Origin of the sequence: Endobacter medicaginis (genome assembly GCF_014192375.1) — a bacterium.
Lineage (GTDB): Bacteria > Pseudomonadota > Alphaproteobacteria > Acetobacterales > Acetobacteraceae > Endobacter > Endobacter medicaginis.
Map to the genome: position 1 here is coordinate 54672 of NZ_JACHXV010000001.1, position 228143 is coordinate 282814.

Consider the following 228143-nt stretch of genomic DNA (forward strand, 5'->3'; position numbering starts at 1 on the left):
ACGGTGCCGCGGCACAGCTCGTCGAAGATGATGCCGTGCATCTGCGCACGCTGCGCCTCGGGCGGCACGCTCACCTCGAGTGCCGAGCCCTCGCGCATGCGCTGCTGATAGAAGCCATGCTGCATGGTGTAGGCGGTGGCCAGCAGCAGCGGGTTCGTCCGCCCCGCGGCCAGCAGGGCGGCGCCGGTGGCGTCGATGATGTCGATCAGCGGGAGGTCGGTCGCCGCGGCGACGTCGCTGGCGACGAGGTGCATGGTGTTGGTGCAGATGAGCACGCAGTCCGCACCGGCCCGACGCAGCGCGCGCGCGCCCTCGGCGAGCCTCTGACCGGCAAGGTCCCAGCGCCCGGCGCGCTGGGCGGCGACGATCTCGGCGAAGTCGACCGAGACCAGGACGATACGCGCCGAATGCAGGCCACCGAGACTGGCTTCGACCATCCGGTTGATCTGGTCGTAATAGATGGCGGTGCTCTGCCAGCTCATCCCGCCGAGAAGACCGATCGTTTTCAATGTCATGAGAGGGCCGCCCGATGTCTCGCGTCACAGGGAATCTATTGCGGGTCTGAAGCAAGGTTCGTGCTATTTTCCGCCTGATATCCAGAATTTCCGCAAAATAAGGGCGAGTATTGGATAAAATCTGCAAGATTTTTGCGTGTGGTGAGGGAAGATGATCGAGGATCGCGACGTCCAGCTGCTCGGACTGCTGCAACGCGACGCCGACCTGTCGCTCAACGAGCTGGCCGAACGGGTGCATCTGTCGCCGTCCGCCTGTTCGCGCCGCATCGCCCAGCTTCGCCGGCGCGGCGTCATCCGGCGGCTGGTGGCCCTGCTCGACCGGCGCGCGGTCGGCGTGCCGACCACCGTGTTCGCGGTGATCAAGGTCAGCGGACACAGCCCCGGACAGACCGAGGCGCTGCGCACGACGATCGCGCAGATCGACGAGATCGTCGAGGTGCACCGCGTCACCGGCAGCTTCGACTACATCATGAAGATCGTGCTGCCGAACGTCGAATACTACGACACCGTCTACAAGCGCCTGGTGGCCCGGCTCGAGTTGCATGACGTGTCGGCCTATATCTCGATGGAGACCCTCAAGAGCGAGGGAGAGCTGCCGCTGACCCACCTGCCGCAGGACCCGCCATCGACCGGCTGAATGCGCCTCGGGGCGTGTGTGTGAAAGGTCCGGCACCGGCCCGCACCCCCATCCGGCCACCCACGACAGTCGGCTGAAATGGGTGGTCGGGCGGGGGTGCGGGCCGTGCCGGGACCTGGGAATGCGCCGTACGGCGCATTCCCAAACAGTCGCTTAGCGATTTCTTAATCTGTTGGTGGCAGGTTTGCCGTCATTGGCCGGGAGCGAGCGCCATGGAGGAGATGTGCGGCCGGCCACGCAGCGTGCGCATGTTCGGCAACGGGTGTGACGGGTCGGGTGTCGAGCGTTCGGTGCGGCAGGTCAGCCGCCATCTCGGGCGGGTGTTCGAGCAGGCGGGCGCGAGAATGCCTCTGGATATCGAGGCGCTCGATGCGGCCGGTCTCGGCACGATGGATGCCATCGCCCGCGACGGGGCGCGCGCATGGCTGAGCACGGTCGGCCATATCGACGAGGCGGTGTTCCGCCACAGCCTGATGGTGGCCGGCGTGATGTCGAGCCTGCTGACGATGCTGCGGGTCAGGCGCGATCAGGCGAGCCTGCTCGTGCAGGGCGCGCTGCTGCACGATATCGGCAAGGTCCGTATCGATCCCCGTATCCTCGACAAGCCGGGCCCGCTCGATGCGGACGAGATGGCCATCATGCGCACCCACACACAGCACGGCGAGGCGATCGCGCAGGCGGCCGGGCTGGGTTCGACGATCTGCGCGATGATCCGGTCGCATCACGAACATCTCGACGGTTCCGGCTATCCGGACGGGCTGCGGCGCGGGCGGATCAGCAACGCGGTGCGGGCGCTGACGGTGTGCGACATCTTCTCGGCCCTGGTGGAGCCGCGCTCCTACAAGCCCGCCCTGTCGCCGGAGACGGCCTTCGCCACCATGCGGCTGCGTGAGGCGCATCTCGACCGCGAATTGCTGGCGATGCTGCATGTCGCCTTCGACCGGCCGGTCGCGGCAGCGGCCGAGCCCGCGGCGGCGGGATGACCCCTTTTTCAGGAAGCGAACGCGCCGAGGAATTCGCCGGCCCGCATCAGCGGCGAGGCGCTGCCGTCGGCGGCGATGCCGTCGACCTCGATCTCGCCGGAGCCGATCATCCAGTCGATATGGATCAGGCTGGAATTCGCACCGCGCGCCTCCAGCGCAGCATCGTCGAGCCCGTCCGCATCCTGCATGCAGGTCCGGTAAGCCTGGCCGAGCGCGATGTGGCTGGCCGCGTTCTCGTCGAACAGCGTGTTGCCGAACAGCAGCCCGCTGGCCGAGATCGGCGACGAATGCGGCACCAGCGCCACCTCGCCCAGCCGGTTCGCGCCGGCATCGGTCGCCAGCACCCGCTGCAGCACGGTCTCGCCGCGCTCGGCATGCGCCTCGACGATGCGACCCGCCTCGAAGCGCACCGCGATCCCGTCGATCAGCGTGCCCTGGTAGGAGAGCGGCTTGGTCGAGCGCACCACCCCCTCGACACGGGCGCAATGGGGGGTGGTGAACACCTCCTCGGTCGGGATGTTGGGATTGCAGGTGATGCCGTTGCGCGCCTCGCCCGCACCGCCTTCCCACAGATGCCCGTCCGCCAGCCCGACGCGCAGATCGGTGCCGGGGCCGCGAAAATGCAGGGCGGCGAAGCGATGCGCGTTGAGCGCGTCGCGACGGGCGTGGATGGCGCGGTTGTGCGCCGCCCACGCGGCGACCGGATCGGCGTGATCGACCCGCGAGGCGGTGAAGATCGCCGACCACAGTGCGGCCACCGCCTCCTCGGTCGGCAGGTCGGGAAACACCATCGCCGCCCAGGCCGGGGTGGCGGCGGCGACGATCGACCAGTTGGTGGCGAAGCTGGTGATCAGTTCCAGCGCGGGGCGGTAGGCGACCGACTGCGCGCGCGAGGCGCGGGCGACGAAGTCGGGGTTGCAGCCGGACAGCAGGGCGGGATCGTCGCCGGTGATCGCCAGCCGAGCCGCACCGCCGCGATAGGCCTCGGCCATGCCGGCGAACATCCAGCCGGGCGCAGTATCGAAACTGTCGGCATGGCCGTGCCGGAAACGCGCGAGGCGGGTGACGTCATCGCCGTAGAAGGTGGTCACCAGCGACGCGCCGGCGCGATAGGCGTGCTCGGTGATGCGCCGCACCAGCGGCACCGCCTCGAGCGGTGCGGTGATCAGCAGCTCCTGGCCGGCGCGCAGGCCGAGCCCGGTACGCACGGCGAGTGCGCCCAGCCTGTCGAGTCCCTCGTCCAGTGTCAGCGCCATGGTTCCCGCCCCCCGTGTCGGCATGCGGCCCCGGCGGTCTGCCGGCGGCTCAGATGCGGTCTCGTTGCACCTGTCCGGCCGGCACGTCCAGAGCCGGAACGCTGCGGTCGGTGATGATCTGCTCGAAGCGGAACAGCGGCGCGATCAGGGCCGGCCTGACCTGGCGCAGCTTGCTCGAGTCGACGACCGCGAACGACAGCCGCGCATGGTCGATCGCGGCCCGCTTGCCCGGGATCGGGGCGAACAGCGAGAAGGTCGCGCCGACGTGCTCGCTGATTCCACCGGCGGAGATGAAGGCCTTGTCGACCCGGATCCGGGTCAGCGCGAGCAAGGCCTCCTCGGAGAAGAAGCTCTGCGACGCCGGCTCCAGCACACCGCCGAGCAGATGTACCCTGGCGCGCACCAGCCTTGTCGCTGCGATGGCGATGTTGAGCGCATTGCACACGATCGTCACCGGCAGGCTGGCGGGAAGCGCCGCCAGCAGATGCGGCATGGTGGTGCCGCTGTCGACATAGATCGTGTCGCCGGGTTCGACGAGCCGCGCGGCGTTGCGGCCGGCGGCCATCTTGGCGACGAAATGCATGCTCTGGTTGCGCTCGACCGAGTAGGGCGGCTCCGCATCGTCCACGTCGCGGCGCTCGTCGCGGTCGCGGCTGAAGAGCTGGCCGTCGCGCATCTCGACGCTGCACCCGGGTTCGGCGAGGTCGCGCCGCAATGTCATCGACGACACGCCGAGGCTGCGCGCCGCATCGGACAGCGTCAGCGTTCCCGACAACGTGACCAGTTGCAGCAGCCGCGCCATGCGGTCGCCGCGCCGGCGGTTGACCGGCTCGCTCATCGGCCGCACCCGCGCGCCCGGGCCGACGCTTGAACATCCACCGCGGCGGGTCTACCCGGTCGGACCGGCGGACATGTCACGCCGGGATCAGGGAGGCAGTGCAGATGGGCGGTACGATCGGGGTGATCGGCAGCATCAATACCGATCTGGTCACCCGCATCGAGGCCATGCCGGCCCTGGGCGAGACACGGCCGGCGCGCAGCTTCCACATGGGGTTCGGCGGCAAGGGCGCGAACCAGGCCGTCGCGGCGGCGAAGCTCGGAGCATCGGTGAGCATGGTCGGCCGGGTCGGGGACGACATGTTCGGCCGCTCGATGCGCGACAATCTCGTCGCGCAGGGCGTCGATGTCGCACATGTGCGCACGCTGCGCGGAGTCGAGAGCGGGGTGGCGCCGATCTTCGTCGACGACGATGGCGGCAATGCGATCCTGGTGGTGGCCGGCGCGAACGGGCATGTCGACCCGGCCGCGGTCAGCGAGGCGTCGGGCCGCCTGCGGCGCTGCGCGCTGCTGCTGATGCAGCTCGAGATCCCGCTCGAGACCGTCTATCACACCGTGGACTGGGCCAACGAGGCGGGCGTCGATGTCTGTCTGAACCCCGCGCCGGCGGTGGCAAGGCTCGATCTCGACCGGCTGCGCGGCGTCGCCTATCTGGTGCCCAATCAGACCGAGCTTGCGCAGCTCAGCGGGCTGGCCGCGGACACGCCCGACCAGGCCGCGATCGCGGCACGCAGCCTGCTGGACCGGGGCATACGGCGGGTGATCGTCACGCTGGGGGCGGACGGCGCGCTGCTGGTCGATGCGGACGGGGTCGATGCGATTGCGCCGGTGAGGGTACGCGCCACCGACACCACCGGCGCCGGCGACGCGTTCATCGGCGCCTTCGCCGCCCATCTCGCCGAGGGCTTCGGCCTGCGGGCGGCGCTGCACCGCGCGGTGGCCTATGCGGCCGATTCCGTCACCCGTGCCGGCGCCCAGGAGGCCGGGGCGACGCGGGCGGAATTCGAGACGTTTCTGCAACAGCATGGTCTGGCCTGATCGACGGAACGTGGCGGGAAAGGCGGCGGAGGCGGACGGGTTTCAGGCCGGAGGGGTGTCCTGTCCGCAGCCGAGGGGGCGGCAGCTGGCCGGCGCGTGAGCGCGCAGGAAGGTTGCCAGTTCGCTGAAGGCCGCCCGCCTGGGATCGGCGCTGCGCCAGACCAGGCCGATGCGGCGGCTCGCCTCGCCGCCCAGGGCACGGATCGTCACCAGCGAATCGAGTTCGGCACGGTTGTCGAGGGCGAGGCGGGGGATCAGAGAATAGCCCTCGCCGGCGGCGATCATGTGCCACAGCATCTCGAGCCCGGTGGCCAGCCGTGTGCTGCCGCGAGCGTCGTTCCAGCCGGCGCTGCTGCTGGCCGCCGCACAGAGCGACAGCGCCTGCTGGCGAAGGCAGTGCCCGTCCTCGAGCAACAGTAGCTCCGGGCCGTCGAGCCCGTCCATCGACAGCTCGCCGGCCCCGGGGGGCACCAGCGGATGACCGGCAGGAAACACCGCCATGAAGGGTTCGTCGAACAGCGGTTCCGCGGTCAGCGCATCCGACCCGGCCGGCAGGGCGAGCAGGGCGAGATCGAGCTCGCTGGCCTGAAGCTGCTGGAGCATCGGCGCGGTCATCGCCTCGGACAGGCGCAGCGCGAGCGACGGATAGTGCTGGCGGAGCTGCGGCAGCATGCGCGGGAGGTAGTAGGGGCCGAGCGTGGTCAGCACGCCGATGCGCAGCACGCCCTCGAGCGGGCCGCCCTGGTTGCGCGCCGCCTGCAGGAGCTGACGCGCGCTGGCCAGCGTGTCGCGCATCATCGCGATCAGCTTCGCACCCTGCGGGGTCGGCGCGACATGCCGGCGGGAGCGCTCGAACAGCGTGACATCGAGGATGAGTTCGAGCTTGCGGACCTGTTCGGACAGCCCGGCCTGGCTGACGCCGCACTGTTCGGCGGCGCGGGAGAAGTTTCTCAGTTCATCGACGGCGACGACATATTCGATGTCGCGCAGGGACAGACCGGAGAGGGGGAGGTAGGCCATTCTCGACGCAGTTTAGTATGACCTGCTTCGGCGATGAAGCGGTCGGTTGGGTGTTCGGACAAAACAAAACCCGGCCTTGCGGCCGGGTCTTTCAGTTGTCTGACGTTTCCGTATTTTTATGCAGGCTGTCTGTTGTTGTCTTTCAGACGAGGCCGAAGGTCGCCGAAGCGGCCGTGCCTGTCGAAGTCACAGCCACTGACGCGACTTCCGGCTCGAGACGAACCACGTCGTACCCGAAGCGTCGCAGGGCTCGCAGCGCCATCGCATCGAGATGCGGCACGGCGGTGCGGATTTCGGCAAGTTCCTCACTGGTAAGCATTGTGACCCTGCTTTGTTTGAACCGTTTGTAGTCCAGGGCCGGTATTTGTCAATCGAAACTGCAGCAAATTGTTTGAAAATCATTGGTTTACATGTTTCTGCACTGCATCATGCTTGCTTTGTGCAGCGCATCAATCGATGCGGTCCGGGCGCGATGGCGGCTGCGGCCCGGGCCTGTATGCTCCGCCCGACCCGCAGGAGTGCCGCCTTGTCACAGATTGCCACGCCCGGGCGGCTGACGGATCCGCCGACCGCGCTGTCGACCGCCCCGGCGATCGCGATACGGGGACTCACCCTGCGCTTCGGCGGCGAGACGCTGTTCGAGAATCTCGATCTCGATCTCGAGGCCGGGCGCTTCACCGTGCTGCTGGGGGCGAGCGGTGTGGGCAAGACCACGCTGCTGCGCATCGTCGCCGGTCTGGAGACACCCGACGGCCCGGGCGGATCGGTGCGCGCCGACGATGGCCGCCCGCTCGCCGGGCGCATCGCCTGGATGGCACAGCAGGATCTGCTGTGTCCCTGGCTGGATGCGGCCGCGAATGTCGCCCTCGGCGACAGGCTGCGCGGCCGGCGCCCGGATCGCGACAGGGTGGCGGGGATGCTCGCGTCGGTGGGACTGGACGGACGCGGCGGCGTGATGCCGGCCGCCCTGTCTGGTGGCATGCGCCAGCGCGTGGCCCTGGCCCGCACGCTGTACGAGAACCGGAAGGTGGTACTGATGGACGAGCCGTTCTCGGCGCTCGACAGCCCGACGCGGCTGCGCATCCAGGATCTCGCGGCCGACAGGCTGGCCGGACGCACGGTGCTGCTGATCACTCATGACGCGCTCGAGGCGTGCCGGCTGGCCGACCGGCTGGTGGTGCTGGCCGGACGCCCGGCCCGGCTGATCGAGCATCCGGTGCCGCCCGGCCCGGTGCCGCGGCGCAGCGACGATGCGGAGGTGCTGGCCGCCCAGGGCGCGCTGCTGGAGCGGCTCGCGGCGGGGATCGGCTGATGCGGCCGCTGATCACGTTGCTGGGGCTGGTCGGGGTCTGGGCGGCGGTCCAGCATTTCGGCGCCGTGCCGGACTACCTGCTGCCGCGGCCGGTGGATGTCGCCGCCTGTCTGTGGCGGCAGCGCGGGCTGCTGGCCGGCAATGCCGCGGTCACGCTCGCCGAGACGCTGTGCGGGCTGGTGCTCGGCAGCGCGTGCGGACTGGCGCTCGCGCTGGCGATGGTGGCCTTCGCCACCCTGCGGCGCTGGCTGATGCCGCTGGTGCTGCTGAGCCAGGCGGTGCCGGTGTTCGCGCTCGCACCGCTGCTGGTGCTGTGGTTCGGCTTCGGCATGGGCTCGAAGATCGTGATGGCGACGCTGGTGATCTTCTTTCCGGTCACCGCCGCCGCGTTCGACGGGCTGCGGCGCACCGATCCCGGCCTGCTCGACCTTGCCCGGACCATGGATGCGAACCCTGCGCTGCTGCTGCTGCGCCTGCGTCTGCCGGCTGCCCTGCCGGTGATCGGGGCGGGGCTGCGGGTCGCGGCGGCGATCGCGCCGATCGGTGCGGTGATCGGCGAATGGGTGGGTGCATCCGCCGGGCTCGGCTTCGTGATGCAGAACGCCAATATCCGCATGCAGAGTGACCTGATGTTCGCGGCTTTGGCGGTGCTGTCCGCGATGACGATGGCGCTGTGGGTGGCCATCGACCGGGCGCTGCGGTGGAGCCTGGCCTGGGCGCCGGATTCGGACCCCGGGGTGACGGGGCGGTGAGCGGTGCTGCGGCGCACGGGCTGACGCGTGACCCGGCAGCGCCGGCGTGGGAGCGGATCGGGGCGGAGTTTTCGGACGTGCTGGCGGCCTGGCCCGCCCTCGGACCGTGGTTCGAGATCGACTGGCATGCGCCAAGGCCGTTCGCCGCCACGGCCCGGGTGCGCACCGCCGCCGGCACAGTGTTCGTCAAGCGCCACCACCCGATGCTGCGCAGCGTCGACGATCTGCGCTGCGAGCACCGCTTCGCCGCCCACGTTGCCGCATCCCTCGCCCGGCAGGGGGTCGCCGTGCCGGTGCCGCTGGCCGGACGCGACGGCGCGACCGCGCAGCTCGCCGCCGGCTGGGTGTGGGAGGTGCTGCCGGCGGTGCCGGGGCATGACGTGTATCGCGACACGCTGTCATGGGAGCCGCCGGCGCAGGCGGGGGTGGCGGTCGCCGCCGGTCGCGCGCTGGCCGGACTGCATCGGGCCGCCGCCGGCTTCGATGCGCCGGCGCGGCGCGCGCCATGGCTGGTCGGCCGGTTCGCGCCGCTCGATGCGCCCGATCCGCTCGCCGCCCTGCTCGGCAGCGTCGGCACGGCGGCGTTGCCGCACGCGGCCCTGGCGCGCTGGCCGGACTGGCGGTCGCGCTGCATGCAGGTGCTGGGCGGGCGGCTGGCGCGGTTCGCGGCCGAGCCCCGCCAGCCGCCGCTGTGGACACATGGCGACTGGCACGTCTCCAACCTGCTGTGGACCCAGGCGGAAGCGGCCGGCGGCGCGGGCGAGGTGGCGGCGGTGCTCGATTTCGGCCTCGCCGATCGCAGTTGCGCGCTGTTCGACCTCGCCACCGCGATCGAGCGCAATGCCGTCGCCTGGCTCGATCTCGACAGCAACGCGCCGATCGCCCGGCCGGCGATCGCACGCGCGCTGCTGGACGGCTATCACGCGCTCCAGCCGCTCGACCGCCCGGCGCGGCGGACGCTGGCCGCCCTGCTGCCGGTGGTGCATGTCGGCTTCGCGCTGTCGGAGATCGGCTATTTTCACGTGCTGCGCGGCGAGCCGGATTCGGTGGCCCTCGCCTTCGAGACGTTCCTGCTCGGCCATGCATCCTGGTTCGACACGCCGGATGGCGTCTCGCTGCTGGCGGCACTGCTGGACTGAAGGCGCGTTACGTGTCGGAGCGTCGGGAGCGGCGCGGCGATTTCTCCTCGGCGCGGGCCGCGCGGAGCGCCTCCTCGGTCAGCCGGCGCTCGTTGCGCTTGAGGAAGACGAATGCGCAGGCGACCACGATCGCCGCGATCACCCCGATGACGATGCCCGTGGTGCCGGCCAGGGCGGCGGCACGCTTGCCGAGCCAGTAGGCGGCCAGCGCATAGCCGCCCGCCCAGCCGATGGCGCCGGCGGCGTTGTAGAACAGGAAGCTGCCCCAGGGCATGTGGTTGGCCCCGGCGAGCAGGGCGGCGAAGGTGCGCAGCACGGCGATGAAGCGGCCGAAGAACACCACCTTGCCGCCGTGGCGGCGGAACAGGTAGCGGCCGAGGGTGAGGCGGTCGTCGGTCAGTCCGACGCGCTTGCCGTAGCGTGCCAGCAGCCTGAAGCCGAGGCTGCGGCCGATCAGGTAGCCGAAATTGTCGCCCATCGCGGCACCCAGCACCGCGACCGCCACCACCCAGCCGATCTCGAGCCGGTGCGTCGTGGCGCAGTAGAGCGCGGTGCCGATCAGCAGGCTCTCGCCGGGCAACGGCAGGCCCATGCTCTCGAACATCAGCACCACGCCGACAAGTCCGTAGCCATAATGCTGGAGCAGCTGGTCGAGATGGTGGAACAGGATGCAGGCCCCATGCGGAGGAGACGGACGTGGCGGGCGGCGCGTTGGAGCCGGGCTACAAGGCCGGCGGGCGGGCGGCAAAGTCAACCCGGCAGGGCTGCGCCGCCGTCGCGTCGGCTGTAAGACGGTTCGCAACGACACAGTTCCCCGACCGGAGCCCCATGCGCCTGAACGCCATCCTCGCCCGCCTGCTGTCCACATCGATGCTCTGGACCCTGCCGGCCGCCGCCGCGGGTCTGACGGCGCAGACCCTGGTCAAGCTGGACCGGCTCGGCGCCCCGGCGACCTCCGCCGACGGCAGCCGGGTGGCCTACACGGTCCGCCATGTCGATCTCGCCGCCGACCGCACCACCACCACGCTGGTGGTGCAGGGGACGCGGCCCGGCGAGGCCGGCAGGACGTTCACCCTGCCCTGCCCGGGCTTCCACGGCGTGGGCGAGCCGCAATGGTCGGGTGCCGGTTCGGTGGTGGTGATCGGCCATTGCGAGGGGCCGGACCAGCTCTGGCGGGTCGGGCCGGATGGCGGCGCGCAGGCCCTGACCCACCTGCCGCTCGACGTCCAGGCCTATCGGCTGAGCCCGGACGGGCGCCATGCGGTGGTCGCACTGGCGGTGTTCGCCGACGAGGAGAAGCCGGGCGCGGACGCTCTGGATGCGACACGGCGGCGGCTCGATGCGCGCGCCGCCGACCACGCCACCGGGATGGTGTTCGACAGGCTGTTCGTCCGGCACTGGGACACGTGGGCCGACGGCACCCGCAACCACCTCTATGCGGTCGATCTCGACGGCCATACGCCGCCGGTGCCGCTGATGGCCGGGTTCGACGGCGACGTGCCGGGCAAGCCGTTCGGCGACGAGAGCGACTTCACCGTCTCGCCGGATGGCCGCTCGGTGTTCTTCTCCGCGAGGCTGGCAGGGCGCAGCGAGCCATGGAGCACGAATTTCGACATCTACCGGGTGGGCCTCGACGGCCGCACCGCGCCCGAGAACCTGACCGCCGCCAACAAGGCCTGGGATGGTGGGCCCGTGCTGTCGCCGGACGGCAGGAGCCTGGCCTGGCGAGCGATGAAGCGCCCGGGTTTCGAGGCCGACCGCTTCGGCATCATGATCCGTGACCTCGCCACCGGCACCACACGCGAGATCGCCCCGCACTGGGATCGCTCGGCGCAGTCGCTGCTGTTCTCGGCCGACGGGCGCACGCTCTATGCCACCGCCGACGATCTTGGCAGCCTGCGCGCGTTCGCGGTCGACATCGCCACCGGCACGGTGCGCCGGCTGACCGGGGACGGGCATGTCGGCGCGGTGCTGGCCGGGCCGGCGGGGCAGCTCGTCATCGACCGCGACGCGATGGACAGTCCCGCACAGCTCTGGAGCCTCGCCCTGCCCGCGCCGGGTGTCACGGGGGATGCGAGGATCGTGCGGCTGACGGATGTGGGCGGCGCCCAGCTCGCCTCGACGACCTTCGCACCCTGGCAGCAGTTCGCGTTCCCGGGGTGGAATGGCGAGACCGTGCATGGATATGTGGTCTGGCCGGCGGATTTCCGGCCCGGCCACCGCTATCCGGTGGCGTTCCTGATCCATGGCGGCCCGCAGGGCTCGTTCGGCGATGACTGGTCGTATCGCTGGAACCCGCAATTCTATGCCGGGCTGGGCTATGCGGCGGTGATGATCGATTTCCATGGCTCCACCGGCTACGGGCAGGGCTTCACCGATGCGATCTCCGGGCACTGGGGGGACCGGCCGCTCGAGGACCTCCGCAAGGGCTGGGCCTGGGCGCTGGCGCATTTCGACTTTCTCGACGGCGACCGTGCCTGTGCGCTCGGCGCGTCGTATGGCGGCTTCATGGTCAACTGGATCGCCGGCAACTGGAACCAGCCGTGGAAATGCCTCGTCACCCATGACGGGGTGTTCGATGACCGCATGATGGGGTTCTCGACCGAGGAGCTGTGGTTCTCGGAATGGGAGCATGGCGGCCCGGGCCATACGCCGTGGTCCGACCCGGCTGCGTACGAGCGATTCAATCCTGCCGATCACGTGGCGGCCTGGCGGGTGCCGCAGCTCGTCATCCATGGCGGCCGCGACTACCGCATCCCGCTCGAGCAGGGACTCGGCGCGTTCACCGCGCTGCAGCGGCGCGGCATCGACAGCCGGCTGCTGGTGTTCCCGGCGGAAAATCACTGGGTGTTGAAGCCGGCCGATTCACTGATGTGGCACCGCGTGGTGGCCGACTGGCTGGCGGCGCATCTGCATCCCGCCCAGACCCCGGCGCCCTGATCGACAGGCGGGTGCGGCAGGCGGGTGCGGTTTTTGTTGTGCCCTGCAGCAAAAGTCACCACACTCAACCTTGCGTTGCTGCCCGAGCGCTGGGTTCGGCCGGCAGTATGGGCCATCGGGGTCCGGCTGCGCGGTGCGGGACGGGTGGAGAGGGTCTCCCCGTCCCAGGGCGCGACGATTTCACGCGTTGAAATTTGCCTGTGCTGCCGAGCATCATGCGCTTCGGGTATCTGAGCCAGGCGATCAAGGAGAACTTCCGATGGATGTCAGTCCGCTGCGGGTCGGCAACGAGGCGTTTCTCGTCGCCAGCATGATCGAGCGCTGCCCGAAGGTGATGATGCTTCGCGAGCTGGTCACCAACGCGCTGGAAGCGGCGTCCGCCGCGCCCGAGGGCAGCCGCGAGGTGCGTATCAGCGGCCTGTCGATCGACGGCGCGCGCAAGCTGGCGATCTGGAACTCCGGTCCCGGCATGGATGCGGTGTCGCTGCACCGGATGTGCGACATCGCCTCGTCGATCGGCAAGACCAACTCGCTCGAGAAGAATTTCGGCATGGGGGCCAAGGTGGCCACCCTGCCGTCGAACCAGCACGGGCTGCGCTACCGCTCCTGCACCGGGGGACGCGTGCATCAGGTCGTCATGGGCAAGCGCGACGGGGCCTATGGGCGCCTGATGCAGACCGGCCCGGACGGGGTGGTGGCCGACGTAATCGACGTGACCGAACGCGCGCTGGCCGAAGGACGCCCGGTCGCCGAGGACTGGACCGAGGTGGTGCTGCTGGGCAACCGTCCCGATCAGGACACGCTGGCCGACCCTTACGATGGCGCGCCGCATGTCGGCCACGACTGGATCGAGCACTACCTGCATCGCCGCTTCTTCTCGCTGCCGGAAGGCACCGTACTCCTGCTCGGCGAGGGGATCCATCACCAGCAGGGCTGGAACAGCTTCGTTCCACTCGGCGAGCGTCTCGACACCGCGTTCACCCGCCATGAGACCGTGGCGGTCGATCGCGGTGTGCGCATCCACTACCTCTACGATGCGACCGATGCCGCCCATCCCGAGCGCACCCTGTCGCAGCGCGACGGCCATGTCGCCGACAGCGGCGCGGCAGTCATCTTCCGCGGCGAGATGTACGATTTCCGCTATGGCCATATCTGGCGTCACGAGGCACCGATCTACGGGCTGACGTTCGGGGCGCGCAACTTCACCGTGCTGGTCGAGCTCTCCGACTCCTACCCGGTGCTGCCGGACGGCTATCGCGAGTTCATGCGCTACCGCGAAGGCCACCAGGCCCAGGTCGAGACCCGGCATTTCGCCGCCCAGGTCAACCGCTTCCGTCCGGAATGGCTGCTGGAGCTGCTGCGCGACCTCGCCCCGAGTGCGAACCACATGCAGTCGGCGCGCGACGAGATGGCCGCGCTGTTCGCCAAGCTCGGCGTCAAGCGCCGCTGGTATCCGACCGCGGCGATCCCGCTCGAGGCGGAAGCCTTCGACCTGCCGGCGACGGAGAGCACCGAGACCAGAGACCTGCTGGAGCCCGAGACGTCGGCCGAAGCCGAGTCGCTCGCCCAGGAGCTTTCCGAGCCGCCAGCCGCGGAGCCACCGGACGACCTGCCCGAGGTGCCCGAGCCGGAAGAGCCCCCGGTGCTGCCACCGGAGGAGCCCAAGGCGGAGCAGTCCGGGACGGCCGACGAGGATCCGCCAGAGGCCGAGGAGGACGAGTACGAGGTGCCGCCGCAGATCGTCGCCCTGCGCGATCCAGCCGATATCGAGGAGCGTGGCATTTCGCAGATGGCGGCGAGATTCTATCCCGAAACGCACCAGGTCTTCATCAACTGCAATTACAGCGCGATCGACCGGGTACGAAACGAGCTGACCGCGGCGTTTGCGGCCGAACCGGACCAGAGCCGGGTCAATGAGCTCGCCCTCACCTCCGCCGAGCAGGTGGCGACCCGTCTGATCTGCCGCAAGCTGGCGCTCGGACTGTCCAAGCACGGGGCCTGGGCGGACTGGCAGGTCTATCACTCGGTCAGCAACGAGAGCCTGTCGCTTGCGGCGGAGGATTATGAAGCCGAGCTGCCTGCTGCCCGGCGCGCCATGCAGCAGGCTCTGGACATCGAGGCGACATCAGCGACGGCGCATCCGGTTCTGGTCGCAAGCTGAAGCGATCGGGGCACGGCGGAGATGGTGGAGCCAATCGGAATCGAACCGACGACCTCCTGAATGCCATTCAGGCGCTCTCCCAACTGAGCTATGGCCCCGCCGTGCTGTCGGATCGTGATGATCCGCTTGGGTGGCGGCCGTATAGACCGGGGGCGGGCGGTGATCAAGCCCCCGGCAGGGTCGAAATCGGATTTCGATGTCCGATTTCGACATCATGCCCGGCCAATCGAGCCAGCAGCATCTCGAGCGGCAGGCCCATGATCACCGATTGCCGCCCCTCGACCCGCGTAAACAGCGCCGCACCGTCGCTCTCGATGCGATAGGCGCCCACACAGCCGCACAGCGCCTCCCCCTCGGCGGCGACGGAGCGGGCGATGTCCGCCTCGGTCAGAGGACGCATCGACAGCGATGCCGTCTCCACATCCGTCGCCACCTCCCGGCCATCGCACCACAGGCTGAATGCGCTCCACAGGCGGTGGGTGCGGCCCTGCAAACGGCGCAGTTGTGCTGCGGCAGCGTCGAGGCTGCCGGGTTTGTCGAACCATGCGCCGTCCAGTTCGAGCATCTGGTCCGCGCCGATCACCCAGCGTCGCGAAGGGTGATGCAGCGCCGTGCGCCGCGCCACCTGACGGGCCTTGAGCCAGGCCAGGCGTTTTGCCGTACAGGCCACGTCGTGGCCCCGGCGTACGGCGGCGTGCCGGACCGCCGCCTCGTCGATGCTGGCAGGCGCGACCGTGAAAACCACTCCCGCCCCGGTCAGCAGGGCGGCGCGGGCGGGCGAGGCGCTGGCCAGGATCAGGTGATCGGTGGCCGGCAGGGACTCACAACGGGCCGGGTTTTCTGCGCGTTCAGGTCGAGACATGGGGATAAACCATCTGCCCGACTCGATCGGCTGCGGGTACCGGGGATGGCGGGTACCGATCGTCGGGCGCTGCGTCGTGGTGTGGGTTGTACACAGCCCGAGGCTGGGGGAATCGGGATAAGTGCCGCAAGTCTCTGATCCTCAAGCCGGGTCCGGGTTGTACAGGGGACGGGAAAACCGGGGTACGAATCCTGTGAAGGGTGTACCCCGTCATCCACAGGGCCTATCTCCCCCTCCGCATATCTTTATCTTCTCTCATTGTTTAGGAGAGGGCGACGAGGCCTCGGAGCGGAAACGGGTGACGGACAAGAGATTGATGCGTGTGCTGCAGGGCGAGGCTCTCTGGCCGCCGCCGGTGTGGCTCATGCGTCAGGCCGGCCGCTACCTGCCGGAGTTCAGGGCGATGCGCGAGCGGGCCGATTTCCTGACCCGCTGCCTGACGCCCGAGATTGCTGTGGAACTCACGCTCCAGCCGATCCGGCGCTACGGCATGGACGGGGCGATCCTGTTCAGCGACATCCTGATCCTGCCCTGGGCCATGGGACAGTCGCTGGAGTTCGTCGATGGCGAGGGACCGGTCATGGCACCGATCCGGGACGAGGCGGCGCTGGAGCGGCTGGATCCGGCCCGCATTCCCGAGGCGACGGCGCCGGTGCTGGAGGCGCTGCGCAGGCTGCGGGCGATCCTGGATGCGCCCGATGGGCCGGGAGGCGGCAACACCACCTTGCTGGGCTTCACCGGCGCGCCGTTCACCGTCGCCTGCTACATGGTCGAGGGGCGCGGCAGCCGGGAGTTCGCGTCCGTCAGACAGATGGCCTATGCGCAGCCGGAGCTGTTCGAACGGTTGATCGGGCTGCTGGAGGAGACCACGGCCGCCTATCTGGGTGCGCAGCTCGATGCGGGGGCCGAAGCGGTGATGCTGTTCGACAGCTGGGCCGGGCTGCTCGCTCCGGACCAGTTCCAGAAGCATGTGATCGAGCCGACCCGACGGATCGTCGATCGCGTGCGCGCCGGGCGGCCGCAGGCGCGTATCATCGGTTTCCCCCGGCTGGCCGGGCTGAGCCTGCCGGAGTATGCGGCGCGGACCGGGGTGGATGTGGTCGGTCTCGATACCGGCTGCGATCTTAATCAGGTCTGCGAGCTGCTGCCGCCGCAGATGGGGGTGCAGGGCAATCTGGATCCTCTGGCCCTGCTCGCCGGCGGTCAGGCCCAGGCGGATGCGGTGACGGCGATCCGCGAGCGGCTGCGCGGACGGCGACATATCTTCAATCTCGGCCATGGCGTATTGCAGCAGACGCCGCCGGAGCATGTCGCGGCCCTGGTCGCGCAGGTACGTGCGGCGTGAGTGACGCCAAGGCCCGCCGTGTCGCCGTCGTGCTGTTCAATCTCGGCGCACCGGACCGTCCGGAGGCGATCCGGCCGTTCCTGCACAACCTGTTCGCCGATCCGGCGATCCTGCGTGTGCCGCCGCCGATCCGGCCGCTGCTGTCGGCGCTGATCACGTCGCGCCGGGTCAAGCCGGCGACCGAGAACTACATGCTGCTGGGCGGCAGCTCGCCGCTGCTGGCGCAGACCGAGGCGCAGGCGCAGGCGCTGTCGGCCGTGCTGGCCCAGCGCCTCGAGGATATCGAGGCGCGCTGCTTCATCGCCATGCGCTACTGGCATCCGCGGGCGGAGGCGGTGGTGCAGGACGTGGTACGCTGGCAGCCGGACGAGGTGGTGCTGCTGCCATTGTATCCGCAGTATTCGACCACCACGACCGGCAGTTCGCTGACCGAATGGCGCGCGATGGCGGCGAAGCACGATCTGGTGGTTCGCACCGCGTCGGTCTGTTGCTGGTACACGCAGCCCGGTTACATCGCGTCGTTCGCCAGGCTGCTGGCCGAAAGTCTCGAGGCGGCGCGCATGTCGCTGCCGCAGGGCACGAAGCTGCGGGTGCTGTATTCGGCGCACGGGCTGCCTGAAAGCATCGTCACCGCCGGCGATCCGTACCAGATGCAGGTGGAGGCGGCGGCCGCGGCGATGTCGGCGGCGATCGGGCTGGACACATTCGCCGACACCGATGCCGTGGTCTGCTATCAGTCGCGCGCCACACCGCAGAAATGGCTCGAGCCAAGCACCGAGCAGGCGCTGGCGGCGGCTGCGGCCGATCGCAGGGCTGTGGTGGTGGTGCCGCTCGCCTTCGTCTCCGAGCATTCGGAAACGCTGGTCGAGCTCGATATCGAATATCGCCATCTCGCCGACCGGCTGGGTCTGCCGGGCTATGTCCGGGTTCCAACACCGACGCTGGACGCCGATTTCATTGGCGGTCTGTCGGATCTCGTCTGCGGGATGCTCACCGACGGTCCGGGTGTCTGCCGTGACGCTCACTCGACGCCCTGTGGCGCGGCACATCGCGACTGCCCGCAGCGCAGGAGGGTGCGGGCATGACAATCACTGCACTGGCTTCGGTCTATCCATGGCTGAAGGCGTTTCATGTGATCGCGCTGATCGCCTGGATGGCGGGGATGTTCTATCTGCCGCGGCTGTATGTCTATCACTGCACCGCACCCGCCGGCGGCGTGCTGAGCGAACGTCTGAAGGTGATGGAACGGCGGCTGCTGAAGCAGATCATCAACCCGGCGATGATCGCGACCTTCGTCTTCGGCGTGCTGCTGGTGCTGACACCGGGTGCGGTGGACTGGTCTTCGGGATGGTGGTGGGTGAAGCTGGTCTGCGTGGCCGGGCTGTTCGGCTTCCACGGTGCGGCCTCGCGCTGGCGGAAGGATTTCCTCGACGAGCGCAACACGCGGCCGCAACGCTTCTATAGGATCGCCAACGAGGTGCCGACGGTGCTGATGGTGATCATTGTCATCATGGTGATCGTCAAACCGTTCTGATCGAGGAGGCTGGCCGATGGCCGAGGACTACGATTACGATCTGGTTGTGATCGGCAGCGGTCCTTCGGGACGGCGGGCCGCGGTGCAGGCGGCGAAGTTCGGTCGGTCGGTGCTGCTGGTGGACAAGGGCGTGCGCGTCGGCGGTGTGTCGGTGCATACAGGTACGATCCCGTCGAAGACGCTGCGCGAGACCGTGCTGAACCTGACCGGCTGGCGCGAACGCGGCTTCTACGGTCTGGCCTATCGGGTGAAGAAAGACATCACCGCGGGCGACCTGCGCTCGCGTCTCGCCAAGACGCTCGACTACGAGGTCGAGGTTCTCGAACACCAGCTTGCACGCAACCGCGTCGATGTGCGGCGGGGCCTCGCTCAGTTCGTCGATGCGCACCATGTCGAGATCCACACCGAGGCCGGCGAATCTCATACCGTGTCGGCCGACAAGATCGTCGTCGCGGTGGGTACCAAGCCGTATCGCCCGCCGCATGTGCCGTTCGATGAAAGCATCGTCATTGACAGCGACGGCATGGTCGATCTCGACCTGCTGCCGAGATCGCTGACGGTGGTGGGTGGCGGCGTGATCGGTATCGAATACGCGACCATCTTCAGCGCGCTCGACGTCAGGGTCACGCTGGTCGAACCCAAGGCGACGATCCTGGATTTCGTCGATCGTGAACTCGTCGACGATTTCACCCATCAGCTTCGCGACCAGGGCGTGAATTTCCGTCTCGGCACACATATCGACGCCATCCGGATGGAAGCCGGGCAGCCGGTGGTGATTCTCGAAGGCGGGCGCAGGGTTCGTTCGGAAATGCTTCTCTATACCGCCGGGCGCGTCGGTGCGACGGACCAGCTCAATCTGCCGGCGGCAGGACTGCGTGCAGATCATCGTGGCAGGCTCAGCGTCAATCCGAAGACATTCCAGACGGAGGTGCCAAACATCTACGCGACGGGTGACGTGATCGGTTTTCCCTCGCTGGCTTCGACCTCGCTCGAGCAGGGGCGGATCGCGGCGTGTCATGCGTTTTCCGAGACTCTGCCGCATGCACCGGAATTCTTTCCCTACGGCATCTATTCGGTTCCCGAAATCTCGACGGTCGGGCTCAGCGAGGAGGAGGCGCGCGCCAAGGGTATTGCGTATGAATGCGGCGTGGCGCGGTTCCGCGAGACTTCGCGCGGGCACATCATGGGTCTGCGCGGCGGCATGCTAAAGCTGCTGATCTCGTTGCAGACGCACAAGCTGTTGGGTGTTCACATCGTCGGCGAAGGTGCGACCGAGCTGGTGCATATCGGCCAGGCGGTGCTCAATCTCGGCGGCAAGCTCGACTATTTCATCGATGCCACCTTCAACTATCCGACGCTCGCCGAGGCGTACAAGATCGCAGCACTCGACGCGTGGAACCGCATCACGCCACGCCGCGACGACGAGGCGGAGCCCGTCGCACCGCTTCAGAGCGAAGCGGTGAAGTGATCCATGTCTGGAAAGCTGTGGTGGGCGCACAAGGACTCGAACCTTGGACCCGCTGATTAAGAGTCAGCTGCTCTACCAACTGAGCTATGCGCCCACAGCGAGGGCGGACTTAAGGCAACATGGGCGTCAGCGCAACCCGAAAAATGACGCCGTGACCTCGGATCGCTACTGGCCGCCGCGCAGCAGGGCGAGAATGCCGTCGAGCTGGTCGAGATTGCGGTAGCCGATCCGGACCGATCCGCCACGGCCATTGAAGGTGATGCCGATATCGAGGCCAAGCTGGGCCCGGAGCTCGCGTTCGAGCGCCTTGATTTCCGGATCGCGCGGCGGCGGACGGGATGATGCGTCGTCACGGTAGCGGCGCTCGGGATCAAGGCGCTCCCCCGTGGCTTCGGCCTGCGCCAGCGCCTCGGTCTGGCGGACGGTGAGGCGTTCGGCGAGGACCTTCAGGGCGCCGCGGGCTGGGTCCGGGTGGGCGAGCAGGGCGCGGGCGTGGCCAGCGGTCAGCTGGCCGGAACGGACATCGTGGCGAACCGCCTCGGGCAGAGCGAGCAGACGCAGGGTGTTGGCCACATGCGAGCGTGACTTGCCGATCGCATCGGCAAGCTTCTCCTGGGTCAACTCGAAGTCGGTGGTCAGCCGTTGCAGGCCCTCCGCCTCCTCGATCGGATTGAGATCCTGGCGCTGCATGTTCTCGATCAGGGCGGCGGCCATCGCACTGGTGTCGTCGAGGCGACGGATATGCGCGGGGATCTGATGCAGCCCGGCCGCCTGGGCCGCACGCCAGCGGCGCTCGCCGGCGATGATCTGGAACTGGCCTGGACGGGCCGGGTCGGGTCGTACCAGGATCGGCTGCAATACACCCTGGGCGCGGATCGAGGCGGCGAGCTCGCTCAGCGCCTCGTCGTCGATTGTCTTGCGTGGCTGGAACGGGCCCGGTGCGAGCAGATCGACCGGAAGCACGGACAGGTCGTCACCGGGCCGTTCGGGGCGTCCCTGTTCGCCAAGCAGGGCGGCAAGACCGCGGCCGAGGCGGGGGGCAGGCTTCTTCTCACTCATGGGGTTGGGTATCCGCGTCGGGAAAGCAGTTCTGTCGCGAGGGTATCGTAGGCGAGCGCGCCGCTGGACCGTGGGTCATACAGCCCGACCGGACGGCCATGGCTCTGCGCCTCGGAGATGCGGATATTGCGTGGAATGAGGGTGTCAAAGACCGCCGTACCAAAGAAGGCACGGGCATCGTCGGCCACGAGTTCGGAGAGGTTGTTGCGCCGATCATACATCGTCAGCACGAGACCACCGAGAGTCAGGCGAGGATTGAGGCTGCGCTTGACGCTGTCGATGGTGCGGGTGAGCTGGGAGACGCCCTCGAGAGCGAAGAATTCGCATTGCAGCGGCACCAGCACGATGCTGGCTGCGACCAGCGCGTTGAGTGTCAGCAGGCCGAGGCTGGGCGGACAGTCGATCAGGACGAGATCGGCGGGGAAGCTGCCGTTCTGCATCCGTTCGGCAAGACGGTATTCGCGCCGGTCTTCACCGACCAGTTCGATTTCGGCGCCGGCGAGGTCGTTGTCGGCACCGATCACCTTCAGCGTCTCGATCTCGGTGTCGCGCAGCAACGAGGCCGGAGCGGCTTCGGCGGTCAACAGGCTGTAGGTGCCGTTCTTGCGCGCGGCATGGCCGATGCCGAGCCCGGTGGAGGCGTTGCCCTGTGGGTCGGCGTCGATCAGCACGACGCGCCGGCCACGCTGGGCGAGGGCGGCCGCGAGATTGATCGCGGTGGTGGTCTTGCCGACGCCTCCCTTCTGGTTGGCGATGGCAATGATGTCAGGAACGCGGTCCTTGGGCCTGGTCTGTGGCACGCCTGATGTCAGTCAGTTGGAGGATGACGCCGTCGGGATGGACCCGGCTGGGAATACGGGTGACGCTCATCTGCCATTCGGCCGCGGCCTGGGTCAATTCGTCTTCGGCCCGGGTGCCCTTGAGAAACAGGCAGGTGCCGCCGGGAGTGAGCAGCGGCGCCGTCCAGCGCAGCAATTGCGGCAAGGCAGCGAGCGCGCGCGCGGTGATGAGGGGCGCGGGTGCCACCTTGGCCTGCTCGATCCGCGTGGCGAGGACGGTCACCTCGCAGCCGGTGACTCTGGCTGCTTCCCGCAGGAACGCCGCCTTGCGCTGGTCCGATTCGATCAGGGTCATCCGGCAGCCGGTGGCAATCGCCAGCACGAGGCCGGGAAATCCGCCGCCCGAGCCGAGATCGGTGGCGTGGTCTGCCGAAATCAGAGGCGCCAGTTGCAGGCTGTCGGCGATATGGCGGTCCCACAGATTGGGCAGATCGCGGGGTGAGACGAGGTTGATGCTGGGGTTCCACCGCGTCAGCAGGGCCGCATACAGCTCCAGGCGTTCGACCGTTTCACGTGAAACAATGCCGGTGTCGATCCAGGCCTGGGGGGTGCGTTGTTTCACGTGAAACAATTTCAGGCCGCTGCACGGGGCCGGCTGCGCAGATGGCCGAGCAGGGCCATCAATCCAGCCGGGGTCATGCCGGCGATCCGGCGGGCCTGCGCGAAATCCACTGGTCGTACGCGCTCGAGGCGTTCGCACATTTCCGAACTAAGGCCACCGATGACACGATAATCGAGATCGGTCGGGATCGTGATCGCCTGTTCCTCGCCCAGCGCACGGACCTCGCTGTCCTGACGCTGAAGGTAGCCTCGATATCGACTCTCCGCCTGGAGATGGCGCAAGGTGCGCAGGCTGAGCGTGCCCAGCCACGGGATCGCGGTGACCAGGCGATGGGTGTCATCGACCTGTGCGACGAGATCGCTGACCGTGCGCGTGCGTCCGTCACGAGAGGGGGTCAGCCCGCAGGCGGTGGTGGCTGCGGCCGGCAGGCGTTCAGCTTGCGCCCGCTGTCCGGCCTGCGTGATCTCGGCCTCAGCCGCGGCAAACCGCTCGGCGCGGTCATGTCGCACCAGACCGAGCGCGATGCCGAGTGGGGTGAGGCGTAGGTCGGCATTATCATGCCGCAAGGCGAGCCGGTATTCGGCCCGCGAGGTGAACATCCTATACGGCTCGCTCACACCCTGGGTGACGAGATCGTCGATCATCACTCCGAGATAGGCCTGATGTCGCTCGAGCCGGATGGGTGCCGCGCCCGCTGCCCGGCGCGCCGCGTTCAGTCCGGCAAGCAGCCCCTGAGCGGCCGCTTCCTCATACCCGGTGGTGCCGTTGATCTGTCCGGCGAGGAACAGTCCTGGCAGGGCGCGCAGTTCCAGCCCATGCGACAGGGCCCGGGGATCGACATAGTCGTATTCGACCGCATAGCCGGGCTGGGCGATCTCGGCATGGGCGAGCCCGGGCATGGTCCGCACGAGCGCGAGCTGGACGTCTTCCGGCAGGCTGGTGGAGATGCCGTTGGGATAGATCAGCTCGCTGCCCGGCCGGCCCGGCAAAGCCTCGGGCTCGAGAAACACCTGATGCGACGTCTTGTCGGCGAAGCGGACGATCTTGTCCTCGATCGACGGGCAATAACGTGGCCCCCGTCCGGCGATCGCCCCGCCATAGACCGCAGACAGATGCAGCGATCCGCGGATCACCTCATGTGTGCGCGCATTGGTCTGGCTGATTCGGCACTCGGTTTGTGGAAGGGTGATCGCGTCGGTCATGCGGCTGAACGGCTCCGGCGCGATATCGCCCGGATCGGCGGGCAGCGCGTCCCAGTCGATCGTCTCACGGCGCAGACGCGGTGGCGTGCCGGTTTTCAGACGGCCCAGCGGAACGCCGAGCGCCTCCAGACGCTCGCCGAGACGCGTCGCCGCCGGTGCATCGATGCGGCCGGCTGGCCGGGTCTGGTGTCCGACATGGATCACGCCGCGCAGAAACGTGCCGCTGGTGACGACCACCGCAGCCGCACGCAGGGTTGTTCCGTCCTCGCACACGACGCCGCAGACCTGTCTGTCCTCGACGATCAGGTCTCCCACCGCGCCCTCGATCACGCGCAGGGTTGCCTCGGCGGCGATCAGCGCCTGCACCGCGTCGCGGTAAAGGCCCCGATCCGCCTGTGCGCGCAGGCCCTGCACGGCCGGCCCCTTGCTGCGGTTGAGCATCTTGAAATGGATGCCGGCAGCATCCGCAGCGCGGGCCATCAGCCCGTCCAGGGCGTCGATCTCGCGCACCAGGTGCCCCTTGCCGATGCCGCCGATCGCCGGATTGCACGACATGGTGCCGATCTGGGCGCGTGAGTGCGTCACCAGCGCCACGGTCGCGCCCAGACGCGCTGCCGCAGCGGCCGCCTCGCAGCCGGCATGACCACCACCCACCACGATCACGTCGAAGATCTGCTGTCTTGTCATCGCGGCGGACCTTAATCCGCTCGATCGCCGGATGGCTACTTTCCGATGCAGAACTGTCCGAAGATCGTGTCCAGCACGTCCTCGACGCCGATCCGTCCGGTGAGGCGGCCGAGTGCCAGCGTCGCCAGCCTCAGTGCCTCGCCGCGCAGTTCCGGCCAGGTCTGCACCTGCGCGTCGCGCAGGTGCACGACGGCTTCCTCCACACCCGCGCGATGACGCGCCCGGGTCAGCGACGCCCCCGCACCACCGGCCGTCAACCGACGCACCGCCGCGACGAGTTGCTCGCGCAGCCGATCCAGCCCCTGGCCGCTGCGGGTGCTGATGGCGAGTTCGCCGGGTGCCGCCGGTGCGGTCAACAGATCCGCCTTGCTGCGGATCACCCAGCATTCCGCCTCTGTCACGATTTGCTCCGGCGCGGCGCCAGGCTCGACGAGGCTCAGCACGAGATCGGCGCGCGCGGCATGCACGCGGGCACGGCGGATGCCTTCCGCCTCGATGGCGTCGCCGGTTTCGTGCAGTCCTGCCGTATCGATGAAGCTGACCAGCGTGCCGGCCACCTGCAGCCTGACCGAGATCGCATCGCGCGTGGTGCCGGCAATCGGCGAGACGATCGCATCTTCTTCGCCCGACAGCGCATTCAACAGGCTCGACTTGCCGGCATTCGGTGCCCCGGCGATCACCACCCGCACGCCGGAGCGGATCCGTTCGCTCCGCGCACCGTCCGCCAGATGCGCCTGCATCTCCTCGCACAGGCTGCGCAGGTCCGACCGGTTGGCTGCCTCCGTCTCGTCGGGCAGATCCTCGTCGGGAAAGTCGATCAGCGCCTCCTGGCGTGCCAGCAGCAGGCGCAGACGCTGCGCCCACCCTTCGTAAAGCCGGCTCAGCCCGCCGCCGAGCTGGTCGAGTGCCTGCCTGCGTTGTGCGCCGGTCTCGGCCGCCACCAGATCGGCGATCGCCTCCGCCTCCAGTAGCCCGATCCGCCCCGACAGGCAGGCCCGCCGGGTGAATTCCCCCGGTTCCGCCGGCGTGGCGCCAAGAGCGAGCAGGGCATCGGCTACGGCCTCGATCACCGCGGCCCCGGCATGCAGATGCAGCTCGGCCGAGTCCTCGCCGGTATACGAACCCGGCCCTGGAAACCGCAGCACCAGCGCCTGGTCGAGCGCTTCCCCGGCGTGACGCAGGACCCGCAACGTTGCCAGCCGGGGCGCCGTGAGGCTTCCCGCCAGCGCCTCCAGGATCGCATCCGTCCGTGGGCCGCTGAGACGCATGATGGCGATCGCCGCCGGCGGTGCGCCGCTGGCCAGGGCGAAAATCGTGGTGGACGCCTCCGCAGGCGCGTGCTGCAACCCGTTCATCGGCGGCCGAGGACCCAGGAATGCACAACCAGCTCGGCAGCGAGGCCTCGCCCTATCTGCGACAGCATGCCGACAACCCGGTGCACTGGTGGCCATGGGGCCGGGCCGCGCTCGACGAGGCGGCGCGGCGGGACTGTCCGATCCTGCTGTCGATCGGTTACGCGGCGTGTCACTGGTGCCATGTGATGGCGCATGAATCCTTCGAGGACGCCCGGGTCGCGGGACTGATGAACGCGGGCTTCGTCAACATCAAGGTCGACCGCGAGGAACGCCCCGATATCGACCATCTCTATATGACCGCCCTGCAGGCCATGGGCCAGCGTGGCGGCTGGCCGCTGACGATGTTCCTGCGTCCTGACGGCACGCCGTTCTGGGGCGGCACCTATTTTCCGCCCGAGCCACGGCACGGTCAGCCCTCGTTCGCCGATATCCTGCGCGCCATCCGCATGGCCTGGGACGACCGTGCCGCGCTGATCGACGACAATGCCGGCCGGCTGCGCGAGCTGCTGACACAGGCGGCCGAGCCCGGCAACGCGTCCTGGCCGGAGGCAGGCCGGCGCGCCGAGGCCGCCCGTCGCCTGGTGGCGGCCACCGATCCCGTTCGCGGCGGCCTGGCGGGAGCGCCGAAATTCCCCAACGCGCCGGTGTTCCGGTTCCTGTGGCAGACCGGCACCGACGCGGGCGCCGTCGCCGTCGAGCGGCTGCTCGAGGCGATGGTCGATGGCGGTATCCATGACCAGATCGGCGGTGGCTTTGCCCGCTACGCCACCGATGCCGACTGGCTGGTGCCGCATTTCGAGAAGATGCTCTACGACAACGCGCAGATCCTCGAATTGCTGGCGTTCGTCCATGCGCATCGCCCCGCACTGGCCGGGCGTGCGGCGGCTGAACGGCTGGTCGGCTGGCTGACGCGAGAAATGCAGGTCGGCACTGCCTTCGCCGCGTCGCTCGATGCCGACAGCGAGGGCGAGGAGGGCCGTTTCTACGTCTGGCAGGCCGACGAGATCGCGGCGGCGCTGGCGCCGCTCGGTGCCGACAGGGTCGCGCACTGGCGACAGGCCTACGGCGTGACCGCTGGCGGCAACTGGGAGGGCCACACCATCCTCAGCCGCGTCGGCCCGATCGATGTGCAGACCGATGCCGAGGCCCGCGCCCTGCTGCTCGCCCGTCGTGAGCGGCGCCCGCGCCCGGCGCGCGACGACAAGGTGCTGGCCGACTGGAATGCGCTTGCAGTCATCGCCCTGGTCAGGGCGGCGGGTGTCTTTGGCCGCCCCGATTGGGACGGGCTGGCGCGCTCGGTCTGGCAGGGCGTGGAGACGATGTTGGCCGGCAGCGACGGGCGCCTCGCCCACGCAGCCTGCGACGGACGCATCACCGCCTCGGGCCTGCTCGAGGACCAGGCGGCCGGTGCTCTCGCCGCGCTCGCCCTGTATGAAGCCGACGGAACGGTGCAGTGGCTTGAACGTGCGCTCGGCTTCGTCGACGCGGCCGAGCGCTGGTTCACCGCCCCTGGAGGCGGCTACGTCCAGGTCGCCGCCGACGCCACCGACCTGCCCCTGCGGCCGCGCCCGATCCATGACAGCGCCCTGCCGACCGGGCTGGCGATGCTGGCCGAGGCACAGGCGAGGCTGTTCCATCTCACCGGTGAGGACCGCTTCCGCCTGCTGGCGACGCACACCATCGAGACCATGGCCGAGGCCGATCCCGTCCGCTTGACCCTTCAGCCAGGCATGCTGTTCGCCGCCGACCTGCTGGAGCGCGGCCGCACGCTGGTGATCGACGGCGCGGCGCAGGCGGACTGGATCACGCTGGCGCGGTCATGTGGTGTTCCGAACCTGCTGATCCTGCGCGGCGACACCGTCACCACCGACACCCACCCGGCTCATGGCCGGCGGGCGGCACCGGGCGAGACCACCGCGTGGCTGTGCAGTGCGGGACGCTGCTCGCTGCCGATTCGCGATGCCGACGCGCTGCTGGCCGCGATCAGGGAGGGCTGAACGCCGATGCCCCAGCTGTCCCTGCACTCACCGATCGGCCCGCTGACCCTGTCCGAGGAAGACGGCATGATCGTCGCCCTCGATACCGGCTGGGGGCGTGATCAGACGCGAAGCGCCTTGTTGCGCACCGCGGCGGACCAGCTCCAGGCCTATTTCGACGGTCGGCTGCAACGCTTCGACCTGCCGCTGGCCCCGATCGGCACCGTTTATCGCCGCCGGGTCTGGCAGCATCTGCGCGACATCCCGTTCGGCCACACCCTGACCTATGCCGGGCTCGCCGCCCGCGCCGGCGGCGTGGCCCGCTCGATCGGCCAGGCGCTGGGCGCCAATCCCGTGCCGATCCTCATCCCCTGCCATCGCGTCCTGGCGGCGCGTGGGCTGGGAGGGTTCTCGATGGAGGGTGGCGACGAGACCAAGCGCTATCTGCTGAGGCTCGAAGGCGTCAGCCTCGATCATCTCTGAACGGATCCGGCAGGGGCCGTCCGTCACGACGGCGTCCGAGCAGACGGGCGGTCATGCCGAGCGACGCGATCAGCGCCAGAAGAAACGCGCCCGCCCAGCGAAGCCCGTCACCGCCCTCGTCCGATCCTCCCGGCACCGCCACCAGCAGCACGAACACCAGCCCGACCATGAAGAGCGGACGTCCCACCCGCAGGCGGTCGCGCGATGCCAGCCCGCACAGCCCGACGAACACCACGATCAGCGCGATTGCGAACGCACGCAGCACCGACAGGCTGGTCGGCCCGAGTCCCGACACGATTTGCCGCATCGCCTCGGCCCAGCCGGCGAGCATGGTGCCCAGTCCCGCCGGCCCGATCAGGATCAGCAGCAGGGCGAGCACCGCCCCCGTTGCCCAGATTGCCCAGATACCGCTCCTGCCCATCGCCCCCGCCATCGCAACGCCCGTCTCACCCGAGCACGAACCACAGCCTGAACAGCAGCGTCTCGGAGCGGGTCCGCCGGCGCAGCCGTGGCCGCCGGGCCAGGGTCAGGATCCGTGACAGCCGCCCTCGCCGCAGGCTGCGCGACAGTCGCATGACGATGCGGCCGGACGAGGCATCGAGCAAGGCCCTATGCGCGACCAGTGCCTCCACATGCACCCTGAACGTGGTCATGAACGCCCCCGGGCCGCGGCGCAGGGCGGCGATGGCGCGTCTCAGCCACGATGATGGTGCGCCCACTGCATTGTCGGGATGCTGCCGATACAGCACGACCGGTTCCGGATCGACCACCATCCGCCCGCCCGCGGCGGTGACGATCAGATAGGCCCACCAGTCATGCAGCGTGCCGAGCGGTGGCCGGGTGCGTCGCAGCAGAGCCACCGCGGCAGGATTGAGGGCCACGGTACAGCCGGTGGCGACGTTCTGGGTCAGCGCGTCGGGGAAACCCGGCAGGTCGCCGTAATCCGGCGACAGGCCGAGATCGCGCAGCTGTGCATCGACCAGGCGCTGGCGTGCGCAATACAGGGCCGGCACGTCGGGGTCGACCTCACCGAGTGCTGCCACCGCGCGCGCCAGCTTGTCAGCCAGCCAGACATCGTCCTGATCTGCAAACGCGACGATCGCCCCCTCGGCTTCGGCGCGCGCGGCGGCGTGACACAGCAGCGCCCAGAAGGAGGCGGTGATGCCCAGGTGGCGGCCGTCGGTGCGGTCGGTCGCGTCGATCCGTGCGGCGTCGACGAAGGCACGCACCCGGTGCCGACTGTCATCGGACGAGCCATCATCGCGCCAGATCAGGCTCCAGCTCCGATGGCTCTGGTCGACGAGCGATTCGAGCTGGGCGTCGAGGAAACGCGCCCCGTCATACGTCGACAACAGGACGATGACGGGGCGGGTCGCGTGCGAGGGGCTTGAGTCTATGATCCGGCGGTCTCGGTGAGCAGCCGGTCGACGGTGTGCCTGAGGCTGTCGCGCCAGGGCGGCAGCCGCACGCCGAAGACCGTGGCGAGCTTGGTGGTATCGAGGCGTGAGTCGGCGGGGCGCTTCGCCGGCGTCGGCCAGTCCTCGGTGCGGATCGCGATCACCTCGGGCATCGGCCGGCCATGGGTCGCGGCCTGTTCGAGAGCGGCGACGGCCAGGCCGTGCCAGGTCGTTTCGCCGGTACCGACGGCGTGATAGATGCCGCCATAATGCGGCCGGAGGCCGTCGCGCTCGATCAGGGCGATGATCGCCGCGATCGCGTCGGCGAGATCGTCCGACGAGGTCGGATTGCCGCGCTGGTCGCCGACCACGCGCAGGGTCGGGTTCTTGGCCCCGGCATTGAGCATCGTGCGCACGAAATTCTTGCCCGAAGCCGAATAGACCCAGGCTGTGCGCAGGATGATGCTGTCCGGATGGGCCGCCAGCACCGCCTGCTCGCCCTCGGCCTTGGTGCGACCATAGACCCCGGTCGGGCAGGTCGGATCGCTTTCCAGGTAGGGCTCACCCTTGTCGCCGTCGAAGACGTAGTCGGTGGAAACATGGATGAACGGGATGCCGTCTCGCGCGCAGAGCCGCGCGAGTTCGGCCGGGCCGTGATGGTTGGCGCGTGCGGCGCCCTCGGTCTCGGTCTCGGCGAGATCGACCGCCGTCCAGGCCGCGGCGTTGACTACCGCCACCGGCCTGACCTTGTCGAACACCGCCGCGAGTCCCTCCGGTCGGTCGAGATCGGCCTCGGGGCGGCCGATTGTCACGATCCGCGGACCACCGCGCGCCGCCAGCGACTGCGCGAGTTGCCCGTTGACGCCGATCACCAGGATCGGGCCGCCCTCGCCAAGCGGGGATACGGGCGCGCTCACAGCGAGAACCAGCCATGCGCGGCCGAAAACGGCGGTGCGACCTGGTCCTTGTCCGACAGCACTGCCTCGGTACCGCCGAGCGGCCATTCGATGCCGATCTCGGGGTCGTTCCAGATCACCGCGCGCTCGCAGTCCTTGGCATAGACATCGGTGCATTTGTACTGCACCTCGGCGTTCTCGGTCAGGGTCTGGAACCCGTGCAGGAAGCCCGGCGGCACCCAGATCTGGGTCCAGTTCTCCTCCGAGATCTCCGCGCCCACCCATTTGCCGTAGGTCGGCGAGCCGACGCGGGCGTCCACGGCGACGTCGAAGATCGCACCGCGGGTGCAGCGCACCAGCTTGCCCTGCGCATGCGGCGCAAGCTGGCAGTGCAGTCCACGCACCACGCCCTTCTGCTTGGACAGGCTCTGATTGTCCTGCACGAAGGGAATGGTGATGCCCGCCTCGGTGAAGCGCGGGCCGTTATAGGTTTCCGAGAAGAAGCCTCGCGCGTCGCCGAAGCGCGGCGGGGTGACGAGGATGACGTCGGGAATGGCCAGTCGTTCGATCTTCATCGCACAGGGTCTTCCTTGATCGATGTCGCCGGTGAGGGCGCAGGGTCAGTGCGAGCCGTCCGCGACCTCGAGCAGCATCCGTCCGAGATCGGTTTTCTTGAGCTTCTCGGCGAGGCTGCGAAGCTGCGCGGCGTCGATGAACCCCATACGGAACGCCGCCTCCTCCGGGCTGCCGACCAGCAGGCCCTGGCGCGACTGGATGGTCTGCACGAAGGTGCCGGCCTGCATCAGGCTGTCGGGCAATCCGGCATCGAGCCACGCGCAGCCCCGGCCGAGCCGGTCGACATGCAGCGTGCCCTCCTCGAGGTAGATCGCGTTGAGATCGGTGATCTCCAGCTCGCCGCGCGGCGACGGCTTGATCTGCTTGGCCAGTTCGCCGACACGGCTGTCGTAGAAATACAGGCCCGTGATCGCCCAGTTCGATGTCGGGTTGGCCGGTTTCTCGACCACCTCGATCGCACGTCCGTTCTCGTCGAACGCCACCACGCCGTAGCGCTCCGGATCGCGCACCTGATAGGCGAACACCGTCGCCCCCTCGGGCCGTTTTGCAGCCGCGCGCAGCAGCACGCCGAGATGGTCGGCGAAGATCAGGTTGTCACCCAGCGCGAGCGCGCATGGATGCCCGTCGAGCCAGTCGCCGGCGATGAGGAATGCCTGCGCGAGGCCGTCGGGGCTGGGCTGCTCGCGATAGGTGAAACTGCAGCCGAATTTCGAGCCATCGCCGAGCAGACGCTCGAACTGCGGCAGGTCGACCGGTGTGGAGATGATCATGATCTCACGGATGCCGGCGAGCATCAGCGTCGTCAGCGGATAGTAGATCATCGGCTTGTCGTAGACCGGCAGCAACTGCTTGGAAGCCGCCAGCGTCATCGGATGCAGGCGCGTGCCGGACCCGCCGGCGAGAAGGATGCCCTTCATGCCGGTCGCCTGGGACTTGTCGGTCATGCCGCCTCTCCGGTCTTCGCGGGCGAGGTGCCGAGGCGCTGGCCGGTGTAGCGGCCCGAACGGATCGCCTGCCACCAGTCCTCGTGGTCGAGATACCACTGCACGGTGCGGCGGATGCCGCGCTCGAAATCGTGCCTGGCTTTCCAGCCGAGGCTTTCCTCGGCATGGCTCGCATCGATCTCGTAGCGGAAATCATGTCCCGGACGATCGGTGACGTAGGTGATCAGACGCTCGCGCGGGCCGGCCGGATCGGGTCGCAGCTCGTCGAGGACGCGGCAGATCGTTGTCACGACTTCGAGGTTGCTGCGCGGCTGACGCGCACCGATCGCGTAGGTCTCGCCCGGCTTGCCCTGCTCGACCGCCTTGACCAGCGCCTCGGCGTGATCCTCGACGAACAGCCAGTCGCGCTTGTTGGAGCCGTCGCCGTAGATCGGCAGGGGCTTGCCCTCGATTGCATTGATCGTGACCAGCGGGATCAGCTTCTCGGGGAAGTGCCACGGACCGTAGTTGTTGGTCGTGTTGGTCACGAAAGCCGGCAGATGGTAGGTGTGATACCAAGCCCGCACCAGATGGTCCGACGCCGCCTTGGACGCGGAATACGGACTGCGCGGATCATAGGGCGTGGTCTCGGTGAACGGCGGATCGCCATCCTCGAGCGCACCGAACACCTCGTCGGTGGAGATGTGGTGGAAGCGGAACGCCGCCTTGCCCGCCTCGTCGAGACCCGACCAGTACTGGCGTGCCGTATCGAGCAGCACGAAGGTGCCGATCACGTTCGTCTGCACGAACACGCCGGGGCCGTCGATCGAGCGGTCGACATGGCTTTCGGCGGCGAGATGCATCACCGCATCTGGTTTGTGTGTGGCGAACACCTCGGCCATCGTGGCTGCGTCGGTGATGTTGGCCTTGACCAGTGTATGACGCGGGTCGTTCAGTGCTTCTTCAAGCGCGTCCTCGGACGCGGCGTAGGTCATTGCATCGATGTTGACGACGCTGTGGCCCGTGGTGCGTATCAGGTGGCGGACGACCGCCGATCCGATGAATCCGCAGCCGCCGGTCAGAAGAATTCGCATCCCTGGCCTCATCTCGAAATTGCAAGGAACCGGTCGCTCACAAACCGGTGTAGCGTCAACTTGACAGCACTCCCAGTCGTCCGCAACTGGGGCGATGTCCGAAAAAGCCGACACATCCGCACCCGTGACGCGCATCTGGCTGGTCCGCCATGCGATCGTCGAGCAGAACGCGCGGGCAACACTTTATGGAATCCAGGATGTTGCCCTGTGCCCCGACAGCCTGGTCGCGGAAGCGCCGCGCTACCGCGCACTCGCGTCATGGTTGCCGCAGGGTGCCAGATGGCTCGTCACACCCCTGACGCGAACCCGTCGTACCGCCGCCGCCATCGCCGCGCAGGCACGCCAGCTCGGTATCGCCGTGCCGGAGCCGATCGTCGAACCCGGGCTGATCGAGCAGGATTTCGGCGACTGGCAGGGGCTCGATGCGGTCGCGCTGCCGCCGAGGCTCAGCCTGCTGCCGCACGGGTTCTGGCCGGTCGATCCGGCCGAGGTCCCGCCCGGCGGCGAGAGTTTCGAACAGATGTGCGGCCGTGTCGGCGACACGATCGAGCGCCTGGTGACGCAGCATGCGGGCGCGGAGATCGTCGCCGTCAGCCATGGCGGTGCGATCCGCGCGGCGTGTGCGCACGCGCTCGGCTGCACGGCGCGTTCGGCGCTGCATCTGGCGATCCAGAACCTGTCGGTGACGATCCTCGAACATCGCCCGCGGGGCTGGCGCGTGCTCTGCATCAACGAGATCGCCGGTCCGGACGTTACCGGCCGGCAGATGACCGATTACTGATCCTTACCGATCCGACGCGTCGGCCTGTTGCCGCGACAGTTCCAGTGCCCGCGCATACACCACGCGCCTCGGCAGGCCGCTGGCCGTCGCGGCGAGGCCGGCGGCGTCCTTGACCGAATGTGTTCCGAGCAACCGACGCAGCTCGTCGTCGAGGGCCGCGGCCGGGGTCTGCGCCGTCTCCGCCGGCGGCCCGAGCAGCACGGTGATCTCGCCGCGGGCGGGGTGGGCGGCATAATGCGCGGCCAGCGCACCCGCCGTGTCGCGCCTGAGCTCCTCGAAACGCTTGGTGAGCTCGCGTGCCACCACCGCCTCGCGCGTCGCGCCGAACACGGCGGCGAGATCGGCCAGCATGCCGTCGAGCCGGTGCGGCGCCTCGTGCCAGATCAGCGTCGCCCGCAGCCCTGCCTGCTCGGCGGCCAGCAGGACGGCGAAGGCCTCGCGCCGCGCGGCGGCGCGGGGTGGCGCGAAACCGGCGAACAGATAGGGGTGCGGCGGCAGTCCCGAGAGGGTGAGGGCGACCAGGGCCGCGTTTGCGCCCGGGGCCGCGCTCACCGTCAGCCCGGCCTCGATCGCCGCCCGCACCAGCCGATAGCCCGGATCCGACACCAGCGGCGTGCCGGCATCCGAGACCAGCGCGAACCGCGTCCCGGCCCGCATCGCATCCACCAGAGCGGCACTGCGGGCGGCCTCGTTGTGGTCGTGCAGGGGCTGCATCGGCCGCTGGATGCCGAGATGCAGCAGCAGCCGCGCGGTCATGCGCGTGTCCTCGCACAGGATCGCATCCGCCTGGGCCAGCAGCCTCGCCGCCCGGACCGTGATGTCGCCGAGATTGCCGATCGGGGTGGCAACAAGTATCAGCGAAGCCGACCCCCAGTCGGATTTGGGTTCGGGTTCGGATCTTGACCCGGCTCGGTCCGCTCCGTCGCGGCACATGTCCGCCGCCACGACGGCCTCATCGGAGGATTCGGATGCTTCATCGTTCATCACCCAAGCCTAGCACCGTCCGCCGCCCCGCGCGCCGGGCGCCGGGGCTCGCCGGGATCTGTCTGCTGCCGGCGATGATGCTGTCCGCATGCACCTCCGGTCCGACGGGCCTGTTCGGCAATGGCGGCGTCGGCGGCCCCGATGCGACCCAGGCCACCGCCCCCACTCCGGCCTCGCGCAAGGTCGCGCTGCTGCTGCCGATGAGCGGGGCGAACGCCTTTCTCGGCCCGGCGCTGGAGAAGGCGGCCCGGCTCGGCCTCGACCAGCAGCCGGGCGGCCCCGAGATCGTCGTCGAGGACACACGCAGCACCAGCGCGGGCGCCGCCGAGGCGACCCGCGCGGCGGTCGCCGCCGGCGCGGGCATCATCATCGGGCCGCTCACCGCCGCCGATACCGATGCGGCCGCGCCGATCGCGCAGGCGGCAGCGATCCCGATGCTCGCGCTGACCTCGGATGTCGGGGAGGCCCGCCCCGGGGTCTGGGTGCTGGGCGTCACCCCCGAACAGCAGGTGGCAAGGCTCGTCGAGGGGCTGCGCGGCTCCGGCCAGACCCGGATCGGCGCGCTGTTGTCGCAGGATGCGTTCGGCAGCGCGATGGCGGACGGGCTGACCACCGCGGCGGCCCGCGCGGGCTTGCCGCCGCCGAGGATCGAACGCTACGGAACCGGGTTTTCCGGCATCAATTCAGGCCTGCGCACCGTCTCCGACTATGCGGGCCGTCATCCGGCGACCGACAAGGGCGCATCGGCGGCCGATGCTGCCGCCGCGCCGTCGCCCGGTCTGCCGATCGACGCGCTGCTGCTGAACGCGACCGGCACGCAGCTCCAGGAGGTGATTTCCTGCCTCGCCTTCTACGACCTGCAGCCCGACCACATCCGCATTCTCGGTCCTGGCCTGTGGGGGGCATTCGCGAGCAAGCTCAAGGCGCTGCCGGGGGCATGGTTCGCGGCTCCCGACCCGTCGGCGCGCACCGGCTACGTGCAGCTCTACCAGGCGCGCTACCACGATTCGCCGCGGGCGATCACCGACATCGTCTATGATGCGGCCGCCCTGGCCCGCAGCCTGTCGGGTGATGGCTACAGCGCGGCATCGCTCACCCGCGAACAGGGCTTCGCCGGGGTGGACGGCGTGTTCGGCCTGCGGCCGGACGGGCATGTGCGTCGCGAGCTGGCGATCTTCGAGATCCAGCCCGGCGGCGGCGCAAAAGTGGTGCAGCCGGCGCCCGGCGTCCTGTCGAACGGGAGCTGAAGCGCTCGCCTGACAGGCTGCCGAAAAATTGGCTGTTGAGGATGGGCGGGCGAATTTTCGTGCGGGAAAGGCGCCGCTCAGCCGATCAAGCCGCGAAGACCGGCCGCGGCAGCACCGGTCGGATCGCGTTGAGCGCCGCCTCGAAGCTGGAATGGCGGCCGAGCTCGTAGTTGCGCTGGTGGTCGATCACCGCCCAGCGCAGGCCGAGCGGGCGGATCATGTACGCCGGGTCGGCGCTTTCGCGCACCCAGACCAGCACGTGCTCGACGGGGTGAGCGGCGACGGCCGAGGCCGGTGCGGAGCCGGTCGCCACCTCGGCGTCGGAGACTCCCATCGGGGCGCTCGCCGCGAGCCAGCGGACGAGGCTCTCGTGATGACGCGGCAGGAACAGCGCTCGTAGCGGAATGACGTTGTCGCCCGGGGAGCAGGGCTGCACGAAGTCATTTTCGTCCATTATGGCGACCGAAGGCATGGGGATCCGACCTGTGCTCGCGATTTCGTGAGTCGAAACCTAAAGCGGCCGTAACCCGGCTGCCAAACGGATTCAGCAGGCCGTCAGGGACCGCACCGGAAAAGCCCGAGAGCTGTGACCTTTTTGCAAGGATTGGTTACGTATATGATACGCCCTGTTTTTATCCATTATTTACAACGTGTTGAGAGACGTCCTTTGGCCACCGCCTGTGGAGCCAGAGCCACGATCCCGGGGATTGTCGAATCCAGGCCTCGATCTGGTCGTTGACCGCCTGGGTCAGCCAGGCGATCGCGGCGGCGGTATCGCGACCCTCGCCCAGGGTGTCCGGCGGCAGGCTCAGCACCTCGCTGACATGCAGCTGCAGCCGCGCCGGCCCCAGCCGCTCCACCCAGCCGCCGATCACCGGTGCATCGTAGCGCAGTGCCATCGCCGCCAGCGCCGGCGCCGTCATCGCCCGGTGGCCGAACAGTCGCGCCTCGATGCCGTCGTTCATCTTCTGGTCGACCAGCATGCCCAGGCGGTGGCCGCGCCGCAGATGCGCCAGCGCCCCGCGCGCGCCGGTCGCGCCTTTGGCGAACGGCCGCGCGCCGGCCGAGGGATCGGCGGCCAGCACCGGGCCCAGCGCGGCACGACGCAGGCCGAGGATCACCTCGTCGGCAGCGCCGATGCTGGCGGCGCGATAGATCGAGGTAAAGCCCGCGCCGCACAGCCCGGCGGCGCGCGGCAGGGCTTCCCAGTTGCCGAGATGGCCGGAGAACAGCAGCACCGGTCCGGGTGGCAGCGCCTCCAGCCGGGCGCGGTCGGTGGACTCGATGATCAGCCCGGGTCCGGCGGCGGTGTTGACCTCCAGCCCGGCCAGATGCGGAAACTCGCCGATCGTGCGGCCGAGATTGTCCCACACCCCGCGCAGCACCGCCCGCCGTCCCGCATCGTTGAGCTCGGGCAGGGCGAGGCGCAGATTGGCATCGCCCACCCTGTTGACCGGCAGCCACGGCCCGACGGTGCGCGTCAGCCCGCCCGCCAGGTTCGAGGCCCGTACCGGCCCGGCGAGGCGCAGCAGCGCCACCGCGCCGCGCAGCGCCGCGCCCACCGCCATGGTCGTCGCCCGGGTGCGCCATGCGGCGATCCGGCCCTGCCTGCCGTGCGTCATCGCGGCACGCCGTCCAGCCAGGTGTCGAGCAGGGCCTCGACCTCCGTCTCGTCCGACCATGCCAGACGCAGCCCGACCACCCGCGGCGCGGGCGACTGACTGCCCCAGCGGGCGAGATCCTTCGGTGTGGTCACCGCCACCGCGTCGAGGCGCTTGGCCTCGTCCAGCAGCCGGGCGCGCAGGGCGGCGGTATAGGGCTGATGGTCGCCCAGCGCCCGCGTTCCTGCGAGGTCGAGCCCGGCGCTGCGCAGCGCGTCGAAGAACTTCTCCGGCCGGCCGATCCCGGCGAAGGCGAACAGGCGCATCCCGCGCAGGGCGTCGATCCCGGCCGGGTCCTGCACCGGCGTCGCCGACAGCTCGACCCGTCCGGTCGGCGGATCGAGACGCCCTTCGGCTCCGTCGCCGATGCGTACCACGGCCGCGCAGCGGGCAGCGGCGGCGGCCGGCGTCTCGCGCAGCGGCCCCAGCGGCAGCAGCCGGCCATTGCCGAACCCGGCCCCGGCATCCACCACCAGCAGGCCGAGATGCTTGTGCAGACCGGGGTTCTGCAACCCGTCATCCATCACCAGCGCGCCGGCGCCGGCCGCCACCGCCTGTCGCGCCGAGGCGACGCGGTCGCCCCCGATCCAGACCGGGGCGTGGCGGGCCAGCAGCAGCGCCTCGTCGCCGACCATCGCTGCCGTGTCCGCCGGACCCACGCGATGCGGCCCGCGCAGCCGGCCGCCATAGCCGCGCATCAGCACATGCGCCTCGACACCACGCGCGCGCAGGCGCTGCACCAGATCGATCACCACCGTGGTCTTGCCGCTGCCGCCGACGGTGACGTTGCCCACGCACAGCACCGGCACGCCAGGATCGACCCCGGCCTGACGCGCGCGCCGCGCGGCCACCCGTCCGACCCCCCAGGCCACTGGCCCGAGCGCGAGCCGCAGTGGCCAGGGGGGGCGTCGTTTTGCCGCCCAGAACGCGGGTGCGCGCCAGCCCGCCATCACGCCGGAGTCCGCACCGGGACGGCCTGCGCGAGCAGGGCTTCCGCCACCCGTTCCGGCAGGTCGCGCCCGGTGCTGAAGATCGCCGCGGCGGCCTGCGCGCTGCGCATCCTCGCCATCGGGTCGGCCAGCATCGCCGCCACCCAGTCGGCGAGTGCTGCCTCGTCGGCCACCACCGTCAGCGCGCCTGCCGCCTCGAGGATGCGCACCGCGTCGTTGAAATTGCCGGTCAGCCTGCCGGTCGCCACCGCCGCCTCGCAGCGCGCCGGCTCGTAGGGGTTGTGCCCACCCCCCTGGCCGAGCAGCGAGTGGCCGACGAACACCACCCGCGCCGCCCGGTAGAGCATACCCAGCTCTCCCAGCGTGTCCCACAGATAGAGCCCGGCTCGTTCCGGCAGTGCCTCGCGCGCGGAGCGACGCCGCACGCCGCCGAGCTCGGCGGCGATCGCGGCGCCGCGATCGGGGTGGCGCGGCGCGATCAGCGTCAGCAGCCCCGGATGATGCGGGGCGAGGCGGGCATGCACCCGGGCGATCGCCGCCTCCTCGCCGGGATGGGTCGAGGCAGCCAGCCACACCGGCCGCTTGCCGATCTCGGCGCGCAGTGCTGCGAGGGCGGCCGGATCGGCGGGCAGGGCGGGCGCGGCCTGCTTGAGGTCGCCGACCATCACCGCCTCCGGGCCGCCGAGGGCCGCGATGCGTGCCGAATCCTCCGCGCTGCGGGCCAGGACCGCGGTGATCAGCCCGAACGGCGTGCCCCCCAGCAGCCGCGCAGCGCTCTGCCAGCGCGCCCCGCTGCGTGCCGACAGCCGCGCATTGATCATCAGCGCCGGGATGCTGCGCCGGGCGAGTGCCGCGAGCGTATTCGGCCAGATCTCGCTGTCGACGAAGCCCGCGACGTCGGGGCGCCAGCGATCGAGCAGCCGGGCGACGGCGCGCGGGGTGTCGTGCGGGGCGAAGCGATGGCTCAGCCGCCCGCCGAGCGGCAGCGGCGCGCGCGCCTCGAGGATCGCCGCCGAGCTCAGCGTGCCGGTGGTGACCAGCACCGCAACGTCCTCGCGCGACAGCAGCCGTTCGATCACCGGCAGCACCGAGACCGTCTCGCCGACGCTTGCCGCATGCAGCCAGACGCGGCGCGCGGCCCTGTGCCAGGTCTCGGGCGGCGGCGTGCCGAGGCCACGGCGTTCGTCCAGCCGATCCGGATCTTCCTTGCCGATCCGTACCCGCCACGCCAGCAGCGCTCGCAGCGCCGGCGGCGCCAGCGAGGCGGCGACCGCCCAGGCGGCGGCGACGGCGCGCCCGCGCAGGGTGCTGCGGGGTGTTGCGAACGCGCGTTTTCCGGCCTGCGGATCGCGCATTTCCTGTGTCTCGATGCTCATGGCCGCTCGCGGCCACGCCGCTTCGAGGCGCGAAAACGCACGGTTTTCGGCTCGGACTCCACAAGTTTGTGGCCCCCGCTAGTCATCGACACGGCCGAGCGCCTCCGCCGCGATGCGCGCGACGCCGTCGAGTGCGGCCCGCACGATCTCGTCGCCGCCGGCGTGCCGGTCGGCGCCGATGTCGAACAGCGGGCCATAGACCAGCACGCCGCGCGCGAACGGCAGCGGCACGCGCATGCGGTCCCAGCTGCGCAGACGCAGGGCCGGGCGCGTCGCGCCGGCCATCGGCAGCAGGCTCAGCGAGGTCCGGGCGGCCAGCATCGCCGCACCCGCCGCCGGCACCCGCCGCGGCCCGCGCGGTCCGTCGGGGGTCAGGCCGAGCACCGCGCCCTGGTCACGCAGCGCCAGCAGCCGCCGCAGTGCCGTGGCACCGCCCTTCGGCCTCGTGCCGCCATCGGCACGCACGCGGTCCGACGAACCGGCGATCACCTCCAGCCCCCAGCGCGCGAACAGCCGCGCCAGCGCCTGGCCATCGCGATGGCGGCTGACCATGACATGCAGTCGGCGCGGATTGCCGGCCCGGATCGCCTCACGCCACAGCGCCGGCCCGAACGGCAGGAACTCGTGCCACAGTACCGCCACCGCCTGGAGATCGCCGTCGATCACGGCCTGCGCCGAGGGATCGACGACCAGCCGCCAGCGTACGGTGCGCAGGGTGAGGTCGAGATAGGCACCGATCAGGGCGGTGACGAGACGGGTGGAGAAAGCCATCGGATCGGTGGCGGATGATGGTACCGCCCCCGGCTCAGGCGGCTTGCCGATGAAGGTCCGGGACGGGCGGCGCCTCGCCGCCGGTGCCGTGGGTGGCGAGTTGTGCGGTGCGCACGCCGGGTCGGGCGGTGTCCCAGGCGCGCAGGCCACGCAGCGCGAGATCGGCCATCGACGGCAGCAGCCGCGGCTGCATCAGGTCGGGGTCGAACTGCGCCATGCGGCGGGCATTCTCCCGGTAGCAGTCGGTGACGAAGCCGCGGAAGCTGAACCCGTCGAGGAACAGGTTGGCCTGGGTGACGGCGAAGTCGCGCCCGTCATTGGGCTCCTGCCCGCGCCGTACCATGCCCAGCAGCCGCCCGGCGGCGCGCCCATAGAAGCGCGCCGACTTCGCCGCCCGGCGCACCGCGCCGAGGCCCCGCTGCTTCTCGCGCCAGGCCATGTAATTGATGAAGAACACGATGTGACGGGTCTCCTCGTGCATCAGCACGTCGAAGATCTCGAACATCTTCTCAGGCAGGAACTTGCTTTCGCGCGCCGTCTTGAAGGCGCCGAAACCGAGGAACGCGTCGAGGCACTCGCCGAAGCCGAAATCGATGAACGCCGTTTCCAGATCGGGCGGAAATGCCTCCAGCGGCTGCTCGGTGGCATCCAGCCCGTAACGGTCGATCATCACCCGGATCAGCTTGGCATGGCGGGTTTCCTCCAGCCCCTGCAGCGCCACCGCCTCGCGTACGATCGGGTCGGTGATGGTGGGGGTGAAGGCCTCGACGATCGCACCCGCGCGGCGCTCGGTGTGGAACACCTCCTGCCAGAACGGCACGCCGCGCAGCCGGGCGAGTTCCTCGTCGGTCAGCTCGGGCCAGGGCAGGGTGTCAGGATCGTAGAGTTCGTGGCTGTCGATGAACTGACGGCAGAACAGCGCCTTGTGGGCGTCCGAGCCGGCTGTGATGGTCATCATCCACTCCCCTGGTCCAGTCCTGCGGATCTTGTAGCGCAGGAGGCCTGAGGCGCGAAGCCGGCAGCGGCGGCGCGCGAAAACCCACCTGCGATCTCTCCTCGGCATTGTATTATGCAAGTATTCATAGGTGGTTCTAAGTTGTTCCAACTTTCGCAATAAATGTGCGGTTGAAACTAAGTATACTGTAAGAAATAATTTTCTTGGTGTTTGCTAGCTTCCGCTGGGATGGTGTCGACCCAGGTCATCCTGAAGCATCGATTTCGGATGATACTGACGTCAACACAACAGGTGAGGTCGCGATGTATGCTCTTCTCTTTGCTGAACCTGTCGTCGACCGCGACGCGTTGCGCGTCCATGCGCGCGAGGAGGTGTTCGGCTCGCCGCTGATCCGCGCCTGTGCGGCGGGCGATGTCACGGCGGTGCGCGCCCTGCTGGCCGGCTTCTGGCCGTTCGTGAAGGCCTTCGAGCGTGCCATCGACCTTCGCGTCGGCCGCCTGCCCACCCGTCCGCTGATCGAGCGCTTCGGCCAGAGTCGGGTGCGGGCCTTCTTCGGCGAGGCCCGCGAGGCGGTGCGCGAGATGAAGGAGGAGGAAGGCTCGCACATGGCGCTGTGGCGCAAGAGTGCCGACGAGCTCGGTCTCGATCTCGACGCCGTGCCGGTCCTGCCGGGCGTCGAGGCGCTGCTGGCCAGCGCCGAGTCCGACGATCCGACCGAGTTCTTCTGCTGGCTGGCCGGCACCGAATACATCACCGAGGAGCTGTCGGCCTATCTGTGCCACGCGCCGGCCTTCGTGCGGCTGTTCGCCAAGCCGCGCTGGCCCTGGGGGGTGGCGCATCTGATGGACGAGCACGATGGACCGTCGCATCTCGAGATCGACGAGGATCTGGCCCGCGCCTATCACCCGTCGAACGACAACGCGATCGTCGGCGCCACCCTGTTCGCGCACATCCGCCGCTGCCAGGAGCTGTTCGGCCTGGCCGCGCGCAATGTCGGCGAGGTGCTCAGCCCCGGCTTGGTGCCGCTCGCGGCCTGAGCACGATCCGCCCACGGAACTGTTCCCGAAACCATGACCGCCGATCGTGGATTTCGTGGACAGTCCTCGCCGCGAAGTGGTAACCCCGGCAGATGCTGAATCTCCGGCCTGGACGACGATCTGGACGGACGTCCGGGGACCAGGCCGGGTCTGGCCGGGTGCGGTCCGACGATGGCGTCGGCGGTCCGGGATCCCTGAGCAAGCGGCACGCCACGCTGGTCGCCGGTGAGGCGACGCGCAACGCGCTCGCGCTGATGCCCTACTGTTTCATTACCAGCGCCCTCGTCGGCCCGATCATCTGCCTGGCCGGACCCGATTCCACGCATCGCCTCTATGGCCTGCTGCTCGCGCTGTGCAACGCCGCCGTCTGCATCCTTGGGCTGTGCTACGGGCTGTGGCGGTCGCGTCGCCGGGCGAATGCCCGTGGCGCCTCCCTGGCCGACCTGCGGCGCGACCGCGCCGCCGTGGTCGCGTTCTCTGCCGCCTGCGGACTGGTGTGGTTCTGGATCCCGGTGCTGCTGTTTCCAGGCGCGGGCGCCAACGGGCGGCTGATGATTGCCTGCACCTGTGCCGGCATGATCTGCACGTCGCTCGCCCTGGTCGCCGTGCCGCTCGCGCAGCGCGCCCTGGCGCTGCCGCTGATCGCCGGCTTCTTCCTTGCCCTCGTCCTGACCGGCGAGCGTCAGCTTGTCGCGCTGGGCACGCTGCTGGTCATCTACGGGTTGTTCGTGGTCGGCGCTGCCAAGCAGCTCGAGCGGCTGTTCCTGCGCTATCGCCGGCTCCGTTACGAGTTCCTCGACCAGACCAGCACCGTGCAGCTCCTGCTGGGCCATCCCGAGACCGGTCATGGCAGCCTGCTGTGGGAGACCGGTGCCGATGGCTGCCTGCTGAACGTGAACGAGAGGCTTGCCACGGCCCTCGGCGTCCGGCGCTCGCAGCTCGAGGGTCTGCCCCTCCCCACCCTGCTGATGGCCAGCGCGGAGGACGATGCCCACGCGCGCCTCACCGCCTGCCTCGCCGACCGCGTCGCCTTCCGCAACCTCGCCGGTCCGGTCGGCATCGCCGCCTCGCCCGATCGCTCCGTCAGCGGCATTACCGCCGGCAGCTTCCCCCCGACGCCCGGTCCGGAAGTGCCGCGCACCTGGTCGTTCACCGGCCGGCCGGTGTTCGAGGGGGGCGGCGAGTTCGCCGGCTTCCGCGGCGTCGCGACCGACATCACCCAGACCCGCGAGGCTGCGCGGCGCGCCTCGCACCGCACCAGACACGATTCGCTGACCGGGCTGCTCAACCGCTACGGCTTCAGCGACCGGCTGCGCCTCGCCCTGCACGCGCTCGGTCGCAACGGCACCCCGTTCGCCCTGCTCATCGTCGATCTCGACGATTTCAGCGCCGTCAACGAGGCCTATGGCTACGGTACGGGCGACCGCATCCTCAAGACGATGGCGGCGCGGCTGCGCTCGGCCTGCGACGCGACGGCAATCCTCGCGCGCCATGGCGGCGACCAGTTCATGATCCTCGTCGAGGCGGCCGATGTCGACATCGTCGATGATCTCTCCCGCCGCCTGCTGGCTTCGCTGGCCGAGCCGGTCCTCGTCGGCGACGAGCGCGTCGTCTGCTCGGCCAGCATCGGCGTCTGCCTCGCACCGCTGGCCGGCGACACGATCGACTCCCTGCTCGAGGCGGCCGATCTCGCCCTTGCGCGTGCCCGGCGCGATGGCGGGCAGTCGGTGTGCTTCTACGAGCCGCGGCTGCGGCTGCTGGTCGAGGAACAGCGCAGCCTGCTGGCCGACCTGCGCCGTGCGGTGGCCCGGCACGCGTTCGGCGTCGAGTACCAGCCGATCGTCGACACCCAGACACTCGCCCTGCGCGGCTTCGAGGCGCTGCTGCGCTGGCACCGGCCCGGATACGGACCGGTGCCGCCCGACCGCTTCATCCGCGTCGCCGAGGAGGCCGGGCTGATCTGCGAGCTTGGTGCCTGGGTGCTCGAACAGGCCTGTCGGGAAGCGGTGTCGTGGCCGTCGCGGGTCAGGGTCGCGGTCAATGTCTCGGTCAGCCAGCTCGAATCCCCGGGTTTCGCCAGGCAGGTCGCCTCCATCCTGTCGAAGGTCGGTCTCGAGCCGTCACGCCTCGAGCTGGAGATCACCGAGAGCATCTTCATGGACGCCAACGCCTCCAGCTTCGGCGTGCTGGAGAGCCTGCGCGAGCTGGGCGTGGGCATCGCGCTCGACGATTTCGGTTGCGGCTTCTCCTCGCTCGGCTTTCTGCGTGGCTTCAGCTTCTCGAAGCTCAAGATGGACACCACGTTCGTGCGCGAGATGGGGATCGACCGGCGGGCGCATGCGGTGGTCAGCGCGATCGTCAATCTCGCCGCCGAACTCGGCGTCGCGGTGACCGCCGAGGGGGTGGAGACGCCGCAGCAACTGTCGATCCTGCGCCAGATGGGCTGCACCCAGGCGCAGGGCTTCCTGTTCAGCCGGCCGATGCAGCCGGCGGCGATCCCGCCGCTGCTCGACCAGATCGGTGGCGAGATGGCGCTGTCGCCTGCCCCGGATGCGGTGTTGGGCGAGCCGCCCGAGACGCAGCCCGGGGCGCGGTTCAGCTTCGGCGCCGGTCGCGGCGACGGCACCGACCCGGCCGGCTGAGTTCCCTCCCGGCAGCAGAACGGCCCCCGATCGTCGATCGGGGGCCGTGCCTTGGCGTCATCGGTGCGCCGCGCCCGGCGGTGCCTGGCGAGCAGGGCTCAGCCGAGCAGGGCCTTCACCGCGTCGCGCTCGCCGCGCAGCTCGTCGGCCGTGGCATCCATCAGCCGGCGCGAGAAATCGTCGACGGGCAGGTTCGGCACGATGGTGTAGGTGCCGCCCGAGCAGGTGACCGGAAAGCCGTAGATCAGCCCGGCATCGATGCCGTACGAGCCGTCCGACGGAATGCCCATCGACACCCAGTCGCCGTCCGCGGTGCCGAGCGCCCAGTTGCGCATGTGGTCGATCGCGGCCGAGGCGGCGGAGGCGGCCGAGGATGCGCCGCGCGCCTTGATGATCGCGGCACCACGCTGCTGCACGGTCGGGATGAAGGTGGTCTCGTACCAGTCGCGGCCGATCTTCTGGGCCGCCGGCGTGCCGTCGATGGTCGCCTGGGAGATGTCGGGATACTGGGTGGCCGAATGGTTGCCCCAGATGGTGACCTTCTTCACCCCGGTCGAATGCGTGTCCGTCTGCTCGGCCAGCAGGCTGAGCGCGCGGTTGTGGTCGAGCCGCATCATCGCGGTGAAGCAGCGCGGATCGAGATCCGGCGCATTGGCCTGGGCGATCAGCGCGTTGGTATTGGCCGGATTGCCGACCACCAGCACCTTCACGTCGCGCTTGGCGTGCTTGTTCAGCGCCCGGCCCTGCGGACCGAAGATCGCGCCGTTGGCCTCCAGCAGGTCCTTGCGCTCCATGCCCGGCCCACGCGGCCGCGCACCGACCAGCAGCGCGAAATCGACGTCGCTGAACGCCACGTTCGGATCGTCGGTGGTCACCACGCCGGCGAGCAGCGGGAAGGCGCAGTCGTTGAGCTCCATCACCACGCCCTGGGCGGCCGGCAGGGCCGGGGTGATCTCCAGCAGATGCAGGATCACCGGCTGGTCGGGACCAAGCATGTCGCCGGCGGCGATGCGGAACAGCAGGGCGTAGCCGATCTGGCCGGCCGCCCCGGTGACGGCGACGCGGACGGGAGGCTTGAGCGTGGAAGCTGACACGATGACGATCCTCGTTGTTGACGGCCCGGACAAGGCGTTTGCGGTGCGCACTCTCCGCCCGCGCGCGAGGATCGTCAACCAAGTGAACCATCGCCCTGGCCGTCCGGCGCATCCCCTCGCCTGACGCATACGTCAATGCTAGGGTCGGGAGCGAAGAAGAATGGCGCAGCGGAGGCGTGGGATGATGTCCGGGACGAACGTGAAGCCGGCGACGGCGACCGACGAGGTGGTGGTCGCCCGCGAGGGCGCGGTGATGGTGCTCACCCTGAACCGCCCGGCGGCGAAGAACGCGCTCACCGCGCCGATGTACGAGCGCCTGACCGGGGCGCTGGCCGAGGCCTCGGCCGATGCCGCCATCCGCGCGGTGCTGATCGAGGGCAGCGGCGGGGCGTTTTCCGCCGGCAACGACATCAACGATTTCGTCCGGCGCGCCAGCGCCGGCGGCCAGGGCCCGGTCGAGGTGCTGGACTTCCTGCGCGCGCTGGTGACATTCGAAAAGCCGGTGATCGCCGCCGTCGGCGGCGTCGCGGTCGGCATCGGCACCACGCTGTTGCTGCACTGCGACCTCGCCTATGCGGTCCCCGAGGCGGTGTTCTCCACCCCGTTCGTGCGCCTCGGCCTGGTGCCGGAGGCCGCCTCGTCGCTGCTGCTCGCGCAGCGCATCGGCCCGGCCCGCGCCAGTGCGATGCTGCTCGGCGCGGAGAGCCTGTCGGCGCAGGCGGCGGAGGCGGCCGGTCTGGTCAACGAGGTGGTCCCGGCCGAGGCCCTCGCCGCCCATGCCCGGGCCAAGGCGGCCGCGATCGCCGCCTTTCCGTCCCAGGCGGTGGCGGCCTCGCGCCGGCTGATGCGCGGCGACCTCGCGCCGGTTCTCGCCCGGATCGACGAGGAGGCGGCGATCTTTGCCCGGGCCATGGCCTCGCCCGAGGCGCGCGAGGCCTTCGCCGCCTTCCTCGGCCGCAAACGGGGCTGAGGCAGGCGGTCCGGCCGGGTGCGCACGATTGCCGCTTCCGAAACGAGGCCGAACTGCGTAGCGTGGCGCCTCTCCCCATCCGCGAGGCGGTGCTGCGATGACAGGGCCTGAGCCGTCGACCGATCCTGCCCGGCCCCCGGAGGGTGCGATGCTGATCGCCCGGCAGCGCCGGCGCCTGCTGGTCTGGCGCATCGCGGCGATCGCCGCCTTCGTGCTCGCCCTCGTCGCCGTGCTGCCGCGCCCCGGCCGCGTCGGCGCCATGCACACCCAGGCACCGCATCTGGTGCGGCTGAAGCTCACCGGCCTGATCACAGACAATACCGACCGCATCGCCGCCATTGACGCCGCGGCGAAGGATGCCTCGGTCAAGGCCATGCTGCTGACCATCGACAGCCCCGGCGGCACCGTCGGCGGCGGCATGGCGCTGCACGACGCGCTGGCCCGCTTCGCCGCGGCCAAGCCGCTGGTCGCGGTGATGGGCGATGTCGCCGCCTCCGCCGCCTATATGGATGCAGCTCCCAGCGCGCGCATCTTCGCTTCCCCCGGCACGCTGACCGGCTCGATCGGCGTGCTGATGCAGTCGCCGGATTTCTCCGGCCTGCTCGGCAAGCTCGGCATCAATGTCGACATGCTGGTCTCCGGCCCGCTCAAGGGCCAGCCCAGCGGCGTGCAGCCGCTCAGCCCCGCCGGCCGCGCGATGCTCCAGGGCATCGTCGACGACTACGACACCCAGTTCGTCGAGATGGTCGCCGCCGGCCGCCATCTGCCGGTCGACCGCGTGCGCGCGCTGGCCGACGGGCGTCCCTACACCGGCCGCCAGGCGCTGGCCGCCGGGCTGATCGACCAGATCGGCGACGAGCACGCCGCCCGCGACTGGCTCGCCGCCCAACGCCACGTGCCCGCCACGCTCGACATCATCGCGCTGCCGAAGTCGCACCGCGCTGCCTCGCGCCGCACGCTGCTGCTGCGCCTGCTGCGCGAGGACGATGACGGCAATGACGCCGATTCCGCCTCGCTGGGCGCGATGCTGTGGCGCACGGCACTGCCGCCGGCGCTGCGCGAGGCGATCGACGCGCGCCTGCTCAGCGGTCCGGTGGCCCTGTGGCAACCCTGAGAGCCCGCCTATGAGCGGCGCCTGCTTCCCCGACCGACAGGAGAGACGATGACCCGTTCGGAGCTGATCGCCGAGCTCGTCGCTGCCAACCCGCATCTCCAGGGCCGTGACGTCGAGCTGATCGTCTCGACCGTGTTCGACGAGATCTCCGGCGCGCTCGCGCGCGGCGAGCGGGTCGAGTTGCGGGGCTTCGGCGCCTTCACCGTCAAGAAGCGCGACGCCCGCACGGGGCGCAATCCGCGCACCGGCGAGTCGGTCAGTGTCGAGGAGAAGGTGGTGCCGTTCTTCAAGGCCGGCAAGGAACTGCGCGAGCGCATCAATCTCGGCGGCCAGTCCCGCGCGCGCCGCCCCGCGCGCCCGTCCGCGGCGCGGCTGACCCTGCTGCCGGACTGAGCTTTCCCGGTCTCGGGTTCTCAGGCTTTCAGCCGGCGCCCGCCGCAGGCGACCGGTTCACGGGAACGGATGAAATACACCGCGTGCCTGGCCGGTGCGAACAGACCCGAGGCCAGGACATCGCGATGCCGGCGCACCGGCTGCGCGTCTGCCGACAGCAGACAGGCCGATATCGGGCGGCCTATCGGCATCGCGCCCGCGGTCCATGCCGCCGGCCGATCGAGGCCGGACAGTCCCGCGATGCAGGCGCCCAGCAGCAGGCCGCCGGCGATCCTCGACAGCAGCGCCCGCCGAACCCGTGTCCGAAACCGCATCCGATGCCTCCGCGCCCGCGCTTCCGGCATCAGCGCCGGCTGACCGAGACCTAGCCCAGCGCATCGAACAAAACAAGAACATTAGCGCTTTCCCAATTTTCCGGGCGCAGGGCCACGGGCTGCAGCAGACGCTCGGGATCGGTCGGACCCGGCTTGTGGGAGGCGATTGGCCACTGTGCGGCGGCCGGCTGCCGATATACAAGCGAGACGCACCCACCCTGCGCCGGGTGCATGTCTGACCGATCTGCCTCCGAGAGGGGATATGCCTGCGATGTTCGGCCGCCGTCCCACGTCATCCGCCCCCCGTCCCGCCGACCGTCCCGGGGTGCCGGCGACGCCCGTCCGCAGCCAGACCCCCGGACAGCTCGCCTACGAGGCGCGCCGTGCCGCCCGTGCGGGGATGAGTGTCGAGAAATGGCGCGAGGCCCGCATCCGCGCGCAGGCCGAGGCGCAGGCGGCGATCGAGGCCGCGCGTCCGCGTCCGCAACGCCCGCCCTCGCTGTTCCGTCGCCTGCTCGACCGCGCGCACAAGCCGCTCTGATCCGTCCCGCCGCGTCGGCGGCGCCCATTCGAAAGGTCCGTGAACGTGCTTGTGCATTCCGCCCCGCCCGCTGTGGGCACCCATGCGACCGCCACCCCGGTCGAGCCGCCGGCCGCCGACGCGCGCACCGCCGAGCCGGTGGTGCAGGCGGGTGCCGCCCCGATCGTGCCGGTGATCCTGTCGGGCGGCTCGGGCTCGCGGTTGTGGCCGGTCTCGCGCGCCTCGTTCCCCAAGCAGCTCTGGCCGCTGATTTCCGCGCACACCATGCTCCAGGAAACCGCGCTGCGGGCGATCGGCGCCGAGTTCGCGCCCCCCGTGGTGGTCTGCAACGAGGAGCACCGTTTCCTGATCGCCGAGCAGCTGCGCGAGGCCGGGATCGACGCGCCGCGCATCGTGCTGGAGCCGGTCGGCCGCAACTCCGCCCCGGCCCTCGCCGCCGCGGCGCTGATCGTCGCCGAGACCAGCCCGGATGCGGTGCTGTGGATGATGGCCGCCGATTCCGCCATCGCCGACACTGCTGCCCTGCGCACCGCGCTCGATCAGGCCGTCGCCGCCGCGCGGGCCGGCCGGGTGGTGACCTTCGGCATGAAGCCGACCCGGCCGGAGACCGGCTATGGCTATATCGAGCAGGGCGACGGGCTGCCCGACCTGACCGGCGTGCATGATCTGACCGCCTTCGTCGAGAAGCCGGATGCCGCCCGCGCCGCGATCCTCGCCTCCGATGGCCGCCATCTGTGGAATTCCGGCATGTATGTGCTGACCGCGCGCACCGCGCTCGCCGAGTTCGAGGCGCATGCGCCGGCGGTGCTCGATGCGGTGCGGGCCTCGGTCGCCGGACGCGCGCAGGATCTCGACTTCATCCGCCTCGAGCCGAAGAGCTTCGCCACCGCCCCGGACATCAGCATCGACTACGCCATTGCCGAGCGCACCCATCACGCCGCCGTGGTGCCGGCCGATCTCGGCTGGTCGGATGTCGGAAGCTGGGATGCGCTGTGGGACATCTCCGACAAGGATGCCCAGGGCAATGTCGCGGTGGGTGACGTGGTGCTGGCCAGCGCGGAGAACTGCTACGTGCGCTCCGACGGCATCGTCACCGCGGTGAGCGGCCTGTCGGATGCGATCGTGGTGGTCACCGGCGATGCGGTTCTGGTCACCCATCGCGACCATGCGCAGGACGTCAAGAAGGTGGTGGAGCAGCTGCGCGCCAGCGGCCGCCAGGAGGCGGTGTCGCATCGGCGCTCCTACCGTCCGTGGGGGTTCTACGAGAGCCTGATCGAGGGTGACCGCTTCGAGGTCAAGCGCGTGCACATCATGCCGGGCGAACGGCTGTCGTTCCACAAGCACTTCCACCGCGCCGAGCACTGGGTGGTGGTCGCCGGTACCGCCGAGGTGACCCGCGAGACCGAACGCCTGCTGCTGCGCGAGAACGAAGGCCTGTACATGCCGCTCGGTGTCGCGCATCGCGTCGCCAATCCCGGCCGCATCCCACTGACCCTGATCGAGGTTCGCACCGGCTCCTATTTCGGCGAGGACGACATCGTCCGTCTCGAGGACGATTACGGCCGCATCTGAGCCCGGTGCCGGCCGCGTTCAGAAGCTCAGCACCCGGTGCCTGAACGAGAACCCACCACTGGTGTCGGCGCCGCCGTTGCGGTTTGGTGCCGAGCACCCGGCCAGCAACATGATTGCGGCAAGCATCAGCCAGGCTTTCGGCGACGCTGAGCGGGAGAGAGATCGGTTCATCGGCGTTGCATAACCGTAACGCCGATATGGACCAAGTCTCGGGACAGGAAATGTCCGCGGCGGGATTCGAACCCACGGCCCCAGGATTCAATCCACTTCGGCTTTCGCCGCCGCAGGGCCGGCTGGCCCTGCGTTCGTGGTCTGGACTGTCCCTTCGCCATAGCCACGAATGGCCTTAGGCGCCGCCCTACCAGTCTCTACACCTTCCGCGCCCTTTCGGGATCGCGGCTTGGCTCGGGATCGGCACGAGGACCTCGCGGCCCCCAGAGCGTTCCCCGAATTTAAGCGGATCCACCGCGTGGTTTCCCCTCGCGGCGCCCAATTCACGTCAACCAGGAATCCTGTGCTCTATCCTGCTGAGCTACGCGGACACACCGGCCGTTCCATACAGCCCGCCACCACGCCTGTCCATCACGAGGCGTCGGTCATCGCAGCCACGGGGGCGGTGAAGCTCGCGGTCAGGCCCTCCGGCGCATAGTCTAGCTTGCCGCCGCCGATGCCGACCAGCCCGGCCCGGATCAGGCGCGAGCCGAAGCCGTTGTACTGCGGCGCACGCGCCGGCGGGCCGCCGCGCTCGCGCCAGCCAAGCACGAACACCGGATCGCCATCGTCGGGGCGCTCGATGTGCCAGACCACCGAAACCTGCCCGGTCGGCACCGACAACGCCCCGTATTTGCAGGCGTTGGTGCCGAGCTCGTGCAGCAGCAGCGAGGTCGACAGCGTCGCGCGCGGCGACAGCATCATCTCCGGCCCGGCGATCTCGAAGCGCCCGTCCATCCCGTGCAGCGCCAGCGATGCTTCCACCAGCGGCCGGATTGGTGCGGACGACCAGCTCTCCTGAAGCAGCACCTCGTGCGCCTTGCCAAGTGCCTGCAATCGCCGCATCAGCCGATCCAGGGCGCCGCGATCGTCGAGCCCGCGCAGGGTCTGCGCCGCCAGCGCCTGCACCACCGACAGGGTATTCTTCATCCGGTGCTCGAGCTCGCGCGCCAGCAGTTCGCGCTTGGCCAGCGCGGCCCGCTTGGCCAGCGAGACCGACAGCCGGTCGGCGACCGACTGCACGAACAGTATCTCCGCCCGCGACCAGTCGCGCGGGCCATCGCACTGCACAAACAGCACGCCTTCCAGCGGCTCCTGCTCGCGCAGGCCGATCGCGATCTGCGCACCGCCCGCCTCCGGCGCGGCATTGCGCCGCACGCTGATGCGTCCCGGCCGCAGGCCGCCCGCGCCCCGCAGCGCACAGAGCTTATGCCGCCCGACCAGGCTTTGCAGGCCCGGCCGTACCCAGTCGGCGATGATGTCGAGATGGTCGGCGCCGACAGGGCGCAGCCCGACCCCGGCGCGCGCCGTCCCGAGCGTCTCGACCAGCAGTCGGCTGGCGGCGGTGATGGAGGCCTCGCGCGACCCGCTCGCGTGCAGCGCATCGCCGATCGCGATCAGCGCCTCCTGACGCCGTTCCGAGCTGCGTCGTTCGTCGATCTCCGCCTCGCTGGCCCGCAGGCGTTCACGCAGCACCAGAGAGTCGCGGCGCGCACCCAGCACGGCACGGCTGCGGCGCAGCAGCACGCGCCGCATCTCCAGCAGCCCCATCACCTGCCGCGCCAGCCGGACCAGATCCTCCGCCTGGTCGGCGGAGAGCCCGCTGGGCCGAGGCTGGCGGTCGATGACGCAGATCGTTCCCAGCACCTGCCCGGCCGGGGTGATCAGCGGCGCGCCGGCATAGAAGCGGACCGCCGGTTCCTCGACCACCAGCGGATTGGTGCAGGTGCGCGGGTCCGCGGCGAGATCCTCGATCACCAGCAACTCGCCGCGCGCCACCGCATGCACGCAGACCGAGTGGCCCAGATCGGTCTCGGGCAGGGCGAAATTGTGCCGCTGCCGCGCCTTGAACCATTGCCGGTCACGGTCGACGAAGCTGATCAGCCCGATCGGCGCGGCGCAGAGATGGCAGGCGAGGGTCACGAGGTCGTCGAATTCCGCCTCGGGCACGGTATCGAGGATGTCGTACTCGTCGAGGGCCGCCAGCCGATCCGGATCGCGCGCCACCTCGGGCGCAGGGGTCATGCCGAAAGGCATCGCTCGAACATGGCTGGTCCTGTCAGTGCCGCAGGTGAGATGCGCGTCGGTGTACGCAGGGGTAACGCGGCAGTCCCGCAGATGTGACAGTCGCGGGTCAAAAAATCCCCGCCGGGTGCTGCTCAGCGCCGCCCGGCGGATGGCCGTCCCGAAAGGCGCATCGACTCGCGTGCCAGGCGAGCGAAGTGCTCGCGCACCAGCGCGGTGTCGGGCATGGCGCTGCGCTTGCAGTCACGTTCCACCGCCGAGCTGCGCGCCGCCGCGGCGTCCAGCGCTGCCGCCGGCCACAGCGATACCGCCTTCGTCACTCCCGGCGCCCGTCGGAAGAACACCGGCGGGCGCAGGCCCTTCACCGCATCGGCGGCAGACAGACCGTCCTGCGCCATCGCCGCGCGCGCTGCACGCAGCCTGTGCAGATGCGCCAGCAGCACGCGCAGCAGGGCAACCGGGCTCGCCCCCTCGGCCAGGGCGCGCTCGACGGCGCGATCGGCCAAAGCGAGGTCACCTTCCATCGCTGCATGGGCGGCATCGTCGAGCGAGAGATCGGCAGCATCCCCGCTCAGCGCCTCCAGCGCGGCGAGTCCGAGCCGTTCGCGCTGCGGTCCGGCATAGAGAACCAGCTTGGCGATTTCCTGGCGCATCGCTGCCCGGTCGCTGCCGAGCCGGTCGGCGAGAAAGGCCAGTGCGTCGCGGTCGATCTCCACCCCGGCCTCGGCCAGAGCGGTGGCGATCGAGGCCTCGAGCGCGCGGCCCTCCTCGTGGTAGCAGGCCAGCACCGCGGCCGCCGGATTGGCCTCCAGCGCGCTGCGCAGCTTCGCCCGCGACGGCAGCTCCGGTGCCTCGATGACGATCAGCGTGTCGCTGCCGCTCGCGAGGCTGCGAGTGACGGCGCCGAGCAGGGCGTCATTGCCGTCGCGCACCCAGACCGCGCGTCGGCCGCCGATCAGCGAGCCGGCGGTGGCTTCCTCTTCCAGCCGCTCGTGGCCGGAACGCTCGAGCACGGCGAGGCGGAAAGGATCGTGCCGGTCGGGGCCGAGCATCCCGGCGACCGCCGCCTCGGCGCGCTCGCGGATCAGTCCGGGATCGTCGCCATGCAGCAGCAGCACGCGGGCAGGATGTCGGGCGGAGGCCAGCTCGGCGAGAAACCGCGCCGCCTGCCGCGGCTCCACCTTCATCCGAGGCCGGCCGCGCTCAATGCGCCCCGATCGGCGCCTGCAGGCCCAGCGCGCCGGCAGGCATGCCATCCGGCCCGACCGGCTGGGTCGAGGTCTGCCCGTCATCGCCCGGGACCGGCCGGTAGTTCAGGAAGCCCGGCTGGGTGCTCGGTTTCGGCAGCTGCACGGGGCTGACCGCCGGCTGCGGCTTGCCGTCGGGGTGGTCGCGGAACCAGATCGCGAGCTGCTGCACCACGCGGTCGGCGAGCTGTCCGGCGATGCGCGCATTGGTGCTCTCGCCGGCGAGCTGCGAGTTGAAATACTGCTCGTCGATGATGTTGAACCCGTCCATCGTCCGCGCCCGTCCGGTCGCCACCAGCACCGGCGTCGCCGAGACGGTGACCAGCGACCAGCGTGCATCGGCCGACACCCGTACCCGCGCGGGCGAGTTGTCGCCATGGATGCCAAGGAATTCGGAATTGTACATCGGTGCGACCGACAGCCGGTAGGTCTGGCTCTGGCTGTCGCCGTCACCGCCGAGCCGTGCCTGCAGCGCCTGACGCAGCAACTGTCCCGATCTTTCCATGATCGGGTTGACGTAGACACGCGAGAGCTTCTGGTTGACCGACGTCTCGACCGCTCCGCCCGGTCCGTCCTGTGGCCCGTACAGCGGATGAAAGCCGCAGCCCGCCAGAGCCAGCGCCGTGACGAGGAGCGATGCGGCGCCCGGGCGATGTCTCATCCCGCCACCACCAGGTTGACGATCCGGTTGGGTACGTAGATGCGCTTGACCACCCGGCGCCCCTCGATCAGCCGCGCGACATTCGGCTCCGCCTCGGCGAGGGCGAGCACGTCCGCCTCGGACGCGTCGGGCGCGACCTCGATGGTGCCGCGCAGCTTGCCCATCACCTGCACCGCCAGCTTCACCGAGCGTGCCGCCAGCCAGCCCGGATCGGCCTCGGGCCAGGCCCGGCTTGCCGCCAGCGCCCCGCCGGGCTCCAGCCGTGACAGCATCTCCTCGGCCAGATGCGGCATCATCGGTGCAATCAGCAGGCACAGCGTGCGGGCCGCCTCGCGACGTGCCCAGACCAGATCGGGGGTCGGCTCGGCCCGCTCGGCCTCGGCCAGCGCATTGGCGAATTCGTACAGCCGCGCGACGCCGACATTGAAGGTGAAGGTCTCTAGCGCCTCCGTCAGCGCCGCGATGGTGCGATGGGTGGCGCGCATCAGCGTGTCCGCGGCCTCGCCGTAGCTTTCTGGCACCTCTGCGGCCTGGGTGTCCCCGGCTTTCGCTTCTTCGGCGATCCGCCCGACCAGCCGCCACAGCCGCTGTCCGAACCGCGCTGCTCCCGTCACCCCGGCTTCGGTCCATTCCAGGTCGCGCTCCGGCGGGCTGTCCGACAGCACGAACAGTCGCGCGGTGTCCGCCCCGAAGCGCTCGATGATCGGCGCCGGCGCGATCGTGTTGCGCTTGGATTTCGACATCTTCTCGACCCGGCCGATCTCGACCGGCGCGCCGCTGTCGCGGCGGGTCGCCCCGCCGGCGGTGCGGACGATCTCGTCCGGCGCGACCCAGCCGGAGGCGTCGCGATAGGTCTCGTGATGGATCATGCCTTGCGTGAACAGCCCGGCGAACGGCTCGTCCACCGACACGTGCCCGGTGCGGTGCATCGCGCGGGTGAAGAAGCGCGCATACAGCAGGTGCAGGATCGCATGCTCGATGCCGCCGACATACTGGTCCACCGGCAACCAGGCGCGGGCGGCGTCCGGGTCGGTCGGGGTCGGCGCGTGCGGGCTGGCGAAGCGGGCAAAATACCACGAGCTGTCGACAAAGGTGTCGAACGTGTCGGTCTCGCGGACCGCCGCCGCCCCGCAGGCCGGGCAGGCGACATGCTTCCAGCTCGGATGATGGTCGAGCGGATTGCCCGGCAGGTCGAAGCGCACGTCGGCCGGCAGCTCGACCGGCAGCTGCTCGTGCGGCACCGGTACCGGCCCGCAGGCCGCGCAGTGGATGATCGGGATCGGGCAGCCCCAGTAGCGCTGGCGCGACACGCCCCAGTCGCGCAGCCGCCAGTTCACCACGCCCTCGCCGGCACCAATCGATTCGAGCCGCTCGATCGCCGCGCGGCGTCCGGTGGCGAAATCCATCCCGTCGAGAAAGCCGGAGCGGATCAGCGTGCCGTCGCCGTCATAAGCGGTGTCGCCGACGCCGAAGCTGCTGGCATCCTCACCCGGCGGCAGCACCACCACGGGCACGTCGAGCCCGTATTTCCGCGCGAAGTCGAGATCGCGCTGGTCGCCGCACGGACAGCCGAAGATCGCCCCGGTGCCGTACTCCATCAGCACGAAATTGGCGATCCAGACCGGGTAGGTTGCACCCTCGATGAACGGATGCGCCACACGCAGGCCGGTATCGTAGCCACGCTTCTCGGCCTGCTCGATCGCGGCTTCCGAGGTGCCGAGGGCGGCGCATTCGGCGATGAATGCGGCCGCCTTCGCATCGGACGCCGCCACCCTCGCGGCGATGGGGTGCTCCGGTGCGATGGCCAGGAAGCTCATTCCGAACAGCGTATCCGGCCGGGTGGTGAACACCTCGATGCGCGCGTCCGACCCGTCGGCCAGCGCGAACTGCACCTTCGCGCCTTCCGAGCGGCCGATCCAGCGTGCCTGCATGGTCCGCACGCGCTCGGGCCAGCGGGTCAGCGTGTCGATCCCCGACAGCAATGACTCCGCCGCGTCGGTGATGCGCAGGAACCACTGGCTGAGCTTCTTCTTCTCCACCGGCGCGCCCGAACGCCAGCCGCGCCCGTCGATCACCTGCTCGTTGGCGAGCACGGTGTGGTCCACCGGGTCCCAGTTCACATAGGCCTCGCGCCGCTCGGCCAGTCCGGCCGCGAGCATGTCGAGGAACAACGCCTGCTGGAGCCCGTAATAGCGCGGCTCGCAGGTGGCGAATTCGCGGTCCCAGTTCAGCGAGAAGCCCAGCCGCTGCAACGTGGCGCGCATGGTGGCGATGTTGGCGAAGGTCCATTCGGCCGGATGGACGCCACGCTCGCGGGCGGCGTTCTCCGCCGGCAGGCCGAATGCGTCCCAGCCCATCGGATGCAGCACGCTGAACCCGCGCGCGCGCTTGTAGCGCGCCACCACGTCGCCGAGCGTGTAATTGCGTACATGCCCCATATGGAGCTGTCCCGACGGGTAGGGGAACATCTCCAGGACGTAGTAGGTGGGTGTGCCCGGCGCGGGTACGTCCGGCACGTCGAACAGGTGCGCTTCCGCCCAGGCGCGCTGCCAGCGCGGTTCGGCCTCGGCGAACGCATAGCCGGTGGTCTCGGTGTTCTCCGACATCGGGGCGTGGTCGGCCATCTCCCGCAGCGCCCTGTCGCCGATCAGCGCGAGGTGCCGGTCGCCGCCGAGCGCAGCGCGCGGGCGCGGGCCAGCACCTTTCCGGCCAGATCGGTGGCGATGTTGGGCTGCACCGGCGCATCTACCCAGGCGCCGCCCTGCTGCACCTGGCGGAACACCGACAGGTTGAGCGCATCGGCACGCATCTCCGGACCCAGGATCGCCGCCGTCACCTTGAAGCGCTCGCCAGCGGTGGTCGGCGGCTGGTACCAGTCGGTGATGATCACGCCGCCGAACGGATCGGCGGAAGCGAACGGCATGAAGCTCAGCGTGTCGAGCGCCCCGCGCCACAGATAGGCGTTGATGCCCGCGCTCACCGTCTTGGTGTCGGTGGAGGTGTCCGACCCGATCAGGTGCGAGCGCGTATCCGCCGTCGATCCACCCACCACGGGTTGCGTCGAGGCGCGGTCGTCATGACAGGCCGACAGCAGCGGGGCGGCCAGCAGGACGAGACCGGCGAAACGCGGCAGGGTGCGGGTCTGGAAGATACGGGTCATGATTGCGGCGTTTCTTTCGCAGGCAAACGGGGTCGGCGCCATGCTCCTTAGCCGTTGTCAACCGCTTCGCCAAGCACGCCGCCGCCTTGTGCGGCCCTCGCCATCCGCCAGGCCAGTATCGCGAGGCCCAGCGCAAGTGCCGCGACGCCCGCCCCCAGCAGCGGCAGCAGCCGGTAGCCCAGCGTGTCCCCGTCGGAGACGCTGCCCAGCCAGCCTCCCAGCCAGCCTCTGGGTCCGAACGCCAGCAGCATCAGGCCGCCGAACCATGCGCCGAGTGCGTTGCCGAGGTTGAAGGCGCCCTGGTTGAGGGTGGACGCCATGTTCGGCGCCTCGAACGCCGTTTCCACCACCCTGTACTGAAGGGGCGGTACCAGGGCGAACACCACGATCCCCCAGACGAACAGCGTCGCCACCGAGCCCAGCCGGCTGGTGACGGTGAAGCTGAACGCCACCAGCACCGCGATCGCCACCACCAGCGTGCCGATCACCGATGGCAGCAGGCGCCAGTCGGCGAGCCTGCCGCCCAGCAGGTTGCCCAGGGTGATGCCGACCCCGAACGCCAGCAGGGCGAACGTCACCTCATGCGGGCCGAGCCCCGCGAGACGCTCCAGCATGGGTGTGACATAGGTGAATACGCTGAACAGGCTCACCGAGGTCAGCGTCGAGATCGCCATCGTCAGCGCCACCTGCGGCCGCCGCAGCACGCGGAACTCGCCCAGCAGGCGCGCGGCCGGCATCGGCGCGCCGCGCGGCAGCCACAGCGCGATCGCACCCGCCGCCAGCACCCCGATCGCCACCACGGCGAGGAAGGTCGACCGCCAGCCCCAGGCGTGCCCCATCGCGGTGCCGAGCGGTACGCCGAACACGTTCGCCAGAGTGAGGCCGGCGAAGACCAGGGCGAGCGCCTGCGCGCGCCGCCGGCGCTCGACGAGGTCGGCGGCGACCACCGCGGCGATGCCGAAGAACGCCCCGTGGCAGAACGAAGTCAGCACCCGCGCCGCCATCAGCGTGCCGTAGCCGGGGGCGAGCGCGCAGGCGAGGTTGCCGAGGATGAACAGCCCCATCAGACTGACCAGCGCGGTCTTGCGCCGCAGCCGTGCGGTGGCGATCGCCACCAGCGGCGCGCCCACCGTCACCCCCAGCGCATAGCCCGACACCAGCAGCCCGGCCGACGGGATCGACACATCCAGATCGCGCGACAGTTCCGGCAGCAGGCCCATGATGACGAATTCGGTGGTGCCGATGCCGAACGAGGCGATGGTCAGCGCCAGCAGGGCGGGGCTGAGCAGCCGCGCTGACGCGGACGGTGCGACGGCGGTGGCATCGGTGGAGGCGGTCTGCGGGGGAAGCAATGCGGTGCGATCCTTCGATCGGGCGGCGTCGCCGGCGGGTGGCGCGCGGCGTCATTGATAGGCTCCTTGCGGCCTCACGACCAAGCGATCGCGCGTTTTTCAGCATTTCATGGGTGGTTCGACCCGCGAGCGGCCTTGTCGGCGGCTCGCGTCCATGGTCCTTTCTGGGCTGGAAGAAACGACAAGCGGAACATCTGACATGCCCACCAAACCCGCCCCCAAGGCGAAGGCCGCGCCGGCGAGCGCCAAGCCTGCCGCCAAGCCCGCCGCGGCGCCGATCGTCACGCTGAAGAACCTTGCCGCGGAAGTGGCCGAATCGCAGGATCTGACCAAGGCCCAGGCCGAGAAGATCGTCACCGGCCTGGTCGGTGGCATCACCACGCATCTGAAGTCGGGTGCGCGTCTGCGTCTGGCCGGCCTCGGCGTGCTCGAGGTCAAGGATCGTCCGGCACGCAAGGGTCGCAACCCGGCCACCGGCGCCGAGATCGAGATCGCGGCGAGCAAGAAGATCGCCTTCCGTCCGGCCAAGGAGCTCAAGGACGCGATCTGATCGCGTCCCGCAGGGGAACTGCTCGGCAAAAAGGCGGGTCCCCCGGAGGGGCCCGCCTTTTTTCTGTGCCATGCGGCGGGAGGTCAGCTCGCGTTGGGCGAGACGATGATGCAGTCGCGCATCCGCGCGCAGGCGCGGGTTGCCGCATCGCGAGACAGTCCGGTCAGCCGCGCGCGATACAGCGCGACATGGCCGCGGTGCAGACTTTCGACCTCGGCATGGGCGCCCTGCAGCCCGGTCCGGCTGCGCGCCTCGCCGGCGGCGGCGTTCGCCTGCCGCTGCGAGCCGAACGCGCCCACCTGGATCGCCCATCCGCCGTGCCCGCCGGCCACCGGCAGCAGATGCTGGCGCGAGGGCGGCAGGTGCACACTGGCCAGACGCAGCTTCGGCTGCGCCGTGGCGGTCGCATCATCGCTGCCGTCGCTCTGATCGTCGTCCTCGGCACCCGTCGGCGCAGCCGCGGCGGTGCCGATGGGCGCAATGGTGTTCGACGCCATCAGCACCCCTTGCACCGGCGTCGCGCTCGCGGCCGGGACAGACGGCGCCGACGACGCGATGCCGGCCTGGCGTTGCGCCCACGCGGCAGCGACGGCGCTGCGGCCCGTGGCGGGAGCGACGCCCACCTGCTGCCAGCCGGCGCCATAGCGTGGCGCCGGCTCGGCGGCGATCGGTGCCTCCGCGACCTGCACCGGGACATTGGTATCGACCGCCCCACTTTGGCCGCCGCCATCGCGGTTGGCCCAGGCGAGCTGGACCGAGCGGGTCTGCGCGTTGGACTGCACCGGCATTGCGGCGGCGGCGAAGGTCGCCTCTCCGCCATGCGCCGCGGTCGCCATCAGGTCGGTCTGCGAGCGGTTGGCGGGATAGATCCCGGCGATCTTCGGCCCGATCATTGCGACATAGTGCCGGGTTTCCGCCGGCAGGGGCTTGTCGCGGGTCAGGAACGCGTCCAGCCGGCCCGGTCCGGCATTGTAGGCGGCGAGAAAGCCCGGCGTTCCATACAGGTCGTACATCTGCCGGACATAGGCGGTGCCGGCCATGATGTTGTCATGCGGATCATAGGCGTCGTCGCCGAGCCCGTACTGGGCGCGCATCTCGTCATAGGTGAAGGGCATCACCTGCATCAGCCCCATCGCGCCGGGCGCGGAGAGCGCATACTGGCCGAAGACGCCCGATTCCTGGTGGATCACCGCCCGGATCCAGGGCTCGGGCACGTCGAAGCGGCGAGCCGCCTCCTTGATATAGGGGCGCCACGGATCGCCCGGCGGTCCGGGCTCGGCATAATGGCCGCGGGCATGGGCGCGATAGAGCTGCGCCTCGTCGGTGGCCGGCATGGTCGGCTTCTGGCCGCTGTCGGCACAGGCCGCGAGACTGCCGAGCAGCCCCAGCCCGCACAGGGTCCGGAAGCGGAAGAAAGGGTGCCTGGCGCGCTGGATCATCGTCGAAGCCCGTCGCGGCACGCGCCGCCTGAAAATGGTTGTCCGCCGACCGAAAGCATCCTCGATCGCAAGCCGCTGACCGAGGCAGCCGACCCGCCGACGTTACATCCCGAGAATTCGAGGCGTCGGCCTGCCCGGAGGCGCCGCCTGTCGTCCATCAGGAGCCGGATGGGCCAAGACTGTTCAGCCACATGCTCAACTTATCTGTCTAAGTGCTTACAGTGAACAAATATTTAAAGCAATATCGAGGTCATTTCATGGCGACCCTGAAACGGCCGTCGCGCCGGGCGTTGCGGGCGACAGGGTGATCGGCTAGGCGAGGGCGATGGATCCGCTCCCCGCCACCCGGCCGACCATCAGTCTGGCCGCGTCAGAGGCCGCCCTGCACCCCGGCGCGAGCCGGCTGCATCTGCGCGGCGATCTCGGCTGGGTGCAGCGCTTCACACTTGCCGCGGCGGATGTGGTCGAGGGCGTCAGGCTGCTGCCGCTGGGCTGGACACTGGGCTGGCTCGACATCTCGCTGCGTTATCGTGGCTCGGCGCTCGGGCCGCTGTGGCTGACCATCTCCACCGCGATCATGGTCGCTGCTCTCGGCTATATCTATGGTACGCTGTTCCACATGGATCTGGCGAGCTACCTGCCGTTCCTGTCGGTCTCGCTGGTGCTGTGGAATGCCGGCATCGGCGCGGTGGTGTCGGACGCGTGTGCCACCTTTCTGCAATCGGAGCAGACCATCCGCTCGCTGCGCCTGCCGCATTTCGTGCAGGTGGTGCGCGTGCTGGTGCGCAACCTGCTGGTGATGGCGCACAGCATCGTCGTGCCGTTCGCCGTGTTCGCGATCTACCACGCCTGGCCGGGGTTTGCCGCGCTCTGGGCGCTGCCGGGGCTGGCGCTGTGGACGCTGGACGCGGCGGCGGTGTGCATGCTGCTGGGCGGCATCTGCGCGCGTTTCCGCGACGTGCCGCAGATCGTCGCCTCGGTGATGCAGGTGGCCTTCTACATCACGCCCGTGGTCTGGAAGCCCGAGCAGCTCGGCGCGCGCGGGTGGTGGCTGCCGCTCAACCCCTTCCACGACCTGCTGGACGTGGTGCGCGCGCCGCTGCTTGGGCATGCGCCGGGAACGCTGGTGTGGCAGGCGGCCCTCGCCTACAGCGCGGCGCTGTGTGCGGTGGCCTGGATCATGTTCGCCCGCACCCGCCCAAGGCTGGCATTCTGGGTCTGAGCGCGATGGCGATACGTCCGGCACGGGTGGAGGTGCGTGACCTCTCGCTCGATTTCCCGCTCTATCACGGCAGTGCGCGCAGCCTGAAGAAATCGCTCGTCGGGGCCGCCTCCGACCGGTTCGGCGTCGGCGGCGGCCGCTCCGACGTGGTGCTGGTGCATGCGCTGCGCGAGATCGGCTTCTCGCTCGCGCCCGGCGAGAGGCTCGGGCTGATCGGCGGCAACGGCGCCGGAAAGTCCACCCTGCTGCGCGCGCTCGCCGGCATCTACGAGCCGCTGCGCGGCGAGGTGCTGGTCGAGGGCACCATCGCCGCCCTGGTCGATCCCGGGCAGGGGATGAACGGCGAGCTGACGGGGCGTGAGAACATCATGCTCGGGGGCCGCTATGCCGGTCTGTCGCGCGCCCGCACCCGCCAGCTGGTCGAGGACGTGGAGGAGTTCGCCCGGCTCGATGCGTTTCTCGACCTGCCGGTACGTTTCTACAGCGCCGGCATGACGGTCCGGCTCGGCTTCGGTCTTGCCACCGCGATCGCGCCGCAGGTGCTGCTGATGGACGAGTGGTTCATGGCCGGGGACACCGCCTTCCAGGCCCGTGCCCAGCACCGTCTCGAGAGCGTCGTCCGCCAGGCCGACATCCTGGTGCTGACGACGCACGCCATGCCGGTGCTGCGCGCATGGACGACACGGGTGATCTGGCTCGACCAGGGCCGCATCCGCGCCGACGGCGCGCCGGACGCGGTGATCGATGCCTATCTGGCCGAAGTGGGCGACGCGCTTGGCGTGACCATCGACGAGCATCAGGGCGTCGACCCCGCGCTCTCGCGGACCCTGCCGCCCCCGAAGGGCTGACTCGGGCGAGCGCGTGCCTCTGGCCGCAGGCACGCGTTCCTCTGGCTCCTCCCTGTCTGTTCCCGAGCGATCACGATCTCGACGCTGAGCTTTCGCCTAACGGTCACTTGAAAGGCGTCTCATTATAAATACTTATGTCACAGTACGGGCGCTCGTCTCAAGTTATGATGAGAGTTTCGTAAGGAGCAAAACAGATTTCGGATTGGACAATAGTACCACGAATTTTTCGACTTCGGCCAAAAAAACACTCGCTTTCCTGAACAACATCCTGCTAGATAATCAACAGGGGCAAGCAAAGGGCTTGCAAATATTTGGAGATCAATCATGCGTTACAGCAACTTTCGTCTGATTGCCGCCGTTGTGGGCGCTGTCGTGGTCGCTCACCCGCATCTCGCCATGGCCGGTTCTCTCGCTGATCTGATCACCGTCCTGAGCCGCAACGTCGGCGTTCCGCACTAATGCGTTGTCGGGGTGATCTTTCCAGATCAGGGAAGTCATCCCGACCCTTGATGTTCGTCCGTTTGAACGACCAAAGAGCATCGTGAGCAGCGCCGACTGGGGGTAATATCTCGCTATGAGGTCGAGGTGTCTCCTGGTCTTGGATCGTGCTCCACAGCAGGCGATGGCGATTCGCTGGTTGGCGATTGCTCTGGTCATCTTTTTGCTTTTCCTGTCCGGGCCAACCGCTTACGCCCAGACCCTGTCCGGACGCCTCTACAGCCATGCCCGCGGCCTGGTGGATGTCACTCCGCAGCAGATGCTGCAGACAGCGAGTGGCGCAATCTTTGTCAACACTGAAAGCCGGGCCTTTTTTTTTGACGGCCAGCGTTTTCTCGTGCTGGGCGAAAACCAGGGTATCAAGGGCTCGCCGACCTTCACCTATCTGGCCGCGAGTGCCGACCGGCGTTTCATCGTCGGGTCCCAGGTCGGCAGGCTTCTCGTTGCCAGAGATGACGGGCAACAGACCTATCAGCGACTGAAGTTTCTCGAGGTCCGTTCGAGCACTGACCAACTGGTCAGTTTCGGCATCATGACCCCCTATGGTGCCGGCATGGTCGTGGCGACTCAGTCACGATACGCCTATCTCGACCTCAGCGACCCGAAGCGTCCCCAGTTGACCGGGCTGCCCCCCGAACTGGCCGATGCCGATCACGTGCTTCATCAGGCCAGCAGCATCCTTGCCGACGGCCAGACATTGTGGGGTACTCTGCCCACCGGCGAGATTTGCTCGACCGGCGCCGGCGGCTCGCGCTGCTGGACGGCGCGCGACGGTCTGCCGAACGAGCGCTGGGGCGGACTGGCACGAACGCCATCCGGTCAGATCATCGCCCGTAGCCCCTATCATATGGTCTGGCTGGATCGATCAGACAATCACGTCCGTCGGATCGTGGATCTTCCCGATCCCGCGCAGGTCTACAGTGCACCCGGTGCCGCAAGCCAGGCAGTCATCGTGGCGCCGACCGGCGATTTGCTGACGCAGACCAGGCATGGCATCGCCATGTTGCGCGGAGATCGGTGGCTCAGGATCGACATCGCGCCGAGCGTCGGCAGCCTGAACATCTCGACGCTGTTCCGGGATCGATCGGGTTCGCTCTGGGTCGGTGTGTTTGCCGTCGGGCTGATGCAGTATTTCAATTACGATACGACCGAGAGCTGGACCACCGACAGCGGGCTGTCGAGCAATGTCGCCTGGGCCATCGCCCGTGACGGCGACCGGACGTTCATCGGCACCGATGGAGGTCTCAATCTCATGGTGGGCCGGTCCGAGCCACGTCCGTGGATGGAGTCGCAATCGACACAGGCGGTCGCGGTCGGTCGCAACGATACGCTCTGGGCCTGCATGAGCGATGGAACGCTGATGCGCGTGGACAGGCTGACCGGGCAATCACGTCGTTGGACTCTGCCGATGCTCACCAACGTCCATGTCGCGACGGACGGCTCTGTCTGGATCGCGACGGGCAAGGGCCTCTACCTGATTCATGACAATAGTACGTCTGTCACCGATCCCGTGCTCCGCAGCAGTCCCGATCTCACCATCACCGATCTGGCCGTCGATCCCGACGGCGAGCTCTGGCTCACCGGCAACGGCGCATTGTGGAACCTTGGACCCAATGGCAAGCTTGTCCAGACAGTCAGTGACTGGCACGAACAGGGGATCAGCCCGGAGATCGTGCGTCATTCTCCGGATGGGCCGATCTGGGTCGGATCGATGGACGGGCTGTTTCGCGTGGATCTCCGCGGCGATGGCCCGGTGGTTACACGTGTCCCCGACAGCCTGCTTCCGAACTCCACGATCATGGCGGTACTGCCGCATAGCAATGGCGATCTGTGGGTCGGCACCACTGCCGGCATCGCCATCGAGCGCAAGGGCATCTGGACCACAATCGACACCAATGACGGGCTGATCGGCAATGATGTCGCCGCGGACGGGATCGTTGAGGACGTCGACCACTCCGTCTGGGTCGCGACCAGCAGCGGCGTCACCCATATTCTTGATCCGGTCGCCATCCTGCGTCCGCACTTCCCGGTGGTGTCGCTGCTCAGCGAGACGGTGAACGGCGCACCGTACGATGGCGCTCTGCTGCCCAATGCTCCGGCGCGCCTGGACCTGATGCTTGGCGTGTTCGACAACCCTTATGGTGGACGCATCCAGTACCGCACCAGGATGGTGGGCGTCGATCCGGACTGGATCGTGCAGCCGACCGGCAGTGCCATCTACCCCTTCCTGCCCAGCGGGCATCATGACCTGCTCGTCGAGGCCTATGATCCGGTGCGTCATATCGCCTCGGAGCCGCTGCATGTCCTGGTCGCGATGGCAGAGCCCTGGTGGCGTCGCCCCTGGGCGATCGTCATCGCCGCGTTGCTGATCGCCGGTCTCGTGTGGCTCGCCCTGCGCTGGCGCACGGCCTATCTGGTCCGTCAGCGACACGCACTGGCCGAACAGGTCTCGTCGCGCACGCGCGAGCTCGAGCTGCGCACGCACGAGCTGGAGGAGGCGCGCCAGCGTCTCGAAGTGCTTGCCCAGCGCGATGCCCTCACCGGCCTGCTCAACCGCCGCGCGGTGCGCGACCTGTTCGACAAGCATGCAGGTCGAAAGGATGCCAGCCTCTCCGTCGCCCTGCTCGACGTCGATCACTTCAAGCGCATCAACGACACGCATGGCCATCTCGGCGGCGATTCGGTGCTGGTCGAGATCGCCCGGCGGTTCGAACGCGCCTTCGTCGGCGGCGAGGTCATCGGCCGCTTCGGCGGCGAGGAATATGTCGTGCTGCTGCCCGGGCCGCCCGGTCTCGCACCCGAGGCCCTCAGACGGGTCGTGCGTGAGGTCGTGGACCGTCCGGTCTTCTTCGGGGCCCGCGTGATCCGCTTCACCGTCAGCGGCGGCATCGCCGACGTGTTGCCGTCCGAGACCTGGGAGCAGGCGCTCTCACGCGCCGACCAGGCGCTCTACGAGGCCAAGCGGGCCGGGCGAGACCTCATTCTCGAGGCGCATCCCGCCCTCACTCCGTCGCCGGTCGCCGCAGCACCACTCGGTTTCTGAGCCCCATGGCTTCTCTGGCCCTCTGTCCCTGGCTGGTTCATGTTGGGTGCGGTCATCGGCTGATGACCGCACCCAACAGGAGGTTTCTGCCTTGAAGCTGACGTCCCTCCTCGCCCTGGCGGTGACCGGCATGCTGACGCTGGGCGCCGCGAGCGCGGTTGCGCAGCCGGCACCGCCGCCACCTTCGCCCGGCCCTGTCGGGCCGCCGATGGCAGCACCTCCGCCGCCCCCTCCGCCCGGGGCCCGGCGGCTACCGCCGCCACCGCCACCGCATCGGTGGCGTCATCGCCACCGGGAATGGGACCGCTGGCACCGTCACTGGCACTGGCGCTACGACTGACCAGGGGCGATCCGGCTCCGGGCCACCGACCGACGCAAGGCCGTCAGCTCGGCATCGAGCGCGTTGAGAAATGCTGCGCGATGCTGTCTGGAGAACGGCGGCGGCCCGCCGCTTGCCAGGCCAAGTTCGCGCAGATGGGCGGATATTGCCCGCCCGGCGAGCTTTGCGCCGATATTGTCATTGCTCCACACGGTGCCGTTCGGCGCCAGGGCGCGCGCACCTGCGCCAAGGCAGCGCGCGGCAAGCGGAATGTCGGAGGTCACGCATAGATCGGCGGGTCCGATCCGCTCGGCGATCCAGTCGTCGGCGCGATCCGCACCGTCCTCGACCAGCACCATCCGCACGAACGGCAATCCGGTGGGCCGGATCGGCCGGCTGCCATTGGTGACCAGCACCACGGGCAGGGAGAATCGGTGCGCGACGCGATAGATCTCCTCGCGCACCGGGCAGGCATCGGCATCGACATAGACCGTCGAAGCCGGCGCCGGCGAGGCTCCGCTCAATAGCGATACAGCTCGTGCTTGAACGGCCCGGCCGCGTCGAGGCCGAGATATTTCGCCTGTTCGGTGCTCAGCTTCGTCAGTGTCGCGCCGACCTTGGCCAGGTGCAGGGCGGCGACCTTCTCGTCGAGATGCTTGGGCAGCGTGTAGACCTGACGCTCGTATTTGCCCTCGGGCGCGGTCCACAGTTCGATCTGGGCAAGGGTCTGGTTGGTGAACGAGGCCGACATCACGAAGCTCGGATGCCCGGTCGCATTGCCGAGATTCACCAGCCGCCCCTCGGACAGCACGATGAGACGCTTGCCATCGGGGAACACCACCTCGTCGACCTGCGGTTTGACGTTCTCCCACTTGTAGTTGCGCAAGGACCCGATCTGGATCTCGGAATCGAAGTGGCCGATGTTGCACACGATCGCACGGTGCTTCATCGCGCGCATGTGGTCGAGCGTGATCACGTCGATATTGCCGGTGCAGGTCACGAACAGGTCGCCGCGCGGGGCGGCATCCTCCATCGTCACCACCTCGAAACCCTGCATCGCCGCCTGCAGCGCGCAGATCGGGTCGATCTCGGTGACCAGCACCCGGCAGCCCGAGGCGGCGAGCGAGGCGGCCGAACCCTTGCCGACATCGCCGTAGCCGGCGACCACCGCCACCTTGCCGGCCAGCATCACGTCGGTGCCGCGACGGATGCCGTCCACCAGGCTTTCGCGGCAGCCATAGAGATTGTCGAATTTCGACTTGGTCACGCTGTCATTGACGTTGATCGCGGGCACCAGCAGCTTGCCGTCGCGCGCCATCTCCCACAGACGGTGCACGCCGGTGGTGGTCTCCTCGGAAATGCCGCGCACGTCGGCCAGCATCTCGGGATACTTGTCGTGCATCAGCAGGGTGAGATCGCCGCCATCGTCGAGGATCATGTTCGGCGTCCAACCGTCAGGCCCGCGCACCGTCTGCTCGATGCACCACCAGAACTCCTCCTCGCTGAGGCCCTTCCAGGCGAACACCGGGATGCCGGCGGCGGCGATCGCGGATGCGGCATGGTCCTGGGTCGAGAAGATGTTGCACGACGACCAGCGCACCGTCGCACCAAGCGCCACCAGCGTCTCGATCAGCACCGCGGTCTGGATGGTCATGTGCAGACAGCCGGCGATGCGTGCGCCCTTGAGCGGCTGGCTGTCGCCATACTCGGCCCGCAGCGCCATCAGCCCGGGCATCTCGTCCTCGGCGATCGAGATCTCCTTGCGGCCCCATTCGGCGAGCGCGAGGTCGCGCACCTTGAAATCGCCGTCGGCGGCGGTGTCGTGCTTGATCGGGGTCTGGACGTTCATTCGGAATCGCTCCGTAGGTGGGCGCGGGGAGGGGCGGTCATCGTGACGGTACGCACGGCCGCGATCGGCCTGCTATACCGGCTGCACCGCATCAGGGCCAGTGCGGGGGCGGGACGTCATCCAGCCTTGCGTGCCGGTTTGGCGCGTGCCTTGCGCTTCTTCGCCGGTTTGTCCTCGCCGAGGCTGCGCCGGAGTGCGGCCATCAGGTCGACGACATTGTCATCCTCTTCGATGGCGGCGGGTGCCGTGACCTCCGCCCCTTCGGCTTTCGCCGCGATGATCTCGCGCAGCCGGGTCTGATAGCGGTCCTCGGTATCGTCCGGCTCGAAGCGGCCGCTCTGGCGCTCGACGAGCTGGGTGGCGAGCTTGACCATCTCGGCTTCCGCCTTGTGCCGGCCGAGCCCGTCGAACAACGCCGCCGGATCGGCCACCTCGCGCGCATCGTGCAAAGTATAAAGTACCATCCCCTCGCCGAGCCGCATCACCGCCACCGCCCGCTCGCGCCGTGCGATCACCAGCCGCGACAAAGCCGCCATCTCCGCCTTGCCGATCGCGTCGCGCAGCACGACGAACACATCGTCGGCGGCATCGCGCCCCGAGCCATCCGGGGCGAGGTAATAGGCGGTGTCGAACCAGATCGGGTCGATGCTGCCGGTGGGCACGAACTTGTCGATCTTCAGCACCGACGAGGTCTCGATCCGCGCCGCCTCGAAATCCTCGTCGTCGAGCAGCACGTAGCGGTCCCGCCCGATCTCGTAGCCCCGCTGCAGATCGCGCCGCTCCAGCTCGTCGTCGGTCTGTGCGTCGAGCGTCACGTTTCGCACCCGGTTGCCGGTCGCCGGATTGATGAAATGGAAATGCAGCCCCTCCGAGGCCTGTCGCGATGGATGCAGCGCGATCGGGCACGACACCAGGGCGAGCCGCAACTGCCCGCGCCAGATCGCCCGTGTCGGACCGCGGCTCATCGGCGGTCCCGCTTGACCGGCAAAGGCCGCGCCGCATCGGCGAAGCCCGCCCAGGGGTCGATCCAGGACTTGCGCAGCACCCGGCCCGGCACCGTCTCGAGGGTATAGGTCGATGGATCCAGACGTGCGGTGACGGAACGCCAGGCCAGCGGCATCGCCACGCAGGCCCCGTCCCGTGCCCGTGGCGAGAAACTGGCGATCGCCGTGCTGCCGAGCCCGTTGCGCAGCCAGTCGATCAGGATGCGCCCGCGTCGGATGTCCTTGCGGGTCGCGGCGACGAAACGGTCCGGGAACTCCTTTGCCAACGCTTCTGCGAAGGCCCGCGACCAGGCGCGCGCCGCATCCCAGCCCGCTTCCGGGCGCAGCGGCACCACCACATGCAGCCCCTTGCCGCCCGAACTGCGGCAGAATGCCGCCAGCCCCGCCTGTTCCAGTCGCTCACGGAGCAGCCGCGCCGCCTCGGCGATCGCGGCCATCGCGACCCCCTCGCCGGGATCGAGATCGAACACCAGCCGGTCGGGATGACCCGGATCGTCGAGCGTCGAGCCCCAGCTGTGCAGCTCGATCGCCGCGATCTGCGCACAGCCGATCAGCCCCGCCACCCCCTCGATCGCCAGATACGGCGCATCGTCGAACGCCCCCTCGACGATCGTGTCCGGCTGTCCGCGCCCGGCATGTTTCTGGAAGAAATGCTCCCCGCTGATTCCGTCGGGACAGCGCAGCAGGGCGAGCGGCCGCCCGGCAATCCCGGGCAGCGCGACCGCCGCCATCGTCTCCCAGTAGCGCGCCAGCGCCCCCTTGCTGATCCCGGGCCAGAGCTCGCGATCCGGGTGAGTGAGGCGCTGTCCGGCGATCTCCATGGTCGACGCCTTGCGTGGAGAGGGGCGAGCCGCCTGCACGATCCGTGTCTTGCGCTCGACGAGCTTGCGCGTCGCCAGTCCATCGGGCGGGTCGCGCACCACCTCGTCAGCCGGCTTGTCCTCGCGCAGGCCGAGGAACGCCGCCTGCCGGACCTGCCCGCCTCCCGTCCAGCCGGCATGGCGGATTTCCACCACCAATTCAGGCCGGACCCAGTGCAGCCCCTTCGGTGGCGGCTCGCTCACCAGCAGCCCGGTCGGCGGCCCTGCGGCGAGCCCGTCCAGTCGCGTGCGCAGTGCGTCCAGCAGGCGCGCGTCGAACCCGGTGCCGACCCCGCCGGCGCCGTGCCAGCGTCCGTCCGCGTCGCGATAGCCCAGATACAGCGCGCCGAACCCCCCGCGTGTGCCCTTCGGGTCGGTCCAGCCCAACACAGCGAACTCTTCGCGGTCGTGGCACTTCACCTTCACCCAGTCCGCGCCGCGCCCGGCCCGGTAGGGCGCGTCGAGCCGCTTGCACACGATCCCTTCCAGCCCCATCGCGCAGGCCTTGTCGCGCACCCGTGCCGCTTCGGAGGTCAGATGGTCGCCGGCGACGATCGGGGGTGCGACGCCGTCGAGCAGTCCGGCGAGCGCCTTCTGCCGTGCCGACAGCGCCTCGCCGCGCAGATCGACGCCGTCGAGGAACAGCAGGTCGAACGCCACATAGCGCAGCCGCTCCGGGCGCCGGTCGGAGAGCGCCGCCTGGAGTTTCGCAAAGCTGGTGCGCCCCTTCGGATCGAACGCCACCAGCTCGCCGTCGAGCAGCAGGGTCTCCGCCGGCAGGGCGGCGATCGCCTCCGCCAGCGGGGCGAGCCGCCCCGTCCAGTCCAGCCCGTTGCGGGTGATCAGCCGGATATCGGCCCCGTCGCGACGGGCCAGCAGACGGTAGCCGTCGTATTTGATCTCCGACACCCATCCCGGCCCCGATGGTGCACTCGCCACCAGTTTCGCAAGCTGCGGCGCCTGGTCCTCCGGGGGCGTGGTGCGGGTCTTCGCGACGCGCCTGCCGCGGCGCGACCCGCCGGCCGGCCGCCGCACCGGGGCCAGTGCCTGGTCTTCCAGCACCGCCGCCCCCGCGCCCTGCCGGGCATCGTCGTCCTGCTCCTTGATCAGCAGCCAGTTATCGGCATTCGCCCTGTCGCCCTTTGCCTTGCGCGGCTTCATCCGCACCAGCACGAACCCGCCATGCAGCCGTTCGCCGTCGAGGGCGAATTTCAGCTCGCCCTTCGCCAGCGCCGCCGCCGGATCGGCGCCCTGGAGCGGCCGCCAGGTGCCGCGATCCCAGATCTCGACCGTGCCTGCGCCGTAATTTCCTTTCGGAATCTCGCCCTCGAAGGCGGCATAGTCGACAGGATGGTCCTCGACATGCACGGCGAGCCGCTTGTCGGCCGGATCCATCGAGGGGCCCTTCGGTACCGCCCACGACCACAGCGTGCCGCCGTGCTCGAGCCGGAAATCCCAGTGCAGCCGGCGCGCGGCGTGCTTCTGCACCACGAACAGGCTCCTCGCACCGTCGCGTGCCGCCGCCGTGCCGCCGGGGGGTTCCGGCGTGCGGTCGAAATCCCGTTTCTCGGCATAGGCCTTGCCCATGGGGGCACAACTCGCACCCGGTGGCGCGGTTCCACCTGCGTATCGGCACGTTTTGGGGGGTTTATCTCGCGCTCGCCCGGACTAACATCCCGCACTGCAACAGATCGTGCCGCAGGTCAGCTCCGTTATGGACACTCCTCCCTCCTCCGACGCCTCAACGTCGCTCGCCGAGGCCGAAGGCGCGGTCGTGAACGTCCCGCTTGCGCCGAAACTGTCGCCCGGCAAGCCGGACGACCCGCTCAACGACCTCTATCCGGTCAGTGCGGCCGATCTCGGGGAGCGCGCGCTGCATCCCATGAAGAGCGGCGACACGTTCGGCGTGTTCGACCAGGCCGGCAACGTGCTGCAGGGCCCCGACATCGCCGACGGGCTCTATCATCGCGATACGCGCTATCTCTCGGCGCTCAACCTCGCCGTGTGCGGCGCGCGTCCGATCCTGCTCAGCGGCTCGGTGCGCGAGGACAACGCGATGCTGACCTGCGACTTCACCAATCCCGACCTGACGAGCGACGACGGCTCCACCGTCGCTCACGACCTGCTGCATCTGCGCCGCAACCGCTTCCTGTGGCACGACACCTGCTTCGACCGGCTGCTGGTGCGCAATTTCGACGTCCGCCATCACGAGATCACCATCACCATCGTGTTCGCCGCCGATTTCGCCGACCTGTTCGAGGCGCGCGGCACGAAGCGCGCCCGGCACGGCACCCACAATCCGCCGGTGGTCGGCACCGATCAGGTCGAGCTTTCCTATACCGGGCTCGATGACCTCACCCGCACCACCCGCATCCGCTTCCACCCCGCGCCCACACGGCTGGATGCGAAATCCGCCACCTTCCGCCTCAGCCTGGCCCAGGGCGAGCGCGCGCTGATCTACACCGAGATCGCGTGTAATCCCGAGGGTCGACCCGCCCACGCACCGGACGACGCGTTCCTGTTCTCGATGGTCGAGATGCGCCGCGACCTGCGCATCTCCTCGGCCCGTGCGGCCGCGATTGCCACCACCAACGAGATCTTCAACGAGGCGATCCGTCGCTGCGTATGCGACATCTACATGCTGGTCACCAACAAGCCGACCGGTCCGTTCCCCTATGCCGGCGTGCCCTGGTACTCGACCGCCTTCGGCCGCGACGCGATCATCACCGCGCTGCTGATGCTGTGGATGGACCCTTCGGTCGCCCGCGGCGTGCTCACCTATCTCGCCGCCAACCAGGCCGATCGCGAGGACCCGATCGCCGATGCCGAGCCCGGCAAGATCCTGCACGAGGTCCGTCATGGCGAGATGGCCGAGCTCGGCGAGGTGCCGTTCCGCCGCTATTACGGAAGTGTCGATTCCACACCGCTGTTCGTGATGCTGGCCGGTGAATATCTCAACCGCACCGGCGACGTCGCCACCATTGCCGGGCTGTGGCCCAATATCGAGCGCGCATTGAGCTGGATCGACAAATACGGCGATCGTGACGGCGACGGCTTCGTCGAATACGGCCGACGCAACGACAACGGCCTCGTCAACCAGGGCTGGAAGGACAGTTTCGACTCCATCTTCCACGCCGATGGCACGCTGGCCGAGGGTCCGATCGCGCTTGTCGAGGTGCAGGGCTATGTCTACGCCGCCAAGCGCGCCGGCGCGCAGATCGGTCGTCGTCTCGGTCACGCCACCTTCGCCGAACGCCTCGACGCCGAGGCCGAGACGCTGAAGCACGCCTTCAACGCCGCCTTCTGGATTGACGAGATCGGTACCTACGCCATCGCGCTCGACGGCAAGAAGCGTCCGTGCAAGGTGCGCTCGTCCAATGCCGGCCACACGCTCGCTACCGGCATCGCCACCCAGGCGCGTGGCGAGATGGTCGCGCATCAGTTGCTCGGCCTGTCGTTCTTCTCCGGCTGGGGCGTGCGCACGATCGCCATGGGGGAGGCGCGCTACAATCCGATGTCGTATCACAACGGCTCGGTCTGGCCGCACGACAACGCGCTGATCGCGCAGGGGCTCGCCCGCTACGGCTTCAAGGACGAGGCGGCGAAGCTGTTCGGTGGCCTGTTCGCCGGCGCGCTGAGCTTCAACCATCGCCGCCTGCCGGAGCTGTTCTGCGGTTTCGCCCGCCAGCGCGGCGAGAACCCGGTGCGCTACCCGGTGGCCTGCGAGCCGCAGGCCTGGGCGGCGGCCACCATCCCGGCCCTGATCCAGGCGACCCTCGGCCTGCGCTTCGAGCCGTCGACCACCACGGTGCATTTCGACCGCCCCAGCCTGCCCGACTTCCTCGACGAGATGACGCTCTACAATCTGCGCATCGACGATGAGTCGAAGATCAGCGTGGTGGTGCGGCGCATCGCCGGCGAGGTCGCGATCAGCGTGCTGGAGCGCACCGGTCCCATCAAGCTGCGGATTTCCGCGTGACAGATCGGTCCTGGCGGCCATCCGATGGCGATCGCCTGCGCGGCGCCTCTGACTCGCCAGCACCGGTCTTGGTTCTTTCACGCCCGCGAGAGGATGCTCGATGACCGACCCCGTGCCTGCCACCTCGTTGCCGCCGATGGAGCGGATGGTGGAGATGATGTTCGATGCCGCGCGGCAGGGGCGCGAGGACGTGATCGACGCGCTGCTGCGCGCCGGCGTCGATATCGAGGTGCTCGACAGCCGCGGCTTCAGCCCGCTGATCATCGCCAGCTACAATGACCAGCCAGGTGCGACGCGGCTTCTGCTCGATCGCGGCGCGTGTCCGGACGGACCTGCGGAATTCGCCGGCAACACCGCGCTGATGGGCGTTGCCTTCAAGGGCTATCTGCCGATCGCCGAACTGCTGATCGCGCGTGGCGCCGACGTCAACCATCGCAACGGTGCCGGCCAGACCGCGCTGATGACCGCCGCCATGTTCGGCCGCGACGACATCATCGAGCTGTTCCTCGCCCATGGCGGCGACCCCTCGATCGCCGACCACGCCGGCAATACTGCCAAATCCCTCGCCGCCATGCAGAACAATGTCGAACTCGTCGAACGCTTCGGCTGACGACCCCTTCGGCCTCGTCCGCTTCGTCGCCGCCCAGTCCGGAGGTGTCCACGAGCAGGCCATGCGCGAACTGCGCGGCGGTGCCAAGCACACGCACTGGATGTGGTTCATCTTCCCGCAGGCCGCCGGGCTGGGCCACAGCGAGATGTCGCGCCGCTATGCGCTCTCCGGCATCGAAGAGGCCCGCGCCTACCTTGCACACCCTGTGCTCGGTGCGCGCTATCGCGACGCGCTGCGGATCCTCGACGCCCTGCCGCCCCAGCCGGCCGAGCGCATCTTCGGCGGCATCGACGCGCTGAAGCTGCGTTCCTCGCTCGAGCTGTTCGCCGCCGCCGCTCCCGACGATACCATCATCACCGCCGCCCGCACACGCTGGGGCGGCTAGCCTTTCTCGGGCGCCGGCTGGAACAGGCTGTCGGGGAACGTCCCGCCCGTCGCCACGTCCGACAGCCGTACCGCGGTGCTGCGCTGCTGCGCATCGATCACCGTCCAGCCGCGCAGGCTCACCGGATTATCGGTGAACACCAGCGTCAGCGAGCCGTCGCCGGGGCTCGCCGTGCGCACCACCGTCACGGTCAGGAACCCGTTCGCGTGACGGAAGCCCGTCACATGCACGTCGCCTGACAGCGTCAGATGATCGCGCAGCAGCAGTCCCAGCGGCGTCTTGTCGAGCGGGATATTGGTGGTCTGGTCGAGCTGGCGGTCCTGGAACACCACCTGGCCGTTCGCCGCCGTCAGCAGCAGTGGCGAGGGTGCATCATACTGAAACCGCATCCGCCCCGGCCGGTCCAGCCAGGCGGTGCCCTCCGAGGTGCGCCCGTCCGGCGCGGTCTGCTGGAAGCGGGCCTTGAGCGTATGGATACCGTTCAGCGTGTCCTGGATGCGGTCGATCCAGCCCTGATCGGCCGGCGTGAGGGCCGCGTCCTGGGCGAGGGCGGTGACGGGTGTGGCACAACCCAGGGCAAGCAGTCCGGCGAGGGCGAGAAGATGTCTGCGCATCCGTCGACCATCGCACCCCCCGGCCGACTTGGCTATCTCACCCGCCGCCGATCAGGATTCCGGCCGCGAACACCAATGCGCCGCCGAGCCCGATCTGCACGGCGGCGGCGAGCGGCGGCGTCTGCATGAACCGCCAGCGGATCCAGCAGATCGCCGCCAGTTCGATCACCACCACCCCGATCGCCACCGCCGTCGCCGTCCGGAAATCATCGATCAGGAACGGCAGCGTATGCCCGATGCCGCCCAGCACCGTCATCAGCCCGCACACCAGCCCGCGCAGCAGCGGTGCTCCGCGCCCCGACAGCCGCCCGTCATCGGCCAGCGCCTCGGCAAATCCCATCGAGATCCCAGCCCCCAGCGACGCCGCCATCCCGACCAGGAAGGCCGCATGGCTGCTGTGGGTGGCGAACGCGGCCGCAAACACGGGTGCGAGCGTGGAGACCGACCCGTCCATCAGCCCGACCAGTCCGGGCTGGACGATCTGCAGCACGAAGCGCCGCCGCTGCTCGGCATCCTCGTCCTCGCGCCGTCCGTCGGCGAGATGCCGCCGCGTCAGCGCCCCGGCTGCCTGCTCGTGGCCGTCCTCCGCCATCGCCAGGTCGCCCAGCAGGCGGCGCACCGCCGTGTCGGTGCTGCGCGCCGCCGCCTCGCGATAGAACCGGGCGGCGTCCTGCTCCATCCGCTCGGCATGCGCGCGCACCGCATCGAGTGTGAGTTTCGGCAGGCTCCACGTCGCCCGCTGCGGCCGCCAGCCGGCGATGTCCTGGCGACGCAGCAAGGGAATATGTGGCCCGAACCGCGCTCCATACAGGTCGATCAGCCGCCGGCGATGCTCATCCTCTTCCGCCGCCATGTCGGAGAAGATCGCCGCACTGTCGGGATAATCCGCCGCCAGCCGATGCGCGAACTCGGCATAGATGCGGCCGTCCTCCTCCTCGTTGGCGATCGCGAGGGCCAGGATCTCGTTTTCTGCAAGGTCGGTGAAGCGTCGCATCCGGTGAGTGTGGGCATCGCTGCCGGCAAAGACAATGTTCTTCACACGAGATGATAACGCGTCTTATCTTCAACCTTGCCGAGAGCAACAGCAACCTACCTTCACACAGGGTTCAGCGCGGTGGCGATCGCGGCCGACAGGGGCCGCGCCGGATCCGGCACGAAGCCCGGCAGATCCGCGCCGAGCAGTTCGCGCCGGTTCCGCTCGCTGCTGACCGAATAGGCGGTGATGGCAACGCTGTAGCTCCGGGCCGGATCGGGCACGAGCGGCGTCGCGTAAAGAAAATCGCCCGTCCGACGCGCATAGGCGGTGCGGCCATCGAACTGATTGACCCGCTTGAGCACCACATCGCGCAAGGTCGCACCGTCGACCTTGCCATAGGCGATCGGTCCGTCGAAGCGAAGGAACGCATCGCGCTCAACCACACGCACTGGTCCGGCCGGCAACCCGTCGCCAAACGTCGTGTGCTGCATCAGGGCCAGATCGACCTTGTCATGCCGCCTGATGCTGTCGGCGAGAAACAGAACCGCCTCATCGAGCGCCATCGCGTGCGGCGCAGTACCCACCACGGCGAGATCGGCCGGAGTGAGCAACGATTGCGCCTGCGCCAGCATCGCTGCCATCCCGGCGTCGCTGGCGCTGTCGGCATCGAGCACGACATCACGCGCATCGAGCCTGATCCCGCCCGCGGTATCGAACACCCGCACCACCTGGAACGCCGAAGACCACGATCCCGAGTGCAGATGCATCGCATCGGGGGCGAAGCGCTCGGCGAATCGCAGATGGTCATGCGCCCCGTGCAGCAGGAAAGGCGGCTTCAGCGACGGCAGCACCGAGCGATCCGCCATGAACCCTGCGTGCACCAGCGCGATCGGCAGATCCGCGCCCGCAAACAAGGTCCCGAATCGCGCCTTCGCATAATCCGCCGGTTCCGGCACCGAATAGGCACCGCGCCACTGTTTCGGGTAGATCGCCATCACCGGCGTGCCGAGCACTGCCATCACCAGGCGCAACCGCCCCGCCCGCAGCGTGACCGAGGCCGGGCCATAGGCGAGATCGCTGCGTGGATCGGTGATGTCGCTCAGCAGCACCGCGCCGCTGCCGGTCACCGCGGCCGCGAAACGCCGCGGATCGAACAGGTCGCTGTCATGATTGCCGATCGTCACATAGGTCGGCGCCAGCCCGACGAAACCGCGGATCAGGGCGATATCCACCGCACCCTCGTTGCGGCGGGAAATCGCATTGTTGTGCTCGAACACGTCGCCATTGACGACGATCGCCACCTGCCCGCGTGCTGTGGCGACCTCCCGGCGCACCGCGGCCAGCAGTTTCGGCGTCCAGGCGTAGCCGGAATGCAGATCGCCCATCAGGATCAGGGTCTGCACGGGTTCTGTCACGCTCTCTCGGGCCCGCGCGATGAACGGGGTGGCCAGTGTCAGGGCGGCGAGGGTGCGGCGGGTCAGCATCCACGTATCCTGGGGCTTTGCCCCAGACCCCACCAGAGGGCAGTCGCCCTCTGGACCCCCTTGACGTCAGAAAAAGCTCCTGACGCCGAGCACGAGCTGCAATGCCGAGCCGGCCTGGCCGCCCTCGTAGGTCCAGGAGGCGCCGACATAAGGGGCGAGCTGGCGCCAGACCTCGTAGCGCAGGCGAAGCCCGAGCTCGGCTTCGCTCAGGCCCGACACACGCCCGGCGCGGCGGTCGTCCTGGGCGGCGAAATCCAGCTCCGCGCGTGGCTGCAACACCAGCCGCTGGGTGAGGAAACTGTCATGCCAGCCTTCCAGCCGACCGAGCACGCGGCCATCGGTGGCGATGAACAGGCTCGCCTCGGTCTCGAACCACTCGGGGGCGAGTCCCTCGACGGCGAACGCGACATAGGTGCGGTTCGGCCCGGCCAGATCCTGGCGCACCCCCGCCTGCACGTCGAAATAGCGCGTCACCGCACGCGAGTAGAACGCATCCGCCTCCGCATCGTCGAGACGGTTGCGGGTGAGCGGCCCGCGGCCCTCGGATTTGACCACCAGCCGGTCGAGATCGGTGCCCCACCAGCCCTCGCCATCCCAGCGATAGGCCGGCCGCCCGTCTGCGACCTGCAGCTCGGCGATGTTGAGGATCACCATCGAAAACCGCCGCCCGCCATTGTCCGCCATCATCGCGTCATGCGAGGCCTGCATCGCCTGCGCGCCGTAGACGCCCGATGCATACAGACCCACCGGCGGTACGGGTGCCGTCCCATGTCCTGCCGGCAGATCGGTGCCGGACGCGGGATGGAGGTTCACGACGGCCTCTGCCGCAGCCTTCGGCTTCGCGACAGGCATCTGCATGTCCGTCATGTCCATCCCGGACATGTCCATCCCTGGCATCGACGCTGCCCAGGCGTCCGAAAATCCTCCCGACAGGAGAAGGGCACAGACGAACCGGCGCATGCTCACGCCACCTCGGGACGCACGCTGACCACACGCATCATTCCGGCGTGCATGTGATAGAGAAGATGGCAGTGGAACGCCCAGTCGCCGGGATTGTCGGCGGTGAGGTCGAACGTCACGGTGCCGCCCGGCTGCACCAGCACCGTGTGCTTGCGCGGCGCATGACCGCCATGTCCCGTGACCAGCTCGAAGAAATGTCCGTGCAGATGGATCGGGTGGCCCATCATCGTGTCGTTGATCAGCCGCACGCGCACCCGCTCGCCGAGCCGGAACGGGATCGGTGCGGGATCGTCGCTCATCTTCACCCCGTCGAACGACCACATGTAGCGCTCCATGTTGCCGGTGAGGTGAATGTCGAGGCTGCGCGAGGGTGCGCGCACATCCGGATTGTCATCGCGCGCGACGAGATCGCGATAGACCAGCACGCGATGGTTCACATCGCGCAGTCCCAGCCCGGGCTCGCCGGTGCGGTCCTTCGGCATCATCGCCACCATCTGCACGCCCGGCCCGAGTGCGGGCGCATCCTTCCGCGGCGACATCGCCATGCCGGGCATGCCGCCCATCCCCATGTCCTGCATCGTCAGCAAGGGTCGGGCGCGCAGCGGTGGCGCGTCCGCCCGCATCCCCGCCCTTGGTGCGAGCGTCGCCACTGCCATGCCCGAGCGGTCGATCCCCTCCGCCACCAGAGTGTAGGCCCGATCGGCGGGATGGACGATCACATCATAGGTTTCCGCGACCCCGATCTGGATCTCGTCGGTCTCCACCGGGCGGACATCCTGTCCGTCGGCCTGCACGACACTCATCGCCAGGCCCGGGATCCGCACATCGAAGATCGTCATCGACGAGGCATTGATCAGCCGCAGCCGCACGCGCTCGCCCGGCGTGAACAGACCCGTCCAGTTCTGTTGCGGCCCCTGCCCGTTGACCAGATAGGTGTAGACCGCGCCGGTCACGTCCGCGATGTCGGTCGGCGACATCCGCATCCCGGCCCATCGCAGACGCGCGCCGGCATCCAGGCCCCGGCCGCGCGCCAGCCCGGCGAGGGTCTGTTTCTGGAAATTGAACGAATCCGGCGCCTGCTTGAGCCGCGTCATGATCGCGTCAGGTGACATCGCACTGTGATCCGACAGCACGATGACGTGCTCGCGATCATACGCCACCGGATCGGCTCCGGCCGGGTCGATGACCAGAGGGCCATACAGGCCGAGCTGTTCCTGAAAGCCCGAATGGCTGTGATACCAGTAGGTGCCGGACTGCCGCACCCGGAAGCGGTAGGTGAACCGACCCCCGGCGGGAATGCCCGGAAAGCTGATGCCCGGCACGCCGTCCATCACCGAGGGCACCAGCAGCCCGTGCCAGTGGATCGAGCTGTCCTCGTCAAGATCGTTGATCACCGTGATCGTCGCATCGCTGCCTTCGCGCAGGCGCAGCAGCGGCCCGGGGACCTGCCCGTTGATCCCGATCGCCCGCGTCGGCTTGCCGTCCACCACCAGATCCTGCCGCGCGATCCGCAGCGTGATGTCCGGGCCCGACAGCGCCTCCGCGTGCCCTGACGCCGTTCGCGACAGCAGTGGCGCGAGACACGCGGCGGCGAGCACGGAGCGGCGGGTGGAGAGTATTGTCATGTCGCCCAGCCTAGCCTGCGTACCAAGGTACGGTGTCAAGCCTCTTGCGTCGGCGCGATCACATCCCTAGGTGTAACGGCAGCCGGGCAACCGGCTGGTGTTCTCGGGGCGGGGTGCAATTCCCCACCGGCGGTTATTGCGGCGCCTGCGCCGCATCAGCCCGCGAGCGCCCGACCGTCCTTTCGGGGAGGGTCGGGGTCAGCAGATCCGGTGTGATTCCGGAGCCGACGGTACAGTCCGGAAGAGAGAGAACACGGGCAGACGACGCCCTCGCTCCGTCCGCGGAGAGGGTGATTTAACGCCCGTACTGCGCCCCCCGCACACCTGGATCATGCGTGTGGAACCAAGGGGTCGGGTGTTTGCCGAAGCGCCAGCCATCACCAGCACCGGAACTGCTCAGCGCCCTGCCGCCGGGGATCGTGGCCGGATTCGAGGCGGCCATCGCCGAGGCTTCGGCCTTCATCGGTGCGACGGCTCCCAACCCGCCGGTCGGCTGCACCTTGCTCGATGCGCAGTTCCGCCCGCTGGTGAGTGCCGCGCACGAGCGCGCCGGTCAGCCGCATGCCGAGGCCAACGCGCTGACCCGCGCCGCCACCGCCGGGCTCACCGATCGCATCGCGCATGTCGTCGTCACGCTCGAGCCGTGCAACCACACCGGCCGTACCCCGCCCTGCACGGAAGCGATCCTTGCCAGCCCCGCCCGCCATGTCTGGATCGGCGCGCGCGACCCCAACCCGCGCGTCGCCGGCGGCGGCATCGAGCGCCTGCGCGCCGCCGGTCGCGAGGTGCATGTGCTCGACCGCGCCGATGGTGCCGATGCGGCCGGGCTCGCCGCCGCCTGTACCGAGCTGATCGCCCCGTTCGTCCATCATGCCCGCACCGGCCGGCCGCTGGTCGTCGCCAAGGTCGCACTCGATGCGCAGGGATCGATGATCCCTCCGCCGGGGCGCCGCACCTTCACCTCGGAGGACTCGCTGCGCCTCGCGCATCTGCTGCGCCGCCAGTCCGACGCGATCCTCACCGGCATCGGCACCATCGAGGCCGACGCACCGGAATTCACCGTCCGCCATCTCGCCGACCATGAGGACAGGCGACGCATCCTCGCCATCGTGTCGCGCTCCCGGGATGTTCCGCCCGCGTATCGCAGCGCCGCCACGGCGCGCGGCTTCGATGTGCGGCGTTTCACCGATCCGGCGCAGGCCATCGACGCCATCGGTCGCGCCGGCGCGCTCCAGCTCCTCGTCGAGGCCGGGCCTCGTTTGCTCGCCGCCCTGCGTGAGGCCGACCTCATCGACCGGCTGCTCACCATCCGCCACGACCCCGATGGCGAGGACGCCATCACCTTCGATCACCTTCATGGATCCTGACGGCATGTTCTCCGGAATCATCGAACGCCTCGGCACTGTCGTCGCCCTGCACCCTGACGGGCTCGGCGCGGTCCGCATCGAGCTCGCCACGTCCTTCCCCGATCTCGAACTCGGCGAGAGCGTCGCCGTCAATGGCGTCTGTCTCACCGTCACCGAATGCGACACCGGTGGTGCGGCGAGCTTCTTCGTCAGTGCGGAAACCCTCTCGCGCACCAATCTCGGTGCCCTGTCTGTGGGCCTCACCGTCAATCTCGAGCGCGCCGTCACCCTGTCCACCCGCCTGTCGGGCCACATGGTGCAGGGCCATGTCGACGCCACCGCCCGCCTGGTCGCGGCCACCGAGGCGGCGGAAGCGCATCTGCTCACCGTCGCGTTGCCCGGCGCGCTGCGCCGCTACTGCGTCGAGAAGGGCTCGATCGCGCTCAATGGCGTCAGCCTGACCATCAACGCCGTCGAGGACACCGACGACGAGGTCCGGCTGTCCTTCACCGTCATTCCCCACAGCTGGGCGCACACCAACCTCGCCCATGTCGGCATCGGCGGTGCGATCAATGTCGAGATCGACATGGTCGCCAAGCACATCGCCCGCCTGGTCGACACCGCCGGAGTTCCCGCAGCATGATCCGCACCTCCCTCGCCGACGCGATCGCGCAGCTCCGCGCCGGCGGCCTGATCCTGATGACCGATGACGAGGACCGCGAGAACGAGGGCGATCTCGTCTGCGCCGCCGAGTTCGCCACCGCCGCCAACATCGCCTTCATGGCCCGTCGCGGCAGCGGCCTGATCTGCCTGCCGATGGAAGGCGCAATGATCGACCGCCTCGGCCTCGCGCCGATGACCGCCGCCAACCGCACCCCGCGCCAGACCGCCTTCACCGTCTCGATCGAGGCCCGCGACGGCATCACCACCGGCATCTCGGCCGCCGACCGCGCCCGCACTGTCGCCGCCGCCATCGATCCGGACACCACGCCGGACGAGATCGTCTCCCCGGGCCACATGTTCCCGCTGCGGGCTGTTGACGGTGGCGTGCTGGCGCGCGACGGCCATACCGAAGGCTCGGTCGACCTGATGCGCATGGCCGGCCTCACCCCGGCGGCGGTGATCTGCGAGGTGATGCGCGACGATGGCGAGATGATGCGCCGCGCCGAACTCGAGGCGATGGCGGCCGAGTTCGACCTGCCGATCGTCACCATCCGCGACGTCATCGCTGCGCGCCGTGCGGCCGACGGCGCCATCGACCTCGTCGCCACCGCGACACTCCCCTCCGTGTTCGGCGAATCCGTCACCGGCGCCGAGCCCTTCACCGTGCACGCCTTCCGCAACCCCGCCGACGGGATCGAGCATCTCGCCATCGTCCACGGCACGCCCGCCGCCGCCGCACGCGCGGGTGCCGCCCCGCTGGTGCGCGTGCATTCCGAATGCCTGACCGGCGATGCGCTTGGCTCGCTGCGCTGCGATTGCGGCCCACAGCTCCAGGCCGGCCTGCGACGTATCGCGGCCTGCCCCTACGGCATGGTGATCTATCTGCGCGGCCATGAGGGCAGGGGGATCGGGCTCGCCAACAAGATCCGCGCCTATGCGCTCCAGGACCAGGGCTTCGACACGGTGGAGGCCAACACCCATCTCGGCTTCGGCGCCGACCAGCGCGACTACACGGTCGCCGCCGCCATCCTGCGCCGGCTCGGCGTCAGTGCGCTCGACCTGCTGACCAACAACCCGGCCAAGGTCGAGGCCCTGCGCGCCCACGGTCTCGACGTCGAGGGCCGCTCGGCGATCGAGATCCCCGCCAATCCGCACAACGCGGCCTATCTGCGCACCAAGCGCCTACGCATGGGCCACTGGCTCGACGACGGCCATCACGATCCCAGTCACACTCATTGCCACCAGGAGCCTCTCGCGTGAGCGTCAACCCGTCCCCTGCTTCGCAGACCGTCATCGCCTCCGGTCTGAAGCTGCGCCTCGCCCTGATCGTCAGCCAGTTCAACGACGAGATCACCGGTGGCCTCGCCCGCGGTGCCGAGGAGTTTCTCGCCGAGAACGGCCTCGCCATCGACGAGGCCGACCGCTTCGCCGCCCCCGGTGCCTTCGAGATGCCCCTGCTGGCCCAGGCGCTGGCGAAAACCCGCCGCTATGCCGGCATCATCTGCCTCGGCTGCGTCATCAAGGGCGACACCGCCCATTTCGAGTTCATCTCGCTCGGCGCCACCGTCGGCATCATGCAGGCCTCGCTCGCCACCGAGACTCCGATCGCGTTCGGCGTGCTGACCACCTATACCGAGGATCAGGCCCTCTCCCGCTCGCGTGCGGATGCGCACAACAAGGGGCGCGAGGCCGCCGCCGCATGCGTGGCGAGCGCGCGGCTGCTGCTGCAGATCGCGGAGGCTTAGAGACCTTCTTTTTCTGAAGAAAAAGAAGCAAAAAGACTTCTGTCCGTCGGGTCAGTACGCGCGTGACGTGCTCGGACCTGACGGATGAAAGTTATTTGGTTCTTTCTTTCAAGAAAAACATCCTTCTCTAGCGGAGCATCCGATGCGCACCCGTCCGGCCCTGATCCTGATGCTCCTGCTCGCCGGCTGCGCCGATGACACCCCAACCGCGCCCCAGGCACTGACGCCCACCACCACCCCGCCCAAGGCCGCGTTCAACTGGAATGACCCCAACGCGACGCCCGCAGTGCCGCCGCCGGCGGTACAGACGGGTCCGCATGGGGAACAGCTCTCCGACGACCCCTCCGCGCCGGCCAACACGCCGCTCTGCGGCACCCAGGCGCGCGAGATCAATGCGATCGGGAGCGCGATCGACCCCGAAGCGGCGGGTGCGGCAGGAGTGTGCGCAACCTATGCCTGCTACGATCCGTTGACGGCGACATATATCGGCGCGGATGGCGCGCGCCATGTGTGCAGGCTGGCATCGTGAGGGTGGTTTGAGCGGTTTTGCGGAGAAATTCAGCGACATTCTGCGTGGAGCGGCCACGCAGACACCGCCATCGTCGCCAGCCGAACTGCTGCGCCTCGGCAAGCGTCTCAAACGCCTGCGTCGGCTGGCCTGGCTGCTCGACAGCGCCGTCGGCATTCCCAACACGAAGTTCCGCTTCGGCCTTTCGGGCCTGATCGGCCTGACCCCGGTCGCCGGCGACGCCGCGATCTCGGCCCTGTCGCTCTATATCGTCTATGAAGGATACCGCATCGGCCTGCCACGCGCGGTGCTGATGCGCATGCTGGCCAATGTCGGCATCGAGGCGACGGTCGGCGCCGTGCCGGTGATCGGCGACGTGTTCGACGTCGCCTTCAAGGCCAACATGCGCAACCTGTCGATGATCGAGGCGCATCTGGCCCGCGCGGGCCTAGGTCACCTCTGAGGCTCGGCCGGCGCGATCCGCCGGCCGAGCCTGTGGTCTGATCGGTAGCCGATCAGGCGGCGATCGCAGCCTCGGTCGCGTAGCTCGCCACCGCCTGCACCACCAGCACCAGCCGGCGTGCCTGCGCTGACGGCTCGATGGCGAGCGCCGCATCGCCGTCCATCCAGCGCCAGCTCAGCTCGCCGGCCGTCTCCAGCCCGTGCCAGCCGCGCCCGTCGAAGCCGATCGCCTCGCCATCGAGCGTGATGGCCCGCACCGCCACGCCGAGCCGGCGACGATCGTCGATGAACGGGCCGATCGCCTCCGCCGGCACCATGCTGCGCGACAGCAGCGCACGCACCGCCCGGCCGGCCGGCAGGGTCACCCCATATTGGCCGTCGCCGAGATCGCCGAACGCCAGCCTGCTGCCATCATCGAGCCACAGCGCGAGGGCGGCGTCGTCGGTGCGCAGGGCGGGGGCGGGGCGGGGGGCAAGCCCGAGCATGTCCGCCCGTGCATCGAAACGCTGCCAGAGCGGCTCGACGAAGGCGGGGTCGGTTGCGAGCGGCGCGGCCGCGTCCGCCCAGCTCGCATGACCGGCATCGAGCGCGAAGGGTGCGCCGATCGACACGACATTGCCGAACAGGTGGCGGTTGCCGGTGTCGAGCCAGCTCTCCGTTTCCAGACCTTCGGCGAGCAGGATGTCGTGGCTGGACAGTTCCACGTGAAACACCTCGAAGCGGCGGAGCGAAACGTCGTGGCGGATCGAGCGTCCGTTGACCAGCATGCGTGCCGGCACCAGCCGCCCGTCCAGATGCAGGCAGTGCTCCGGCGTGACCAGCAGGTCACGCGCCGGCACGCCCTCGCCGATCGCATCGGCGAGGATGCGCACCGGATGTGCCTCGCGCGGCGGGCGGCCGCGATACAGCACGTCGAGATCGACGGCGCGCCGTCCCAGCCAGCGCACCGCGCGCGTCGCGCCGGAGGCGGTCAGCACGTCCATCCCCTCGACGATCTCCTCGACGGCGATCGCGCCGCCGGGCGTGGCGATCAGCGTGCCGGTGAGGAAGCAGGTCATGTCGAGCAGGGTGATCGACGGGTCGTGGTCGCTCTCGCGGGTCGCGTCGGGGTATTCCGAGTTGGTGTGCACCGTCTCGAACTGCGCGGCATCGTAGAGCGCGGATGTGCCCAACGTGTGATCGAGCGATTCCGAATTGCCCTCGAACACGTAGGTGTAGCGGTTGGCGGCGTCCTCCTTCAGGTTCAGGTCGGTCAGCGTGCCGCCGGAGGTGTAGATCTGCTGCGCGGTGCTCCAGTCGACATCGTTGAAGTCGCCGAGCACGGAGATCTTGGCGTCCGGATTGGCGGCGAGCTGGTCCTGCACATAGGAGGTGATGACCTGCGCCTGCGCCTGGCGGGTGTTGGCGGCGGTGTTCACGCCCGTCGCGCCATAGGGGTCCGACGAGCCGTGATTGTAGGGCTGCTGCACCGAGCCATAGGCCTCGTCGGAGCCGGCCTGCGAGGAGTTGTGCACGTTGACCAGCGTCACCTGCTGGCCGGTGGCGTTGAAGGCGAACGTGCCGACGAGCGGCAGACGGGTATTCTTGAAGGTGGTGGAGAGCTGGTCGGCGCCGATCTGGCTGACATTGCCCACCAGGCTGACGCGGTCGGTGTTGTAGAGGAAGACGCTGCGGATGTTGCCGCCCGCGACACCGCCCTGGGTGCCGTCGGCCGGGTCGATCTCGGCATAGGAATAGGTGGGACCGCCGGCGGCAGCGATCGCGTTGATGATCGCCTGGATGTTCTGGGCCGCCGTCACCGTGCCGTCATTGGTGGTGCCGGAATCGTCCTGGATTTCCTGGAGCGCGAGGACGTCCGGGCTGCCGAGATTGTTGGTCACGATCTGCGCGAGCTGGCTCACCCGGGTCGCGTTCGACGACAGCAGCGCGTCCATGTTCTCGATGTTGTAGTCGGCGAAGGTCATGTGCGTCGCATCGCCGTGCAGGGTCGTGGTCTGCTGGGCGAGGTTGGCGGAGGTGACGGTGGGCTGCGCGACCGGTTCCACCTCGAACACACCGTTGTAGTAGGTCAGGATTCCGGTCACATCGCCGAGCGTGTCGCCGACCTGCGCGGTGAACACGCTTTGCGTGGTGCCGGCCGATCCCTTCACGCCGGTATCGACATAGACCTCGATGCGCGGCGTGTTGAAGTTGGTCGCGGACTCGATCACGCCGCCACGGGCATCCAGCGTTACCCCGTCAGGCACCACCCAGGTCGCGCCCGATGCGGTCGCACCCACCACATGGGCACCCTTGATGGTGACGAGCTGGCCTTCCAGCGAACGGTAGAAGTCGAGCGCATTCACGCTCGGCTGCAGCGACGCGGTGGAGGTGTTGAGATTGTCCGAGGTGCCGGAATAGATCACCGAAGGCGGCGTCAGCCCGCCGGTGCCCAGGATGGTGGCGGCCGGCAGCGCATTGCCGTGGCTGGTCACCGTGGTGGTGGTGGCGTTGAGCTCAGGCAGGTTGAGGATGTCGGAGGCCGACGCTGACAGATAGGCCGATCCGGTGCCGGTCACCGTCACCGCGTCGCCGACCGCGGGCAGCTTGCTGGCCGAGCCGGTGTAGACGAAGATCGCCCGGCTGCCGACGCCCGACGAGGCGTAGGAATCGGCTTCCTGAAGATAGTAGCCGATCGAGCCGGTGCTATCGATGGCGGTGACGATGCTCGAGGTGGTCACCGTCTGCTTGTTGTACGGCATGGTGTAGCTGTTGCCGTTGAGTTGCTGGATCGTCACCGTGGTGCCGGTGGCACCCGGCAGGCTCGCACCGTTGGAGTTGTTCGCACCGCCTGGCGTGTTGATCGCGGTGCCCGAAGGCGGCGCGGTGGTCGCACCGCCCGGCAGCCCGTAGGCGGTGAGGTCGTTGGCGATCCAGTCGGAGGCCGAGCCGGTATAGGGGTTCTCGGCGAACAGCGACGCGCCGGCTGCCTTGTCGCCGGTCAGCACGGGGGCGACGTAGCCGGTGTTGTCGGTCGCCCCGATCGCGGCCACCGTGGTGTAGGTGATGTCACCCGTGCCGCCATCGCTGACCGCGAACGCGCTGACCACGCTGCTCCACGGGGCGGAATCGAACACCCCGTCATCGTTGGTGTCGAGATCGGTGGTCTTGGCAGAGTTGATCGCGCCCGCGGTGCCGGTGAAGTTCTTCACCAGCAGCACCGTCTGGGTGCCGTTCTGGAACCCGTCGCGCAGGAAGCCGGTCGTCCAGTAGCCATCGGCATTGGTGGTGCCGAGCTGGTAGGCGTTGATGATCTTGCCGGTCGCGCTGTAGGTCGCGTTGGTGTCGCCTTCGACCACCACCACCGTATAGGCGCTGTAGTCGGTGTCCGGATCGCCCTTGATCTCGAGGAAATCGTCGAGATCGGTTCCGGTCTGGTTGAACAGGAACTCGTTGAGCTGCGGCGTGGCGGGCATCCGGGCACCTTTCTGGTGGTGTTACGGCCGGGTGACAAATTGACGTTCCGGTCAGGAACGCGTGTCTAGCCCATTACCCCTCCGCAATGGAATGACATTTTCATGTCAGGATTGCATTTTTTGCACACCACGAAAAAACGATAGCTTATAATTTGTAAGCATACTTATGGCCCATGATCCCTCTCCGCATCTCCTGCCGGCCCCCTTGGTGGGCGACTTCACGCTCGGCCGTCAGGTCGCGCGTCTGGCCCTGCTGTGGCGCCGCGAAGTCGACATCGAGCTGCGCCCATTCGGACTGACCGACGCCCAGTGGCGTCCGCTCTACTGGCTGGGTCGTCTCGGCGTCGATCCCAGTCAGGCGGATCTCGCCCGCGTGCTGGATCTGGAGGCGCCCTCGCTGGTGCGCCTGCTCGACGTCCTGGAGCGGATCGGCCTCGTCGAGAGATTCGACGATCCATCCGACCGGCGCCTCAAGCGGCTGCGTCTGACCGCCCTCGGCCGGGAGCGCTATGCGCAGATCGATCACGCTGTCGAAACGGTCGAACGTCGCCTGCTGATCGGCGTCAGTCCCGAGGAGCAGGCGACCTGCAACGCCGTGCTCGCCCGTATCGAGGCCGGGATCCGGGCCCGCACCGGCGCGCAGACGGGCTGAGATGGCGACCATCGCCATGCATGCGTCAGGGCGAGGCGGCGCACGGAGCATCGCAGTCGCCTTGTGGCGCGATCCCCGCTTCGACACCTTGCGCAGGCGCTCGGCCTATATGCTCCGCGTGCTGGCTGCGATCGCCATCGCGCTGTGGCTTGCGGCCTGGCTTCAGTTGCGCAATCCCCAGTCCGCGGTCACCACCGTGCTGATCGTTGCCAACCCCTCCGTGGGTGCCATCGTGTCCAAGAGCGTCTGGCGCATCATCGGGACGCTGCTGGGGGCGGCGGTGGCGATTGCCGCGTTCTCGGCCTTCGGTCAGACGCCATGGCTGTTCTTCGCCACCGCAGCGCTGTGGGTCGGGCTCTGCTGCTTCGCCTCGACGGTGCTGCGCTATTTCAAGGCCTATGGCGCGGTGTTGTCGGGATACACGCTGGCGATCGTCGCGGCTCCCACCTTCGCCGAGCCGGACAACGTCCTGATCAGCGCGCTGTCGCGTCTGTCCGTCGTGGTCATCGGCATCATCATCGCCGGGGCGGTGTTCCTGCTCACCACGCCGCAACCCAGACCGGGTCCGTTGCTGGCCCGGGTGCGCAGTCTTGCCGCCGAGGCCGCCTCGCTGCTCGAGCTGGCGAGCGAAGTCCCGCAGGATCCGGCCGCCTGGTCCGCGCGCCTCGCGGCGCGTCGGCGTGCCCTTGGCGCAGGGGTCGTCGCGGTGGACGAGCAGCTCGAATTCCTTCCAGCTCCCGACCCGCGGACCGCGGCCACGCTGGTGCGTCTGCGCCTGGCCTGTGCGCGGCTGCTGGGCGTGGTCAGCGGCCTCGGCCCGATCGGCCGCGTCGCCGCGTGGCTCGTGCCGTTCAATGCCGTCGGGCCGGACGAGCGCACCTTGACCGCCCTCGTCGAGCAGGAGGCGCTCGATCGCATGCGCGCCGCACTGGCCGTGGTCGCCGATCCGACGGTCGCGCCGGCCGAGGCCAATGTCGCCCTGGCGGAGGCCCGGGCGCAGTTTGCAAGACTTTCGGAGCGCCTGTCGGCGGAGACCTCGCGGCTGCACGCCGCGGTGGCCCCCGGCCATGTCGCGGAGCTCGCGTCCGATCTGCGCGGACTGGCGGTGATCGATCTGCTCGGCCTGCTGCTGGGGCGCATCGAGGAGGTTCTCGGTGCGCTCGACAGCCAGCCGCCGGCGCGCAGCACCCGGATGCCTCTGCGTCTGCGCGGATTCCTCGACTGGCGAACGGCCCTGCGCAACGGCGTGCGCGGGGCGCTCGTCACCCTGATCTGTGCCGGGTTCTGGTACGCGACGGAGTGGCCGGATGGACCCAATCTGCTCGCCTATGTCGTGCCGGCCGCAAGCCTGCTCGCCACCGCGCCGAGCGCCGGCCACGCCGCGCGGGAATTCGCGCTCGGCACGGCGATCTCTGCGGTCGCCTCGGTCGTCACGGTCACGACCCTGCTGCCGCAGGCCGTCGGCTACTGGCAGGTCTGGCTCGCGATGAGCCTGATGATGGCTCCGTTCATCTGGCTGCAGCTCGACCCGCGCTGGGTGCGCATCTCGACCGGCTATCTGATCTTCTTCTCCGCCCAGCTCGGCGTGCAGAATCCGTTGCACCTCAACATCGAAGCCACGCTCAACAGTTCGTTGGCCTATCTTCTGGGCTCGGCGATGGTGATGCTGGTGTTCGCCGTGCTGCTGCCACCGAACGATCTGCGCGAGGGCCGCCGTCTGACCCGCCTGCTGCAGCGCAGCGTCGAAGGCTGCGCACGCTCATCGAGCTGGAGCCGCGCCCGCAGCGGATATCACCGCGGCGCGTTGTGGGAACACTGGCACATCCAGGTCATCGAGCGCCTCACCCAGCGCGCCGCCGGCCTGCCCGCCGCGCTGCACAACGATCTGGTCGACGGCGCGACCTCCAGCATCATTCTCGGACGTGCCCTGTTGCGGCTGCAGGAGCTTGCACCGCAACTGCCGGCCGCGCCGCGCGACGACGTGCGCGAGGCGCTGGGTCTGCTGCGCCACCTGTCGCGGGACCCGCTCGGGACGGCGCGCAGGGTGCGGGCGCTGTCGCTGCGAATGCCGTTGAGCGTCGAGGGGGTCACCGATGAGGGCGCTACCGACGATCACGAATCCGGCGTCTCGCATCATGTCGTCGCCGCCACCCTCCGCCAGATCGCGGATGTCCTGGCCGCCTACCCGGCCTTCTATGATCGTGCGGGACCGCTGCAGGCCCTGTTCGCCGAGCCACGGCGGGTCCGCCTCGCCCACATGCTGCCGGCGGAGCGCGCCTGGTGACCCACGAACTCTCCCTCGACGACATCCTGTTCGCCCCGATCGTCGCGTATGCGCTGGTCGCGCTTGCGATCATGGTCCCGGTCCGCTGGGCGATGTGGCGGGTCGGCGTGCAGCGCTGGGTCTGGCATCCGGCCCTGTTCGAATTCTGTGTCTATCTCATCATCCTGTCGCTGCTGGTGATCCATGTCTGATCGTTTGAAGTTCCTCCAGCCGGCATTCCGCGCGACGGTGCGCGCCGTTCTGACAGTCGCGATCGTCGCCGTTGCCGCCGTTCTGGTTCTCGATCTGTGGAAGATCTACATGCGCGCGCCCTGGACCCGCGACGGTCGCGTACGCGTGCATGTCGCCGCCATCGCGCCGGAGGTGTCCGGCACCGTCGTGTCGGTGCCGGTGCTCGACAACCAGTATGTCCACAAGGGCGACCTTCTCTATCAGATCGACCCCAGGAGGTACCGCTACGAGCTCGCACAGGCGGAGGCGCGGGTGGCTGGCGCGCGCGAGGACATGCGTCTGCGGATGTCCGATGCCGAGCGCCGCCGAGGTCTCGGTGGCATCGTCTCCGCCGAGGAGCAGGAACGGTTCAACTCGACCGCGCAGACGGCTCAGGCCGAACTCGATTCGGCGCTCGCCGCCCGCGACGTCGCCGCCTACAACCTCGACCACACGACGCTCCGGGCGCCGTTCGATGGCTGGGTGACCAATCTGCTGCTCCGCGTGGGCGATTACGCCAGTGCGGGATCGCCGCGGATCTCGCTGATCGATGCGCACTCATTCTGGATCTATGCCTATTTCGAGGAGACGAAGCTGCACGGCGTGCGGGTCGGTGATCCGGCGCGGATCGTGCTGATGGGCTACAGGCCGGTCCTGACCGGTCACGTCGAGTCGATCGCCCGCGGCATCAACGATCAGAACGGCCTGTCCGACCGGCTCGGTCTGCAGGACGTCAACCCGGTCTTCACCTGGGTGCGCCTCGCCCAGCGGATCCCGGTGCACGTCGCGATCGATCGCGTCCCCGACGGCATCGTGCTTGCCGCCGGCATGACATGCTCGGTGGCGGTCGGGGCCGAGGCGGCAGACGATCATCACCCGCATGGTCGAGTGCTGACATGGCTCGAGGACAACCTCTGAGCATGGATACCGTCCGCCTTCACCGGCTGTGTCTCGGCGTGACCCTGCTGCTCGGCGGGTGCACGGTCGGACCGGATTACCGGCCCGATCGGGTCGACCTGCCGCATGGCTTCAATGCCGCGCCGGACGGTGATGTCGGCGCCGGCTGGACTCGCGCCACCCATGACTGGTGGGCACAGCTCGGCGACCCGGTGCTCAACGACCTGGTCGAAATCGCCACCCGCAACAACCTCGACATCCGCGAGGCGAGTGCGCATCTGCTCGCCGAACGAGAGCTGCGCGCCCGTGACGAGGCCGCGCTCTCGCCGCAGGTCAGCGTCGGTGCTCAGGCCGGCAACTTGCAGTATTCCACGGCGACCGAGTATCCGCCGGGCCTGACCGGTGTCGACAGCAACACGCGCTTCTGGGGCTATTCGCTCAACGTGTCGTGGGAGCTCGACGTCTTCGGGCGCGTTCGTCGCGGCCTCGAGGCGCGCGATGCCTCGGTCGACGCGCTTGAGGCGCAGCGCCGGGGTGTCCTGCTGGCGACCGTGTCCGAACTGGTCAGCGACTACGCGGCGCTGCGTGCCGCGCAGGCTCGCCGTGAGGTCGCCCTGGCCAATCTGCGGTCCACCCGGGATTCCGCCGCCCTCGTGCAGCGTCTGTATGCCCGCGGGCTTGCCAACACCCTGCAGACCGCCGAGGCGCAGACCGAGGTCGATCGTGCCCGTGCCACCATCGCGCCGTTCGACACGGTGGCCACCCAGGCGCGCGATGCGATCGCGGTGCTGCTCGGCCGCCCGCCAGAGGCGATCGGAGTGGACCTGAACACGCCACGGGCGTTGCCCACGCCACCACCACTGCCAGCGGTCCTGCCGTCTATGGTGGTCGCCAACCGTCCCGACATCCGTGTCGCCGAGCGGCGCTACGCGGAGGCGACGGCGCGTATCGGCGTGGCGGTGGCCGCGCTGTATCCTGATTTCACGGTGCCGCTGACCTTCGATCCGTCCTCGGCGATGATCCACACGCTGATGACCACCAACGCGCTGGCCTGGAGCGCGCTGCTGTCGGCCACCGCACCTCTCTACACCGGCGGGCGGCTGTCGGCGCAGGTGAAGGCCGCCCGCGCCGAGGCCGAGGCCGCGCGGCTGGACTACCAGCACACGATCATCCGCGCCTTCGCCGAGGTCGAGGATGCGCTGGCCGCCTTTCACAACGAAGCCACCCGTCAGGGCGCGCTCGCCGATGCGGTGCGTGACAGCAGCGCGGCCCTCGACCGCTCCGAACGCCTCTACGGCGCCGGGTTGACCGGCTATCTCGACGTGCTCTCAGCGCAGCGCAGCGCCTATGCGGCGCGCGATGCGCGCATCACCAGCCAACTCGCCCTGATGAGCGATGCGGTGAATACCTATCGCGCAATCGGGGCCGGCTGGCAGGGCATTTCAGTCACCGAGACGACGCTTCCGGTCCCGCACGATGAACAGGCCAGATGGGCGAAGCACTGGCGGCCGCACGTCTGAGCAGAGAGAAGCTCTTCTTTTTCTGAAGAAAAAGAAGCAAAAAGACTTCTAATTGTTTCGGGCGGGTCCCGCGCGCTGGACATGGCTCAAACCGCGCGCAGACGGATGAAGTTCTTTGGTTCTTTCTTTCAAGAAAGAAAGATACCGGCCACACGACGGGACGATTGACATCCGGCCCGGCACGGGCCTACCGTCCGCCTCACTGAAAAAAATTACACATCGAGAAATTAATAACAGGCACCAAGGCTGATCGATGTGAGGGTGGAAGACGATAGATGGCACGTGTGCCGAGCCAGACAGAGGACGAGGCCAGTCTCGCGATCCGCGCGGCATGGCTGCATTTCATCGGGGGCCTCACCCAGGGCCAGGTCGCCGAGCGGCTCGGCGTGTCGTCGGTCAAGGCGCACCGGCTGATCACCCGCGCCACCCAGATCGGCGCGGTCAAGGTCAGCATCGAGGGTGATGTCGCCGAATGCGTCCGGCTCGAGGTGGAGCTTTCCGCGCGCTACGGGCTCGATTACTGCGAGGTGGTCCCGGACATCGAGCTGCACGAGGCGCCGCTGCGCGAGTTGGGTGCGGCGGGTGCGGCCTTTCTAAGGCGCGAGATCGAGGCGCATCCGAACAGCGTGATCGGCATCGGCAACGGCCGCACCCTATCGGCAGTGGTCTCCGAACTGCGTCGCGAGGCGGCGCCGGGCGTGCGGTTCGTCTCGCTGCTCGGCGGGCTGACCCGCAATTATGCCGCCAATCCGTTCGACGTGATGCACCGGCTGGCCGAGAAGACCCACGGACAGGCCTGGACGATGCCGGTGCCGTTCTTCGCCAACACCGCCGACGACCGGCGCGTGCTGCTCGCCCAGCGCGGCGTGCAGGAGGTGCTCGACCTCGCGGGTGAGGCGAAGATGCTGCTGGTCGGCATCGGTGCGGTCGGTACCAGCGCCAATCTGGTGGCCGCCCATGTGCTTGAGCGCGAAGAGATTGAGGCCGCGGCCGCCGAGGGCGCGGTGGGCGAACTGCTGGGGCATTTCTTCGCCGCCGATGGCCGCGTGGTGGCGACCGGCCTGAGCGCGCGGGCGCTGTCCCCCGCGCTCGACAGCCTGCACGGCCGCCGCGTGGTCGCCGTCGCCGGCGGGGCGGACAAGACCGATGCGCTGGCCGCGGTGCTGAACGGCGGCATCCTCAAGGGTCTGGTCACCGTCGAGCAGACCGCTCGCGCCCTTGTCGAACGCGCCGAACGCGTCGACGCGCAGGCGCGTCCGACGCGCCGTGCCGGGGCGCTGAAGGTGGTGAAATGAGCGACGCCGACAGCCTCGTCATCGGCATCGACGCCGGTACCTCGGTGATGAAGGCGGTCGCCTTCACGCTGGCCGGAGCGCAGATCGATGTCGCCGCGCGCCCCAACCGCTACACCGCCGGCGCCGACGGTTCCGCGACGCAGGACATGGACCGCACCTGGGCCGACTGCGCTGCCACCCTGCGCGAGCTGGCCGAGCGCATCCCCGGCCTCGCGCGCCGTACCGCTGCCATCGCCGTCACCGGCCAGGGCGACGGCACCTGGCTGGTCGGTGCCGGCAACCGCCCGGTCGGCGAGGCCTGGCTGTGGCTCGATGCCCGCGCGGCTGCCCGCACCGAGCGCCTGCGCCGCGGGCCGGGCGAGCGCACGCGCTTCGAGACCACCGGCACCGGCCTGTCCACCTGCCAGCAGGGCCCGCAGCTCGCCGAGATCGCCGCGACCGAGCCCGAACGCCTCGCCCGCGCCGAGACCGCCATGCACTGCAAGGACTGGCTGTTCCTGAATCTCACCGGTATTCGCGCCTCCGATCCCTCCGAGGCGAGCCTGGGCTTCGGCGATTTCCGCACCCGCGCCTATGACGACAGCGTCATCGCGGCACTCGGCCTGTCACGTTACCGGCGCCTGCTGCCCACGATCATCGACGGCTCCGAACAGACCTGCCCGCTCGATGCCGCCGCCGCCGCGGCCACCGGGCTGCGTGCCGGCACCCCGGTCAGCCTCGGCTTCATGGACATCGTCTCCTCCGGTCTTGGGGCGGGGGTCTACACACGCGATACGCCCGCCGCCTGCACCATCATCGGCTCCACCGGCATCCACATGCGCGCGGTGCGCAACGCCGATTTCCATCTCAATGCCGAGGGCACCGGCTATGCGATCGCGCTGCCGGTGCCGGGGCTGGTCGCACAGATCCAGTCCAACATGGCGGCGACGCTCAATCTCGACTGGGTGCTCACGCTGGCCGCCGACATCGCCGGCCAGTTTGGCGAGCGTCCGGCCCCGCAGGCGGTCATGGGCCGCATCGAGGCGTGGCTGGAGGCGAGTGCACCAGGAGCGATGCTCTATCACCCCTACATTTCGGATGCCGGAGAGCGGGGACCGTTCATCGACCCGCAGGCGCGCGCCTCCTTCATCGGCCTGCGCATGGGTCATCGGTTCGCCGATCTGGTCCGCGCGGTGATCGAGGGCCTCGGCATGGCCGGGCGCGACTGCTACGCGGCGATGGGCGAAATCCCGGCCGATGTGCGCCTCTCCGGCGGGGCTGCGCGCTCGCCGGGGCTGCGCCGGCTGCTTTCGGCCGCGATCGGGGCGCCGGTGCGCATCTCGGCGCGCGGCGAGGCGGGGGCTGCGGGGGCGGCGATGATGGCCGCCGTCGCCATCGGCGCCTATCGCAGCATGGACGACTGCCTCGACGAATGGGTGGTGCCGCGCCTCGGCGCGCTGGAATCGCCCGATCCGCGGCTGACGACGTTCTACGCCCGGCATTTCGACAGCTACCGAGTCGCGCGCGATGCGCTGCCGCCGGTCTGGTCGGCGCTCGCGTCCGAACGCAGCGCGGCTGATCTGACGCTCTCGGCCGCGCCGCTGCCGGTTTCCGTATCGGCGCAGATGCGCAAGGACGAAAGGCTCAAGGCATGACCGAGACGGTCGATCTGTTCGTCATCGGCGGCGGCATCAACGGTGCCGGCATCGCGCGTGACGCCGCCGGGCGCGGCCTGTCCGTGATGATGGTGGAGAAGGGCGATCTCGCCGAAGGCACCTCGTCGCGCTCGGGCAAACTTGTCCATGGCGGCCTGCGCTACCTCGAGTACTACGAGTTCCGCCTCGTGCGCGAGGCACTGATCGAGCGCGAGGTTCTGCTGGCCAGCGCGCCGCACATCATCTGGCCGATGCGCTTCGTGCTGCCGCACAGCCCGACCGACCGTCCGGCCTGGCTGGTGCGGCTGGGTCTGTTCCTCTACGACCATCTCGGAGGCCGCAAGCGCCTGCCCGGCACACGCAGCCTCGATCTGCGCCGCGACCCCGAGGGGGCGCCGATCCGCGACGAGTACCGTCGTGGCTTCGAATATTCCGATTGCTGGGTGGACGATGCGCGCCTCGTGGTGCTCAACGCGCTCGATGCGTCGGCCCGTGGCGCGCGCATCCTCACCCGCACCGCGTTCACCGGTGCGCGTCGCGACAACGGTCTGTGGGTCGTGGATGTCACCGACACCCGCACCGGCCTGCGTCAGAGCATCCGGGCACGCGCCATCATCAATGCCGCCGGCCCCTGGGTGAAGCAGGTAATCGACGATGTCGCGGGCACCCACACCACGCGCAGCGTCCGCCTCGTCAAGGGCAGCCATATCGTCACGCCGAAATTCTGGGACGGCCCGCACGCCTATCTGGTGCAGAACCACGACAAGCGCGTGATCTTCATCAATCCCTATGAGGGCGACCGCGCGCTGATCGGCACCACCGACATCCCCTATGACGGCCGCCCCGAGGCTGTCGCCATCGACGAGGCGGAGATCCGCTACCTGCTCGATGCCGTCAACCGATACTTCAAGCAGACCCTGCGTCGCGAGGATGTGCTGACCTCGTTCTCCGGCGTGCGCCCGCTCTATGACGACGGCAAGGGCAATCCCTCGGCCGTGACCCGCGACTATGTGTTCGACCTCGACACCGAGGGCGGTGCACCGCTGCTCAACATCTTCGGCGGCAAGATCACCACGTTCCGCAAGCTCTCCGAGCACGCCCTGCAGAAGCTCGGCCCACATCTGCCGTCGATGGGACCCGACTGGACCGCGCGTTCCGTCCTGCCCGGCGGCGACCTGCCGCAGGGCGATCCGGCGCTGTATCTCGAGGCGTTGTCGACATCGCATCCCTGGCTGCCGCGCGATCTCGCGCGCCACTATGCGCGGACCTATGGCAGCCGCACCGCGCTCCTGCTGGGCGAGGCGCGCGATCTCGACGGGCTGGGTCGGCATTTCGGCGGCCTGCTGCGCGAGGCGGAAATCCGTTATCTCGTCGAGCACGAATGGGCGGAACAGCCCGACGACATCCTTCTGCGTCGTACCAAGCACATCCTGCATCTCTCGCCGGACGAGGCCGCGGACTTCCGCGAGTGGTTCTCCGCGCGCATGCGCGATGCGGCCTGAGGAGCGCGCCACCATGAACCTCACCCTGTCTCTGAACACCAACCCGCTGGTCAACCGCTTCGCCGAACCCGACGATCTGATCGAGACGGTGGCGCGCGACATCCGCATCCGCGATCTCCAGCTCACTCATGAATTCATCAACCCGTCCTGGGATGCTGCGACCACGACCCGGCTGACCGCGCAGATGTCGCGCGCCTGCCGGCGCACCGGGGTGCGCATCACCTCCGGCATGACCGGCCCCTATGGCCGGCTCAACCATTTCGGCCACCCGGATGCCGGCGTGCGCGCCCATTACGTTCAGTGGTTCAAGCGCTTCGCCGAGCTCATCGCCGAGCTCGGCGGCCACGCGATCGGCACCCAGTTTGCGATCTTCACCTATCGTGACTGGGATGATCCCGCCCGCCGAGCGGCGCTGATCGACATTGCCATCGACTGTTGGGCCGAGGTCGCCGATCATGCGCGCACCGCCGGACTGTCGTTCGTGTTCTGGGAGCCGATGTCGATCGGCCGTGAATTCGGTGAGACCATCGAGAGCTGCCTGGCACTTCAGGCGCGGCTCGATGCGTCCGGCTTCGCGATTCCGATGAAGATGATGGCCGATATCGACCATGGCGACATCACCTCCGCCAATCCCGACGATTACGACCCGTATGCCTGGGCACGTGCGGTGCCGCGCCATTCGCCGATCATCCATATCAAGCAGTCCTTGATGGACAAGGGCGGGCATCGGCCGTTCACCGCTGCCTTCAACGCCCGCGGCCGCGTGCAGCCGGCGCCACTGCTCGCCGCCCTCGCCGAGGGCGGTGCGACAACCAATGAGGTCTGCCTGGAGCTGTCGTTCAAGGAACGCGAACCGAACGATCGCGAGGTGGTCGGCCAGATCGCCGAGTCGGTCGCCTTCTGGGCACCGTTCATCGACACCGGCTTCGCGGAGCCGCACGCAGCCTGAAACGTGATTGAGCGGCCGAGCGGCGCGACAGAATGCCGCCGGCCAGGGGAGCAAGACGATGACGACCACAGCGATGAAGCCTTCGGCCCGGCGGCTGCCGGCGTGGATGCTGCCCGGTGTCGCGGGGGTGTTACTGCTCGTGGCGATGGCACTGAGCACGCATGTCGTGGTGATCGGCTCGAGCGCCGACCAACGCGAGGAGGCGTTCTCGCCCGACGCGTTCGCGGCCGGGGCATTTCCGAAGATTGCCGCTTGGGTCGACAGTCACGCCGCCGATGCTGCCGATTTGGCGAGAGGCCTAGCCAGCGACCGTGACGCCACCGTCGCGAAGCACGGCACGCCCGGCAGCATAGGCCCCGAGCTTGCCGTCCGCTTCACCGGCACGCTCGGCGAGCCGCAGCGCGGCATCTATCCGGTCAGTGTCGCCGGCCTGCCCGACGGCCAGCATATTCGCGTGCAGATGGGCCCGGCGATCAACGGTACCGATCTGCGCGACGTCACCGGCACCATCGCCTTCGGTCAGTTCCGCAACCAGATCGACTATCAGAACGCCGCCGCGGCGATCAATCGCGAGATGAAGAAGCAGGTGCTGGCACCACTCGGCACGGCCTCCCTGTCGGGAAAGACGCTGACGGTCACGGGTGTGTTGCAGATGATCAATCCGACCAGCTGGCTGGTGACGCCGGTCGCGGTGAAGATGCCATGAGCGCGCACACGCCCCGCACGCCGCGTCCGGGCGGCGACATCGTGCTTTCGGCCCGCGACATCACCAAGACCTATGGCAGCACGCGTGCCCTGCGCGGCGTCGATTTCGACATCCGCGCCGGCAGTGTCACGACGCTGTTCGGCGAGAACGGTGCCGGCAAGTCGACGCTGATGAAGATCCTCTCCGGCGTGGTCACGCCGAGTTCGGGCCATGTCGAGCTCGACGGGAAGCGGGTGGAATTCACCTCCTCGACCGACGCGCGTGCGCGCGGCATCTCCATCATCCACCAGGAGCTCAGCCTCGCGCCGAACCTGTCGGTGCGCGACAACATCTTCATGGGCCGGGAGCTGCGTGGCCCCGGCGGCGGGGTCGATTTCGCAGAGGAGACGCGGCAGGCGCAGCGCCTGATGGCCGAGCTCGGCCAGGACATCGATCCCGGCGCACTGGTCGAGACGCTGCGCCTCGGCCAGCAGCAGATCGTCGAGATCGCCCGCGCGCTGTCGGTGGATTCGCGCATCCTGATCATGGACGAGCCCACCTCTGCGCTGAGCGCGTCCGAGGTCGATGTGCTGTTCCGCGTCATCGACGACCTCACCCGGCGCGGCGTCGCCATCGTCTATATCTCGCATCATCTCGAGGAGGCGCTGCACGTCACCGATCATGCGGTGGTGCTGCGCGACGGTGCGATGACCGCCCGCGCACCCGCCGCCGAAATCGACCTCGAATGGATCGTGCGTCACATGGTCGGCGACCATTACGATCTCGGCAGCCCGCCCACGGGCTACGAATTCGGCCCGGTCGTGCTGGAGTTCGACGCTCTCGGCGTGGTCGATCCGGCCCGTGGTGCAGCCAGGCTGGTCGACCGGCTGTCGCTGTCGGTGCGTGCCGGCGAGATCGTCTGTCTCTACGGGCTGATGGGGGCGGGCCGTACCGAGCTGCTTGAATGTGCCGCCGGACGGGTGCCCGCGGCCTCCGGACGGGTGCTGCTGGAGGGCCGCGACATCACCTCGCTCACCATTGCCGAGCGCATTGCCTCGGGCCTCGCCCTGGTGCCGGAGGATCGGCAGCGCGACGGTCTGGTGCAGACGATGACGGTGGGTCGCAACCTCTCGCTCGCGTCGATCCGCAGCTTTGTCGAGCGCACGCTGCTGTCGGACCGGCGCGAGCGCGCCATCGTCGACGCTGCGATCGCCGATGTCCGCATCAAGACCGCCGGCGGCGAGGCGATGATCGGCGCGCTGTCGGGCGGCAACCAGCAGAAGGTGGTGATCGGCAAGATGCTGGCCACTCACCCACGCGCCATCGTGCTCGACGAGCCGAGCCGCGGCATTGATATCGGTGCGAAGGCGGAGGTGTTCCGCATCCTCGCGCAGCGCGCCCGCGAGGGGATGGCAGTGATCTACTCGACCTCGGAGGTGGCCGAATGCTTCGCCGTCGCGCACCGCATCGTGGTGCTGCGGCGCGGCCGGATCTCGGCCGAGTTCGGCCCCGATGCCTCCCGCGACGACATCATGGCCGCTTCCGGCGAAGCGGTGCTGACTGAACCGACTCCGCCGATGGTGACAGATGGGAGCCCTGTGACATGCTGACCGCCACCGTAGCCCGCCAGAGCGGCGCCATCCGCCGCCCCGAACTTGGCCGCATCCTGCTGGAGGGGCGCGCCTTCTTCGCGCTGATCGTGATCATCGCGACCTTCGCCATGCTGTCGCCCTATTACCTGACGCTGTCGAACCTGATGACGATGTCGTCGCACGTGGCGATCTTCGGCCTGCTGGCCCTGGGCATGCTGCTGGTGGTGCTCGATGGCGGCATCGACCTGTCGGTCGGCTCGACGCTCGGCTTCTGCGGCGTCGTCGCCGGCTTCCTGATGCAGGGCGTCAGTCTCAAGGCGTTCGGTGTCATCCTGTATCCGCCGGTCTGGGCGGTGGCGGTCCTCTGCCTGGCCCTTGGCGGGCTGATCGGGCTGGTCAACGGCGTGCTGGTGTCGCGCTTCAAGGTGCCGGCCTTCGTCGCGACCCTGGGGGTGATGTACATGGTGCGCGGCTGCGCGCTGCTGATGACCAACGGGCTCACCTACAACGATCTCGGCGGCAATGCCGCACTCGGCAATACCGGTTTCGACTGGCTGGGCTTCAACCGCATCGCCGGCGTGCCGGTCGGTGTCGTCGTGTTCGCGGCCGTGGCGGTGGCGACCGCGCTGGTGCTGTCGCGCGCGCCGTTCGGCCGCTGGCTCTATGCTGCCGGCGGCAACGAACGCGCCGCGGAGCTCTCCGGCGTGCCGGTGAAAAGGGTCAAGGTCTCGGTCTATGTCGTCTCCGGTGTCTGCGCGGCACTCGCCGGGCTGATCCTGTCCTCGCAGCTCACCTCCGCCGGACCGACGGCGGGCACCACCTACGAGCTGACGGCGATCGCTGCGGTGGTGGTCGGCGGTGCGGCGCTGACCGGCGGGCGCGGCAATGTGCGCGGCACGCTGCTGGGCGCGTTCGTGATCGGGTTTCTTTCAGACGGGCTCGTCATCATCGGCATCTCGTCCTACTGGCAGACGGTGTTCACCGGCGCAGTCATCGTGCTAGCGGTGATGCTCAACGCCGTCCAGTACCGCAGGCGCCCGGCACGCGCCGCATGACACGGATTTCCTAAAGGGGGAAACGGCCGGGCGGTGCCCGGCTGGCAAAGAAGGACACCAACAATGTTCAAGACCACCAGGATGATGCTCGCCGCCTCCGCGGTCGCCATCGGCACGCTCGGCGCCGCCCATCCCGCATCCGCCAGCGGGCTGCTCTCGATCATCGTCAATGACCCGTCGAATCCGTTCTGGATGGCGGAGGGCAACGCTGCCGCGGCGGAAGCGAAGAAGCTCGGCTATACGCCGAACGTTTCCGCCCACAAGGGCGATACCAATGTCGAGAGCAATCTCGTCGACACCGCGATCACCAACCATGCCAAGGCGATCATCCTCGATCCGGCCAATGCCTCGGGCTCGATCGGTGCGGTGCGCAAGGCGGTCGCCGCCCATATCCCGGTGTTCCTGATCAATGCCGAGATCAACCAGGCTGGACTCGCCCGTGCGCAGCTCGTCTCGAACAACGCCCAGGGTGCTGCGCTGGGCGCGATGGAATGGGTCAAGGATGTCGGCGAGAAGGGCGACTATGCCGAGCTGACCGGCGCACCGTCCGACAACAACGCGGCCACCCGCGCCAATGGCTACGAGACGGTGCTGAGCCAGTACCCCGACCTCAAGCAGGTCGCCTCCCAGGTCGCCAACTGGGACCGCACCCAGGGGCATGACAAGATGCAGAGCATGCTGCAGGCGCATCCCGACATCATCGGCGTGATCAGCGGCAATGACGACATGGCGCTGGGTGCGATCGCGGCACTCAAGGAGGCTGGCAAGCTTGCTGCGGTGAAGGTCGGCGGCTTCGATGGCTCGCCCGACGCGGTGGCCTCCGTACGTGCCGGCGAGCTTCAGTACACCGTGCTCCAGCCGGTCACCGCCTTCGCCGCCAAGGCGGTCGACGAGGCGGATTCCTGGCTGAAGACCGGCAAGACCGGTGCGGCGACCGAAAAGCAGATCTTCGATTGCGTGCTGATCACGAAGTCCAACGCGGACAAGTATACCGCGCCCTTCGTGCTGTCGAAGTAACGCCTGGTGTTGCAGGTGAGGGTGGACGTGCCACCCTCACCTGCAATCATTCCAGCGTTTCGGGATCGACGAGATTGAAGAACGGCAGCTTGTCGACGCTGAAGAAGCGCGAATAGCCTGGGTCGTTGCGGAAGATCGGCCGGTCGCCCCAGCGTTTCTGCATCGTCTGCGATTCGCGAAAGAACCGCGCCTCGTGCTCGGGTTTTTCGTCGCTGCCGCGCGAGAGGCTCTCGTGGTGGAAGGCGCAGACCTCCGCACAGTAGATGACGCGATAACCCGCCTCGCGGATCTTGAGGCAGAGATCGACATCGTTGTAGGCGACCTGAAGCGAGACCTCGTCGAACCCGCCCACGGCGCGATAGGCGGAGGCGCGCACCAGCATGCCGGCGGCGGTGACGGCGGAATACTCGTTGCTGAGCGCGGCACGGCCGATATAGCCGTAATCGTCGTATTTGAGGCCGCGATGCACGTGGGCCGCGACACCTGCCGCACCGACGATCACGCCGGTATGCTGCATGGTGTTGTTCGGATACAGCAGCTTCATGCCGACGACGCCGACATCGTCGGCCGACAGCGCCTCGCCGACGAGGATGTTGAGCCAGTCCGGCTGGTCGATGAACACGTCGTTGTTCATGAAGAAGAAGAACTCGGCATCGTTGCCGGCGCAGGCGAGATTGTTGAGCCGCGAGTAGTTGAACGGCTCCTCCACGTCGAGCACGCTGACGCGGCGGGTCTTGCGCGCACGCGCGATGAAGCGCTCAGCCTCCCGCGTCACTGACCAGTTGTTGACCAGGATGATGTCGTAATTGGCGTATTTCGTGTGCTTGAGTAGATCGTCGAGGCAGCGCTGCGTGGTCTCGATCTCGTCCTTGAACGGAATGATGATGGAAACGCGCGGCAGTTTCGCCGGCAGTTCCCATTTGACGCCATACAGCGTGAGCCCGTTGACCGAGCTCACCTTGGCCTTCACCCCGCGCCGCTTGAGATGGTCGCCCACCGCGCGAATGCCGGCATCGATCGCATAGGTCTTGTTGTCGACACGCACCGCGGTCGAATTCGGCGTCTTGCGCCAGTGATACAGCACCTCGCGCACGTGATGCACCTGGTCGAAACGGATCTCCTCCGACACGCGCAGCACGAAATCGTGGTCCTGCGCGCCGTCATAGGCGGTACGCAGATGGCCCACCTTCTTCATCACCTCGGTATCGACCATGGTGATGTGGCAGATGTAGTTGCAGCCGAGCAGGTAGCGGTAATTGAAATCCGGCTTGAAATTCGGCTCCAGATAATAGCCGGCCTGGTCGATCTTGTCCTCGTCGGAGAAGATCAGCTTGGCACCCGTGCGCTCGGCGCCATCGACCATCATCTCGACCGCGACATCGACCAGCAGGTCGTCATGGTCGAAGAACAGCGTGTATTTGCCGCGCACCACGCCCATGCCGGCATTGGTCGCACCGGCGATGCCCTGGTTTTTCTTCAGCCGCACGCTGCGGATACGGCTGTCGCGCGCGCAGTAATCGTCGACCACCTTCATCACCTCGGCCGACTTGCAGCCGTCATCGATGATGATCAGTTCCCAGTTGGCATAGGTCTGCGCGATCACCGAATCGACCGCGGCGGTGAAGTCCGAGATCAGCGGCTTGTAGGTGGGCACCAGGATCGACACCAGCGGCCGACTCATCGGATCGACGGAGTTGTCGCGCGCATCGTCGACCCGCTGGCGCAGGGTGCGGTAGTAGATCCGCGCCCAGCGGTCATAGTCGTTGAGATCGTAGTCCGGCGTCGGCATCGCATTGATGACTTCGTTGCGCAGCCGGGTGATCTCCTTGTAGAGCACCTCGATCGTGCGCGAGACGTCGACGAGCTGCGCTTCCAGCGCGTTGTCGGCAAGCGAGGTCACCAGCGGGCTGCCGCTGAGCTCGGTATGGTCGGGCAGGGCGTAAATGCGGATCGTATGTTGTCCCGATCCCTTGAAGCGCTGCGGCAGGCCGACCTCGTAGCCGCAGTTGGGATCGCAGTTCAGCACCGAGGCGACGTCGCCTCGATAGCGATCGGCCCGCACCTGCGCCACCTTGGCACCATCGACCGTCACCTGGATCAGTACGCCGCCGATCCGCTCGCCGCTGAGCAGATGGTGGTTCAGCACCCAGCCGCGCAGCTTGCCGCGCTTGAAGCCGTCGACGAAGCTCATCAGATTGACCGGCGGCAGCGAGGCGAAGGTGAAACCATCCTCGCGCTTGTCGGGATCGAGCGGATCGACGGTCGGCACCACGCTGCGATCCGGCAGCCGCAGGCAGATGCGGTGCTCCTCGCCATCGAAGAACGCCTCCGGGATCTTGAACTCGAACCCCACCTTGCCGGTCGGGTGATTGAACGCGACGCGCACGTCCTCGCGCACCATTTCGCACACCGCCCGGCCGACTTCCTGCCGGTCGATCAGCACATGCACGACCGGCGGCTCGGCCATGTTGGCGAGGTTCAGCGCCCAGCCACGCGCGATGCCGTCGGTGAAGCTGTCGAAATGCCCGACATAGGGGCTCGGCGCCGTGGCGATCCTGGCTTCGGGGGGGGGCGGAGCCGATGCCCGCGCGGCGGGCCCGTGCCCGGGCCTGCTCGCCTCGGTCGGGACCGGCTCGGGCGCCTCCGCCGTCTTCAGGGGCATGGCACGCTTGCCTTTGGCGGGCGATGTCGCACCTGCCCGGGGCGAGGGTCCGGTAGAGGGCCGTTTGGTCGGCATGCCTGGGTGAACTCCGCAAATCGGCCGGGGAGGGAGAAGCCTAACAACTGCCGGTAGGCCCGGCAATCCGCCTGACCGCCTCGCCGAGCGCACGCCGCGCGCGCGCCGCATCGCCTCCCAGGGCGATCAGCGCACCGATCAGCGTCGGGCGGCGCAGCACGGCCAGACCCAGGCGCACCATCGCCACCCCGCCGCCCGCATCGAGTGCCTGTGCGGCTGCATCGGGCAGGTCGCGGCTGACCGGATCGCACACCGCGCGCAGCACCGCGAAGCCGATCCCGGCGGCCGATGCTGCCTCGGCCACCATGCCGCTCTCCATGTCCAGCCCAGCGAAGCGTCCGCCCGCCGCCAGCGCGCGTTTCCGAGCAGCGGAGGTCACCACGCGCGAGCTGTGCAGTAGCGGCTGACGGTTGCCGCGCGCGGCGAGCCGCGAAGCGAGCGCCGGATCGACCGGGTACGCCTGTCCGTCCACCACCACCTCGTCCGGACACAGCAGGGTCCCGGCCGGCGCGGCATCCACCAGCCCCGCCGCCAGCCCGAAGCTCAGCAGCCCGTCCGCCCCGTGCCCGATCAGCTGCCGCGCCGCAGCCAGGCCCCCCGCCGACTGGCCGCCGCCGATCTCGATGCCCATCACCCAGGGCAGGGCCAGCAGCGGTGCGGCCAGCCGCGCCTCGCTGCGCATGCCGACCACGATCCCCACCCGCCGGGGACGCGTCGCGATGTCTAGAATCCCCAGCCCACCCGCGCCGAGTTGCTCGCCGAAAGGTTGCGGAACCGTGACAGTGCCATCAGCGGGAAGTAGTGGCGGTAGCCGTGGTAACGCAGGTAGAAGACCCGCGGGAAACCCACCGCATTGTGCTGCGGCTCGTCCCAGCTCCCGGCCTCGGTCTGATGGGCGGCGAGCCACGCCACCCCGCGCGAGACGGCCTCGTCGCGTACCCGGCCGGCCGCCATCAGCCCCAGCACCGCCCAGGCGGTCTGCGAGGGCAGCGAACAGCGATAGGTGCCGCGCGGGCCGCCCGCGTCGTAGCTCTCCTGCCCCTCGCCCCAGCCACCATCTTCGTTCTGCACCGACACCAGCCAATCCGCCGCCCGGACCACCGCCGGGTCGTCGCTCGCCAGCCCCGCCGCATTGAGCGCGCAGAGTACCGACCACGTGCCGTAGATGTAGTTCGTCCCCCAACGCCCGAACCACGCCCCGTCCGCCTCCTGCTCCGACCGCAGCCAGGCCAGCCCGCGCTCGATCGACGGACGGTCTTCCGCGTGACCGAGCTGGCAGAGGAACGAGATGCAGCGCGCTGTGACATCCGCGGTCGGCGGATCGAGCAGCGCGCCATGATCGGCGAACGGCACGTAGTTGAGGAAATCGGTATTGTTGTCGATGTCGAACGCGCCCCAGCCGCCATTCGCACTCTGCATGCCGAGGATCCACACCCGCGCCCGCTCGACCGCCGCCGCCGTTGCCGGGTCGCCCGAACGATGCATCAGCATCCCCACCACGGCGGTATCGTCCACGTCCGGATAATGGTCGTTGCGGTACTGGAAGGCCCAGCCGCCCGGCGCGAGATCGGGTGCGGCCACCGACCAGTCGCCGCGCACCCGCACCTCGCGCCCCAGCAACCATTCATTTGCCGCGCCCACCGCCGCCGGTGCCTCGCCGACCGTCCGACCGCCGGCCTCCTGTGCCCGCTCGAGCACCGCATGCCCGGCCAGTGCCGTGTCCCACACCGGCGACACGCAGGGCTGGCAATAGGTTTCCACCCCGTCCGGCGTCTCGTGGCGCACCAGCAGCCGGCGCAGCGATTCGCGCGCCGTCGCCGCGCGCGGATCATCCGCCGCGACCCCCAGCGCATCGAACATCATCACCGAATTGGCCATCGCCGGGTAGATCGCGCCCAGCCCGTCCACCCCGTTGAGCCGCTCGGTGACGAACGCCACCGCCGCGTCGATGGCCTTCTGTCTCGTGGCGCGCGGGATCAGCTTTTCGGCCGGCCGCAGCATCGCATCGATCGCCCGGAAGCCGCGCCCTTTCCAGTTGTCGCCGAGCACCGAGCGCGAATGCCAGTCGCGGACCTGCTCAGGCGGCACCACGAACAGCTCGTCGATCCGCACGCCACGCGGATTGCGCGCTGAGGGGCGCAACGCCGCCAGCACCAGCAGCGGCACCGTCACCGTGCGCGACCAGTAGGACACCTTCCAGATGCTGAACGGTGCGGTGGCCGGCAACAGCACCAGCTCCACCGGCATCGCCGGCGTCGCCCGCCACGGCACGAAGCCGAACAGGGCGAGCTGGAAGCGGGTGAACACGTTGGTCTTCGCCGCCCCGCCGGCCGCCAGGATCGCCTCGCGGGCGCGCATCATGTGCGGCGCATCCGGCGCATCCCCGATCGCCTTGAGTGCGAAATAGGCCTTTACGCTGGCCGAGATGTCGAACGCGCCGTCGTGATACAGCGCCCAGCCGCCATGATCGGCCTGGATGCGCCGGATATAGCGGCCGATCTCGGCCGCCAGCCCGTCATCGATCTCGTCGAGATAATGCATCAGCAGCACGTATTCGGACGGGATCGTCACGTCCGATTCGAGCTCGAACACCAGATGCCCGTCCGGCTGCCTCACGCCTTCGAGCCACGCGCCGGCTCGCTCGATGCAGTCTTCGAGGGTGTTTGGGGTCAGGGCATCCAACATCGTGGCTCGAGATATAGTCCGCGGATCTATCCGGCCAAACAGGCTTTGGCCGCACTGTGGCCGGAACGCAACGCGCCTTCGATCGTCGCCGGCAGTCCGGTCGCCGTCCAGTCACCAGCGAGGAACAGATTGTTACGGGCGGTCCGCGTCCCCGGCCGCCGCCGCGCCTGCTCCGGCGTCGCCGCGAATGTCGCCCGCTTCTCGCGCACCAGCCGATACGCGGGCACCCCTTCCGGCAGCAGCGCGCCCGCCGCTGGCGGCAGCGCGGCCCTGATCTCCCCCCAGACCTGCGCCGCCAGCCCCTCGGCCTCGCGATCCGCGAGATGGTTCGCCGCACTGATCGTCACCGACACCACGCCCGGCTTGAGGAAGATCCACTCCGCCAGCCCGCCGATCACGCCGACGAACCCGGCCCGTCCGACATCTCCCGCCGCTCGCGCCAGACCCGGCGTCAGGCGGTCCTCATGACGGTAATGCAGGTTCACGATCGCCTCGAACGCATCCGGCACCACCAGCCCCGGCAGTACCGCACTCGCCAGCGCCGCCGTCACCGGCGCGTTCGCCGCCAGCACCACCCGGTCGCCTGCATCGAGCGTCACCCCGCCCTCCGGACCCTCGATCCGCGACACGACATCACCCGCAGCCACCAGCCCCGCCGCCCGCCACCCGGTCCGGATCACCGCCCCGCGCGCCAGCAGCCAGTCCCGCGCCGGATCGATCAGGCTCTCCGACAGCCCCTCCGCCGGCGTCGCCGGCACGCACGCAGCGCCCCCCAGCGCAAGACTTTCCCGCATCACCGCCGCCAGCAGCGCCGCACTCCCGGTCTCCACCGGCGTGTTGAGCGCCGACACCGCCAGCGGCACCAGCAGCCGCTCCGCCAGCGCCCCTAGCGCGAGGCAGGCCGCAACACTTGTCGCCTCGCCCGCCCGCAACAGCCGCCCCAGCGACGCCAGCTCCCCCAGCCGCATCCCCGGCACCCGACGCCGCCGGTCCAGCACCCACCACGGCACCCGTCCGCGCCCCAGATCGAGCGTCCACCGCGTCCCGTCGCGCAGATCCGCGAACGGAAACATTGCTCGCCCCGGCCCGCTCAGCGAATGCCGCATCCCGAACCGGTCCAGCCAGTCAAACACCGCCCGGTTGCCGGACAGGATCAGGTGATTGCCGTTGTCCAGCCGGCAGCCCAGTGCGCGGTCGTCATACGATCGGCACCGCCCGCCGAGCGCCGGCCCCGCCTCGTACAGCGCGACCCGCTCGCCCGCCTCGACCAGCGACACCGCACAGGCCAGCCCCGCCAGCCCACCGCCGATGATGTGCGTGACTGTCATCAGGGATTCTTCTTTTTCTGAAGAAAAAGAAGCAAAAAGACTTCGATCCGTTTGGCCTCGGGGCTGAGACCCCGAGGCCAAACGGATGAAAGTTCTTTGGTTCTTTCTTTCAAGAAAGAACAATCCCTCACGGCAGACGCGCCCGTACCAGCGCGCCGAGGCCGAGGGCCAGCTTGCGGTGGGTGGCGACCCTGGCCGGGCGGGCAGGGTGCTCCCAGCCGCGGGCGGCCATCGCCTCGAGGATGGCGAGATAGCCCGACGCCATCAGCCGGGCCGGGCGCATCGCGTGGCGGTCGCAGGCGGCCATCGCGCGATAGGCGGCGCGGAACTGGCCGCGCGCCTCGGCGGCCAGGCGCCGGCAGACGCGCGCGAGGCCGGGATGGCTGATGGCGGTTTCGGGATCGTGCGGCACGCCCTCGGCGTCGAGCCATTCGGCCGGCAGATAGAGCCGCCCGCGCGCGGCATCCTCGCCGAGATCGCGCAGGATGTTGGTGTATTGGAGCGCGCGGCCGAGATGATGGGCGACACGGTCGGCCGCCGTGGAGCCGTCACCGAAGGCGCGCACCGAGAGCCGGCCGACCGCGGCGGCCACCCGGTCGCAATAGAGATCGAGTTCCTGCGCGTCGGGCGCGACGATGGCGGTGTCGGCATCCATCGCCATGCCGTCGATCACGGCGATGAAATCCGCCTCGCGCAGGTCGTAGCTGGTGATCGCGTCGAGCAGGGCGCGTTCGAGCGCGCTGGCCGGCTCCGTGCCGCGATACAGGGCGCCGATCCTGCGACGCCAGATATCGAGGCGTTCGCGGCGGTCGTTGAGCGGTGCGGGCTCGTCGGCGATGTCGTCGACGATGCGGCAGAACGCATAGATCGCGAACATCGCTTCCCGCCGGGCGCGGGGCAGCAGCGCCATGCCGCGGGCGAACGAGGTGCCGGAGGCGCGCACGATCGCGGCGATCTCGGCATGATCCGCAGCCGAGGCATGCAGTGCCGGATCGGTGGCCGCCGCCTCCGGTGCGGGCAGCGTGCGCAGCGCGCGCAGGCCGCTGACGGCGAAATCCGCCTTGCCCGGGGCGATCCGCACCGCGATCGGGTCGCCCGACCGCAGCTTGCCCGCCAGCCGCCGCGCGAGGGCCAGGATCGTCGCCGCTTCCAGCCGCATCCGCCGGTCGCGGATCAGCCCGGGCAGCGTGGCGGCGGCGGCATTGAGCCGGTCGCACTCGTCGAGCAGCCGGTCCATCACCAGCCGCAGCCCGGGGCTCGCACGCTCTTCCAGCACATCGTCCGGCCGCACCCCGTGCGCCGCCATCAGATCGTCCGGGAGGTAGCAGCGCCCAAGATCGCGCCAGTCGCCCTTGAGATCCTGGAGATGGTTAAGGATCTGCAGCGACGCGCACAGCGCATCCGAGGCCGGCCAGCTCGCGCGGCTCTCGCCGTGCAGATCGAGCAGGTAGCGGCCCACCGGTGCTGCGGAATAGCGGCAGTAGTCGAGCAGCGCGGCCATGTCCGGCGTCCGCGGCGTCGTCGCATCGCGGATGAAGGCGACGATCAGGTCGGTGGCATGTTCCACCGGCACGCCCGTCTCGTCGAGCGATCGCCGCAGCGCCGCCGCCGTGGCCGCATCCCGTCGCCCCGCGGGTGCCGGCGCCTCGCCGCGCACGATCAGCCGCATCGCGTTAAGTCGCGCCACCTTCGCCCCGGCCGAGAGCTCGGTGGTGTCGGCGATATCGTCGATCGTGCGGGCGAAATCGTAGTAGCGGTGCACATGGCCGCGCAGATGGGCGGCGATCAGCGCCGAACCGACGGGGAAATTCTCGTCCCCCGCCCCCTTCGCAGACGTCACGTCCGGATCGCTCCAGGCGGTGCGACTGGCCTGATCGGGCGCATCATTCATGACCGGCCGCCCTCCCTGTGCGGGCTCGTATAGGCGCGGTTCTTCCACCGCACCCCGCGCCCGCTGTAATGATCCACCGCCGAGCCGATGGTTGCCGCCGTGTAGAACGCCGCCACCCCCGGCAGCAAGACGGCCCGGGCCGGCGACAGCCCGAACCGACGCAGTGTCGGGATGAACGACCCCGCCGACAGCGCCCAGGCAGTCGCCCCGCACCACCGTGCCATCCCGCGTCCGCGCAGCGCGAGCGCTGGCGGCACGCCCCACACCAGCGCCATCCCCGCCACCGTGCCGGCGAGCAGCGCCGGCGAATACCGCAGCTGCACATAGGCTGTGCGCGCCACCATCCGCCACACGTCACCCGCCGCCGGATACGGCCGGATCGAGCGTGCCAGCGCCGAATGGCCCAGCCAGATGCGGCCACGGCTCGCCGGATGCGCCTTGATCCGCCCGGCCAGCGTGACATCGTCGATCAACGCCCCGCGCAGTGCGTCGATGCCGCCGATCGCGTCCAGCACCTCGCGCCGCACCAGCATCGTCCCGCCCGCCGCCGCCGCCGTGCGGCGGTCCGGCCGGTTCACCCGCGCGAACGGGTACAGCAGCGCGAAGAAGAACACGAAAGCCGGAACCAGCGCGCGCTCCGCCGCACTGTCGATGCTCAACTCCACCATCTCCGACACCAATGCGCGGTCATCGTCCAGCGCGTGGTCGACCAGCATGCGCACATGCTCGGGGGCGCGCACGATGTCCGCATCCGTCAGCAGCAGGAAATCGGGACTGCCCGCCGCCGCCACCCCCTGGCGCACGGCCCACAGCTTGCCGCTCCATCCCGGTGGCGGCTCCACCCCCTCCACGACGTGCAAAGGTGCCCCCGGGCCCGACCCCGCCGCCCGAGCGATCGCTCCAGTCCCGTCCGTGCTGCGATCGTCCACCACCACGATCGACAACGCGCCGGGATAATCCTGCCGACGCAGGTCGGCCACCACGCGGGCGATGCTTTCGGCCTCGTCGCGCGCCGGGATCACCACGCTCACCGAGGGCCAGTCGCGCGCCTTCGCGGGTTTCGGCCGCAGCACCGGGCCGGCCTGCCAGAATCGGCCATGCGCGAAAATCAGGCCGAGCCAGACCAGCAGCGAGGTGAGACCAAGGATCCGGGGCGCTGCCCCAGACCCCGGCAGGGGGCTCGGCCCCCTGCACCCGCGCATCACGCCACCATCCCGTGCGCCCTGAACCAGCCGACCGCATCCTCGACCGCTTCGCGGGCCGGGCGGGGCGAATAGCCGAGTTCCGCCCGGGCGCGGGCGGAGGAGAAATACATCTTCTTCTTCGACATCGAGAGCATCTCGCGCGTCACCACCGGATCGATGCCGAACACCCGCGCGGCGGTCTCCGCACCGATGGCGAGCGGCCACAGCACGCGCTGGTCGAGGCTGATCCGCGGCGGGGTGCGCTGGGCGATGTCGGACACCAGGGCGAACAGGTCGCGCAGGCTCATATCCTCGCCGCCGAGGATGTATTTGCGGCCGACCGCGCCGCGTTCGAGGGCCAGGGCGTGGCCGATCGCGACGTCATCGACATGCACGATGTTGAGGCCGGTATCGACGAAGGCGGGCATTTTCCCGTTCGCGGCGTCGGCGATCATCCTGCCGGTGGGGGTGGGCTTGATGTCGCGCGGGCCGACCGGGGTGGAGGGATTGACGATCACCGCGGGCAGGGCGGCCTCGCGCACCAGGCGCAGCACTTCCTGCTCGGCGCGGTATTTGGACTGCTTGTAGACGCCGACGATCTTCTTCGGATCGACCGGGGTCTCCTCGTCGGCGATGGAGCCGTCGCCGACCAGGCCGAGGGCGGCGACCGAGCTGCAATAGACGATCCTCTCGACACCTGCGCGCCTTGCGGCCAGCATCAGCAAACGGGTGCCGGTGACGTTGGCGGTCATCATCCGGCCGGGATCGGGCACCCAGAGCCGGTAATCGGCGGCGACATGGACCAGATACCGGCAGCCGCGCAGGGCGGCGTCGAAGGTCTCGGGCCGGGTCAGGTCACCGGTGACGTGCTCTGCGTCGAGCCCCTCCGTATTGGAGAGGTCGGCGCCGGACCGGGCCATCAGCCGGATGCGGTGGCCGCGGCCGGCCAGCACCCGGGCGACGGCGGAGCCGACGAAACCCGTCGCACCGGTGATTAAAGTGGTCATGGCTGTGTCCCGAAGTCGAATCGGCCCTTTCTATAGCCGCAGCCGGCTGTGGTGGTGTAGAGCCACGCCCCAACACAGAGCCCGTGGTTCGTCTTGAAGCGGTTGTCCATCATCCTTGCCCTGCTCGGCTTCGCGGTCGGCACCGGCATCATCGTGCATCTCGGTGCAGCGCATGTGGCCAGCGCGCTGATGAGCGTGGGCTGGCGCGGCTTCGCGATCCTGGTGGCGGTGCAGCTCGCGATCATGGTGCTGCTGTCGCTGGCCTGGGACGTCTCCTGCAGCGGCATCAAGACCTACCGGCTGTTCTACGGCCGGCTGGCACGCGAGGCGGGCAATTCCTGCCTGCCGTTCAGCCAGGTCGGCGGCATCCTGCTCGGCATCGCGGCCACCGCCGGCGAGGATGGTGGCCGCCCGCCCAGCAAGGACCAGCCCGGCTGGCCGGTGGCCGCGGCGGCGACCGTGGTGGACGTCACCACCGAGACCATGGCCGAGATCTTCTTCGTGCTTGCCGGGCTGTACTGCCTGGTCGGGCAGGATCCGCAGACGCATTACACCTGGCCGCTGATCGGCGGCAGCCTGATCGCGATCGGGCTGATCGCCGCCTTCGTCCGCGTCCAGCAGGGGGCGGGGCGAATCTTCCGCTTTCTCGGCAGCCATATCGCCGCGTCGTGGAAGGGTGCGCTCGATGCGCAGGCCGATGCACTGCAGGCGGCGATGGACCGTTTCTACGCCAGTCCGGCCCGCCTCGCGGGCGGGGCGAGCCTGCACCTGCTCGGCTGGTTCGCGGGTGCTGCCTGGACGTGGCTGGCCTGTCATTTCCTGCACTGGCCGATCACTCCGGCCGCCGCGATCGCCATCGAGGGCGTGGTGAGCGGCATCCTCTCGGCCGCCTTCGTCGTCCCCGGCAGCCTCGGCGTGCAGGAAGTGGCCTATGTCGCCCTCGGCGCGGTGTTCGGCGTCGATGCGGCGGTGATGCTGGGTGTATCGCTGCTGCGGCGGGGGCGCGACCTCGCCCTCGGCATCCCGGTGCTGATCGCCTGGCAGGTGCTGGAATGGCGCGCGCTGCGCACCCCCACCACACAGCCGCAACCGGCCCCCCTGGCGGCCACCCGCCGCGAAACCGATGCCTGAGGTGCCGATCTTCGAGCGCCTGTGCGTGATCGGCTTCGGCCTGATCGGCGGTTCGATCGCGCGGCGCGCCCGCGAGGCGGGGCTGGCGCGCGCGCTGGTGGCCTATGACGCCTCCGACGCGGTGCGGACCCGCGTGCGGGAGCTCGGCATCGTCGACGAGGTCGCCGAGACGGCGCAGGCGGCGGTGGCGGCGGCCGATTGCGTGATCGTCTGCGTGCCGGTGGGCGCGATCGCCGGCGTCGCGGCCGAGATCGCGCCGTCTCTCGCCCCCGGCGCGATCCTGTCCGATGTCGGTTCCACCAAGCTCGGCGTCATCGGCGCGCTGGCCGCCCATATTCCGCCGCATGTGGCGTTCGTGCCGGCGCATCCGATGGCCGGCACCGAGTTTTCTGGCCCGGATTCCGGATTTTCCGCCCTGTTCGAGGGGCGCTGGGTGCTGCTGACCCCGCCGGCCGGCACCGACGAGGCGGCGATCGGCAGGATCGAGGCGTTCTGGCGTGGCTGTGGTGCGAACGTCGAACGCATGGAGGCCGCCCATCACGACCGCATGGCGGCGATGGTCAGCCACCTGCCGCATCTGATCGCCTTCACCATCTGCAACACCGCCGAGGGGCTGGAAGACGAGAGCCGCCGCGAGGTGCTCCAGTTCGCCGCCTCGGGCTTCCGCGATTTCACCCGCATCGCCGCCTCCGATCCGGTGATGTGGCGCGACATCTTCCTCGCCAACCGTGAAGCACTGCTGGAAATGCTGGCCCGCTTCACCGAGGACGCACAGGCGATGGCGCGCGCCATCCGCTTCGGCGACGCCGCCTATATCGAACGCTCTGTCGAGCGCGGCCGCGCCATCCGTCAGAGCCTGATCGAGCAGAAACAGGCCTGAGGTGTTGACCCGTCGGCTGGACGGGCCGTAACCTCACTTTCATGCGGGCTCTTAACTGTTGTTGAACTGATCTGTCTCATCCTGCGCCAGGGCGCGGGATGGCCGTGTTCGACACATCAGGCGCCGATCGCGCCCCAGCCGCAGAGCCCGTCATGTCCACTGGACCGTCGTTTCCGTCCCGACCTTTCCGGACCACTTTGGGGCGCTGTTGTCGCGGCTGATCGCCGACCTCGCCAGCCATTCCCGATCCAGACCGTCGAGCGGAGACACCGCGATGCACGAGCCAGCCGCCCCCAGGCCCCTCGCCGACAGGATACTTGCCGTATCCGACCGTATCCCGCTGCCGGCGATCGTCCGGCGCAACATCACCCGTGGCGACGCGGCGTTCATCGCCGCCGCCTACATGATCCCGCTGCCCGGAACCGCATTGCTCGCCGCCCTGGTCGTCGGGCTGAGGCACGCGATCAGGAATCTGCTCATGCAGCATGCCGCCGCGAGGGGCTGAACCATGCCCATGCGTGAACTCACGGGTGGCGAGATCCGTCTGGCGTACGGGCTGTTTGGCGACTCGCTCGATTATGCGGCGATCCGCATCCACGACCGCGGCTATGCCAGGCTCGATGCGATGGGCGACATGTCGTTCGGCGGCCATATCTACCTGCCGCACCGTCACCAGCCGGATTTCAGTGTGGCCCCGCTGGCCGCGCAGCGCCTGTTCATCCATGAGATGGTGCATGTCTGGCAGCATCAGAACCGGGTGCTCGACCTCGCCCGCGCAGCACTGCGCGCCTGGGTCGGGCACGGGTTTCGCTACGCCGACGCCTATCGCTTTCGCCTCGCCGTCGGGCGCGACCTGCTCGATTACGGTCTCGAGCAGCAGCCGGCGATCATCGAGGAGTATTTCCTCAGACAGCGCGGCGGCCTGCCGATGGGCCGATGCCTCAATGACGACCACGAGGTCGCCGCCCTGCTCGACGAGGTGCTGGGCAGGTTCCTGCAGGATCCCGGCTATGCGAGAGGCCGCGTCCACGCCCGGCGGTCGCGGCCCGCCCAGCTCGCTTCGGACCGGAATGTCGCGCCGACCAGACGCTCGCCGAACGCCAACGGCGCGCCGACGCGGTCGATGGCATAGCGTCGCACGCCCCGGATGGCCGGAGCGGGCGGCGCGTCGGTGACGTCGAGTCCGGGATGCACGGCGGCGGTGCCGTCATGACGATCGCGCATTGACATCACTTGCGGCGGCGGCAAGCTGCCGCGATGTTTCGTCGTGCCCTATTCGCCGCCACCGCCCTGCTCATGCCCGTCGCCGCCCATGCGGTACCGGGGTATCTGCGCGATCCTTCCGCGGCCGCCGGCCTGCTCGCCTTCGTGGCCGAACAGACGGTCTGGACCGTGCCTCAGTCCGGCGGCCAGGCGCACCGGCTCACCGACCGCCCGGCCGGGAGCGTCGGTGCCGATCCGCATCCGGTGGTGGCGCCGGACGGAAAATCGGTGGTGTTCGCCGCGTCCTATGACGGACCCACCGAGCTCTATCTCATCGGTGTCGATGGCGGCACGCCGAAGCGGCTGACCTACAACAACACGAAGACCACGCCGCTCGGCTGGGACGCCCGTGCGGGCGTGCTGTTCACCATGGCCGGCGACAGCCTCGGCGTGCACGGGCAGGTCGTCGGTCATGTCGATCCCCGCACCGGCGCGCAGGAGATCTATCCGCTCGCCGGCGCCAACGATGCCGCGCTCAGCCCCGACGGGCGCTGGCTGGTGTTCGTCCGTTTCGGCCTCGCCGCCACCGGCGACCATCTGCGCCAGTACCGCGGCGGCGCGATGGCGCAGCTCTGGCGCTTCGACCTGCACGACACCTCACCCGGTGCCGAGGCACAGCGGATCGGCCCGGCGGACGCCAACTGGCGGCGTCCGATGTGGTGGAAGGGCCGCCTGGTCGTGGTCAGCGACCGCGACGGGCGCGACAATCTGTGGAGCCTCGCCGCCGATGGCAGCGATCCGCGCCAGATCACCCATTTCACCGATGCCGGGGTGCGGCAGGCCAGTCTCGACGGCGACGCCGTGGTGTTCCAGCTCGGGGCCGACCTGCATCGCACCGATCTCGCCACCGGACACGACACGCTGCTGCCGATCGAGCTGCTCACCGACCGCCCGGGCCTTCGCCCGTACTGGATCGACCGTCCGCTCGGCTTCCTCACCGACATAGCGGTGGCACCGAAGGGCGACCTCGCCCTCGTCACCGCCCGTGGCCATGCGGTGATCGCCGCCACCGGCCCGCGCCGTCGCGTCGAGATCGGCGCTGCGGACGGCAGCCGCCTGCGCGATGCCGTGTTCAGTGAGGACGCAAAAACCGTCTTCGCCATCGCCGACACCTCCGGCGAGGAGGAGGTCTGGGCCTACCCGGCAGACGGCGCCGGTCCGGGCCGCCAGCTCACCCATGACGGCGATACCGAGCGCACCGGCCTGCATCCCTCGCCCGATGGCAGGCTGCTCGCCATCACCGACATGAAGGGTCGCCTGCGCATCCTCGACATCGCCTCCGGCGCGCAGACCCTGGTGGATGACGCAGCGAGCGACGGCACCACCGAGCACGACGATGTGGTGTGGTCGCATGACAGCCGCACGCTCGCGTTCAGCCGCACGCGCGGCGTGTCGTTGCGCGACCAGCTCGCGCTCTACGATGTCGGCGCCCGCAAGCTGCACTGGGTCACCGACGATCGCTACGACAGTGGTCACCCGGCCTTCTCGCCGGACGGCCACTTTCTGTACTTCCTCTCCGCGCGTCATTTCGAGCTCGCCAACGGCTCTCCCTGGGGCGACCGCAATACCGGCCCGGTCTTCGACCGCCGTGTCGGCATCTATGCGCTGGCGCTGCAGCCCGACGCGACGTTCCCGTTCCGCCCGCGTGATGAGCTCTCGCCGCCGCGGGAGGTCTCGCCCGACACGCCGCACGGTGCTGCGAGCGACCCGGCGGCTCCGAAGACACCCAGGGAGCGCGCCGATGCCGCCGAGGCGAAGCGCCGCCAGGGGGTCGACCGCACGCCGCCGGCGATCGCCTGGCAGGGGCTGGAGACCCGGCTCTACCAGGTGCCGCAGGACGCCGGGAACTACGCAGCCCTCGCGGTCAATGCCGGGTATCTCTACCTGCTTGACCGTGCCGACGAGGACGAGCCGGGCCGGCTGGTCTCGGTGCATATCGACGACGAGGACCCGAAGGTCGAGACGGTCGCGCCCAAGGTCATCGATTTCGCGCTATCGGGTGACGGCAAGACGCTGCTGCTCGCCACCCCGGGCGACAAGCCGGCACCTGCGCTCGGCCTGCCGGGCACCCCGCGCCTGCTCCTGATCCCGGCGGTGGCCAAGGCGCCCGACAAGCCGGATCACACCGTCGTCGCCCTCGACGACTGGCGTCTGCGCGTCGATCCGGCGTCCGAATGGCGGCAGATGTATCTCGATGCCTGGCGCATGGACCGGGCGTTCTTCTACGATCCCGCGCTGCGCGGGGTGAACTGGTCGGCGGTGCGCGACCGTGGTCTCGCGCTGATCGACCGGCTCGGCGACCGCGCCGACCTGTCCGACCTGCTCGGCCAGACCATCGGCGAGCTGAGCGCGCTGCACTCGCAGATCCGCCCGCCCGACACCGAAGCCCCGAACCCGGCCCTCGACGTCGCCGGTCTCGGTGCCCGCCTGACCCCCGGCAAGGACGGCTGGCGCATCGCGCGCATCTACGCGACCGACCCCGACCTGCCGGACCATCGCGGACCGCTCCAGGCGCCTTGGCTCGACATCCGCGCCGGCGACCTGATCACCGCCATCGACGCCCGCCCGACGGCCGGAATTGCCGACCCGGCCTCGCTGCTGACCGGGCTGGCCGGCAGGCAGGTACTGCTCCAGTGGCGCAGTGCGACGCAGGGCACGGCCCACAAGGCGATCGTCATTCCCTGCAAGGCGAAGACCGAGGCGGCCCTCGCCTACAGCGACTGGGAACTCACCCGGGCGGCCAGGGTGCAGGCGGCCAGCGGCGGCCGCTACGGCTACCTGCACCTGCGCGCCATGGGCCCGTCCGACATCGAGACCTTCGTGCGCGAGTTCTACGCCAATATCGACCGTGACGGGCTGATCATCGACGTGCGCGACAATCATGGCGGCAACATCGATTCCTGGGTGATCAATGCGCTGCTGCGCCGGGCATGGATGTTCTGGAAGCGCTACGACCACGCGCCCGCGGTCAACATGCAGCAGGCCTTCCGCGGCCATGTCGTGCTTCTGGTCGACCAGCTCACCTATTCCGACGGCGAGACCGTGTCGAACGGCATCAAGACGCTGAAACTCGCCCCGCTGATCGGCGAGCGCACGTCGGGTGCGGGCGTATGGCTGTCCGACCGCAACCGCCTGATCGACAACGGCGTCGCCCGCGCCGCCCAGATGCCGCAATTCGCGATGAATGGCGCCTGGCAGGTCGAGAATCACGGCGTCGAACCCGACGAGACCGTCGACAACCTGCCGCACGCCACCTTCCTCGGCCACGACGCGCAGCTCGAGGCCGGCATCGCCCGGCTGAATGCGATGGCGAAGGCCGACCCGATCCCCCCGCTCGTCGCCGGCCCGATGGACGGCGTTAAATGACGCGCGGGGCTGGCATCGCGCCCGGCTTCACGCTATGGGTGCGCGGCTGGACCCGTAGCTCAGCTGGATAGAGCGCTGCCCTCCGAAGGCAGAGGTCGAAGGTTCGAATCCTTTCGGGTCCGCCAGCGCCGTGACCGGGCATTTCGTCGCCGTAAGAAGATGCGTTACCATGTCGGCGATATGCGCCGACGTGTGTCAGGAGCCGCTCAACTGCAGCGGGTTCATGTAGTCGCGGAAATGCGTCACCTTGCCGTCATGGCGCGTGATGAACCAGACGTAGTCAAGATCCAGCGGCGTGTCGGTCGCCACCACGCGATGGTGACCGGTGGCCTCGAGGATGGTCTCGTCGCCGATCTGCCGGACCCGGCCGAGGTCGAACCGTCCGAAGCGGATGTGCTGCTGGAGCGGGCGCAGCAGTTTGGCGATCGCGGCCTGTCCCTCGACGCGGCGGGGCGCACCGGGCGGCGCGAACGGAAATTCGTGCACCGCATCCTCGGCATAGATCGCCATCCAGCCGTCCAGATCCCCCTTCACCCAGGCCTCGATCGCGGTGGCCAGCCAGTCCGGAACATCCGTCATGTCGTGCAGTCTCCTGTAAAGGGATTTTCCGGACCATGAGTCCGAATGACTTTCATATATCGGACCGACAGTCCGTAAATCAAGATGGCCGACGCGGGCGGCCGCAGACCTCGCGGGCGCGGATGCTGGTTGCGGCCGATGCCGTGCTTGCCGCCGCACCATTTCCTGCCGCCGTGACGATGGAGGCGATCGCCGAGGCGGCCGCGGTCGGCAAGGGCACCTTGTTTCGCGCCTTCGGCAGTCGTGACGGCCTGCTCGACGCGCTGTGGACGCGACAGCTCGATCGCCTGCGCGACGCCCTCGCAGCTGAGGATTCGCCTCTCGGCGCGTCAGGCTCACCGCGCAGGCGGGTCGCCGCCTTTCTCGATGCGCTGCTGTGGTGCAAGCTCGACAACCGCCACCTGCTTCGTGCGCGTGAGGCCGCGGCCGGGCTGCTGGCCTCGCCGAACTACCTGTGGATGCATGCCACCCTGGCCGGACTGCTCCGCGACGCCGCCCCAAAGGCCAGTCAGATGACGATCGACTACGCGGCGCATGCGTTGCTGGCGCCTCTGCACATCGACCTCATCGACGTCTTGCTTGCAGCCGGCATGAATCCGCAGGACATCAGCCGCGCCCAGACCCGCCATGCGAAGGCGATGATCGCCGATCTGCGTGACTGAGGCCTGACCGGTCGGGCCAGGCGGTCGGGTCTACGTCAACTGCGCCGCCCCGCGTCGACGTCTCGCTGTACCACCGTGAGCAGTGTCGACACATCGCCGACCCCGTAATCGACCTCCGCCCCGTCACCGGAGACCGCGGTGATGCTGACACGCATGCCTTGCCGTGCCGCGGCCTGCATCGCCGTCATCGGAATGTCGAGCAGGATTATCTCACTCCGGGCGCAGGCCCCACGCCAGCAGAACTCGGTCCTCGACAGATGTTTGCGCATCGGCAGTGGGGTGCCGTCGGCAAGGTGGGCGCCGGTGAAGTCGCGATAGCGGATACCCCAGTAGGACTGCGCGAACATCATCTGGCAGGTCGGAGGTGCACCTCCCGGTGAGACGATGCAGGACAGGCCGGCACGGTCGTCCTCGCTATCGGTCGCCGCGCCCGCGGTCCCGGTCGAGACGTTGATCCGACCGTCCGCAAGCGACGAGAGGATGATATCGGCCTCGCTCAGAGGCTGCGCGAAGCGATTGGCTGCGCCACTGCCCACCACCGAACTCGCCGTCACGGTCTCGGCCCGGCCTGTGCCGGCAACGGGCGTCATCAGCGCCGACCCTGCCGCCAGCAGACAGATCACCAATCCTTCCAAACCTGTCCTCATCGAATGGGCTCCATGGCGGCGTGTTCAGCATGAAGTTTTGTTCATCCCACACTGGACCCGCCGGGACGCCTTGCGTGCATCATTTCGCCGTGAGCACGTCGTCGACACATCGTCTCCCTGCACCGTCAAGCGCTGCGGTCTCATGGCCGAGACATCACCGCTCATCCTGACCGCCGAGCTCGACGGCCCTGCCCAGGGCTGGGCGCAGGCGATGCGCGAGCGGCATTTTCCGCCCGAGCGCAATATCGTGCCGGCGCATGTGACGCTGTTCCATGCCCTGCCCGGCGACCTCGAGGCGCTTTTTCGCACCTGTCCGCTCTCCGCGCGCCCGGCGCCCTCGGTGAGGATTGCAGCACCTTTTGCGCTCGGGCGCGGCGTCGCCTACCGGCTGATCTGTCCGGAACTCGCCTGTCTGCGCGATGATCTGCTTGCAGCGCTTCCCGCCACGCGCCTGACCAGACAGGACCTCTCCCCCTGGTGGCCGCATCTGACGATCCAGAACAAGGTCGAGCCCGAGCGCGCTCGGGCTTTGCTGGCTGAACTTTCCGCGGGCGGGATGCCGATCGACACCCACGCCGTCGCGCTGCGCCTGTGGCGCTATCTCGGCGGTCCGTGGGCGCTTCTCGCCCGGCTCGCTTTCGCCCCGCCCGTCTGAACGGCAGCGGGTCAGATGTTTCCGCGGCGCAATCCACGCGCCATGGCCAGCAGCGCGATCCCGCCGAACAGCAGGTCGATGCCCACCAGCGTGCCGACCACGGCGATGCCGACCAGTGGATTCGAGAACGCGATGAACAGCGCCAGCACCCAGTCCAGCAGGCCGGACAGCATCAGCCACCACCAAGTCGAGGTGCCTGCCTTGCGTGAACTCAGTGCGATCACGATCGACGAGACCCCATCGACCATCAGCCAGGCCGCCAGCATCCACGACAGCGCGACCGCCCCGGCGCCGGGATCGAACACGATCAGCAATGCCACCACCAGCGCGGCGATCGACGACAGCAGCGCGCCCCAGAAATGGATGTGGGTGCGATTGTAGAAGGTACTTACCAAGCCGGCGATGCCGGCAATAATCAGCAGCCAGCCCAATATGCCGGCAGCCAGCACGCCCGCCACCAGCGGCGCGATGACGGCGCCGAGTCCGAGCAGCACCAGCAGCACGCCCTCGATCAGCAACAGCGCATAGCCTGTGTGGCGCGCCTGCGCCGTGGTGGGCGGGGTGACGAGACCACTCATGACGACCTCCTGGCCGGTTCCGCACTGCCGCGGCGGCAGGCACCGAAAGATATTACCCGCCAGGCTCGTTCGGGTTCCGTCATGGTGACGTTGCGTCAGCCGTTTTGAGGCAGTTTGACGACCATCACCTGGCTGCTGGGCAACTCGATCGCGATCTCGGGGCGATCGGCGAGGAATTCGTCGAATGCGGCCCGCACCCCCGCCAGATAGGAATAATCGTGGCTGACGATGATCCCGCCCGGCAACATGCGCGGATAGAAGAACTCCAGGCATTCGCGCGTGCCCTCGTAGAGATCGACGTCGAGATGCACCAGCGAGAACCGGCTGGCGGCGGCCGGATTGTTGGTCCCGCTGAACATGCCCTGGTGGAATTCGAGGTTCGGCTGGTCCGCGAGGTAAGCCTGTACCGCACCCAGCGAGGCGGCGTAATGGCCTTTCGACATCGCCCGCCGCTCCCCGCTGACCGGTTCCGGCAGGCCGGCGAAGGTGTCGAACAGATGCAGCCGGCGCGGTCGGCCGGCCAGGCTGATGAGCTTTGCCGAGCAGCCCTGATAGACGCCGACCTCGGCCATCTCGCCATCGAGCCGGCTCTGGGCCCGGGCGAGGCTGTAGATCATGAACGCCTCGTTGCCCGACAGCAGCGACTCCCGCTCGCCGCGAACGCGTCGGATCGTGGCCATGATGTCGGGACATTTGTGGCCGCCCTGGATGCCGAGCTCGATCCGCGCCAGACCGCCGACCGTCACCGCGCGCAGCGCGCGGCTGCGGGCGAACAGCCGGTGCAGCCGCTGCCATCGCCTCGCCGCACGGGCCGGGTCGTGTCCGGGATCGTCTGTCCGGACGAGGGTCGGCGCGGGCGTGATGGTATCGAGCATCTGGGGGCGAAACTCCTGGGCTGGCGACTCGGTGGACGGGTCATTCGGTCACACTGTCGGTCCGCATGTCGAGATCGTTTGGATATCGCAAGGGTCTCGTGCAATGGGACCTGATCGTTCGTCCGGGCGCCAACGGGAGCGGCCGGCGGCGGTTCCGCCGGCCCGGCTCAGTCGATCAGGCCGCGGGCGCGGGTGATGGCGAGCGCGGCGATCGTCACCGCGCAGGTGATGCCGCCCTCGCCGATCAGCCGTTCGACCTCGGCGCGCGGCACCATGCGCGCGACCATGTCGGCCTCGCTCGCCTCCCGGCGCGTGCCGCCCTGGCTCAGCCCGGTGGCGTGGAAGACATGTCCCTTCTGCGTCGAATAGCCTGCGCCCTGGAACAGGATGCCGATCTCGACCAGATGCAGGGCGCGCAGGCCGGTCTCCTCGGCCAGCTCTCCCGCGGCCAGGGCCGCCGGGTCGGCGTCGGGATCGTCCTCCCACATGCCCATCGGCAGCTCCAGCATCCGCCGCCCGACCGGGTAGCGATACTGCTCCACCATCGCGATGCAGTCGTTGTCATCGACGGCGACGATGACGGCGAAATCGTCGCGCTCGACCACGCCATACAGACCCTCGCTGCCATCGGGACGCCGGATGATGTCCTCGCGCAGCCGCAGCCAGCGGTTGCGATAGGCGATGCGGCTCGACAGGGTCAGATAGCCGCCCGCATCCGGTGTGGGCGCCACGGCAGCGCGGGACGGGGCAGGGGAGGGCGCATCTGTCATGTCGGCCAGCCTAGCGTATAAGGTGGCGCTCATGGAGGTCATCGAGCGCCTGTTCCGCAGCACCACCGCGACCATCCTGTCGATCGTGGTGTTCAACCTGCTCTGCTACATCTGTATCGGCCTGCCGCTGGCGGTTGTGCCCTCCTTCGTCACCACCGCACTCGGCGGCAGCGCCGTCGTCGCGGGCCTCGCGATCAGTCTGCAATATCTCGCCACCCTGGCCAGTCGCGCGATCGTCGGCCGCATGACCGACGAGCGCGGCCCGCGCCGCGCGGTGTTGATCGGCGCACTGTGGTGCCTCGTCAGCGGCCTGCTGCTCGGCGCTTCCGGCCTGCTGGGCACCCGCACCGCCAGCCTTGGCGTCTGGCCGGCGCTGGGCCTGCTGCTCGCCGCACGGCTCGCGCTGGGCACGGCCGAGAGCTTCACCGCCACCGGCGTGATCATGTGGTGCATCCGTCGCACCGGTCCCGAGAACACCGCTACCTCGATCTCCTGGAACGGCATCACCTCCTATGGCGGGATGGCGATCGGCGCGCCGCTCGGCGTGGCACTCGCCGCCATCGCCGATCGCGGCGACCGCGTCCATGTCAGCGGCGTCGCGATCGAGGCCCTCGCGGCGCTGACCTGTGTGTGTGCGCTGGTCGTTTTTGCCCTGGCCTCGCGACGCGCTCCAGTGCCCGGCGTGCCAGGGACGCGCATCGCCTTCACGTCCGTGCTGAAGCGCGTTGCGCCGTTCGGCGCCGGTCTCGCCCTGTCGGGGACCGGGTTCGGCGTCATCGCCGCCTTCCTGGCACTGTACTACGTCGCGCGTGGCTGGTCGGGCGCCGCGCCCGCGCTCAGTCTGTTCGGCGTCCTGTTTGTCGCCACAAGGCTGATATTCGCCTCAGCCATCGGCCGCCATGGCGGGTTCAGCGTCTCCCTGGTGTCGCTCGGCGTGGAGATCGCCGGACTGCTGTGTCTGTGGCTGGCGCCGCATCCGCTGGTCGCGACACTCGGCGCGGGGCTGACCGGGGCGGGATTTGCATTGATCTTTCCCGCCCTTGGCGTCGAAGCGGTCGGCACGGTGGGGGCTGAGAATCGCGGCGCAGCGCTGGGCGCCTACTCGGTGTTTCTCGACGTCTCCCTCGGCATCGCCGGCCCGCTCGACGGGGCGATCGCCGGCCATGCGGGTTATGCCGCCACCTTCCTGTTCTCCGCCGCCTGCTGCCTCGCCGCCTTCGTGCTCACCGCCTGGTTGCTGTGGCGTCGCAGGGCTGCGCGCGTGTGATAGAACCGCCCGACCGACCTGGAGACCGCCATGCCATCCGCGCCGCATCTGACCGAAACCGAGCTGACCCAGAGCCACCCCGGCGGCATCGCCATGCCCGGAGCGTCGGTGGCGGTATTTTGCGGCTCGCGCTTCGGCCTCGACGCACGCTTTGCCGAGGCTGCGCGCATCATCGGGGCCGGGCTGGCGCGCCGCCGCATGACGCTGATCTACGGTGGCGGCAAGGTCGGACTGATGGGGGTGGTCGCGGATGCCGCGATCGCTGCCAGCGGCGCCGTGTCGGGGGTGATCCCGCATTTCCTCAAGACCCGCGAGGTCATGCATGAGGGTGTCGAGGACCTGCGCGTCACCGATTCGATGCACAGCCGCAAGCAGTTGATGTTTGCCGAAGCCGACGCCTTCCTCGTGCTGCCCGGCGGCCTGGGCACATTCGACGAGACCTTCGAGATCATCACCTGGCGCCAGCTCGGCCTGCACGACAAGCCGATCCTGATCGTCGATATCGCCGGCTGGGCCTCCATGCTGGTCGGGGCCATCGACCAGGCGATCCGCGACGGCTTCGCGGCCGAGACCGCGCGTCGCCTATTCGAGGTTGTGCCCGATGCCGACGCGGCCCTGCTGCGCCTCGATGCCCTGCGCCCGGGCCTTGATCCGCAGACTCCCGACAGTGCGGAAACGCTGGGGCGGCTTTGAGGGTGAAACACCATCTTGCCCCCGTCGCGTCATCGCTGTAAGAGGGCCGCCGCCGGAGTGTAGCTCAGCCTGGTAGAGCACTGTGTTCGGGACGCAGGGGCCGGAGGTTCGAATCCTCTCACTCCGACCAGCCTTGGTGCTGGTCGATTTATCTGAAACGACCCCCGCCGGGTTAGCACAGCGGTAGTGCAGCGGTTTTGTAAACCGAAGGTCGGGGGTTCGATCCCCTCACCCGGCATTCAGACGCCGGTGGCGCCGCCCATGATCGAGGCGCGCAGCGCATGATCCACTGCCCGATGGGCGGCGATGATCTCGGCGTGTAGGCGGGACAGATCGTGTTCGATCGCAGCGATCCAGGCGTCGAGCTGGCGGAGACGCAGATCGGTGCTGGCGGCGAAATCGTCCTGTGCGTGGGCAAACGCGTGGAGCGTGTCGCTGGTCGTGTCCTGGCGTGGGTGCCTGCGATGGAACCATGACATGGATGTCATATGGTCGCGGCCGTTCTTCGCGGCGACATGTGGCACCGCGCGGGCAGGCATGCAGTTGCCGCAATGCGCCTGCGCTACCGCCAGCCCGGCTTGCGCGATGTCTGGCCGATCCCGGGATTGAGGCAGTTGCACGGGTCGAGTGCTCGGTAATGCGCCGCCAGCGCCGGCTTGGCCGGGTAGAGATGGCCGACATTGTGTTCGGCCGGATATTCGGCGCCGCGCGCGTCGAGCAGCGCCCACATCTCGTGCTCGATCGCCAGCGGATCGGCACCGCTTCGCACCACATAGTCCTGATGGAACACGTGGCAGAAGAAATGCCCGTAATAGAGCCGGTGCAGCAGCCGCTCGGTGATCGCGGGCGGCAGGGTCTCGAACCAGGCGCGGGTGTTGCGCGGCAGTGCGACGTCGAGAGCGACGATGTCGGCGACGGTGCGTGGATGTAGTTGGCGGTAGCGGACCGCCGCCCCGGCGGCAGCGAAGCGGTGCAGGAACGCCTTCGCGCCCTCGTCACCAGTGCAGCGGAACCAGTCGCCGCTTGCCGAAGGAAAGATCCGCCCCAGATAGGCCTCCGCCTCCGCGATGCCGCCATCGGCCATGCGCAGCAGCAGGTGGTGCTCGTAGCGGTCGCGGAACGCATACATCCGGGCAGGAAGGTGCCGCGGGGCCAGATCGGCGATCGTCTGCAGCAGCCGGTCCGACAGCGCCGTCGACAGGTGCAGGCGCTCGCACAGCGCATCGAAGCGTGCCTTGGCGGCGAAGAAGGTCGGCAGGCGTTTCGTGCCGAGGCGGCGGATGGCCAGAAACACGTCCTTGCCATAGCGCTCGGCAATGTCGAACGCATCGCGATGCAGATACTCGCCCTGCACGGGCAGGTCGGTGAAGCTGCCGAGGATGTGGCGGCGGATCGCCGTCAGCTCCGCCGGATCGTTGCTGCCGATATAGAAATCGGCCAGCTGTGCGTCGCGCGGGAAGCTGTCGAGCCGGACCGCCAGCACCATCACCCGCCCGGCGCTGCCGGCGGCCTCGAACAGCCGTCCGGTATCGGCGTTGAACCGCGCCGGCGTGTCGGCGTCGATGTGGCGGACCGTCTCGCCATAGGAGCGGTCCGAGCAGGCGCGCGCGGGATCATGCTCGGTCTCGTCAGGCCCGAACTGGCCGGCCTCCAGCCGGGACAGGATCTCCTGCGGCGTGTTGCCGAGGCGCAGGCCGAGATGATTAACCAGCACGACCCGGCCGTCGGACGTGACCTGCGCGAACAGCGCGCATTGTGTGTAGGCCGGTCCACGCCGGATGAGCGCGCCACCGGAATTGTTGCAGACGCCGCCCACCACCGAGGCGCCGATGCACGACGAGCCGATCACCGAATGCGGCTGCCGCCCGACCCTGGCCAGCCGTGCCTCCAGGGCGTGCAGCGTCGCACCCGGCAGACAGACCACCTGTTCGCCGTCGCCGAGCAGGTGGATCGTGTCCAGCCGAAGCGTGCTGATGATGACGACGTCACGGTCGTAATCGTCGCCATCGGGGGTGGAGCCGCCGGTCAGGCCGGTATTGGCGGCCTGGACGATGACAATCCGGCCGGCGGCGATGATGGCCTCGAAGGCGAGGAACTGCTCGAGCAGCGTGCCCGGACGTACAACGGCCAGCACGCGGCCCTCCCCGGTGCGATAGCCACGCCGGAAGCGGCGCGTCGCCGATGCCGAGGTGAGTACGTGGCGCCGCCCGACGAGGTCGCGCAACCGGGCCAGCAGATGCATCGCGCCGTCCAGTGTCGGGCTCCTCAGGATTTCGACGCGGCGATCATGGCCGCACGCCGCGCCTGCGGGCTGGTCGGCTCGTCGCGCAGGAAGGGCAGCCGGGTGCCGCGCGGCGGCAGCTCGCTTTCGAGCAGCGGACGGGAGAACAGATACCCCTGGCCCGTCCGGCAGCCGAACTCAATCAGGCGGCGGCGCTGCTCGTCGGTTTCCACACCTTCGGCGATCACCAGCTTGTCCAGCGACTGGCCGAGGCTGACGATGGAGTGAGCGATCTTGTCGGCGTCGTTCTCGCTGTGGACGGTGGTGCAGACGAAGGAGCGGTCGATCTTGATCACGTCGATCGGAAACAGGCGCAGATGCTGGAGAGAGGCATAGCCGGTGCCGAAATCGTCCAGCGCAACGCGGACGCCTGCCGTATGCAGCAGTTCGAGCGCCTCGATCACCTCGGCGATGCCGAGATCGAGCGCCACGCTTTCCGTCACTTCCACGCATAGCCGGTGGAAGGGAATGTCGCGCGCCTCGAGACGACGCAGGATGTGGCGTGCGGTGCTGGCGCCGCGAAGCTGCGGGCCGGTGAAGTTGACGCTCAGATACCCCGGCACGTCGTGCGTGCGGGCGAGATGGTCGAGTGCCAGTGACAGCACCTGGTCCTGCACGATCGGACCCCAGGCGTGATGGTTGAGCAGCGTCTGGAAACTCGCTGGCGTCAGCAGACCGCGGATCGGATGTCGCCAGCGCAGCAGCGCTTCCTCGGCGAGGATGCGGCCGTCGCGCAGATCGACGATCGGCTGGTAAAACAGTTCCAGCTCGTGTCGGGCGATCGCATGGGGGATCTCGGCGAGATATTCCGCCTCGCGATCGTGGCGGATCGCCAGTGCGTCCGAATAGCAGACCCGGCGGCCGCGCCCGAGCCGGCGACTTTCGTCGAGGGCCTGTTCGGCTTGGTGGCGGAATTCTTCCGGCAGGTGTCCGGGGCGACGCCGTGCCTGGCCGATGCTGACCGACAGTGACAGCACACGCCCCGCGCAGTTCCATGGCTCACCCTGCAACGCATCGAGCCGGGCGGCGATCGTCGCTTCCTGGTCAGGCGCGGCAATGATCGCGAAGCTGTCACCGGCGCTGCGCGCGATGGCGAGCGCCGCGGTGACCTCCTGGTGGAGGCGGTGGGCGAGATGCAGCAACAGGGCATCGCCATGCCGATGCCCGAAGCTGTTGTTGATCTCGCGGAGATGGTCGATGTCGATGACGAACAGGCTCGCACCCACCGGCGCGTCCTCCAGCGCCTCCATATAGGCGGAGCGCGTCATCAGTCCGGTCAGCGCATCGACGTGCGAATTGCGCTGCGATGGCAACGACAGTTCGACCGGAGCCGCCGGCCGGGCTTCGGCGAGGCCGTCGTGATGGGGTGTCGCAAACGGCCGACGAAGTGCTGCCACCCAGAACATGATCGCCTGGAACGCGAGTGCGAGGCTCAGTCCCAAACCGGTTCGCTGGATCAGGGACGGCATGCTGTCGGCTCGGGTATCGAGCCCCAGCACGGCGATGAGAGGCAGCCAGCCGATGACGCAGAGGCGCAGGATCGAATCCGAATGCCACAGCGCCACCGCGCCGATCCACAAAGTCCAGCCCGCACCGAGCAGGAGCAGCAGGTTCAGGGCGATCGCGGCACTGTCGCGCGGCAACAGCGCACCACAGGCAGCGGCGATGCCGAGCAGGGGGGCGGTCATGGCAAGCACGGTCGCCGGGCGCCGGACCGGGGACGGTGCGGTGGGCGGCTCGATCAGCAGGCGCGCCAACATCGCTCCGCTGCCAACCAGCAGGCCGACGCCGGCTTGCCCGATCCGCAGCAACAACAGACCGTCCGGCCGAATTCCAGGCAACGTGGTTCCGACACGGCAGACCGCACAGATGATGGCGGACACCGACCAGACCGTCAGCCAGCCTCGGAGCGCGGCATTTGGCCGATTCCGCGCCTCGAAGACACGGAACGTCGCGCAGGCGATCACGCCGATCGTCGCACCGAGGACGATCAGACCCAGTCCCGTCCACCAGTCATGCTGTGCCAGGCTGCTGGTGGCCGCAGGGGGATTGAAGGGCAGGCTGCCGGCTACGGCCGGCGGTGCCGGCGGCGACGCGAGCGCACGTTGGCCGATTGACATGAGGGCAAGCATCACGGCCGCCAGAGAAAGGCCCTCCCGACGCCGACGGCGTGGCAGGAGGAGGCTGTCACGACAGCCAGCCTCCTCCCTGTGGACTTGCCTCCGGTCTGCCATCACCATCCGCGCCTGCTCGACTCCCGAACACTCAACCCTGTCACCGGTTCGCCAAGGCGGCAGAGCCGGTGTCAGGTGCGCAGATCATGACCCGTCCGGCACGGTTGCCGAGCCGCGGTCATGCCCCTGTACGACTCGGCACAGAAATGAGCGTATCACGCGCAACGGTTGAAATAACGCCTATTTGTAAAAAATTCGTTGCTTTCTGCTTTCGGCACGGAGTGCTGGTGCAACCGGACGCTGCAGATGCGGCCAGGACTTGCGTCCAGGGGTCGGACGCTGCCGGTGAAGGAATTCGCCACACCCGGCGCCATGGAACCGGGTGTGGCAAATGCGCCAGCGGGGAGGGGCTGTCTTACTGAGACGGCGTCGGCTGCGGCTGCGGCTGCGCCGGCAGCGGCTCGTCGGGCATCGGCTGGCCGCCGGTGCGGCCATTGGCGACGCCGGTGCCGTTCGGGTTCGAGACCACGGCCACGGTCTGCACGGTGGCGACCGGCCTCGGCGATGACTGGGTCACTACGGTCGCGGCATGGGCCGAGGCGAGCGAGAGGATCGCGGCCGAGGCGGCGGCGACCAAGGTAAGGGGACAAGTACGGGAGGTCATCGTTCGATGTCCTTGATGTCTGAATGGCCGTCCGTCAGGCGGTCATGGAGGAGAGATTGGAACATGCTGATTTTGTTGCAACGCACAAACACGTGAACAAGCCTGTCCATTGCGCGCGGCCGCCACGGCGCCCGGCAGGTGGCGCTCGGCCTCTGAGACGAACGAGCGAATTTCCGTGCAGGAAAGGACACACCGACGCTGCGATGTTGTGACCTCGTGGCGAGGCGCGGACGAATGATGCGCGGTAAGGCGCCGCTCGGCCGACCCGTCTAGTTTCCAGCAGCCTGCTAGCCGGGATGGTAGACCGAGACCGCGTGGCGGCTGATGTCGCCGGGCTCGAAATCGATGTCGCGGAGTGCGCCGTTGGCGTAGGCGCCGATCTGGTCGGCGAAATGCGGCGAGGCGGGATCGCCGCTCTGTCCGCCGGCCATCACCGCCTTCGCGCGCACCTTCGGGCCGAACTCGACGATGGCGACGAAGCTGTTGCCGCTGGTGCCATACCAACGCTTGGTCCCCGGCCAGCGCTTCGCGCCGAACGAGGCGAGGCTACCCCATTGGGCGGAGACGAACGGCACCGGCACCGAGGGCTTCGCATCGTCGAAATGCGGCACGATCGAATCGTCGAGACGCTGGAAGCGGTTGATCTCGCGCCACTTCACCCGCCAGTCGCCAAAATCCGCCGTCAGCCGGTCCACCGCCGCCGACAGGGCGTCGAGGCGGGCCTGCGGCGCGACATGGCGATCGATGTAGTCGGCGACACTGAGATGCGCCGCCCTGGCCTGCGGGCCGATCTGTTCCCACAGACGCTCGCCCCAGACGACCGCGAGCGAAGTCGCCTCCGATTCGGTGCTCCAGCGATCGTCCCAGTCCCGCAGCAGCGCGATCGGTTCGGCGAGCCTGGTCCGGCGCGGGTCGCCGGCGGCCAGGGCCGACCAGTCGGCGACCAGCTTCGGGACCAGCATGGCAAAGCCGGGCAGGTAAGAATCGAACGCCGCGTCGCGCAGCTTCTCCAGTGTCCAGCCGCTCTTTCCCCGAAGCAGAAGATCGGCATGCGCGCCGCGCGGGTTGGCGCCCGACTGGTCCATGTAGCGTGGATAGTCGCGCGCTTTCGGGCTGTCGACGCCGGCGGCGTCCCAGGGCCAGTCATTGGTGTTGTGCGCCCAGCCGGTCTTCGGCGCGATGACGTTCGGCAGGCTGACGATGCTGTGCAGCCCGCGCCAGTCGGTGGCCGGGTCGGCGCCATCAACAGGACGGGTGTAGTCGAAGCGGTCGTCGCGCACCGGCATGAACTGCGGCATCAGGAAGGCGATCTCGCCGCGATCGTCGGCGAACAGCGTATCGTTCGAGGAGTTGGCGCGCAGCTCGGCGATCTTCATGAATTCGTCCAGCCCGCGCGCTTTGGTGCGCAGCCATGACTGCTCCAGCGCCGCGACCGGGCGGTTCATCAGCGCGGTGGCGATCCAGTGCCCGGACTCGGCACGGGTGATCGGCCCGTGATGCGTGGCGTAGACGGTGAAGTCGCGATGCCCCACCCCGCCATCGTCGCGACGGAACGCCAGCCGCACCTGTCGCGCGCGCAGCTCACGCAGCCGATCGCCGTAGCGATAGGCGAACCGTCCGCCGCGATCGACGATGGTCTCGGAGAACTCGTCGATGTTGTCGACCGTCGACGAGGTGTGCATCCAGCCTGCATGAGCATTGAAGCCCTGGTAGATGAAGAATTGTCCCCAGGTGCTGGCGCCATACACGTCGAGGCCCGTATCCGAGTTCATCTGCGCTTCGGAACGGAAATAGAAGCTGGTATGCGGATTGATCAGCAGCAGCGCATGCCCGTCCGCTGTCAGGCGCGGTGCGATCACGATGCCGTTGGAGCCGCCCGGCTCGCGTGGCGGGGGTGGTGGCGCGGGCGGTGGCGGCTCGTGGCGGTCGTAGAAGGCCCTGACGCCATCAAGCGGGATCTGTTCGATGTCACCGCCGATGCTGCCCTCGGTGAAGCTCAGCGACATCCACGGTTCGAACCGTGTCAGCACCTGCGGCCGCACGTCCGGGTGCGTGGCGAGATAGAAGTTCAGCCCGTCTGCCCAGGCTTGCATCAACCCCCGCAGCCAGCCCGGACTTGTGGCATATTGCCGCCTCAGATCGTCAGGATCGAGATACAGGCGCTGTCGCAGATCGGCCCAGATCGCACCTTCGCCGGAGGCCTCGGCGGTACGTCCGAGGGCGGTGAGCAGATTGACCTCGATGCGGTGGAAATCATCCTCGGCCTGCGCATAGATCAGCCCGAACACCGCATCGGCATCGCTGTGCCCATGCACATGCGCGATACCCCACTCATCACGCGTGATCGTCACGCGAGCGGCTTGCGCGTGCCAGCGGGGGAGCGGATCGTCTGCCGCCTGTGCCGGACGCACGAGCAACAGTGCCGTCACCAGCAGGGCCCGCCATGGGCTCACTGCGGCAGCGTCGCACAGTTCGAGGCCGGCCGCTCTCCGGCCAGCACCGCCCGCACGAACGGCGTCGAATCCGGCAACGAGGTCATCACCGTCCCCGAATGGTCCTGCGCGGGATAGAGATGGAACACCACGTCGCTGCCGGCCGCGCACGCGTCCTTCGCCAGCAGGATCTGTCCCGGTGTCGGCACGTCGTGGTCCTTGCCGCCGGTGCCGAGGAAAACCGGCATGGCCAGCTTCAGGGTCGGGTATTCGAGCGGCGACAGCAGGGCGGGCAGGGCGGCCGCCATCGCCTTGGGATCGAAGGCCTTGCGGCGTGTCAGCCGGTCGGTCTCGATGGCCTGCTCGGTGGCATGCAGACAGACCTTGGCGGTCTGCGCCGCGATCGCCTGCGCGTCGGGTGCGATCGCCGACTGCGCCAGCGTCGGATCCTGCGCCGTCTCCAGCAGATACAGCAGATAGGCGATGGTCGGATCGACATGGTCGGGATCGGCCGCCAGCGCGCCCTTGATGCTGTGTGGGCTGATATAGGGCGTGCCGGTCGCCACCACGCCGCGCAGATGGAGGTCGGGGGCGTATTGCGGCTGGAAGGCGCCGGTCGCGAACGCAGCCCCGCCGCCCTGGCTCTGGCCGATCACCACCACGTCATTGGCGAGATGCAGCGGCGCGGCCAGCGCGGCGCGCACCGCGTCCAGCACCGAATAGGCCGCCGGGCGGGTCTGGATGTAGGGGTGCGTGCCGGCGGTGCCGAGCCCCTGATAATCCGTTGCCACGATCGCGTAACCCTGCGACAGCCAGGCGTTCAGATAGTCGATGTCGCGCTGGCTGCGCCCAGCCCAGGATGGGGCGCAGGCATCGGCGATGCCCACGGTGCCGTGTGCCCAGGCCACCACCTTCCAGCCACCTTTCGGCGGCTCGCCCATAGGCAGGAAGATCGCTCCCGAGACGGCGACGATGCCGTGACCGCTGACCCCGTCGGTGGAGCTGTACAGGATGCGCAGCTGCTGCCCTGCCTGCCCCAGATGCAGTGCTGGCGGCAGCGCCTCGCTGCGCAGCATCCGGCCGGGCGCGTCCGGCAGGGCGGCCGGGGCGGCGTAGAAGGCCGACAGCGTCGTGTCGCCCGGGCTGGCGGCGCGTGCCGTCGCGCCGCTCGCGAAAAGCAGTGTCAGCGCCGCGAGCCCGGCGCGCAGATTGTTGCACGTGAAACAATTCATGGTCGCTTGCCTCCTCATGCGGCCGGGTGCTGCCCCTTGGCCGCGACTGCGCCGAGTTCCTCCAGGTCGAGATCGTGTTCGAGATCGGCCATCATCTCGCTGTCGATGCGGTGTGTGCGATACAGGCGCAGCAGCGCCTCGCGACCGGCCCGGGTCGCCGCCAGAACCACGTCGAAATGCGCCACCAGATTGCCGTGATGCTCGTCCTCGTGGGCGGCATAGGTCGCGGTGACACTCGCCCGGCGCTCATACTGATCGAGCAGCCGCGGGTGGATCAGTGCGCCATCCTCGCCGTAGGCGGCGCGGCGCACGGCTTCGAGCTGCGCCTCGGCCAGCACCACTTCCGCCTCGCTCAGCGTCAGCGGCATGCGATCCGAGGCCGGCGGCCGCAGCCCGGTGCAGCGGATCGCCAGTCCCAGTGTCATCCCCTGCAGCACCACCGTCGCCACGATCACCCCGAAGGCCGCCACCAGCATGATGTCGCGCCCCGGCATCGTCTCCGGCAGGGTGAGGGCGACCGCCAGCGACACCACGCCGCGCATCCCGGCCCAGCTCAGCACGAGCGCCTCCGCCCCGCCCAGCGGCGGATAGCGCCGCACACCCACGGCGCGCAGCAGGCGCACCACCGCATCCGATCCATACACCCACACGAACCGCGCCAGCGTCATCGCCAGCACGATCGCCAGCACGAAGCCGCTCATCTGGTGCCAGACCACACCGAACCCGCCGACGCGTTCCAGCACGGCGCGCAGCGAGAAGCCGATCAGCATGAACACCGTCGCCTCCAGCAGGAAGATCATCGTCCGCCAGAACGCCACCCCGCGGATCCGCGTCGAGGCCCGCATCACCGAATGCTGCGACCAGCCCAGTACCATGCCTGCCGCGACCGTGGCGATCACCCCCGACACGCCCAGCTTCTCGCCGATGAAGTAGCTGATCCAGCACACCAGACACGCCGAGGTGATGACGATGTCGTCCTCGAGGACGCGACGCATCACCCACGCCCAGGCCCAGCCGATCGCCCCGCCCACCGCCGCGCCGCCGATCGCCAGCACCGCGAATTTCTCCAGGCCCGCACCGAGGCTGAACGTCCCGCCGGTCGCCGCCACCACCGCGAAGCGGAACAGCACCAGCCCGGAGGCGTCATTGAGCATGCTCTCGCCCTCCAGCAGCGTCGACAGCCGCCGCGGCAGCCGCACCCGGCTCAGCACCGCGCGCGCCGACACCGCATCCGGTGGCGACACGATCGCCCCTAGCGCAGCACACGCCGCCCAGGGCAGCGACGGCACCATCCAGTGCGCCACCACCGCCACCACGAAGGTGGTGAACAGCACCGCCCCGACCGCCAGCGACAGGATGCCGATGAAATGCTGCCTGAAATGCAGGATCGCCGCGCTCCACGCCCCGTCGGCGAGCAGCGGCGGCAGGAACAGGGCGAGCACCAGGTCGGGGTCGAGATGCATCGTCGGCATGCCCGGCAGGAACGCCAGCCCGCTGCCGCCGCACAGCAGCGCGACCGATGGCGGCAGCCGCAGCCGCTCGGCCACCCAGCTCAGCGCGAGGATGGCCACGAACATCGCGATCACCATCTCAAGGATCTCGACCGGATGCATCCCCACTCTCCGCGCTGACACCGCAACGATGTGCCAGAGCCCCCCTGCGTGCAACCCGGCCCCGAGCCGCGCCGTTCGCGGCGCGATGGCCGCCACCCCGACGATCACCGTGCTGCCGATCCTCGGCGACCAGCTCAGCGAGGGCCTCGCCTCGCTGCGCGGCCGCGATCCGGGTGCCTGTGTCGTGCTGCTGGCCGAGGTGCGCGCCGAATGCACCTATGTCCGCCACCACAAGCGCAAGATCGCGCTGGTGCTGTCGGCCATGCGACATTTCTCGCTGAGGCTGCGCGCCTGCGGCTGGACCGTCGACCATGTCCGCCTCGACGACCCCGCCAACACCCACACCTTGCGCGGCGAGGTGGTGCGCGCCGCCGGCCGTTACCGTGCCACTGAGATCGTCGCCGTCGAGGCCGGCGAATACCGCCTTCGTCTCGACCAGTCCGGCTGGGGCGAGGCCGCGGGCATCCCCCTGCACCTGCTCGAGGACGACCGCTTCATCTGCTCGCGCGACGCCTTCTCCCGCTGGGCCGAGGGCCGGCGCTCGCTGCGCATGGAGTTCTTCTACCGTGAGATGCGCGTGCGCACCGGCCTGCTGGTCGACGAGGACGGCGCCCCCGCAGGTGGCGCCTGGAACTACGACCACGACAACCGCAAGCCGCCCGCGCGCGGTCTCGCCCCGCCGCCAGCGCTCGGCTTCACCACCGACGCCCATACGCGAGAGGTGCTCGATCTGGTGGATCATGAATTCGCCGGTCATTTCGGCACGCTCGACGGATTCGACCTGCCGGTGACCCGCGAGCAGGCGCTGATCGCGCTCGATCACTTCATCGACCATGCCCTGCCGCGTTTCGGCGACTATCAGGACGCGATGCTGGCCGGCGAGCCGCTGCTGTTCCATTCCTGGCTCGCGCCGGCCATCAATCTTGGCCTGCTCGACCCGCTGGAAGTCTGCCGTGCCGCCGAGGCTGCCTGGCGCGGCGGCACGGCTCCGCTCAACGCCGCCGAGGGCTTCATCCGCCAGATCATCGGCTGGCGCGAATACATCCGCGGCATGTACTGGCGCGACATGCCCGAATTCGCCACCCGCAACGAACTCGGCGCCTCCCGTCCGCTGCCTGAATTCTACTGGACCGGCGAGACCGACCTGCGCTGCCTCGCCGAAAGCATCGCCCAGACCCGCGATCTCGCCTACGCGCACCACATCCAGCGGCTGATGGTGCTGGGCAATTTCGCCCTGCTCGTCGGCGTCGACCCGGCGGCCATCTCGGACTGGTTTCTCGTCGTCTATGCCGATGCCTATGAGTGGGTGGAACTGCCCAATGTGATCGGCATGAGCCAATTCGCCGATGGCGGCGCGATCGCGTCGAAACCCTATGTCTCGTCGGGCGCCTATATCGATCGCATGTCGGATTACTGCCGCGGCTGCGCCTATGACGTGAAGCAGCGCACCGGCGAGCGCGCTTGCCCGTTCAACGCGCTGTACTGGGATTTCCTCGCCCGCCACGAGGCCCGCTTCCGCGCCAATGCGCGCATGCGCAACATCTATGCCGGCTGGGACCGCATGGCCCCGGCGCAGCGAGAGGCGCTGCGCCGCTCCGCCGCGTCCTTCCTCGACCGGCTCGTTCCCGCGGAACCCGGCTGGGCGCGCTCGAGCTAGCGCAGCGACAGGTGCGATCTTCCGGCTCCGTCGCCGGCGGCGCGGCAAGACCTGGCAGCACGACGCCCAGACGAGTTGCGACGGGGAAGCTGCACCCGTACGGGCAGCGTGACAGGCCCCGACGGCGGTACGGTGAGTTCCACCGGCTCTGCAATCTCACGCCACCACCGGCCCCGTGAGCCGGCGCGGTCAGGTCGACCGGGCTGGCCACCAGCGTTGCGCATGATGCAGGGCTGTATGGGGACAGGTCACGTGGGCGCGGTCCGCGCTCGCGGAAGCACAACCGATCGGATCGAATCGTTGCCGTGCAGAATTGGTGATCCTGCAAGGACCGCCCGTTTTCTGCGTGACTACGTGGCTCCCATCTGCTGACGCGGGTTCGCTGCCAGAATGGCGGACGGATGGAGTTTCATTGCAATACCGGACCATCTTCGAGGGTTTTTTACTCGCCATGGGCGACGTGTGCTTCTATGATCCGTTACGTATTTGCTGCGCCGCACCAAAACCCCGCTCTGATGTGCGGATACAGGGGAGCGGCCAGCCGGGCCGGCCATCCCGGCAGCCCGTCCGCGCCCGGACCAACGCCGCCCGGGCCGTATGAAAGGCAAGACGAAACACGGGAGAGCCCGCACGTGAGCGACACACTGCACCCTTTGGATCATGACCGCATGGCGGGAAAAACCCTCACGCGGCTGACCCGCGATACGCTCGATGCGGCTCACGCCGATATCCGCCGCCCGGGTTATGATCCCGCTGCGCTGGTGCCGTCGATCCTGCATCTCGGCTGTGGCGCCTTCCACCGCGGCCACCAGGCCTGGGCCACCCAGCGCGCCATCGAGGCCGAGGGCGCGGGCGGCCTGCGCTGGGGCATCGCGTCCGCCGCCCTGCGCCGTCGCACTACCCCCGACCTGCTCTGGCCGCAGGATGGGCTCTATACGCTGATGCGCCGCGACGAGACCGGCACGAAGGCCGAGATCGTCGGCAGCCTGGCCGAGATCGTCCACGCACCGTCCGATGCGATCGGCCTGCCGGCCCGTCTCGCCGACGAGCGCACCCGAATCGTCACCCTGACCGTGACCGCCGACGGCTATCTGCTGGAGCCCTCGACCGGCCGCCTGCAGGCCGATCACGCCGCGATCCGCGCCGACCTCGACACCCCCGCCCAGCCGCAGACCCCGGTCGGCATCCTCGCCGCCGGCCTCGCCGAGAAGCGTCGTCTCGGTGGCACCCCACCGGTGATCCTGTCCTGCGACAACCTCGCCGCCAACGGCCGCACCCTGCGCCAGGCAGTGATGGATTTCGCCGACCTGATCCCCCATTCCGACGGCCTGTCGGGCTGGATCGCCGCGAACGTGCAGTTCCCCGAAACCATGGTGGACCGCATCGTGCCGGTGCCCGGCGACGCCGACATCGAGGATGCCGCCCGTCTGGCCGGCCTGCGCGACCTCGCGCCCGTCTCCTGCGAACCCTTCCTGCAATGGGTGATCGAGGCGTTCGACGGTCCGCGCCCGGCCTGGGAGGCGGCCGGCGCGCAGTTCGTGACCGATGTGGCTCCCTTCGAGCAGGCCAAGCTGCGCCTGCTCAACGGTAGCCACATGCTGCTCGCCTATCTCGGCGCGCTCGCCGGCCTGCCCACCATCGCCGACACCGTCGACGACCCCGACTTCCATCGCTTCATCGAACGCTTCATGCTGCGCGAGCAGGGGGCGACGCTGTCGCTCTCGGAATCCGAACTCGGCGGCTATGTGGGCGAATTGCTGCACCGTCTGCACAACCCCGCCATCCGCCACGAGGTAGACCGGATCGGGCGCAACGGCTCGGTCAAGCTCGCCACCCGCCTGATGGCGCCGATGCGCGAGAACCTGCTCGCCGGCCGCGACGTGCGCTGCACCACGCTCGGTCTCGCCGCCTGGATCCGCTGGTTCGCCCTGCGCGACACCTCCGGCACCGAAGTTCGCCTCAATGACCCCCAGGCGGCCGATTTCCGTGCCCTGTGCGAGCGGATCGGCGAGAATTTCGACGCCCAGGCCAGCGCCTTCCTCGACATGGAGGAGGTATTCGGCCCGCCTTTGCCCAACCACGGCCGCGTCGTCGCCGAACTGGGTGCCGCCCTGCGCGCTCTGCACGAACGCGACGTGCGCGACCTGGTCGCCGAAGCGGCCGCTGCCTGAAATCGACCAAGGAAGCCCACGATGTCCACGATTGACGCCGTCATCTTCGACATGGACGGCCTGATCCTCGATACCGAGACGCTGGCCATGGATGCGCTGGTCAGTGCCGGCGCCGAACTCGGCTACGACATGCCCCGCTCGTTCTGCCACCTGATGATCGGCGCACCGGCCGATCGCTGCCGCGAACTCGTCGTCGAACGCTACGGGGCCGATTTCCCCCTCGAACGCTATTTCGAGCTGCAGGAAATCCATCTCCGCCGCCTCGTCGATGCCGGCCGCATGCAGCTCAAGCGCGGCGTGCTCGAGCTGCTCGACTGGCTCGACGCCCAAGGCATCCGCCGCGCCATCGCCACCTCGTCATCCCGCGCGCGCACCGATCACCATCTCGGCCTGATGGGCATCGCCCAGCGCTTCGAGCACATCGTCACCCGCGACGACGTCACCCGCGGCAAGCCCAATCCCGACCCGTTCCTGACCGCAGCGAAGAAGCTCGGCATCGCCCCCGCCCACTGCCTGGTGCTGGAAGACAGCTTCAACGGCATCCGCGCCGCCCATGCGGCCGGCATGCGCGTCATCATGGTCCCCGACCTGCTCGATCCCACCGACGAGATCCGCGGCCTTGCCCACCGCGTGGTGCCCAGCCTGCACGACGTGATCGACTTCCTCGACGCCCAGCGCTCGGCCCGGGCGGCGTGAGTGCCCGCGGGGGACGCTGTCCCCCGCACCCCCTGGCAGGAGGCTCGGCCTCCTGCACCTCGGATTTTACGTGAAAAGGGGGATCGCAAAGGGCTGAGCCCTTTGCCGGGGGTGCAGGGGGCGGCGCCCCCTGCGACTCTCACACCCGCCCGAGGCCGATCGCCACGGCGAGTAGGAGGCCAACCTCGCGGTTGCGGCGGAACAGGCGCAGGCAAAGCGGGGCATTGCGGGGGTCAACGCGGGCGGCCTGGAGGGCGAGGCCTGCGGTCGGCAGGAGAAGGACGAGCCAGAACCAGATGCCGAGGCCGGCGCACCAACCGGCCAGGGCGAAGGCGGCGATGGCGGCGGCGTAGCAGGCGCCGACGAAGCGGCGGGGGGCGTGGGCGAACAGCCGGGAGGTGGATTTCACGCCGATCAGCGCGTCGTCTTCCATGTCCTGAAAGCCGTAGATGGTGTCGTAGCCGAGCTGCCAGGCGATGGTGGCGGCGTAGAGGGCGAGGGCGGCGGCGTCGATGCGTCCGGCGCTCGCGGCGTAGCCCATCGGGGCGCCGAAGCCGAAAGTGAAGCCCATCACCAGTTGCGGCCACCAGGTGACGCGCTTGGCGAGCGGGTAGAGCCCGACCAGGAACAGGGAAAACACGCCCAGCGCCCAGCACAGGGGGTTCAGCATGAGCAGGATGGCGAGGCCGAGCGCGAGCAGGACGGCGAGCAGGATGGCGGCCTCGCGCATCTGCAGCCGGCCTGAGGCGAGCGGGCGGCCGGCGGTCCGCGCCACCTGGGCGTCGATGTCGCGGTCCCACATGTCGTTGACCACGCAGCCGGCGCCGCGCATCACCACCGAGCCGATGGCAAAGAGGGCGGCGAGAACCGCGCGCTGCCGCCAGGACGGCCCGGCGGGGAGCAGGATGCCGCACAATCCGGGCAGGAACAGCAGCCAGATGCCGACCGGCCGGTCCAGCCGCATGAGCTGTGCATAGGCTCGGGCTTTCGGCGGCAGGCGGGCGATCCAGCCGCTGGAAGCGATGTCGGTGTGCAGGGCGGCGCTGGGCATGTCGCTCAGGATGAACCGCAGCCCGTCCCGGCGCCAGAGCGCATGGTCGTCAGGCCGGGTCGGGGGGCTGCGACCTGCGCCAGCGTCCGAGCAGGTCGGCCAGGAAGCCGGCCACACATCCGGCGAGGGCGGCCACGAGCACTGCCCAATAGGATGCGAAACCATAGGCTTCGCCCAGCCGATAGAAGGACACGGCACACAGGGCCGGCACGAGGCCGATCAGGATCCGGTCGGTGACCGAGGCACCGTCCGAAATCACGCCGTACATCATCGAGGTCGCTCCCGAGCCTGCGTTTCCGGCCGGCAGCGGCTGGTTGCGAAGAGCAACGAAATGCAAGCCCGCAGCCTTGTCAGGCTGGGCCGCGGGCCGCATACCGCGCCACGATGCAGGATCTGCCCAGGCTTCATTGCCCGCAGTGTCTGGCTCCGGGCGTCGAGGTCGAGCTCGACGAGGGGCAGGCGCGTTATCTCGGCACCGTGCTGCGTCGCAGCCCGGGCGATGGCGCGCGACTGTTCAACGGGCAGGACGGTGAGTGGCTCGCGCGCATCTCGACCCTGCGCAAGCAGCGCTGCACGGTGGCGCTGGAGGAACGGGTGGTCGCACCGCATGCCGAGCCGGGGCCGTGGCTCGTGTTCGGCCTGCTCAAGCGCGACGCGACCGATCTGGTGGTGCGGCTGGCGACCGAGCTCGGGGCGGAGCGGCTGCTGCCGGTCACCACGCGGCGGACCAATGCGGGGCATACCAATCCTGCCCGGCTGGCGGCGATCGCCACCGAGGCGGCCGAGCAGTGCGAGCGCCTCACCGTGCCGCCCATCGAGCCTGTGCGCACGCTGGCAGAGCTGCTCGGTGGCTGGGAAGAAATGGCCGGCGGGCGACATCTGTTCGCCGCGATCGAGCGCGATCCGCAGGCGTCCGGTGCCGATGCCGCGCCTGGCGAGACCGCGTTGCTGGTCGGGCCGGAGGGCGGGTTCGCGCCCGAGGAGCTTGAACTTCTCGCCCGGCGCCCCTTTGTTACGCCTGTGTCGCTCGGACCGCGCATCCTGCGCGCCGAGACGGCGGTCGCCGCCGGGCTCGCCCGGCTTCACTTCCTTGCCTCGCCTCGATTGGATGCGCATGTCGAACCCCGGTGACGAAGACGCCACCCCGATCGTCTCGACTGCGCAACTCGCCACCTATCTCGCCGAGGGCTGCAAGCCGCGCGAGCGCTGGCGGATCGGCACCGAGCACGAGAAGTTCGGCTTCTATCGCAGCGACGACGCCTCCCCGCCCTATGCGCCCGGCACCGAACGCGCCGGCGGGATCCATGCCGTGCTCGACGGGTTCGAGGCGCGTGGCGGCTGGGGCCCGATCGCCGATCAGGGGTCGCTGATCGGGCTCAAGGGGCTGGCCGGCGGCGAGCAGCCGGGTGCATCGATCTCGCTGGAGCCGGGCGGGCAGTTCGAGCTGTCGGGTGCGCCGCTGGTCGACCTGCACGAGACCGGCCGCGAGATGACACGGCATTTCGCCGCCACCCGCGCGGTGGCCGATCCGCTCGGCATCGGCTTCGCCCCGCTCGGCTTCCATCCCGCGGCAACGCGCGCACAGATGCCGATGATGCCGAAATCGCGCTACGCGATCATGTGGCGCTACATGCCCCTGGTCGGCACGCGCGGGGCGGACATGATGCTGCGTACCTGCACCGTGCAGGTCAATCTCGACTATGCCTCCGAAGCCGACATGGCGCGCAAGATGCGGGTGTCTCTGGCCCTGCAGCCGGTGGCGACCGCGCTGTTCGCCAACTCGCCGTTCTACGAGGGACGGCCGAACGGGCTGCTGTCGAACCGCGCCCAGGTCTGGACCGATGTCGACAATGCGCGCTCGGGGATGCCGGCGCTGTTCTTCGAGGACGGGTTCGGCTTCGAGCGTTATGTCGAGTGGGTGCTCGACGTGCCGATGTATTTCGCCGCCCGCGACGGACGGCTGATCGACGTCGCCGGCGCCTCGTTCCGCGACTGGATGCGAGCCGGGCGCTCCGGCCGCAGCCACGAGGCGCTGCGCGGCATCGCGCCGACGATCGGCGATTTCGCCGACCACCTGACCACCGTGTTCACCGATGTGCGGCTCAAGCACTTCCTCGAGATGCGGGGGGCCGATGCCGGCTCTCCGGCGATGATGCTGGCACAGTCCGCGCTCTGGGTCGGCCTGCTCTACGACGACGCCGCGCTGGCCGCCGCCGAGGCGCTGGTGCGCGAACATCGCTGGTCGGACTATCCGCGCCTGCGCCTCGCGGTCCCGGAAGAGGGGCTCGGTGCGCAGCTCACCGGGGGCGTGACTGCCCGTGATCTCGCCCGGTCCATGCTCGCCATCGCCGAGGATGGCCTTGCCGCCCGCGCGGCTGCCGGCATCGCCGACGAACGTCCGCTGCTGGCCCCGCTGCACGAGATTGTTGCCGGCGGTCCGAACCAGGCCCAGCACTGGCTGGCGCGGTACCACGGCGACTGGGGTGGTGATGTGCGGCGGATCTTCGCCGAGGCAGCGATCTGACGGCGCATGGTGTGCCGCGCTGGCTCGGGGGTCTCTGCTTGGCAGCGCTCCTCGGTGAGCCGGCGATCGCGTCGGCACAGGCTGCGAGCTTCGACTGTGCCAAGGCCACCTCGCCGCGTGAGTATCTGATCTGCGGGACGGCCGAGCTTTCGACGCTCGACCAGCAGCTGCAGGCGACCTACGCAGCGAAGCTCGTCCTGCTCAGCCCGGCGGGTATGAAGCTGCTGCGCGCCTCCGAACGGGCGTGGTTCACCTATTCCGACCGAATCTGCGGCTTCGAGGCTCCGCAGGGCGTCGTGCCCGGCGCGCCCAAGGCGCAGGCGCAATGTCTCATCGAGGCGACCCATGACAGGCTGCGCGACCTGGCCTGTATCGGTCGTTCCGGGCCCTACATGATCGTCCGGATCGATCGCTACGCCGCGAGGCTGGTTACCGGGTCGGATGTGGCCGCGCATTTCTCGACCCGTCATGTCTCCATCCCGCAGATCGACGCGCCGGGCAGCGCCGCGCAGCAAGGGTGGAACCGGAATGTTATCGAGCAGATGCACCAGACTGGGCCGTCGGTCGACAAGGTGGACATGCAGGACGACGTTTTCGGAGAGATCGGCCTTGCTACGCCCCGGCTGATCAGTCTGCGTTGGGTGGACGCGTTTCACGATGCCGACATGATACACTGGCAGTGGACCTATCGGGTCAGCAATATGGTCATGGACCCCGACCTCCGTGCCATGGTTCCATCCGATCTGTTTGCCGTCACCGCGGACTGGCCGCGCCCCTTGTCGGACATCGCCGTGAGGGCGATCGAAGCCGAAGGCTGGGTGCCGGACTCCGAAAGTTCACTCACCGGACTACGTCGGCTGTCCGGCGACCCGGAGACGTGGTTTCTCCGTACGGACGGGATCGAGATCTCGCTCGGATCGTCCTCCATAGGCTGCCGTGTCTGCAATCCCGCCAACAGCCTGGTGCCGTGGACGAAGTTGCGCGCACTGATGACGCCGCGCGCACTGGTCCGGTAAGCGGTCTCAGCGAGAAGCCGCCTGTCTGTGCGAACACACGAGCGCGTCGTCTTCCTCATCGCCTGCCAGCATCGCCAGTGACCTAGCCTGACGTACGATCAGGGTGTGGTTGCCCCGCGTGTCGATCACGCCCTCGCGACGCAGCCGGCTGAGGATGCGGCTGACGGTCTCGATCGTCAGGCCGAGATAGTCGGCGATCTCGCCGCGGGTCATCGGCAGGGCGATCTCAACGCCGGGGCGATGATCGGCCGCCCAGTCGCGCAGGAAACTCGCCACGCGCTCGGTGGCGGTCTTGCGGCCCAGCAACAGCATCGCCGACTGTGCGCGGGCGAGGTCGCGGCAGGCCACCTGCAGCAGGCGATGCTCCAGATGCGGCATGCGCGACAGCAAGGCTTCCAGCCGTCGGCGCGGGAAGCGGCAGATGCCCAGCGGTTCGATCGCCTCGGCACCGAAGGCGAAGCTTTCGGTAGCAGCCAGGCCGAGAAAGTCGCCGCTGCGCACGAAGCCGGTGATCTGCTGGCGCCCGTCGGGCAGGGTGCGGGTAAGCTTTGCGGTGCCGCCGGAAATATTGAAGAATGCCGAGGCCGGGGACTGCTCCTCGATGAAGGCCTGTCCGCGCGGCACCGACTGCACCTCGGCGATCGCTGCGAGCGACGCGAGCTCCTCGTTCGACAGCACGCCACAGACGCTGTCGGCGCGTACGCCGCAATGCAGGCAGCGCGTGAGGCCGGACAGCGCCGCAGGCGTCAGCGTCGTCATCGCCTCTTTCTCCCCCGCCGCGGACCAACCGAACTGGATATGGCGATCTCGCGTGGCAGTAGCAAGCAAAACCACTGTCAAACCGCAATCCCGTAGGCGAGCTCGTCGCGGTTGCGCCAGCCCGGGCGAACATAGTTGACGATCAGCGTGCGCCGCCAGTCGTTCATCCGCCGCAGGCTGTAGCCGTGCCAGCTCACGGGCGAGGGGACGAACATCAGCGCGCTGCCGAACGGCGCCGGTGGTCGCGCGAACCACCGCTCGGGACCGTCGAACAGGTCGGTCCCCCAGTCTGCGGCCTCCTCGCCCTCGGAGAGATACACCAGCAGGGTGAGTGCCTTGTCGCCGATATCGGTGTGCGGCGCGAGCCAGAACCCCGGCCCGTCGCAGCACAGCTCGCAGCGCAGCAGACAGCCCGACAGCGCCGCGCCGGTCAGTGCCTCGATCGCGGCCACCGTGGCAGGGTGCTGGAACAACCCAGCCAGACGATCCATCTCGCGCACCCGGCCGCGCAGGGTCGGATCGATGAACCGCCGCCGCGCCATTCCCCCCGCCCGCGTGCCGTCATGCGCGGCGGCGAGTTGTGCCACGGTCGCGCAAGGGGGGAGACACTGCCTGTGCGCCGCACGCGCCAGCGACGGCGGCAGGAGGTCGGCGAACGTCCAGAAGGCGAACGGGGCCAGATGCGCCTCGGCATAGGCGAGCCGGTCGATCAACCGCCCGCATTCGCTCCTGTTGCCCGCCGGCCCCATCGTCATCGGTCCCCTCAGAAGCGGTAGCCGATCCCTACGCCCACCAGCGTCGGGTCGAGATGGGTATGGGCATGCAGCGCGCCGCCGTCGATCTTGGCGGTGGTCTGGATCAGCGTCTGCTTGACGTCGACATTGGCCACCCAGTGTCCGCCGAGCGCGATGTCGGCGCCGAGCTGGAAGGCGGGCGAGAGCGTGTTCTTCAGCCCCACCGACGTCACCGCGCCGCCCGCGGCCTTGGTGGCGAAGAAGAACGCCGCCGTCATGCCGGCGCCGACATAGGGATCGATGCGGCTGTGCGGCGCGAAGTGATATTGCAGCGTCAGCGTCGGCGGCAGCACCCAGGTCGAGCCGACATCGACATGGCCCAGCGCCGTGCCGCTGGCCGCGATATTGTGGCGCGACGCACCGGCGATCAGCTCGACGGCGAGGTTGTCAACGATGAAGTAGGAGAAATCGAGTTCGGGGATGACCTGGTTGGTCGTCTCGACCTTGCCGCCGATCGCGCTGACCGAGCTGCCATTGTCCTGGGTGAGCACGCCGACGGCGCGTAGACGGACCTCGAACATGCCGGCATGGGCCGGGACGAAGGCATCGCCGAGATTGATGAAATCACCGGCCTGGGCTGCCGGTGCGGCGAGTGCGAGCCCCAGCAGCATCGGGGCGATCAGTGTCTTGCGCATCATGGAATTGGGTCTTCTTCGAAGCGTTGTCGATGCTCGAAGAAGACCCCGCCGGTCAGAAAAAATCCTTGATATGGCTCAATGTCTGATCAGATCGAGCTGGGCGTCGTCATCGGCGGCGCCGAGCCTGTATTCGTACCACATCCCGTTCAGAACCCCGAACAGCAATGCGCAGCCAAGGCCAAGCATCCAGGTGAAATACCACATCGTGTTGGTCCCTTTTCGCGTCTGGATCAGTAGAGATCGGGATTGGTCGAGATCTCGGCCGTCGTCACCCGGCCCCACATCACCCGATACACCCAGGCGGTGTAGGCCAGCACGACCGGCAGGAAGATCACCGTGCAGACGAGCATGATGCCGAGCGTGTGCTGGCTCGACGAGGCGTTCCACACCAGCAGACTCGAATGCGGATCGACCGAACTCGGCAGGATCACCGGGAACATCGACAGTCCGACCGTGGCGATGATCCCCGCGCTCGCCATCGACGATCCGCCGAGGCTGGCCAGCTCGTGACGCGTACGAAGCCCGACGAAAGCGAGTGCTGCGCCGAGAAACCCGAGTGCGGGGGCGATCATCATCCACGGGTGGGCGACGAAATTGTCGAGCCACGCGCCGCTCTGCGGCACGGTCGTCGCCCATAGCGGGTTGGACGGCCCGTCTGCCGGCGGCATCGTCGTGACCGCGTAGCCGAAGCCGCCCCAGGCGACCAGGACGCCGCCGGCCGCGAACAGCACGATCACCGCCAGCGCCGCGACGCTGCCGGCGAGGCGCGCACGCTCGCGCACGGCGCTCGCGGCGAGGCGAATACCGAGATAGCTCGCGCCGTGCAGGACCATCATCGATACCGACAGCAGCCCGCACAGCAGCGGCAACGGCGTGAACAGCCCCCACAGCGAGCCCTCGTAGAACAGCCGCAGGTCGCCATCGAGCCGGATCGGCACACCGCGCAGCACATTGCCGACGGCGACGCCGAACACCAGCGAGGGCACGAACCCGCCGACGAACAGCCCTAGATCCCACGCCGAGCGCCAGCGGGCCTCGGGGCGTTTGGAACGATACTTGAACCCGACCGGGCGCAGGATGAGGGCAGCCAGCACGAGGAACATCGCGAGATAGAACCCCGAGAAGCTGGCCGCATAGACCAGCGGCCAGGCGGCGAAGATCGCGCCGCCGCCGAGGATGAACCAGACCTGGTTGCCCTCCCAGGTCGGGGCGGCGACGTTGATCGCCATACGCCGCTCGACGTCATTGCGCGCAACGAAGGGCAGCAGGGCGCCGATACCGAGATCCCAGCCGTCGGTGAGCGCGAAGCCGATGAGCAGCACGCCAAGCAGCGACCACCAGATCAGCCTCAGTGTGGTGTATTCGAAAAGCATGTGCATGGGATTTGACCTTTGCCTCAGGCCGTGACCGGGGTGGCGGGCAGGTCGCCCGGCTCGGGTGCGATGTCGAGATGCTCGTAGGGGCCGTGCTTGATCGAACGGATCATCAGACCGACCTCGATCACAGCCATGGTGCCGTAGATCGCGGTGAAGCCGATGATGGTTGTGACGATCTGGGCGTGGCTGAGCGTCGACGCGCCCAGCCCGGTCGGCAGCACGCCATCGATCGCCCAGGGCTGGCGGCCATATTCCGCCACCAGCCAGCCCAGTTCCGCCGCAACCCAGGGCAGCGGCAGCGCGCACAGCGCGCAGCGCAGGAACCAGCGCGTGTTCTCGCGGCGCAGGGTGACGAGCACGAAGGCGGTGGCGAACAGTGCGATGAAGCAGAAGCCCAGGGCCGCCATCAGACGGAAGGCCCAGAACAGGACGGGCACATCCGGAACCGTCGACCATGCCGCCGCACGGATCTGGGCCGGTGTCGCGATGGTGGGATCGGCCATGGTGCGTTTGAGCAGGAGCGCGTAGCCGAGATCATGTGCATGCTCGGCGAAGGTGGCGTGGGCCGCGACGTCGTCGGGCGTCTTCTTCAGGATCTCGAGCGCGCGATACGCGATCAGCCCGCTTTCGATGCGTGTCTCGGCGGTCGCCACCAGTTCGGAGATGCCCGTGACGGTCTTGTCGATGCTGCGGGTGGCGATCAGGCCGAGCACCCAAGGGACCTCGATCCGGAAATGCGTGGTGCGGTCGGCGACGTCCGGAAATCCGATCACCGTGATCCCGGCCGGGGCTGGTGCGGTGGTCCAGGCCGCCTCGATGGCGGCGAGCTTCATTTTCTGGTTGTCGGTCAGCGTGTAGCCGCTCTCGTCGCCGAGCACGACCACCGACAGCGAGCTCAGCAGCCCGAAGGCGGCGGCCACCGCCATCGAGCGGCGGGCGATCGGCATGAAGCGCCCGCGCAGCATGTAGAACGCCGACACGCCGAGGACGAATACCGAGGCGATCACATAGCCCGCACTCACCGTGTGGACGAATTTCGCCTGCGCGACCGGGTTGAACAGCACGGCGCCGAAATCATGCACCTCCATGCGCATGGTGGCCGGGTTGAACACCGCGCCGACCGGATTCTGCATCCAGCCGTTGGCGATCAGGATCCACAGCGCAGAGAGATTGGTGCCGAGCGCGGTGAGGAAGGTCACCGCCAGATGCCCGACCTTCGACAGTCGGTTCCAGCCGAAGAACATCAGCCCGACCATGGTGGCCTCGAGGAAGAAGGCCATCAGGCCCTCGATCGCCAGCGGCGCGCCGAAGATGTCGCCGGCATAGGTCGAGAAATACGACCAGTTGGTACCGAATTCGAACTCCATGGTCAGGCCGGTGGCCACACCGAGCACGAAGTTGATTCCGAACAGCTTGGCCCAGAACCGGGTGACGGTGCGCCACACCTCGCGGCCGGTCATCACGTAGATGCTTTCCATCAGCACCAGCATGAAGCTCAGGCCCAGCGTCAGCGGGACGAACAGGAAATGATACAGCGCGGTCAGCGCGAACTGCACGCGCGAGAGATCGGCGATTGATGGGTCCATGGGATGCGGCCTCAGCAGGATGGCGGCCTGCGCGGGCAGGCAGTCGTGGAGCAGATATGGACCTCGGGGCCTGTCGCGGCCTTGATGTGGATCAAGGCGACCCCATCGCGACGGTGCGAGCCTGCGGGCATGATCCGCCTCCTCACCAGACCGGCGTCGCGTCCCGCCCTGCCGCGTCGTCCGCCCGTGTCCCGTCCGGCGCAGGCGGACGTGGACGGGTCGGCGACCGGCGACCGGGCGGCAGCGCTGTGGCTGAACCGGCTGACCCGGGTGGTGCCCCGGTCGAGCGCTGCGGCGCAGCTCGTCGCCGGCGGCCTCGACAGCGCCGGCGCGATCGCGTTCGCGGCCGCGCTGGCGCTGGGCGTGACATGCGCGCCGCATCTGCGCGGTGCGCTGCTGCTCGGCCTCGCTGCCTGCGCGCTGCGGGGGGCGGCGGCGGTCTGGTCGGCGCGGCTCGGGGCCCAGGCGGCGCGATCGGTCAAGACCACGCTGCGCGCCGCCCTGGTCGACCGCCTGCTGCGCGGCCGGCCGCTCGCAACGGCGGTCGAACAGGGCGCGCGCGGCACCGATCCCGTCGCCGTGCTGACCACCGGCGTCGAATCGCTTGACGGCTACATCGCGCGCTTCCTGCCGGCGCGCCGTGTCGCCGGCCTCGCCCAGCTCGCCGCCCTCGCCGCCACCGCCTGCGCAAGCCCGGTGGCGGCCGGCATCGAACTGGCCACCCTGCTGCCGTTCGTGCTGCTGATGATCCTCGCCGGCTCCGCCGCCGCCGCCGAGACGCGGCGGCAGTTCCAGTCGATGGCGAGGCTGTCGAACCTGTTTGCCGACCGCATCGCCAACCTGCCGCTGCTGCTCGGCTTCGGTGCGGTGCCGCACGAGACCCGGCGGCTGGGGCTGGCGGCGGACGCGCTACGCGGGCGCACCATGGCCGTGCTGCGCATCGCCTTCATCTCCTCGGCGGGGCTGGAGTTCTTCGCCGCCCTGTCGGTGGCCCTGGTCGCGGCCTATTGCGGCTTCAGCCTGCTGCACCTGCTGCCGTTCGCCGCCCCCGAGCGGCTCGATCTGGCCCGTGCGCTGTTCGTGCTTGCGCTCGCGCCGGAGGTGTATGCGCCGATGCGCCGCCTTGCCGCCGCCTATCACGACCGCCAGCAGGCGATGACCGCCGCCGCCTGCATGGACGCGACCGAACCCGGCCGCGATGCGGGCCCGCCCGCGCCGGCCCTGTCGGGCCCGCACCTGTGCGCGCCGCCGCATCTGCGGTTTCGTTCGGTGGGCGTCCGCTATCCGGGCGAGCCGCGTCCCGCGCTTGCCGGGCTGGACTTCACGCTACCGCCCGGCGGCAGCCTCGCCCTGCTGGGCCCCAGCGGCAGCGGCAAGAGCACCGCTCTCGGCCTGCTGGTCGGCCTGCCGGGCGTGCATGACGGACGCATCGAGATCGACGGGACCGTGCTCGAACCCGGTGCGTCTCTGGCGGCCTCGCTCGCCTGGATGGGGTCCGATCCGCTGCTGGTCGAGGACACGCTGCGGGCCAATCTCGCCCTGGCCGCACCCGATGCGTCCGATGGCCGAATCCTCGATGTCGCCCGCGTCGCAGGGCTGGACGCCGTGCTGGGCCGGCCCGGGGCGCTCGATCTGATTCTCGATCATCGCGGCTCCGGCCTGTCGGGCGGTGAGCGACGCCGCATCGGGCTGGTGCGCGCGCTGCTGCGCGCGGCACCGCTGCTCGTCCTCGACGAACCGACCGCACATCTCGACGCCGCGTCCGCCTTGGCCTTGCGCGATGTGCTGGCCGGGGTGATCCGCAGCCGCCGGGCGAGCGTGCTGATCGCCACCCACGACGCCGAGCTGGCCGCGCTGGCCGATGCCGTGGTTACCCTGGAGCCGCGGTCATGAACATTGCCAATGCCGAGCCGGTCGGCCTGCGCGCAGTGCTGCGCCAGATGACGCGGCCCGATACCCCTCGCGCCGCCCTCGCGGTCGGGCTCGGCGCGCTGACGGCGGCTGCCGGCACCGCGCTGCTCGGCCTGTCGGGCTGGTTCCTCGCCGCCTGCGCGGTGGCCGGTGCGGCGGGGCCGGTCGCGGCGATCGCGTTCAATACCCTGCTGCCGAGTGCGGCGATCCGGCTGGCCGCGATCACCCGCACCGCCGGCCGCTATGGCGAACGGCTGGCCGGGCACGACGCCGCCTTTCGCAGCCTCCCGCGGCTGCGCCCGGCGATCTTCACCCGCCTCGCCGGCGCGCCGGCGAGCGTCGCACTCGGCCTTGATCCAGGTGAGACCGCATCGCGGCTGGTGGAGGATGTCGGCGAGCTCGGCGATCATCTGGTGCGCCGCCTCGCCTGGCCCGCCGCCTGCGGGGGTGTCGTCGCCGGCCTGGCCGCGCTCGGCCTCGCCGCCGGTGGGCCGGCGATCGCGTCGGTCCTCGCGCTGGTGGCGGCCGAACTCGCGCTCGCACTGCTGCTGTCACGCCGGCGGGCGCGGCTGCATGCCGATCTGCCCGCGGCACACGGCCGGTTGCGGGCCACCACGCTGCATGTCTGCCGCGCGGCGGCCGAACTGCGGGCCTACGGGCTGGAGGCGAGGGTCGCCGCCGATCTCGCCGTGCAGGCGGAGCGCGTGGTGGCGCTGCAGCAACGCATCGCCCGTCAGGCCGGGGTCTTTGCCGCACTCCAGGCGGTGGGTGGGATCGCGTGCGCCCTGACGGCGCTGTCGCTCGCCGCCGATGCCGGTCCCGCCCATGCGGCGCTGGCCGCGCTTGCCGGGCTCGCCACCTCGGAGGCCGCCTGTGCGCCGGTGGCCGGACTCGAACGACGCGGGCCGCTGCGCGCCGCGATCGCCCGGCTCGACACGCTGCTGCGTCGCGACGCGGTGACGCCGGTCGCACCGGTGCAGCCGGCGCTGGCTCTGAGCATTGCCGGCCAGCGTCTGGCGCCTGGCCGGATCGTCGGGCTGGTGGGCGCATCGGGGGTCGGCAAGACGACGCTGATCGAGATGATGCTCGGTCTGCGGACGGTGCCGCGGGGGCTGATCGCGGTGGGGAGCGGCGATCTCGCCGATCTGCCGGCAGCGACCGCGCGAGGGCTGTTCTCGCCGGCATTGCAGGCATCACCGGTGCTGTCGGGCACGGTGCGCGACAACCTGCGCCTCGCCTCGCCGATGGCGGATGACGCGACCCTGATGGACGCGCTTGACGCGGTGGCCCTCGGTGCGCGGGTGCGGGCGATGCGCCTGGGCCTCGATACCTGGCTCGCCGGGCAGGGGTCCGGCGAGGGCGGCCTGCGCCTGTCGAGCGGCGAGGCGCGCCGGCTGGGCCTGGCCCGTGCCCTGCTGCGGCCTGCGCCCTGGCTGCTGCTGGACGAGCCGACCGAGGGGCTGGACGCCGCGACCGAGGCCTGCGTGGTCGCGGGTCTTGGCGCGCATCTCGAGCGCAGCGGACAGGGCGCGATCATCGTCTCGCACCGTCCGCTGCCGCTCACGCTGTGCGATGCGACGATCACGCTGTGTCCACGCCCGGCACCTCGATGAAAAAGGGCCGGCCCGTCACCGGGCCGGCCTTCGCACTCACCGCCCGGTCGGCGGCCTCAGGCTCAGGCGCCGGGCCACTTGCCGCCGTTCTCTGCCAGCTTGGCGACCACGGCCTTGTGCAGCGCGATGTTCTGTTCGGCGGTGCCGTCGGCGCCGGCATGCACGTTGAGCTCCTCGGCGAGCTTCTTGCGCGCATCAAGGCTGGAATCGAGGTCGAGCAGCTTGAGCAGGTCGACGATCGAGGTCTGCCAGTTCAGCCCGCCCCCCTTCTGCTCGGCGAGCTTGCCGAGGACCGCGCCGACATCGACCGTCTGCAGGCTCGGCGTACCACCCGCGGGGGCAGTGGCGGAGGCGGCTGGCGGTGACCCGGCGGCGGTCGGCTCGGCGGCGTGCGCGCCGGGGATGATGCTGCTCGCGGCCTGAACGATCTTGTCGACGATCGAACCGAAAATGGACACTGGGTTTCTCCCTGTTCCGTGTTGAGCTGACGTCCGTTCAAGCGTCTCTCCGGACGAGCAGTTGCATCCGGAGGGCGAAGTGTCCACGACGCCTCCGACGAGTCACGCCTCCGTGGGAGGGCGGCGCTGCGCGGGTCGCCGCGCCGGGGCGCTCAGTGTGGCGGGCGGTGGTCGTCGCGCGGCGGCGGTCCGCGATGTTCGCCGCCGCCGGGCGGTCCACGGAACTGCATCTGCGGTGCCGGTCCGGGCCGGCCGGCGAACCCGCCACCTTGCGGAGGGCCGCCGCCCGGGCGTCCGCCATTCCATCCGCCTTGCGGTGGCCCCGGCGGCCGGCCGGCGAAACCGCCGCCCTGCGGAGCACCGCCCGGGCGCCCGCCGTTCCAGCCGCCTTGCGGCGGTCCTCCCGGATGTCCCGCGTTCCAGCCGCTCGGCGGCGGTCCGCCGTATGGGCGTCCGCCGCCCCAGCCGCCACCCCAGCCGCCGCGATGCGGCGGCGGCAGGCCGCGGCCGCCGGGGAAGCGGTGGCCGAGCCGATCGCCGATATAGCCCGGTGCGGGATACCAGTGATGGCTGGGTCCCCAGTAGCCCCAGCCGCCATAGGCACTGCTGAAGGCGAGGGCGACCAGCGCGCCGCCGGCGAGGATCACCGGCGTGTCGTCGACATAGGTGACGCCGTCGGTGACCACCGTGGGTGTCTGGGGCGGGTAGGCGTAATAGCCGTCATAGGACGGGTCGGCCTCCTGCGCGTAGACGGGCTGGGCATACTGGGGGGCGAACTGGGGTTGGCCGTAGACCGGCTGGGCCTGTCCGTAGGCAGGCGCATAGGCCACCGGCTGCGCCGGATAGGGCTCGGCCACGCAGCCGGCGAGCAGCAGCGCCGCCAGCGGCACCGCGGCCAGGCGTGGCCAGTTCCGTCCCGGGACGCGCCGGGCCTGCGACCGAGTTTCGAACGCCGCCTGTGTCGACATCTCCGTCCTCCTGACCGACGCGGTCCAACGTGCCGTGAACCTTGCAGCCCGCCATGTCCGAAACACGGCGAAGCTGTGATCAGAACGTGCCGCGGTTTCAGCCGCGGCCACGATAGCCGGGAACGTCCTGGGGCGGGATCCAGACATCCGCCGGCGGTGCGCCGGTCTGCCAGAACACGTCGATCGGGATGCCGCCGCGCGGATACCAGTACGCCCCGATCCTGAGCCACACCGGATCGAGCTTCTCGACCAGATTGGCCGCGATCTCCACCGAACACGCCTCGTGGAAGGCGCCATGGTTGCGATAGCTGCCCAGGTACAGCTTCAGCGACTTGCTCTCGACGATCCAGTCGCGCGGCACATAGTCGATCACCAGATGCGCGAAGTCCGGCTGCGCGGTGATCGGGCACAGCGAGGTGAATTCCGGCGCCGTGAACCGCACCAGATAGCGTCGCCCCCTGTGCGGCGCCGCAACCCGCTCCAGCGTGTCGATCGAGGGTTCCGACGGCAGCACCGACGGCCGGCCGAGCTGGGTCAGCGAGGACAGGTCGGTCTCGTCGTTCATGCTGCGCACTCCGTGTCCCTCAGCGCGAGATCGTTCACGCTCATGTCCGCACGCCGCCACCAGCCGACCACGCCCGCCGGCAGCATCTCCAGCGGATCGCCCGCGAAGCGCACCGTGTTGGTCGGCGTCTCCTCGATCTCGATCGCCGCCACCGCCAGCCGGCCGCCATCCCCGGCCAGGAAGGCCCCCAGCTTCGCTGACAGGCAAAGTGCCAGCAGTTCCGTGGTCGGATCACCGGGCGTGACCACGATCCGCGCCGCCCTGTGCGGCTCGTGCGCCGAAAACCAGCCCAGCAGCGGATCGCACGACGAGAGCTGAAGCCCGTGATCGAGCCTTGTGTCGACGAAACGGTGCCAGCGCGCCTTGGCGCGGGCGAACGGCTCCACCATGTTCGCCGCCCCGTCCAGCCGCGCCGGCGCGGTGGGCCGCAGCCACACCCGCACCGTCTCGTTGTGCCCGTGCGGCAGCGCGCACGCCTCCGCCGCCCCCGAGATCAGCCGGTGCCCCATGCAGAACCGGCGCGAGAACACCAGGTCGAAGCCGCTCATGCCGTCACCGCCCCGCCCACCCAGCGCCGCCATCCCGCCGAGCGCAGGTCGCAGGCCGGGCAGCTCCCGCACCCGTAACCCCAGTCGTGGCGGTGCGTGCGGTCGCCGAGATAGCAGCTGTGGCTGCCATCGCGGATCAGCTCGACCAGCCTCGGCCCGCCCAGCGCCTCGGCCAGCGCCCAGGTCTGCGCCTTGTCGCGCCACATCAGCGGCGTGTGCAGCACGAAGCGGCGGTCCATGCCGAGATTGAGCGCCACCTGCAGCGCCTTGAGCGTGTCGTCGCGGCAATCCGGATAGCCGGAGTAATCCGTCTCGCACATCCCGCCGACCAGGTGCCGGATTCCCCGCCGGTAGGCCAGCGTGGCCGCAAACGTCATGAACAGCAGGTTGCGCCCGGGCACGAAGGTGTTGGGTAGTCCGCCTTCGGCGAACGCGATCTCCGCCTCGCGCGTCAGCGCGGTGTCCGACACCTCGCCGAGCACGGCGAGATCGAGCGTATGATCCGCCCCCAGCCGCGTCGCCCAGCCTGCATCCAACCGCGCCATCCCATCGCGCAAGCCCGCCCGGCACGCCAGCTCCACCGCATGGCGCTGCCCGTAATCGAAGCCGAGCGTCTCCACTCGGGCAAACCGCGCCAGCGCCCAGGCCAGGCAGGTCGCGGAATCCTGTCCGCCCGAGAACAGTACCAGCGCCGCCTCGTCAGGGCGCGCGTCCGTCACGCCGCTCATGGGATGCCCAGCATCTTGTGCGTCTGCACCGACAGCCGCCATTTCGGATGCGCCAGGCAATAGGCGATCGCCGCCTCGGTATTGGCTACCCGGTCCGGCCCGTCCATCGGCTGGAGGAAATACTGCCCGAACGCGCTGTCCTCACACGCCTCGGGCATCAGCTCCGGCTGCGGATAGACGAGCTTGAGCTCCGCCCCGCCCCGCTGCCGCCACTCGGCCCCCGCCTTCGGGCTGACGCAGATCCAGTCGATCCCCGCCGGTGCCTCGATCGTGCCGTTGGTCTCCACCGCCACCTCGAAGCCGCGCGCCCGTACTGCTCCGATCAGCGCCGCATCGAGCTGCAACAGTGGCTCGCCCCCGGTGAACACCACATATCGCCGCGCCGGGCCCTCCCCGGGCCACATCCGCTCGATCGCCTCGGCCAGCGCCTCCGCCGACCCGAACCGGCCGCCGCCCGAGCCATCCGTGCCCACGAACTCCGTGTCACAGAACCGGCACACCGCCGCGGCCCGGTCAGCCTCCCGCCCCGTCCACAGATTGCAGCCCGCGAACCGGCAGAACACCGACACGCGCCCCGCCTGCCCGCCCTCGCCTTGCAAGGTGGCAAACATCTCCCTGATGGCATAGCTCCGCCTGCCGGAGGCCGCTGGTTCCTCGTGCATGCGGCTCCCTCGCGCCACACGGCCGTCGCGTCAAGCGAAATCGCCGGGGGCGTTGCCCTCCGCACCCCCAGCAGGGGGCTCGGCCCCCTGCACCCTCGATCTGATCACGACAGGAGGGTGGCCCATCTGGGCTACCCTCCTGTCGCGATGAAGTCCTGGAGGTGCAGGAGGCGAGCCTCCTGCCGGGGTGCAGGGGCAGAGCCCCTGCGACCACGCTTCACGCCACGGCGGTATGCATGCCGAGGCGGGTCAATAGTTGGCGGTCGCGGGAGGCTTCGGGGTTGGGGGTGGTGAGCAGCTTCTCGCCGTAGAAGATCGAGCTCGCACCCGCGAGGAAGCACAGGGTCTGGGCTTCGTCGGTCATGTGCTCGCGGCCGGCGGCGAGACGCACGGTGCTGCGGGGCATGGTGATGCGAGCGGCGGCGATGGTGCGGACGAAGTCGATCGGATCGACGGGGGCGGCGTGGTCGAGGCGGGTGCCGCGGACGCGGACCAGCATGTTGACCGGCACGGATTCGGGATGGCGGGGCAGGGAGGCGAGGGTGGCGATCAGGCTGGCGCGGTCCTCGGTGCTCTCGTCGAGGCCGAGGATGCCGCCGCAGCAGACATGGATGCCGGCGTCGCGGACATGGGCCAGCGTGTCGAGCCGGTCCTGGTAGGTGCGGGTGGTGATGACCTGCGCGTAGTGCTCGGGCGAGGTGTCGAGATTGTGGTTGTAGTAGTCGAGGCCGGAAGCGGCGAGGCGGCCAGCCTGGTTTTCGGTGAGCATGCCCAGGGTGACGCAGCTTTCGAGGCCGAGCGCCTTGACGCCTTCGACCATGGCGCAGACGGCATCGATGTCGCGGTCCTTGGGCGCGCGCCAGGCGGCACCCATGCAGAAGCGGGTTGCTCCTGCGTCGCGGGCGGCGCGGGCTTCGGCGAGCACGGCGTCGACGTCCATCAGCTTGGAGGCCTTCAGCCCGGATTCGTGGCTGGTCGATTGCGAGCAATAGCCGCAATCCTCGGGGCAGCCGCCGGTCTTGATCGACAGCAGGGTGGCGATCTGGATCTCGGCGGGATCGAAATGCTGGCGGTGGACCGACTGGGCGCGGAACATCAACTCGGGGAACGGCAGCGCCATCAGCGCGGCGACCTCGTCGCGGGTCCAGTCATGGCGTGGCGGCGCGGCCGGCTCGAAGGTCCTGGGTTGGATCGGCAGGGCGTCAGGCATGATCGGTCTCCTCGACGGTTCCTGTCGCACGCGGCCCGGGGTCAAGCCAAGAGGCGGGTGTCAGCCGGGCAGGGCCGCGCGGGCCATGGCGATCGCGCCTTCGCGCGAGCGCGCGGCGCCGACGAAGCGGCGCAGATGCACGAAGACCGCGTCGGGCACCCCCGAACGTTCGGCCAGTGCGGCACCCTGCAGACCGGCCCAGGCCTCGGGCAGCGGCTGGCGCTGGTCGAAACCCCCGGGCACGGTGGTCATGCAGTCGATCATCCAGTTGCCGTTGTTGGCCGGTGCGATGCCGAACAGGACCGGAAGATGATGGTCGAAGGCGGTGCGTTTCCACGGCAGGCCGCGTTCAAAGACCAGGATGCGCGGATCGGCGGCGGTCTGGTTGGCCGTGAGCACGATCGCCTCTCCGGCGAGACGGGCGCGAACATGCTCGATGCGCTGTCGCAGCACGGTGGCGGCGAAATCGGCCGCCTTGCGGAATTCCGCGTCGCCGGCCTGCGGTGAATTGGCGTCGGAGGCGTCCCAGGGCAGGTTGAAATCGGCGATCAGCGACGGCAGGCCGAACTCGCCGGGGACGGAGGCGACGCCGTTGTCGGATTCGTCGATGCGTCGGATCAGCCCGGCATCGAGTTCCGCGAACAGCCGCTCCGGGGAGACGCCATCCACGGGGGGCATGTCGTGCAACGAGGCGCGCAACGCATCGAGCCCGTAACGTCGCCAGATCAGCCCGGCGGAAGAGAACGGGGTGCCGTCGTCGCGCAAGGGGGCGCCGCGCTGATGGTGGTCGTAGCGGGAGCGTTCGGGATCGAATTCGAGGCCGACATCCCACACGATGTCGCCTGCGGCGATGCGCGCGCTATCGCGGGTGCGGATCAGCGTGTGATCGGAGCCCGGCGTCCCCAGGCCGAGGGCGAGGCGCAGGATGGCGTAACCGAACACCTCATCGCAGTGGAACCGGCCGCTATGGGTGACGAGGACGGGCCGCGTCGGATCCGAGGCGGCCGGAACGGGTGGCTGTTCAGGCTGGTCGGGCAAATCGGGGACGGTCATGGCGGGCGGCATAGTGTGACAGAGTCCATCCGCCCGCAATGGCGCCATTCATTTCGATGAAAGAATCACTTCGGCTTGCGGACTGCGGTGACCTCGATCTCGACCAGCCAACCGGGATTGGCGAGGGTGGCGACGCCGAAGGCGGAGCGGGTCGGCAGGTTCGGCTGCGCTGCGGTGCCGAACTTCTCGGTGTAGGCCTTCATCATGCCGGCGAAGTCGAGCTTGCCGGTGGCCGGGTCGGGCTTGAGGTAGACATGCATCTGCACGACGTCGCCGAAGGTCAGGCCGAGGCTGGTGAGTTCCTTCTCGATCTGGGCGAGGGCGGAGCGGGTCTGGGTCTCGGTGTTGCCGTAGGCGGCGAGCGTCATCGGCGTCGCCTTGGGGTCGGCGACGGCCGCACCCATGCCCGAGAGATAGACGGTGCTGTAGCCCGGCGGCACCTCGATCGCGGCGGCGATCGGGAAATGGCCTTCCGGCAGGGCGTGACGGACGAGGCCTTCGGCGTGAGCCGAGGTCATGCCCAACGCAGCCATGGTGGCGGCGAGAGCGGCGACAATCTTGCGCATGGCTGGGATCTTCCTTGGTTGGCCGTTCAGGGCATCTCGACGACCGGTGCGTCGGCGCGCAGCGGCTTGACGTCGTCGGGGGTCAGCTTGTCGGTGAAGTTGTTGCCGAAATGGCTGCGGATGTAGTTCACCACGTCGGCGACCTGGGTGTCGGAGAGGTAGCCGTTGAAGAACGGCATGCCGCCGTAGCCGTGGACGATCACCTGCGCGGGATAGCCGGCGGAGGCGAGCTTGGGATTGCCGGCGAGCGCGGGGATGGTGGCAGTGCCCACCGCACCCTTGCCGTCGGGCATGTGGCAGCCCTGGCAGACATGCTGATAGACCTGTGCGCCGTCCTTCATCACCGGCACCGCGCCGGTGACGTTGGCTGCCGCATCCGCCCAGGCGGGACATGGTGACAGCGCGAGGGCCAGCAGGCCGGCTGCGGCGAGGGCGGAGGCGGCGAGCATCGAGGCGGTGGCTTTCATGGTCCGGCTCCCCATCATCCTGCCCCCTGGGCGCGCTTGTGCAGTTGCTCGACGGCCGAGATCGACGACAGCAGCGCGCCTTCCTGCCAGCAGCCGACATAGGAGGCGTGCTCGCCGGCCAGCACGATACGGCGGTCCATGGTGGTGAGCGTCTTGTAGTGGTCGCGCCGCGCCTGCTCGCTCCAGGTGCCGCAGCAGCCCTCGATCCATGGCACCCGGCTCCATGCCCAGCCGACGCCGTTGGAGAATTCCTTGAGATATTGCGGGTGGAGTGCTGCGCCCTGCTGGAGTCCGTGCTTCACGCGCTCTTCGGGCGTCATGCCGGCGAAATCATAGGCGGCGGGGCCGAACATGTAGCCGCCCAGCAGCACCGCCGGGCCCTTCGAGAAATAGCCGTGGCTCGGGTAGGAGATCTGCGAGATGCCCTGGTCGGTGAACGAGATGCCGCCGTAGATGGCCTCGTCCTCTTCCCAGAAACGGCGCTTGAACTCGAGGCCGAGCTTCACCGAGGAAGCATAGGGCACCGCGGCGATGGCGGCGAGCATCGCATCGGAAACCTCGACCTCCATCTGGGTGAGGATCGACAGCGGAATGGTGCAGACGCAGAAATCGGCCTTGGTGGTGCGCGTAGCGCCGCCATGCGCCATGTCGGTCCAGCTCACGGTGACGCCGTGATCGTCCTGGGCGATCTTGCTCACCTTGGCCTGATGGGTGACGAGGTCGCCGACCTGCCTGGCGAAGCCGCGGCCGATCATGTCCATGCCGCCGACCGGCTGGAACATCGTCGGCTGCATCTCGTAGTTCATGTGGAACGCCATCCACGCCCAAAGGCCGGACTTCATCACGTCGTCGCGGCTGAACGGGGTGGAGGGGGTGGGCGCGCCGTCGGGGCCGCCGCCGGGCTCGTGATCGAAACCGCGGCGGTTCGAGGCGTGCAGCCCCTTCACATAGCGGTAATCGCGGTCGAGCGCGCCCCAGTCGCGCATCGCCTCGAGCAGGATCTCGCGCTCCTCCTTGCCGGCGGGATCGTCGAGCTTGCCCTGATTGATGGCCTTGGACAGCAGCTCGGCGGTGTAGCCGGTGAAGTCGCTCATGTAGTCGCGATAGCGCTGCGGCTTGCCGCCGAAGGTGGTGGAGCTGTGCAGCCAGGTGTTCATGTTGAACTGCTGGAACGGCTCCAGGGCGACGCCGAACTCGCGACAGTAATGCAGGATGGCGTGATGGTGGTAGGGCAGCCGCCACGGGCCCGGATTGACGTAGTTGCCGGCGGCGAACTTCACGTCGATCACGCCGCCGCCGAGCTCGGTGTAGCGGTCGCCGCCGCGCAGGGTGAAGTTCCGCCCGCCGGAGCGGTTCTGGTATTCGAGGATCTGGACCTTGTAGCCGGCCTTACGCAGCTCGTAGGCCGCGAGCATGCCGGCGAGGCCGGCGCCGAGGATCACCACGCTCTGCCCCTTGCCGCCCGACAGGTTCGGCGGCGAGGTGAAATCGCTGCCGGCGGCGTGTCCGAGGCGGGTCATCGCCTGGTACATGGCGGCCGTGCCGGCCACCATGCCGATACGCGACAGCAATTGCCGTCTGGTGGAGCGGGAGGGGGCCTCGGTCACACGCATCTCCTGGTCTGGACAGAACCTGTCTTGTGCAAAACCTGCGCACAAAACAGGCGAAATGCGCAAAAAGTGCTCATAACGCGTTGATTTATGCGAAGAACTTCGCGTTTGCGCACAGTATGGGCAACAGCCTGCGTTGCGCAACCGGCTTGACCTGGACATTGCGCATCCGATCCGATCGTGGCCGGCTTGCGGAGCGAGGGGCCGGGGTGAGGTTTGCATGGCGAGCCGTCGATGGCAGATTGTCGGATTGGGTTGCGTCCCCGGGGCATCGTCCCGGGGCAACCCGCGGCACGTGCGGACGATGAATCAGACGATATGAAGCATTGGCGGATCGAAGACATGGACTGGAGCCGGTTCGACGGCTCGAAGGTGGACCCGGCGATCCTCGCCCTGGTCAAGGCCGCCTCAGTGGTCGAGCGCAACGGGCTCGACTATGCCGTCTATCTCGGGCGGGTCTTCGTCGGCGATGCACCGTTCCGGCAGGCGGCCGACAACTGGGGCGTGGAGGAGGTCCAGCACGGTGACGCGCTCGGCCGCTGGGCGATGCTGGCCGATCCGGGCTGGGACTACTGGTCGGCGTTCGAGCGCTACCGCGCCACCTATCACATCGACAGCGACGTCGACGCCTCGCGTCGCGGCTCGCGCACCGGCGAACTGATCGCGCGCTGCATGGTCGAGACCGGCACTTCCAGCTTCTACACCGCGCTGGCGGAAGCCACCGAGGAGCCTGTGCTGCGCGCCATCTGCAAGCAGATCGCCGCCGACGAATACCGGCACTTCAAGCTGTTCTACGATCACATGCACCGCTATCTGGCGCGCGAGAAGCTCGGCTTCTGGGCCCGGACCCGCATCGCGCTCGGCCGCGTGAACGAGACCGAGGACGATGAGCTCGCCCACGCCTACCACACCACCAACGAGGCCGAGGGCGTGGCCTACGATCACGAGCGCTGCATTGCGGCCTACATGGCGCATGCGATGTCGTTCTACCGGCAGACCCATGTCACCCGGGCGGTGAACATGACCTTCAAGACCATCGGCTTCAAACCCCATGGCCGCATCGCCTCGCTGGCCGCGCGTCTGGCCTTCGCGGCGATGCAGCGGCGACAGCGGCGTTTCGCAGCGCGACTGGCGGCAGATTCGGCACCAGCGGCACATGGAATGAGCCTTCAGGCAGCGTAAAGACGATTTCTGACACCCCTGGCGGCTGCCGCTGCTGGCGCTAATGTTCGTGCAGGCCGGACGGCTGCGGCCCGCTTATTTCAGCGCGCTGGCGACGGGCTCGCTGTTGGGCTGCGCCCGTTTTTGTTCGGCCTCGATGGCCCGGCGCCGCGCGCCACTTCCGTCTCGCGGCTGCTGGCCGCCTGACCCGGCGGTTCAACCGCATGTCGGGTGGCGAGGAAGCGCCGGAACGCGCCCAGCGTCGCATCCGAGACATGGTGCTCGATGCCCTCCGCATCGGTCGCCGCCACCTCGGCCGGCACGCCGACGGCGCAGAGCAGTTCGACCACCAGCAGGTGTCTGGCGCGAACGCGCCCGGCCATGGCGCGCCCCGCCTCGGTGAGTGTCACGCCACGGTGCGGTCGGCTCTCGGCCAACCCCTCGCGCCGCAGCCGGGCAACGGACTTGACCACCGAGGCATGCGAGATGCCGAGCCGGCGGGCGATGTCGGTGATGCGCGCGCTCGTCCCGTCCTGCGGCGCCAGCTCCGCGATCAGCTCCACATAATCCTCGATCAGGATCGCCGCCTGCACCGCCCGCGCGCGTCCGAACCGCTGCGCCTGCCGGGCGGTCTCCGGATCGGTCCGGGCGGAGGGGGCGTGTGCTGTCATCGACGGGTCGCTGCCCTGAAACATTGGCCCCCGAGTCCTTGGGCCTCGGCGACGCCGAAGACAAGGGCCGACACGAGGCCGGGGTGACTTCAGGCCAGGGTGATGTGCGCCAGCCCCACCCCCAGCGTGCGGGGGTCGGCGCTGCCCGGGGCCGGCGCGGTGCGGTGGCCGGCGAGCACGCGCAGGTCCAGCAACGTGCCGCCGATTAGCATGTCGTCCGACACCGTGAGTCCCAGCCGTGTCGAGCCGCCCGGCGGCAGTCGGCAGCTCGCATGCGCCGAGCCGGCGCACAGGCTCACCTCGACCGGTGCGGCGGCATGGGCGGGCGCGTGCACCTCCATCCCCAGCCAGCGGCCGACGCCGTCATGGACGCGCAGCAGCAGGTCCGCGACCGGATCGCGCGTCCACAGCAGAGCAGTGTCGGGCTCCCACCAGCCGGCCGGGCGGCTGGCCGGCGGCAGGACGATCCGCGCCTCGGGCCGGTGTGCGGCATCGATCCGGCTGCCCGGCGACAGTTGCGCCGGCAGGCCCTGCTCCTCGAGACCCCAGTCCAGGCCCAGACCCTCGCGCAGGCCGGGAGCGGCCAGGGTGGCGCGCCCGGTGCCGGCGCGGTCCGGCGCGGCGGAGGACAGATCGCCTGAACGTGCCAGTGCGCCCAGCAGGCCGGCCAGATCGTCGAGCCCGAGCACGACCGGCTCCAGCCCCAGCGCCGCGCGGCAGCGGCTGCGGTCGTTGTGCAGCAGCCCGTGCGCCTGCCGGCCGAACAGCCTGGCCTCCGCCAGCACGGAGGAGGACAGCGCCACCACATCGCCGACCGGCGGTGCGCAGAGCAGGTCGTAGGTCGGCAGCCGGGTCAGCCGGGCATGGCCGATCGCGGCGCAGACCGCGCGCAGCGGGGCGATGTCGGTCTCGTAGGGGTGCGGGCGGACCAGCAGCCAGTCGAATCCGCGGGCGATCTCCGCCAGCGTCTCGATGTGCTCGTCGATGCGGGTCAGCCGGCCTCCGGCGATGGTGGCCGCGTCGATGGCCATCTGACCGACCAGCAGGCCGACCCGTCCCTGCGTCATCAGCGGCAGCCCGTGCCGTGCGCGCCGCGCGGCGGCGAACAGGGCGGCGGCGCGCTCGAGTTCATCCTCGCCGATCGCCCGCGCGGTGGCGGCGCGATGCAGGGCCGGCAGGGTGGTGTGCATCTCCACCGGCAGCGTGGGCAGGAAGCGGCAGGCCGACGGCGCGATGCAGACCGCCGGAATGCCGCGCCGCGTCGCCCAGCCCATCAGCCAGGGCGGCAGCTCGAAACCGACCAGCAGATCCGCCGCGGCGCCCCCGGCGCCCGGGGCGAGGAACTGCGCGTCGAGCGCGTCATCGAGGCCTGCCGTGTCGATGTCGCCCGACAGCGCGGCCCAGCCCTGCGGCGAGCGGTCGAGACCGAGGGCGGCGGCGATGGCGCCCGCATCGAAGCGCCCGCCGGCGGCGCGTGGTGCCACCAACTCCACCGCCCAGCCGGCGCGCTCGAACGTCGTGCGCAGCAGACCGTCCAGCCACTGGTAGAGGAACGGGTTGGCGGTCATCCCGAAGGTCGGATCGCGGCAGGGATCCTGGGTGAGCAGCAGGCGCATGGCGTGCTGATGCGGCGCCGCCGCGCCGAATGCCAGCTTTCTTACCATCCGATGACGATTTCTTACCCGCCGCAGGCTTTCGTCACGTGCCGCAGCCGTTGCTCACTTGACGCAATCGTAACCATGGTTACATCTTTACGCATGGGCAGTCGCCGATGCGCAGACCGGTGCGGATGAACACGCCGACGGAGATCGTCCGGCGGGAGTCCGCGAACCTGTCCGAGCGCACCGACGCGGCGATGCGTGACATGCTCGACGGGCGTCGGCGCGGCGTGCTGGGTTGGCTGGCCTTTGCCGGTCCGGCGGTCATCGCCTCGGTCGCCTATGTCGATCCGGGCAATTTCGTCACCAACCTCCAGGCCGGCGCCGGCTATGGCGACCGTCTGCTGTGGGTGGTGGTGATCGCCAATGTGGTGGCGATGCTGTTCCAGGCGCTGTCGGCGCGGCTGGGTATCGTGACCGGGCGCAATCTCGCCGAACTCAGTCGGGCGCGGTTCGGCAGGCCGATCGCGATCGCGATGTGGATCGCGGCCGAGATCGGTGCGATCGCCACCGATCTCGCGGAATTCGTCGGCGGGGCGATCGGGCTGTCGCTGCTCGCCGGCATCGGGCTGCTGGCCGGCATGGGGATCGTCGCGGTGCTGTCGATCGCGCTTCTGGCCCTGCGCCGGCGGGGATTTCGACCCTTCGAGCTGGTGATCGGCGTGCTGGTCGGCCTGATCGGGCTCAGCTACGTGGTGCAGCTCGGACTGATTCGGGTGGACTGGCCGCGGGCGATCCACGGCGCGCTGGTGCCCGGGCTGCCCGACCGTGCCGCACTGGCGCTGGCGATCGGCATGATCGGCGCCACCGTGATGCCGCATGCGATCTATCTGCATTCGGGCCTGACCCAGTCGCGGCTCCGGCCGCGCGAGGCCGCCGAATGCCGCCGCCTGATCCGCATCTCCAACGCCGAGGTGGTGATCGCCCTCGGCCTGACCGGCCTGGTCAACATGGCGATGGTGCTCGCCGCGGGGGCGTTTCATCCCGATCATCCGCAGATCGCCGATCTCTCCGAAGCGTACCGGAGCCTCACCCCGCTGCTGGGCGGGCTGGCGGCGGCCGCCTTCCTGACCGCCCTGCTCGCCTCGGGCCTGTCGAGCACGGTGGTCGGCACGCTGGCGGGAGACATGGTGATGGCGGGCTTCACCGGTCGGCGGTTGAAGCTGTGGGTGCGTCGGGTGGTGACGATGGCACCGGCTTTCCTGATCATCGCGTCCGGGGTCGATGCCACCCGGGCGCTGGTGGTCAGCCAGATCGTGCTGAGCTTCGTGCTGCCGGTGCCGATGATCGCGCTGCTGGTGATCAGCGCCGACCGCACCCTGCTCGGCGGCTTCGCGCTGAGCGCGCGCGCGCTCTGGCTGCCGGCGATGGCGGTGGCGGTGATCACCCTGCTCAACCTGATCCTGGTGGTGGGAGGCATCGCCGACCTCGCGCACCTGTCGCGGGTCTGATCGTTGCACTCTTACAACACCCCGTGCTTTACATTTCGACACCATGAATTTTGACTGACCGTATCGTTACGTTACCTTTACCTTGCCGTCCGCGGATGGGGCATGTCCGCCGGATGGGAGTTGGATAACGATGCCGGAGTCGGTCAAGACATTCTCTTTCAGTCACTTGCGGGGGAGTGCCGTTCGTGTCGCATGGCTCGGCGGGGTCTGTGCCGCCGCATTTGCCATGCCCGCTTCCCATGCCCAGTCACGTCTGGACGGCACCCAATCCGCCGTACATGCGAAACACAAGGTTACGCCCAAGCATTCTGTCAGAAAGAGGGTCGGTCGTTCGACTCCGGTCAAGGCAGCCAACCCGGCTGGCGCGCCCGTCGCCGGGGCGGCGACACCTGTCACGGTCGCCTCACCCGCGGCTGCGGCCGCAACGGGCGCATTCGCCGTAGGCGATACCGATACCGGCCGCTCCGAACAGATCGTGGTGACCGGCGCGCGCCTGTCACATTCGCGCCTGACCGACGTGATGGCCGGCCAGACCGTCACCGCCGAACAGATCAAGGCACGCGGCTACACCAATCTCGGCCTCGCGCTGCTGCGTGAGAATCCGGCGTTCGCCCCATCGGGCAACAGCCAAATCGGCAGCCAGGGCAGCTTCGGTGCCGGTCAGACCTTCGGCAACCTGCTCAATCTCGGCGATCAGCGGACGCTGACGCTGATCGACGGCATGCGCATGGTGGGTGCGACCACGCCGTCGATCTTCGCCACCGCGACTGGCTCGCAGGTCGATGTCGGCACCATCCCGGTCTCGCTGGTCAAGCAGGTGGACACCAAGATCGGCGGCGCGGGGGCGGCCTATGGCGCCGATGCGGTCGCCGGCGTGGTGAACTACATCCTCGACGACAAGTTCGAAGGCCTCGACTTCAACGCGCAGGGGCAGTTCACCCAGAAGCTCGATGCGCCGCAGGAGCAGATCTATCTCAAATACGGCCGCAGCTTCGACCACGAGAAGGGGCATGTCGTCTTCGACATCGAATACCGCAACGCCGGTGGGATGACCTATCGCGACCGCAACGACATTCTCGGCGCTGACGCGGAAGCCTATCGCCAGCCGCTGGCCGGCTCGGGCTCGCCCTATTCCTATGTGTTCACCTCGCGCCAGCGCTTCGCGCAGACCTCCGTCAACGGCATTCCGCTGGTCTACGGAACCCGCAACCCGACCTCGGGCGGCAAGATCTCCGGCGGTATCGCCTCGGCCACCGGCTCGGCGTTTCCCCTCGAATTCAGCGACAACGGCACCGCGCTGATCCCGCTGACCTATGAGGCGCGCACCGGCAGCAACAACTATGTCGTCGGCGGCAACGGCATCTCGCTGCGCAACTACCAGCAGCTCTTCACGCCGTCGGATTCGCTCAATCTCACCACGCTGGGCACCTACGACATCACCCCGCGAATCCATGCGAGCTGGCAGGGCTGGTATCAGCGCGGCAGCGCGGAAAGCACCACCGCCCAGGGCTACTGGTCGACCTCGCAGTTCGACGAGCCGCTGACGCTGGCCAATTTCGAAAATGACGGTGCGGTGAACGGTCCGTTCGCGCTGAGCACGTCGAACCCGTATCTCACCGGCGCCGAGCGCACCACCATCATCAACGCGCTGAAGGCGGCGGGCCGCGATCCCTCGACCTTCTACATGACGCGCCTCAACCAGGACCTCGATGCCGGTGCCTTCAAGACGCTCAACCAGATGTTCCGCTTCCAGGGCGGACTGAACGGCGACTTCGACGCGCTGCACCGCAACTTCCAGTGGAAGGTCGTCGGCCAGTACAGCAAGTATCTCAACGACACCTCCGAGAAGATGGTCGATACCCGCAACCTCATCAACGCGCTCGACGCGGTGGTGCTGGCGGATGGGACGATCGGCTGCCGCCCGGGCGTGATCAACTCGACGGCGGTGACCGAAAGTTCCACATGTGCGCCGCTCGACCCGTTCGGCTTCGATCAGATGACGCCGGCGGCGAAGCAATACGTCACCGCCGACGCGGTCTCGAAAACCCGCAACGACCTGCGCGACATCCAGGCCGAGCTGTCGTCGTCGCTGTTTCATCTTCCCGCCGGCGACGTGCGCTGGGATCTCGGCTACGAGCATCGTCGCGAAAGCTACGATTTCGATCCGGGCGCCTTCATGCGCGGCGAACTCCAGCCCGATGGCAGCTACAGCCGCTATGGCAACTTCATCCCGATCTCCGGCGTCAACGGCGCCTACCAGACGCATGAGGCGTTCGGCGAACTGGACCTGCCGATCGTTTCGCCGAAAATGCACATCCCGGCGATCTACAGCCTGTCCGCGCAGGCCAACGGTCGCTTCACCCACAACAGCGCGAGCGGCAATTACTGGACCTACCTGTTCGGCGGTGCGTGGTGGCCGACACAGGATTTCGGCTTCTCCGGCAACTATGCGAAATCGGTGCGCAATCCGTCGGTCAACGAGCTGTATTCGCCGCTGGGTTCGTCGTACGAGTCGGCCAACGATCCCTGCTCGCAGGAATTCCTCAATTCGGGCCCGAATCCGGCCACCCGCCGTGCCAACTGCGCCAAGGCCGGCATCCCGACCAATTTCGAGTCCGATATCGTCAGCTACACCATTCTCGGTGCGACCGGCGGCAACACCAGACTCAAGAACGAGAGCTCGAAGAGCTATACCGGCTCGCTGCATCTCGCGCCGCGCTTCCTGTCCAGCTTCCGGATGGATGCGTCGTTCAACGACGTGAAGATCAACGACGAGATCCAGTCGCTGACCGTCGAGGACGAGATGTCGGCGTGCTATGACTCGCCCAGCTATCCGAACGCCTACTGCTCGACCTTCGTGCGCGATCCGTCGACGCACCAGATCACCTATTTCGAGGATGGCTACACCAACATCGCCCAGCAGCATCTCCAGGCGCTGACCGCCAGCGTCTCCTACGCCCTGCCGCTGCGTCGTGTCGGCCTGCCGAACAATGCCGGCGACCTGCTGCTCAACGTGAACTACATCCACTACCTCAAGAACCAGCAGACCCTGCTCGGTGTCACCTATCAGGAGGGCGGCAGCACCGCCACGCCGAACGACAGCTTCGTCGCCAACCTCAACTACGTCCGGGGACCGTTCTTCGCGCAGTGGCAGACGATCTGGTACGGCCCGTCGGTCTATGAGCTCAACGTTGCCGACAACATCTACCAGGGCAACAACCGCAGCGCGTTCGCCTACTTCAACACCACGCTCGGCTACAAGATCACGAAGAACTTCGACGTGAACTTCAACATGAACAACGTCACCGACGCACTGCCCAAGCATGCGGGTACCGTCAGCCTCACCCGCTATTACGAGGCGCTGCTCGGACGTTCGTTCCTGATCAGCATCGGGGCGCATTTCTGATCGTCTGATCGATCCTCACGCCGCGGCCGTCGCGCCGGGTTGCCTTCGGGGCGGCCCGGCGCGATGCTTTTGCGGGCGGGATCGGTCCTTGGGAGACGTGGCATGCATACCAGGCTCTCGCCCGCCTCGCTGCGCCGTGGCCGTGTGGTGGCCCTGTCGCTGCTGGTCGCGGCCGGATGCGTCAATTATCTCGACCGTTCGGCCCTCTCGATCGCCAACAGCGCGATCCGCGACGAATTCGGCCTGTCGCTGGCGCAGATGGGGCTGCTGCTGTCGGTCTTCGCCATCGCCTACGGGCTCGCACAGATCCCGGTCGGCCTGCTGATCGACCGGTTCGGGCCGCGTCGCGCGCTCGGCGCGGGGATGGCGCTGTGGTCGGCGGCGCAATGTGCCGCGGCGGGGGTGGGCGGCTTCGTCTCCTTCGCCGTCGCGCGGGCCGCCCTCGGGATCGGCGAGGCGCCGATGTATCTCGCCGGCACCAAGGTCTGCACTGAGTGGTATCCGCCGCGCGAGCGCGCCTGGCCGATCGGGCTGTTCAACGCCTCCTCCGCGCTTGGCCCGGCGGTCGCGCCGCCGTTGCTCACCGCGTTGCTGATCGGTGCCGGCTGGCGGTGGATGTTCGCCTGTCTCGGGCTGGCCGGGTTCGCGCTGCTCGTCGCATGGCTGGCGTTCTACCGCGACCCGCCGCTTCCGGAGGCGGCCAGGCCGGTCGTCCGTGCCTCGGGGAAGCGGCTGCGCGGGCTGCTGGGCGATCCGGTGTCATGGTGCATGGGGTTGGGCTTTCTCGGCATCGTCTACCTGACCTGGCTGTATGCGACCTGGCTGCCGGACTATCTCGCCCGGGTCAGGCATCTCTCCATCGCCCAGGTCGGCATCTGGGCCGCGGTGCCGCAGGGTTGCGGGTTCCTCGGCGCGTTGGCCGGCGGCGCGGTTTCGCAGGCGCTGGCGCGGCGCGGCCTCGCCCCGGTGCGGGCCTGCGCGCTGCCGGTTGCGGTCGCGATGGCGCTCACCGCCGCCTGCACGCTGGGTGCGGCACTTGTCGGTGGCACTGCCTCGGCGATCGCGCTGATCTGTGTGGCCCTGTTCGGCGCCAATCTGGCCTCGTCGAGCGGCTGGGCGCTGGCCTCGGTCGCCACCGACGACGACAGTGTCGCTACCCTGGAGGCGATCCAGAATCTCGGCGGCTCGCTCGGGGGCGCGCTGGCACCGGCGCTGACCGGCTGGCTGGCGCAGGCGAGCGGCTCGTTCACCCCACCTCTGGCGCTGGCGAGCGCCGTCGCCCTGGCCAGCGCCGCGCTCTACGGGTTCGGCATTCGCCGCGCGATCGAGGTGCCGGGCTTGTCAATGTCGCCGGCATCGGGGCACATCCCGCCCGCGCAGTGAACGAAGGCGGATGGATTACGATGGACGAGCTGGTGATCGGTCACCCCGAGCCCTCCTTTCAGGCGGCGGTGGCGGCGGCCGTGGCACGGGTGCTGGACGCGCACGGCATCGAGGCCGAATTCGCCGCAGCACCTATGGCCACCCTGCTCGACGATCTCGTCGCCGGCCGCATCGACATGATCGCCTCCGTCTGGAGCGGACAGGATGGCGCGGCGATCGCGGCGCTCGGCGGTCAGGTGGAGATGCTCGGCGCGCTGTATCAGCCGCAGCCGATGTGGTGCGTGCAGCAAGGCGCACCCGCGCAGACCCTCGACGACCTGCTGCGCCCCGAGATCCGTGATGCGCTGGGTGGCGTGGTGATCGATCCGGGCCCGTCGGCGCCGGTTGCGGTGCGCGAGATCTTCGACGCGATGGGGCTCGGCGCCGCCGGCTGGCGGCTGCTCGGCGGCGGGCTGTCGGATCTCGATGCAGCCTGCGCGGCGAAAGCCGGTCATGTGCTGCCGCTGTGGAGCCCCAGCGCCTGGACGCACGGGCCGGACGCGCTGCGCGCACTGGCCGATCCGCTTGGCCGCCTCGGCGGCCCGCAGGAGGCGCGGCTGCTGGTGCGCGCCGGCTGGGAGGCGGACCCCGACCTGATCGACGAGCTGTCGGAACTGCCGCTGTCCAACCGCATCATCGGCGCGATGGACCGGCTGATGCGCGACGAGGGCGCGACGGCCGAAGCCGCCGCCGAGGCCTGGCAGCGGGGGCGGCTGTCGCAACGGCTGTGACGCGGCCGGCCTGCCCCTGGCCGGGGATTCTCTCTCGCGCGCGTCGCCGCCTCACCCGGGCGGTGTTGTGCGACGGGCGCCGATAGCGATGGCGAAGACCAGACAGGCGATCGCGCAGAACATCGGCAGGCCGTGCTGCCAGCTCCGTGACAGCAGCCCGACGGCGAGCGGTCCGAGCAGCGCGCCCACTCCCCAGAACAGTCCCATCGCGCCATAGATGCCGATCAGCGTTGTGTCGGAATACCGCTCGCCGATCTCCGCCAGCATGCAGGTGTAGATGCCGACGAAGACCCCGCCCCAGACGAAGACCAGCGCAAAGGCGAGGGGAGGCGTTCGCAGCAGCACCGGCCAGGCGAAAGCGCCGGCCGAAGCCGCCAGGCTGAGACCGACGATCAGCCGGCGGCGGTCGAGCCGGTCGGCAAGCCAGCCGATCGGCAGCTGCAGGACGATCGCGCCGATCATCATCGCCGACAGCAACCGTGTGCCGTCCACCTTGCTCCAGCCCAGCCGCGTGGCATAAAGAGCCAGGAATGACAGCCCGGCCGTCTCGACCGCGGCGTTCAGCACGGTGGTGCCCATCGCCAGCGGCGACAGCCGCATGTAATGCGGCAGGCTGCGCGGCGGGGAGTGGTCGCGGGCGTTCGCCCCGGCGCGGGTGGCACCCATCAGCAGGGCCGCGGCCAGCACCGCCGAGGCCGCCCCGGCGATGAACGCCCGCCCCGGCGTGGCCTCGAGGAACGACAGCAGCGCCGGCCCGGCGGCGAAGCCGATCGACAGCACCGCCGTGTAGGTGGCCATCACCCGGCCACGCGCATGGCTGGGACTGAGCTCGCTTGCCCAGCTTTCGGTCAGCACGAAGATCATCTCCGCCGCGATGCCCAGGCCGAGCCGCAGCACGAACCAGGTCCACAGCGCGCCGTGCATCAGCGCGGCGAACAGCACGAAGATCGCAGCCGTCGCAGCCAGCGCGCCAAGAACCAGCCGCTGGCGGCCGCCACGCGCGCTCAGCCAGGGCAGCACCGGGGCGACGAGCAGCACGCCGAGCGCATGCATGGCGGCGTTCGCGCCCACCATGCCGGGCCCGGCGCCGCGCGCCTCGAGCTGCAACGCGATCAGCGGGCCCGACAGGCTGTAGCTGAGGCCGAACACCGCGGCGATGGCGATGACCACGGCCAGGGTCGATGATGTCGTGGACGGCATCCTGTGTTATGATGCCGCCGGAAGGTATTTTGATAGTCCCATAAATGATCCAGTTGATTCTGCTCTTTCTCGGTGCGGAGATCATCAGGCGGCGCTGGCGCAGCCTGTGTGCCGCCGGGATTGTCTGGCTGCTGTTCGGCATCGCCCTGTGCGTCGACGCGCTCGACGGAACGATGTGGGTCAGGCCTGCCTATTTCGGCATCGCGATGATCCTCGAAGGGCTCGTCACCTTCCTTGCGGCCCTCGGCAGCAACGGCACCGCGAGACGCATGCGGCTGGCCTATGGCGGGGTGATCGTCGGCGTCGGGCTGCTGATGATCGATGCGCCGTGGCACAATGATCTGGCGATCGCGCTGGTGGCGGGGCTGGCGCTGGTGGCCGACGGCGTGTGGCGTTTCGCCTCCGCCTGGGTGGTGCGCTTTCCCGGCTGGCGGCTGGCGATCGCCAATGCGGTGTTCGAGCTGCTGCTGGCGGTCGTGGCCCTCGAGCCGTGGCCGACCTGGTACAAGGGCGAGGTCGGTACGCTGGCCGGCATCCTGTTCATCGTCTCCGGCGTCAACCTGGTCCGGATCGCCCTGCAACTGCGTACGCTGCCCGCCGGAACGCCGCTGGGTACCGTCTTCAACCGCGGCCGCGCCCGGCTGATGCTCGAGCCGATCATGCCCGCGGTACCCGAAGCGGGCAGCGAAACCGACGACACTACGGCGGCCGGGCTGACGGTCTATGTCTGGACGCCAACGGAAGGCGTGCGTGTGCCGGTCTACCAGTCGGTGACGCGCTACATCGCCGCCCGCGACGAGGACGGGGTGATCTCGACCGGACATGCGGCGCTGGGTCTGGATGGCGATCTCTACATCAGCCACTATCCGGCCGTCGAAATCGACCGCGACGCCGGCAATTTCGCCCAGGCGTTGCGCGCCACCACCGACAACGACGTCCCCGGCCGCTTCCTGCCCTCCTATGCGGAAGAGGCTGCCGGCTGGTGCGAGGCCTCGTTCCGCGTCACGTTCAAGGTCTTCGACGCGCACAGGCTGCGCGCCTTCTGGCAGGCCTACCGGCAGGACTCGACCTACAACCTGACCAACCGCAACTGCTCCAGCGCGGTCGCCAATGCGCTGGAGGTCTCCGTCGAGGGCGTCCTGGACCGTCACCGCAACGCGGTCCCGTCGGTCGGCAAGATGCTGCTCAGCCCCGAACTGTGGATGGCGGGCCTGATCCGGCAGCGGGCGATGACCATGACCTGGACGCCGGGGCTGGTGCTCGACTATGCCCGCGCCCTCAACGCGACCCTGTCGCCGCCGCTGCAGCCATGGTGGGTGCGGCTGCGCGACATGTTCAAGGCAATCTCGCGACAGTACCGCCGTGGTCATGGCCATCCCGGCTCCGGGATGGCCACGCCGGTCGGACCCTGAGGCGTCAGCCCAGGAAACTCGTTGAGTTCAACGTGTCGACATTCGCGAAAACGACCTTGGTGCTGTCGGCGAGCGTGAGGGTGGTGCTGCCGTTGGCATGCGTCTGGCCGGCCAGCGCGGTCTGCAACGCCTGGCCGCCATAGCCGAGCAGCGCGACCCGGTTGCCCGCCGAGGTGCCGAAATCGGTAATGGTGATGGTGCTGGCAGTGCCGCCGGTACGAGCCTGCTCGAAGATGAAGGTGTTCGATCCCGCCCCTCCCGAGACGGTCGCCGACCCGGAGCCGATCACGAACGCGTCGTTGCCTGCGCCCCCGACCAGGCTGGCGCTGCCTGAACCGGTATAGAATGTTACCGCACCGGTTGCCGAGGCTGCCGAGATCGTCTCGCTGCCTGCACCGGCCGTGATCTGAGTGCCGGCGGCAGCGCCGGCATAGGCGATGACGGAGCCCGGGTTGCCGAAGATCGCCGCGGTTCCCGAGACACCGGCATTGATCTGGCTGGTGCCGTTGCCGCTGATGAAGGTGATCTTGTCTGCGCCGGTCTCCAGCAGGGCCAACTCGCCGGTGCCGCCATTGACGGTGACGTCGGCATTCACCGCCGAGATGGTGTCGCGGCCGGCGCCCGCCGTTACGGTTGATCGCCCGCTCAGCCAGTAGGTACCATCCGCTCCGGCCATGATGTCGGCGCTGGCGCCATCCTGGCCGACATAGGTGGTCGACGATCCGCCATCATAGAGCGTGGTCATGCCCTGGCCGCCGAACAGATCGGCCTGTGTGCCGATATTGACGATGGTCGCCGATCCGCTGCCCCCCGCGACGAGATCACCGCTGCCGCTGAGATAGACCTCGTCGTGGCCGGCGCCGAGTGTGACCACATTGCGGCCGGCGCCCGGGGAGATCACTGAACCGCCGCCCGCAGCGGTGATGACGTCGTCACCCGTCCCGGTCGCGACGGTCCAGTGGCCCGACAGGTCAGAGGCGCCGTCGAAGACGTTGTTGCCGCTGCGTGCGACGAACTGTCCGTCGCCCCCGGTCACATGAACCGTGGCCGAGCCGGCCGAGCGTTGCAGGGTCGCGGACCCCGTCCCGGAGAACTGCATCGCGCCGTCCGCGCTCGAGACCGAACTGTTGCCGGTGGTGATGTCGACCGTGTCGAGACCGCCACCGAGGATGACGGTGTCGCTGCCATTGGCGATGATCGTGTTGTCGCCCGAGAGGGTGGTGACGCTCGCATGGCTCTGGGCGAGCGTCGTCAGGCTCGCGCCGGTGAGGCCGTCGGTCACGGCCCCGATCGATCCTGTCGTGCTGACATCCCCCGAGGCGACCAGGGTCGTGGTGCCGGCCAGGTCGTGACCGTACAGGGTCCTGATCGAGGCGGCCTGCGACCAGATCTGGCGCCCGTCGGCCGAGAAGCCGGTGTGCTGCACCGCGACCGCGTTCGCATCGTATTGGTCGATGGTCCAGCCGCCATCGGCGCTGACGGTCTTTCGTGTGTAACCCTCGAGGATTCCGGCGGCGGAATAGCGCGCGGTGAGCGCGTTGGCGTCGGCACCCGTCAGGCCCAGCGTGATCTCGCTGCCGCTGTTGACGACAAGCAGCGTGGCTGCCGCCGACGTCGCACCGGCCCCGTTGGTCTCCGTGACCGCGAGGCTGGTCTGCCCCGAGGCCAGGGCGGTGGGCAGCGCGAGCGACCAGCGCGCGTCGCTGCCGACCGTCGTGCTCGCCAGCTTCGTCCCGCCGGTGATGAGGGTGATCGTGGTTCCCGGATCGCCACTGCCGCTCACGCGCAGGGCGGCGGGATCGATCGTGCGGGCCGGAGCGGTGGCCAGGTCGATTCGCGGCGCCGTCGGGACGCTGGCCGCGAACGAGACGCGGGTGCCCTGGCTATCGTTGTCGGAGTACAGAACGTCATAGATCGTGCCGAGTGTGCCGCCGTCCAGCGCCGCGCGGCCGCCGTCGGCGCCGACGGAGAACGCTCCCGTCAGCCCGGCGGCCAGATGCAGGGTCAGCGTCTGTCCCGCGCCGCCGATGCGCAGCGTGCCGCTGACCGGATCGTAGGACACGTGCGCTCCGGCGGCTGCGAGGTCGGTGACGTCGATGGCGTCGCCGTCACCAAAGCCGGTGATGGTCGTCCCGTCGAGATGGGCGCCGACATCCGCGACGAGATTGCTGCCGGTACCCATGCGGATCGTGGTCGTATCTTCGCCGGGGATGAACAGGTCGTCATGGGCGTCGCCGCGCAGGATCTCGCCATCGACGGAATTGCCTTCGATGAGGAACATTCCGTTCGGGTCGACGCGGAAGACGATGACATTGGCCGGATTGGCATACTGCCAGTAATTGGCGGTATGGATGCCGATCTCGTTCTCGTCGTCGGCCGACAGGTAGCTGGGCTGATAGCCGTTGTCGAGCACCGTTATCATGCCGTTGCGCTCGGGCTGGATGATGGTGAAGGAGTGCTCGCCGCCCGATTGCCAGCCGACGCGAACGATATCGCCGGCTTCGAGCAACGACCCCCAGCCGTCGGTTGCGGTGCCGTCCTGAGGTGCGGCGTAGGCGATGCGCCAGAAGCCACTGGCGTTGTCATTATCCGGGTTGGAGGAGCTCATCGCGCCGCCGAACGGCGCGCCGGCGGCCGCCGCGACCTGGGCAGCGATATGATAGCAGTCCTCGAGATTGGGGACGCCCTGGTAGATCGAACTGATCGCGTTCGCCGCGGCGACGATCGTGGCCGCGGTCGGCGGGGTGCTGGTCTGCACGAAGCGAGGATCAACGGTGCTGATCGCATAGCTCGTGTAGCCGGTGACGGTCGAACCCTGGGCCGACGACGGGAGCAGTACACTCGCTGTCGCATCGATTGCCGAGCCTGCGGTGAGCGTCGTGCTGGCCCAGTCGGACGCGGCGATGGTGCGGTAGGTGTCGGCCGGGATGGCCTGCCCGTTGATCGACCAGCTCGCGACCGTCGGATGGGCGAGGTCCCAGTAGGATGCCCAGGTCTGGTCCTGCATGGCGGCCGAGCGGACCACGACCTGCGTTACCCCCTGCAGGGCCTCAGCGCCGAACTGGTCGATCAGGATCTGCTGCAGCGTCTCGCTCTGCTGTGCTGCCAGCACGACCGGCCGTGCCAGACCGCTGACATTGACGACGTTGATGCCGCTCGCGGTATCGACGTCGGTGATGCGCGTGCCGCCCTGGCCGTCCGATGCAAGATGGAAATCGCGCGCGGCATAGGCGCCGGAGAAATGCAGGCTGCCGATGACACTGCCATCGGCGTTCTCGAGCGTGAGCTGCCCGGTCTGGGTGTTGAACGTCGAGCGCGCGGCCGTGACGCCGACATCGATCGCATCGTCGGTGCCGAATCCGTCGATGGTGGCATGGAATTTCGCGATGTCGTCGATGCGGACGGTGTTGCTGACATCCGACTTGGCGGACATGTCGATATGGAGCTGGTCGCCGACGGTGCCCCGGGCAATCAGCTGGCCGTTGAGCAGTGCGACCGTGCCGCTGCCGTCGAGGATTGCGCCGGCATCGACGATGAGTGTGCCGTCGACGCCGATCCGTGTGTTGGCGGTCGTCTCGCCGGCGGTGAGCTCGAGACTGGCGCCGCTCTCGACGATGACGGTCGAATCACTGTTCAGGGTGAGGCGGCCAGCGCTACTGTCGGTGTCGGGCTCGACATCGATGGCGAGCGTACTGTGCTGGGCATGGGCGAGCAACGCGCCGTTGAAACCCGTCTGGCCCCTGAGCACGAGATCGGGCCCTGACCCGGAGGCTGCCGTCCAGCTCTTGATGGTCAGGCCGGCGCCGAGCTGGCCGTCGCGGATATCAAGACCGCCCGAGCCGCTGAGAATGACGGTCTGGTTGTCGAGCATGTTGGGACCCGGCCCGTCGAGCGTGGCCGTGCCGCTCGAGATGATGGCGGTGTCGCCGATGTCCGGTATTCCACCGACGCCGCTGGAGTGCCATTGACCGGGGGCGTACCAATCCGCAGTCCCGCCGGCCCAGTCGAACTGATCGGCATAGACGAGGCTGGTGTTGCCGATGCCGTCGCGTACCAACGCGAGATTGGTGCTGTGCAACGTGTCGACGCCGCTCAGCGCGAAGGTGGCGAGAACCGCGCCGTCGGTGTCGGAATCCGCCCCGGTCAGCACGCGCACAACGCCCTGGTCGAGCCCGGTCTGCTTGATCGTGGTGGCCAGCGTCTGGGCGAAGGTGATCGAATCTCCCGCCTGGAACCCGGTGACCGAGGCGGCGAAGGTCTGGCTGTCGCCGAGCACCAGCTGCCCGGTACCGTCGGCGAACGCGATGGTGAGGTTCTTGGCGACCGGGCCGTTGAGGACCAGTGTGCCGCCTTGCGAGATCACGATCGTCGCCGGCCCGCTCAGCAACGTGTCGGCGCCGATCAGCAACGTGCCGCCGTCGACGGCGATCGTGCCGAGATCCTTGAGCCGGCCGCCGTCGATGGTGACATGCGCGCCATTGCTGACTTCGAACTGGCCGGTCAGCGTGGTCAGGGAACTGCCTGCGGCATCCGGCGACAGATGGACGTGCAGGAAGCCATTCGTGGCGTTTTCCTCGAAATCCCCGCCCAGCGTGACATTGCCGACGAGGTCGAGCTCGGCGGCCAGGGCACCGGCGGTTATCTGCTGGACGAAACCGCTGCCGAACACGACATCCGTCGCCTGCAGCACGGCCGGCCGGTCCGCATCGGTGGAGCCCAGATCGAGCGTCTCGGAATCCAGCACACCCCCGGCAAGGTCACTCCCCGCCAGGATCGCCTCGCCCCCGGCGAGATGCAGCACGTCCCCCGCCGATGGAGTGCCGGCCGGCCCCCAGCTGGTCGCATCCGTCCATGCGCCGAGTGCCACATTGAAGTTTCGTTCAGTCATTATTCTCTCCCGGGAGCCCGCACATTGTTGCGGCTTCAGACCAGCAATTCAGGATTGCAGCGTCACAGTTAAAAAGACGTGAAATTCAAAGCGGATTTTGACAGCGGCTCCGTCCGCTCAGCCGTCGTCGCTGCGAGGCAGGCGCACGTCGAACCTGCAGCCCTTGATCGTGTCGGTTTGCAGCACGATCGTTCCCCCGTGGCGCTGAACCAGCCGCTGCACGATCGCCAGTCCGAGCCCGGCACCATGACTGCTCGTGCGGTCCTGTCGCCAGAAGCGTTCAAAGATCCTGGGTTGGGAGGCCGGTGGAATGCCCGGCCCGTCATCAGTGACGCCCAGCGTCCCGTCGGGCTCGACGACGACGTCGATGCTCGTTCCCGGCCCGGTGTGCCGGATGGCGTTCTCGACCAGGTTGCGCAGGATCGCGAACAGATCGTCCTTCGGGATGGCCGCCGTGAGCCCCGCGTCGCCGAGGATCGAAAGGCCGAGATGCTGCTGCCTGCGCAGCGCGTCCGGCGCGAGGGTTGCCACCACCTGCTCGCACGCCTCGGCCAGATTCGTCCGGGCTCCGGGATCGAACTGTGTCTGTTCGAGCGCCGAGAGCTGAAGCAGCTGCGCGACGATGCGCGTCATGACGTCGATATCGGCGAGAATTCGCGCCTGCTCGGCCGTCTGCGGCAGCGTCTCGACGCGCAGCCGGAGCACGGCCAGCGGCGTGCGCAGTTCGTGCGCCGCGTCGGCGGTGAAATCCCGCTGAAGGTCATAGGCCAAACGCAGCGCGGCCACCGCGTCGTGATAGGCTTGCGCCAGCGGCCGGATCTCGTCCGGCAGCGCCTCGAGCCGCGCACGAAACGCCGTCTCGTCCTGCCGCGCCAGCCGGACATCCTCAGCCAGCCGCGCCGTCGGACGCAGCGTGGCGCGCATCACCAACAGGTCGACACTCAGCACCGCCGTCAGCAGCCCGATCGCCACCAGCGCGCTGTAGCCCGCGAAACGCTGCAGGATGTCGTCGAAGATCGTCGCCGGATCGGACAGATTCCAGGCCACCGAGACCCACAGGCGCTGTCCGTCGAGCGCGAACGGCCGCGTCAGTGTCGACAGCAGCAGCGACGCTGGCTGCAGCCGGGCATAGTTCGCCCGCGGGGTCCGCGGCAGCGCCGAGAGCGCCTGTGTCGCTGCATCCGCGCTTGCGAGCCGTATCGCGCCTGCCGTATCGCGGATGATGAAGCTGAACGCGTTGTGGCCGTCCCGCGATAGCGAGGTCTCGGCGTAATCGACGACGAGGTGACCGTCACGGTCGCTCAGGCCGCCGATGATGCTCTGTGCCTGGGTCTGCAGCGTCGCATGTTCGACGAGCCGGGAGCGCAGGTCCAGCAGCACGTCGATCGCCGCGGCGGTCAGCGCGACGGCCACCACCATCGCGATGGCGTGCGTGGTCAACATCCGCGCCTGCAGGCTTCTGCGGCGCGACGTCCGTGCGCGGAGGAAGCCGATCATGATGCCACCCCGCAGATCAGATAGCCGACGCCGCGCACGGTCTGGATGCTCACTCGCGCGGCGCCCTGTTCGAGGCGCTTGCGCAGACGGTGGACATAGACCTCGATGGCATTGGAGCCGAACTCGTCATCGAGCCCGAACATCTGCGCCTCGGCCGTCGCCTTGAGCACGACATGGTCCGGGCGGCGCAGCAGCAGCTCGAGCAACTGCGCCTCGCGCTGCGGCAGGATCTGCACGCCGCCGTCGATGGTGGCCTGCCGCGTCGCGGGATCGAAGCTGAGATTGGCGAGCGAGAGCTGGCGCGCGAGCAGGCCGCCGGGCCGCCGCAGGATCGCATCGATGCGGGCGCGCAGCTCCTCGAAGGCGAACGGCTTGGCGAGATAATCGTCCGCACCCAACTCCAGTCCGCGGACCCGGTCCGCGACCGCGGCCCGGGCCGTCAGCACCAGCACCGGCACGGCACGCTGCGCATGGCGCAGACGCCTCAGCACGTCGAGGCCACAGCCGTCCGGCAGTCCGAGATCGAGAATCACCAGCGCATAATCGCGCGTGAGCACCACGGCGGTGGCGTCCTCGCGTGTCTCGACGACGTCCACCTCGAAGCCGGCCTTGCGAAGCTGCTGCGCGAGCAGCTCCGAGAGTTCGGTGTTGTCTTCGACCATCAGTAGGCGCATCGGAACGGCCTTCGTCCTTGTCGGCGTGCGAATTGCGGCGCCCGTTGAGTTCAGTGGTCGGCCTGCAGGGCGTCGAGCAGCCTGGCGTCGGTCCGGCCGATCTCGCGCAGTGTGGCCACCGGCACCGCCACCGGGACCGCGCAGGCCGCCGTCGCATGGTCCTGCGCGGTGGGCTGGATCATCAGGGCGTGTCGTGACGCATCGGGCCAGACGGTGAAGCCATCCTCGACGGAGTCGAGGCAATCCTGCCGGTTGGCGGGGTCGATGTCCGGCAGCCGGGCCGGATACAGGGAACGATACAGAGACATCATGAATGCCGAGTGAACGAGGCCCAGCCTGCTGCCGCCGAGGCCCTGCACGATCTCGCCGGTCGCCGCGAAACGCGGCGGCAGCAGCCGCTGCCAATTCACCGGCGACCCCGTGGCGAGATCGTAGACATACGCCGAGGTTTCGGAATCCGGGTAGGCGCCCCCGCAGAAGCTGTCGTCCTGGGCGAGCACCGAGAAGAAGGTCGGTCCGGACATCGTGACGGCGATCGTGCGGGTCCAGCTGGCCTTGCCGCCTTCGGTGCCGGCCTGCTGCGCGCAGGCGGTGATCGCCGATTGCAGGTTGCGGCTGGCGTGATCGAAGGCCGTCCGGATGCGTGCATCGGCCGCCGCGTCCCCCGGCACGGCTGGAAAGGGTGCGACATGGCTGATCAGGGTTGGTGCCTCGGCTGCGGCGACGGCCGTGGGCGCACCGGCGAGGCCGGCGGCGAAGAGGGCGGTTCGGACGAGATGCATGACGACACTCCGGCGAGGAAGCGGTCTGGTCGGAAGGGTGGGATTCAGTGGCCGTGCGGCGGCCGCGGCTGGGCCGCGAGCATTGCCTGCTGGACGAACCCGGCCGCGAGACAGCCGCCCTGAAGCAGGCATTGCAGCATCCCCGCCGCTCCGGAGGCCTCCAGCATCGCCGAGACCAGTGGGCCCGCGAACGAGGCCGCAGCCCGCGCGCCGTTGCAGCATGCCGTCCATAGCGGGCCGAGACCCAAGGAGAATGTCGTCATCCGTCTGACCCCCATGCTCGCCGCTGCGGTGTGTCCGTCGGCGTCGCTGCATGATGGCGCGGCAGGCTTACAGCGGGCTTACAGTCGGTCTGCGGATCGCGAAAAATGAAGTCGCGGCGGGTCGATCGTCACGGCGAGGCGATCGCATAGAGCGGGCCGTCGAGGTCCGGGCGGCCGGGGACGGTCGCATCGCGATAGACGAGGTAGACGCGGCGCCCGAGGAAGAACGGAAATCCCCACACGAACAGGTCCTCGTGGCCGGGCGCGGCGGTCTGGACGGCGCTGGCGAACACGCCGCGCTCCGACGCCGCCGGGTAGGTGCCGGCCAGGAAGGGCAGATCGAGGCGAGCGCCATCCGCGCCGATCAGGGTGGCGCCGAGCCGGCGCGTCGGGCTCTGGCACACCGCGTAGCGGCTGTCTTCGCAATGCGGCAGGGCGGGGTCCGGCACGATCATGTATTGCGTGCCGCTGTCGAAATAGCTGTCGGCGTGCTCGACACCGCCATAGAGGGTGCGGAACCGCAGATCGGGCCCCAGCCTGATCGGCTGCGCGGCGCCCGGCGTGTTGTCGGACGAGGTGCCGACGCCGAAGATCAGCCGCCCCCGCACCGACGGCACGCCGCGCCGCGCCGGCATCGGCATGTCGAACACAACCCCGTTCGAATTGCTGGCAAAGCGACGCACCGGGTTGGGCAGGCGCAGCGAGTCCGGCACCGAACCCGCGGCCGCCGCGCAGCCGGACGGCGTGCAGACGAAGTAGCGCGGGTGCGTGGCACTCTGGATGCAACTGCCGTCGCAATCGGTGGAGCGCATGCCGATGCCGAGCGTGCCGTTGGAGGTCGGATGCGCACCGGCCGGGCAGCTCTCGGGCCGCTTCAACTCGTCGCCGACGAGCTGAACCGGGATGTCGCGCGCTTCCATGCCGCCGAGACGGACATCGGCGCGGTAGAGCCCGCCCCAGGCGGCATTGCCGGTGAAGTGCAGACATTCCGCCATCGCCCGACCGTCGCCCTCACGGGCCAGCGGCAGGCCCAGTCCGGGCGGGACCGTGCCGGGCTGCAGACGCAGGCCGACGGAGCCGGTGTCGACCATGATGTGGTCGATGGTCGCGCAACGTGCGCCGCCGGGCGCACACAGCGTGACACTGACGGTCAGGCGGTTGAAGCCGGTGATCGGCGTTTCCGCGGTCAGCGCGACGACATTGGGCTGCGCGCGCGCGACGTGTGCCAGCAGGACGATGGACAGGAGGAATGTAACAAAATGGCGCATGGCGCGACCCTAATACCTCGTTACGGTATTGAACAGATACAATTTGGGGTTGTGCGTGCCAGAGATCTGCCGGTGTGCCCAGCAGGCGCCGCCCCCCACAGGTCGATGGCGAGTCGCGGCAGGACCGCCATCGGGATCGATGCGGCGCGTGCTTTTCCTGGCGGCGGCGCGGTAGACCGCCGTCCTCAGCAGACGGCCGCGCATGCTTTCCCCGCTCGTTGCCCGGCCCATGCCGGGCGGCGACGTTCTTGCGTTTTGTCAAGGATCGGGCAGAATGACCCTGTCGCAGTCGAGACCACGCGCATGTTCATCTCTGCCGGCGCCGAGGCGCTGCATCAGAAATTCCGCGACCGCAGCGACGAAAGTTGGCTCGACATTCTCGTCACGTCCCTGCGCACGCCGCAGATCGACGGCGTCGAGATGCCGGGCTTTCCCGAGGAGAGTTTCCAGCGCGCCCTGCATGGCCATGCCAACGAGGTGTCGCTGCATGAGGCGCACTCGTTCTTCCGTGAGGTGAAGGCCTACGCGCAGTATGCCGGCCATCCGGTCGCACCGCATCGCACGCTGCTGGATTTCGGCTGCGGCTGGGGGCGGGTGCTGCGGCTGTTCATGAAGGACATCGAGCCGGGCAATCTCTACGGCGCGGACTCCACCTCGCGCTTCCTGATGGAGGCGCGGCGCTGCAACCCGGCGCTGTCCTTCCTCGCCTGCGGCCAGGCGCCGGGGCTGATCCTGAAGGAGGCGAGCCTCGATTATGTGGTGTCGTGGTCGGTGTTCAGCCATCTCGACGAATATCTCGCCACCCGCTGGGTGGAGGAGTTCTGGCGCCTGCTCAAGCCCGGCGGCCTGGTATTCCTGACCACGCAGAGCCGCCGCTTCATCGGCTTCTGCGCCGAGCAGAGGGTGAAGCGCGCGTCGGGCATCAAGCTTGAACATGGCTGGCACGAGGCCTGCGCCGACAGCTTCACCGACGAGGCGGGTGCGAACTCGCGCTTCGAGGCGGGCGAGTTCCTGCATGCCGCCTCGGTCGCCGCCCCGCACCCGCAATCGCATTACGGCGAGGCGATCATCCCGCGCGGTTATGTGGTGAAGCACTGGAGCCGGCTGTTCCGGCTGGTGACCTATATGGACAACCCGGTGCGCCTGCCGCAGGTGCTGATCGTGTTGCAGAAGCCGCTCATCGAGGGCGCGCGCATCTGACGGGGCCGCCTTGGCCGGCCCCCGCCTCGTTCGAGATCGCCATCATCACGCAATGACCCGGTGCGCCTTTCGCCAGCGTCCGGGTGCCACGCCGGTGCGGCGGCGGAACGCTTCCGTGAAATGGCTCTGGCTGCAGAAGCCGGTCTCGAGGGCAATGTCGACAAGGGTCCTGCCGGAGCCGAGCATCAGCTCCTTCGCGCGGTCGATGCGTCGGTCCATGAACCAGGCATAGGGGGCCAGGCCGGTGTAACGGGCGAAGCGGCGGGAGAATTCGTCCACCGGCAGCCCGGCGAAGCAGGCCCATTCGTCGAGGTCGATCCCGCGGCCCAACCGTTGCTCGGCGAAGCGGGCGACCGACGCGAATGCCTCCGCGTCCAGGCCCCTGCCGGCGGGAGCCGCATGTAGCTCCCCATCCAGCATCAGCGCCATGATCGTTGCTGACAGCCCATCGATCAGCGCCTGACGCCGCGCCGGACCCACTCCATGCGCCAGTTTAAGCAGTGGTAGCAGTCGGCGGATCGCGTCCTGGCCCGCCAGCAGCGGTCGCAGATCCGGACAGCGCCCTGAGGCGACCTCCATGCCGTGACGGGTGGCATGGTCGCGCAGCAGCGGACCGGGGACCGACAGCAGCATCTCGTCGAATCCGCCCGGCGTGCTGAGCGCGGCGGTCTCGCCGGGCTGGACGATCCGCACCGTGCCCGGCCCGACCTCGCCATCGAAGATCGCGCCGCACTCGCCCTCCAGCCGCACCTGCCCGCCGCGCAGGGGCAGGGCGAAGAGGAAGGCGTCGGCGTCGTTACAGACCGGCTGAGGCGTACGGCACCCCGCCAGGCGGCGGTAGGTCAGCCCCGGATCGACCAAGTCTAGCGCGATCATCCCCCCCCCGGAAACGTGAAATCCTGCGAGATCACGAAAGAACGCTCCGCTGGCGGCCAGTTACACAGGCGGCCCCATCACATCGAGCGGAGGCGATGGCCTGTGAGTGATCCGATCCTGATCGTCGGTGCCGGTCCGACCGGGCTGACGGCGGCCCTCGAACTGAGCCGGTTCGGCGTGCCCGTGCGGCTGGTCGACCAGGCCGAGGGGCCGGCCACCACTTCGCGCGCGCTCGGCATCCAGGCGCGAACGATGGAACTGCTCGAGCAGCGCGGACTGGTCGACGAGATCCTGCGTCTGGGCAATCCGGCCGGGTTCGGCAGCATCTATGGCGACGGCAAGCGTCTGGTGCGGATCGATTTCTCAACCGTGCGCAGTCGCTATGCCTATCTGATGAACCTCTCGCAGGCGGAGACCGAACGCATCCTGCGCGAGGCGGTCGCGGCCGCGGGCGTGGCGATCGAGTGGCGCACGCGGCTGGTCGGCATCGCTCAGGATTCGCTCTCGCACGACGCCGACAAGGTCACCGCGACGCTGGAGAGGCCCGACGGCACGCTGGAGCTGGCGCATGCGCCATGGCTGATCAGCGGCGAAGGTGCGCACAGCCTGGTGCGGACCACGCTGGGGATGAGTTTCGCAGGCGAGACCAACCCGCGCCACTACATGCTCGGCGATGTGCGCGTCGATGGCGACCTCGCGGCGACCGATTTCCACATCTTTGGCTCGGCAGAAGGGTTCATGGCGCTGTTTCCGCTCGCGCCGGGGCATTTCCGGCTGATCGCCGACAATCCACCCAAGCGCGATGATGGTGATGGTGGGCACGAGGGCGCGCCGGATCTGGCCGAGATCCAGCAGATCTACGACCAACGTTCGGCGATCCCGGCGCGATTCCACGACATGAGTTGGTCGAGCTGGTTCCGCATCAACAGCCGCATGGTCGATCGCCTGGCCGTCGGGCGGATGTTCGTCGGCGGCGACGCGGCCCATATCCACGCCCCGGCCGGTGCGCAGGGAATGAACACCGGCATGCAGGACATGATCAATCTGTGCTGGAAGCTGGCCCTCGTCGAGCGGGGACAGGCGTCGGTGGGCCTGCTCGACAGCTACGGTGCCGAGCGGCTGCCGGTGATCCGCGGCGTGCTGGGCAAGACGGAAACCATCACCTCGCTGATCGGCACCGAGGCGCCGGTCGGACGCATGATTATCGACCATGTCGCGCCGCTGATCGGCGGGTTGCGGGCGGTGCAGTCCAACACCGCCAATCACATGGCGCAGATCGAATATGGCTACGGGCACAGCGCGCTGTCGGAGAACCACGGCGCCAAGGGCAGCGTCTCCGCCGGGGATCGGGTGCCGGAGCTGACCGTGCGCGTGCCGGGCGCCGGGGGTGCGGTCTCGCGGCTGCTGCCGCTGCTCGACCCGAGCGGGTTCACGCTGCTGGTCGCACAGGATGGCGACGACGCGACGATCGACCCGGCGCTGGCGTCTGCGTTGGGCGGGGTGGCCCTGCGGGTCGTCGCCCTGGCCGCCGCGAGCGGCGAGGAGGACGCCTATCGCCACGTGCTGGGCGGCAGGGGATGCGTGTTCCTGATCCGCCCGGACGGGTACGTGGCCCTCGCTGCCTCGGCCAGAGCCGCCCCCGACGCGCTGCGCGGCTGGTTCGACAGATGGCTTCGGCCGGGCGGTTGACAATCGCCGCCCGCGAGGCTCATGCACCGCGTTTTCCGATCGGAGGCCGCGCGAACCATGCCGGTGCATGCTTTCATCTTTCCCGGCCAGGGTAGCCAGGCGCTCGGCATGGGCCGCGACCTTGCCGAAGCGTTCGCGGCGGCGCGCGAGGTGTTCGAGGAAGTCGATGACGCGCTCGGCGAACGCCTGACCCGGGTGATGTGGGGCGAGGATGCCGAGGCATTGACGCTGACCGCCAATGCGCAGCCGGCGCTGATGGCGGTGTCGCTGGCGAGCCTGCGGGTGCTGGAGGCGGAGGGCGGCTTCCGGCTCGCCGATCGTGCCGTTCTGGTCGCCGGGCACTCGCTGGGCGAGTATTCGGCGCTGGCGGCGGCAGGCGCGTTCGGCATCGCGCAGGCGGCGCGTCTGCTGCGGGTCCGCGGCGAGGCGATGCAGGCGGCGGTCGCACCCGGGATCGGCGCGATGGCGGCCCTGCTCGGGGTGGAGCTCGAGGCGGCCGGCGAGATCTGCGCCGAGGCGGCGAAGGTGCCGGACGAGGCGGGTGGTGGCAGCGAGCTGGTGTCGGTCGCCAACGACAATGGCGGCGGGCAGGTGGTGATTTCCGGTCTGCGTGGCGCGGTGGAACGGGCGATCGCGATCGCCAAGGCCCGCGGCGTCAAGCGCGCCGTGCTGCTGCCCGTCTCCGCACCGTTTCATTGCGCGCTGATGGCGCCGGCCGCCGAGGCGATGGAGGCGGCGCTGGACTCGAGCCCGCCGGTCGCACCGAAGGTGCCGCTGATCGCCAACGTGACGGCGCAGCGCGTGCAGGAGCCCGGAGAGATCGCCGATCTGCTGGTGCGACAGGTGACCGGAGCGGTGCGCTGGCGTGAGAGCCTGCTGGCGGCCGGTGCGATCGGCGTCGACAGCTTCGTCGAGCTCGGCTCGGGCAAGGTTCTCTCCGGCCTGGTGCGCCGCGTGCTGCCCGACGCACAGGCGCTGGCTGCCGGCACCCCCACCGAAATCGAATCCCTCCTTAAGGCTCTTTAAAAACCGCAGGTCCAGGAGGCCGAGCCTCCTGGCGGGGTCCGGGGCAGCGCCCCGGGAAAGGAAACGTCCATGTTCGATCTGACCGGCAAGGTCGCCCTCGTCACCGGCGCCTCCGGCGGCATCGGTGCCGCCATCGCCACCGCCCTGCACGCGCAGGGCGCCGCCGTGGTGCTGTCCGGCACCCGCCGCGATGCGCTGGACGCACTGGCCGCGACGCTTGGCGAGCGCGCCCATGTCTGCCCGGCCGACCTGTCCGACCCGGCCGCCCCCGATGCGCTGGTGGCCGCCGCCGAGTCGGCGGCCGGCCCGATCGACATCCTGGTCAACAATGCCGGGCTGACCCGTGACGGCCTTGCGCTGCGGATGAAGGACGAGGACTGGGCGCGCGTGCTGGAGGTCGATCTGGCAGCGCCGTTCCGTCTGTCGCGCTCGGTGCTCAAGGGCATGCTGCGGCGGCGGTCGGGGCGGATCGTGTCGATCGCCTCGGTGGTGGGGGTCACCGGCAATGCCGGTCAGGCGAATTATTCCGCGGCCAAGGCCGGGCTGATCGGGATGAGCAAGTCGCTCGGCCAGGAGGTCGGCTCGCGCGGCATCACCGTCAATGTGGTGGCCCCCGGCTTCATCACCACGGCGATGACCGACGTGCTGCCCGACGCGCAGAAGGAAGCGCTGACGAAATCCATTCCGCTCGGCCGGATCGGCGCGCCGGAGGATGTCGCTGCGGCTGTGGTCTATCTCGCCTCGGACGAGGCGGCGTGGGTCACGGGGGTGACGCTGCACGTCAATGGCGGCATGGCGATGATTTGAGGCCCGTTGCAACAAGGCCGCACTCTTGTAGGGTGCGCTGCGATCACCTTGGCGGCGTTGCGGGAACCGTGCTAAGCGCCCGCCACTTCGTGAAGGACCGTTGTTTGGGTCCAGCCTGCGCCTCTCAACCGGCCAGGACGGGTATCAGAGTTCGAAACGCCGGCAGACACGGCAGACAGGAAGCAGATCAGATGAGCGAGATCGCCGACAAGGTTAAGAAGATCGTCGTGGAGCACCTCGGCGTCGAGGAAAGCAAGGTCACCCCGGAAGCCTCGTTCATCGACGATCTGGGCGCCGACAGCCTCGACACCGTCGAGCTGGTGATGGCCTTCGAGGAAGCCTTCGGCGTCGAGATCCCGGAGGATGCCGCCGAGAAGATCAGCACCGTGAAGGACGCGATCGACTACATCGAGAAGCAGAAGGCCGCCTGAGCGGCCCAGGGCTTTCCGGTACCAGTCGCGGGCGGACGAGACGATGAACAGCTACACTCCCATGGGCATGCACCCCGGCCGCTTCGACGGGCGGCGCGTGGTGGTCACCGGCATGGGCATCGCCTCGCCGCTCGGAATCGGCGTCGAGCACGTCTGGAAGCGGCTGGTCGGCGGCGAGAGCGGCATCGGGCCGATCACCGCCTTCGACCCGCGCAACCTGCCCACGCATGTCGCGGGACAGGTGCCGGACGGTCCGACGGCTGAGGGTGGGCTGACCCTCGATGACTGGGTCCCGCCCAAGGAACAGAAGAAGATGGACCGGTTCATCCATCTCGCTTTGGTCGCTGCGGCCGAGGCGGTGGAGGATTCCGGCTGGGTGCCGCAGACCGACGAGGATCGCTGGCAGACCGGCGTGATGATCGGTTCGGGCATCGGCGGGCTGTCGCGCATTGCCGACGCCTCGCTCACGGTCGCCAACGGCAATGCGCGCCGGCTGTCGCCGTTCTTCATTCCGGCCGCGCTGATCAACCTCGCTTCCGGGCATGTCTCGATCCGATATGGCTTTAAGGGGCCGAACCATTCCGCGGTCACCGCCTGTGCTACCGGCGTGCACGCGATCGGCGATGCCGCCCGGCTGATCCAGCTCGGCGATGCCGAGGTGATGGTGGCCGGAGGTGCGGAAGGGGCGGTGTGCGAGCTCGGCATCGCCGGCTTCAATGCGGCCCGCGCGCTGTCGACCGAATTCAATGCCACCCCGCAGCGCGCCTCGCGCCCCTGGGACCGCGATCGCGACGGGTTCGTGATGGGTGAGGGCGCCGGCGTGGTGGTGCTCGAGGAACTCGGGCATGCGAAGGCGCGCGGTGCGAAGATCTATGGCGAGGTGATCGGCTACGGCATGTCGGGCGATGCGCATCACATCACCGCCCCTGCCGATGGCCATGAAGGTGCCTATCGCGCCATGAGATCGGCCCTGCGCAGTGCCGGGGTCACACCTGCCGACATCCGCTATGTCAATGCCCACGGCACCTCGACCATGGCCGACGATCTCGAGCTTGAGGCCGTCGAACGTCTGTTCGGCGACGATGCGAAGGGTCTGGCGATGTCGTCGACCAAGTCGGCGATCGGACATCTGCTGGGGGCGGCCGGCGCGGTGGAGGCGATCTTCTCCATCCTGGCGATCCGCGACAATGTGGCCCCGCCGACGCTCAATCTCGACAACCCGGCGCGCGACAGCATCATCGACCGGGTGGCGCACACCGCCCAGGATCGCCCGATCGATGTTGCGCTGTCCAACAGCTTCGGCTTCGGCGGCACCAACGCGTCGCTCATCGTTCGCCGGTTCTGAAACCCTGCAGGTGGCTGCGCCTGGAACGGCCATCCGACACGTGTCTGCCGCGTCTCGCTGCTCACGACCCTGAAGGTCGCGCCGCTGCGAGGCTGGCAGACGCGCGCCATCTGACCAATCCAGATACACCCACCCCCATGGTTTACGGTCGCGTATGAAACTGTCCCGGCGAATTGCGGTGCTGCTGGTCGTGACCCTCCTGTTCGCGACCGCGAGCGCTACCGTGCTGTGGTACGGCGCGCGGCAGTACGACGCGCCGGGTCCGCTGAACGCGCCGGCGCAGGTGGTGGTGCCGCATGGCGGCAGCGCGGCGGTTGCCGGGGTGCTGGCGCAGCAGGGCGTCATCAGGAGCCGGCTGCTGTTTCGTGCCACGGTGCTCGGCACCTGGGGGCAGGGGCAGCTGCACGCGGCCGAGCTGGCCTTTCCCGCCCATGCCTCGCTGCGCCAGGTGCTCGAAATCCTGCGCCACGCCAAGCCCGTGCAACACGAGTTGACGATACCGGAAGGCTTCACCGCCGCCCAGATCGCCGCCCTGCTCGACAACGATCCGCTGCTGGCGGGATCGCTGACGCCGCCCGCCGAGGGCAGCGTGCTGCCGCAGACCTATGCCTATGAGCGCGGCAGCACGCGCGCGGCTCTGCTGGCGCGGATGCAGGCGGCGATGACGAAGACGCTCAGCGAGGTCTGGACCAGCCGCGACCCGTCGCTGGGTTTGTCGGACGCGCAGGCGCTGCTCACACTCGCCAGCATCGTCGAGCGCGAGACCGGGGTGGGCGAGGAGCGTGCGCGCGTCGCCGGGGTGTTCCTCAACCGGCTGCGTCAATCCATGCGCCTGCAGTCCGATCCCACCGTCGCTTATGGCATCACGCATGGCACGCGGCCGCTGGCGACGCTGAGCCGGGCGGATCTGGCGACCGACAGCCCCTACAACACCTATCTGGTCGCCGGCCTGCCGCCCGGGCCGATCTGCAGCCCCGGTCTTGCTGCGCTGACCGCGACGGCGCATCCCGCCCCCGGTCCGGCACTGTATTTCGTCGCCACCGGCACCGGCGGCCACGCCTTCGCCGACACGCTGCCGGAGCATGAGGCCAATGTTGCGCGCTATCGCGCGGTGATGGCGGCGAAATCGGGGGGTGCCGAGGTGCCGATTCCGTCGCAGGGGCTGCTGGGCTCCGATGGTGCGGATGCGGTGCCGCCGGGGGCCGCGCCGGCGCTGCCGCCGTTCCAGAAAGGGGTGGCCCCGCCCGTCACCCGCGCGCCGCCGCACCCGCATCACCGCCGTCACCCGCACTGAGGCCGGACCGGGACGGTTGCGCCGCGGCCGCTCCGCGTAGGACGATGCGCAGGTGCTGAGCGTCACCGACCTGTTCTCCATCGGCATCGGCCCATCGAGCTCGCATACGGTCGGGCCGATGCGGGCCGCCTGTGCCTTCGCGGCCTTTGCCATCGCCGAGGCTGCCGGTCGTGCGGTCGTGCGGGTGACCTGCACGCTGCATGGCTCGCTGTCGCTGACCGGGCGCGGCCACGCCACCGACCGTGCCGTGCAGCTCGGGCTGATGGGCTGGATGCCCGACGCGATCGACCCCGACGCGATCGGCGCCCTGCTGGACGGGCTGGCGCAGACCCGGCGCATGGCGCTGGGCGGACGGATCGGGGTGGATTTCGAGCCGGCGCGCGACGTGGTCTTCGCGCCCGATTTCGATCCCGGCCATGCCAACACGATGCGCTTCGCCGCCGTCTTCGATGACGGCGCGGGTTGCACGCAAACCTGGTATTCGGTGGGAGGTGGCGAGATCCGCGCCGCCGATGCCGGCGCTGCGGACGGCGCCAATGTTGCCGTCCCGTATCCGTTCGAGACCGCAGGCGAGTTGCTGGCGCAGGCCGGCGCGGCCGGGCTCGACATCGCCGCGTTGGTGGCGGCCAACGAGGCCGCCCGGCGTGATCCTGCCGAGACCGGGGCGTTTCTCGATTCGGTGCATGCGGCGATGTCGGCCTGTATTGATCGCGGCTGTCGCACGGGCGGTGAACTGCCGGGAGGCCTGTCGGTCCGCCGCCGCGCCCCCAGTCTCGAGGCGGCGCTGGTCGCCGAGAGCGGCGATCCCGCACTCGCCGCCCGCCACATGATGGAATGGGTCAGCCTGTGGGCGCTGGCGGTCAACGAGGAGAATGCCGCGGGCGGGCGGGTGGTGACCGCGCCGACCAACGGCGCGGCCGGCGTGCTGCCGGCGGTGCTGCGGTTCTACGAGCGCACCACGCCGGGTGCGGATCGCGCCGGCGTGCATCGCTTTCTGCTTACCGCCTCGGCGATCGGCATGCTCTACAAGCTGCGCGCCTCGGTCTCGGCCGCACATCTGGGCTGTCAGGCCGAGGTGGGGGTGGCGTGCTCGATGGCGGCTGGCGCGCTGTGTGCAGTGCTGGGCGGCAGCAATGCGCAGGTCGAGAACGCCGCCGAGATCGGCATGGAACACAATCTCGGCCTGACCTGCGACCCGATCGGCGGCCTGGTGCAGATCCCGTGCATCGAGCGCAACACGATGGGTGCGATCAAGGCGATCAACGCCGCCTGGCTGGCGCTGCGCGGCGATGGGCAGCACGTGGTGTCGCTCGATGCGGTGATCGAGACCATGCGCCAGACCGGCGAGGATATGGGCAGCCGCTACAAGGAGACGTCGCTGGCCGGGCTGGCGGTGAATGTCGGGGTGAAAGTGCCGGTGAACATCGTGGAATGCTGACGCGTCGGTATCAAACGGATAAAAGTCTTCTTGCTTCTTTTTCTTCAGAAAAAGAAGATTTATTACTTGCTTCCCTTCCTCGTCACCCGTTCCTGCCACTGCGGCGGCAGCAGATCCACCGCCCGTCCCGCCGCGGCCAGCCAGCGCGGAAACACCACCCGTCGCCGGTCCGAGGCGAGGCCAGCCAGCACCAGACGGGCGGCGCGGTCGGCGTCCATCAGCCCCGGCATCGGGAAGCGGTTGCGCGCCGTCATCGGGCTGCGGATGAAGCCCGGGCAGACCGAGCACAGCCGCACGCCCTGCCGTGCCCAGGCGCCGGCCTGCGCCACCACCCAGGAATCAAGCGCCGCCTTGCTCGCCGCATAGCTTGGCGCGACCGGTGCCGGCAGGAAGGCGGAGATCGAGGCGATGGCGGCGATGCTGCCGCGTAGCCCGCCGGGTCCGGGCGCCTGCGCACGCATCAGCTCGAGGGCGGGGAGGATGGTGTTGAGCGCACCGGCGAGATTGGTGTCGAAGATGGCGCGGGTCTGGGCTGCCGGCTCGATGCCGTCACGGCCGACGCCGCCGGAGATGCCGGCATTGGCGATCACCAGGTCGATCCGGCCGGCCTGCGTGATCCAGCTGGCGGTCGCGTCGCGATCGATGAGCTCGATCGCGTGCGCGTGAACCTCGGCGCCGAGCCGGCGGCAGGTCGCGGCAACGGTGTCGAGACGTGCGGTGTCGCGCCCGCCCAGATGCAGGGTTGCACCCGGCCGGGCGAGCGCTTCGGCGAGGGCGGCGCCGAGCCCGCTCGAGGCGCCGGTGATGAGGGCGCTCACCGGCCCGGCACCCGGGAGGTGGCCGTTGCGATCGATCCGTGGCATGTGTGTTCTCCACTGGCGAGGGTGTCGAGTCTAGCGCGGGGCGACCGTGACGGGCAGACCCAGGGCGGGAGAGGGGTGGGGATGACTGTGGCGGGCCGCGATCGCCCGGGCGTGCACCGCCAGCTTCCGCCGGCCGGCCACGGACGGCGCGGCGTCCTGCTGGTGATCGCAGCGCCCTCCGGTGCGGGCAAGAGCACGATCGCCAACGCGCTGCGCGCCAGCGAGCCCGAGCTCCAGCATTCGGTGAGTGTGACGACGCGCGCCCCCCGTCCGGGCGAGGCCGATGGCGTGCATTATCATTTCCGCAGCAAGGCCGAGTTCGACGCCATGGCCGCCGGCGGCGAGCTGCTGGAATGGGCGGAGGTGTTCGGCCGCGGCTATGGCACGCCGCGCGCGCCGGTGGAGGCGGTGCTGGCCTCGGGGCGCGACATGGTGTTCGACATCGACTGGCAGGGGCACCGGCAGATGCGCGCGGCGATGCCCGGAGATGTGGTCGGGCTGTTCATCCTGCCGCCCTCGCTCGACATCCTCGAACAGCGGCTGCGCGGGCGCGAATCCGACAGCGAGGACGAGATCGCCCGGCGCATGCAGCAGGCGCGCGACGAGATCTCGCACTACGACGAGTTCGATCACGTGCTGGTCAACGATCAGCTCGACCGGGCGATCGGCCAGGCCCGCTCGGTGCTGCATGCGGCGAGGCTTGCGGTCGCGCGTCAGCCCGGGCCGGACGGCATGATCCGGGGCTGGCGCTGAACGCGCCCGATGCTGCCGGATCTGCCGGCGTGGTTCCGGTCTATCGCGCCAGGCTGCCCGCGGCGGAAGCGATCCTGCCCTATCTGCGGCAGATCGACGCCTCCGGTCAGTACAGCAACCGGGGCCCGCTGGTATGGGCGTTCGAGCGCCGGCTCGACAGTCTGCTGGGCGGAAATGCGGCGCATGTGGTGAGTGCCGCCTCGGGCACGGCGGCGATCGCCGCCGCGATCCTGGCCACCGCCGGACCGGCCTCGGCGGCGGCGCCGCTGGCGCTGATGCCGTCCTATACCTTCGTCGCCACCGCGCAGGCCGCCGAGCTGTGCGGCTATCGTCCCTGGTTCGTCGATGTCGATGCCGCAGGCTGGGCGCTCGATCCGATACGGCTGCGCACAAATCCGCAGCTCGGCCCGGCCGGGGTGGTGGTGGTGGCGGCCCCCTACGGCCGGCTGCCCGATATCGAGGGCTGGACACGATTCGCGGCCGACACCGGCCGGGCCGTGGTGATCGATGCGGCGGCCTCGGTGGAGGCGCTGGCCCGCCGGGTCGAGGCCACGCCCGACGCTCCGGTGGGGGTGCCGGTGGCGGTCAGCCTGCATGCCACCAAGCCCCTGGCCTGCGGCGAGGGCGGTCTGGTGCTGTGGTCGGATCGCACCGGGTTGGAACGGGTGGCGCGGGCGCTGAATTTCGGCTTCCTGGGCAGCCGCTCGGCGCAGTCGGCCGGGTTCAACGGCAAGATGAGCGAATACCACGCCGCCGTCGGTCTTGCCGCGCTCGACGGCTGGGGCGCGCGACGCTCGGCTGTGGCCCGGCTGCACGCGCGCATGGCCAGGATGATCCAGGCGCGCGGGCTGGGCCCGAGGCTGGTCGCCTGGCCCGATATCGCGAGCTGCTACCTGCTGCACGATGCCGGCGAGGCCGGTGATCCGGCGGCACGCACGCAGACACTCGCGCGTCGCCTTGACGAAAGCCGCATCGAGCACCGCTTCTGGTATGGTGGCGGCGTGCATCGCGAACCGGTCTTTCTCGGCCGCGACGGCTGTGATGCGCTGCCGGTGACCGAGGCGCTGGCCATGCGTCTGCTCGGCATTCCGGTGCGTGCGCCCGGTGGCGGGGACGCGGAGGACGAGGCGGTCGCGGCGCGGGTCTTCGATGCAATGGAGCAGGTGCCATGAGGAACCCGATCGTCATCTACGGATCGACCGGGCATGCGCTGGCGGTGCACGAGCAATTGCTGATGTATGGTCCGCGCTACCAGACGGTCGCCTATATCGACGACATCAACGCGCCCGGCGAGGTGCAGGGCGTGCCGGTGATCAGCTTCGAGACCTGGGCGGAGTCGTGGTCCGAGGTGCCGGTGCTGATCTCGATCGGCATGCCGGCGGGGCGGCGCAGGCTGGCAGAGCGTATCGCCGCCGCCGGTGGGCGCTTCGTGACCCTGTTCGACCGGGTGCCGCCGATCGCGTCCGATTTCGATGCCGGCGAGGGCACCTTCGTCGGCCAGCCCGCCTATATCGGCCCCAACGTGCGCTTCGGCCGCCATGTGCAGATGCAGCCGATGGCAGCGGTCGGGCATGACAGCCGCATCGGCGATTTCGTGACGATCTGTGCGTGTCACATCGCCGGTTGGGTGCTGGTCGAGGATGACGTGTTCGTTGGCATCGGCTCGGTGATCATCCATGGCAATGCCGCTCGGCCGCTGGTCATTGGTCGCGGCGCGGTGATCGGCGCCGGCGCCGTGGTGATGAAGTCGGTGCCGCCGGGCGCGGTGATGGTGGGCAATCCGGCCCGCGACATGAGCCTGCGCGGCCGGCGCGCGGCGCGACGCGGCGCGGCCGCAACGGACGGGGGCGAGGCATGACCGTGGCCGGCGGGACGCCGGTCACCGCGGTGGCCTGTCCGCTGTTCGATCTGCGCGGCGGCGGGGCTGAAACCCAAGGATCATGGGGATAAATCGCCGGGGGTGCGCGGCGGGGACGGTGGTGGTGTAGGATCGCGAGCGATGAGCATCACCACACTCGACCAGATCCCGGTTCGCCTGCCGCCGACCAACATCACCGCCGAACAGGCGCTGCTCGGTGCGCTGCTGGCCAACAACAAGGCCTATGAGCGGGTGGCGGAATTCCTGCTGCCGGCGCATTTCGCCGACCCGGTCAACGGGCGCATCTTCCAGTCGATCAAGCGCCGCGTCGAGGCGGGGCAACTCGCTGACGCGGTGACGCTGAAGACCGAGTTCGAACATAACGGTGCGCTGGCCGAGGTGGGCGGCACGGCCTATCTGGCGCAGTTGCTGACCGCGATGGTCGGCATCATCAATGCCGGCGAGTATGGCCGCGCGGTGCATGATGCCTGGCTGCGCCGGCAACTGATCGATATCGGCGAGACGGTGGTCAACAACGCCTTCGGCGCCGAGCCCGAGCTCGACGGCGCACGCCAGATCGAGGCGGCCGAGGAGCAGCTCTTTGCGCTGGCGCGCGACAATGCCGCCGATAACGGCATGGTGGATTTCGAACACGCGCTGGGCGCGGCGATCAGCTCGGCGGAGCGGGCGTTCAAGCAGGGCGGCCAGGTGACCGGGCTCACCACCGGCCTGCGCGACCTCGACAAGCGCACTGGTGGGCTGCATCCGTCCGACCTGCTGATCCTCGCCGGGCGTCCTGGCATGGGCAAGACCGCGCTGGCCACCAAGATCGCGTTCTCGGCGGCGCGCTCGCTGCTGGAGGCGGCGCGTGCGGCGGGGCCGGAGGTCAAGCCACGCGGGTCGGTGGCGATCTTCTCGCTGGAAATGAGTTCCGACCAGCTCGCTACTCGCCTGTTGTCGGAGGAGGCGCGGGTGTCGGGCGAGCGCATCCGGCGCGGCGATATCGGACAGAAGGATTTCGACCGTTTCGTCGCGGTGTCGCGCGAGCTGGGCGAACTGCCGCTGTTCATCGACGACACCCCGGCGATCACCTTGTCGGCATTGCGCACCCGCTGCCGGCGCCTGCAGCGTACGCGCGGGCTCGATCTGGTGGTGGTGGACTACCTCCAGCTCATGCGCCCCTCCGTCGGCACCCGCCCCGAGAGCCGGGTGCTGGAGATCAGCATGATCACCCAGGGTCTGAAGGCGATCGCCAAGGAGTTGTCGATTCCCGTCCTCGCCCTGAGTCAGCTGTCGCGCTCGGTGGAAAGCCGCGAGGACAAGCGCCCGATGCTGTCGGACCTGCGCGAATCCGGCTCGATCGAACAGGACGCGGATGCGGTGATGTTCGTCTACCGCGACGACTACTACCTCAAGCAGCGCGAGCCCAAGGAGGTCGCCTACGACAGCGCCGACAAGTTCCAGATCGCGCTGGAGGACTGGAAGCGCAAGATGGACCTCGCCTACAACAAGGCCGAGCTCCTGCTGGAGAAGCAGCGCCACGGGCCCACCGGCAAGATCGAGCTGTTCTTCGAGGGTGAGTTCACGCGGTTCGCGGACCTCGAGCAAAGATACGAGTAGCCGTTCGTCAAGGATTGGTTGTCATCCGTCTGAGGTATGGATGTCGGCGGCGATAGTCACCACGAAGTGATCTCATGGCGCTGTCTCCCATCTTGCTCCAACCTGTCGGAAGTGCTCGCGCCCGGAATGCAGGCATCCATAGGGCGACCCGTGGTGGGCTTGCGATCGAGCGGTTCTCTGGCCTCTGCCGGAGGTCATCGGGGTGGCGGCAGCGGCTCCAGCCTCGGCCGAGGACAACGGCCGCTGAACGACGTGCAAGGCGACGACAATGACGTCGTCGACGATCAAACCCTCACTTGACGTCGATTGGTCTGCGCCGGCCGTGGGGCATGTCACTCGCGTTCGGACGGCGAAACAAGCGGGCGATCGCCGACCGCCGAGGCAGGTCGGCTCCCCGGGGAGTTGCGATCGCATTCCGCATGACCGCCTGCTCGAACCAGTTGCCGGTGGTGAAGCCGGATTCCATGAACTTTGGCGGAACGGGAAACAACGTGAACATTTCGTGCGATCCGATCTCGTAGTTCACGATGTCGAGCTTTCCATCAGGGTATGCCCGGACGCATTTGCGAGCCCCGCCCTCGAAATCAACCGCAATCGCACTGGTGTCACCGAGTGTAACCTCTGAGTAGGTCGCGTTTCCCGTTCCATGCAGTGTAATACCGATGACCTCCTGACCCTTTGCAAAGGAGAAAGTCAGAAAATTACCGTTTCTTCTGACAATCACGGGGCGCTGATACGGAACGTCAACGGTCGAATGCACGAAAACGAGCGACTCCGCCACGATGTCATACGCCAGAAAAGTCGACAGCTCAGAAAACAGAAGATATGTGTCGTAGCGAGGAGTTCCATCTGGGCCCGACCAGTCATCAACGGTGATTTTCTCGGAATATCGGTCCAAGTGTCGTTGCCGAAAGACATCGTAAGCAAGGCTATAGTTCTTTCGTGCGTATAGCCGGCACAGCAATATATTTGCGATATAGCTTGCCTCGATATCCTTTATGTATGTTCGAATGGCGACATTTTGTGAATTCATGGCCCGAAGAGCCATTCGCGGTTTGCGACGAGCGGTCTCGTGCAAGACGCTCAAAATATATTTGACATTTGAACGAAGGCTATCGGTCAAAAACCGAAGGAGGCGGGTTTGGTCGTTCTCCATGATTATATTAATAAGTTTAAGCATGGCCACATCACTTTGGTATGTATCGATGGCGATATGCCCAATATGACGAAGACCAATTAGATCAAAAGAGGGGTGTTTTTTTGCGTACATTAAAGCAGAAAACTCGTCGATGATCTCCTTCGGATCATAAACAACGGTTATTTTGCCTTGAACATCTTCGGCTCGGGGAGCCATAGTCTTGAAAGATTCTCTCCTAACAATCTTATGCGCAATTAATCCGCTTCGAAGATAGATCTTTTTCTCATCATCAAGTTCAAGCTCGATCGGATCTACCGAATAATTAGGGTTAAATGCCAAGACGTGGGTTGCACCGAGCATCTTCGAGTATTTAATGGCTGCATAGCCGCCCATCGAGGAACCAATGATAATGACGGTTTTGTATAGCGCGATAATATTTCTGATTTTCTTCTCAATCGCTGCCATCTCCGGCGAGAGAAAAAAACCTCGGACTGAACTGGTAAATCCCAGGCAAGTAATACCGTTCCGCTGTGCTATGTCCTGAAGCAGATAGCGTCGCGACGCATCCTGCGTATCGCCGGCTGTAGTGAACGTAATCAGGAGATAGGCTGAATTGCCTTTATGGTAGTGGCAGTATATTTCTTCACCTTCGAAAATCAATGTCATTGCAGTGCGCCGTGCCTGTAGATCAATTCCGATCCGGGTCTGTATCGTTCAGCCCTACTTCATTATCGCCAAATGGCTCCAGAGGTAAAGGGTGGAGCCATACGCACGATGTCCCGCCGATGGTTTTGGACCGCCGTGGCGATCCCTTTGATCAGGATAGCGTGCACGTCCGTGCACTCTGACGCATCGTCAAACAATCCGACGGGTTGGTTGGGTGGACGTTTGCTCGTGCAGCGGTCGTCCGCCCCTTTTAGGAAGTCATAATATCGTGAGGTCCGATCATTCTCGCCTGATCGAGGATTGCCGCTCCATCCCTACAGTCGGTTTCTCGGCAGTCCTCTGGTCAGTTAGCGACCGGGTCGCCGTTGGCATACCAGACCCCCGCAGTCGTGCAGTAAGCGAGTGAGCCAGTTCCCTTGCCGGCAGCCTCCCCGTGGTTGCGTGCATCAAGCACGAATACCGACTGTCCGGCCGTGCACCCGCTCGGCAGCGAGGCGAACGTCGCCGTGGCATTGCTGATTGGGTGCCCGACATAGAGGTAGTTCGTATACACGCCCCAGTTGCCGAAGCTTGCGTCCCACTGGCGGTTGGTCGGTGTGGTGTCCGCGCCGCCATTCAGGAACAACGCCCCGCCGTAGAAGAAGGCGCCGAGATAGGCTCGCAGGAATGATGTCGCGATCCCATAGCTCGGCGCCAAAATGTCGGATGCAGGCGCGGTGGACGGCACGTTGGCGGTGTTGCCGTCCCGCGTGACGACGAGTCCCTTGGTTGCGCCGGGATCGGTTGTCCCGCCTGAGATCAGGCCACCGACGGCGATCATACGGCCGTGCATGTCGAAGCCGGCATCTATGTCACTGAGCTTGTAGTGTGCGCCGTATTTGTAATGCGCTGCGATGCACCAATCGAGCACGCTGTAGGTGCAAGCCATGCCGATATGCCAGCCGACATTTGCCCACGATCCGAACACGATGCCCACGGTGTCATTTGTATTGCCCAGCGCGTCAAGATGCAGCCCGTAGCGCGCATTGCTGGCAGTGCCGCCTTGCCCGTCCGAGCATGAGCCCTGGTCCAGGAGATCGCCGCGACTGTCGCAGCCGGAGTTGTTGAGATATTCGAGCTCGGCCAGTGACGAGCCGCCATACTGGCCCGGTCTCCATTCCATCACGGCATGGTAGGCGAATTGCAGGCCTCGCGCGATTGACGGCGCGACGCTGGTCCGCACCTCCTCGCCGACGACCGCGGCCGGACTGCCGGCGGCATAGCCATCGTAATCGAGCATTCCCGACAGAAGGAGCAGGTTCACCTGCTGGCCCGGAGGAGCCTTGACGTTCTGAAGAATTGCGAAGGCGTTCGCATTCATGGACGTTGGGGCTTGTGCATACACCGTGCCTGAAGCGCCTCCCCAGAAACACCCGCCACACGAGTCTGTCGCTTCCGCCATCGCCGAGCCATGGGCAGCGAAGACGCCACCATGCTCGACCAACGACGCTCCATCAGGAAGTGTGACTTCATCTCTAACGATCATGTAGTGATCTGCAGGCACCTCCAAAGTGCCAGGTACGCCGTTCGACGACGACAGTGCCGCTCCGGCAGCCTGGAATGCCGGCCGATCGTCCTGCTGGGCGATCGAGACAGGGGTGCCGGCCGCAACGGCCAAAGACAGCGGTGGAATTGTCAGCGCGGCCGTGCCGGGTGACGGGTAGTTGACGCCACTGATTGGCGCAGCTCCGTTGCCGTCGATGCCGAGATATCGCGCCGTTGCCAGTTTCGTGACCAGATCCGGCGTCGTCTTGATGACGACGGTGGTGGCACCCGAGGCGGCAGCCGAGATGGTCGTGGTGTCGATCACGCCCCCGACATTGCCGGTGGATGTTGCGGCAGCAAACGAGCGGACATTGATCGTATCGCCAAGTAGATCCATCAAGCGAGCCGAGATCGGCGCCGCCCGATTGTGGATCTGCTGAATGGTCGCAGGGCCCGCCGGGTTGAAGATCTGTCCCGCCGCGTCAAGGCCGGCGATGCCCCCGGGTCGACCGATCTGTCCGTCGATCGCGACGCCGATCTGCCTCAGGTCAGTGGATGCTATCGGATTTGGGGCGGCGGCCAGGAGCGCGTTCAACTGTGCTGCCGTCAGCCCGTCGGCGAGGCTGGGGCTCGACGTGAAACACATGGCGAGGAGGAAACCCAATGCATATTTCATCTTGATCCCTACCATCCGGCGTGCGCTCGAGATCTATTCTAGCCGTCCTCACCCGCGCACTCTCGCCTGATCGGCGACCGCAAGCTCCCCTGACTTGGGCCGGTCTATTGCTCATGCGCTGTCGGCAATCTATACGTATGAGACAGTCCGAGACATGAGCATACGATGCCTCAAACCTTGCAGCATGCCCTGAACGGTCGGCCGCAACCGACGGCGGTCGAGATTTTTACGCATGGCACACGACTGCTCAAGTCGGCGGGGCCGTCGGACCTGAGGATTGTGGTGGCCGGCTCGTCGACGATCGACATGGTCGCTCGCGCTGTGGCCGTCGCCACGGCGCTGGAGGGTCGCACCAGCGAGATCATCATCAGTCCGTTCGGTGCCTGGCAACAGGAGGCGCTTGATCCGATGTCGTCGTTGCGACGCGGCGGCGCGGACATCTTGGTGTTGGTCAATGACTGGCGCGATCTGGTGACTCCGATGCGTCTGGATGCGACGCTGGATGAGGTCCGTACGGCAGTCGCCGCCAAGGTCAAGTCATTTCGTGTGGTGTGGGATGCATTGGTTACGACGGGGGTTCGCGTCATACAGCATCTGCCGGCAGAGCCGCTCGCGAGGTATGCAGGAATCGCGGAACGACGTTTGCCGGCGAGCCCGCTGTCACAGATGCGTCTCGCGATCGACGCGCTTCTTGATGCCGGTCCCGAGATCATCTTTCTCGACATGGCAGGGCTCGTGGTCGACCCGCGCGCATGGTATGGGGCCAAGCTGACCTTTGGCCAACAAGCGCTGCCGGAATACGTTGCGCGTATGCGTGGCGCGCTGCGGACCGCGACAAGTCGTGCCAAGAAGGTCCTTGCGCTCGATCTCGACAACACGCTGTGGGGCGGTGTGATCGGTGATGATGGTGTAAGCGGGATCAAGCTTGGCCCCGAGACGCCGACCGGCTCGGCATTCACCGCATTCCAGGCCTATGTCAAGGCACTCGCGGCGCGCGGCATCATCCTCGCTGTCTGTAGCAAGAATGAACCCGAGATCGCAGAGACAGGCCTGTCGCACCCGCACTCGCTGCTCCAGCGCAGTGATTTCGCTGCGTTCGAGTGTTCCTGGTCCGACAAGGCCGGGGGGCTGCGTCGGATCGCGCAGGCGCTCAACGTGGGGATCGATTCGATCGTGTTCGCCGATGACAATCCGGTGGAATGCGCTTTGGTCCGCGAGATGCTGCCGGAGGTCGCGGTGGTCGAACTTGGCGGCGATCCGGCGGTGTTCATCGAGAAGCTGGATGCAGGGTGCTGGTTCGACAGCCAGGGTCTGAGCCGTGAGGACTTCGCACGAGGTGCGCTCTATCAGGCGCGCGCAGAGGCCAGTGCGGCGCAGGCGTCGAGTGGTGATTTGGGCAGCTTCCTCGCCTCGCTCGACATGAAAGGCGTTGCGCGTCCCGCCCAGGCCGACGAACTGGCACGGGTCGCACAGCTCGAAGGCAAGACCAACCAGTTCAACCTCACGACCCGCCGCTACGATCAGGCGCAGGTTGCTGCGTTCGCCGAGCGCGATGACGCGGTGGTGCTGGTCGGTTATCTCGCTGACAAATTCGGCGACCATGGGCTGGTCTCGACGGTGATCGGGGTCAAGGACGGCGATGCGCTAAGTATCGAAAGCTGGCTGATGAGTTGCCGCGTTTTCTCGAGGACGTTCGAGCACTACGTCATGCGCGAGATCCTGGTGACGGCTGGGCGGCTCGGGGCGAGGCGGGTCGTCGGCCGTTACGAGCGCACGTCCAAGAACGACGTGGTTGCCGACCTTTATGACAGGCTCGGTTTCAAGCGGATCGGCGAGGACGTCTGGGAGCGAGCGGTTGACCGCGATGCTACAGATCTCGAAACCTGCATCACGGCGCGCTGAACAACCGTTGACGACAAGGAGCAGGACTGTGGAGCAGACGGGAATTCTTGATCAGGTCAAGCAGGTCGTCAGCGATACGTTTGGAGTATCGGTCGGGTCGCTGACTGCCGAAACGACTGCGAACGACGTTGAGGGCTGGGACTCGGTGGCGCATCTGATCTTCATCAACGGGATCGAGAGCGCGTTCGGCGTGCGTCTGCCGATGCAGCAGGCATTGGATGTCTCCAATCTGGGCGATATGGCGAAACTTGTTCAAGATGTCCGGCAGGCATGAGCGAGGCGGAAAGCCGGAAGCCTGTGGTCCTCGTCGAGGGACATTGGCAATTCGCCCATCTGATCAGTTTGTTCGAATATACTCCGTCGATGATGCAGGAGGTCTCGTTTCGCCGCTTTGGCGATCTGGACGAGATGAGGCGGTTGCTCGACACCGCTGACGATGCCGACCGCATCATAGCCGTTGTGCGTCGGGTCGATCATCCCGATGATATCGAGCAGACACAACCACCGGTTTGGCTGCGCGAGGACATCTCGGTCATACGGGTCCCGGCTGAAAGCGCGGGCCATCTGTTTTGGCCTGTCGCGGGCACCGATACACGCTCTGTGGCGGAACCGCTTTATCCGAATGGACGCTACGGCTTCAGTGATCATCACGCGGAGGCACTTGCGCCTCGCGCCGGTGAGTCCGACGACAGACTTTACCAGGCCTATCTCGGGGAGAGTTCGGTCGAACTCGCCGCAGCACAGCCGCGCCTGGCGCACACCCTCGCCTTCATGCGGCGACTCGACAGCGTGTGCGACATAGCCTTCGCTGAGCATTTCGAGAGGACGCTGAGCGATGTGAAATATTTCACCGGACCGGTCACGGGGGCCGGGCCGTTGTTCGCTTGGCTCGCGAATTGCGTGCTGGGGTGTCTGGCCGCGCCTGTGGGTTGGGACACTAAGCGCCTGGAGACGCTGCGCGAGGCTGTTCGCTATCGAACAATCGGCTTCAGGGGTAATGCGGCGCATGAGTTTCCGGTCCACCCGGTGGTCGCGGCGTCGTTCGGCCTGTCCTGGGCGCAGAATGCGCGTTTCCGCTGGGGTAGGAACCTGTGGACACATCGCGAGGCGATGCTTCGTGCCATTCGCTGGGAGCCTTGGCTGCCATGACCAAACCGAAGCTGCTTGTCTATGCAAACTGCCAGGGCGATGAGATCGACGGTCTGGTGCGCCGCCTGCCGACAATGAGCGGGCTCTTCGACTATGAGAGGATCTTTCTCGGGTCGCTGCACGAGTTCATCGATGCCCATGGTGAGGCGGGCGCGCGCGATCGCCTCAACGACGTCGTCGCGGTCTGGGAGCAGAGCAGTCAGGCGAGCGAGCAGGAACGGGTTCTGATCCGCGATTTCGTGCCGCGGCAGGCTCGGTGGCTGCGCTTTCCGGCGCTCACCTGTTCGACCCTTTGGCCATTCGGCGTGAGCGACAATCGCCCCTGCGGCTACGAGCGCTACGCCTACAGCGACATGCTTGCCATGCGGGTCTGGCGGGAGTGCGGTGGCCCGGATGGCACGATCGACAGCCGTTCGGACGAGGAGCTTTTCGACCGCTACATGACCCTGTCGAGCCGGATGCTGCCGGACCTCGAGCGCACATTGGAGCGCGATATGCTGCAATGGACGCAGCGTGATCGCGATTGCGATCTGCCGATGGCGGATTTCCTGCACGCCAATCTCCGTGAGCAGCAGCTTTTCTATACGGTCGGACGCGCCAGTTGGGTCGCGAACGGCGAGATGACCCGTCAACTTGTTGCGGCCACTGCTCCAGCGGAGTCGCGCGATGACATCCTGGGTGAACTGGCGGCGGCAAGCGCTGGCTGCCTTGGCAACGATACGCTGTCCATTCCCGTGCATCCGATGATCATCGAGCGCCTCGGGCTGAAGTGGACAAATGCCTCGGCGATCTGGCATTGGAATTCCTACGAGTTTGATTTCCGGACCTGGGTTCTTCGTTGCGTCCGGCTCGTCGACTGCATGTAGGTCGCGGACCGTGCCCTACGGACAAAGAGACAAGTAGTAGAGAACGAAGAGGTTGCATGAACCACAGGTTTCGCAGGTCCTCGACTGTCGTGGAAGCTGTCCATGCGCCCGTCGTCACAGCATCTCCAACCGAGCTCGTGGTGACCGGAACGCCGCTCGGGGTTCTGCAGACGCATTGCGACCAGCTCGCGCGCGCCAGCTTCCATGATCAGCGGGCGTCCAGCAGTTGGCATCCTCACCAAGACGTCACTCTTGCTGCGCTTGGCTCAGCGGTCTTGGTGATGATGGTCAAGGACGAGTCCGACATTATTCGGCAGAATCTCCAACATCACTATAAGTTGGGGTTTCGTTACTTCTTCGTGCTCGACAACCGCAGTAATGATGCAACAGCGGCCGTGATCGCGGAGTTCAGGGCAGGCCACCCCGATGCCCAGGTCGCCTGTCTGTATGATTTCGTCGTCGGGTATTACCAGGCGGCGAAAATGGCGGCGGTCGTGGCGTTTCTGTCGATCTATCTGGAACATGAGAATAACCCCGGGCGCTGGTTGTTCTTCGTCGATGCTGACGAATTCATCACCTTCTGTGCGGGAGACGTTGTCGAGGGACCGAAACGGATATCGGCCGCACTCGATGACCCCGCACACAAGATGTTGGTCATGCACTGGGCGCAATGCGCGAGCATGGAGGTCGTCGAGCACGACACGCCGGACAGGTCGTTGCTGGAGACGCATACCCGGATATGGACCACTATGGAGCCTGCGGTGACCAAGGTCGCGATCCGGATGGACGCCGGGATGACCACGCGTCAGGGCAACCACATGGTGGAGTCGTTCCCCTATCAGACCGATGCCGCCGTGGTTCTCGCGGAATTCGGCCTCTACATGCTGCATTTCCCGCAGCGCAGCGTCGATCAGATGCGACGCAAGGTGGTCAATGGAGCCGCAGCCTATGCCGCGACCAAAGGCCAGGAGAATCATGGCGGCCACTGGCGCCAGTACTACGAGTGGTATTCCCAGAATGGCGACGTCGTACTGCGGCAGCTGATCCAGCAGCACATCGATAGCTGCTCCTAGATCCGGTCAGGATCGCGCCGCAGCAAGCGCGTGGCGACCACGACGGTCTCAAAGAGGGGCCGCGTTGATCCTGTAGGCATCGAAGACCGATCTCAGCAGAGTATTGTCACCCGGTGCAGAGTAGCGACGTCCGGCCTCGAACTCTGAACTTGGAGCAAACTCGACCGTTCGCGTATCGCCGTCCACCGCATGCTCGACGAGTTCGGCCTGCTGCTGCTTGGGTCTGATGCCTATAGTGAGAAAGGCTGGTGATGCAGTGGCCTCGCGAATGAGCGAACGCATGGTTTCGAGGCCGGGATATGCGAGCCACTCGACGCCGATCATCGTGACGAAAAGCTTCGGTCGAGGATCGGCAAGTACTTGGCGGAAGCGGTCCACCGCACGGGACAAGGAGCCGAAATCGGCATCGTTGCTGATGTCATGGTGAAGGATGATCAGGCCCGAGCCACAGTTCTGCTGAAAAAAGGGGTGCGTCCACTCATTGCGAGCACCACAGCACTGCCACTGTGCGCGGCTGAGAAACTGACTGAAATCGTCTCGAATGCAGGCCGCGACCATGTCGGCATTCGAAAACAACCAGTCGAATGGTGACGAAAAGCGTCGCAGCCCCGCATCCTCGATCGCCTGCGCCGTCGGGCAGGCCGTCCCTAGGCTGATCACGAAGGCGATGTCTTCGGCTGGTGTCATCAAATTAGGTTCCTGTTTACCAACGAGCCGGATCAAATGCACGAGTCGATGTGGGTCTGCAGGATTTCGCTCAGCACGTCCTCGCCACGGGTCTCGTAGGCGATGTAGCGCTCTCGCCAATGACCGCCGTGATTCTCGAGGCCCTTCGACGCCTTGAACGCCCGACCGCCGTTGATGACCTTCTTCTTCACATGCTCCAGCGAGCGCAGCGGCGCGTGGAGCATGTACCAGCCGTCCTCGGCGAGGACATGCATGGTGTCGAGAGGATGGTCGAAATTCTCGACGAAATGATTGCCCATGGCGGGATCGAGACCGAGCGCGCAGCGCAGCGCAATCTTCGGCACAGCCGGACGCAGTTGCGCCGGGCGCCGGACGAACACGGACAACATCTCGTCGCCCTCGGGGAGCGTCTGCATGATGTTCGCGGTCGCCGAGTTGACCCACTGCATCACGATCATCCCAACGGCCGGATCACCGAGAGCGGCCTCGAAGCGGGCAACTGCGCCGGCGTCGTCATCCCCGGCGTAGGCGATGAATTCGTCGGCATCGATAAAGAACATCCACTCGAGCGCACGTCCGTCGATCGCCGCGTAGTCGAGCAGCGTGCGCTGGAAGGCGGCAATCTTCGCCGACTGATAGTAGCCGACGATCGGGTCGTGCACGAGCAGCACCAGTGCATCGGGATGTGCGTCACGGAAAGCGGTCACCAGCGCGGCGGTGCCGTCGGTGCTGTTGTTGTCGAGCAGGCAGAAGCAGCGAAAGCCGAGCCGGTAGTGATGTTCGAGATTGGCGGTGACGATGTCGGCCTCGTCCTTGACCATCATTACCAGCCCGGCCCGTGCCAGCGCCGGCACGCTGCCTGGCACATGCAGGCCGGCCCAGCCCGGCTGCATGTCGGCGTAGCTGCTCTCCGCCCGGATCTCGCTGTGGCGCCGGGCCAGCCGGGCACGTCCGTCCGGCCTGACATTGGGGTAGACATGCTCGATCAGCGACAGCGCGAGGGCCGGTTGCCCGGCGCCGATCGCCGCGTCCACTCGAGGCCAGAGCGGCCAGTCGCTGCCAGGATCCATCGCCTGTGCCTCGACCAGTGCGGAGGTCGCCTCCGCCTCGCGTCCCAGCAGCAGCAGGCAGATGCCGCGCTCGATCAGGGCGCGGAAGCGGACATGGAAATCACCCTCGGCGATGGCCGGGGCAAGGATGTCGAGCGCCTCGGATGGATGGTCCGCTTCCTTGAGGGCGGTAGCGAAATCGACCCGCAGACCATCGTCGGGCGCGAGTGTCGACGCCTTGGCATGGAGTTCGCGCAGGGCGATGTCCGCCCCTTCCGTCTGCGCCCTGTGACGGAAACTCTCCCAGACGCTCATCGCGATCCCATCCTGTCGAGCACGGCGACGCAACGATAACACGGGCGTCCGGGTGGCGTCACCCGTCGTGGTTCAGGCCGGCTCGATCGCGAGCCGGTAGGGTGCGAACACGCAGCGCAGCAGCGCGCCGTCACCGGGGGCGGGAAAGCGAAGCCCGTCTGTGCTCGGCGCGCCGGGCGAGAAGCTCCAGCGGCGGAAGCGGTCGGCGCGCCCCACCTCGCGCAGCGTGCCGTGCGCGCGGGGCTGCGGCGGGCCGGGGTTGAGGCCGATCGCCAGCAGATCGGCGTCCGGCGCCTTGTCCTGCAGCCGCGCGCGGAGCTGGGTGAAGCTGCGTGCGTCGAGATGGCGGTTTTCGGTCATCACCACGAACAGGCTGCGTACACCGGGCCGCAATGCGGCGCGCAGCCGATCCGTCGCCCGCATCAGCCGGGCGAAGTCCGCATCGACACTGATATCGTGATGGTTGGTGATCGGGCCGAGCCCGAGCCGGGCGCGCAGTCGGGTGAGCGACCATTGCTGCGGGCCGCCCACCCGCTCCCAGGCAGAGCGGTCGCAAAACTGCGCGAAATCGTCGCGCAGGCAGGCCAGCACCAGCTTCGGGTCGGTGAAGGTCCAGTCGAACGGGCCGGAGAAGCGCCGCAGCCCGGCATCGGCGATCAGGGTCGCGGTCCAGCAGGCGGAGCCGAGGCTGAGGACCTGCGTGATCGCGGGCCGCATCAGCCGCCGCCGATGCGTGCGATGGTGCGCGTGGTGGAGTGCCCGGCGACGAGGTCCACCAGATCCACCCGGCCGCCGCGGGCGAGCACGAACTCCGCCCCCACCACCCGGTCGAGCGTGTAGTCCGCCCCCTTGACCAGGACGTCGGGGCGCAGCGCGGTGATCAGCGCCAGCGGCGTGTCCTCGCCGAACCCCACCACCGCATCGACATGGCGGATCGCGGCGATCACCGTCGCGCGGGCGGCGAGGTCGTTGACCGGCCGGCCCGCCCCCTTGAGCCGTGCGACGGAGGCATCCTCGTTGAGCCCCACCACCAGCCGGTCGCAGCTGGCCCGTGCTGCGGCGAGCAGGGCGACATGGCCGGGGTGGAGGATGTCGAAACAGCCATTGGTGAAGCCGACCCGCAGCCCCTGCGCCTGCCAGCGGGCCACCAGATCGCGGATGGTGGGCAGGTCGGCCAGCCCGATCGGGTCGGAGGCGTCGGGGCCGATGCCGTGGCCGTGCAGCTCGCGCTGCACCTCGGCGATGTCGGCGGTGGCGGTGCCGAGCTTGCCGACCACCACGCCTGCGGCCGCATTGGCCACCTCCATCGCCGCCTCCAGCGACATCCCCGAGGCATGCGCCAGCGCGAGCGTCGCGATCACCGTGTCGCCCGCACCCGAGACGTCGAACACCTCGCGCGCGCGGGCCGGCACCGAGGCCATGCGGCCATCGGGCTCGACCAGCATCATGCCCTTGTCGGAGCGCGTCGCCAGGATCGCCGAGCCATCGGTCTGCTGCGCGATCACCGCGCGGGCGGCGGCGACGACGTCCGCCTCGTCGCCGGTCGGCAGCCTTGCGGCGAGTGCCAACTCGCGTGCATTGGGGGTGATGCAGGCCGCGCCACGGTAGCGGGAGAAATCCTCGCCCTTGGGATCGACGAAGACCGGGATACCGCGCGCCTTCGCGCCGTCGATGACCGCGCGCAGCACCGCCTCGCCGCAGACCGCCTTGCCGTAATCCGACACCACCACCGCGTCGGCGCGGGCCAGCGGTGCGTCGATGGCGGCGAGCAGGGCCGCCTCCTCGTCGGGTGCGAGCGGGGCGCGGCTTTCCTCGTCGATTCTCACCACCTGCTGGTGGGTGGCGATGAAGCGCGTCTTGCGGATGGTCGGGCGGTGGCCGGTGACGATCAGCACGCCGTCGAGACGCGGGCGCTCGCCGATCAGCCGGCGCAGGATCGCGCCCGCCTCGTCCTCGGCAGCCAGGGCGAGCAGGATCGCCGAACCGCCGAGCGAGAGGATGTTGTTAGCGACATTGCCCGCCCCGCCGAGCATCTCCACCGTGCGCCCCTGACGGATCACCGGCACCGGCGCCTCGGGCGAGATGCGTTCCATGTCGCCATAGATGAAGCGGTCGAGCATCACGTCGCCGACGCACAGCACGGTGATGGCGGAAAAATCGAGCCCCGCGGCAGCGTTCATCGGCCGATGCCGCGATAGCGCATGCCGGCGGCGGCCATCGCGGCCGGGTCGAACACGTTGCGCAGGTCGACCACCACCACGCCCGCCATCAGGTCGCGCAGCTTCACCGGCGGGATGGCGCGGAACTCGTTCCACTCGGTGAGCACCAGCAGCGCATCCGCGCCGCGCGCCGCGTCCAGCCCGTCGGTGCAGTAGATCACGCCTTCGGGCAGCAGCGGCCGCGCCGCCTCCATTCCGGCCGGATCGTAGGCGCGCAGGATCGCGCCGGCCTCGGCGAGACGATGCAGGATCGGGATCGACGAGGCGTCGCGCATGTCGTCGGTCTCGGGCTTGAAGGTGAGACCGAGCACGCCGACGGTCAGGCCGGCGACGCTGCCGCCGCAGGCCTCGATCAGTCGCCCGGCCATCGCTTCCTTGCGGGCCTCGTTGACGGCGATGGTGGTCTCGATCAGCCGGCTCGGCGCGCCGGCCTCCTCGGCGATGGCGACCAGCGCGCGGGTGTCCTTGGGAAAGCACGAGCCGCCGAAGCCCGGCCCGGCATGCAGGAACTTGCGCCCGATGCGGTTGTCGAGTCCCATGCCACGGGCGATCTCGTGGACGTCCGCGCCGACGCGCTCGCACAGATCCGCCATCTCGTTGATGAACGTCACCTTCATCGCCAGGAAGGCATTGGAGGCATATTTGATCAGCTCTGCCGATTCGAGCGACGTGAACAGGATCGGCGCCTCGATCAGGTAGAGCGGCCGGTACAGACGATGCAGGATCTCGCGCGCCCGCTCACCCCCACCCGGCGCGTCGGTGTCGATGCCGATCACCACCCGGTCGGGGCGCATGAAATCGCCGATCGCGCTGCCCTCGCGCAGGAACTCCGGGTTGGAGGCGACATCGAAATCGAGATCGGGACGGGTCCGGCGCAGGATCTCTGCCACCTTGCGGCCGGTGCCGACCGGCACGGTGGACTTGGTCACCACCACCGCATGCGCGGTAAGCGCGCGTGCCACCTGGTCGGCGGCCTCGTGCACATAGGTGAGGTCGGCATGGCCGTCGCCGCGCCTTGTCGGGGTGCCGACGGCGATGAACACCGCCTCGGCGCCATCCACCGCATGGGCGATGTCGTCGCCGAAGGAGAGCCGCCCGGCGGTCGTATTGTCGGCGACCAGCCGGTCGAGCCCCGGCTCGTAGATCGGGATGCGGCCCTCGCGCAGGGCGGCCAGACGGCCGGGATGGGTTTCCACCACCCGCACCTCGGTGCCGAATTCGGCAAAGCAGGCGGCGGAGACCAGCCCCACATAGCCGCCGCCAATCATCGCTATCCGCATGACGCCAATCCCCGGCCGCGCCTGTCCATCGACGCTGTGCTCTAGCGGGCGCACCGCCGTTTGACCAGCGGGCGACGGGCACGGACCACGTGCCGCACGGTTGCGCTTTTGACCTGCGCGGCGCGCCGCGCTACGGCATGCGACGATGTCGTCTCCCCCCGCGCCTTCCGACGCCGCCGATGGGCTGCCACTGCCGCTCCGCCCGATCGCCGCCCTCGGCCGGACGGTGCTCGCGCTGCTGCAGGGAGCCGGGTCGCTGGCGCTGTTCGGGCTGGAGGGGCTCTCGCACCTGCTGCGGCCGCCCTTCTACGGGCGCCAGTTCCTCGCCGCCTTCCTCGAATTCGCCTTCTACAGCCTGCCGGTGGTGGCACTCACCGCGATCTTCTCCGGCATGGTGATCGCGCTGCAATCCTATACCGGCTTCGCGCGGTTCAACGCGCAGAGCGCGATCGCCTCGATCGTGGTGCTGTCGGTGGTGCGCGAGCTCGGACCGGTGCTGGCCGGGCTGATGGTGGCCGGACGGCTGGGGGCGGCGATGGCCGCCGAACTCGGCACCATGCGCGTCACCGACCAGATCGACGCGCTGACCACGCTGTCCACCAACCCGATGAAATACCTCGTCGCCCCGCGGCTGTTCGCCGGTATCGTGGCACTGCCGCTGCTGGTGGCGGTGGCCGATCTGCTCGGCGTGATGGGTGGGTTCCTGGTCGCCACCGTCAAGCTCGGCTTCAATGCGCACGCCTATGCGTCCGACACGATCGGCTTCGTGCAGACCTCCGACGTGGTGGTGGGTCTGGCCAAGGCGGCGGTGTTCGGGTTCCTGATCGCGCTGATGGGCTGCTACAACGGCTATCGCTCGAAGGGCGGTGCGCAGGGCGTGGGGTCTGCGACCACCTCGGCGGTGGTGTCGGCCTCGATCCTGGTGCTGGCCTTCGACTTCATCCTTACCGAGATGTTCTTCTCGCGATGAGCGGCACCGTCCCCAAGATCAGGATCCGCGGCCTGCACAAGGCCTTCGGCTCGAAGAAGGTGCTCGACGGCGTCGATCTCGACGTGATGCCCGAAACCTCGATGGTGGTGATCGGTGGTTCGGGTTCGGGCAAATCGGTGCTGCTGCGCTGCATCCTCGGCCTGATCGAGCCCGATTCCGGCAGCATCGAGATCGACGGTGTCGATGTGCTGGCCCTGGGCGAGCGGGCGCGTGACGAGATGCGCCAGTGTATCGGCATGCTGTTCCAGAACGCGGCCCTGTTCGACAGCCTCACGGTCTGGGAAAACGTCGCCTTCGGCCTGCTGGCCAAGGGGCGGCGGCCGCGTCACGGTGCCGAGCCGCGGCTGACGCGGGCGCAGGCCAGGGTGCATGCCGGCAAGGTTCTCGAACAGGTGGGTCTGGCGGCGAGTGTCGGCGATCTCAGCCCGTCGGAGCTGTCAGGCGGCATGCAGAAGCGAGTCGGCCTGGCGCGCGCCATTGCCGCGCGGCCGGAAATCCTGTTCTTCGACGAGCCGACCACCGGCCTCGATCCGATCATGGGCGCCGTGATCGACGGGCTGATCGTCGATTGCGTGCAGAACCTCGGCAGCACCGCGATCGCTATCACCCATGACATGGCGAGCGCGACACGGATCGGCACGCAGGCGGCGATGCTCTATCGCGGCCGCATCGTCTGGCGCGGCGCGGCGGCCGAGCTGCTGCACAGCGGCAACGACATGGTGGACCAGTTCACCCACGGCCGCCGCGAGGGCCCGATCAGCATGGAGCTGCGCAAATAAGCCGCAAATCGGTCCGTTTCGTCTGCCAGCAATGCGGGGCGGCATTCCCGAAATGGGCCGGGCGCTGCGAGACCTGCGGGGCGTGGAACAGCCTCGTCGAGGAGGCCGTCGCCCCCACGCCGCTGGCGGGCGGCAAGACGCGTCCCGCGAGCGGGGCGGCGGCGTCGCGGCTCGCATTCGTCCCGCTCGCCGGACAGAGCGAGCCGCCGCCACGCATCGAGACTTCGATTGCCGAGCTCGACCGGGTGCTGGGCGGCGGGCTGGTGCCGGGCTCGGTGGTACTGGTCGGCGGTGATCCCGGCATCGGCAAGTCGACCCTGCTGCTCCAGGCCGCCGCCGCCCTCTCGCGTGACCCGGCCCTGCCCGAGCGCGTGCTGTACGTGTCGGGCGAGGAGGCGATCGACCAGTTGCGGCTGCGCGCGCAGCGGCTGGGCCTCGCCGCACCGGGGCTGGGGCTGGCGGCGTCGATCGACGTGCGCGAGATCCTCGCCGCCCTGGAGGCGGCGCGCGGTGCGGCGCTGGTGGTGATCGATTCGATCCAGACCATGTGGCTCGATGGCGTGGACAGCGCACCGGGCTCGGTGTCCCAGGTGCGTGCGGCCGGGTTCGAGCTGATCCGGGCGGCCAAGGCGCGCGGCTTCGCGCTGATCCTGGTCGGGCATGTGACCAAGGAGGGGGCGATCGCAGGCCCGCGTGTGCTCGAGCACATGGTCGATGCGGTGCTGTATTTCGAGGGCGATCGCGGTCACCAGTTCCGCATCCTGCGCGCCGCCAAGAACCGCTTCGGGGCGACGGACGAGATCGGCGTGTTCGAGATGACCGATCGGGGGCTCGCCGAGGTGCCGAACCCATCGGCGCTGTTCCTCGCCGAGCGGCGCGGCAACATCGCCGGATCGGCGGTGTTCGCCGGCATGGAGGGCACGCGCCCGGTGCTGCTGGAGGTGCAGGCGCTGCTGTCGGGCAATAACGGGTCGAGTCCGCGGCGTTCCGTGGTGGGCTGGGATTCGGCGCGGCTGAACATGCTGCTGGCGGTGCTGGAGACGCGGGCGGGGCTGAAATTCGGCGCCACCGACGTCTATCTCAACATCGCCGGCGGGCTGCGGGTGAGCGAGCCCGCTGCCGATCTCGCGGTGGTGGCCGCCCTGGTCTCGGCCGCGACCGAGACGCCCAACTCCGCCGGGGCGGTGTTCTTCGGTGAGGTCGGCCTGTCGGGCGAGGTGCGTCAGGTGGCGCATGGCGAGGCGCGCCTGCGCGAGGCGCAGAAGCTCGGCTTCGAGCAGGCCTTCCATCCTCGCATGGTGGCGCGTGGCAACCGCAAGTTCAGTGCGCCGGCCGGCCTGCGCCTCGAGGAGATCGGCCACCTGACCGACTTCGTCGGCCGCTTCACCGGCAAGTCGAAGGAGTCCAGAGGATGACTATCCTCTGGTGGGGTTCGGTGCGACGCCCCGATCCGACGCCAGCAGCATGTAGACCGCAGGCAGCACGAACAACGTGAACAGCGTGCCGATCGCCAGCCCCGCCGCGATCACCAGTCCCATCACATAGCGCGACGCAGCACCCGCGCCGGTGGCGAGCACCAGCGGCATCACGCCGAGCACCATCGCCGCCGTGGTCATCAGGATCGGCCGCAGACGCAGCGCGCAGGCGCGCTCGATCGCATCGCGCTTCGACATCCCAGCCCCCTGCGCCTCCTTGGCGACCTCGACGATGAGGATGCCGTGCTTGGAGATCAGCCCCATCAGCGTGACGAGGCCGACCTCGGTGAACAGGTTGATGCTGGCACCGCCGATGCCGAGCCAGACGAACAGCAGCGCGCCGGCGATCGACATCGGTACCGAGACGAGGATGATGAGTGGATCGCGGAAGCTCTCGAACAGCGCGGCAAGGGCCAGATAGGTGATGATGACGGCGAGTGCGAAGGTGGCGGCGAAGCCACCGGTCTCATGGACGAACTGGCGCAGCGAGCCGACGGTGTCGGTGGTGTAGCCCGACGGCAGCATCTGGGCTGCGAGGTTCTGGAGGTAGTCGTAGGCCTCACCCTGAGTGATGCCGGGCGCAGGCAGGGCCTGGATGGTGGTGGCATTGAGCTGCTGGAAATGGGCGATCGATTCCGGCACCACGGTGTCGACGATATGGGCCACCGAGCGCAGCGGCACGGACACGCCGTTCACCGACTTGATCGGATAGTCCAGGATCTGTTCGGGGGTGAGTCGGAAGCGCCGCGCGACGAGCGGCTCGACCTTGTAGCTGCGCTGGTCGGTGGCGAAGAAGCCGACATAGCCGCCGCCCAGCATGGTGTTCAGTGAATTGCCCAGATCGTTCATGGTGAGATTGAGCGTCGAGAGCTTGGCGCGATCGACGACGATGGTCGATTGCGGCTGGTCGATCTTGAGATCCTTGTCGGCGTAGACGAATTTCCCCGAGGCGCGCATCCGTGCCAGGAACGCGTCGGAGACCTCGCCAAGCCGGGCGACGTCGCCGGTGCTCTGCAGCACATACTGCACCGGCAGACCCCACGAACCCGGCAGATAGGGCGGCACGAAGATCGCCAGTTCCAGACCGGGAATTTTTTGCAGCTTCGCCTGCACCTGATGGCTGATGGTGAACACGTCGCGATGGCGCCTGTTCCAGTCCACCAGGCTGAGGCCACCCTGCACCGAGGGCGGCGAGACCACATGCCAGTAATCGCGCTCCTCGGGCACCGAACGGTAGATGTCGGTGATCGCATCGTCGTAGAGCGACAGCGCTTCGAGCGTGGCATCGGGAGCGCCGTTGCCGGAGACGACGAGTTCGCCCGTATCCTCGGCGGGCGAGAGCTCGTGCTTCGAATGCTGGTAGAAATACCACGAGCTGACCAGCACCACGCAGCCGAGGATCAGGATCGTCGGCTGCTGGCGCAGGGTGTGGCGCAGCAGCGCGCTGTAGCGGCGCTGGAGCGATTCGAGGGCGCGCTCGGAGGCATGCTCGATGCGTTCGCCGAGCGAGGGCCGATGGCCGTCGGCGCTGCGCGCGCGCAGCAGGCGGGCGCTCATCATCGGCGACAAGGTCAGCGCGAGCAGCGCCGAGACGCTAACCGCCGCGGCTAGGGTGAAGGCGAACTCGATGAACAGCGCGCCGGTCAGCCCGCCCTGCAATCCGAGTGGCACATAGACCGCGATCAGCACCACGGTCATCGCGAGGATCGGTTGCAGCAGCTCGGAGGCGGCGGCGGAGGCGGCAGCGAGCGGGGTGAGACCCTCGGCGAGATGGCGGTTGACGTTCTCGACGATGATGATGGCGTCATCGACGACGAGGCCGATCGCCAGCACCAGTGCCAGCAAAGTGAGCAGGTTGATCGAGAAGCCCATCGCCGCCATCAGCGCGAAGGTGCCGATCAGCGACAGCGGAATCGTCACCAGCGGCACCACCACCGCCCGCGGCGAGCCGAGGAACGCGAACACCACCAGCGAGACGATGACCAAGCTCTCGAGCAGCGTGATCACCACCTCATGGATCGAGTTGCGGATGTAGTCGCCGCTGTTGCTGAGGATGGAGATGTGCAGTGTGGGCGGGATCTGGTGGCGCAGGGTCGCGATCTGCGCACTCAGCGCCTGCGCGACGGCGAGCGTGTTGGCGGTCGCGGTGGGTTTGATCTGGATATAGACACCGCTCTGGCCGTTGGCGGTGACCCTGAACGTGTCGGGGTCGCTGCCGAACTCGACCCGCGCCACGTCTCCGAGACGGATGATGTGGTTGGCGTTCTGCCTGATGACCAGATCGCGGAACTGCTCGGCGGTGTGCAGGCCGGACGTGATGTTGAGCGTGACCGACACGCTGTGGCCGAGTGTGTTGCCGACCCCGGTGATGAAGTTGTTGGCCGACAGCGCAGCCGACACCTCGGCCGGGGTCAGGCCGAGGGCGGCCATCCGGTCGGGATCGAGCCAGGCGCGCATCACCGTATTGGGCGCACCCTGGATGTCCACCGACTGCACGCCGGGGACGGATTGTAGGCGGGGGCCGATCACCCGGCGGGCGAAATCCGCGATCTGCACGAAGGAGAGGTCGTCGCTGTTGATGGCGAGATCCATCACCTCCTGCCCGGAAATGCCGAGGCTGATCGAGGGCTGCTGCACGCCGGCCGGGAACTGCGCGGTCGCCGCACTGACATAGGAGGTAATTTCGGCCAGTGCCCGGGTCGGGTCGTAGCCGAGCTTGAGTGTGACCTCGATGTCCGAGGTGCCCGTCGTCGAGCTCGACGTCATGTAGTCGATGCCCTGTGCCTGGCTGACCGCGCCCTCGATCGGGGTGGTGACGAAGCCGGCGACCGTCGCCGGGTCGGCGCCGTAGTACTGGGTCTGGATCTCGACGCCGCCGCGCACCGTATGCGGGAACTTCTCGATCGGCATGGACTGCTCGGCGCGCAGCCCGAACACCAGCACGAGGATCGAGATCACGCAGGACAGCACCGCGCGATGGATGAACAGGTCGGTCAGCCGCGTCCGTCCGGTCGTGGGGGAATGGGCCTCACTCATCGGTCAGCTCCCCGCTGAACGGCGCCGCCGGGCGCAGCGTGTCGTTGATCTCGACGATCGAGCCGTCGCGCAGCTTGAGCTGCCCGGTGCCGACGATGGTCTCGCCCGATTTGAGCCCGTGCGTGACCACCACCATGTCGTCCTGCGCCTCGCCGGTGGTCACCACGCGCGAGTGGGCGACGAAGCGGCCGGGATGATCGGCCAGTGGGGTGAGCACATAGACGAAATTGCCATACGGATTGAAGCTGACCGCGCCCTGCGGGACCGCGAGAACCTCGTGCGGGCCGCCACGGTCGAGACGGACGGTGGCGAACATCCCCGGCAGCAGCGCATGGTCGGCATTGGCCAGCGAGGCGCGCACCGATACCATGCGGCTGGCCGGGTCGATGCGGCTGTCAAGCGCGATGATCTCGGCGGTGAAGCGGCGGTCCGGCCAGGAATCGACATGCAGCTCGACGGTGCCGCCGGGATGCAGCTCGCCGATCTGCTGCTGGGCGACGTTGAAGTCGACATAGATCGGGTCGAGCGATTGCAGCGAGGTGATCGGCGTGCCGGCCGGCAGGTATTGGCCGAGATCGACCTGTCGGATGCCGAGCTTGCCGGCGTAAGGCGCGCGGATGGTCTTCTCGTCCATCGCCTGGGATTGCGCGGCCGCCTGGGCCTGATAGCTGCGCAGGGTGGCGATGTCGGTGTCCACGGTCGCGCGGCTGACCGCCTGTGCCTCGAACTGCTTCTGGTCGCGCGCGAAATTGGCCGTCCACAGCGCGACTTCGGCATTGAGCTGCGCGAGCTTGGCCGGGTCGTCGTAGAGGCGCAGCCGCACCAGCACGGTCCCGGCCTTCACCTCCTGCCCGGACTGGAAATCGATCTCGTCGACGATGCCGGAGACCTGGGCGGAGAGATCCGCGCCCTGCACCGCCCGCATCTGCCCGAACGCCTTGAGCGTGCTCTGCCAGCGCATCGGGCGCACGGCATAGTCCGACACCACCTGCGGCGGTTCGGCGGCCTCGCCATGCGTCGCCCCCGGCTGCGGCCGGTGCAGGTACCACCAGATCGCGGCGCACAGCCCGACCAGCACGATCATCGGCAACAGCAGGCGGGCAGGTTTCATCGGCATCTTCCGGTCGGGCAGGGCGGTCATGGCAGTGGCGAGCTCAGCAGCCCGGGCGGCGGTGGCGGCATGTCGTGACGGTTCCACCAGCCGCCGCCGAGGGCGGCGAACAGCGCAATGGTATCGGCGTAGCGGGCTGCACGGGCCCGGATCAGGGTGAGGGATGCGGTCTGGTAGGTCTGCTGCGCGGTCAGCACGCTCAGATAGCTGACCCCGCCCAGTTTGAACTGGAGCGACGCCAGCGACAGACCGCGCTGTGCCGCATCCGCGGCGGTCAGGGCCGCGCGCAGCCCGACCGCGTCGTTCTGGAGTGCCGCGAGCACGTCGGCGACGTTCTGGAACGCGGCGACCACCGTCTGCCGCCACTGCGCGGCCGCCTGCTCCATCGCTGCGCGCTGGGCACGCTGGGCATGCAGCAGCTGCCCGGCATCGAAGATCGGCTGCACCGCCTGGTTGACCAGCGACCACATGCCGTTGGTCGGGCTGAACATCTGATGCACGTCGGCCGCCGTGGTGCCGACCCCGGCTGTCAGCGTGACATTCGGCAGCCTCGCTGCGATCGCGACCCCGAGGGCGGCTGTCTGCTGGTGCAGCAGCGCCTCTGCGGCGCGGATGTCCGGTCGCTGGGCGAGCAGTGCGGACGGCACCGAGACCGGCACCGTTTCAGGCAGGGTGAAATCGTCGAGATCGAAATCCGGCAGCGCAGCTTGCGAGGGCGCGCGGCCGAGATAGGCGGCGAGCTGGTCGCGGGTCTGGGCGAGCTCTGTCAGCAGCGGCACCAGGATGGTCTGCGCCTGGGCGAGCTGCGCCTGCTGGGTGGCGAGGTCGGTGCCGGTCGCGCCTCCGGCCTCGAACTGCGCATGCACGGTGTCGAGCTGCTTCTGCTCGAAGCCGATCAGCGCTTTCTGTACCGCGATCTGGCCGGCGAGCGAGGCGGCCTGCACCGCGCTCGCGGCAACCCCGGAGGTGAGCGTCAGATAGGCCTGCTCGAGCTGGAAGCGTTGGTAGTCCGCGCCGGCCTGCTGCTGCTCGATCGCGCGGCGCAGCCCGCCCCAGATGTCGAGCGTGTAGCTCAGGTTGAGCTGGGCGCTGTAGGCGCTGATCGTCGGCGCCGGACCGGGGATGCCGAGATAGGCCTCGGGCTGCTCGGAGCGCGTGCGGCTGATCGTGCCGGAGATGGACGGAAACAGCGTGCCGGTCTGCTGGAGGGTCTTCTCCTGCGCCTGGCGCAGGGCTGCGTCGGCAGCCTCGATGGTGGGGCTGTCGCGCATCGCCGTTGCGACCAGCGCGGTCAGCGCGCGCGAGCCGAACAGCGTCCACCATTGCCCGGGCAGATCGGCACCGGCCGACAGCGTCTGCGCTTCGCCGCCGCCGATCTTCGCCGAAGCGGTCCGCTGGGCGATCGGCTGTTCGCTGACCCGTGAGGGCCCGTCGATCGACGGGCGGTGGAAATCCGGGCCCACCGCGCAGCCGGCCAACAGGATCGACAGCAGGCACGGGCAGGCGAGGCGCGGCAGGAAAGGAAAGGGCAGGGGCATCGGTTCCATGGGCAGGCGTGGCGTGCCTCCCCAAGCAGGTTCCGTGCCAACCGGCAAGTTACTGCGGAAACCGGCCGTTCGTATCGTCGCCCCGAACCGGAAACATGGCCTTCCGCGTCACAA

197 protein-coding genes, 5 tRNA genes, 1 pseudogene and 1 riboswitch (1 of these 204 only partly in view) are annotated in these 228143 nt (G+C 68.6%); of the genes and pseudogenes, 96 read left to right on the plus strand and 107 right to left on the minus strand.

What is annotated here, in order from left to right; translation table 11 throughout:
• Nucleotides 1–515 carry the 5' portion of an aspartate/glutamate racemase family protein gene (locus tag FHR90_RS00280; protein ID WP_246329929.1) on the minus strand. 211 nt of this gene lie to the left of the window's left edge, so the window shows 515 of its 726 coding nt (coding positions 1–515); it begins with the start codon at nucleotides 513–515; the stop codon falls past the left edge of the window.
• A 151-nt stretch (nucleotides 516–666) separates the two neighbouring features.
• Here FHR90_RS00280 and FHR90_RS00285 point away from each other — a divergent pair, with 151 nt between their 5' ends.
• A complete protein-coding gene (locus FHR90_RS00285) occupies nucleotides 667–1152 on the plus strand; it encodes an Lrp/AsnC family transcriptional regulator (RefSeq protein WP_176623526.1) in 486 nt (161 codons plus the stop codon).
• A 212-nt stretch (nucleotides 1153–1364) separates the two neighbouring features.
• Nucleotides 1365–2135, plus strand: a complete 771-nt coding sequence (locus FHR90_RS00290; protein ID WP_176623529.1) for an HD-GYP domain-containing protein — start codon at nucleotides 1365–1367, stop codon at nucleotides 2133–2135.
• 8 nt (nucleotides 2136–2143) lie between these two features.
• Here FHR90_RS00290 and FHR90_RS00295 read toward each other — a convergent pair whose 3' ends face one another.
• Both FHR90_RS00295 and FHR90_RS00300 read right to left on the minus strand, forming a co-directional pair.
• On the minus strand, nucleotides 2144–3391 hold the full coding sequence (locus tag FHR90_RS00295; protein ID WP_246329930.1) for an aminopeptidase: 1248 nt from the start codon (nucleotides 3389–3391) through the stop codon (nucleotides 2144–2146).
• Nucleotides 3392–3440: 49 nt separating this feature from the next.
• Nucleotides 3441–4229: a DeoR/GlpR family DNA-binding transcription regulator gene (locus tag FHR90_RS00300; protein WP_176623532.1), complete on the minus strand. Its 789-nt coding sequence runs from the start codon at nucleotides 4227–4229 to the stop codon at nucleotides 3441–3443.
• A 104-nt stretch (nucleotides 4230–4333) separates the two neighbouring features.
• On the opposite strand from FHR90_RS00300, the gene rbsK reads away from it, so the two are divergent.
• A complete protein-coding gene (gene rbsK / locus FHR90_RS00305) occupies nucleotides 4334–5266 on the plus strand; it encodes a ribokinase (protein ID WP_176623534.1) in 933 nt (310 codons plus the stop codon).
• 42 nt (nucleotides 5267–5308) lie between these two features.
• On the opposite strand, the gene FHR90_RS00310 is transcribed toward rbsK, so the two are convergent.
• Both FHR90_RS00310 and FHR90_RS00315 read right to left on the minus strand, forming a co-directional pair.
• Nucleotides 5309–6286, minus strand: a complete 978-nt coding sequence (locus tag FHR90_RS00310; protein ID WP_176623536.1) for a LysR substrate-binding domain-containing protein — start codon at nucleotides 6284–6286, stop codon at nucleotides 5309–5311.
• 142 nt (nucleotides 6287–6428) lie between these two features.
• Entirely contained in the window at nucleotides 6429–6605 is a 177-nt protein-coding gene (locus tag FHR90_RS00315; RefSeq protein WP_176623538.1) for a hypothetical protein, read from the minus strand.
• Between the two features lie 207 nt (nucleotides 6606–6812).
• Between FHR90_RS00315 and FHR90_RS00320 the strand changes: the two genes are divergently transcribed.
• The 3 genes from FHR90_RS00320 to FHR90_RS00330 are packed head-to-tail and all read left to right on the plus strand — an operon-like array spanning nucleotide 6813 to nucleotide 9489.
• Nucleotides 6813–7598, plus strand: a complete 786-nt coding sequence (locus FHR90_RS00320) for an ABC transporter ATP-binding protein (RefSeq protein ID WP_246329931.1) — start codon at nucleotides 6813–6815, stop codon at nucleotides 7596–7598.
• The gene (locus tag FHR90_RS00325) at nucleotides 7598–8350 is read left to right on the plus strand and encodes an ABC transporter permease (RefSeq protein ID WP_183274570.1); all 753 of its coding nucleotides are present in this window, start codon (nucleotides 7598–7600) and stop codon (nucleotides 8348–8350) included. The genes FHR90_RS00320 and FHR90_RS00325 overlap by 1 nt, the downstream gene beginning before the upstream one ends.
• Nucleotides 8347–9489: a phosphotransferase gene (locus tag FHR90_RS00330; RefSeq protein WP_183274571.1), complete on the plus strand. Its 1143-nt coding sequence runs from the start codon at nucleotides 8347–8349 to the stop codon at nucleotides 9487–9489. The genes FHR90_RS00325 and FHR90_RS00330 overlap by 4 nt, the downstream gene beginning before the upstream one ends.
• Before the next feature lie 7 nt (nucleotides 9490–9496).
• Here FHR90_RS00330 and FHR90_RS00335 read toward each other — a convergent pair whose 3' ends face one another.
• Nucleotides 9497–10159: a DedA family protein gene (locus FHR90_RS00335; protein ID WP_394367823.1), complete on the minus strand. Its 663-nt coding sequence runs from the start codon at nucleotides 10157–10159 to the stop codon at nucleotides 9497–9499.
• Between the two features lie 158 nt (nucleotides 10160–10317).
• On the opposite strand from FHR90_RS00335, the gene FHR90_RS00340 reads away from it, so the two are divergent.
• The gene (locus FHR90_RS00340; RefSeq protein ID WP_176621942.1) at nucleotides 10318–12429 is read left to right on the plus strand and encodes a S9 family peptidase; all 2112 of its coding nucleotides are present in this window, start codon (nucleotides 10318–10320) and stop codon (nucleotides 12427–12429) included.
• A 259-nt stretch (nucleotides 12430–12688) separates the two neighbouring features.
• Nucleotides 12689–14590 (plus strand): ATP-binding protein, encoded by a 1902-nt coding sequence (locus FHR90_RS00345; RefSeq protein ID WP_176621941.1) that lies wholly within the window; start codon nucleotides 12689–12691, stop codon nucleotides 14588–14590.
• A gap of 22 nt (nucleotides 14591–14612) precedes the next feature.
• On the opposite strand, the gene FHR90_RS00350 is transcribed toward FHR90_RS00345, so the two are convergent.
• Together FHR90_RS00350 and FHR90_RS00355 are read right to left on the minus strand one after the other, a co-directional pair.
• A tRNA-Ala gene (locus FHR90_RS00350) sits at nucleotides 14613–14688 on the minus strand.
• A 65-nt stretch (nucleotides 14689–14753) separates the two neighbouring features.
• Nucleotides 14754–15452: a Maf family protein gene (locus tag FHR90_RS00355; RefSeq protein ID WP_176621940.1), complete on the minus strand. Its 699-nt coding sequence runs from the start codon at nucleotides 15450–15452 to the stop codon at nucleotides 14754–14756.
• A gap of 316 nt (nucleotides 15453–15768) precedes the next feature.
• On the opposite strand from FHR90_RS00355, the gene hemE reads away from it, so the two are divergent.
• The 4 genes from hemE to sthA are packed head-to-tail and all read left to right on the plus strand — an operon-like array spanning nucleotide 15769 to nucleotide 19799.
• On the plus strand, nucleotides 15769–16797 hold the full coding sequence (hemE, locus tag FHR90_RS00360) for a uroporphyrinogen decarboxylase (protein WP_218061908.1): 1029 nt from the start codon (nucleotides 15769–15771) through the stop codon (nucleotides 16795–16797).
• Nucleotides 16794–17882, plus strand: a complete 1089-nt coding sequence (gene hemH / locus FHR90_RS00365; protein ID WP_176621938.1) for a ferrochelatase — start codon at nucleotides 16794–16796, stop codon at nucleotides 17880–17882. The genes hemE and hemH overlap by 4 nt, the downstream gene beginning before the upstream one ends.
• A complete protein-coding gene (gene hemJ / locus FHR90_RS00370) occupies nucleotides 17879–18331 on the plus strand; it encodes a protoporphyrinogen oxidase HemJ (RefSeq protein WP_176621937.1) in 453 nt (150 codons plus the stop codon). Before hemH ends, hemJ begins: the two co-directional genes overlap by 4 nt.
• Before the next feature lie 16 nt (nucleotides 18332–18347).
• Nucleotides 18348–19799: a Si-specific NAD(P)(+) transhydrogenase gene (sthA, locus tag FHR90_RS00375; RefSeq protein WP_176621936.1), complete on the plus strand. Its 1452-nt coding sequence runs from the start codon at nucleotides 18348–18350 to the stop codon at nucleotides 19797–19799.
• Between the two features lie 18 nt (nucleotides 19800–19817).
• On the opposite strand, the gene FHR90_RS00380 is transcribed toward sthA, so the two are convergent.
• The 6 genes from FHR90_RS00380 to mnmE all read right to left on the minus strand — a co-directional run bounded on the left by FHR90_RS00380 (nucleotide 19818) and on the right by mnmE (nucleotide 25503).
• Nucleotides 19818–19893: transfer RNA gene (locus FHR90_RS00380), tRNA-Lys, on the minus strand.
• A gap of 71 nt (nucleotides 19894–19964) precedes the next feature.
• Complete coding sequence (locus FHR90_RS00385; RefSeq protein ID WP_176621935.1) at nucleotides 19965–20858, minus strand: ParB/RepB/Spo0J family partition protein; 894 nt, start codon at nucleotides 20856–20858, stop codon at nucleotides 19965–19967.
• Nucleotides 20855–21658: a ParA family protein gene (locus tag FHR90_RS00390; protein ID WP_176621934.1), complete on the minus strand. Its 804-nt coding sequence runs from the start codon at nucleotides 21656–21658 to the stop codon at nucleotides 20855–20857. Before FHR90_RS00390 ends, FHR90_RS00385 begins: the two co-directional genes overlap by 4 nt.
• Nucleotides 21624–22259, minus strand: coding sequence for a 16S rRNA (guanine(527)-N(7))-methyltransferase RsmG (gene rsmG, locus FHR90_RS00395; RefSeq protein ID WP_266152674.1), 636 nt, complete (start codon nucleotides 22257–22259; stop codon nucleotides 21624–21626). Before rsmG ends, FHR90_RS00390 begins: the two co-directional genes overlap by 35 nt.
• An 11-nt stretch (nucleotides 22260–22270) precedes the next feature.
• Nucleotides 22271–24148, minus strand: a complete 1878-nt coding sequence (mnmG, locus tag FHR90_RS00400; RefSeq protein WP_176621933.1) for a tRNA uridine-5-carboxymethylaminomethyl(34) synthesis enzyme MnmG — start codon at nucleotides 24146–24148, stop codon at nucleotides 22271–22273.
• A gap of 35 nt (nucleotides 24149–24183) precedes the next feature.
• Nucleotides 24184–25503 (minus strand): tRNA uridine-5-carboxymethylaminomethyl(34) synthesis GTPase MnmE, encoded by a 1320-nt coding sequence (mnmE, locus tag FHR90_RS00405; RefSeq protein ID WP_176621932.1) that lies wholly within the window; start codon nucleotides 25501–25503, stop codon nucleotides 24184–24186.
• Nucleotides 25504–25523: 20 nt separating this feature from the next.
• Here mnmE and FHR90_RS00410 point away from each other — a divergent pair, with 20 nt between their 5' ends.
• Both FHR90_RS00410 and FHR90_RS00415 read left to right on the plus strand, forming a co-directional pair.
• The gene (locus tag FHR90_RS00410) at nucleotides 25524–27500 is read left to right on the plus strand and encodes a thioredoxin domain-containing protein (RefSeq protein WP_183274572.1); all 1977 of its coding nucleotides are present in this window, start codon (nucleotides 25524–25526) and stop codon (nucleotides 27498–27500) included.
• Nucleotides 27501–27506: 6 nt separating this feature from the next.
• Nucleotides 27507–27962, plus strand: a complete 456-nt coding sequence (locus FHR90_RS00415; protein ID WP_176623333.1) for a methylated-DNA--[protein]-cysteine S-methyltransferase — start codon at nucleotides 27507–27509, stop codon at nucleotides 27960–27962.
• On the opposite strand, the gene FHR90_RS00420 is transcribed toward FHR90_RS00415, so the two are convergent.
• Genes FHR90_RS00420 through rfbB form a run of 6 tightly spaced genes read right to left on the minus strand, consistent with a single transcriptional unit; the run spans nucleotide 27943 to nucleotide 32848 of the window.
• A complete protein-coding gene (locus FHR90_RS00420; RefSeq protein ID WP_176623331.1) occupies nucleotides 27943–28383 on the minus strand; it encodes a hypothetical protein in 441 nt (146 codons plus the stop codon). The genes FHR90_RS00415 and FHR90_RS00420 overlap by 20 nt on opposite strands.
• A 25-nt stretch (nucleotides 28384–28408) precedes the next feature.
• The gene (locus tag FHR90_RS00425) at nucleotides 28409–29314 is read right to left on the minus strand and encodes a glycosyltransferase (protein WP_246329932.1); all 906 of its coding nucleotides are present in this window, start codon (nucleotides 29312–29314) and stop codon (nucleotides 28409–28411) included.
• A gap of 41 nt (nucleotides 29315–29355) precedes the next feature.
• Nucleotides 29356–30276, minus strand: coding sequence for a dTDP-4-dehydrorhamnose reductase (gene rfbD, locus FHR90_RS00430; RefSeq protein WP_266152672.1), 921 nt, complete (start codon nucleotides 30274–30276; stop codon nucleotides 29356–29358).
• Entirely contained in the window at nucleotides 30273–30830 is a 558-nt protein-coding gene (gene rfbC, locus FHR90_RS00435) for a dTDP-4-dehydrorhamnose 3,5-epimerase (protein WP_176623327.1), read from the minus strand. Before rfbC ends, rfbD begins: the two co-directional genes overlap by 4 nt.
• 45 nt (nucleotides 30831–30875) lie before the next feature.
• The gene (rfbA, locus tag FHR90_RS00440; protein ID WP_394367833.1) at nucleotides 30876–31775 is read right to left on the minus strand and encodes a glucose-1-phosphate thymidylyltransferase RfbA; all 900 of its coding nucleotides are present in this window, start codon (nucleotides 31773–31775) and stop codon (nucleotides 30876–30878) included.
• Nucleotides 31772–32848, minus strand: a complete 1077-nt coding sequence (gene rfbB / locus FHR90_RS00445; RefSeq protein WP_176623325.1) for a dTDP-glucose 4,6-dehydratase — start codon at nucleotides 32846–32848, stop codon at nucleotides 31772–31774. Before rfbB ends, rfbA begins: the two co-directional genes overlap by 4 nt.
• Nucleotides 32849–32942: 94 nt before the next feature.
• On the opposite strand from rfbB, the gene FHR90_RS00450 reads away from it, so the two are divergent.
• Entirely contained in the window at nucleotides 32943–33629 is a 687-nt protein-coding gene (locus tag FHR90_RS00450) for a histidine phosphatase family protein (protein ID WP_176623323.1), read from the plus strand.
• A gap of 3 nt (nucleotides 33630–33632) precedes the next feature.
• Here FHR90_RS00450 and rsmI read toward each other — a convergent pair whose 3' ends face one another.
• Nucleotides 33633–34613, minus strand: a complete 981-nt coding sequence (rsmI, locus tag FHR90_RS00455; RefSeq protein ID WP_183274573.1) for a 16S rRNA (cytidine(1402)-2'-O)-methyltransferase — start codon at nucleotides 34611–34613, stop codon at nucleotides 33633–33635.
• A gap of 74 nt (nucleotides 34614–34687) precedes the next feature.
• Between rsmI and FHR90_RS00460 the strand changes: the two genes are divergently transcribed.
• Entirely contained in the window at nucleotides 34688–35860 is a 1173-nt protein-coding gene (locus tag FHR90_RS00460) for a penicillin-binding protein activator (RefSeq protein ID WP_183274574.1), read from the plus strand.
• Between the two features lie 85 nt (nucleotides 35861–35945).
• Here FHR90_RS00460 and FHR90_RS00465 read toward each other — a convergent pair whose 3' ends face one another.
• The 6 genes from FHR90_RS00465 to FHR90_RS00490 form a co-directional block, all read right to left on the minus strand.
• Entirely contained in the window at nucleotides 35946–36314 is a 369-nt protein-coding gene (locus FHR90_RS00465) for a hypothetical protein (protein WP_176626269.1), read from the minus strand.
• A gap of 178 nt (nucleotides 36315–36492) precedes the next feature.
• Entirely contained in the window at nucleotides 36493–37482 is a 990-nt protein-coding gene (locus FHR90_RS00470; protein WP_408871416.1) for an LpxL/LpxP family acyltransferase, read from the minus strand.
• Complete coding sequence (gene lpxK, locus FHR90_RS00475; protein ID WP_183274575.1) at nucleotides 37479–38471, minus strand: tetraacyldisaccharide 4'-kinase; 993 nt, start codon at nucleotides 38469–38471, stop codon at nucleotides 37479–37481. The genes FHR90_RS00470 and lpxK overlap by 4 nt, the downstream gene beginning before the upstream one ends.
• Entirely contained in the window at nucleotides 38471–39847 is a 1377-nt protein-coding gene (locus FHR90_RS00480; RefSeq protein ID WP_183274576.1) for a 3-deoxy-D-manno-octulosonic acid transferase, read from the minus strand. Before FHR90_RS00480 ends, lpxK begins: the two co-directional genes overlap by 1 nt.
• A 78-nt stretch (nucleotides 39848–39925) precedes the next feature.
• Nucleotides 39926–40618: a lysophospholipid acyltransferase family protein gene (locus tag FHR90_RS00485; RefSeq protein ID WP_183274577.1), complete on the minus strand. Its 693-nt coding sequence runs from the start codon at nucleotides 40616–40618 to the stop codon at nucleotides 39926–39928.
• A gap of 34 nt (nucleotides 40619–40652) precedes the next feature.
• Complete coding sequence (locus tag FHR90_RS00490; protein ID WP_246329933.1) at nucleotides 40653–41573, minus strand: hypothetical protein; 921 nt, start codon at nucleotides 41571–41573, stop codon at nucleotides 40653–40655.
• Between the two features lie 302 nt (nucleotides 41574–41875).
• On the opposite strand from FHR90_RS00490, the gene FHR90_RS00495 reads away from it, so the two are divergent.
• Both FHR90_RS00495 and FHR90_RS00500 read left to right on the plus strand, forming a co-directional pair.
• Nucleotides 41876–42610, plus strand: a complete 735-nt coding sequence (locus tag FHR90_RS00495; protein WP_176624541.1) for a hypothetical protein — start codon at nucleotides 41876–41878, stop codon at nucleotides 42608–42610.
• A gap of 158 nt (nucleotides 42611–42768) precedes the next feature.
• Nucleotides 42769–45252, plus strand: a complete 2484-nt coding sequence (locus tag FHR90_RS00500) for an EAL domain-containing protein (protein WP_183274578.1) — start codon at nucleotides 42769–42771, stop codon at nucleotides 45250–45252.
• 98 nt (nucleotides 45253–45350) lie between these two features.
• Here the strand turns inward: FHR90_RS00500 and FHR90_RS00505 are convergent, their stop codons facing one another.
• Nucleotides 45351–46346 (minus strand): malate dehydrogenase, encoded by a 996-nt coding sequence (locus FHR90_RS00505; protein ID WP_266152670.1) that lies wholly within the window; start codon nucleotides 46344–46346, stop codon nucleotides 45351–45353.
• A gap of 181 nt (nucleotides 46347–46527) precedes the next feature.
• On the opposite strand from FHR90_RS00505, the gene FHR90_RS00510 reads away from it, so the two are divergent.
• The 3 genes from FHR90_RS00510 (at nucleotide 46528) to ihfB (ending at nucleotide 48823) form a co-directional block, all read left to right on the plus strand.
• Nucleotides 46528–47316, plus strand: a complete 789-nt coding sequence (locus tag FHR90_RS00510; RefSeq protein WP_221188182.1) for an enoyl-CoA hydratase-related protein — start codon at nucleotides 46528–46530, stop codon at nucleotides 47314–47316.
• 148 nt (nucleotides 47317–47464) lie between these two features.
• Nucleotides 47465–48430, plus strand: a complete 966-nt coding sequence (gene sppA / locus FHR90_RS00515) for a signal peptide peptidase SppA (protein WP_183274579.1) — start codon at nucleotides 47465–47467, stop codon at nucleotides 48428–48430.
• A gap of 48 nt (nucleotides 48431–48478) precedes the next feature.
• Complete coding sequence (gene ihfB / locus FHR90_RS00520; RefSeq protein WP_183274580.1) at nucleotides 48479–48823, plus strand: integration host factor subunit beta; 345 nt, start codon at nucleotides 48479–48481, stop codon at nucleotides 48821–48823.
• 20 nt (nucleotides 48824–48843) lie between these two features.
• Here ihfB and FHR90_RS00525 read toward each other — a convergent pair whose 3' ends face one another.
• Complete coding sequence (locus FHR90_RS00525; protein WP_183274581.1) at nucleotides 48844–49137, minus strand: hypothetical protein; 294 nt, start codon at nucleotides 49135–49137, stop codon at nucleotides 48844–48846.
• A gap of 271 nt (nucleotides 49138–49408) precedes the next feature.
• Between FHR90_RS00525 and FHR90_RS00530 the strand changes: the two genes are divergently transcribed.
• Complete coding sequence (locus FHR90_RS00530; protein ID WP_221188183.1) at nucleotides 49409–49678, plus strand: hypothetical protein; 270 nt, start codon at nucleotides 49409–49411, stop codon at nucleotides 49676–49678.
• A gap of 138 nt (nucleotides 49679–49816) precedes the next feature.
• Entirely contained in the window at nucleotides 49817–51250 is a 1434-nt protein-coding gene (locus FHR90_RS00535) for a mannose-1-phosphate guanylyltransferase/mannose-6-phosphate isomerase (RefSeq protein ID WP_338082142.1), read from the plus strand.
• Nucleotides 51251–51832: 582 nt separating this feature from the next.
• Here the strand turns inward: FHR90_RS00535 and FHR90_RS00540 are convergent.
• From FHR90_RS00540 to FHR90_RS00565, 6 genes are all read right to left on the minus strand, one after another.
• Nucleotides 51833–53485 carry a sensor histidine kinase gene (locus FHR90_RS00540; protein WP_183274582.1) on the minus strand — a complete coding sequence of 551 codons (1653 nt, stop codon included), beginning with the start codon at nucleotides 53483–53485 and terminating at the stop codon, nucleotides 51833–51835.
• Between the two features lie 134 nt (nucleotides 53486–53619).
• Nucleotides 53620–54672 (minus strand): DNA polymerase III subunit delta, encoded by a 1053-nt coding sequence (gene holA, locus FHR90_RS00545; RefSeq protein ID WP_176623823.1) that lies wholly within the window; start codon nucleotides 54670–54672, stop codon nucleotides 53620–53622.
• Nucleotides 54673–54688: 16 nt separating this feature from the next.
• Nucleotides 54689–55393, minus strand: a complete 705-nt coding sequence (locus FHR90_RS00550; RefSeq protein ID WP_176623821.1) for an LPS assembly lipoprotein LptE — start codon at nucleotides 55391–55393, stop codon at nucleotides 54689–54691.
• A complete protein-coding gene (gene leuS / locus FHR90_RS00555) occupies nucleotides 55390–57999 on the minus strand; it encodes a leucine--tRNA ligase (protein ID WP_176623826.1) in 2610 nt (869 codons plus the stop codon). The genes FHR90_RS00550 and leuS overlap by 4 nt, the downstream gene beginning before the upstream one ends.
• 41 nt (nucleotides 58000–58040) lie before the next feature.
• Nucleotides 58041–58553 carry a DUF3576 domain-containing protein gene (locus tag FHR90_RS00560; protein ID WP_176623819.1) on the minus strand — a complete coding sequence of 171 codons (513 nt, stop codon included), beginning with the start codon at nucleotides 58551–58553 and terminating at the stop codon, nucleotides 58041–58043.
• Nucleotides 58554–58600: 47 nt separating this feature from the next.
• Nucleotides 58601–59827, minus strand: a complete 1227-nt coding sequence (locus FHR90_RS00565; RefSeq protein WP_456305508.1) for an MFS transporter — start codon at nucleotides 59825–59827, stop codon at nucleotides 58601–58603.
• Nucleotides 59828–60104: 277 nt separating this feature from the next.
• Between FHR90_RS00565 and FHR90_RS00570 the strand changes: the two genes are divergently transcribed.
• Nucleotides 60105–60455, plus strand: a complete 351-nt coding sequence (locus FHR90_RS00570; RefSeq protein WP_176626756.1) for an HU family DNA-binding protein — start codon at nucleotides 60105–60107, stop codon at nucleotides 60453–60455.
• Between the two features lie 83 nt (nucleotides 60456–60538).
• On the opposite strand, the gene FHR90_RS00575 is transcribed toward FHR90_RS00570, so the two are convergent.
• Entirely contained in the window at nucleotides 60539–61894 is a 1356-nt protein-coding gene (locus tag FHR90_RS00575) for a lytic transglycosylase domain-containing protein (RefSeq protein WP_246329934.1), read from the minus strand.
• Between the two features lie 325 nt (nucleotides 61895–62219).
• Between FHR90_RS00575 and FHR90_RS00580 the strand changes: the two genes are divergently transcribed.
• Together FHR90_RS00580 and FHR90_RS00585 are read left to right on the plus strand one after the other, a co-directional pair.
• A complete protein-coding gene (locus FHR90_RS00580; protein WP_176623803.1) occupies nucleotides 62220–63116 on the plus strand; it encodes an ABC transporter permease in 897 nt (298 codons plus the stop codon).
• Nucleotides 63117–63121: 5 nt separating this feature from the next.
• Nucleotides 63122–63964 carry an ABC transporter ATP-binding protein gene (locus tag FHR90_RS00585; RefSeq protein ID WP_176623805.1) on the plus strand — a complete coding sequence of 281 codons (843 nt, stop codon included), beginning with the start codon at nucleotides 63122–63124 and terminating at the stop codon, nucleotides 63962–63964.
• A gap of 318 nt (nucleotides 63965–64282) precedes the next feature.
• Here the strand turns inward: FHR90_RS00585 and FHR90_RS00590 are convergent, their stop codons facing one another.
• Nucleotides 64283–64621 carry a hypothetical protein gene (locus FHR90_RS00590; RefSeq protein ID WP_183274583.1) on the minus strand — a complete coding sequence of 113 codons (339 nt, stop codon included), beginning with the start codon at nucleotides 64619–64621 and terminating at the stop codon, nucleotides 64283–64285.
• Nucleotides 64622–64799: 178 nt separating this feature from the next.
• On the opposite strand from FHR90_RS00590, the gene FHR90_RS00595 reads away from it, so the two are divergent.
• Both FHR90_RS00595 and FHR90_RS00600 read left to right on the plus strand, forming a co-directional pair.
• Nucleotides 64800–67505, plus strand: coding sequence for a ligand-binding sensor domain-containing diguanylate cyclase (locus tag FHR90_RS00595; protein ID WP_176623809.1), 2706 nt, complete (start codon nucleotides 64800–64802; stop codon nucleotides 67503–67505).
• Nucleotides 67506–67596: 91 nt separating this feature from the next.
• The gene (locus FHR90_RS00600) at nucleotides 67597–67845 is read left to right on the plus strand and encodes a hypothetical protein (RefSeq protein WP_183274584.1); all 249 of its coding nucleotides are present in this window, start codon (nucleotides 67597–67599) and stop codon (nucleotides 67843–67845) included.
• Here FHR90_RS00600 and FHR90_RS00605 read toward each other — a convergent pair.
• The 4 genes from FHR90_RS00605 to ligD form a co-directional block, all read right to left on the minus strand.
• On the minus strand, nucleotides 67836–68348 hold the full coding sequence (locus FHR90_RS00605) for a YaiI/YqxD family protein (protein ID WP_176624955.1): 513 nt from the start codon (nucleotides 68346–68348) through the stop codon (nucleotides 67836–67838). The two genes, FHR90_RS00600 and FHR90_RS00605, sit on opposite strands and share 10 nt — an antisense overlap.
• Nucleotides 68345–69673, minus strand: coding sequence for an adenosylhomocysteinase (gene ahcY, locus FHR90_RS00610; RefSeq protein ID WP_176624957.1), 1329 nt, complete (start codon nucleotides 69671–69673; stop codon nucleotides 68345–68347). The genes FHR90_RS00605 and ahcY overlap by 4 nt, the downstream gene beginning before the upstream one ends.
• A 116-nt stretch (nucleotides 69674–69789) precedes the next feature.
• Nucleotides 69790–70638, minus strand: a complete 849-nt coding sequence (gene ku, locus FHR90_RS00615) for a non-homologous end joining protein Ku (RefSeq protein WP_176624959.1) — start codon at nucleotides 70636–70638, stop codon at nucleotides 69790–69792.
• Complete coding sequence (ligD, locus tag FHR90_RS00620) at nucleotides 70635–73124, minus strand: DNA ligase D (protein ID WP_183274585.1); 2490 nt, start codon at nucleotides 73122–73124, stop codon at nucleotides 70635–70637. The genes ku and ligD overlap by 4 nt, the downstream gene beginning before the upstream one ends.
• Before the next feature lie 127 nt (nucleotides 73125–73251).
• On the opposite strand from ligD, the gene FHR90_RS00625 reads away from it, so the two are divergent.
• The 3 genes from FHR90_RS00625 to FHR90_RS00635 all read left to right on the plus strand — a co-directional run bounded on the left by FHR90_RS00625 (nucleotide 73252) and on the right by FHR90_RS00635 (nucleotide 76511).
• Nucleotides 73252–75516, plus strand: a complete 2265-nt coding sequence (locus FHR90_RS00625; protein ID WP_176624443.1) for an amylo-alpha-1,6-glucosidase — start codon at nucleotides 73252–73254, stop codon at nucleotides 75514–75516.
• A 100-nt stretch (nucleotides 75517–75616) separates the two neighbouring features.
• On the plus strand, nucleotides 75617–76126 hold the full coding sequence (locus FHR90_RS00630; protein ID WP_176624441.1) for an ankyrin repeat domain-containing protein: 510 nt from the start codon (nucleotides 75617–75619) through the stop codon (nucleotides 76124–76126).
• A complete protein-coding gene (locus tag FHR90_RS00635) occupies nucleotides 76098–76511 on the plus strand; it encodes a DUF1810 domain-containing protein (protein WP_176624439.1) in 414 nt (137 codons plus the stop codon). Before FHR90_RS00630 ends, FHR90_RS00635 begins: the two co-directional genes overlap by 29 nt.
• Here FHR90_RS00635 and FHR90_RS00640 read toward each other — a convergent pair.
• From FHR90_RS00640 to FHR90_RS00660, 5 genes are all read right to left on the minus strand, one after another.
• The gene (locus FHR90_RS00640; protein WP_176624437.1) at nucleotides 76508–77125 is read right to left on the minus strand and encodes a LolA family protein; all 618 of its coding nucleotides are present in this window, start codon (nucleotides 77123–77125) and stop codon (nucleotides 76508–76510) included. The two genes, FHR90_RS00635 and FHR90_RS00640, sit on opposite strands and share 4 nt — an antisense overlap.
• A 37-nt stretch (nucleotides 77126–77162) precedes the next feature.
• Nucleotides 77163–78119 (minus strand): iron exporter MbfA, encoded by a 957-nt coding sequence (gene mbfA / locus FHR90_RS00645; RefSeq protein ID WP_183274586.1) that lies wholly within the window; start codon nucleotides 78117–78119, stop codon nucleotides 77163–77165.
• A gap of 101 nt (nucleotides 78120–78220) precedes the next feature.
• A complete protein-coding gene (locus FHR90_RS00650; RefSeq protein ID WP_176624447.1) occupies nucleotides 78221–79585 on the minus strand; it encodes a metallophosphoesterase in 1365 nt (454 codons plus the stop codon).
• A gap of 66 nt (nucleotides 79586–79651) precedes the next feature.
• Nucleotides 79652–80443 (minus strand): copper resistance protein B, encoded by a 792-nt coding sequence (locus FHR90_RS00655; RefSeq protein ID WP_176624449.1) that lies wholly within the window; start codon nucleotides 80441–80443, stop codon nucleotides 79652–79654.
• A 104-nt stretch (nucleotides 80444–80547) separates the two neighbouring features.
• On the minus strand, nucleotides 80548–82170 hold the full coding sequence (locus FHR90_RS00660; protein ID WP_176624451.1) for a copper resistance system multicopper oxidase: 1623 nt from the start codon (nucleotides 82168–82170) through the stop codon (nucleotides 80548–80550).
• Nucleotides 82171–82265: 95 nt separating this feature from the next.
• Nucleotides 82266–82427, plus strand: a riboswitch (FMN riboswitch).
• Between the two features lie 102 nt (nucleotides 82428–82529).
• On the opposite strand from FHR90_RS00660, the gene ribD reads away from it, so the two are divergent.
• The 6 genes from ribD to FHR90_RS00690 all read left to right on the plus strand — a co-directional run bounded on the left by ribD (nucleotide 82530) and on the right by FHR90_RS00690 (nucleotide 86895).
• Entirely contained in the window at nucleotides 82530–83537 is a 1008-nt protein-coding gene (ribD, locus tag FHR90_RS00665) for a bifunctional diaminohydroxyphosphoribosylaminopyrimidine deaminase/5-amino-6-(5-phosphoribosylamino)uracil reductase RibD (protein ID WP_221188184.1), read from the plus strand.
• Between the two features lie 4 nt (nucleotides 83538–83541).
• On the plus strand, nucleotides 83542–84159 hold the full coding sequence (locus FHR90_RS00670) for a riboflavin synthase (protein WP_176623064.1): 618 nt from the start codon (nucleotides 83542–83544) through the stop codon (nucleotides 84157–84159).
• Complete coding sequence (gene ribB / locus FHR90_RS00675) at nucleotides 84159–85439, plus strand: 3,4-dihydroxy-2-butanone-4-phosphate synthase (protein WP_266152681.1); 1281 nt, start codon at nucleotides 84159–84161, stop codon at nucleotides 85437–85439. The genes FHR90_RS00670 and ribB overlap by 1 nt, the downstream gene beginning before the upstream one ends.
• Entirely contained in the window at nucleotides 85436–85924 is a 489-nt protein-coding gene (ribH, locus tag FHR90_RS00680; protein WP_266152667.1) for a 6,7-dimethyl-8-ribityllumazine synthase, read from the plus strand. Before ribB ends, ribH begins: the two co-directional genes overlap by 4 nt.
• Nucleotides 85925–86066: 142 nt before the next feature.
• Nucleotides 86067–86453, plus strand: coding sequence for a BA14K family protein (locus FHR90_RS00685; RefSeq protein WP_246329935.1), 387 nt, complete (start codon nucleotides 86067–86069; stop codon nucleotides 86451–86453).
• 7 nt (nucleotides 86454–86460) lie between these two features.
• On the plus strand, nucleotides 86461–86895 hold the full coding sequence (locus FHR90_RS00690) for a DUF4112 domain-containing protein (protein ID WP_246329936.1): 435 nt from the start codon (nucleotides 86461–86463) through the stop codon (nucleotides 86893–86895).
• A 52-nt stretch (nucleotides 86896–86947) separates the two neighbouring features.
• Here FHR90_RS00690 and FHR90_RS00695 read toward each other — a convergent pair whose 3' ends face one another.
• Nucleotides 86948–90349 (minus strand): Hint domain-containing protein, encoded by a 3402-nt coding sequence (locus FHR90_RS00695; RefSeq protein WP_183274587.1) that lies wholly within the window; start codon nucleotides 90347–90349, stop codon nucleotides 86948–86950.
• Nucleotides 90350–90557: 208 nt separating this feature from the next.
• Here FHR90_RS00695 and FHR90_RS00700 point away from each other — a divergent pair, with 208 nt between their 5' ends.
• The 13 genes from FHR90_RS00700 to FHR90_RS00760 all read left to right on the plus strand — a co-directional run bounded on the left by FHR90_RS00700 (nucleotide 90558) and on the right by FHR90_RS00760 (nucleotide 105641).
• The gene (locus tag FHR90_RS00700) at nucleotides 90558–91001 is read left to right on the plus strand and encodes a MarR family transcriptional regulator (RefSeq protein ID WP_266152945.1); all 444 of its coding nucleotides are present in this window, start codon (nucleotides 90558–90560) and stop codon (nucleotides 90999–91001) included.
• 1 nt (nucleotide 91002) lies between these two features.
• Nucleotides 91003–93285 carry an FUSC family protein gene (locus tag FHR90_RS00705; protein ID WP_183274588.1) on the plus strand — a complete coding sequence of 761 codons (2283 nt, stop codon included), beginning with the start codon at nucleotides 91003–91005 and terminating at the stop codon, nucleotides 93283–93285.
• Nucleotides 93282–93476, plus strand: coding sequence for a DUF1656 domain-containing protein (locus FHR90_RS00710; protein ID WP_176624421.1), 195 nt, complete (start codon nucleotides 93282–93284; stop codon nucleotides 93474–93476). Before FHR90_RS00705 ends, FHR90_RS00710 begins: the two co-directional genes overlap by 4 nt.
• Nucleotides 93469–94413, plus strand: coding sequence for an efflux RND transporter periplasmic adaptor subunit (locus FHR90_RS00715; RefSeq protein WP_176624419.1), 945 nt, complete (start codon nucleotides 93469–93471; stop codon nucleotides 94411–94413). The genes FHR90_RS00710 and FHR90_RS00715 overlap by 8 nt, the downstream gene beginning before the upstream one ends.
• Nucleotides 94414–94415: 2 nt before the next feature.
• Complete coding sequence (locus tag FHR90_RS00720) at nucleotides 94416–95912, plus strand: efflux transporter outer membrane subunit (protein ID WP_176624417.1); 1497 nt, start codon at nucleotides 94416–94418, stop codon at nucleotides 95910–95912.
• A 275-nt stretch (nucleotides 95913–96187) separates the two neighbouring features.
• Nucleotides 96188–97207: a sugar-binding transcriptional regulator gene (locus tag FHR90_RS00725; RefSeq protein WP_183274589.1), complete on the plus strand. Its 1020-nt coding sequence runs from the start codon at nucleotides 96188–96190 to the stop codon at nucleotides 97205–97207.
• Entirely contained in the window at nucleotides 97204–98841 is a 1638-nt protein-coding gene (locus tag FHR90_RS00730) for an FGGY-family carbohydrate kinase (RefSeq protein ID WP_183274590.1), read from the plus strand. The genes FHR90_RS00725 and FHR90_RS00730 overlap by 4 nt, the downstream gene beginning before the upstream one ends.
• Complete coding sequence (locus FHR90_RS00735; protein WP_176622736.1) at nucleotides 98838–100343, plus strand: glycerol-3-phosphate dehydrogenase; 1506 nt, start codon at nucleotides 98838–98840, stop codon at nucleotides 100341–100343. Before FHR90_RS00730 ends, FHR90_RS00735 begins: the two co-directional genes overlap by 4 nt.
• A 13-nt stretch (nucleotides 100344–100356) precedes the next feature.
• On the plus strand, nucleotides 100357–101292 hold the full coding sequence (locus FHR90_RS00740; RefSeq protein WP_176622734.1) for a sugar phosphate isomerase/epimerase family protein: 936 nt from the start codon (nucleotides 100357–100359) through the stop codon (nucleotides 101290–101292).
• Nucleotides 101293–101350: 58 nt separating this feature from the next.
• Nucleotides 101351–101998: a DUF2291 family protein gene (locus tag FHR90_RS00745; protein WP_218061965.1), complete on the plus strand. Its 648-nt coding sequence runs from the start codon at nucleotides 101351–101353 to the stop codon at nucleotides 101996–101998.
• Complete coding sequence (locus FHR90_RS00750; RefSeq protein WP_176622732.1) at nucleotides 101995–103587, plus strand: sugar ABC transporter ATP-binding protein; 1593 nt, start codon at nucleotides 101995–101997, stop codon at nucleotides 103585–103587. Before FHR90_RS00745 ends, FHR90_RS00750 begins: the two co-directional genes overlap by 4 nt.
• The gene (locus tag FHR90_RS00755; protein ID WP_176622730.1) at nucleotides 103581–104624 is read left to right on the plus strand and encodes an ABC transporter permease; all 1044 of its coding nucleotides are present in this window, start codon (nucleotides 103581–103583) and stop codon (nucleotides 104622–104624) included. Before FHR90_RS00750 ends, FHR90_RS00755 begins: the two co-directional genes overlap by 7 nt.
• 63 nt (nucleotides 104625–104687) lie before the next feature.
• Entirely contained in the window at nucleotides 104688–105641 is a 954-nt protein-coding gene (locus FHR90_RS00760; protein ID WP_176622728.1) for a D-ribose ABC transporter substrate-binding protein, read from the plus strand.
• A gap of 46 nt (nucleotides 105642–105687) precedes the next feature.
• Here FHR90_RS00760 and FHR90_RS00765 read toward each other — a convergent pair whose 3' ends face one another.
• From FHR90_RS00765 to hpnA, 8 genes and pseudogenes are all read right to left on the minus strand, one after another.
• Nucleotides 105688–108303 (minus strand): glycosyltransferase, encoded by a 2616-nt coding sequence (locus FHR90_RS00765; protein ID WP_176622726.1) that lies wholly within the window; start codon nucleotides 108301–108303, stop codon nucleotides 105688–105690.
• Between the two features lie 115 nt (nucleotides 108304–108418).
• The gene (locus FHR90_RS00770) at nucleotides 108419–109069 is read right to left on the minus strand and encodes a nucleoside phosphorylase-I family protein (RefSeq protein ID WP_183274591.1); all 651 of its coding nucleotides are present in this window, start codon (nucleotides 109067–109069) and stop codon (nucleotides 108419–108421) included.
• A gap of 32 nt (nucleotides 109070–109101) precedes the next feature.
• Nucleotides 109102–111063 (minus strand): squalene--hopene cyclase, encoded by a 1962-nt coding sequence (shc, locus tag FHR90_RS00775; RefSeq protein ID WP_176625988.1) that lies wholly within the window; start codon nucleotides 111061–111063, stop codon nucleotides 109102–109104.
• A gap of 26 nt (nucleotides 111064–111089) precedes the next feature.
• Nucleotides 111090–112391, minus strand: a complete 1302-nt coding sequence (hpnE, locus tag FHR90_RS00780; RefSeq protein WP_183274592.1) for a hydroxysqualene dehydroxylase HpnE — start codon at nucleotides 112389–112391, stop codon at nucleotides 111090–111092.
• Between the two features lie 127 nt (nucleotides 112392–112518).
• Nucleotides 112519–113412 (minus strand): presqualene diphosphate synthase HpnD, encoded by an 894-nt coding sequence (gene hpnD, locus FHR90_RS17765; protein ID WP_408871417.1) that lies wholly within the window; start codon nucleotides 113410–113412, stop codon nucleotides 112519–112521.
• A gap of 78 nt (nucleotides 113413–113490) precedes the next feature.
• A pseudogene (locus FHR90_RS17770) lies at nucleotides 113491–114282 on the minus strand (squalene/phytoene synthase family protein); the annotation flags it as partial.
• On the minus strand, nucleotides 114279–115484 hold the full coding sequence (locus tag FHR90_RS00790; RefSeq protein ID WP_183274593.1) for a glycosyltransferase: 1206 nt from the start codon (nucleotides 115482–115484) through the stop codon (nucleotides 114279–114281). The pseudogene FHR90_RS17770 and the gene FHR90_RS00790, both read right to left, overlap by 4 nt.
• Nucleotides 115484–116473 (minus strand): hopanoid-associated sugar epimerase, encoded by a 990-nt coding sequence (gene hpnA / locus FHR90_RS00795; protein WP_176625516.1) that lies wholly within the window; start codon nucleotides 116471–116473, stop codon nucleotides 115484–115486. The genes FHR90_RS00790 and hpnA overlap by 1 nt, the downstream gene beginning before the upstream one ends.
• A gap of 102 nt (nucleotides 116474–116575) precedes the next feature.
• On the opposite strand from hpnA, the gene FHR90_RS00800 reads away from it, so the two are divergent.
• The 6 genes from FHR90_RS00800 (at nucleotide 116576) to FHR90_RS00825 (ending at nucleotide 123238) form a co-directional block, all read left to right on the plus strand.
• Nucleotides 116576–117604: a lysylphosphatidylglycerol synthase domain-containing protein gene (locus tag FHR90_RS00800; protein WP_176625518.1), complete on the plus strand. Its 1029-nt coding sequence runs from the start codon at nucleotides 116576–116578 to the stop codon at nucleotides 117602–117604.
• Nucleotides 117597–118484, plus strand: coding sequence for a prephenate/arogenate dehydrogenase family protein (locus FHR90_RS00805; RefSeq protein ID WP_183274594.1), 888 nt, complete (start codon nucleotides 117597–117599; stop codon nucleotides 118482–118484). Before FHR90_RS00800 ends, FHR90_RS00805 begins: the two co-directional genes overlap by 8 nt.
• A gap of 274 nt (nucleotides 118485–118758) precedes the next feature.
• Nucleotides 118759–118989 carry a hypothetical protein gene (locus FHR90_RS00810; protein WP_176622657.1) on the plus strand — a complete coding sequence of 77 codons (231 nt, stop codon included), beginning with the start codon at nucleotides 118759–118761 and terminating at the stop codon, nucleotides 118987–118989.
• 9 nt (nucleotides 118990–118998) lie between these two features.
• Nucleotides 118999–119616 carry a hypothetical protein gene (locus FHR90_RS00815; RefSeq protein WP_176622659.1) on the plus strand — a complete coding sequence of 206 codons (618 nt, stop codon included), beginning with the start codon at nucleotides 118999–119001 and terminating at the stop codon, nucleotides 119614–119616.
• 125 nt (nucleotides 119617–119741) lie between these two features.
• Nucleotides 119742–123113 (plus strand): S41 family peptidase, encoded by a 3372-nt coding sequence (locus tag FHR90_RS00820; protein ID WP_176622661.1) that lies wholly within the window; start codon nucleotides 119742–119744, stop codon nucleotides 123111–123113.
• A gap of 48 nt (nucleotides 123114–123161) precedes the next feature.
• Nucleotides 123162–123238: transfer RNA gene (locus FHR90_RS00825), tRNA-Arg, on the plus strand.
• A 70-nt stretch (nucleotides 123239–123308) separates the two neighbouring features.
• Here FHR90_RS00825 and FHR90_RS00830 read toward each other — a convergent pair.
• Nucleotides 123309–123692, minus strand: coding sequence for a nuclear transport factor 2 family protein (locus tag FHR90_RS00830; protein WP_246329938.1), 384 nt, complete (start codon nucleotides 123690–123692; stop codon nucleotides 123309–123311).
• 122 nt (nucleotides 123693–123814) lie between these two features.
• Between FHR90_RS00830 and FHR90_RS00835 the strand changes: the two genes are divergently transcribed.
• Nucleotides 123815–124354, plus strand: coding sequence for a TetR/AcrR family transcriptional regulator (locus FHR90_RS00835; protein WP_183274595.1), 540 nt, complete (start codon nucleotides 123815–123817; stop codon nucleotides 124352–124354).
• Nucleotides 124355–124389: 35 nt separating this feature from the next.
• Here the strand turns inward: FHR90_RS00835 and FHR90_RS00840 are convergent, their stop codons facing one another.
• On the minus strand, nucleotides 124390–125001 hold the full coding sequence (locus FHR90_RS00840; RefSeq protein ID WP_183274596.1) for a hypothetical protein: 612 nt from the start codon (nucleotides 124999–125001) through the stop codon (nucleotides 124390–124392).
• Between the two features lie 142 nt (nucleotides 125002–125143).
• Between FHR90_RS00840 and FHR90_RS00845 the strand changes: the two genes are divergently transcribed.
• A complete protein-coding gene (locus FHR90_RS00845; RefSeq protein ID WP_176622676.1) occupies nucleotides 125144–125656 on the plus strand; it encodes a 2'-5' RNA ligase family protein in 513 nt (170 codons plus the stop codon).
• An 11-nt stretch (nucleotides 125657–125667) separates the two neighbouring features.
• Here FHR90_RS00845 and FHR90_RS00850 read toward each other — a convergent pair whose 3' ends face one another.
• The 3 genes from FHR90_RS00850 to FHR90_RS00860 form a co-directional block, all read right to left on the minus strand.
• On the minus strand, nucleotides 125668–126234 hold the full coding sequence (locus FHR90_RS00850) for an HdeD family acid-resistance protein (protein ID WP_176622668.1): 567 nt from the start codon (nucleotides 126232–126234) through the stop codon (nucleotides 125668–125670).
• A 95-nt stretch (nucleotides 126235–126329) separates the two neighbouring features.
• Nucleotides 126330–127109, minus strand: coding sequence for a TylF/MycF/NovP-related O-methyltransferase (locus FHR90_RS00855; RefSeq protein WP_176622670.1), 780 nt, complete (start codon nucleotides 127107–127109; stop codon nucleotides 126330–126332).
• Between the two features lie 167 nt (nucleotides 127110–127276).
• Nucleotides 127277–127879 carry an NUDIX hydrolase gene (locus tag FHR90_RS00860; RefSeq protein ID WP_176622672.1) on the minus strand — a complete coding sequence of 201 codons (603 nt, stop codon included), beginning with the start codon at nucleotides 127877–127879 and terminating at the stop codon, nucleotides 127277–127279.
• Nucleotides 127880–127910: 31 nt separating this feature from the next.
• On the opposite strand from FHR90_RS00860, the gene FHR90_RS00865 reads away from it, so the two are divergent.
• From FHR90_RS00865 to FHR90_RS00880, 4 genes are all read left to right on the plus strand, one after another.
• On the plus strand, nucleotides 127911–129146 hold the full coding sequence (locus FHR90_RS00865; RefSeq protein ID WP_183274597.1) for an MFS transporter: 1236 nt from the start codon (nucleotides 127911–127913) through the stop codon (nucleotides 129144–129146).
• 93 nt (nucleotides 129147–129239) lie between these two features.
• Entirely contained in the window at nucleotides 129240–129839 is a 600-nt protein-coding gene (locus tag FHR90_RS00870) for an LOG family protein (protein WP_176621792.1), read from the plus strand.
• A gap of 53 nt (nucleotides 129840–129892) precedes the next feature.
• Nucleotides 129893–129969 (plus strand) — tRNA-Pro (locus FHR90_RS00875).
• A 36-nt stretch (nucleotides 129970–130005) separates the two neighbouring features.
• Nucleotides 130006–130077 (plus strand) — tRNA-Thr (locus tag FHR90_RS00880).
• 1 nt (nucleotide 130078) lies between these two features.
• On the opposite strand, the gene FHR90_RS00885 is transcribed toward FHR90_RS00880, so the two are convergent.
• The 7 genes from FHR90_RS00885 to FHR90_RS00915 all read right to left on the minus strand — a co-directional run bounded on the left by FHR90_RS00885 (nucleotide 130079) and on the right by FHR90_RS00915 (nucleotide 140235).
• On the minus strand, nucleotides 130079–130327 hold the full coding sequence (locus FHR90_RS00885) for a hypothetical protein (RefSeq protein ID WP_176621789.1): 249 nt from the start codon (nucleotides 130325–130327) through the stop codon (nucleotides 130079–130081).
• A 74-nt stretch (nucleotides 130328–130401) separates the two neighbouring features.
• Entirely contained in the window at nucleotides 130402–132081 is a 1680-nt protein-coding gene (gene dld / locus FHR90_RS00890) for a D-lactate dehydrogenase (RefSeq protein ID WP_176621788.1), read from the minus strand.
• Between the two features lie 23 nt (nucleotides 132082–132104).
• A complete protein-coding gene (locus FHR90_RS00895) occupies nucleotides 132105–134240 on the minus strand; it encodes a putative bifunctional diguanylate cyclase/phosphodiesterase (protein ID WP_176621787.1) in 2136 nt (711 codons plus the stop codon).
• A gap of 469 nt (nucleotides 134241–134709) precedes the next feature.
• Entirely contained in the window at nucleotides 134710–134958 is a 249-nt protein-coding gene (locus tag FHR90_RS00900; RefSeq protein WP_176621786.1) for a hypothetical protein, read from the minus strand.
• 287 nt (nucleotides 134959–135245) lie between these two features.
• Nucleotides 135246–137411, minus strand: coding sequence for a penicillin acylase family protein (locus FHR90_RS00905; protein ID WP_176621785.1), 2166 nt, complete (start codon nucleotides 137409–137411; stop codon nucleotides 135246–135248).
• The gene (locus FHR90_RS00910; RefSeq protein ID WP_176621784.1) at nucleotides 137408–138622 is read right to left on the minus strand and encodes a lipase family protein; all 1215 of its coding nucleotides are present in this window, start codon (nucleotides 138620–138622) and stop codon (nucleotides 137408–137410) included. Before FHR90_RS00910 ends, FHR90_RS00905 begins: the two co-directional genes overlap by 4 nt.
• A gap of 14 nt (nucleotides 138623–138636) precedes the next feature.
• Nucleotides 138637–140235: a cation:proton antiporter gene (locus tag FHR90_RS00915; protein ID WP_176621783.1), complete on the minus strand. Its 1599-nt coding sequence runs from the start codon at nucleotides 140233–140235 to the stop codon at nucleotides 138637–138639.
• Nucleotides 140236–140320: 85 nt separating this feature from the next.
• Here FHR90_RS00915 and FHR90_RS00920 point away from each other — a divergent pair, with 85 nt between their 5' ends.
• The 3 genes from FHR90_RS00920 (at nucleotide 140321) to FHR90_RS00930 (ending at nucleotide 144759) form a co-directional block, all read left to right on the plus strand.
• On the plus strand, nucleotides 140321–141892 hold the full coding sequence (locus FHR90_RS00920; protein ID WP_176621782.1) for a cryptochrome/photolyase family protein: 1572 nt from the start codon (nucleotides 140321–140323) through the stop codon (nucleotides 141890–141892).
• Nucleotides 141893–142524: 632 nt separating this feature from the next.
• Nucleotides 142525–144063 (plus strand): mannitol dehydrogenase family protein, encoded by a 1539-nt coding sequence (locus FHR90_RS00925; protein ID WP_266152849.1) that lies wholly within the window; start codon nucleotides 142525–142527, stop codon nucleotides 144061–144063.
• 21 nt (nucleotides 144064–144084) lie between these two features.
• On the plus strand, nucleotides 144085–144759 hold the full coding sequence (locus tag FHR90_RS00930; protein ID WP_176621781.1) for an HAD family hydrolase: 675 nt from the start codon (nucleotides 144085–144087) through the stop codon (nucleotides 144757–144759).
• A gap of 139 nt (nucleotides 144760–144898) precedes the next feature.
• Here the strand turns inward: FHR90_RS00930 and ubiA are convergent, their stop codons facing one another.
• Both ubiA and FHR90_RS00940 read right to left on the minus strand, forming a co-directional pair.
• Complete coding sequence (ubiA, locus tag FHR90_RS00935) at nucleotides 144899–145810, minus strand: 4-hydroxybenzoate octaprenyltransferase (protein ID WP_176621780.1); 912 nt, start codon at nucleotides 145808–145810, stop codon at nucleotides 144899–144901.
• A gap of 49 nt (nucleotides 145811–145859) precedes the next feature.
• The gene (locus FHR90_RS00940) at nucleotides 145860–146147 is read right to left on the minus strand and encodes a hypothetical protein (RefSeq protein WP_176621779.1); all 288 of its coding nucleotides are present in this window, start codon (nucleotides 146145–146147) and stop codon (nucleotides 145860–145862) included.
• 47 nt (nucleotides 146148–146194) lie between these two features.
• Between FHR90_RS00940 and FHR90_RS00945 the strand changes: the two genes are divergently transcribed.
• The 3 genes from FHR90_RS00945 to FHR90_RS00955 are packed head-to-tail and all read left to right on the plus strand — an operon-like array spanning nucleotide 146195 to nucleotide 149350.
• Complete coding sequence (locus FHR90_RS00945; RefSeq protein ID WP_176621778.1) at nucleotides 146195–146941, plus strand: 16S rRNA (uracil(1498)-N(3))-methyltransferase; 747 nt, start codon at nucleotides 146195–146197, stop codon at nucleotides 146939–146941.
• A complete protein-coding gene (locus FHR90_RS00950; RefSeq protein ID WP_176621777.1) occupies nucleotides 146925–148334 on the plus strand; it encodes a glutamate--cysteine ligase in 1410 nt (469 codons plus the stop codon). Before FHR90_RS00945 ends, FHR90_RS00950 begins: the two co-directional genes overlap by 17 nt.
• Nucleotides 148335–148372: 38 nt before the next feature.
• Nucleotides 148373–149350: a lysozyme inhibitor LprI family protein gene (locus FHR90_RS00955; protein ID WP_176621776.1), complete on the plus strand. Its 978-nt coding sequence runs from the start codon at nucleotides 148373–148375 to the stop codon at nucleotides 149348–149350.
• Between the two features lie 6 nt (nucleotides 149351–149356).
• Here the strand turns inward: FHR90_RS00955 and FHR90_RS00960 are convergent, their stop codons facing one another.
• From FHR90_RS00960 to FHR90_RS00985, 6 genes are all read right to left on the minus strand, one after another.
• Nucleotides 149357–150109, minus strand: coding sequence for a Crp/Fnr family transcriptional regulator (locus FHR90_RS00960; protein WP_176621775.1), 753 nt, complete (start codon nucleotides 150107–150109; stop codon nucleotides 149357–149359).
• Nucleotides 150110–150186: 77 nt separating this feature from the next.
• Nucleotides 150187–150864: a 2OG-Fe(II) oxygenase gene (locus FHR90_RS00965; RefSeq protein WP_176621774.1), complete on the minus strand. Its 678-nt coding sequence runs from the start codon at nucleotides 150862–150864 to the stop codon at nucleotides 150187–150189.
• A gap of 8 nt (nucleotides 150865–150872) precedes the next feature.
• Nucleotides 150873–151541, minus strand: coding sequence for an OmpW/AlkL family protein (locus FHR90_RS00970; RefSeq protein ID WP_176621773.1), 669 nt, complete (start codon nucleotides 151539–151541; stop codon nucleotides 150873–150875).
• Between the two features lie 75 nt (nucleotides 151542–151616).
• Nucleotides 151617–151745 carry a cytochrome bd-I oxidase subunit CydX gene (cydX, locus tag FHR90_RS00975; protein ID WP_176621772.1) on the minus strand — a complete coding sequence of 43 codons (129 nt, stop codon included), beginning with the start codon at nucleotides 151743–151745 and terminating at the stop codon, nucleotides 151617–151619.
• Nucleotides 151746–151771: 26 nt separating this feature from the next.
• Nucleotides 151772–152920 carry a cytochrome d ubiquinol oxidase subunit II gene (cydB, locus tag FHR90_RS00980; RefSeq protein ID WP_183274598.1) on the minus strand — a complete coding sequence of 383 codons (1149 nt, stop codon included), beginning with the start codon at nucleotides 152918–152920 and terminating at the stop codon, nucleotides 151772–151774.
• Nucleotides 152921–152937: 17 nt separating this feature from the next.
• Nucleotides 152938–154503 (minus strand): cytochrome ubiquinol oxidase subunit I, encoded by a 1566-nt coding sequence (locus tag FHR90_RS00985; protein ID WP_176625941.1) that lies wholly within the window; start codon nucleotides 154501–154503, stop codon nucleotides 152938–152940.
• A gap of 129 nt (nucleotides 154504–154632) precedes the next feature.
• Between FHR90_RS00985 and FHR90_RS00990 the strand changes: the two genes are divergently transcribed.
• Nucleotides 154633–156396 (plus strand): ABC transporter ATP-binding protein/permease, encoded by a 1764-nt coding sequence (locus FHR90_RS00990; RefSeq protein ID WP_183274599.1) that lies wholly within the window; start codon nucleotides 154633–154635, stop codon nucleotides 156394–156396.
• The gene (locus FHR90_RS00995; protein ID WP_183274600.1) at nucleotides 156393–158027 is read left to right on the plus strand and encodes an ATP-binding cassette domain-containing protein; all 1635 of its coding nucleotides are present in this window, start codon (nucleotides 156393–156395) and stop codon (nucleotides 158025–158027) included. Before FHR90_RS00990 ends, FHR90_RS00995 begins: the two co-directional genes overlap by 4 nt.
• 62 nt (nucleotides 158028–158089) lie before the next feature.
• Here the strand turns inward: FHR90_RS00995 and FHR90_RS01000 are convergent, their stop codons facing one another.
• From FHR90_RS01000 to FHR90_RS01050, 11 genes are all read right to left on the minus strand, one after another.
• On the minus strand, nucleotides 158090–158485 hold the full coding sequence (locus tag FHR90_RS01000; RefSeq protein WP_176627057.1) for a DUF3597 domain-containing protein: 396 nt from the start codon (nucleotides 158483–158485) through the stop codon (nucleotides 158090–158092).
• A gap of 152 nt (nucleotides 158486–158637) precedes the next feature.
• Nucleotides 158638–159453, minus strand: coding sequence for a hypothetical protein (locus FHR90_RS01005; RefSeq protein ID WP_183274601.1), 816 nt, complete (start codon nucleotides 159451–159453; stop codon nucleotides 158638–158640).
• Nucleotides 159454–159550: 97 nt separating this feature from the next.
• Entirely contained in the window at nucleotides 159551–160018 is a 468-nt protein-coding gene (gene queF / locus FHR90_RS01010) for a preQ(1) synthase (protein ID WP_176626507.1), read from the minus strand.
• On the minus strand, nucleotides 160015–160566 hold the full coding sequence (locus FHR90_RS01015; RefSeq protein ID WP_183274602.1) for a 6-pyruvoyl trahydropterin synthase family protein: 552 nt from the start codon (nucleotides 160564–160566) through the stop codon (nucleotides 160015–160017). The genes queF and FHR90_RS01015 overlap by 4 nt, the downstream gene beginning before the upstream one ends.
• Complete coding sequence (gene queC / locus FHR90_RS01020; protein ID WP_176623174.1) at nucleotides 160563–161294, minus strand: 7-cyano-7-deazaguanine synthase QueC; 732 nt, start codon at nucleotides 161292–161294, stop codon at nucleotides 160563–160565. The genes FHR90_RS01015 and queC overlap by 4 nt, the downstream gene beginning before the upstream one ends.
• Nucleotides 161291–161956: a 7-carboxy-7-deazaguanine synthase gene (queE, locus tag FHR90_RS01025; protein ID WP_176623176.1), complete on the minus strand. Its 666-nt coding sequence runs from the start codon at nucleotides 161954–161956 to the stop codon at nucleotides 161291–161293. Before queE ends, queC begins: the two co-directional genes overlap by 4 nt.
• 217 nt (nucleotides 161957–162173) lie before the next feature.
• Nucleotides 162174–163166 (minus strand): biotin synthase BioB, encoded by a 993-nt coding sequence (gene bioB, locus FHR90_RS01030; RefSeq protein ID WP_176623178.1) that lies wholly within the window; start codon nucleotides 163164–163166, stop codon nucleotides 162174–162176.
• A 60-nt stretch (nucleotides 163167–163226) separates the two neighbouring features.
• Complete coding sequence (locus tag FHR90_RS01035) at nucleotides 163227–164219, minus strand: MYG1 family protein (RefSeq protein ID WP_176623180.1); 993 nt, start codon at nucleotides 164217–164219, stop codon at nucleotides 163227–163229.
• Nucleotides 164220–164284: 65 nt separating this feature from the next.
• Nucleotides 164285–164785, minus strand: coding sequence for a RidA family protein (locus tag FHR90_RS01040; RefSeq protein ID WP_176623182.1), 501 nt, complete (start codon nucleotides 164783–164785; stop codon nucleotides 164285–164287).
• A gap of 26 nt (nucleotides 164786–164811) precedes the next feature.
• A complete protein-coding gene (locus FHR90_RS01045; protein WP_246329939.1) occupies nucleotides 164812–165252 on the minus strand; it encodes a c-type cytochrome in 441 nt (146 codons plus the stop codon).
• A gap of 14 nt (nucleotides 165253–165266) precedes the next feature.
• A complete protein-coding gene (locus FHR90_RS01050; RefSeq protein ID WP_246329967.1) occupies nucleotides 165267–166805 on the minus strand; it encodes a flavin monoamine oxidase family protein in 1539 nt (512 codons plus the stop codon).
• Nucleotides 166806–167180: 375 nt separating this feature from the next.
• On the opposite strand from FHR90_RS01050, the gene FHR90_RS01055 reads away from it, so the two are divergent.
• On the plus strand, nucleotides 167181–168044 hold the full coding sequence (locus FHR90_RS01055; protein WP_176623184.1) for an acyl-ACP desaturase: 864 nt from the start codon (nucleotides 167181–167183) through the stop codon (nucleotides 168042–168044).
• A gap of 80 nt (nucleotides 168045–168124) precedes the next feature.
• Here FHR90_RS01055 and mntR read toward each other — a convergent pair whose 3' ends face one another.
• Nucleotides 168125–168694: a manganese-binding transcriptional regulator MntR gene (mntR, locus tag FHR90_RS01060; protein ID WP_176623186.1), complete on the minus strand. Its 570-nt coding sequence runs from the start codon at nucleotides 168692–168694 to the stop codon at nucleotides 168125–168127.
• Between the two features lie 89 nt (nucleotides 168695–168783).
• A complete protein-coding gene (locus FHR90_RS01065; RefSeq protein WP_183274603.1) occupies nucleotides 168784–170358 on the minus strand; it encodes a hypothetical protein in 1575 nt (524 codons plus the stop codon).
• Nucleotides 170359–170483: 125 nt separating this feature from the next.
• Between FHR90_RS01065 and FHR90_RS01070 the strand changes: the two genes are divergently transcribed.
• The 4 genes from FHR90_RS01070 (at nucleotide 170484) to FHR90_RS01085 (ending at nucleotide 177362) form a co-directional block, all read left to right on the plus strand.
• Nucleotides 170484–171803: an Nramp family divalent metal transporter gene (locus FHR90_RS01070; protein WP_176624231.1), complete on the plus strand. Its 1320-nt coding sequence runs from the start codon at nucleotides 170484–170486 to the stop codon at nucleotides 171801–171803.
• 478 nt (nucleotides 171804–172281) lie between these two features.
• Nucleotides 172282–175209, plus strand: a complete 2928-nt coding sequence (locus FHR90_RS01075) for a TonB-dependent receptor domain-containing protein (protein ID WP_266152618.1) — start codon at nucleotides 172282–172284, stop codon at nucleotides 175207–175209.
• Between the two features lie 102 nt (nucleotides 175210–175311).
• Nucleotides 175312–176592, plus strand: a complete 1281-nt coding sequence (locus FHR90_RS01080; RefSeq protein ID WP_183274604.1) for an MFS transporter — start codon at nucleotides 175312–175314, stop codon at nucleotides 176590–176592.
• Nucleotides 176593–176612: 20 nt separating this feature from the next.
• A complete protein-coding gene (locus FHR90_RS01085) occupies nucleotides 176613–177362 on the plus strand; it encodes a glycine betaine ABC transporter substrate-binding protein (RefSeq protein ID WP_183274605.1) in 750 nt (249 codons plus the stop codon).
• Nucleotides 177363–177413: 51 nt separating this feature from the next.
• Here FHR90_RS01085 and FHR90_RS01090 read toward each other — a convergent pair whose 3' ends face one another.
• The gene (locus tag FHR90_RS01090) at nucleotides 177414–178562 is read right to left on the minus strand and encodes an MFS transporter (RefSeq protein WP_183274606.1); all 1149 of its coding nucleotides are present in this window, start codon (nucleotides 178560–178562) and stop codon (nucleotides 177414–177416) included.
• Nucleotides 178563–178606: 44 nt separating this feature from the next.
• Between FHR90_RS01090 and FHR90_RS01095 the strand changes: the two genes are divergently transcribed.
• Nucleotides 178607–179974, plus strand: a complete 1368-nt coding sequence (locus FHR90_RS01095) for an HdeD family acid-resistance protein (RefSeq protein ID WP_183274607.1) — start codon at nucleotides 178607–178609, stop codon at nucleotides 179972–179974.
• A 4-nt stretch (nucleotides 179975–179978) separates the two neighbouring features.
• On the opposite strand, the gene FHR90_RS01100 is transcribed toward FHR90_RS01095, so the two are convergent.
• From FHR90_RS01100 to FHR90_RS01125, 6 genes are all read right to left on the minus strand, one after another.
• Entirely contained in the window at nucleotides 179979–184862 is a 4884-nt protein-coding gene (locus FHR90_RS01100; protein WP_176622035.1) for a beta strand repeat-containing protein, read from the minus strand.
• A 117-nt stretch (nucleotides 184863–184979) separates the two neighbouring features.
• Nucleotides 184980–186359: a sensor histidine kinase gene (locus tag FHR90_RS01105; RefSeq protein WP_176622036.1), complete on the minus strand. Its 1380-nt coding sequence runs from the start codon at nucleotides 186357–186359 to the stop codon at nucleotides 184980–184982.
• Nucleotides 186356–187021: a response regulator transcription factor gene (locus FHR90_RS01110; RefSeq protein WP_246329940.1), complete on the minus strand. Its 666-nt coding sequence runs from the start codon at nucleotides 187019–187021 to the stop codon at nucleotides 186356–186358. The genes FHR90_RS01105 and FHR90_RS01110 overlap by 4 nt, the downstream gene beginning before the upstream one ends.
• Nucleotides 187022–187083: 62 nt before the next feature.
• Nucleotides 187084–187815, minus strand: a complete 732-nt coding sequence (locus tag FHR90_RS01115) for a hypothetical protein (protein ID WP_176622038.1) — start codon at nucleotides 187813–187815, stop codon at nucleotides 187084–187086.
• Nucleotides 187816–187859: 44 nt separating this feature from the next.
• Nucleotides 187860–188078 carry a hypothetical protein gene (locus FHR90_RS01120; RefSeq protein ID WP_176622039.1) on the minus strand — a complete coding sequence of 73 codons (219 nt, stop codon included), beginning with the start codon at nucleotides 188076–188078 and terminating at the stop codon, nucleotides 187860–187862.
• Between the two features lie 128 nt (nucleotides 188079–188206).
• Nucleotides 188207–189346, minus strand: a complete 1140-nt coding sequence (locus tag FHR90_RS01125) for a DUF3443 family protein (protein ID WP_176622040.1) — start codon at nucleotides 189344–189346, stop codon at nucleotides 188207–188209.
• A gap of 303 nt (nucleotides 189347–189649) precedes the next feature.
• Between FHR90_RS01125 and FHR90_RS01130 the strand changes: the two genes are divergently transcribed.
• The gene (locus FHR90_RS01130; RefSeq protein ID WP_176622041.1) at nucleotides 189650–190546 is read left to right on the plus strand and encodes a class I SAM-dependent methyltransferase; all 897 of its coding nucleotides are present in this window, start codon (nucleotides 189650–189652) and stop codon (nucleotides 190544–190546) included.
• 45 nt (nucleotides 190547–190591) lie between these two features.
• Here FHR90_RS01130 and FHR90_RS01135 read toward each other — a convergent pair whose 3' ends face one another.
• Nucleotides 190592–191422 (minus strand): helix-turn-helix domain-containing protein, encoded by an 831-nt coding sequence (locus tag FHR90_RS01135; RefSeq protein WP_176622042.1) that lies wholly within the window; start codon nucleotides 191420–191422, stop codon nucleotides 190592–190594.
• A 102-nt stretch (nucleotides 191423–191524) separates the two neighbouring features.
• Here FHR90_RS01135 and FHR90_RS01140 point away from each other — a divergent pair, with 102 nt between their 5' ends.
• The 7 genes from FHR90_RS01140 (at nucleotide 191525) to FHR90_RS01170 (ending at nucleotide 199452) form a co-directional block, all read left to right on the plus strand.
• Nucleotides 191525–193111 carry an FAD-dependent oxidoreductase gene (locus tag FHR90_RS01140; protein WP_183274608.1) on the plus strand — a complete coding sequence of 529 codons (1587 nt, stop codon included), beginning with the start codon at nucleotides 191525–191527 and terminating at the stop codon, nucleotides 193109–193111.
• 57 nt (nucleotides 193112–193168) lie between these two features.
• On the plus strand, nucleotides 193169–194137 hold the full coding sequence (gene fabD, locus FHR90_RS01145; protein WP_183274609.1) for an ACP S-malonyltransferase: 969 nt from the start codon (nucleotides 193169–193171) through the stop codon (nucleotides 194135–194137).
• Nucleotides 194138–194206: 69 nt separating this feature from the next.
• Entirely contained in the window at nucleotides 194207–194944 is a 738-nt protein-coding gene (gene fabG / locus FHR90_RS01150; RefSeq protein WP_183274610.1) for a 3-oxoacyl-[acyl-carrier-protein] reductase, read from the plus strand.
• A gap of 191 nt (nucleotides 194945–195135) precedes the next feature.
• Nucleotides 195136–195375 carry an acyl carrier protein gene (locus FHR90_RS01155; protein WP_138325421.1) on the plus strand — a complete coding sequence of 80 codons (240 nt, stop codon included), beginning with the start codon at nucleotides 195136–195138 and terminating at the stop codon, nucleotides 195373–195375.
• Between the two features lie 61 nt (nucleotides 195376–195436).
• Complete coding sequence (fabF, locus tag FHR90_RS01160) at nucleotides 195437–196720, plus strand: beta-ketoacyl-ACP synthase II (RefSeq protein ID WP_176625079.1); 1284 nt, start codon at nucleotides 195437–195439, stop codon at nucleotides 196718–196720.
• A 190-nt stretch (nucleotides 196721–196910) separates the two neighbouring features.
• Nucleotides 196911–198014, plus strand: a complete 1104-nt coding sequence (gene mltG, locus FHR90_RS01165) for an endolytic transglycosylase MltG (RefSeq protein WP_266152616.1) — start codon at nucleotides 196911–196913, stop codon at nucleotides 198012–198014.
• A 52-nt stretch (nucleotides 198015–198066) separates the two neighbouring features.
• Nucleotides 198067–199452 (plus strand): L-serine ammonia-lyase, encoded by a 1386-nt coding sequence (locus FHR90_RS01170; protein ID WP_266152615.1) that lies wholly within the window; start codon nucleotides 198067–198069, stop codon nucleotides 199450–199452.
• Between the two features lie 62 nt (nucleotides 199453–199514).
• Here the strand turns inward: FHR90_RS01170 and FHR90_RS01175 are convergent, their stop codons facing one another.
• Nucleotides 199515–200315 (minus strand): SDR family NAD(P)-dependent oxidoreductase, encoded by an 801-nt coding sequence (locus tag FHR90_RS01175; RefSeq protein ID WP_183274611.1) that lies wholly within the window; start codon nucleotides 200313–200315, stop codon nucleotides 199515–199517.
• 81 nt (nucleotides 200316–200396) lie between these two features.
• On the opposite strand from FHR90_RS01175, the gene gmk reads away from it, so the two are divergent.
• The 4 genes from gmk (at nucleotide 200397) to FHR90_RS01195 (ending at nucleotide 204546) form a co-directional block, all read left to right on the plus strand.
• Entirely contained in the window at nucleotides 200397–201068 is a 672-nt protein-coding gene (gene gmk, locus FHR90_RS01180; protein WP_176625778.1) for a guanylate kinase, read from the plus strand.
• A 29-nt stretch (nucleotides 201069–201097) separates the two neighbouring features.
• Nucleotides 201098–202240: a DegT/DnrJ/EryC1/StrS family aminotransferase gene (locus FHR90_RS01185; protein WP_218062140.1), complete on the plus strand. Its 1143-nt coding sequence runs from the start codon at nucleotides 201098–201100 to the stop codon at nucleotides 202238–202240.
• Nucleotides 202237–202926 (plus strand): PglD-related sugar-binding protein, encoded by a 690-nt coding sequence (locus FHR90_RS01190; RefSeq protein WP_183274612.1) that lies wholly within the window; start codon nucleotides 202237–202239, stop codon nucleotides 202924–202926. The genes FHR90_RS01185 and FHR90_RS01190 overlap by 4 nt, the downstream gene beginning before the upstream one ends.
• 141 nt (nucleotides 202927–203067) lie before the next feature.
• Entirely contained in the window at nucleotides 203068–204546 is a 1479-nt protein-coding gene (locus FHR90_RS01195; protein ID WP_176622256.1) for a replicative DNA helicase, read from the plus strand.
• A 292-nt stretch (nucleotides 204547–204838) separates the two neighbouring features.
• Here FHR90_RS01195 and FHR90_RS01200 read toward each other — a convergent pair whose 3' ends face one another.
• On the minus strand, nucleotides 204839–206350 hold the full coding sequence (locus FHR90_RS01200) for a hypothetical protein (protein WP_176622254.1): 1512 nt from the start codon (nucleotides 206348–206350) through the stop codon (nucleotides 204839–204841).
• Between the two features lie 343 nt (nucleotides 206351–206693).
• Nucleotides 206694–208550, minus strand: coding sequence for a hypothetical protein (locus FHR90_RS01205; RefSeq protein ID WP_176622252.1), 1857 nt, complete (start codon nucleotides 208548–208550; stop codon nucleotides 206694–206696).
• Nucleotides 208551–208715: 165 nt separating this feature from the next.
• Here FHR90_RS01205 and FHR90_RS01210 point away from each other — a divergent pair, with 165 nt between their 5' ends.
• The 5 genes from FHR90_RS01210 (at nucleotide 208716) to FHR90_RS01230 (ending at nucleotide 213540) form a co-directional block, all read left to right on the plus strand.
• The gene (locus tag FHR90_RS01210) at nucleotides 208716–210452 is read left to right on the plus strand and encodes an HAD-IIIC family phosphatase (RefSeq protein WP_176622250.1); all 1737 of its coding nucleotides are present in this window, start codon (nucleotides 208716–208718) and stop codon (nucleotides 210450–210452) included.
• A 28-nt stretch (nucleotides 210453–210480) separates the two neighbouring features.
• A complete protein-coding gene (locus FHR90_RS01215; RefSeq protein WP_176622248.1) occupies nucleotides 210481–210726 on the plus strand; it encodes an acyl carrier protein in 246 nt (81 codons plus the stop codon).
• Nucleotides 210723–211601 (plus strand): hypothetical protein, encoded by an 879-nt coding sequence (locus FHR90_RS01220; RefSeq protein ID WP_176622246.1) that lies wholly within the window; start codon nucleotides 210723–210725, stop codon nucleotides 211599–211601. The genes FHR90_RS01215 and FHR90_RS01220 overlap by 4 nt, the downstream gene beginning before the upstream one ends.
• The gene (locus FHR90_RS01225; protein WP_176622244.1) at nucleotides 211598–212467 is read left to right on the plus strand and encodes a WcbI family polysaccharide biosynthesis putative acetyltransferase; all 870 of its coding nucleotides are present in this window, start codon (nucleotides 211598–211600) and stop codon (nucleotides 212465–212467) included. The genes FHR90_RS01220 and FHR90_RS01225 overlap by 4 nt, the downstream gene beginning before the upstream one ends.
• Nucleotides 212468–212607: 140 nt before the next feature.
• Nucleotides 212608–213540: a glycosyltransferase family 2 protein gene (locus FHR90_RS01230; RefSeq protein ID WP_176622242.1), complete on the plus strand. Its 933-nt coding sequence runs from the start codon at nucleotides 212608–212610 to the stop codon at nucleotides 213538–213540.
• 48 nt (nucleotides 213541–213588) lie between these two features.
• Here the strand turns inward: FHR90_RS01230 and FHR90_RS01235 are convergent, their stop codons facing one another.
• The 5 genes from FHR90_RS01235 to FHR90_RS01255 form a co-directional block, all read right to left on the minus strand.
• Nucleotides 213589–214227 carry a DUF1796 family putative cysteine peptidase gene (locus FHR90_RS01235; protein ID WP_176622240.1) on the minus strand — a complete coding sequence of 213 codons (639 nt, stop codon included), beginning with the start codon at nucleotides 214225–214227 and terminating at the stop codon, nucleotides 213589–213591.
• 32 nt (nucleotides 214228–214259) lie between these two features.
• On the minus strand, nucleotides 214260–215591 hold the full coding sequence (locus tag FHR90_RS01240; RefSeq protein WP_176622238.1) for a glycosyltransferase family 2 protein: 1332 nt from the start codon (nucleotides 215589–215591) through the stop codon (nucleotides 214260–214262).
• Nucleotides 215592–215663: 72 nt separating this feature from the next.
• A complete protein-coding gene (locus FHR90_RS01245) occupies nucleotides 215664–216308 on the minus strand; it encodes a DUF1796 family putative cysteine peptidase (protein WP_183274613.1) in 645 nt (214 codons plus the stop codon).
• Nucleotides 216308–217771 carry a D-glycero-beta-D-manno-heptose-7-phosphate kinase gene (gene rfaE1, locus FHR90_RS01250; RefSeq protein ID WP_176625262.1) on the minus strand — a complete coding sequence of 488 codons (1464 nt, stop codon included), beginning with the start codon at nucleotides 217769–217771 and terminating at the stop codon, nucleotides 216308–216310. The genes FHR90_RS01245 and rfaE1 overlap by 1 nt, the downstream gene beginning before the upstream one ends.
• Nucleotides 217768–219090 (minus strand): UDP-glucose dehydrogenase family protein, encoded by a 1323-nt coding sequence (locus FHR90_RS01255; protein ID WP_176625260.1) that lies wholly within the window; start codon nucleotides 219088–219090, stop codon nucleotides 217768–217770. Before FHR90_RS01255 ends, rfaE1 begins: the two co-directional genes overlap by 4 nt.
• A 145-nt stretch (nucleotides 219091–219235) precedes the next feature.
• Here FHR90_RS01255 and FHR90_RS01260 point away from each other — a divergent pair, with 145 nt between their 5' ends.
• Genes FHR90_RS01260 through radA form a run of 3 tightly spaced genes read left to right on the plus strand, consistent with a single transcriptional unit; the run spans nucleotide 219236 to nucleotide 222275 of the window.
• Complete coding sequence (locus tag FHR90_RS01260; RefSeq protein WP_183274614.1) at nucleotides 219236–220060, plus strand: MlaE family ABC transporter permease; 825 nt, start codon at nucleotides 219236–219238, stop codon at nucleotides 220058–220060.
• Nucleotides 220057–220860: an ABC transporter ATP-binding protein gene (locus FHR90_RS01265; protein WP_176626303.1), complete on the plus strand. Its 804-nt coding sequence runs from the start codon at nucleotides 220057–220059 to the stop codon at nucleotides 220858–220860. Before FHR90_RS01260 ends, FHR90_RS01265 begins: the two co-directional genes overlap by 4 nt.
• On the plus strand, nucleotides 220857–222275 hold the full coding sequence (gene radA, locus FHR90_RS01270) for a DNA repair protein RadA (RefSeq protein WP_183274671.1): 1419 nt from the start codon (nucleotides 220857–220859) through the stop codon (nucleotides 222273–222275). Before FHR90_RS01265 ends, radA begins: the two co-directional genes overlap by 4 nt.
• Here the strand turns inward: radA and FHR90_RS01275 are convergent, their stop codons facing one another.
• Genes FHR90_RS01275 through FHR90_RS01285 form a run of 3 tightly spaced genes read right to left on the minus strand, consistent with a single transcriptional unit; the run spans nucleotide 222276 to nucleotide 228020 of the window.
• Nucleotides 222276–225371: an efflux RND transporter permease subunit gene (locus tag FHR90_RS01275; protein WP_176622317.1), complete on the minus strand. Its 3096-nt coding sequence runs from the start codon at nucleotides 225369–225371 to the stop codon at nucleotides 222276–222278. It abuts the gene before it with no gap.
• A complete protein-coding gene (locus tag FHR90_RS01280; RefSeq protein WP_176622316.1) occupies nucleotides 225364–226482 on the minus strand; it encodes an efflux RND transporter periplasmic adaptor subunit in 1119 nt (372 codons plus the stop codon). The genes FHR90_RS01275 and FHR90_RS01280 overlap by 8 nt, the downstream gene beginning before the upstream one ends.
• Before the next feature lie 26 nt (nucleotides 226483–226508).
• Nucleotides 226509–228020, minus strand: coding sequence for an efflux transporter outer membrane subunit (locus FHR90_RS01285; protein WP_176622314.1), 1512 nt, complete (start codon nucleotides 228018–228020; stop codon nucleotides 226509–226511).
• Nucleotides 228021–228143 lie beyond the last annotated feature (123 nt).

What these genes read in the sequence shown, in the direction of transcription:
- FHR90_RS00285 (WP_176623526.1), top strand. Translation starts at nt 667, where the DNA reads ATGATCGAGGATCGCGACGTCCAGCTGCTCGGACTGCTGCAACGCGAC.
- FHR90_RS00290 (WP_176623529.1), top strand. Translation starts at nt 1,365, where the DNA reads ATGGAGGAGATGTGCGGCCGGCCACGCAGCGTGCGCATGTTCGGCAAC.
- FHR90_RS00295 (WP_246329930.1), bottom strand. Translation starts at nt 3,391, where the DNA reads ATGGCGCTGACACTGGACGAGGGACTCGACAGGCTGGGCGCACTCGCC.
- FHR90_RS00300 (WP_176623532.1), bottom strand. Translation starts at nt 4,229, where the DNA reads ATGAGCGAGCCGGTCAACCGCCGGCGCGGCGACCGCATGGCGCGGCTG.
- rbsK (WP_176623534.1), top strand. Translation starts at nt 4,334, where the DNA reads ATGGGCGGTACGATCGGGGTGATCGGCAGCATCAATACCGATCTGGTC.
- FHR90_RS00310 (WP_176623536.1), bottom strand. Translation starts at nt 6,286, where the DNA reads ATGGCCTACCTCCCCCTCTCCGGTCTGTCCCTGCGCGACATCGAATAT.
- FHR90_RS00315 (WP_176623538.1), bottom strand. Translation starts at nt 6,605, where the DNA reads ATGCTTACCAGTGAGGAACTTGCCGAAATCCGCACCGCCGTGCCGCAT.
- FHR90_RS00325 (WP_183274570.1), top strand. Translation starts at nt 7,598, where the DNA reads ATGCGGCCGCTGATCACGTTGCTGGGGCTGGTCGGGGTCTGGGCGGCG.
- FHR90_RS00340 (WP_176621942.1), top strand. Translation starts at nt 10,318, where the DNA reads ATGCGCCTGAACGCCATCCTCGCCCGCCTGCTGTCCACATCGATGCTC.
- FHR90_RS00345 (WP_176621941.1), top strand. Translation starts at nt 12,689, where the DNA reads ATGGATGTCAGTCCGCTGCGGGTCGGCAACGAGGCGTTTCTCGTCGCC.
- FHR90_RS00355 (WP_176621940.1), bottom strand. Translation starts at nt 15,452, where the DNA reads ATGTCTCGACCTGAACGCGCAGAAAACCCGGCCCGTTGTGAGTCCCTG.
- hemE (WP_218061908.1), top strand. Translation starts at nt 15,769, where the DNA reads ATGCGTGTGCTGCAGGGCGAGGCTCTCTGGCCGCCGCCGGTGTGGCTC.
- hemJ (WP_176621937.1), top strand. Translation starts at nt 17,879, where the DNA reads ATGACAATCACTGCACTGGCTTCGGTCTATCCATGGCTGAAGGCGTTT.
- sthA (WP_176621936.1), top strand. Translation starts at nt 18,348, where the DNA reads ATGGCCGAGGACTACGATTACGATCTGGTTGTGATCGGCAGCGGTCCT.
- FHR90_RS00385 (WP_176621935.1), bottom strand. Translation starts at nt 20,858, where the DNA reads ATGAGTGAGAAGAAGCCTGCCCCCCGCCTCGGCCGCGGTCTTGCCGCC.
- mnmG (WP_176621933.1), bottom strand. Translation starts at nt 24,148, where the DNA reads ATGACAAGACAGCAGATCTTCGACGTGATCGTGGTGGGTGGTGGTCAT.
- mnmE (WP_176621932.1), bottom strand. Translation starts at nt 25,503, where the DNA reads ATGAACGGGTTGCAGCACGCGCCTGCGGAGGCGTCCACCACGATTTTC.
- FHR90_RS00410 (WP_183274572.1), top strand. Translation starts at nt 25,524, where the DNA reads ATGCACAACCAGCTCGGCAGCGAGGCCTCGCCCTATCTGCGACAGCAT.
- FHR90_RS00415 (WP_176623333.1), top strand. Translation starts at nt 27,507, where the DNA reads ATGCCCCAGCTGTCCCTGCACTCACCGATCGGCCCGCTGACCCTGTCC.
- FHR90_RS00420 (WP_176623331.1), bottom strand. Translation starts at nt 28,383, where the DNA reads ATGGGCAGGAGCGGTATCTGGGCAATCTGGGCAACGGGGGCGGTGCTC.
- rfbC (WP_176623327.1), bottom strand. Translation starts at nt 30,830, where the DNA reads ATGAAGATCGAACGACTGGCCATTCCCGACGTCATCCTCGTCACCCCG.
- rfbA (WP_394367833.1), bottom strand. Translation starts at nt 31,775, where the DNA reads ATGACCGACAAGTCCCAGGCGACCGGCATGAAGGGCATCCTTCTCGCC.
- rfbB (WP_176623325.1), bottom strand. Translation starts at nt 32,848, where the DNA reads ATGCGAATTCTTCTGACCGGCGGCTGCGGATTCATCGGATCGGCGGTC.
- FHR90_RS00450 (WP_176623323.1), top strand. Translation starts at nt 32,943, where the DNA reads ATGTCCGAAAAAGCCGACACATCCGCACCCGTGACGCGCATCTGGCTG.
- rsmI (WP_183274573.1), bottom strand. Translation starts at nt 34,613, where the DNA reads ATGAACGATGAAGCATCCGAATCCTCCGATGAGGCCGTCGTGGCGGCG.
- FHR90_RS00460 (WP_183274574.1), top strand. Translation starts at nt 34,688, where the DNA reads ATGATGCTGTCCGCATGCACCTCCGGTCCGACGGGCCTGTTCGGCAAT.
- FHR90_RS00465 (WP_176626269.1), bottom strand. Translation starts at nt 36,314, where the DNA reads ATGGACGAAAATGACTTCGTGCAGCCCTGCTCCCCGGGCGACAACGTC.
- FHR90_RS00470 (WP_408871416.1), bottom strand. Translation starts at nt 37,482, where the DNA reads ATGACGCACGGCAGGCAGGGCCGGATCGCCGCATGGCGCACCCGGGCG.
- lpxK (WP_183274575.1), bottom strand. Translation starts at nt 38,471, where the DNA reads ATGGCGGGCTGGCGCGCACCCGCGTTCTGGGCGGCAAAACGACGCCCC.
- FHR90_RS00480 (WP_183274576.1), bottom strand. Translation starts at nt 39,847, where the DNA reads ATGAGCATCGAGACACAGGAAATGCGCGATCCGCAGGCCGGAAAACGC.
- FHR90_RS00485 (WP_183274577.1), bottom strand. Translation starts at nt 40,618, where the DNA reads ATGGCTTTCTCCACCCGTCTCGTCACCGCCCTGATCGGTGCCTATCTC.
- FHR90_RS00490 (WP_246329933.1), bottom strand. Translation starts at nt 41,573, where the DNA reads ATGACCATCACAGCCGGCTCGGACGCCCACAAGGCGCTGTTCTGCCGT.
- FHR90_RS00495 (WP_176624541.1), top strand. Translation starts at nt 41,876, where the DNA reads ATGTATGCTCTTCTCTTTGCTGAACCTGTCGTCGACCGCGACGCGTTG.
- FHR90_RS00510 (WP_221188182.1), top strand. Translation starts at nt 46,528, where the DNA reads ATGATGTCCGGGACGAACGTGAAGCCGGCGACGGCGACCGACGAGGTG.
- sppA (WP_183274579.1), top strand. Translation starts at nt 47,465, where the DNA reads ATGCTGATCGCCCGGCAGCGCCGGCGCCTGCTGGTCTGGCGCATCGCG.
- ihfB (WP_183274580.1), top strand. Translation starts at nt 48,479, where the DNA reads ATGACCCGTTCGGAGCTGATCGCCGAGCTCGTCGCTGCCAACCCGCAT.
- FHR90_RS00525 (WP_183274581.1), bottom strand. Translation starts at nt 49,137, where the DNA reads ATGCGGTTTCGGACACGGGTTCGGCGGGCGCTGCTGTCGAGGATCGCC.
- FHR90_RS00530 (WP_221188183.1), top strand. Translation starts at nt 49,409, where the DNA reads ATGTTCGGCCGCCGTCCCACGTCATCCGCCCCCCGTCCCGCCGACCGT.
- FHR90_RS00540 (WP_183274582.1), bottom strand. Translation starts at nt 53,485, where the DNA reads ATGACCCCTGCGCCCGAGGTGGCGCGCGATCCGGATCGGCTGGCGGCC.
- holA (WP_176623823.1), bottom strand. Translation starts at nt 54,672, where the DNA reads ATGAAGGTGGAGCCGCGGCAGGCGGCGCGGTTTCTCGCCGAGCTGGCC.
- FHR90_RS00550 (WP_176623821.1), bottom strand. Translation starts at nt 55,393, where the DNA reads ATGAGACATCGCCCGGGCGCCGCATCGCTCCTCGTCACGGCGCTGGCT.
- leuS (WP_176623826.1), bottom strand. Translation starts at nt 57,999, where the DNA reads ATGTCGGAGAACACCGAGACCACCGGCTATGCGTTCGCCGAGGCCGAA.
- FHR90_RS00560 (WP_176623819.1), bottom strand. Translation starts at nt 58,553, where the DNA reads ATGACCCGTATCTTCCAGACCCGCACCCTGCCGCGTTTCGCCGGTCTC.
- FHR90_RS00570 (WP_176626756.1), top strand. Translation starts at nt 60,105, where the DNA reads ATGCCCACCAAACCCGCCCCCAAGGCGAAGGCCGCGCCGGCGAGCGCC.
- FHR90_RS00575 (WP_246329934.1), bottom strand. Translation starts at nt 61,894, where the DNA reads ATGATCCAGCGCGCCAGGCACCCTTTCTTCCGCTTCCGGACCCTGTGC.
- FHR90_RS00580 (WP_176623803.1), top strand. Translation starts at nt 62,220, where the DNA reads ATGGATCCGCTCCCCGCCACCCGGCCGACCATCAGTCTGGCCGCGTCA.
- FHR90_RS00585 (WP_176623805.1), top strand. Translation starts at nt 63,122, where the DNA reads ATGGCGATACGTCCGGCACGGGTGGAGGTGCGTGACCTCTCGCTCGAT.
- FHR90_RS00590 (WP_183274583.1), bottom strand. Translation starts at nt 64,621, where the DNA reads ATGACCAGAGCAATCGCCAACCAGCGAATCGCCATCGCCTGCTGTGGA.
- ahcY (WP_176624957.1), bottom strand. Translation starts at nt 69,673, where the DNA reads ATGAACGTCCAGACCCCGATCAAGCACGACACCGCCGCCGACGGCGAT.
- ku (WP_176624959.1), bottom strand. Translation starts at nt 70,638, where the DNA reads ATGAGCCGCGGTCCGACACGGGCGATCTGGCGCGGGCAGTTGCGGCTC.
- ligD (WP_183274585.1), bottom strand. Translation starts at nt 73,124, where the DNA reads ATGGGCAAGGCCTATGCCGAGAAACGGGATTTCGACCGCACGCCGGAA.
- FHR90_RS00625 (WP_176624443.1), top strand. Translation starts at nt 73,252, where the DNA reads ATGGACACTCCTCCCTCCTCCGACGCCTCAACGTCGCTCGCCGAGGCC.
- FHR90_RS00630 (WP_176624441.1), top strand. Translation starts at nt 75,617, where the DNA reads ATGACCGACCCCGTGCCTGCCACCTCGTTGCCGCCGATGGAGCGGATG.
- FHR90_RS00635 (WP_176624439.1), top strand. Translation starts at nt 76,098, where the DNA reads ATGTCGAACTCGTCGAACGCTTCGGCTGACGACCCCTTCGGCCTCGTC.
- FHR90_RS00640 (WP_176624437.1), bottom strand. Translation starts at nt 77,125, where the DNA reads ATGCGCAGACATCTTCTCGCCCTCGCCGGACTGCTTGCCCTGGGTTGT.
- mbfA (WP_183274586.1), bottom strand. Translation starts at nt 78,119, where the DNA reads ATGCGACGCTTCACCGACCTTGCAGAAAACGAGATCCTGGCCCTCGCG.
- FHR90_RS00650 (WP_176624447.1), bottom strand. Translation starts at nt 79,585, where the DNA reads ATGCTGACCCGCCGCACCCTCGCCGCCCTGACACTGGCCACCCCGTTC.
- FHR90_RS00655 (WP_176624449.1), bottom strand. Translation starts at nt 80,443, where the DNA reads ATGCAGATGCCTGTCGCGAAGCCGAAGGCTGCGGCAGAGGCCGTCGTG.
- FHR90_RS00660 (WP_176624451.1), bottom strand. Translation starts at nt 82,170, where the DNA reads ATGACAATACTCTCCACCCGCCGCTCCGTGCTCGCCGCCGCGTGTCTC.
- FHR90_RS00670 (WP_176623064.1), top strand. Translation starts at nt 83,542, where the DNA reads ATGTTCTCCGGAATCATCGAACGCCTCGGCACTGTCGTCGCCCTGCAC.
- FHR90_RS00685 (WP_246329935.1), top strand. Translation starts at nt 86,067, where the DNA reads ATGCGCACCCGTCCGGCCCTGATCCTGATGCTCCTGCTCGCCGGCTGC.
- FHR90_RS00695 (WP_183274587.1), bottom strand. Translation starts at nt 90,349, where the DNA reads ATGCCCGCCACGCCGCAGCTCAACGAGTTCCTGTTCAACCAGACCGGA.
- FHR90_RS00705 (WP_183274588.1), top strand. Translation starts at nt 91,003, where the DNA reads ATGGCGACCATCGCCATGCATGCGTCAGGGCGAGGCGGCGCACGGAGC.
- FHR90_RS00715 (WP_176624419.1), top strand. Translation starts at nt 93,469, where the DNA reads ATGTCTGATCGTTTGAAGTTCCTCCAGCCGGCATTCCGCGCGACGGTG.
- FHR90_RS00720 (WP_176624417.1), top strand. Translation starts at nt 94,416, where the DNA reads ATGGATACCGTCCGCCTTCACCGGCTGTGTCTCGGCGTGACCCTGCTG.
- FHR90_RS00725 (WP_183274589.1), top strand. Translation starts at nt 96,188, where the DNA reads ATGGCACGTGTGCCGAGCCAGACAGAGGACGAGGCCAGTCTCGCGATC.
- FHR90_RS00730 (WP_183274590.1), top strand. Translation starts at nt 97,204, where the DNA reads ATGAGCGACGCCGACAGCCTCGTCATCGGCATCGACGCCGGTACCTCG.
- FHR90_RS00735 (WP_176622736.1), top strand. Translation starts at nt 98,838, where the DNA reads ATGACCGAGACGGTCGATCTGTTCGTCATCGGCGGCGGCATCAACGGT.
- FHR90_RS00740 (WP_176622734.1), top strand. Translation starts at nt 100,357, where the DNA reads ATGAACCTCACCCTGTCTCTGAACACCAACCCGCTGGTCAACCGCTTC.
- FHR90_RS00745 (WP_218061965.1), top strand. Translation starts at nt 101,351, where the DNA reads ATGACGACCACAGCGATGAAGCCTTCGGCCCGGCGGCTGCCGGCGTGG.
- FHR90_RS00750 (WP_176622732.1), top strand. Translation starts at nt 101,995, where the DNA reads ATGAGCGCGCACACGCCCCGCACGCCGCGTCCGGGCGGCGACATCGTG.
- FHR90_RS00755 (WP_176622730.1), top strand. Translation starts at nt 103,581, where the DNA reads ATGCTGACCGCCACCGTAGCCCGCCAGAGCGGCGCCATCCGCCGCCCC.
- FHR90_RS00760 (WP_176622728.1), top strand. Translation starts at nt 104,688, where the DNA reads ATGTTCAAGACCACCAGGATGATGCTCGCCGCCTCCGCGGTCGCCATC.
- FHR90_RS00765 (WP_176622726.1), bottom strand. Translation starts at nt 108,303, where the DNA reads ATGCCCCTGAAGACGGCGGAGGCGCCCGAGCCGGTCCCGACCGAGGCG.
- shc (WP_176625988.1), bottom strand. Translation starts at nt 111,063, where the DNA reads ATGTTGGATGCCCTGACCCCAAACACCCTCGAAGACTGCATCGAGCGA.
- hpnE (WP_183274592.1), bottom strand. Translation starts at nt 112,391, where the DNA reads ATGACAGTCACGCACATCATCGGCGGTGGGCTGGCGGGGCTGGCCTGT.
- FHR90_RS00790 (WP_183274593.1), bottom strand. Translation starts at nt 115,484, where the DNA reads ATGCGCGGGTGCAGGGGGCCGAGCCCCCTGCCGGGGTCTGGGGCAGCG.
- hpnA (WP_176625516.1), bottom strand. Translation starts at nt 116,473, where the DNA reads ATGACCACTTTAATCACCGGTGCGACGGGTTTCGTCGGCTCCGCCGTC.
- FHR90_RS00805 (WP_183274594.1), top strand. Translation starts at nt 117,597, where the DNA reads ATGCCTGAGGTGCCGATCTTCGAGCGCCTGTGCGTGATCGGCTTCGGC.
- FHR90_RS00810 (WP_176622657.1), top strand. Translation starts at nt 118,759, where the DNA reads ATGCACGAGCCAGCCGCCCCCAGGCCCCTCGCCGACAGGATACTTGCC.
- FHR90_RS00815 (WP_176622659.1), top strand. Translation starts at nt 118,999, where the DNA reads ATGCGTGAACTCACGGGTGGCGAGATCCGTCTGGCGTACGGGCTGTTT.
- FHR90_RS00820 (WP_176622661.1), top strand. Translation starts at nt 119,742, where the DNA reads ATGTTTCGTCGTGCCCTATTCGCCGCCACCGCCCTGCTCATGCCCGTC.
- FHR90_RS00830 (WP_246329938.1), bottom strand. Translation starts at nt 123,692, where the DNA reads ATGACGGATGTTCCGGACTGGCTGGCCACCGCGATCGAGGCCTGGGTG.
- FHR90_RS00835 (WP_183274595.1), top strand. Translation starts at nt 123,815, where the DNA reads ATGCTGGTTGCGGCCGATGCCGTGCTTGCCGCCGCACCATTTCCTGCC.
- FHR90_RS00840 (WP_183274596.1), bottom strand. Translation starts at nt 125,001, where the DNA reads ATGAGGACAGGTTTGGAAGGATTGGTGATCTGTCTGCTGGCGGCAGGG.
- FHR90_RS00845 (WP_176622676.1), top strand. Translation starts at nt 125,144, where the DNA reads ATGGCCGAGACATCACCGCTCATCCTGACCGCCGAGCTCGACGGCCCT.
- FHR90_RS00850 (WP_176622668.1), bottom strand. Translation starts at nt 126,234, where the DNA reads ATGAGTGGTCTCGTCACCCCGCCCACCACGGCGCAGGCGCGCCACACA.
- FHR90_RS00855 (WP_176622670.1), bottom strand. Translation starts at nt 127,109, where the DNA reads ATGCTCGATACCATCACGCCCGCGCCGACCCTCGTCCGGACAGACGAT.
- FHR90_RS00860 (WP_176622672.1), bottom strand. Translation starts at nt 127,879, where the DNA reads ATGACAGATGCGCCCTCCCCTGCCCCGTCCCGCGCTGCCGTGGCGCCC.
- FHR90_RS00865 (WP_183274597.1), top strand. Translation starts at nt 127,911, where the DNA reads ATGGAGGTCATCGAGCGCCTGTTCCGCAGCACCACCGCGACCATCCTG.
- FHR90_RS00870 (WP_176621792.1), top strand. Translation starts at nt 129,240, where the DNA reads ATGCCCGGAGCGTCGGTGGCGGTATTTTGCGGCTCGCGCTTCGGCCTC.
- FHR90_RS00885 (WP_176621789.1), bottom strand. Translation starts at nt 130,327, where the DNA reads ATGACATCCATGTCATGGTTCCATCGCAGGCACCCACGCCAGGACACG.
- dld (WP_176621788.1), bottom strand. Translation starts at nt 132,081, where the DNA reads ATGCATCTGCTGGCCCGGTTGCGCGACCTCGTCGGGCGGCGCCACGTA.
- FHR90_RS00895 (WP_176621787.1), bottom strand. Translation starts at nt 134,240, where the DNA reads ATGTCAATCGGCCAACGTGCGCTCGCGTCGCCGCCGGCACCGCCGGCC.
- FHR90_RS00900 (WP_176621786.1), bottom strand. Translation starts at nt 134,958, where the DNA reads ATGACCTCCCGTACTTGTCCCCTTACCTTGGTCGCCGCCGCCTCGGCC.
- FHR90_RS00910 (WP_176621784.1), bottom strand. Translation starts at nt 138,622, where the DNA reads ATGAATTGTTTCACGTGCAACAATCTGCGCGCCGGGCTCGCGGCGCTG.
- FHR90_RS00915 (WP_176621783.1), bottom strand. Translation starts at nt 140,235, where the DNA reads ATGCATCCGGTCGAGATCCTTGAGATGGTGATCGCGATGTTCGTGGCC.
- FHR90_RS00920 (WP_176621782.1), top strand. Translation starts at nt 140,321, where the DNA reads ATGGCCGCCACCCCGACGATCACCGTGCTGCCGATCCTCGGCGACCAG.
- FHR90_RS00930 (WP_176621781.1), top strand. Translation starts at nt 144,085, where the DNA reads ATGTCCACGATTGACGCCGTCATCTTCGACATGGACGGCCTGATCCTC.
- ubiA (WP_176621780.1), bottom strand. Translation starts at nt 145,810, where the DNA reads ATGCCCAGCGCCGCCCTGCACACCGACATCGCTTCCAGCGGCTGGATC.
- FHR90_RS00945 (WP_176621778.1), top strand. Translation starts at nt 146,195, where the DNA reads ATGCAGGATCTGCCCAGGCTTCATTGCCCGCAGTGTCTGGCTCCGGGC.
- FHR90_RS00950 (WP_176621777.1), top strand. Translation starts at nt 146,925, where the DNA reads ATGTCGAACCCCGGTGACGAAGACGCCACCCCGATCGTCTCGACTGCG.
- FHR90_RS00960 (WP_176621775.1), bottom strand. Translation starts at nt 150,109, where the DNA reads ATGACGACGCTGACGCCTGCGGCGCTGTCCGGCCTCACGCGCTGCCTG.
- FHR90_RS00965 (WP_176621774.1), bottom strand. Translation starts at nt 150,864, where the DNA reads ATGACGATGGGGCCGGCGGGCAACAGGAGCGAATGCGGGCGGTTGATC.
- FHR90_RS00970 (WP_176621773.1), bottom strand. Translation starts at nt 151,541, where the DNA reads ATGATGCGCAAGACACTGATCGCCCCGATGCTGCTGGGGCTCGCACTC.
- cydX (WP_176621772.1), bottom strand. Translation starts at nt 151,745, where the DNA reads ATGTGGTATTTCACCTGGATGCTTGGCCTTGGCTGCGCATTGCTGTTC.
- cydB (WP_183274598.1), bottom strand. Translation starts at nt 152,920, where the DNA reads ATGCACATGCTTTTCGAATACACCACACTGAGGCTGATCTGGTGGTCG.
- FHR90_RS00985 (WP_176625941.1), bottom strand. Translation starts at nt 154,503, where the DNA reads ATGGACCCATCAATCGCCGATCTCTCGCGCGTGCAGTTCGCGCTGACC.
- FHR90_RS00990 (WP_183274599.1), top strand. Translation starts at nt 154,633, where the DNA reads ATGATCCGCCTCCTCACCAGACCGGCGTCGCGTCCCGCCCTGCCGCGT.
- FHR90_RS00995 (WP_183274600.1), top strand. Translation starts at nt 156,393, where the DNA reads ATGAACATTGCCAATGCCGAGCCGGTCGGCCTGCGCGCAGTGCTGCGC.
- FHR90_RS01005 (WP_183274601.1), bottom strand. Translation starts at nt 159,453, where the DNA reads ATGTCGACACAGGCGGCGTTCGAAACTCGGTCGCAGGCCCGGCGCGTC.
- queF (WP_176626507.1), bottom strand. Translation starts at nt 160,018, where the DNA reads ATGAACGACGAGACCGACCTGTCCTCGCTGACCCAGCTCGGCCGGCCG.
- FHR90_RS01015 (WP_183274602.1), bottom strand. Translation starts at nt 160,566, where the DNA reads ATGAGCGGCTTCGACCTGGTGTTCTCGCGCCGGTTCTGCATGGGGCAC.
- queC (WP_176623174.1), bottom strand. Translation starts at nt 161,294, where the DNA reads ATGAGCGGCGTGACGGACGCGCGCCCTGACGAGGCGGCGCTGGTACTG.
- queE (WP_176623176.1), bottom strand. Translation starts at nt 161,956, where the DNA reads ATGCACGAGGAACCAGCGGCCTCCGGCAGGCGGAGCTATGCCATCAGG.
- bioB (WP_176623178.1), bottom strand. Translation starts at nt 163,166, where the DNA reads ATGCCTGACGCCCTGCCGATCCAACCCAGGACCTTCGAGCCGGCCGCG.
- FHR90_RS01035 (WP_176623180.1), bottom strand. Translation starts at nt 164,219, where the DNA reads ATGACCGTCCCCGATTTGCCCGACCAGCCTGAACAGCCACCCGTTCCG.
- FHR90_RS01040 (WP_176623182.1), bottom strand. Translation starts at nt 164,785, where the DNA reads ATGCGCAAGATTGTCGCCGCTCTCGCCGCCACCATGGCTGCGTTGGGC.
- FHR90_RS01045 (WP_246329939.1), bottom strand. Translation starts at nt 165,252, where the DNA reads ATGAAAGCCACCGCCTCGATGCTCGCCGCCTCCGCCCTCGCCGCAGCC.
- FHR90_RS01050 (WP_246329967.1), bottom strand. Translation starts at nt 166,805, where the DNA reads ATGGTGGCCGGCACGGCCGCCATGTACCAGGCGATGACCCGCCTCGGA.
- FHR90_RS01055 (WP_176623184.1), top strand. Translation starts at nt 167,181, where the DNA reads ATGAAGCATTGGCGGATCGAAGACATGGACTGGAGCCGGTTCGACGGC.
- mntR (WP_176623186.1), bottom strand. Translation starts at nt 168,694, where the DNA reads ATGACAGCACACGCCCCCTCCGCCCGGACCGATCCGGAGACCGCCCGG.
- FHR90_RS01065 (WP_183274603.1), bottom strand. Translation starts at nt 170,358, where the DNA reads ATGGTAAGAAAGCTGGCATTCGGCGCGGCGGCGCCGCATCAGCACGCC.
- FHR90_RS01070 (WP_176624231.1), top strand. Translation starts at nt 170,484, where the DNA reads ATGAACACGCCGACGGAGATCGTCCGGCGGGAGTCCGCGAACCTGTCC.
- FHR90_RS01080 (WP_183274604.1), top strand. Translation starts at nt 175,312, where the DNA reads ATGCATACCAGGCTCTCGCCCGCCTCGCTGCGCCGTGGCCGTGTGGTG.
- FHR90_RS01085 (WP_183274605.1), top strand. Translation starts at nt 176,613, where the DNA reads ATGGACGAGCTGGTGATCGGTCACCCCGAGCCCTCCTTTCAGGCGGCG.
- FHR90_RS01090 (WP_183274606.1), bottom strand. Translation starts at nt 178,562, where the DNA reads ATGCCGTCCACGACATCATCGACCCTGGCCGTGGTCATCGCCATCGCC.
- FHR90_RS01095 (WP_183274607.1), top strand. Translation starts at nt 178,607, where the DNA reads ATGATCCAGTTGATTCTGCTCTTTCTCGGTGCGGAGATCATCAGGCGG.
- FHR90_RS01100 (WP_176622035.1), bottom strand. Translation starts at nt 184,862, where the DNA reads ATGACTGAACGAAACTTCAATGTGGCACTCGGCGCATGGACGGATGCG.
- FHR90_RS01105 (WP_176622036.1), bottom strand. Translation starts at nt 186,359, where the DNA reads ATGATCGGCTTCCTCCGCGCACGGACGTCGCGCCGCAGAAGCCTGCAG.
- FHR90_RS01110 (WP_246329940.1), bottom strand. Translation starts at nt 187,021, where the DNA reads ATGGTCGAAGACAACACCGAACTCTCGGAGCTGCTCGCGCAGCAGCTT.
- FHR90_RS01115 (WP_176622038.1), bottom strand. Translation starts at nt 187,815, where the DNA reads ATGCATCTCGTCCGAACCGCCCTCTTCGCCGCCGGCCTCGCCGGTGCG.
- FHR90_RS01120 (WP_176622039.1), bottom strand. Translation starts at nt 188,078, where the DNA reads ATGACGACATTCTCCTTGGGTCTCGGCCCGCTATGGACGGCATGCTGC.
- FHR90_RS01125 (WP_176622040.1), bottom strand. Translation starts at nt 189,346, where the DNA reads ATGCGCCATTTTGTTACATTCCTCCTGTCCATCGTCCTGCTGGCACAC.
- FHR90_RS01130 (WP_176622041.1), top strand. Translation starts at nt 189,650, where the DNA reads ATGTTCATCTCTGCCGGCGCCGAGGCGCTGCATCAGAAATTCCGCGAC.
- FHR90_RS01135 (WP_176622042.1), bottom strand. Translation starts at nt 191,422, where the DNA reads ATGATCGCGCTAGACTTGGTCGATCCGGGGCTGACCTACCGCCGCCTG.
- fabD (WP_183274609.1), top strand. Translation starts at nt 193,169, where the DNA reads ATGCCGGTGCATGCTTTCATCTTTCCCGGCCAGGGTAGCCAGGCGCTC.
- fabG (WP_183274610.1), top strand. Translation starts at nt 194,207, where the DNA reads ATGTTCGATCTGACCGGCAAGGTCGCCCTCGTCACCGGCGCCTCCGGC.
- FHR90_RS01155 (WP_138325421.1), top strand. Translation starts at nt 195,136, where the DNA reads ATGAGCGAGATCGCCGACAAGGTTAAGAAGATCGTCGTGGAGCACCTC.
- fabF (WP_176625079.1), top strand. Translation starts at nt 195,437, where the DNA reads ATGGGCATGCACCCCGGCCGCTTCGACGGGCGGCGCGTGGTGGTCACC.
- FHR90_RS01175 (WP_183274611.1), bottom strand. Translation starts at nt 200,315, where the DNA reads ATGCCACGGATCGATCGCAACGGCCACCTCCCGGGTGCCGGGCCGGTG.
- gmk (WP_176625778.1), top strand. Translation starts at nt 200,397, where the DNA reads ATGACTGTGGCGGGCCGCGATCGCCCGGGCGTGCACCGCCAGCTTCCG.
- FHR90_RS01190 (WP_183274612.1), top strand. Translation starts at nt 202,237, where the DNA reads ATGAGGAACCCGATCGTCATCTACGGATCGACCGGGCATGCGCTGGCG.
- FHR90_RS01195 (WP_176622256.1), top strand. Translation starts at nt 203,068, where the DNA reads ATGAGCATCACCACACTCGACCAGATCCCGGTTCGCCTGCCGCCGACC.
- FHR90_RS01200 (WP_176622254.1), bottom strand. Translation starts at nt 206,350, where the DNA reads ATGACATTGATTTTCGAAGGTGAAGAAATATACTGCCACTACCATAAA.
- FHR90_RS01205 (WP_176622252.1), bottom strand. Translation starts at nt 208,550, where the DNA reads ATGAAATATGCATTGGGTTTCCTCCTCGCCATGTGTTTCACGTCGAGC.
- FHR90_RS01210 (WP_176622250.1), top strand. Translation starts at nt 208,716, where the DNA reads ATGCCTCAAACCTTGCAGCATGCCCTGAACGGTCGGCCGCAACCGACG.
- FHR90_RS01220 (WP_176622246.1), top strand. Translation starts at nt 210,723, where the DNA reads ATGAGCGAGGCGGAAAGCCGGAAGCCTGTGGTCCTCGTCGAGGGACAT.
- FHR90_RS01225 (WP_176622244.1), top strand. Translation starts at nt 211,598, where the DNA reads ATGACCAAACCGAAGCTGCTTGTCTATGCAAACTGCCAGGGCGATGAG.
- FHR90_RS01235 (WP_176622240.1), bottom strand. Translation starts at nt 214,227, where the DNA reads ATGACACCAGCCGAAGACATCGCCTTCGTGATCAGCCTAGGGACGGCC.
- FHR90_RS01240 (WP_176622238.1), bottom strand. Translation starts at nt 215,591, where the DNA reads ATGAGCGTCTGGGAGAGTTTCCGTCACAGGGCGCAGACGGAAGGGGCG.
- FHR90_RS01245 (WP_183274613.1), bottom strand. Translation starts at nt 216,308, where the DNA reads ATGCGGCCCGCGATCACGCAGGTCCTCAGCCTCGGCTCCGCCTGCTGG.
- rfaE1 (WP_176625262.1), bottom strand. Translation starts at nt 217,771, where the DNA reads ATGAACGCTGCCGCGGGGCTCGATTTTTCCGCCATCACCGTGCTGTGC.
- FHR90_RS01255 (WP_176625260.1), bottom strand. Translation starts at nt 219,090, where the DNA reads ATGCGGATAGCGATGATTGGCGGCGGCTATGTGGGGCTGGTCTCCGCC.
- FHR90_RS01260 (WP_183274614.1), top strand. Translation starts at nt 219,236, where the DNA reads ATGTCGTCTCCCCCCGCGCCTTCCGACGCCGCCGATGGGCTGCCACTG.
- FHR90_RS01265 (WP_176626303.1), top strand. Translation starts at nt 220,057, where the DNA reads ATGAGCGGCACCGTCCCCAAGATCAGGATCCGCGGCCTGCACAAGGCC.
- FHR90_RS01275 (WP_176622317.1), bottom strand. Translation starts at nt 225,371, where the DNA reads ATGAGTGAGGCCCATTCCCCCACGACCGGACGGACGCGGCTGACCGAC.
- FHR90_RS01280 (WP_176622316.1), bottom strand. Translation starts at nt 226,482, where the DNA reads ATGAAACCTGCCCGCCTGCTGTTGCCGATGATCGTGCTGGTCGGGCTG.
- FHR90_RS01285 (WP_176622314.1), bottom strand. Translation starts at nt 228,020, where the DNA reads ATGCCCCTGCCCTTTCCTTTCCTGCCGCGCCTCGCCTGCCCGTGCCTG.